Annotated in this window: 207 protein-coding genes, 1 tRNA gene and 16 pseudogenes (2 of these 224 cut by a window edge); 113 read left to right on the top strand and 111 right to left on the bottom strand. The window is 59.8% G+C overall.

The window, feature by feature from the left end:
- Positions 1-369 carry the final stretch of a hypothetical protein gene (locus GKZ67_RS01810; RefSeq protein WP_173240894.1) on the top strand. It extends 573 nt beyond the left edge of the window, so the window shows 369 of its 942 coding nt (coding positions 574-942); its start codon lies off the left edge, out of view; its stop codon occupies positions 367-369.
- A gap of 31 nt (positions 370-400) precedes the next feature.
- Here GKZ67_RS01810 and cmk read toward each other — a convergent pair whose 3' ends face one another.
- Genes cmk through GKZ67_RS01795 form a run of 3 tightly spaced genes read right to left on the bottom strand, consistent with a single transcriptional unit; the run spans position 401 to position 2,241 of the window.
- On the bottom strand, positions 401-1,108 hold the full coding sequence (gene cmk, locus GKZ67_RS01805) for a (d)CMP kinase (RefSeq protein ID WP_173240893.1): 708 nt from the start codon (positions 1,106-1,108) through the stop codon (positions 401-403).
- Positions 1,109-1,141: 33 nt separating this feature from the next.
- Complete coding sequence (locus tag GKZ67_RS01800; protein WP_173240892.1) at positions 1,142-1,549, bottom strand: hypothetical protein; 408 nt, start codon at positions 1,547-1,549, stop codon at positions 1,142-1,144.
- 59 nt (positions 1,550-1,608) lie between these two features.
- On the bottom strand, positions 1,609-2,241 hold the full coding sequence (locus GKZ67_RS01795; protein WP_173240891.1) for a hypothetical protein: 633 nt from the start codon (positions 2,239-2,241) through the stop codon (positions 1,609-1,611).
- A gap of 315 nt (positions 2,242-2,556) precedes the next feature.
- Here GKZ67_RS01795 and ade point away from each other — a divergent pair, with 315 nt between their 5' ends.
- A complete protein-coding gene (gene ade / locus GKZ67_RS01790) occupies positions 2,557-4,218 on the top strand; it encodes an adenine deaminase (protein WP_173240890.1) in 1,662 nt (553 codons plus the stop codon).
- 115 nt (positions 4,219-4,333) lie between these two features.
- Here ade and GKZ67_RS01785 read toward each other — a convergent pair whose 3' ends face one another.
- Together GKZ67_RS01785 and GKZ67_RS01780 are read right to left on the bottom strand one after the other, a co-directional pair.
- Positions 4,334-4,747 (bottom strand): response regulator, encoded by a 414-nt coding sequence (locus tag GKZ67_RS01785; protein ID WP_151087584.1) that lies wholly within the window; start codon positions 4,745-4,747, stop codon positions 4,334-4,336.
- Positions 4,748-4,817: 70 nt separating this feature from the next.
- A pseudogene (locus GKZ67_RS01780) lies at positions 4,818-5,792 on the bottom strand (PLP-dependent cysteine synthase family protein); the annotation flags it as partial.
- Between the two features lie 140 nt (positions 5,793-5,932).
- Here GKZ67_RS01780 and sucD point away from each other — a divergent pair.
- Positions 5,933-6,814, top strand: coding sequence for a succinate--CoA ligase subunit alpha (sucD, locus tag GKZ67_RS01775; RefSeq protein WP_173240888.1), 882 nt, complete (start codon positions 5,933-5,935; stop codon positions 6,812-6,814).
- Positions 6,815-7,845: 1,031 nt separating this feature from the next.
- Here the strand turns inward: sucD and GKZ67_RS01770 are convergent.
- Complete coding sequence (locus tag GKZ67_RS01770; RefSeq protein WP_173240887.1) at positions 7,846-8,739, bottom strand: DUF2231 domain-containing protein; 894 nt, start codon at positions 8,737-8,739, stop codon at positions 7,846-7,848.
- A 515-nt stretch (positions 8,740-9,254) separates the two neighbouring features.
- Between GKZ67_RS01770 and GKZ67_RS01765 the strand changes: the two genes are divergently transcribed.
- Positions 9,255-10,655, top strand: a complete 1,401-nt coding sequence (locus GKZ67_RS01765) for a mercuric reductase (RefSeq protein WP_173240886.1) — start codon at positions 9,255-9,257, stop codon at positions 10,653-10,655.
- A 57-nt stretch (positions 10,656-10,712) separates the two neighbouring features.
- On the opposite strand, the gene GKZ67_RS22900 is transcribed toward GKZ67_RS01765, so the two are convergent.
- The 3 genes from GKZ67_RS22900 to GKZ67_RS01755 form a co-directional block, all read right to left on the bottom strand.
- Positions 10,713-10,901 (bottom strand): gliding motility lipoprotein GldH, encoded by a 189-nt coding sequence (locus GKZ67_RS22900; RefSeq protein ID WP_254245004.1) that lies wholly within the window; start codon positions 10,899-10,901, stop codon positions 10,713-10,715.
- Positions 10,901-11,239 (bottom strand): gliding motility lipoprotein GldH, encoded by a 339-nt coding sequence (locus GKZ67_RS22895; protein WP_254245003.1) that lies wholly within the window; start codon positions 11,237-11,239, stop codon positions 10,901-10,903. The genes GKZ67_RS22900 and GKZ67_RS22895 overlap by 1 nt, the downstream gene beginning before the upstream one ends.
- A gap of 595 nt (positions 11,240-11,834) precedes the next feature.
- Positions 11,835-12,893, bottom strand: a complete 1,059-nt coding sequence (locus tag GKZ67_RS01755; protein ID WP_173240885.1) for a stage 0 sporulation family protein — start codon at positions 12,891-12,893, stop codon at positions 11,835-11,837.
- Positions 12,894-13,482: 589 nt separating this feature from the next.
- Here GKZ67_RS01755 and GKZ67_RS01750 point away from each other — a divergent pair.
- Entirely contained in the window at positions 13,483-14,283 is an 801-nt protein-coding gene (locus tag GKZ67_RS01750; RefSeq protein ID WP_173240884.1) for a M57 family metalloprotease, read from the top strand.
- Between the two features lie 410 nt (positions 14,284-14,693).
- Here GKZ67_RS01750 and GKZ67_RS01745 read toward each other — a convergent pair whose 3' ends face one another.
- The 9 genes and pseudogenes from GKZ67_RS01745 to rsfS form a co-directional block, all read right to left on the bottom strand.
- Positions 14,694-16,235, bottom strand: coding sequence for a T9SS type A sorting domain-containing protein (locus GKZ67_RS01745; protein ID WP_173240883.1), 1,542 nt, complete (start codon positions 16,233-16,235; stop codon positions 14,694-14,696).
- On the bottom strand, positions 16,229-16,651 hold the full coding sequence (locus GKZ67_RS01740; protein ID WP_173240882.1) for a S8 family serine peptidase: 423 nt from the start codon (positions 16,649-16,651) through the stop codon (positions 16,229-16,231). Before GKZ67_RS01740 ends, GKZ67_RS01745 begins: the two co-directional genes overlap by 7 nt.
- Positions 16,648-17,250 carry a hypothetical protein gene (locus tag GKZ67_RS01735; RefSeq protein WP_173240881.1) on the bottom strand — a complete coding sequence of 201 codons (603 nt, stop codon included), beginning with the start codon at positions 17,248-17,250 and terminating at the stop codon, positions 16,648-16,650. The genes GKZ67_RS01740 and GKZ67_RS01735 overlap by 4 nt, the downstream gene beginning before the upstream one ends.
- 213 nt (positions 17,251-17,463) lie before the next feature.
- Positions 17,464-18,625, bottom strand: a pseudogene (locus GKZ67_RS01730) (zinc-dependent alcohol dehydrogenase).
- Between the two features lie 189 nt (positions 18,626-18,814).
- On the bottom strand, positions 18,815-19,684 hold the full coding sequence (locus GKZ67_RS01725; RefSeq protein WP_173240880.1) for a hypothetical protein: 870 nt from the start codon (positions 19,682-19,684) through the stop codon (positions 18,815-18,817).
- Positions 19,685-19,787: 103 nt separating this feature from the next.
- Positions 19,788-20,575, bottom strand: a pseudogene (locus tag GKZ67_RS01720) (UDP-2,3-diacylglucosamine diphosphatase).
- A complete protein-coding gene (locus GKZ67_RS01715) occupies positions 20,556-21,218 on the bottom strand; it encodes a lactate utilization protein C (RefSeq protein WP_173240879.1) in 663 nt (220 codons plus the stop codon). Before GKZ67_RS01715 ends, GKZ67_RS01720 begins: the two are co-directional and overlap by 20 nt.
- A gap of 79 nt (positions 21,219-21,297) precedes the next feature.
- A complete protein-coding gene (ftsH, locus tag GKZ67_RS01710; protein ID WP_173240878.1) occupies positions 21,298-23,370 on the bottom strand; it encodes an ATP-dependent zinc metalloprotease FtsH in 2,073 nt (690 codons plus the stop codon).
- Positions 23,371-23,464: 94 nt separating this feature from the next.
- Positions 23,465-23,857, bottom strand: coding sequence for a ribosome silencing factor (gene rsfS / locus GKZ67_RS01705; protein WP_151087571.1), 393 nt, complete (start codon positions 23,855-23,857; stop codon positions 23,465-23,467).
- A 48-nt stretch (positions 23,858-23,905) separates the two neighbouring features.
- Between rsfS and GKZ67_RS01700 the strand changes: the two genes are divergently transcribed.
- The 4 genes from GKZ67_RS01700 (at position 23,906) to GKZ67_RS01685 (ending at position 28,446) form a co-directional block, all read left to right on the top strand.
- Positions 23,906-24,664, top strand: a complete 759-nt coding sequence (locus tag GKZ67_RS01700; RefSeq protein WP_317172213.1) for a biotin--[acetyl-CoA-carboxylase] ligase — start codon at positions 23,906-23,908, stop codon at positions 24,662-24,664.
- Positions 24,665-24,697: 33 nt separating this feature from the next.
- Positions 24,698-27,076 carry a penicillin-binding protein 1C gene (gene pbpC, locus GKZ67_RS01695; protein ID WP_173240877.1) on the top strand — a complete coding sequence of 793 codons (2,379 nt, stop codon included), beginning with the start codon at positions 24,698-24,700 and terminating at the stop codon, positions 27,074-27,076.
- A gap of 147 nt (positions 27,077-27,223) precedes the next feature.
- On the top strand, positions 27,224-27,844 hold the full coding sequence (locus tag GKZ67_RS01690; protein ID WP_173240876.1) for a hypothetical protein: 621 nt from the start codon (positions 27,224-27,226) through the stop codon (positions 27,842-27,844).
- A gap of 92 nt (positions 27,845-27,936) precedes the next feature.
- Positions 27,937-28,446: a YybH family protein gene (locus GKZ67_RS01685; protein ID WP_173240875.1), complete on the top strand. Its 510-nt coding sequence runs from the start codon at positions 27,937-27,939 to the stop codon at positions 28,444-28,446.
- Between the two features lie 95 nt (positions 28,447-28,541).
- Here the strand turns inward: GKZ67_RS01685 and GKZ67_RS01680 are convergent, their stop codons facing one another.
- Positions 28,542-28,934, bottom strand: a complete 393-nt coding sequence (locus GKZ67_RS01680) for a DUF779 domain-containing protein (protein WP_173240874.1) — start codon at positions 28,932-28,934, stop codon at positions 28,542-28,544.
- Between the two features lie 163 nt (positions 28,935-29,097).
- Positions 29,098-30,555: an aldehyde dehydrogenase family protein gene (locus GKZ67_RS01675; protein WP_173246345.1), complete on the bottom strand. Its 1,458-nt coding sequence runs from the start codon at positions 30,553-30,555 to the stop codon at positions 29,098-29,100.
- A gap of 300 nt (positions 30,556-30,855) precedes the next feature.
- Here GKZ67_RS01675 and GKZ67_RS01670 point away from each other — a divergent pair, with 300 nt between their 5' ends.
- The 4 genes from GKZ67_RS01670 to GKZ67_RS01655 are packed head-to-tail and all read left to right on the top strand — an operon-like array spanning position 30,856 to position 33,985.
- Positions 30,856-31,782 (top strand): AraC family transcriptional regulator, encoded by a 927-nt coding sequence (locus GKZ67_RS01670; RefSeq protein WP_173240873.1) that lies wholly within the window; start codon positions 30,856-30,858, stop codon positions 31,780-31,782.
- 30 nt (positions 31,783-31,812) lie between these two features.
- Positions 31,813-32,379, top strand: coding sequence for a hypothetical protein (locus GKZ67_RS01665; RefSeq protein WP_173240872.1), 567 nt, complete (start codon positions 31,813-31,815; stop codon positions 32,377-32,379).
- Complete coding sequence (locus GKZ67_RS01660; protein WP_173240871.1) at positions 32,274-33,074, top strand: hypothetical protein; 801 nt, start codon at positions 32,274-32,276, stop codon at positions 33,072-33,074. The genes GKZ67_RS01665 and GKZ67_RS01660 overlap by 106 nt, the downstream gene beginning before the upstream one ends.
- Positions 32,996-33,985: a hypothetical protein gene (locus GKZ67_RS01655; RefSeq protein WP_173240870.1), complete on the top strand. Its 990-nt coding sequence runs from the start codon at positions 32,996-32,998 to the stop codon at positions 33,983-33,985. Before GKZ67_RS01660 ends, GKZ67_RS01655 begins: the two co-directional genes overlap by 79 nt.
- 24 nt (positions 33,986-34,009) lie before the next feature.
- On the opposite strand, the gene GKZ67_RS01650 is transcribed toward GKZ67_RS01655, so the two are convergent.
- Positions 34,010-34,525, bottom strand: coding sequence for a GreA/GreB family elongation factor (locus GKZ67_RS01650; protein WP_173240869.1), 516 nt, complete (start codon positions 34,523-34,525; stop codon positions 34,010-34,012).
- A gap of 193 nt (positions 34,526-34,718) precedes the next feature.
- Between GKZ67_RS01650 and GKZ67_RS01645 the strand changes: the two genes are divergently transcribed.
- Entirely contained in the window at positions 34,719-35,840 is a 1,122-nt protein-coding gene (locus GKZ67_RS01645; protein ID WP_173240868.1) for an MFS transporter, read from the top strand.
- 560 nt (positions 35,841-36,400) lie between these two features.
- Here GKZ67_RS01645 and rfbD read toward each other — a convergent pair.
- From rfbD to GKZ67_RS01620, 5 genes are all read right to left on the bottom strand, one after another.
- A complete protein-coding gene (gene rfbD / locus GKZ67_RS01640) occupies positions 36,401-37,273 on the bottom strand; it encodes a dTDP-4-dehydrorhamnose reductase (RefSeq protein WP_254245002.1) in 873 nt (290 codons plus the stop codon).
- Positions 37,274-37,333: 60 nt separating this feature from the next.
- The gene (locus GKZ67_RS01635; protein WP_173240867.1) at positions 37,334-38,236 is read right to left on the bottom strand and encodes a TIGR03915 family putative DNA repair protein; all 903 of its coding nucleotides are present in this window, start codon (positions 38,234-38,236) and stop codon (positions 37,334-37,336) included.
- Between the two features lie 39 nt (positions 38,237-38,275).
- Complete coding sequence (locus GKZ67_RS01630) at positions 38,276-39,145, bottom strand: alpha/beta fold hydrolase (protein ID WP_254245001.1); 870 nt, start codon at positions 39,143-39,145, stop codon at positions 38,276-38,278.
- 302 nt (positions 39,146-39,447) lie between these two features.
- Entirely contained in the window at positions 39,448-39,759 is a 312-nt protein-coding gene (locus tag GKZ67_RS01625; protein ID WP_173240866.1) for a hypothetical protein, read from the bottom strand.
- Positions 39,760-39,862: 103 nt separating this feature from the next.
- Positions 39,863-41,131 carry a putative DNA modification/repair radical SAM protein gene (locus GKZ67_RS01620; protein WP_173240865.1) on the bottom strand — a complete coding sequence of 423 codons (1,269 nt, stop codon included), beginning with the start codon at positions 41,129-41,131 and terminating at the stop codon, positions 39,863-39,865.
- A 237-nt stretch (positions 41,132-41,368) separates the two neighbouring features.
- On the opposite strand from GKZ67_RS01620, the gene GKZ67_RS01615 reads away from it, so the two are divergent.
- Positions 41,369-41,674: a hypothetical protein gene (locus GKZ67_RS01615; RefSeq protein WP_173240864.1), complete on the top strand. Its 306-nt coding sequence runs from the start codon at positions 41,369-41,371 to the stop codon at positions 41,672-41,674.
- Positions 41,675-42,362: 688 nt separating this feature from the next.
- Positions 42,363-43,343 (top strand): hypothetical protein, encoded by a 981-nt coding sequence (locus GKZ67_RS01610; protein ID WP_173240863.1) that lies wholly within the window; start codon positions 42,363-42,365, stop codon positions 43,341-43,343.
- Positions 43,344-43,357: 14 nt separating this feature from the next.
- Here the strand turns inward: GKZ67_RS01610 and GKZ67_RS01605 are convergent, their stop codons facing one another.
- On the bottom strand, positions 43,358-43,840 hold the full coding sequence (locus GKZ67_RS01605; protein WP_173240862.1) for an energy transducer TonB: 483 nt from the start codon (positions 43,838-43,840) through the stop codon (positions 43,358-43,360).
- A gap of 293 nt (positions 43,841-44,133) precedes the next feature.
- Between GKZ67_RS01605 and GKZ67_RS01600 the strand changes: the two genes are divergently transcribed.
- The 8 genes from GKZ67_RS01600 to trpA all read left to right on the top strand — a co-directional run bounded on the left by GKZ67_RS01600 (position 44,134) and on the right by trpA (position 52,106).
- Positions 44,134-44,970 (top strand): S1 RNA-binding domain-containing protein, encoded by an 837-nt coding sequence (locus tag GKZ67_RS01600; protein WP_173240861.1) that lies wholly within the window; start codon positions 44,134-44,136, stop codon positions 44,968-44,970.
- A 298-nt stretch (positions 44,971-45,268) separates the two neighbouring features.
- On the top strand, positions 45,269-46,711 hold the full coding sequence (locus GKZ67_RS01595) for an anthranilate synthase component I family protein (protein WP_173240860.1): 1,443 nt from the start codon (positions 45,269-45,271) through the stop codon (positions 46,709-46,711).
- Positions 46,712-46,845: 134 nt separating this feature from the next.
- Positions 46,846-47,418 carry an anthranilate synthase component II gene (locus GKZ67_RS01590; protein ID WP_173240859.1) on the top strand — a complete coding sequence of 191 codons (573 nt, stop codon included), beginning with the start codon at positions 46,846-46,848 and terminating at the stop codon, positions 47,416-47,418.
- A 114-nt stretch (positions 47,419-47,532) separates the two neighbouring features.
- Entirely contained in the window at positions 47,533-48,528 is a 996-nt protein-coding gene (gene trpD, locus GKZ67_RS01585; protein WP_173240858.1) for an anthranilate phosphoribosyltransferase, read from the top strand.
- A 58-nt stretch (positions 48,529-48,586) separates the two neighbouring features.
- Complete coding sequence (gene trpC / locus GKZ67_RS01580; RefSeq protein WP_173240857.1) at positions 48,587-49,393, top strand: indole-3-glycerol phosphate synthase TrpC; 807 nt, start codon at positions 48,587-48,589, stop codon at positions 49,391-49,393.
- Between the two features lie 6 nt (positions 49,394-49,399).
- Positions 49,400-50,035, top strand: a complete 636-nt coding sequence (locus GKZ67_RS01575; RefSeq protein WP_254245304.1) for a phosphoribosylanthranilate isomerase — start codon at positions 49,400-49,402, stop codon at positions 50,033-50,035.
- 39 nt (positions 50,036-50,074) lie between these two features.
- A complete protein-coding gene (gene trpB / locus GKZ67_RS01570; RefSeq protein ID WP_173240855.1) occupies positions 50,075-51,280 on the top strand; it encodes a tryptophan synthase subunit beta in 1,206 nt (401 codons plus the stop codon).
- Between the two features lie 34 nt (positions 51,281-51,314).
- A complete protein-coding gene (gene trpA, locus GKZ67_RS01565) occupies positions 51,315-52,106 on the top strand; it encodes a tryptophan synthase subunit alpha (RefSeq protein ID WP_173240854.1) in 792 nt (263 codons plus the stop codon).
- A 67-nt stretch (positions 52,107-52,173) separates the two neighbouring features.
- Here the strand turns inward: trpA and GKZ67_RS01560 are convergent, their stop codons facing one another.
- Genes GKZ67_RS01560 through uvrA form a run of 4 tightly spaced genes read right to left on the bottom strand, consistent with a single transcriptional unit; the run spans position 52,174 to position 56,087 of the window.
- Complete coding sequence (locus tag GKZ67_RS01560) at positions 52,174-52,569, bottom strand: hypothetical protein (protein ID WP_173240853.1); 396 nt, start codon at positions 52,567-52,569, stop codon at positions 52,174-52,176.
- A gap of 10 nt (positions 52,570-52,579) precedes the next feature.
- Positions 52,580-52,981 carry a type II toxin-antitoxin system VapC family toxin gene (locus GKZ67_RS01555; protein WP_173240852.1) on the bottom strand — a complete coding sequence of 134 codons (402 nt, stop codon included), beginning with the start codon at positions 52,979-52,981 and terminating at the stop codon, positions 52,580-52,582.
- Positions 52,981-53,196, bottom strand: coding sequence for a hypothetical protein (locus GKZ67_RS01550; protein WP_173240851.1), 216 nt, complete (start codon positions 53,194-53,196; stop codon positions 52,981-52,983). The genes GKZ67_RS01555 and GKZ67_RS01550 overlap by 1 nt, the downstream gene beginning before the upstream one ends.
- Positions 53,197-53,240: 44 nt before the next feature.
- On the bottom strand, positions 53,241-56,087 hold the full coding sequence (uvrA, locus tag GKZ67_RS01545; protein ID WP_173240850.1) for an excinuclease ABC subunit UvrA: 2,847 nt from the start codon (positions 56,085-56,087) through the stop codon (positions 53,241-53,243).
- 117 nt (positions 56,088-56,204) lie between these two features.
- Between uvrA and GKZ67_RS01540 the strand changes: the two genes are divergently transcribed.
- The 4 genes from GKZ67_RS01540 (at position 56,205) to GKZ67_RS01530 (ending at position 60,512) form a co-directional block, all read left to right on the top strand.
- Complete coding sequence (locus GKZ67_RS01540) at positions 56,205-57,188, top strand: hypothetical protein (RefSeq protein ID WP_173240849.1); 984 nt, start codon at positions 56,205-56,207, stop codon at positions 57,186-57,188.
- A 551-nt stretch (positions 57,189-57,739) separates the two neighbouring features.
- Positions 57,740-58,423 carry a molybdopterin-dependent oxidoreductase gene (locus GKZ67_RS22890; protein WP_254245000.1) on the top strand — a complete coding sequence of 228 codons (684 nt, stop codon included), beginning with the start codon at positions 57,740-57,742 and terminating at the stop codon, positions 58,421-58,423.
- Positions 58,423-60,042: a molybdopterin oxidoreductase family protein gene (locus GKZ67_RS01535; protein WP_254244999.1), complete on the top strand. Its 1,620-nt coding sequence runs from the start codon at positions 58,423-58,425 to the stop codon at positions 60,040-60,042. Before GKZ67_RS22890 ends, GKZ67_RS01535 begins: the two co-directional genes overlap by 1 nt.
- Positions 60,043-60,053: 11 nt before the next feature.
- Positions 60,054-60,512: a molybdopterin oxidoreductase gene (locus GKZ67_RS01530; protein WP_173240848.1), complete on the top strand. Its 459-nt coding sequence runs from the start codon at positions 60,054-60,056 to the stop codon at positions 60,510-60,512.
- Here the strand turns inward: GKZ67_RS01530 and GKZ67_RS01525 are convergent.
- A complete protein-coding gene (locus GKZ67_RS01525; protein WP_173240847.1) occupies positions 60,509-61,540 on the bottom strand; it encodes a tellurite resistance/C4-dicarboxylate transporter family protein in 1,032 nt (343 codons plus the stop codon). The two genes, GKZ67_RS01530 and GKZ67_RS01525, sit on opposite strands and share 4 nt — an antisense overlap.
- A gap of 286 nt (positions 61,541-61,826) precedes the next feature.
- On the opposite strand from GKZ67_RS01525, the gene GKZ67_RS01520 reads away from it, so the two are divergent.
- From GKZ67_RS01520 to GKZ67_RS01510, 3 genes are read left to right on the top strand one after another with little or no spacing between them, the layout of a single operon-like run.
- The gene (locus GKZ67_RS01520; protein ID WP_173240846.1) at positions 61,827-62,285 is read left to right on the top strand and encodes a hypothetical protein; all 459 of its coding nucleotides are present in this window, start codon (positions 61,827-61,829) and stop codon (positions 62,283-62,285) included.
- A gap of 11 nt (positions 62,286-62,296) precedes the next feature.
- Positions 62,297-62,548: a PRC-barrel domain-containing protein gene (locus GKZ67_RS01515; RefSeq protein ID WP_173240845.1), complete on the top strand. Its 252-nt coding sequence runs from the start codon at positions 62,297-62,299 to the stop codon at positions 62,546-62,548.
- Entirely contained in the window at positions 62,545-62,682 is a 138-nt protein-coding gene (locus GKZ67_RS01510; protein ID WP_173240844.1) for a hypothetical protein, read from the top strand. Before GKZ67_RS01515 ends, GKZ67_RS01510 begins: the two co-directional genes overlap by 4 nt.
- Positions 62,683-62,762: 80 nt before the next feature.
- Here the strand turns inward: GKZ67_RS01510 and hemH are convergent, their stop codons facing one another.
- Positions 62,763-63,800, bottom strand: coding sequence for a ferrochelatase (hemH, locus tag GKZ67_RS01505; protein ID WP_173240843.1), 1,038 nt, complete (start codon positions 63,798-63,800; stop codon positions 62,763-62,765).
- A 213-nt stretch (positions 63,801-64,013) separates the two neighbouring features.
- Between hemH and era the strand changes: the two genes are divergently transcribed.
- The 4 genes from era to GKZ67_RS01485 all read left to right on the top strand — a co-directional run bounded on the left by era (position 64,014) and on the right by GKZ67_RS01485 (position 67,234).
- On the top strand, positions 64,014-64,910 hold the full coding sequence (gene era / locus GKZ67_RS01500; RefSeq protein WP_173240842.1) for a GTPase Era: 897 nt from the start codon (positions 64,014-64,016) through the stop codon (positions 64,908-64,910).
- A gap of 148 nt (positions 64,911-65,058) precedes the next feature.
- The gene (gene der, locus GKZ67_RS01495) at positions 65,059-66,378 is read left to right on the top strand and encodes a ribosome biogenesis GTPase Der (RefSeq protein ID WP_173240841.1); all 1,320 of its coding nucleotides are present in this window, start codon (positions 65,059-65,061) and stop codon (positions 66,376-66,378) included.
- Between the two features lie 86 nt (positions 66,379-66,464).
- Positions 66,465-66,686 (top strand): hypothetical protein, encoded by a 222-nt coding sequence (locus GKZ67_RS01490; protein WP_173240840.1) that lies wholly within the window; start codon positions 66,465-66,467, stop codon positions 66,684-66,686.
- Positions 66,687-66,946: 260 nt separating this feature from the next.
- Positions 66,947-67,234: a hypothetical protein gene (locus GKZ67_RS01485; RefSeq protein WP_173240839.1), complete on the top strand. Its 288-nt coding sequence runs from the start codon at positions 66,947-66,949 to the stop codon at positions 67,232-67,234.
- A gap of 77 nt (positions 67,235-67,311) precedes the next feature.
- Here the strand turns inward: GKZ67_RS01485 and GKZ67_RS01480 are convergent, their stop codons facing one another.
- The 4 genes from GKZ67_RS01480 to GKZ67_RS01465 all read right to left on the bottom strand — a co-directional run bounded on the left by GKZ67_RS01480 (position 67,312) and on the right by GKZ67_RS01465 (position 70,295).
- A complete protein-coding gene (locus tag GKZ67_RS01480; protein WP_173240838.1) occupies positions 67,312-67,878 on the bottom strand; it encodes a hypothetical protein in 567 nt (188 codons plus the stop codon).
- Positions 67,879-68,002: 124 nt separating this feature from the next.
- Entirely contained in the window at positions 68,003-68,800 is a 798-nt protein-coding gene (gene murQ / locus GKZ67_RS01475; RefSeq protein ID WP_173240837.1) for an N-acetylmuramic acid 6-phosphate etherase, read from the bottom strand.
- Between the two features lie 27 nt (positions 68,801-68,827).
- Positions 68,828-69,085, bottom strand: a complete 258-nt coding sequence (locus GKZ67_RS01470; RefSeq protein WP_151087533.1) for a cytochrome b5 domain-containing protein — start codon at positions 69,083-69,085, stop codon at positions 68,828-68,830.
- Between the two features lie 52 nt (positions 69,086-69,137).
- The gene (locus GKZ67_RS01465; protein WP_173240836.1) at positions 69,138-70,295 is read right to left on the bottom strand and encodes a formimidoylglutamase; all 1,158 of its coding nucleotides are present in this window, start codon (positions 70,293-70,295) and stop codon (positions 69,138-69,140) included.
- Positions 70,296-70,474: 179 nt separating this feature from the next.
- On the opposite strand from GKZ67_RS01465, the gene GKZ67_RS01460 reads away from it, so the two are divergent.
- The 7 genes from GKZ67_RS01460 to GKZ67_RS01430 all read left to right on the top strand — a co-directional run bounded on the left by GKZ67_RS01460 (position 70,475) and on the right by GKZ67_RS01430 (position 79,957).
- Positions 70,475-71,305 carry an IS5 family transposase gene (locus GKZ67_RS01460; RefSeq protein ID WP_410505015.1) on the top strand — a complete coding sequence of 277 codons (831 nt, stop codon included), beginning with the start codon at positions 70,475-70,477 and terminating at the stop codon, positions 71,303-71,305.
- A 100-nt stretch (positions 71,306-71,405) separates the two neighbouring features.
- Positions 71,406-73,169, top strand: coding sequence for an AMP-dependent synthetase/ligase (locus GKZ67_RS01455; RefSeq protein ID WP_173240835.1), 1,764 nt, complete (start codon positions 71,406-71,408; stop codon positions 73,167-73,169).
- A 149-nt stretch (positions 73,170-73,318) separates the two neighbouring features.
- Entirely contained in the window at positions 73,319-73,792 is a 474-nt protein-coding gene (locus GKZ67_RS01450) for a MarR family winged helix-turn-helix transcriptional regulator (RefSeq protein ID WP_173240834.1), read from the top strand.
- A gap of 81 nt (positions 73,793-73,873) precedes the next feature.
- The gene (locus tag GKZ67_RS01445; RefSeq protein WP_173240833.1) at positions 73,874-76,282 is read left to right on the top strand and encodes a 3-hydroxyacyl-CoA dehydrogenase/enoyl-CoA hydratase family protein; all 2,409 of its coding nucleotides are present in this window, start codon (positions 73,874-73,876) and stop codon (positions 76,280-76,282) included.
- A gap of 108 nt (positions 76,283-76,390) precedes the next feature.
- The gene (locus GKZ67_RS01440; protein WP_173240832.1) at positions 76,391-77,575 is read left to right on the top strand and encodes an acetyl-CoA C-acyltransferase; all 1,185 of its coding nucleotides are present in this window, start codon (positions 76,391-76,393) and stop codon (positions 77,573-77,575) included.
- 48 nt (positions 77,576-77,623) lie between these two features.
- Positions 77,624-77,986 carry a 50S ribosome-binding protein YggL gene (locus tag GKZ67_RS01435; RefSeq protein ID WP_173240831.1) on the top strand — a complete coding sequence of 121 codons (363 nt, stop codon included), beginning with the start codon at positions 77,624-77,626 and terminating at the stop codon, positions 77,984-77,986.
- A gap of 183 nt (positions 77,987-78,169) precedes the next feature.
- Positions 78,170-79,957 (top strand): acyl-CoA dehydrogenase family protein, encoded by a 1,788-nt coding sequence (locus tag GKZ67_RS01430; protein ID WP_173240830.1) that lies wholly within the window; start codon positions 78,170-78,172, stop codon positions 79,955-79,957.
- 117 nt (positions 79,958-80,074) lie between these two features.
- Here the strand turns inward: GKZ67_RS01430 and GKZ67_RS01425 are convergent, their stop codons facing one another.
- Both GKZ67_RS01425 and GKZ67_RS01420 read right to left on the bottom strand, forming a co-directional pair.
- Positions 80,075-84,613 (bottom strand): fibronectin type III domain-containing protein, encoded by a 4,539-nt coding sequence (locus tag GKZ67_RS01425; protein ID WP_173240829.1) that lies wholly within the window; start codon positions 84,611-84,613, stop codon positions 80,075-80,077.
- 249 nt (positions 84,614-84,862) lie between these two features.
- Positions 84,863-86,329: a hypothetical protein gene (locus GKZ67_RS01420; RefSeq protein ID WP_173240828.1), complete on the bottom strand. Its 1,467-nt coding sequence runs from the start codon at positions 86,327-86,329 to the stop codon at positions 84,863-84,865.
- Positions 86,330-86,673: 344 nt separating this feature from the next.
- Between GKZ67_RS01420 and GKZ67_RS01415 the strand changes: the two genes are divergently transcribed.
- Positions 86,674-86,907, top strand: coding sequence for a hypothetical protein (locus GKZ67_RS01415; protein ID WP_173240827.1), 234 nt, complete (start codon positions 86,674-86,676; stop codon positions 86,905-86,907).
- 55 nt (positions 86,908-86,962) lie between these two features.
- On the opposite strand, the gene recG is transcribed toward GKZ67_RS01415, so the two are convergent.
- The 4 genes from recG to mutY all read right to left on the bottom strand — a co-directional run bounded on the left by recG (position 86,963) and on the right by mutY (position 91,840).
- Entirely contained in the window at positions 86,963-89,059 is a 2,097-nt protein-coding gene (recG, locus tag GKZ67_RS01410; protein WP_173240826.1) for an ATP-dependent DNA helicase RecG, read from the bottom strand.
- Between the two features lie 136 nt (positions 89,060-89,195).
- Positions 89,196-89,735, bottom strand: a complete 540-nt coding sequence (locus GKZ67_RS01405) for a gliding motility lipoprotein GldD (protein ID WP_317172212.1) — start codon at positions 89,733-89,735, stop codon at positions 89,196-89,198.
- A gap of 206 nt (positions 89,736-89,941) precedes the next feature.
- Complete coding sequence (locus tag GKZ67_RS01400; protein WP_173240825.1) at positions 89,942-90,361, bottom strand: single-stranded DNA-binding protein; 420 nt, start codon at positions 90,359-90,361, stop codon at positions 89,942-89,944.
- A gap of 345 nt (positions 90,362-90,706) precedes the next feature.
- On the bottom strand, positions 90,707-91,840 hold the full coding sequence (gene mutY / locus GKZ67_RS01395; RefSeq protein ID WP_317172211.1) for an A/G-specific adenine glycosylase: 1,134 nt from the start codon (positions 91,838-91,840) through the stop codon (positions 90,707-90,709).
- 157 nt (positions 91,841-91,997) lie between these two features.
- Between mutY and GKZ67_RS01390 the strand changes: the two genes are divergently transcribed.
- From GKZ67_RS01390 to GKZ67_RS01380, 3 genes and pseudogenes are all read left to right on the top strand, one after another.
- Positions 91,998-92,345, top strand: coding sequence for an HU family DNA-binding protein (locus tag GKZ67_RS01390; RefSeq protein ID WP_151089553.1), 348 nt, complete (start codon positions 91,998-92,000; stop codon positions 92,343-92,345).
- Between the two features lie 121 nt (positions 92,346-92,466).
- Positions 92,467-93,402, top strand: coding sequence for a tetratricopeptide repeat protein (locus GKZ67_RS01385; protein ID WP_173240824.1), 936 nt, complete (start codon positions 92,467-92,469; stop codon positions 93,400-93,402).
- A gap of 442 nt (positions 93,403-93,844) precedes the next feature.
- Positions 93,845-95,454: pseudogene (locus GKZ67_RS01380) on the top strand (Rne/Rng family ribonuclease).
- Between the two features lie 183 nt (positions 95,455-95,637).
- Here the strand turns inward: GKZ67_RS01380 and GKZ67_RS01375 are convergent.
- Complete coding sequence (locus tag GKZ67_RS01375) at positions 95,638-96,321, bottom strand: porin family protein (RefSeq protein WP_173240823.1); 684 nt, start codon at positions 96,319-96,321, stop codon at positions 95,638-95,640.
- Positions 96,322-96,403: 82 nt separating this feature from the next.
- Here GKZ67_RS01375 and GKZ67_RS01370 point away from each other — a divergent pair, with 82 nt between their 5' ends.
- From GKZ67_RS01370 to GKZ67_RS22880, 3 genes are all read left to right on the top strand, one after another.
- A complete protein-coding gene (locus GKZ67_RS01370; protein WP_173240822.1) occupies positions 96,404-97,414 on the top strand; it encodes a gliding motility lipoprotein GldB in 1,011 nt (336 codons plus the stop codon).
- A gap of 73 nt (positions 97,415-97,487) precedes the next feature.
- Positions 97,488-98,003: a glycosyltransferase gene (locus GKZ67_RS22885; RefSeq protein WP_254244998.1), complete on the top strand. Its 516-nt coding sequence runs from the start codon at positions 97,488-97,490 to the stop codon at positions 98,001-98,003.
- Positions 98,000-98,695 carry a glycosyltransferase gene (locus tag GKZ67_RS22880; protein WP_254244997.1) on the top strand — a complete coding sequence of 232 codons (696 nt, stop codon included), beginning with the start codon at positions 98,000-98,002 and terminating at the stop codon, positions 98,693-98,695. The genes GKZ67_RS22885 and GKZ67_RS22880 overlap by 4 nt, the downstream gene beginning before the upstream one ends.
- Positions 98,696-98,787: 92 nt before the next feature.
- On the opposite strand, the gene GKZ67_RS01360 is transcribed toward GKZ67_RS22880, so the two are convergent.
- The gene (locus GKZ67_RS01360; protein ID WP_173240821.1) at positions 98,788-99,060 is read right to left on the bottom strand and encodes a hypothetical protein; all 273 of its coding nucleotides are present in this window, start codon (positions 99,058-99,060) and stop codon (positions 98,788-98,790) included.
- Between the two features lie 256 nt (positions 99,061-99,316).
- Here GKZ67_RS01360 and GKZ67_RS01355 point away from each other — a divergent pair, with 256 nt between their 5' ends.
- Complete coding sequence (locus GKZ67_RS01355; RefSeq protein ID WP_173240820.1) at positions 99,317-100,216, top strand: hypothetical protein; 900 nt, start codon at positions 99,317-99,319, stop codon at positions 100,214-100,216.
- 19 nt (positions 100,217-100,235) lie between these two features.
- Here GKZ67_RS01355 and GKZ67_RS01350 read toward each other — a convergent pair whose 3' ends face one another.
- Positions 100,236-101,210: an AAA family ATPase gene (locus tag GKZ67_RS01350; RefSeq protein ID WP_173240819.1), complete on the bottom strand. Its 975-nt coding sequence runs from the start codon at positions 101,208-101,210 to the stop codon at positions 100,236-100,238.
- A gap of 166 nt (positions 101,211-101,376) precedes the next feature.
- On the opposite strand from GKZ67_RS01350, the gene GKZ67_RS01345 reads away from it, so the two are divergent.
- From GKZ67_RS01345 to GKZ67_RS01330, 4 genes are all read left to right on the top strand, one after another.
- A complete protein-coding gene (locus GKZ67_RS01345; protein ID WP_173240818.1) occupies positions 101,377-106,599 on the top strand; it encodes a translocation/assembly module TamB in 5,223 nt (1,740 codons plus the stop codon).
- A gap of 225 nt (positions 106,600-106,824) precedes the next feature.
- Entirely contained in the window at positions 106,825-109,080 is a 2,256-nt protein-coding gene (locus GKZ67_RS01340) for a BamA/TamA family outer membrane protein (protein WP_173240817.1), read from the top strand.
- Between the two features lie 254 nt (positions 109,081-109,334).
- Positions 109,335-111,440 (top strand): M13 family metallopeptidase, encoded by a 2,106-nt coding sequence (locus tag GKZ67_RS01335; RefSeq protein WP_173240816.1) that lies wholly within the window; start codon positions 109,335-109,337, stop codon positions 111,438-111,440.
- A gap of 199 nt (positions 111,441-111,639) precedes the next feature.
- Entirely contained in the window at positions 111,640-113,211 is a 1,572-nt protein-coding gene (locus GKZ67_RS01330; RefSeq protein ID WP_173240815.1) for a DHA2 family efflux MFS transporter permease subunit, read from the top strand.
- Between the two features lie 2 nt (positions 113,212-113,213).
- On the opposite strand, the pseudogene GKZ67_RS01325 reads toward GKZ67_RS01330, so the two are convergent.
- Positions 113,214-114,880, bottom strand: a pseudogene (locus tag GKZ67_RS01325) (formate--tetrahydrofolate ligase).
- A gap of 118 nt (positions 114,881-114,998) precedes the next feature.
- Here GKZ67_RS01325 and GKZ67_RS01320 point away from each other — a divergent pair.
- Together GKZ67_RS01320 and GKZ67_RS01315 are read left to right on the top strand one after the other, a co-directional pair.
- The gene (locus GKZ67_RS01320) at positions 114,999-115,994 is read left to right on the top strand and encodes a DUF1028 domain-containing protein (RefSeq protein WP_173240814.1); all 996 of its coding nucleotides are present in this window, start codon (positions 114,999-115,001) and stop codon (positions 115,992-115,994) included.
- An 80-nt stretch (positions 115,995-116,074) separates the two neighbouring features.
- On the top strand, positions 116,075-117,169 hold the full coding sequence (locus GKZ67_RS01315; RefSeq protein ID WP_173240813.1) for an alpha/beta fold hydrolase: 1,095 nt from the start codon (positions 116,075-116,077) through the stop codon (positions 117,167-117,169).
- Positions 117,170-117,247: 78 nt separating this feature from the next.
- Here the strand turns inward: GKZ67_RS01315 and GKZ67_RS22340 are convergent, their stop codons facing one another.
- The 6 genes from GKZ67_RS22340 to GKZ67_RS01290 all read right to left on the bottom strand — a co-directional run bounded on the left by GKZ67_RS22340 (position 117,248) and on the right by GKZ67_RS01290 (position 122,626).
- Positions 117,248-117,655 carry an acetamidase/formamidase family protein gene (locus tag GKZ67_RS22340; protein WP_254244996.1) on the bottom strand — a complete coding sequence of 136 codons (408 nt, stop codon included), beginning with the start codon at positions 117,653-117,655 and terminating at the stop codon, positions 117,248-117,250.
- Complete coding sequence (locus GKZ67_RS22335) at positions 117,625-118,284, bottom strand: acetamidase/formamidase family protein (protein ID WP_217278661.1); 660 nt, start codon at positions 118,282-118,284, stop codon at positions 117,625-117,627. Before GKZ67_RS22335 ends, GKZ67_RS22340 begins: the two co-directional genes overlap by 31 nt.
- Positions 118,285-118,312: 28 nt before the next feature.
- Entirely contained in the window at positions 118,313-119,383 is a 1,071-nt protein-coding gene (locus tag GKZ67_RS01305) for a chorismate mutase (RefSeq protein ID WP_173240812.1), read from the bottom strand.
- Positions 119,384-119,539: 156 nt separating this feature from the next.
- Complete coding sequence (locus GKZ67_RS01300) at positions 119,540-120,388, bottom strand: prephenate dehydrogenase (protein ID WP_173240811.1); 849 nt, start codon at positions 120,386-120,388, stop codon at positions 119,540-119,542.
- Positions 120,389-120,444: 56 nt separating this feature from the next.
- Positions 120,445-121,653 (bottom strand): pyridoxal phosphate-dependent aminotransferase, encoded by a 1,209-nt coding sequence (locus GKZ67_RS01295; protein ID WP_173240810.1) that lies wholly within the window; start codon positions 121,651-121,653, stop codon positions 120,445-120,447.
- Between the two features lie 85 nt (positions 121,654-121,738).
- Positions 121,739-122,626 (bottom strand): prephenate dehydratase, encoded by an 888-nt coding sequence (locus GKZ67_RS01290; protein WP_173240809.1) that lies wholly within the window; start codon positions 122,624-122,626, stop codon positions 121,739-121,741.
- Between the two features lie 21 nt (positions 122,627-122,647).
- On the opposite strand from GKZ67_RS01290, the gene GKZ67_RS01285 reads away from it, so the two are divergent.
- Positions 122,648-122,878, top strand: a complete 231-nt coding sequence (locus GKZ67_RS01285) for a hypothetical protein (RefSeq protein WP_173240808.1) — start codon at positions 122,648-122,650, stop codon at positions 122,876-122,878.
- A 21-nt stretch (positions 122,879-122,899) separates the two neighbouring features.
- On the opposite strand, the gene GKZ67_RS01280 is transcribed toward GKZ67_RS01285, so the two are convergent.
- Positions 122,900-123,640 (bottom strand): pirin family protein, encoded by a 741-nt coding sequence (locus GKZ67_RS01280; RefSeq protein WP_317172210.1) that lies wholly within the window; start codon positions 123,638-123,640, stop codon positions 122,900-122,902.
- A gap of 366 nt (positions 123,641-124,006) precedes the next feature.
- Here GKZ67_RS01280 and GKZ67_RS01275 point away from each other — a divergent pair, with 366 nt between their 5' ends.
- Entirely contained in the window at positions 124,007-125,317 is a 1,311-nt protein-coding gene (locus GKZ67_RS01275; protein WP_173240807.1) for a hypothetical protein, read from the top strand.
- A gap of 91 nt (positions 125,318-125,408) precedes the next feature.
- Here the strand turns inward: GKZ67_RS01275 and GKZ67_RS01270 are convergent.
- Together GKZ67_RS01270 and GKZ67_RS22875 are read right to left on the bottom strand one after the other, a co-directional pair.
- Positions 125,409-126,463, bottom strand: a pseudogene (locus GKZ67_RS01270) (Gfo/Idh/MocA family protein).
- 11 nt (positions 126,464-126,474) lie between these two features.
- Complete coding sequence (locus tag GKZ67_RS22875; RefSeq protein WP_254244994.1) at positions 126,475-126,768, bottom strand: hypothetical protein; 294 nt, start codon at positions 126,766-126,768, stop codon at positions 126,475-126,477.
- 207 nt (positions 126,769-126,975) lie between these two features.
- Between GKZ67_RS22875 and GKZ67_RS01265 the strand changes: the two genes are divergently transcribed.
- Positions 126,976-128,043, top strand: coding sequence for an NADH:flavin oxidoreductase/NADH oxidase (locus tag GKZ67_RS01265; protein WP_173240806.1), 1,068 nt, complete (start codon positions 126,976-126,978; stop codon positions 128,041-128,043).
- Between the two features lie 52 nt (positions 128,044-128,095).
- On the opposite strand, the gene GKZ67_RS01260 is transcribed toward GKZ67_RS01265, so the two are convergent.
- Positions 128,096-128,617, bottom strand: coding sequence for a DinB family protein (locus tag GKZ67_RS01260; RefSeq protein WP_173240805.1), 522 nt, complete (start codon positions 128,615-128,617; stop codon positions 128,096-128,098).
- A 97-nt stretch (positions 128,618-128,714) separates the two neighbouring features.
- Here GKZ67_RS01260 and lysA point away from each other — a divergent pair, with 97 nt between their 5' ends.
- Entirely contained in the window at positions 128,715-129,920 is a 1,206-nt protein-coding gene (gene lysA, locus GKZ67_RS01255; RefSeq protein ID WP_173240804.1) for a diaminopimelate decarboxylase, read from the top strand.
- A 48-nt stretch (positions 129,921-129,968) separates the two neighbouring features.
- Here the strand turns inward: lysA and GKZ67_RS01250 are convergent, their stop codons facing one another.
- Positions 129,969-130,385: a hypothetical protein gene (locus GKZ67_RS01250; RefSeq protein WP_173240803.1), complete on the bottom strand. Its 417-nt coding sequence runs from the start codon at positions 130,383-130,385 to the stop codon at positions 129,969-129,971.
- 127 nt (positions 130,386-130,512) lie between these two features.
- Between GKZ67_RS01250 and GKZ67_RS01245 the strand changes: the two genes are divergently transcribed.
- From GKZ67_RS01245 to GKZ67_RS24900, 4 genes and pseudogenes are all read left to right on the top strand, one after another.
- A complete protein-coding gene (locus GKZ67_RS01245; RefSeq protein ID WP_173240802.1) occupies positions 130,513-131,118 on the top strand; it encodes a pentapeptide repeat-containing protein in 606 nt (201 codons plus the stop codon).
- Between the two features lie 65 nt (positions 131,119-131,183).
- A complete protein-coding gene (locus tag GKZ67_RS01240; protein ID WP_173240801.1) occupies positions 131,184-131,564 on the top strand; it encodes a cupin domain-containing protein in 381 nt (126 codons plus the stop codon).
- A 97-nt stretch (positions 131,565-131,661) separates the two neighbouring features.
- The gene (locus GKZ67_RS01235) at positions 131,662-132,453 is read left to right on the top strand and encodes an SDR family oxidoreductase (protein WP_173240800.1); all 792 of its coding nucleotides are present in this window, start codon (positions 131,662-131,664) and stop codon (positions 132,451-132,453) included.
- A gap of 156 nt (positions 132,454-132,609) precedes the next feature.
- Positions 132,610-133,085: pseudogene (locus GKZ67_RS24900) on the top strand (NADPH-dependent FMN reductase).
- Here GKZ67_RS24900 and GKZ67_RS01225 read toward each other — a convergent pair.
- From GKZ67_RS01225 to GKZ67_RS01205, 4 genes and pseudogenes are all read right to left on the bottom strand, one after another.
- Positions 133,082-134,293, bottom strand: a complete 1,212-nt coding sequence (locus GKZ67_RS01225) for a PepSY domain-containing protein (protein ID WP_173240799.1) — start codon at positions 134,291-134,293, stop codon at positions 133,082-133,084. The pseudogene GKZ67_RS24900 and the gene GKZ67_RS01225 overlap by 4 nt on opposite strands.
- On the bottom strand, positions 134,236-134,700 hold the full coding sequence (locus GKZ67_RS01220; RefSeq protein ID WP_173240798.1) for a hypothetical protein: 465 nt from the start codon (positions 134,698-134,700) through the stop codon (positions 134,236-134,238). Before GKZ67_RS01220 ends, GKZ67_RS01225 begins: the two co-directional genes overlap by 58 nt.
- Before the next feature lie 92 nt (positions 134,701-134,792).
- Positions 134,793-137,089: pseudogene (locus GKZ67_RS01210) on the bottom strand (TonB-dependent receptor domain-containing protein).
- Positions 137,090-137,244: 155 nt separating this feature from the next.
- Entirely contained in the window at positions 137,245-137,631 is a 387-nt protein-coding gene (locus GKZ67_RS01205) for a hypothetical protein (protein WP_173240796.1), read from the bottom strand.
- A 301-nt stretch (positions 137,632-137,932) separates the two neighbouring features.
- On the opposite strand from GKZ67_RS01205, the gene GKZ67_RS01200 reads away from it, so the two are divergent.
- From GKZ67_RS01200 to GKZ67_RS01190, 3 genes are read left to right on the top strand one after another with little or no spacing between them, the layout of a single operon-like run.
- Positions 137,933-138,706, top strand: coding sequence for an MbnP family protein (locus tag GKZ67_RS01200; protein ID WP_173240795.1), 774 nt, complete (start codon positions 137,933-137,935; stop codon positions 138,704-138,706).
- A gap of 12 nt (positions 138,707-138,718) precedes the next feature.
- Positions 138,719-139,843 (top strand): cytochrome-c peroxidase, encoded by a 1,125-nt coding sequence (locus tag GKZ67_RS01195; RefSeq protein WP_254244992.1) that lies wholly within the window; start codon positions 138,719-138,721, stop codon positions 139,841-139,843.
- Between the two features lie 20 nt (positions 139,844-139,863).
- Complete coding sequence (locus GKZ67_RS01190) at positions 139,864-140,982, top strand: cytochrome-c peroxidase (protein WP_173240794.1); 1,119 nt, start codon at positions 139,864-139,866, stop codon at positions 140,980-140,982.
- A 258-nt stretch (positions 140,983-141,240) separates the two neighbouring features.
- Here GKZ67_RS01190 and GKZ67_RS01185 read toward each other — a convergent pair whose 3' ends face one another.
- From GKZ67_RS01185 to mraZ, 14 genes and pseudogenes are all read right to left on the bottom strand, one after another.
- Positions 141,241-142,224 (bottom strand): glycosyltransferase family 9 protein, encoded by a 984-nt coding sequence (locus tag GKZ67_RS01185; RefSeq protein WP_173240793.1) that lies wholly within the window; start codon positions 142,222-142,224, stop codon positions 141,241-141,243.
- A gap of 144 nt (positions 142,225-142,368) precedes the next feature.
- A pseudogene (gene ftsZ, locus GKZ67_RS01180) lies at positions 142,369-143,885 on the bottom strand (cell division protein FtsZ).
- A 106-nt stretch (positions 143,886-143,991) separates the two neighbouring features.
- Positions 143,992-145,394: pseudogene (ftsA, locus tag GKZ67_RS01175) on the bottom strand (cell division protein FtsA).
- Positions 145,395-145,479: 85 nt separating this feature from the next.
- Positions 145,480-146,232: a cell division protein FtsQ/DivIB gene (locus tag GKZ67_RS01170; protein WP_254244991.1), complete on the bottom strand. Its 753-nt coding sequence runs from the start codon at positions 146,230-146,232 to the stop codon at positions 145,480-145,482.
- A gap of 114 nt (positions 146,233-146,346) precedes the next feature.
- Entirely contained in the window at positions 146,347-147,753 is a 1,407-nt protein-coding gene (murC, locus tag GKZ67_RS01165) for a UDP-N-acetylmuramate--L-alanine ligase (RefSeq protein ID WP_173240791.1), read from the bottom strand.
- 39 nt (positions 147,754-147,792) lie between these two features.
- A complete protein-coding gene (gene murG / locus GKZ67_RS01160; protein ID WP_173240790.1) occupies positions 147,793-148,890 on the bottom strand; it encodes an undecaprenyldiphospho-muramoylpentapeptide beta-N-acetylglucosaminyltransferase in 1,098 nt (365 codons plus the stop codon).
- A gap of 88 nt (positions 148,891-148,978) precedes the next feature.
- Positions 148,979-150,178, bottom strand: coding sequence for an FtsW/RodA/SpoVE family cell cycle protein (locus GKZ67_RS01155; protein WP_173240789.1), 1,200 nt, complete (start codon positions 150,176-150,178; stop codon positions 148,979-148,981).
- Between the two features lie 14 nt (positions 150,179-150,192).
- The gene (gene murD / locus GKZ67_RS01150; protein ID WP_173240788.1) at positions 150,193-151,557 is read right to left on the bottom strand and encodes a UDP-N-acetylmuramoyl-L-alanine--D-glutamate ligase; all 1,365 of its coding nucleotides are present in this window, start codon (positions 151,555-151,557) and stop codon (positions 150,193-150,195) included.
- A 15-nt stretch (positions 151,558-151,572) separates the two neighbouring features.
- Positions 151,573-152,793 (bottom strand): phospho-N-acetylmuramoyl-pentapeptide-transferase, encoded by a 1,221-nt coding sequence (mraY, locus tag GKZ67_RS01145; protein WP_173240787.1) that lies wholly within the window; start codon positions 152,791-152,793, stop codon positions 151,573-151,575.
- A 61-nt stretch (positions 152,794-152,854) separates the two neighbouring features.
- Positions 152,855-154,332 (bottom strand): annotated as a pseudogene (locus tag GKZ67_RS01140) (UDP-N-acetylmuramoyl-L-alanyl-D-glutamate--2,6-diaminopimelate ligase).
- The gene (locus GKZ67_RS01135; protein WP_173240786.1) at positions 154,329-156,824 is read right to left on the bottom strand and encodes a penicillin-binding protein; all 2,496 of its coding nucleotides are present in this window, start codon (positions 156,822-156,824) and stop codon (positions 154,329-154,331) included. The pseudogene GKZ67_RS01140 and the gene GKZ67_RS01135 overlap by 4 nt, the downstream one beginning before the upstream one ends.
- A complete protein-coding gene (locus GKZ67_RS22330) occupies positions 156,808-157,680 on the bottom strand; it encodes an FtsL-like putative cell division protein (RefSeq protein ID WP_217278660.1) in 873 nt (290 codons plus the stop codon). The genes GKZ67_RS01135 and GKZ67_RS22330 overlap by 17 nt, the downstream gene beginning before the upstream one ends.
- Before the next feature lie 77 nt (positions 157,681-157,757).
- Complete coding sequence (gene rsmH / locus GKZ67_RS01125) at positions 157,758-158,699, bottom strand: 16S rRNA (cytosine(1402)-N(4))-methyltransferase RsmH (RefSeq protein WP_173240785.1); 942 nt, start codon at positions 158,697-158,699, stop codon at positions 157,758-157,760.
- Entirely contained in the window at positions 158,696-159,178 is a 483-nt protein-coding gene (mraZ, locus tag GKZ67_RS01120; RefSeq protein WP_173240784.1) for a division/cell wall cluster transcriptional repressor MraZ, read from the bottom strand. Before mraZ ends, rsmH begins: the two co-directional genes overlap by 4 nt.
- Before the next feature lie 411 nt (positions 159,179-159,589).
- Here mraZ and GKZ67_RS01115 point away from each other — a divergent pair, with 411 nt between their 5' ends.
- The 18 genes from GKZ67_RS01115 to rlmF all read left to right on the top strand — a co-directional run bounded on the left by GKZ67_RS01115 (position 159,590) and on the right by rlmF (position 183,370).
- Positions 159,590-160,177, top strand: coding sequence for an RNA polymerase sigma-70 factor (locus GKZ67_RS01115; protein ID WP_173240783.1), 588 nt, complete (start codon positions 159,590-159,592; stop codon positions 160,175-160,177).
- Positions 160,178-160,281: 104 nt separating this feature from the next.
- Positions 160,282-162,894 (top strand): GDSL-type esterase/lipase family protein, encoded by a 2,613-nt coding sequence (locus GKZ67_RS01110; protein ID WP_173240782.1) that lies wholly within the window; start codon positions 160,282-160,284, stop codon positions 162,892-162,894.
- 212 nt (positions 162,895-163,106) lie between these two features.
- On the top strand, positions 163,107-164,102 hold the full coding sequence (locus GKZ67_RS01105; protein WP_173240781.1) for a FecR family protein: 996 nt from the start codon (positions 163,107-163,109) through the stop codon (positions 164,100-164,102).
- Positions 164,103-164,126: 24 nt separating this feature from the next.
- Complete coding sequence (locus GKZ67_RS01100) at positions 164,127-164,714, top strand: carboxypeptidase-like regulatory domain-containing protein (RefSeq protein WP_173240780.1); 588 nt, start codon at positions 164,127-164,129, stop codon at positions 164,712-164,714.
- Positions 164,715-164,723: 9 nt separating this feature from the next.
- Complete coding sequence (locus GKZ67_RS01095; protein ID WP_173240779.1) at positions 164,724-167,579, top strand: SusC/RagA family TonB-linked outer membrane protein; 2,856 nt, start codon at positions 164,724-164,726, stop codon at positions 167,577-167,579.
- Positions 167,580-167,602: 23 nt separating this feature from the next.
- Positions 167,603-169,087, top strand: a complete 1,485-nt coding sequence (locus GKZ67_RS01090) for a RagB/SusD family nutrient uptake outer membrane protein (protein WP_173240778.1) — start codon at positions 167,603-167,605, stop codon at positions 169,085-169,087.
- Between the two features lie 317 nt (positions 169,088-169,404).
- Positions 169,405-170,769: a glycoside hydrolase family 30 protein gene (locus tag GKZ67_RS01085; RefSeq protein WP_173246325.1), complete on the top strand. Its 1,365-nt coding sequence runs from the start codon at positions 169,405-169,407 to the stop codon at positions 170,767-170,769.
- 68 nt (positions 170,770-170,837) lie between these two features.
- Positions 170,838-171,935 (top strand): T9SS type A sorting domain-containing protein, encoded by a 1,098-nt coding sequence (locus tag GKZ67_RS01080; RefSeq protein WP_173240777.1) that lies wholly within the window; start codon positions 170,838-170,840, stop codon positions 171,933-171,935.
- Between the two features lie 107 nt (positions 171,936-172,042).
- Positions 172,043-172,579, top strand: a complete 537-nt coding sequence (locus tag GKZ67_RS22860) for a hypothetical protein (RefSeq protein WP_254244990.1) — start codon at positions 172,043-172,045, stop codon at positions 172,577-172,579.
- Complete coding sequence (locus GKZ67_RS22855) at positions 172,573-173,523, top strand: glycoside hydrolase family 30 protein (protein WP_254244989.1); 951 nt, start codon at positions 172,573-172,575, stop codon at positions 173,521-173,523. The genes GKZ67_RS22860 and GKZ67_RS22855 overlap by 7 nt, the downstream gene beginning before the upstream one ends.
- A 47-nt stretch (positions 173,524-173,570) precedes the next feature.
- Complete coding sequence (locus GKZ67_RS01070) at positions 173,571-175,022, top strand: glycoside hydrolase family 30 protein (protein WP_173240776.1); 1,452 nt, start codon at positions 173,571-173,573, stop codon at positions 175,020-175,022.
- Between the two features lie 232 nt (positions 175,023-175,254).
- Entirely contained in the window at positions 175,255-176,583 is a 1,329-nt protein-coding gene (locus GKZ67_RS01065; RefSeq protein ID WP_173240775.1) for a glycoside hydrolase family 5 protein, read from the top strand.
- 97 nt (positions 176,584-176,680) lie between these two features.
- Complete coding sequence (locus tag GKZ67_RS01060) at positions 176,681-177,739, top strand: alpha/beta hydrolase (RefSeq protein WP_173240774.1); 1,059 nt, start codon at positions 176,681-176,683, stop codon at positions 177,737-177,739.
- Positions 177,740-177,839: 100 nt separating this feature from the next.
- The gene (locus GKZ67_RS01055; RefSeq protein WP_173240773.1) at positions 177,840-178,775 is read left to right on the top strand and encodes a hypothetical protein; all 936 of its coding nucleotides are present in this window, start codon (positions 177,840-177,842) and stop codon (positions 178,773-178,775) included.
- A 71-nt stretch (positions 178,776-178,846) separates the two neighbouring features.
- A complete protein-coding gene (locus GKZ67_RS01050; protein WP_173240772.1) occupies positions 178,847-179,320 on the top strand; it encodes a hypothetical protein in 474 nt (157 codons plus the stop codon).
- Positions 179,321-179,396: 76 nt separating this feature from the next.
- Entirely contained in the window at positions 179,397-181,724 is a 2,328-nt protein-coding gene (locus GKZ67_RS01045; protein ID WP_173240771.1) for a TonB-dependent receptor plug domain-containing protein, read from the top strand.
- Between the two features lie 168 nt (positions 181,725-181,892).
- On the top strand, positions 181,893-182,264 hold the full coding sequence (locus GKZ67_RS01040) for a heavy-metal-associated domain-containing protein (RefSeq protein WP_173240770.1): 372 nt from the start codon (positions 181,893-181,895) through the stop codon (positions 182,262-182,264).
- 122 nt (positions 182,265-182,386) lie between these two features.
- On the top strand, positions 182,387-183,370 hold the full coding sequence (gene rlmF / locus GKZ67_RS01035; RefSeq protein ID WP_173240769.1) for a 23S rRNA (adenine(1618)-N(6))-methyltransferase RlmF: 984 nt from the start codon (positions 182,387-182,389) through the stop codon (positions 183,368-183,370).
- Positions 183,371-183,384: 14 nt separating this feature from the next.
- Here rlmF and GKZ67_RS01030 read toward each other — a convergent pair whose 3' ends face one another.
- The 13 genes and pseudogenes from GKZ67_RS01030 to GKZ67_RS00970 form a co-directional block, all read right to left on the bottom strand.
- Positions 183,385-184,026 (bottom strand): fatty acid desaturase, encoded by a 642-nt coding sequence (locus GKZ67_RS01030; RefSeq protein WP_173246322.1) that lies wholly within the window; start codon positions 184,024-184,026, stop codon positions 183,385-183,387.
- A 243-nt stretch (positions 184,027-184,269) separates the two neighbouring features.
- Positions 184,270-185,124 carry a 4-hydroxy-3-methylbut-2-enyl diphosphate reductase gene (locus tag GKZ67_RS01025; RefSeq protein ID WP_173240768.1) on the bottom strand — a complete coding sequence of 285 codons (855 nt, stop codon included), beginning with the start codon at positions 185,122-185,124 and terminating at the stop codon, positions 184,270-184,272.
- A 99-nt stretch (positions 185,125-185,223) separates the two neighbouring features.
- Positions 185,224-185,781, bottom strand: coding sequence for a hypothetical protein (locus tag GKZ67_RS01020; protein WP_173240767.1), 558 nt, complete (start codon positions 185,779-185,781; stop codon positions 185,224-185,226).
- A gap of 81 nt (positions 185,782-185,862) precedes the next feature.
- Positions 185,863-186,704, bottom strand: a pseudogene (locus GKZ67_RS01015) (phytoene/squalene synthase family protein).
- 88 nt (positions 186,705-186,792) lie between these two features.
- Positions 186,793-188,265 (bottom strand): phytoene desaturase family protein, encoded by a 1,473-nt coding sequence (locus GKZ67_RS01010; RefSeq protein ID WP_173240766.1) that lies wholly within the window; start codon positions 188,263-188,265, stop codon positions 186,793-186,795.
- Positions 188,266-188,390: 125 nt separating this feature from the next.
- On the bottom strand, positions 188,391-188,951 hold the full coding sequence (locus GKZ67_RS01005; protein ID WP_173240765.1) for an RNA polymerase sigma factor: 561 nt from the start codon (positions 188,949-188,951) through the stop codon (positions 188,391-188,393).
- A gap of 165 nt (positions 188,952-189,116) precedes the next feature.
- Positions 189,117-189,581 (bottom strand): hypothetical protein, encoded by a 465-nt coding sequence (locus tag GKZ67_RS01000; protein ID WP_173240764.1) that lies wholly within the window; start codon positions 189,579-189,581, stop codon positions 189,117-189,119.
- Positions 189,582-189,601: 20 nt separating this feature from the next.
- Complete coding sequence (locus GKZ67_RS00995; RefSeq protein WP_173240763.1) at positions 189,602-190,012, bottom strand: MerR family transcriptional regulator; 411 nt, start codon at positions 190,010-190,012, stop codon at positions 189,602-189,604.
- Between the two features lie 192 nt (positions 190,013-190,204).
- Positions 190,205-190,681 carry a sterol desaturase family protein gene (locus GKZ67_RS00990; protein WP_173240762.1) on the bottom strand — a complete coding sequence of 159 codons (477 nt, stop codon included), beginning with the start codon at positions 190,679-190,681 and terminating at the stop codon, positions 190,205-190,207.
- 56 nt (positions 190,682-190,737) lie between these two features.
- Positions 190,738-191,544, bottom strand: a complete 807-nt coding sequence (locus GKZ67_RS00985) for an enoyl-CoA hydratase/isomerase family protein (RefSeq protein WP_173240761.1) — start codon at positions 191,542-191,544, stop codon at positions 190,738-190,740.
- A 30-nt stretch (positions 191,545-191,574) separates the two neighbouring features.
- The gene (locus GKZ67_RS00980; RefSeq protein WP_173240760.1) at positions 191,575-192,156 is read right to left on the bottom strand and encodes a hypothetical protein; all 582 of its coding nucleotides are present in this window, start codon (positions 192,154-192,156) and stop codon (positions 191,575-191,577) included.
- Between the two features lie 205 nt (positions 192,157-192,361).
- Positions 192,362-194,038, bottom strand: coding sequence for a ComEC/Rec2 family competence protein (locus GKZ67_RS00975; RefSeq protein WP_173240759.1), 1,677 nt, complete (start codon positions 194,036-194,038; stop codon positions 192,362-192,364).
- A 147-nt stretch (positions 194,039-194,185) separates the two neighbouring features.
- Positions 194,186-194,620 (bottom strand): GNAT family N-acetyltransferase, encoded by a 435-nt coding sequence (locus GKZ67_RS00970; RefSeq protein WP_173240758.1) that lies wholly within the window; start codon positions 194,618-194,620, stop codon positions 194,186-194,188.
- A 126-nt stretch (positions 194,621-194,746) separates the two neighbouring features.
- Here GKZ67_RS00970 and GKZ67_RS00965 point away from each other — a divergent pair, with 126 nt between their 5' ends.
- Positions 194,747-195,037 carry a DUF3817 domain-containing protein gene (locus tag GKZ67_RS00965; RefSeq protein ID WP_173240757.1) on the top strand — a complete coding sequence of 97 codons (291 nt, stop codon included), beginning with the start codon at positions 194,747-194,749 and terminating at the stop codon, positions 195,035-195,037.
- A gap of 109 nt (positions 195,038-195,146) precedes the next feature.
- Here GKZ67_RS00965 and GKZ67_RS00960 read toward each other — a convergent pair whose 3' ends face one another.
- Positions 195,147-196,241 carry a PhoH family protein gene (locus GKZ67_RS00960; protein ID WP_173240756.1) on the bottom strand — a complete coding sequence of 365 codons (1,095 nt, stop codon included), beginning with the start codon at positions 196,239-196,241 and terminating at the stop codon, positions 195,147-195,149.
- Positions 196,242-196,446: 205 nt separating this feature from the next.
- On the opposite strand from GKZ67_RS00960, the gene GKZ67_RS00955 reads away from it, so the two are divergent.
- The 7 genes and pseudogenes from GKZ67_RS00955 (at position 196,447) to GKZ67_RS00930 (ending at position 199,876) form a co-directional block, all read left to right on the top strand.
- Complete coding sequence (locus GKZ67_RS00955; protein ID WP_254244988.1) at positions 196,447-197,208, top strand: SAM-dependent chlorinase/fluorinase; 762 nt, start codon at positions 196,447-196,449, stop codon at positions 197,206-197,208.
- Positions 197,160-197,285 (top strand): annotated as a pseudogene (locus tag GKZ67_RS24260) (SAM hydroxide adenosyltransferase); the annotation flags it as partial. The gene GKZ67_RS00955 and the pseudogene GKZ67_RS24260, both read left to right, overlap by 49 nt.
- 378 nt (positions 197,286-197,663) lie before the next feature.
- Positions 197,664-197,951 carry a putative quinol monooxygenase gene (locus GKZ67_RS00950; protein ID WP_173240755.1) on the top strand — a complete coding sequence of 96 codons (288 nt, stop codon included), beginning with the start codon at positions 197,664-197,666 and terminating at the stop codon, positions 197,949-197,951.
- A 50-nt stretch (positions 197,952-198,001) separates the two neighbouring features.
- Positions 198,002-198,550 (top strand): Fe-S protein assembly co-chaperone HscB, encoded by a 549-nt coding sequence (gene hscB, locus GKZ67_RS00945; protein WP_173240754.1) that lies wholly within the window; start codon positions 198,002-198,004, stop codon positions 198,548-198,550.
- Between the two features lie 23 nt (positions 198,551-198,573).
- Positions 198,574-198,655: transfer RNA gene (locus GKZ67_RS00940), tRNA-Leu, on the top strand.
- 186 nt (positions 198,656-198,841) lie between these two features.
- Positions 198,842-199,078: a hypothetical protein gene (locus GKZ67_RS00935; RefSeq protein WP_173240753.1), complete on the top strand. Its 237-nt coding sequence runs from the start codon at positions 198,842-198,844 to the stop codon at positions 199,076-199,078.
- A 201-nt stretch (positions 199,079-199,279) separates the two neighbouring features.
- Positions 199,280-199,876, top strand: coding sequence for a hypothetical protein (locus GKZ67_RS00930; RefSeq protein ID WP_173240752.1), 597 nt, complete (start codon positions 199,280-199,282; stop codon positions 199,874-199,876).
- Positions 199,877-200,255: 379 nt separating this feature from the next.
- On the opposite strand, the pseudogene GKZ67_RS00925 reads toward GKZ67_RS00930, so the two are convergent.
- The 17 genes and pseudogenes from GKZ67_RS00925 to GKZ67_RS00855 form a co-directional block, all read right to left on the bottom strand.
- Positions 200,256-200,955: pseudogene (locus GKZ67_RS00925) on the bottom strand (integrase core domain-containing protein).
- Positions 200,956-201,194: 239 nt separating this feature from the next.
- Complete coding sequence (locus tag GKZ67_RS00920; protein ID WP_173240751.1) at positions 201,195-201,719, bottom strand: T9SS type A sorting domain-containing protein; 525 nt, start codon at positions 201,717-201,719, stop codon at positions 201,195-201,197.
- Complete coding sequence (locus GKZ67_RS00915) at positions 201,620-202,015, bottom strand: hypothetical protein (protein WP_173240750.1); 396 nt, start codon at positions 202,013-202,015, stop codon at positions 201,620-201,622. The genes GKZ67_RS00920 and GKZ67_RS00915 overlap by 100 nt, the downstream gene beginning before the upstream one ends.
- Positions 202,015-202,488: an RCC1 domain-containing protein gene (locus GKZ67_RS00910; protein WP_254244987.1), complete on the bottom strand. Its 474-nt coding sequence runs from the start codon at positions 202,486-202,488 to the stop codon at positions 202,015-202,017. The genes GKZ67_RS00915 and GKZ67_RS00910 overlap by 1 nt, the downstream gene beginning before the upstream one ends.
- On the bottom strand, positions 202,383-203,465 hold the full coding sequence (locus GKZ67_RS00905; RefSeq protein WP_254245301.1) for an RCC1 domain-containing protein: 1,083 nt from the start codon (positions 203,463-203,465) through the stop codon (positions 202,383-202,385). Before GKZ67_RS00905 ends, GKZ67_RS00910 begins: the two co-directional genes overlap by 106 nt.
- Positions 203,369-203,842 (bottom strand): RCC1 domain-containing protein, encoded by a 474-nt coding sequence (locus GKZ67_RS22850; protein ID WP_254244986.1) that lies wholly within the window; start codon positions 203,840-203,842, stop codon positions 203,369-203,371. Before GKZ67_RS22850 ends, GKZ67_RS00905 begins: the two co-directional genes overlap by 97 nt.
- A 47-nt stretch (positions 203,843-203,889) precedes the next feature.
- Positions 203,890-203,949, bottom strand: a pseudogene (locus GKZ67_RS24895) (RCC1-like domain-containing protein); the annotation flags it as partial.
- A gap of 756 nt (positions 203,950-204,705) precedes the next feature.
- Positions 204,706-205,071 (bottom strand): MoaF-related domain-containing protein, encoded by a 366-nt coding sequence (locus GKZ67_RS00895; RefSeq protein ID WP_173240746.1) that lies wholly within the window; start codon positions 205,069-205,071, stop codon positions 204,706-204,708.
- Positions 205,072-205,135: 64 nt separating this feature from the next.
- Positions 205,136-205,462: a dioxygenase gene (locus GKZ67_RS24255; protein ID WP_410505037.1), complete on the bottom strand. Its 327-nt coding sequence runs from the start codon at positions 205,460-205,462 to the stop codon at positions 205,136-205,138.
- A 72-nt stretch (positions 205,463-205,534) separates the two neighbouring features.
- Positions 205,535-205,972 (bottom strand): class III extradiol ring-cleavage dioxygenase, encoded by a 438-nt coding sequence (locus GKZ67_RS24250; protein WP_317172208.1) that lies wholly within the window; start codon positions 205,970-205,972, stop codon positions 205,535-205,537.
- A 129-nt stretch (positions 205,973-206,101) separates the two neighbouring features.
- A complete protein-coding gene (locus tag GKZ67_RS00885) occupies positions 206,102-206,473 on the bottom strand; it encodes a nuclear transport factor 2 family protein (RefSeq protein WP_173240745.1) in 372 nt (123 codons plus the stop codon).
- A 295-nt stretch (positions 206,474-206,768) separates the two neighbouring features.
- Positions 206,769-207,341 (bottom strand): Crp/Fnr family transcriptional regulator, encoded by a 573-nt coding sequence (locus GKZ67_RS00880; RefSeq protein WP_173240744.1) that lies wholly within the window; start codon positions 207,339-207,341, stop codon positions 206,769-206,771.
- Positions 207,342-207,547: 206 nt separating this feature from the next.
- Entirely contained in the window at positions 207,548-208,057 is a 510-nt protein-coding gene (locus GKZ67_RS00875) for a response regulator (protein WP_173240743.1), read from the bottom strand.
- Between the two features lie 4 nt (positions 208,058-208,061).
- Positions 208,062-209,249, bottom strand: coding sequence for a sensor histidine kinase (locus tag GKZ67_RS00870; RefSeq protein WP_173240742.1), 1,188 nt, complete (start codon positions 209,247-209,249; stop codon positions 208,062-208,064).
- Entirely contained in the window at positions 209,135-209,560 is a 426-nt protein-coding gene (locus tag GKZ67_RS00865; protein ID WP_254245300.1) for a PAS domain-containing protein, read from the bottom strand. Before GKZ67_RS00865 ends, GKZ67_RS00870 begins: the two co-directional genes overlap by 115 nt.
- Positions 209,482-210,021 (bottom strand): PAS domain-containing protein, encoded by a 540-nt coding sequence (locus GKZ67_RS00860; RefSeq protein WP_173240741.1) that lies wholly within the window; start codon positions 210,019-210,021, stop codon positions 209,482-209,484. Before GKZ67_RS00860 ends, GKZ67_RS00865 begins: the two co-directional genes overlap by 79 nt.
- Positions 209,970-210,968 carry a PAS domain-containing protein gene (locus tag GKZ67_RS00855; RefSeq protein WP_173240740.1) on the bottom strand — a complete coding sequence of 333 codons (999 nt, stop codon included), beginning with the start codon at positions 210,966-210,968 and terminating at the stop codon, positions 209,970-209,972. The genes GKZ67_RS00860 and GKZ67_RS00855 overlap by 52 nt, the downstream gene beginning before the upstream one ends.
- A 476-nt stretch (positions 210,969-211,444) precedes the next feature.
- On the opposite strand from GKZ67_RS00855, the gene GKZ67_RS00850 reads away from it, so the two are divergent.
- Both GKZ67_RS00850 and GKZ67_RS00845 read left to right on the top strand, forming a co-directional pair.
- Entirely contained in the window at positions 211,445-212,077 is a 633-nt protein-coding gene (locus GKZ67_RS00850; RefSeq protein WP_173240739.1) for a helix-turn-helix domain-containing protein, read from the top strand.
- 78 nt (positions 212,078-212,155) lie between these two features.
- Positions 212,156-212,728, top strand: coding sequence for a cupin domain-containing protein (locus GKZ67_RS00845; RefSeq protein ID WP_173240738.1), 573 nt, complete (start codon positions 212,156-212,158; stop codon positions 212,726-212,728).
- Here the strand turns inward: GKZ67_RS00845 and GKZ67_RS00840 are convergent.
- Positions 212,718-213,191, bottom strand: coding sequence for a YybH family protein (locus GKZ67_RS00840; protein ID WP_173240737.1), 474 nt, complete (start codon positions 213,189-213,191; stop codon positions 212,718-212,720). The genes GKZ67_RS00845 and GKZ67_RS00840 overlap by 11 nt on opposite strands.
- A gap of 553 nt (positions 213,192-213,744) precedes the next feature.
- On the opposite strand from GKZ67_RS00840, the gene GKZ67_RS00835 reads away from it, so the two are divergent.
- The 11 genes from GKZ67_RS00835 to GKZ67_RS00790 all read left to right on the top strand — a co-directional run bounded on the left by GKZ67_RS00835 (position 213,745) and on the right by GKZ67_RS00790 (position 221,140).
- Complete coding sequence (locus GKZ67_RS00835) at positions 213,745-214,995, top strand: tetratricopeptide repeat protein (RefSeq protein WP_173240736.1); 1,251 nt, start codon at positions 213,745-213,747, stop codon at positions 214,993-214,995.
- Complete coding sequence (locus GKZ67_RS00830) at positions 214,887-215,201, top strand: hypothetical protein (RefSeq protein ID WP_173240735.1); 315 nt, start codon at positions 214,887-214,889, stop codon at positions 215,199-215,201. Before GKZ67_RS00835 ends, GKZ67_RS00830 begins: the two co-directional genes overlap by 109 nt.
- 8 nt (positions 215,202-215,209) lie before the next feature.
- Positions 215,210-215,731, top strand: a complete 522-nt coding sequence (locus GKZ67_RS00825) for a sensor histidine kinase (RefSeq protein ID WP_173240734.1) — start codon at positions 215,210-215,212, stop codon at positions 215,729-215,731.
- Positions 215,732-215,777: 46 nt separating this feature from the next.
- Positions 215,778-216,095, top strand: coding sequence for a response regulator transcription factor (locus tag GKZ67_RS22325; RefSeq protein WP_217278658.1), 318 nt, complete (start codon positions 215,778-215,780; stop codon positions 216,093-216,095).
- Positions 216,020-216,409: a response regulator transcription factor gene (locus tag GKZ67_RS22320; protein WP_217278657.1), complete on the top strand. Its 390-nt coding sequence runs from the start codon at positions 216,020-216,022 to the stop codon at positions 216,407-216,409. Before GKZ67_RS22325 ends, GKZ67_RS22320 begins: the two co-directional genes overlap by 76 nt.
- Before the next feature lie 77 nt (positions 216,410-216,486).
- A complete protein-coding gene (locus GKZ67_RS00815) occupies positions 216,487-216,675 on the top strand; it encodes a hypothetical protein (protein WP_173240733.1) in 189 nt (62 codons plus the stop codon).
- Positions 216,676-217,007: 332 nt separating this feature from the next.
- Positions 217,008-217,742 carry a hypothetical protein gene (locus GKZ67_RS00810; protein WP_173240732.1) on the top strand — a complete coding sequence of 245 codons (735 nt, stop codon included), beginning with the start codon at positions 217,008-217,010 and terminating at the stop codon, positions 217,740-217,742.
- A gap of 95 nt (positions 217,743-217,837) precedes the next feature.
- Complete coding sequence (locus GKZ67_RS00805) at positions 217,838-219,304, top strand: T9SS type A sorting domain-containing protein (protein WP_173240731.1); 1,467 nt, start codon at positions 217,838-217,840, stop codon at positions 219,302-219,304.
- 51 nt (positions 219,305-219,355) lie between these two features.
- On the top strand, positions 219,356-219,559 hold the full coding sequence (locus GKZ67_RS00800) for a hypothetical protein (RefSeq protein WP_173240730.1): 204 nt from the start codon (positions 219,356-219,358) through the stop codon (positions 219,557-219,559).
- On the top strand, positions 219,559-219,963 hold the full coding sequence (locus GKZ67_RS00795) for a hypothetical protein (protein WP_173240729.1): 405 nt from the start codon (positions 219,559-219,561) through the stop codon (positions 219,961-219,963). Before GKZ67_RS00800 ends, GKZ67_RS00795 begins: the two co-directional genes overlap by 1 nt.
- Positions 219,964-220,138: 175 nt before the next feature.
- On the top strand, positions 220,139-221,140 hold the full coding sequence (locus GKZ67_RS00790; protein WP_173240728.1) for a YihY/virulence factor BrkB family protein: 1,002 nt from the start codon (positions 220,139-220,141) through the stop codon (positions 221,138-221,140).
- Positions 221,141-221,175: 35 nt separating this feature from the next.
- Here GKZ67_RS00790 and GKZ67_RS22845 read toward each other — a convergent pair whose 3' ends face one another.
- The 3 genes from GKZ67_RS22845 to GKZ67_RS00775 form a co-directional block, all read right to left on the bottom strand.
- The gene (locus tag GKZ67_RS22845) at positions 221,176-221,529 is read right to left on the bottom strand and encodes a GAF domain-containing protein (protein WP_254244985.1); all 354 of its coding nucleotides are present in this window, start codon (positions 221,527-221,529) and stop codon (positions 221,176-221,178) included.
- A gap of 212 nt (positions 221,530-221,741) precedes the next feature.
- Entirely contained in the window at positions 221,742-221,927 is a 186-nt protein-coding gene (locus GKZ67_RS00780) for a hypothetical protein (RefSeq protein WP_173240496.1), read from the bottom strand.
- A 214-nt stretch (positions 221,928-222,141) separates the two neighbouring features.
- Entirely contained in the window at positions 222,142-222,732 is a 591-nt protein-coding gene (locus tag GKZ67_RS00775; protein ID WP_173240727.1) for a LuxR C-terminal-related transcriptional regulator, read from the bottom strand.
- Positions 222,733-223,280: 548 nt separating this feature from the next.
- On the opposite strand from GKZ67_RS00775, the gene GKZ67_RS00770 reads away from it, so the two are divergent.
- From GKZ67_RS00770 to GKZ67_RS00740, 7 genes and pseudogenes are all read left to right on the top strand, one after another.
- On the top strand, positions 223,281-225,314 hold the full coding sequence (locus GKZ67_RS00770; protein WP_173240726.1) for an Ig-like domain-containing protein: 2,034 nt from the start codon (positions 223,281-223,283) through the stop codon (positions 225,312-225,314).
- Positions 225,236-225,856, top strand: a complete 621-nt coding sequence (locus GKZ67_RS00765) for a DUF11 domain-containing protein (protein WP_254245299.1) — start codon at positions 225,236-225,238, stop codon at positions 225,854-225,856. The genes GKZ67_RS00770 and GKZ67_RS00765 overlap by 79 nt, the downstream gene beginning before the upstream one ends.
- Entirely contained in the window at positions 225,757-226,347 is a 591-nt protein-coding gene (locus GKZ67_RS00760; protein WP_173240724.1) for a hypothetical protein, read from the top strand. Before GKZ67_RS00765 ends, GKZ67_RS00760 begins: the two co-directional genes overlap by 100 nt.
- Positions 226,274-226,933, top strand: coding sequence for a hypothetical protein (locus GKZ67_RS00755; protein WP_173240723.1), 660 nt, complete (start codon positions 226,274-226,276; stop codon positions 226,931-226,933). Before GKZ67_RS00760 ends, GKZ67_RS00755 begins: the two co-directional genes overlap by 74 nt.
- Positions 226,934-227,086: 153 nt before the next feature.
- A pseudogene (locus GKZ67_RS00750) lies at positions 227,087-228,903 on the top strand (hypothetical protein); the annotation flags it as partial.
- Between the two features lie 141 nt (positions 228,904-229,044).
- Positions 229,045-229,173, top strand: coding sequence for a hypothetical protein (locus tag GKZ67_RS22840; RefSeq protein WP_254245298.1), 129 nt, complete (start codon positions 229,045-229,047; stop codon positions 229,171-229,173).
- Between the two features lie 38 nt (positions 229,174-229,211).
- Positions 229,212-229,404: the beginning of a DUF11 domain-containing protein gene (locus tag GKZ67_RS00740; protein ID WP_173240720.1), read on the top strand. Its footprint extends 1,130 nt past the window's final position; only the first 193 of its 1,323 coding nucleotides appear in the window; it begins with the start codon at positions 229,212-229,214; the stop codon falls past the right edge of the window.

Below are 229,404 nucleotides of genomic sequence, written 5' to 3'. Positions count from 1 at the left end.
ACTCCGGCCCGCACCCGGCAGCGCGAAACCGAGCGTCTTGCTACTTACCACCAGCTGGCGGCTGCCAGCCAGCCTTCGGCAGCGCGCCTCGCCAGCCTGCACCAGCTTATCACATTTTTAAAAGGGCACGGCCGCGTAGTGCTGGTGCGGGTGCCCACCGGCCAGGCCATGACGGCCCTGGAAGCCGCTTACCAGCCCTATTTCGACCAGCAGATGCAGCAAACCAGCCACGCGCTGGGCGTACCCTATCTCAACTACGCGGGCCAGCCCTACCTCACCACCGACGGTAACCACCTCTGGCGCGGGGCCGCCCGCGCGTTCAGCCAGAAGCTGGCTGAAGATATTGCCTTGATGGACAATAACAAATAACTATATATTAATAAAAAATTTTCATTAACCACTACCCATTCACCTTATGCGCATAGGCGGCAAAAAGCGCCGATGAGACTTTATCCAACACAAAATCGACCTGCTCGGTAATGGTAATGTGGGTGGTATCGAGCAGCACGGCATCGTGGGCACGGCGCAGGGGGCTTTCGGCGCGGGTCGAGTCGATGTGGTCGCGCTTGCGCAGGTTTTCGATGATATCGGCCAGCGCTACGTGCTCGTTTTTAGCAGCCAGCTCTTCCTGGCGGCGGCGGGCACGCACTTCCACATCGGCCGTCATAAAGATTTTCACTTCCGCATCGGGGAAAACAGTGGTGCCGATGTCACGGCCATCCATTACCACGCCCCGCTTACGGCCCATACGCTGCTGCTGGGCTACCATGGCATGGCGCACCTGCGCTATCACCGACACCTCGCTCACGGAGTTGGAAATCCGCATCTGACGAATGTCATCCTCCCTGATTTTATCGTTCAGACACAGCTCATTGCGGCCCGTGCGGCGATTGCGCTTAAAGCTGATGTGAATATCATCGCGCAGTGCCTGCTCCACCCGCGACATATCGTCGAAGGCGATGCCATTTTCCAGTAAAAAGAGCGTAACGCCCCGGTACATGGCCCCGGTATCGAGGTAGGCATAGTGCAACTCGGTAGCAACTGCCTTCGCAGTAGTGCTTTTACCGCACGAAGAATAGCCATCAATGGCGATGACGAGGTTTTTCATAAACACGCGAAAACGGCCATTGGCCCCGCAAGATTACGAAATCCAGCGCTTTTTTGCCCCGGCGGCGCTCACCAGCCGCTGCGGCACCGACCTGAAAAAGGCCGCTACTGATGCTTCCGGGCCCTTATCCAGCTGCTGATTAACCAAATAAAAAGGATTAAAAAAAAGCCGATTAGCCAGCCCGACGCCGGTGCTGCCGTCGGGGCCGGCGGCCCACTCGGCCTGGTAGGCCTGCACGAGGCACTGGCCCAGGAAGCACCCCAGCGCCGTGACTACCCCCGCGCGGTCGGGCGAGGAGGGCGCCAACTCGGTGCGCTGCACCTCAATAAAGTGGTCGAGCTCCAGCACGGCGGCGGCATCAAAGGCAGGCAGGCCCAGTTGCTGGCGCACCTGCTCGGCGGCAGCTTGCAGGGCAGTTACTTCGGGGGTGTTTTCGGGCATCGGGCGAAGGTAGGCAGAAGCTGAGCTGCTGCACGCGACGGGCAGCTGTGCAAACCCGGCTATTTGCTGCCGCTGGTGGCCTTCCAGCGCCCATAGGCAGTGAGCAGCTCGGGCAGCTGCTCGGGTATGATATTGGGGTCCAGCTCGAGCTGCTGCGAGAGCGCCGGGTAATCGTGCAGCACCTTCGCCAGGGCCATCCGGAACTGCACCTTACTGGGCGGCAGCACGGCCAGGGCCTGGGGCTGGGCCGGGCGCGTGAGCAGGGTATACACCACCGGCGGCTGCGGGGCCGGCAGCACAGCCACGTATTCAGTTACGTAGAAACCCGCCTGGTGATACAGGTTGCGGGTAATAAGGCTCGGGTAATGCTGGGCCGGCCGCGGAATATCCACCTCCTGCACTATTGAGAATGTATCACGCCCAATCGTGAAGGCTCGTACGCTATCGGCCGGATATACCAGGGCATACTGCGGCTTATGGTTGGCATCGCTCACGCTCAGGCTCCGGGCATCGTAGAGCAGCTTGGCCCGCTTCCAGTCGCTCCCTCTTTTTAGCTGGTAGGTTCCGGTCTTAAAGCTGGTGGGCGGCGTATGTATCACTACGACCGGAGCCATTTGGGGCACATCTGTCTGCTGGGCAGCCACCGGGCCAGCAACTAACAGCAGAGCACTGAGCTTGTAGAGATGTTTCATCGGGTAAATAGCTGTGTAAAGCAAAACAGTGGCTAACATACCGGATAAAATCAATAGTTGCAACTAATGTCCACAAGGACAGGGCACCGACTTGCCGCCGCTATGGTGGCGGTACCAGCGGGTTTTCTGCTGCAAGGAGCCGTGGCCGGCGCAGCTGCTGGTAGCCAGCAGGGCTGCCAGGGCCAGAAACAGGGCTGGCCGAGCCAGTAAACAGTCATTTGTTGATAGCTTCACGGCGTGTTTTTTTTACAAAAATACTTTTTTCTGACCCAATTCGCTATGCGGCCTGGGCCCAACGTCTTTTCCCTGAACCGTATGCCGGCTGATTTGGTGCTCTCTGTTAATCTGGTTGATATTCCGGCGCGCACGGTGGGCCCGGCAACGCTACGCGTGGTAGCGGGCCGGGTGGCGGCCGTGGAGCCCGTGGCCGGGGCTACGGCCCCCGACCCTGCCCTACCCTACGCGCTGCCGGGCTTTGTCGATGCGCACGTGCACGTCGAAAGCTCGCTGCTGGTACCCAGCGAGTTTGCCCGGCTGGCTCTTACCCACGGAACCGTAGCCACGGTATCAGACCCCCACGAAATCGGCAACGTGCTCGGCGTGGCCGGCGTGCAGTATATGCTCGACAATGCGGCGGCCGGCCCGTTTAAGTTTTGCTTTGGCGCGCCCAGCTGCGTGCCGGCCACGCCCTTCGAAACGGCCGGCGCCACCATTACGGCCGCCGATATTGAGCAGCTTTTCCAAAACCCTGCCATCGGCTACCTGGCCGAGATGATGAACTGGCCCGGCGTGTTGCAGCGCGACCCCGGCGTGCTGGAAAAAATAGCGCTGGCGCACCGCTATGGACGCCCCGTGGATGGCCATGCGCCTGGCCTGCAAGGGGCCGATGCCGAGTGCTATGCCAGCGCCGGCATCAGCACCGACCACGAGTGCTTTACGGCCGCCGAAGCCCAGGACAAGCTGGCGGCCGGCATGAAAATCCTGATTCGGGAAGGCTCGGCGGCCCGCAACTTTGATGCCCTCATTGAGCTGCTGCCTCAGCACTACGAGAATATCATGTTCTGCTCCGACGACAAGCACCCCGATACACTGTTGCTGGGCCATATCAACCAGCTGGTGCAACGGGCCGTGGCCCTCGGCTACTCGGTGTTCGATGTGCTGCAAGCCGCCTGCCTCAATCCGGTTGCGCATTATGGCCTGCCCGTGGGCCAGCTGCGCATCGGCGACCATGCCGACTTTATTCTGGTTGATAATCTGACTGATTTTACGGTTCAAAAAACCTTCCTGAATGGCGAGCTGGTGGCCGAAAACGGCCAGTGCCTGCTGCCCGCCACGCCGGTTGCAGTGGTCAATAACTTTCACGCTGCCCCGATTACCCCGGCTGCCCTGACCTTACCAGCGCCTTGGGCAAGCCAGGAGCAGGCAACCTACCCGGTTATCGAATGCTTTGATGGGCAGCTTATTACCGCGCGGCGCAACCTGGAGCTGCCGGTCGTCGACGGCCAGCTTCAGCCCGACCCGGCCCAGGATGTGCTCAAGCTGGTGGTCCTCAATCGCTACACGCCGGGGGCCGCGCCAGCCGTGGCCTTCATCAAAGGCTTTGGGCTGAAGCAGGGCGCCCTGGCCAGCAGTGTTGGCCACGACTCGCACAATATTACGGCCGTGGGCTACGACGACGCCAGCCTGGCGCGCGCCATCAACCTGGTAGTGGCGGCGCAGGGAGGCCTGGCGGCGGTCGATGCCGCTGGCACCGAGCACGTAGTGCGGCTACCCGTAGCCGGACTCATGTCGGACCGCCCCGGCCCGGAGGTGGCGGCATCCTACTCAGCGCTTGATAGTTTTGCTAAGACGCAGCTTGGCTCAGGCCTGCAAGCCCCGTTTATGACCCTCTCGTTTATGGCGCTGCTGGTTATTCCCAGCCTTAAGCTCAGCGATAAAGGCTTGTTTGACGGCGAGCGGTTTGAGTTTGTGTCGTAAAATACAGCATATTTACTATATTTAGCCCTATACCAATCCAGCCGGTAGCCTCCACCAAAAAGGCCGTTCTGCTTGGCAGAACGGCCTTTTTTTGTGGGCAGTGAAGTTTCTATACTTAGCTTACGCTGTTTGCGAAGCGCTTGGCGAGCAGGCGCTGCATTTTTTCTTCGGTCAGGGGTTTGGTGAGATACTCCACGTTGGGGTACTGGGCCACGCGGGCGGTGTCGGCGGCGTGCATCGAAGTAGTCAGCACCGCTACCACCGTGCGCTCCTGCGTCTCGGCGGGCAGCTGGCTGTAGCGCTCCAGAAAATCGAAGCCACTCATACCCGGCATTTTCAGGTCTACAAAAACCAGGTCGGGGGTAATTTCGGGGTGCTTATCACCCCACAAAAAATGCGAGGCTTCGTCGGCCTTTGTGAAGGAGCTGACCTGCCGGGCCACACCCAAGCGACTTAGCAATCTATTATTCAGAAAGCTCGTCGTCTCGTTATCCTCTATCAGCACAATATGATTGAGTGCGTCGGTCATACAGCATCTTAAATTTAAGTCTACGAAGATACCCCCGGCCCTTCGCTTTAGCAAGCCAAGCGTGGGGTTAGAGCCAGCCCTGCGCCACCATCCACTCGTCGTTATATATCTTACCCAGGTAGCGCGTGCCGTGGTCGGGCAGGATAATCACCATCGTGTCGGCTTCAGTAAGATGCTCACGGGCATAGGCTAAAGCGCCAAATACAGCCGAGCCACAGCTCCAGCCCACAAACAAGCCCTCCTCCTTGGCCAAGCGGCGCGTCATTAGGGCCGCGTCTTTATCCGATACTTTAATAAATTGGTCGATAACGTCGAAATCAACGTTTTTGGGCAAAATATCTTCACCGATTCCCTCCGTTTTATAGGGATATATCTCATTCTGGTCAAATATTCCGGTTTCTTTATATTTCTTAAATACCGAGCCGTAGGTATCGAGGCCCAAGGTGAAGATATTGGGATTCTGCTCTTTCAGGTACTTGCTGGTGCCGCAGATGGTGCCGCCCGTGCCCACGCCAGCCGCGAAGTGGGTAATTTTACCCTCGGTACCGGCCCATATTTCGGGGCCGGTAGCCTCGTAATGCGCCGCAGTGTTAGAAAGGTTGTCGTACTGGTTGGGGTAGAACGAGTTGGGCGTTTCCTTATTCAGGCGCCGGGCCACTGAGTAGTAGCTACGCGGGTCTTCGGGGGCTACATCGACGGGGCAGACGACCACCTCGGCGCCCACGGCGCGCAGAATGTCCTGCTTTTCCTTGCTTTGCTTGTCGCTCATCACAAACACCGTTTTGTAGCCTTTGGCGATGGCGGCCAGCGCCAGGCCCATGCCGGTGTTGCCGCTCGTGCCCTCGATAATGGTGCCGCCGGGCTTCAGCAGGCCCGCCTTTTCGGCATCTTCAATCATGCGCAGCGCCATGCGGTCTTTCACCGAGTTGCCGGGGTTAAAATACTCTACCTTAGCCAGTATAGTGCCTTTTATACCTTCCGTGACTTTGTTAAGCTTCACAAGCGGCGTATTGCCGAGGGTATCAATAATATGGTTGAAATACATGCTAGGTGCTGGGAGGGGAAATAAGAAGGCAATGAGCCCACAAAGGTAAGAAGCCGGGCGGCCGGGCCCGACCGTGTGCGTAATGCCCGCCCCGGCCCTACTTTTGCCCCAATTAATTCCTCCCAACAAGTTAGCCGCCCATGAGCGTTCTCGTCAACAAAGATTCCAAGGTCATCGTGCAGGGCTTCACCGGCTCCGAAGGCTCGTTCCACGCCCAGCAAATGATGGATTACGGCACCCAGGTAGTCGGCGGCGTAACGCCCGGCAAGGGCGGCACCGAGCACCTCGGCCGGCCCGTGTTTAACACTGTGGCCGATGCCGTAGCCGCTACCCAGGCCGATACCAGCATCATTTTCGTGCCCCCGGCTTTTGCGGCCGATGCCATTCTGGAGGCTGCGCAGGCCGGTATTAAAGTCATCGTGACCATTACCGAGGGCATTCCGACCAAGGACATGATTGCGGTGAAGCACTACCTCAAGGACCGCCCCGGTATTACGATGGTGGGCCCCAACTGCCCCGGCGTTATCACGGCCGGCGAGTGCAAAGTGGGTATCATGCCCGGCTTTATTTTCCAGAAAGGCCGCGTGGGCATCGTCTCGAAGTCGGGCACGCTGACCTATGAGGCCGTTGACCAGCTTACCAAAGCCGGCCTGGGCCAGACCACAGCCATTGGTATCGGCGGCGACCCCATCATCGGTACTACCACCAAGCAGGCCGTGGAATTGCTGATGAACGACCCCGAAACCGAAGGTATCGTCATGATTGGTGAAATCGGCGGCGGCATGGAAGCCGAAGCCGCCCGCTGGATTAAGGAAACCGGCAACAAGAAGCCCGTGGTAGGTTTCATCGCTGGCCAGACGGCCCCTCCCGGCCGCCGCATGGGCCACGCCGGTGCCATCGTGGGCGGGGCCGATGACACAGCCGCCGCCAAAATGGCCATCATGCGCGAGTGCGGCATCCACGTGGTGGATTCGCCCGCCGAGATTGGCGATACCATGCTGCGCGTGCTGGGCGGCAAGTAATTTTTGCCTTTAATAAGCTGGAGAAGCCGCTGCTTACCTTAGCAGCGGCTTTTTTATCTACTTATGCTTAAAGTCAGCTTACTAGCGCTAGGGCTAGGCAGTTTTACTGTCCCTCTGCGGGCTCAGGAAGTATCCGCTTCGTTACCAGTTGATAGTTTACGCAACCAATTAGCAAAGCCATCGGGCAAACTCAGGCGCGGCTTTTTTGGGCGGCGAGCCCAGGAGCAAGCTATGCATTACACTTTTATGCTCCTGCAGATGGCCAGCGCGCGCTCACTGGGGTTAGGGTCTACTTACAGGCTTTTGGACGTGATACTGCCAGGGGTCAAATACGGGTACGCCTAGCCAGTGTAACCGATGCTGGCGCGCCAGCTGATGATGACCTAGCACCTACCCAACTGGTCTTAACTGAGCCCGTACTACAGGCAGCAACAAAGCCGCTGCTACTTACTTGGGCAAGCAAGTCGGTGCCGGTGCCTAATAAAGGTTTTTTATCGTGCTCGAAGGCTTGGGTAACACGCCCGATGAATACACTACCAACTCACCGGCAACTGCTCATTCCATTTGCGCGGACTGCTATACAATAGGGCAGCGTAATGCCCCTAACGCCCCCTTGCGCATACTGCCGGCATCGAGTGTCCCTAAAATACTGGCGGCAAAACCATCGGCTCTTCCGGTTAACTACTGGATGCGGGGCGGCCACCTTGCCATTTGGCAGCCTTTCCCAACTAGTAAGGAAGTGCCCTTAGTGGAGGTACTATTTGAATAGCATAACGCGGATTTTACCAACGAGCGGGGGTTCTTAGCGAAAATCTACCGTCCGCAGTGCGTCTCGCATGGTATCGTTACCAACAGCATATCTACTATGCGGTGGCTAATGCCCGGTCAGCAAGTTTTTTGAAAGCAAGTAATAGCGAGCAATGCTTTTTACCGCAGCCTATGTACACAAAAAAGCTCCGACTTATATCGGAGCTTTTTTGTACTACAGAACTTAGTCCGTAAATCATATGCACCAGCCAGCGCTAAGTACTTCAAGCGCTTTTTGTATGGGCCAGGCGCACCTCGATTTGCCCGTTTTGCACGCGCACCTCGAAGCTGGGCTGCGGCTCGGTGGCGGGGCCGGCCAGCACGCAGCCATCTTTTAGGGAGAATACCGAGCCGTGCCACGGGCAGCGCACGCTGCCATCGGGCAGCAGCGTGCCTTCGGAGAGCGGGCCGCCCAGGTGCGAGCAGGTGTGCGCGATGGCAAAAATCTCTCCGTTCTTGCGGGCCAGCAGCACCGGCACGCTGCCGGCTTCGACGCGCTGCATGGTATTTTCGGCCAAGTCGACATCGGGCAGCACGCCGACGAACTCACTCGGGTATTCGACTGAGGTGGCCGTGTGGTCTACGCTTACCTGCTCACCATAGACCAGGTGCCCGCCGAGGTAAGCCGAAGCCGACACCACGCCATAGCCCAGCAGCGATAAGCCAATGGCCGCGCCGCGCGAATTTTGCTGCCGCCGTAATAGATAGGAAGTAGTATAAAGCGCCGTAGCCCCAATGTTCAGCAGGCCGTGCATCAAGCCAAGCTTGCGCTTTTTCTTGGTTGTGCCCGTCCAGTCGGTCAGGCCGGTTATGGCTGCCCCTACTGCGCCAACCAGGCCGATAAGAATTGCCGCATCGGCACCCGGCGCCAGCTTGCGCTGGCCGCACAACGACAAGCCATCCAGTACGGCGGCCGTCGTCCAGGCCCCAATGGGCACATCCGTAATAATCGGGTGCAGCGGATGGCCGAGCCAGGTACCATGCAGAAAATTCTTGATTTTCTGCCCTGCTTCTCCACCAGCTTCAAATGCCTGTATCACAGCGGGCTGAATAGCATCGCCGGCCGTGCCCAGCCAGTCTTGCCGGGTTATGGTATCCAGTATGGTTTCCTGCGTCATGGAGTGCTGGTCTAGGTTAGTAAACTATGAAATGAGGCGGTGAGGAAGCCAGCTTCTGCACTAGAAAGCCGAAGCACCGACTGGCTACGCCTCACGCCGAACCGTTACATTCCTGTACGCCGTACCTTCCGGCAGGTTGTGCCGGCCGCCTGGCTCCTGCTGAAGAGCCGCAAGACTATTCTTCACAGGTGGCTTCTACGGTTGTGTTGTAAAGGATGAGCTAACAATTGCCGCAGACTGATAGGTCAGCTATTTATATGCCACCGCGTACCAGCAGGTGATTCAGCGGCCCGGCCATTACCAGGAATAAGCAGGTGCGGCATTCATTTCCTGTAAAATTGAAACTCATACGCAACAGTATAAACAGGTTTCCGGAAGCTTGGCTGGCAAGTGGGAGGCACTGCAATATTAGCCAGCTACTACTTATGGGCGAAGCGTTGCAGGCAGCCCGTTCACCTCCTCACGTTTTGCGTAACAGCGGCGGTAATACCCTTCCGATACTCTCGCCTTTTCCTATGTCCGATTACTCATGTGATGCGCTTATCATTGGCTCGGGCCAGGCCGGCAACCCGCTGGCCCGCGCACTGGCCGAAGCCGGCCGCACCGTAGTGCTGGTAGAAGAAGCACAGCTGGGCGGCTCCTGCCTCAACTACGGCTGCGTACCAACAAAAACCCTGATAGCCTCGGCCAGGCGAATGCACGATGTGCGCACGGCCGCCGAGCTGGGCGTGCAGCTGACTGGCGGTGCCCGGCTGGATATGCCGGCCGTTATCGCCCGCAAAAATGCTTTGCTGGCCACGTCACGCCACAGCCTGCGCGAGTCGCTGGCGCCGACGCACGACAACATTCGGGTGTTGCACGGGCATGCCGCCTTCACCGCGCCGCACCGGGTGCGGGTGCAGGAAACTCCGGAGAAAGTCAGTACTATTAGCGCCAAACAGATTTTTATCAATACCGGTACCCGCGCCGCCGTACCCGACATACCGGGCCTGGCCGAAGCCGGCTTTCTGACGACCACCGAGCTGCTCGACTTGCCGGAAGTACCCGAGCACCTGCTTATAGTGGGTGGAGGCTATATCGGCCTGGAATTCGGGCAAATGTTTCGGCGCTTCGGCAGCCGCGTGAGCATCATCGAAGCCGGCGGGCAGGTGCTGGAGCACGAAGACGGCGACGTATGCGAGGCGTTGCAGCAAGCGCTCACCCACGAAGGCGTGGAGTTTAGTATGCACGCCGATACCCGGCACGTTTCGCGGAGCGCGGCCGGGCAGTATACCCTGACAATCAGTACCAAACAGGGTGAGCGCCGACTGCACGGCACGCACCTGCTGGTAGCTACCGGCCGCCAGCCCAACTCCGACCGCCTCGGCCTGGAGCTGGCGGGCATCAACACCGACGAAGACGGGTATATTCGGGTAAACAGCCGGCTCGAAACCAATGTGCGCGGCATTTTTGCGCTGGGCGATGTGCACGGCGGGCCGCAGTTTACGCACCTGAGCTACGACGATTTTCGGGTAGTGCGCAACAACCTGCTGCACCAGGGCCCGCGCCGCTCGGCCCGGCAGCGCCCCCTACCCTACTGCGTGTTTACCGACCCCGCCCTCGGGCGCATTGGCCTGAGCGAGAAGCAGGCCAGGGAACAAGGCATTGCCTACCGGCTGGGCAAGCTGCCCGTGCGCCACATCAGTCGGGCCCAGCAAACGGGCCAGCTCACGGGCTTTTGGAAGGTACTGGTAGGCCCCGACGACCGCCTGCTCGGGGCCGCCATCGTAGGGCCCGAAGCTGGCGAAATCATGACCATGCTGCAAATTGCCATGATGGGCCGCCTCCGCTATCAGCAGCTGGAGGAGATGGTCATCGCGCACCCCGTGTGGGCCGAAGGGCTAAATGTGCTGTGGAAGGAAATGAAAGCCGTTTGAGTAAAGTGAGTGCTGTCGCTTTGCTTAGCCTATCGAACAGTGCTCTTACTATTCCCCCTATTTGATTTTCGCTACGCGCACGCCTACAGCCATAATACCCGGCAGCTGGTTTTGGCGCATGTACTGCTCCAGGGTTAGCTTATAAGCCCCTGGCCGGGCAAAGTGCTGCTGCTTTAGGGCCAGGAACTGGTGGTCGAAGATATCGCCGGTGCCCGCGCCCAGCGGCTCGCCGGTTTTGGGGTTCATCAGGATAAGCTGGTGCAATAGCGGGGCCCGACGGGCCGACCATTGGGGCCGGTGAGCGTATGCTTGAGATAGAGGTTATAAAACCCATAACCGGAGGCGTTACGCACGTTAAAAAACACGTTGTAGCGCGCCGTGGTATCGGTAATGGTGAATGTAAAGGCCGGGCGCTGCTGCACATCCCATACGTACGCGTCGCCGGTGGGCGATTTCAGGTCCACGTTTTCCTCATACACGCGGTTGGGGTCGCAGGCGCTAAGGCTGGCCAGGCCGGCCAATGCCAGCAGAGCCCGCCCATTGCGGCGGACCCTGCTGGTGGCAGAAGCAAGAGAGAGCTGCATAATAGCTTAAGAGGCGCTTGGAGGAGTAGAGGAAGCCGAAGTAGTACCTGCTTCGCCCCGCCGGCCGCTGCCGCCCCGACGGCCCCGGCTACGACCACCCTGCCCACCTTCGGGGCGGGGCTGGTCGCCGCCTTCGCGGGGCGGGCGCGGGCTTTGCTGGCCCGCGGCGGGGTCGTTGCGGCGCGGGCGCGGCTCCTGCTCGGGGCGAGAGCCAGCGCCTTCGCCACCTTCCCGATTGCGGCCGCCCCGACGGTTGAGTGGCCGGGCCGCCGCCCCGCGCCGGCCCCGCGGCTCGGGCTGGGATTCGGCCGGCAGCGGCGCGGCGCCGGGGGCAGCGTCGACCCGAGGCGTGGGGGTTGGGCTCTCGGGTCGTGGCGGCCGCGGGCTGCCTTCGGCGCGCGCCGAACGGCTGCCTTCAGGACGTTCGCGGCGGCGCGGTTCCCGGCTTTCGCGGGCTCCCGTGGCTCGGCAGCCGTAGCAGCGGCGTTGGCTTCGGGAGTGCCGGTGGGGCGCTCGCTGCGGTCTTTGCGCTTGCGCTTGCCGCGCTTGCTGCCGGCTTTTATCTGGTCGTCGAGGCGGTCGAGCTCGCCTTCCATCAGGGTCGAAACAGCGGGAGCGACCTCCTCTTCCTGGCGCGGGCCAGCAGGGTATCAGGCTTCTCGCCGCGCTTGTTCATTTCCAGCACTTCGCGCACGCGCTCGGCCCCCAGCATCACCCAATTGTTGTCGCCTTTGAAGGCAAACCACATGCGCTTGCGAAAGATGTCGGTTTTCTGCAAAAACGCCTCGCCCGTTGCCACTTGTAGCGGGCGCTGCACCTGCGGAATATCCTTCAGGGCATCGAGGTAGGCATCCAGCTCATAATTGAGGCAGCACTTGAGGCGACCGCACTGGCCGGCCAGCTTCTGCGGGTTGAGACTCAGGTTCTGGTAGCGGGCGGCGGTGGTGCTCACCGCTTTAAAGTCGGTAAGCCAGGTAGAGCAGCACAGCTCGCGGCCACACACGCCGATGCCGCCGATGCGGCCGGCTTCCTGGCGCAGCGATATCTGGCGCATCTCTACCCGCACCCGAAACTCGTCGGCCAGCCGCCGGATAAGCTCCCGAAAGTCAACCCGGTCTTCGGCAGAATAATAGAAGAGCGCCCGCGTACGGTCGGCCTGATACTCGACGTCGGAGAGCTTCATCTTGAGGCGCAGCTCGTCCACAACCGCGCGGGCCCGAAACATGGTACCGTTTTCGAGGTCGCGCACGGCCTGCCAGCGCTCTTCATCATCGGGAGTGGCTACGCGCAGAATGGGGCGAATATCGCGCGAGTCGGTCGGCACTTTCTTCTTGCGCATCTGCAGGCGCACCAGCTCACCCTTGAGCGAGACGTGGCCCAGGTGCCAGCCCGAGCCGGCGGCCTCTACTACTACCGCATCGCCGGTAACCAGCGGCAGAAATTTATCGTTGCGAAAAAACTCTTTGCGCCCGCCCTTAAAGCGAACTTCCACGCAGTCGAACCCGCGAAAGTCGCTGGGCATATCTACGTCGGCGAGCCAGTCAAATACATTAAGCCGGGTACAGCCGCCCGAAGAGCAGCCGCCTTTGGAGCCGCAGCCACCTACCTTACTGGTAGAGCAGCCGCCGCCGGATGAACAAGTAGCACAAGCCATGAGGCTGAATTATCTATAGATGAGGCGGCCACGCCAGAGAGGCCGCACGAAAGGGGGAACTTAGCAAAGATAACCCATTCGGCAAGGCGAAAAGTTTGGAAAGAAACTACCGCTCGCTGTTCAGCACGGCTCCTTGGAGCCAGATGCGGCGGCTGTCGGCGCCCACCTGCGCTCAGTTTCGACCAATTCTTACCTAGAGCCTTTTCCAAATCCGTGCACCGGGCGGGCTGCTGGCAGCCCACTCCAGCTAAGCTGCTCCCGGACCTGAAATTTACGCTGGTTGTTGCCCATAATGGCCAGCTCTTCCTGGGCGAGCGTGAAACGGCGGGCCACTCTGGACAGCATAGGCCTGTACACTAACTACTGATTATTTTAATATAAATACTATATTTTTATAAATACGATGTTTATTTACAATTCAACTACATGCGTAAAGTTATAAAAAATGTTCTTATAGCATATTAGCAACAATGTTACGCAAATGTGTAACATTTAGGCATTTGTTTAGCTACCAATTGCGGAATAAAAAATCCTTTTCACATTTGGGAACAATTTTCATTTTCTTTTCACCCTTTTCCAAACCAAACCAATGTTCAAATTTTCCGCACTACTGGCCATAGGCGCTGCCCTCACGCTCGCCGGCTGCCAGAAATCTCAGGATGTGGCTACTCAGCCCACTCAAATTACCCCCGAGGTAACCGCCCAGGTAAAAGCCCTGGGCTTTGGTACCGGCGACCTTCGGGCCGTCGAAGGTGGCTATGTGGTAGAAGGCGATATCCTGCTCACGCCCCAAGTGCTGGCCGGCGGGACCGACTATAAGCTGCTGCGCGTGGGCTCTGATGAGCAGTACCGCACCACCAACCTGGTAACCGGCCTGCCCCGTACCCTCACCGTAAGTTTGTCGACCCAGTTCCCGTCGGCCTACGTAACGGCCGTTGACGAGGCCATCCGCCGCTACAACGCGGCTAATCTGCAGCTGCACTTTACCCGTATCACTTCGGGCACGGCCGACCTGCCCGTCAAGTACTCTTCAAACCTGGGGCCGGGTGTTCTGGGCCAGTCGGGCGGATTTCCCACCAACGGCAACCCCGCGCCTGGCTTCACGCTGGTGCCCAGCGTGATTAACAGCACAAACACCAATTACATTGCCACCATCATGGCGCACGAGATGGGGCACTGCATTGGTTTCCGGCACACCGACTACATGAACCGCGCCTACAGCTGCGGGGGCAGCGCCTCGAATGAGGGAGCCAGCGGCGTAGGAGCTATTCTCATTCCCGGTACACCTTCGGCCGCCGACCCCAATTCCTGGATGCTGGCCTGCGTAGGCAACGGCGTAAACCGGCCATTCAACACCAACGACGTAACGGCGCTGAACTACTTGTACTAAGCTTCCCCGCTTAGGCTGCTAAAGCCCCGGTCTGCTCCGCAGGCCGGGGCTTTTTTTTGCCAGTAGCTGGTATAAGCACCCGCTCAAGAGCACAGAACTATTTACATTAAGTAATTCTATTATTATTTACTAGCGCCATTTCCAAGTCAGTGTAGGGGCTGCTGGCTTTTCGCCGGCTGTCCGCTCGTCGTTCACGCCATTTGTTCATCTAACGAGCGGACAGCCGACGAAAAAGCCGGCAGCCCGCCCAATTCGACTTCCTGAATAGCTTCAATTAAAATAAGGTCGTCATGCTTCGACAAGCGCAGCATGACGACCTTATTTAAGAATATTTTATAATTACAATATTATATTTAATATATATTAAATATATTCACAATTCATTAAATACATCACCTCGTAATTAACTGTTATTCAATAAGCAGCACCCGGCGGGTGAGCGCGGCGCTACCGGCTGGAGCAGCCCGTAGCAGGTACACGCCCGGACGCAGGCCGGTCGTAGCCACCAGGTTGAGGGCCCCATTGACGGTGGTCGTGCGTACCAGGCGGCCCAGGGCATCGTAGAGGCTGATTTGCAGCTCCGCACCGGGCTCGCCGGCCACCTGCAGGTCTTGCCCTACCAGGGCTGGTATCGGAAACACCAGCAGCTCGTGGCGGCGCACCAGCTGCACCGTTACCGTATCGCTGTAAAACTGCTGCCCGCTTGCATCCTGCCCCACAATACGGTATTGATTGAGACCCGTGGAGGCGCCGAGGTCGGTAAAAAGGGTAGTGAGACGCGTCACGGGCAGCAGCGTCTGGACTGGCTGAAAGCCGCCCGGCCCAAGGCGTTGGAGCTGCACTGACTGCAAATGATAAAGACTACCCAGCACCAGCGATAAGCGTGCAGTATCCGCAATGGGCTGCTGCGCCAAAAACGAGCGGATGTAGCAGCTGACTCCTGCTTCGAACAGGTTGGCAGTAGCTCCGCGCTCGGCTAGTTTGCCACTTAGTATGGGGGCTACTGCAAAGTAAGGCCCCGCATTCTGGCTGGGCACTATACTCAACAAGGTATCGGCTACGAGCCTGAAGGGCTCCAGAGCCGTCGCACCCAGCCGATACACCTGGTACTGCGCAGCCCCCGGCGTAGCGGGCCACGTCAGGAGCGTAGCAGCGGGGCAGATGTAGCCGACGTGCAGCGGCAACGGCCGGGCCAGCGCAAAAGTATCAGACACAACCACCTGGCTACCAAATACGCAGCGAAGCTGCGCCAGCGTGGTAGTATCAGGCGCAACCCAGCTGTAGGTACGCTGGCTCAGGTCGACGCCCGCCGCCAGGGTGCGCCAGGTGGCCTGCCCTACTGGGCGGTAGTCGAGGCGACCAGCTGCGGGCGGGCCGGCCCAGGCCCAGCGCAATAGCGTGGGCTGGCCCGGACGCACATTGAGCAAGCTGCTGGGTACCAACCATTCCAGGCCGGGAGCTGTCACTTCGTAGGCCAGGCTGAATGCCTGTGGGCCGCTGGGCACGGCGTAGCCGCGCACCCGCAGCTGATAGGTGCCCGCCACGGGCTGGTCGATAGTTACCTGCTCTACATTGTTGAGGTGGTCGGCACCACGGCGGGCAGGCAGCGCCAGCGAGTCGAGGCTGGGATAAGCGCTGAGCGTCCAGGGCAGCCACTGCGTGCTGCCCGGCCCCTGCACCGCCAGGTCGAGGTCGTTGACGAGTGCCTTAGCGGCGTTGGCCGCCGCCTCGGGGTCGGTCCAGACCAGCGTCACTTTCAGCTGCGCCGTACCTGGCGGCACAGGAAGACTAATGACCTGTTCCTGACTTTGCGCCACGGTGCCAGAGCGGTAGCGGCCTTCCAGCACCGTTCGCACGGCCCCCAGGGCATCTAGCTGGCCAAAGCCCGACACAAAATTGACTTGCGGCCGGCCCACCTCGTCGGCACTGTTGATAAGCGCTGCCTTTACCAAAGCGGCGGGGGCAAGGTGCCACCCTGGCTATCGCGGTACGCCTGCTGCACGAGCAAGGCGGCCCCCGACCCCAACGCGGACGCATCGGACGAGCCCGCGTCGCCATACGCCACCAGCTCGGGCTTGATACGGCCATCATAGGCCGGCCCGCGCGAGCTAAGCGCCGCCACCTGGCCCAGCGCATCGGTAGCACCAACGGCCAGCGAATTTTTCGACATCTTAAACTGACCGGTAAGATTGGCCACGGCCACCAATCCTTTGTACAAGCCGTCAGCACTGGCGTCGGTTCCTGAATTTCCCGACGAAAAAACGTGTAGCAGCGTGGGCAGCTGACGCGTCTGCTGGTCGTAGCCCAGGGCTTCGAGGCCATAATAATTTTCGATACCCGTACCGTAGGAATGATTTTGTACGCTCACGCGCAGCTTGATAAGCTCATCGTTAGCATCGGGCAGCAGGTTGGAATAGGACGATGACGCAATAGCCGCTTGCCGGGCGGCCCCCTCCCCGCCGGCCCCGAGTTGCCGCCGCCCGCAATAAGCGTGGCCATAATGCTGGCGTGCGCCGAGGCGATAACCGTCCCGGCCGGTGTATTCAACAAGCGCCCCCGAAAGTCGAGGTCAGTAGCATCCAAGGGGTTTTCCTTAATACTTACCGTCAGGCCCTGACCGGTAAGCGTTGGATAGTGCCGCTGCACGGCTCGCAGGCCATTTACGGCCAGGTCGGCACCATTGAGCAGGCGCTCGTCGTGGGCTGCGCGGTCGGGCACATCTATGAACTCAACCAGCGGCGAGGCAGCCAAAGCAGCCAGCTGCTTCACCGTCAGATTCCTGACTGTTAGCGTAGTTGCACTAAGGGGGCCCGAATCAAGCTGCATTTCGGGCTGCGACTGCTTTGCCCACTGCCAAAAGGCCGCCGCATCGCGCACCCGCAAGCGCACTGCATGGCGGCCTGGGCTACGCTGAATGGCAGCCGCCACCCTGGGAGCCAGCTTACTGTCGGCAATCTGCCCCAGCACTGGCGAGGTACTTAGCAAAACCACACCAGCCAGTGCAAGAAGCCAGACAAATCTACGCTGAACGTACTTTTTCGGCATTAATTCAAGTAAAACGTATCTTCTGTACTCTAGTATCTATTCGCACTAACAAGATACGCAAGGGCTGAAAAAAGCCCGGTTGCTTACTCTTTTCTCAGCGTAAGCAACCGGGCTCAATATTATCAATTACCTATACTACTCGCCGGGCTTGAGCACCACTTTCACGCAGTTGTCTTTTTTATGACGGAAGATGTCATAGCCATGCGCGGCCTGGCTTAGTGGCAGGCGGTGCGAGATAATATCGTCGAGCATTACTTCGCCTTTGATAATGTGCTGCAATAGCTTGTCGATATGCTTGTGGGCCGGCGCCTGACCACCTACCAGCTTAATACCTTTATCAAAAAACTGCCCGACCGGGAAGTTGTCGTTGGTCGTTACGTATACGCCCAGCACCGATACCACGCCGCCGCGCCGCACGGCGCTCATGCAGGTTTCCAGCACTTTAGGCGAGCCTTTTTCAAGGTTGACAACGGCCTTGGCGCGGTCGATGAGGTCGCGGTCGGGCTCGAAGCCCACGCAATCGACGCAGACATCGGCCCCCGTCCTTCGCTCATGTCGCGAATGAGCTGCACCACTTGGTCGTGGCTTTCCCACAGAATGGTTTCACAGCGCGTGGTTTCCTTGGCCTTATCGAGCCGATACTGTTGGGTATCAATGATAACGACGCGGGCAGCACCGCGTAGCCAGGCGCTTTTAGCGGCCATAATGCCTACCGGCCCAGCCCCAAAAACAGCAATAAACTCCCCGCCCCGCACCTCGGCCCAGTCGATACCGGAATAGCCGGTCGGAAAGATATCAGTCAAGAACAACACCTGCTCATCAGTCAGAAAGTCAGGCACTTTACGCGGACCAAAATCGGCATAAGGTACCCGCACATACTCGGCCTGGCCGCCGTCGTAGCCCCCGTAGAGGTCGGTGTAGCCGAAAAGCGCGCCGCCTTTCTGGGTCATCAGGCCACCCTCGGGCCATAGTGCTCGGGGTTGGAGTTTTCACAGTGGCCGGGCAGCGCGTGGTTGCAAAAGAAACAGGTGCCGCAGGCAACCGGAAAAGGCACTACCACGCGGTCGCCGCGCTTAAGGTTACCCACGCCGCGGCCCACTTCTTCCACAATGCCCATGAACTCGTGCCCAAGCACCATGGGTGAGGTAGGCAGGCTGCCGTTGTAGATGTGCAGGTCGGACCCGCAGATGGCCGTACTGGTTACGCGAATGATGGCATCGCGCGAGTCTTTCAGTTTGGGGTCGTCAACTGTATCGACGCTAACGTTGCGCGGGCCGTGAAACACTAATGCTTTCATGTGGAAAAGAGAAAAGGAATGGATTACTTGCCTGGATTAACGGCCGGCCCGCCACCCGGTTGCGTATTCCCAGCCCTTTCTTCACTTCTGCAACGTGGCTACAACCGTGCAGCTAGCTACCCGCCTTAGCCCGATAATCTGCGCTGTTTTTCATTACTACTATCTCATTATGAACGGGCTCTTACGCTATCAGAGCTGATAGATGCTAATGCCCTTACTGGTGATGAAATAAGCAAACTGGTCGCCGAGCAGTATCTGGCGCACACTTGTTGCATCGAGGCCGGCCGGCAGCGGCTGCGTGCGTTCGGTAAGGCTGTAAAGGTGAAAGAAGTGTAGTTCTCCGCCACTGATGTATACCAGCTCATCGCCCCGAAACGTGATAAAATCGAGGCCGGTAAAAGGCAGCTTCTTGCGATAGTTGCCGAGGTTATCGAACACGAAGATGCCGCTGGTGTGGTCCACGAGGTACACGTTGTTCTGGTACTGACGCAGAAAGCGGAAGTCGGGCCGGCTATGGCCGATAATGAGGTCGAGCGGTGTATTCTGCACCACGCGCAGCGCCTGGGGGTCAAACTCGCGGAGCGTCAGCGTACTTTCATCGAGCAGCCAGAGCAAGCCATCGGGGGCCAGCGTAGCCGTGCGGATGGTACCGTCGATATAATCGGCCAGCCGTATTTCGCTAAGCGGCGCCAGAAAGCGGTCGAGCAGCAGCACCTGCTGCCGGTCGTCGTAAAAAACCAGCAGACTGTTCTGGTTCCAGGCTTCTACCACGGCCACATGGCCGGGTTGCGTGGGCGAATAGGTATTGAGCGGCTGCCCGTCGCGGGCCAGCTGCCGAAGATTATTGTCCTGGTCGGCCAGGTAAAGCGTGCCGCGCCGGTCGAGTGAGGCCGCGCCGGGGCCGGGCAGCGTCAGGGTTTTCACGAGCGTCCAGGTGCCCGGCGCGGGAGCCAGTACGCTGGCAGCCGGAGCTTTGGCAGCCGGAGTTGTTTCGACCGGCGCCACGCGGCCGGCCGGGGCCACCGAGGCAGCCCCAGGCACGGTTTGCGCCTGCACCAACGCGCAAGGTAGAAAAAGCAATAAAGAGGCCGCAACCACGAGGCGCTTCGCCGCCCCAGGCCTCCACTCCTTTCTTGCTACTCGACTATTCCGCCTGCCTGCTTCAACCCGTAAACTCCTGCAAAACCATCGTACTGCCATCATACACGCCATACGAACAATAATTGACCCATTCGCCGAGGTTAATATAGCGGCTGCCGGGGCCGACGGCCACATCGAGCGGCAGATGGCGATGGCCGAACACGTAATAGTCGTGGTGCTGGCGCTTTTCGAGCTCGCGGCAATGCACCAGCAGCCATTCATCCTCCCCAAAATAGGTAGCGTCGGCCGCGCCGTTCTGGATGCGCGAATGCCGGCTCCAGCTATTGGCAATGCCGATGCCGAGGTTGGGGTGCAGGCGGGCAAAAAGCCACTGCGTAAAGCGCGAATTAAATACGGGCTTCATGAGCCGCTTGTAGGCAAAGTCGCCCGGCCCCAGGCCATCGCCGTGGCCAATATGAAACAGCTGTGTACCCATGCGCTGCGATACCGGCTCGCGCAGAATAGGAATGCCCATTTCCTGGGTAAAATAGCCAAACATCCACATGTCGTGGTTGCCAGTAAAGAGGGTAATGGGCAGCCCGGCATCAGTCAGCTCGGCCAGCTTGCCCTGCAAGCGGCTAAATCCGCGGGAATAGCGTGCTTATACTCAAACCAAAAATCAAATACATCTCCTAAAAGATATATTGCTGCGGCATCCTGGGCTGCCATATCGAGCCAGCGCACAATGCGACGCTCCCGCTCGCGGGAGGTGGCAGCGTCGGGCGCACCCAGATGAAAATCGGAGGCAAAATACACGCGCTGCCCCGGTGCCATTGCCAGTGGTGGCAGCTCAGGCAATGTTTTCGGCATCATCTTCCAGTAAGAATAAGCTGAGCCGACGCGGTCCGTGGGCTCCCAGCACCAGGGTTTTTTCAATGTCGGCCGTGCGGCTGGGGCCGGTAGTGAGCGAGAGCATAGAGGGCAGCGCCGTTCCGTAGCGAGCCTGCACGGTACGGAGCGCGTCGCCGATTTCGGCTACTACCTGGCTTGGGCGGGCTAGTACCAGGTGCTGGTCGGGGTAGATGCTAAGGCGCCGGCCGCTGGCTGAAGCGGGTGTTACTACCAGGCTGCCCGTGCGGGCTACCAGCGCCTCACAGGAAGTAAGGCCCACGGCGGCCTGCGCTTTAAAATCAGCTTCTGTGGCCTGAAACGGCACCTGGGCGGTGCTAAGCAACGCCTGCATAGCTGGCTCCCACACGTAAAACTGCTGGCCGGCCGGCAGGTGCCCGGCTAGCCAGGCACGCAACTCACTGCCAAGCTGCGCCAGACTCTCGCAGTAAAAAAACTCGCCCCCGATACGCCGAAAACTATTCGCAAACGTCACGGCCAGGTCGGTGGCCGGCAGCGGCGGATGCACCGGCGCTACCCAATCGGGCACGGGGGGCACCGGGGCCGGCCCGGCGGCCAGGGCCGCACGGATTCGGCCTAACAGTTTATCGCGCGATGAAAGCATAAGACAAAGGTAGCAGCCACCAAAAAGGCCAGCCTTGCGGCTGGCCTTTTTAAAGCAGACACTAAATATACAGAATAATCTATACTGCCTCCGGCTCGTTGAGGCCGGGCAGGTGTGGCTCGGGCGTGTCCTGGCCTAAGGGCAGGCCGGGATGCTCTTGCTTGAGGTCACTCAGGGTTTCGGAGCGGTCGGTGCCGGCCATATGCGCCTGATAGGTCGTTTGCTCATCAAAGGGGCGCTTGCCCACGAGGCGCTCGAGGTCGTCTTGTAGCAGCACTTCTTTTTCCAGCAGCTCCTTGGCTACCACCTCCAGCTCGTGGCGGCGCTCTATCAGCAACTCCTTGGTGCGGATATACGCCTGCTCGATAATGTGGCGGATTTCTTCGTCCATGAGCTGCGCCGTGGCCTCCGAATAAGGCTTCGAGAAGCCATACTCATTCTGGCCCTTCGAGTCGTAGTACGACACATTGCCGAGCTTCGAGTTCATGCCGTAGATAGCCACCATCGACTGCGCTGTTTTGGTAATGCGCTCGAGGTCGCTGAGCGCGCCGGTCGAGATTTTGCCAAATACGATTTCTTCCGCAGCGCGACCGCCCAGCGTCATGCACATCTCATCGGTCATCTGCTCTACGTTGTACAGGAACTGCTCGCGGGGCAGGTATTGGGCATAGCCCAGCGCCGCTACGCCGCGCGGCACAATGCTCACTTTGACCAGCGGGTCGGCGTGCTCCAGAAACCAGCCGGCAATGGCGTGGCCGGCTTCATGGTAGGCCACAATCCGCTTTTCCTGGGGGCTGATAATCTTGTTCTTCTTCTCAAGGCCCCCGATTACGCGGTCAATAGCATCGGTAAAGTCCTGATTCGTGATAAACTTCTTATCGCGGCGCGCAGCAATAAGGGCGGCTTCGTTGCAGACGTTCGCAATTTCGGCGCCCGCAAAGCCCGGCGTTTGGGCCGATAGCCGCTTAGCGTCCACATCGGGGCCCAGAGTAAGCGGCTTGAGGTGCACGTTGAAAATCTCCGTGCGGCCGTTGATATCGGGCTTGTCGATGCTAATCTGCCGGTCGAAGCGGCCGGGGCGCAGCAGGGCCGAGTCTAGGGTATCGGGCCGGTTAGTGGCCGCCAGAATGATAACGCCCGAATCGGTGCCGAAACCATCCATTTCTACCAGCAGCGAGTTCAGGGTATTTTCGCGCTCGTCGTTGCCGCCGGGCATCGAGCCTTTGCTGCGCGAGCGGCCCACGGCGTCAATCTCATCAATAAAGATGATGCAAGGCGCTTTGGCCTTGGCTTGCTTGAACAAGTCGCGCACCCGGGCCGCGCCCACACCCACAAACATCTCGACGAAGTCGGAGCCCGAGAGCGAGAAGAACGGCACATCGGCCTCGCCAGCTACGGCTTTGGCCAGCAGGGTTTTGCCAGTACCGGGAGGTCCGACGAGCAAAGCGCCTTTTGGAATCTTACCGCCTAATATAGTGAATTTACTAGGGTTCTTCAGAAACTCCACAATCTCCTGCACTTCTTCTTTGGCTTCTTCCAGGCCGGCTACGTCCTTAAACGTAATCTTCACTTTATCACCGCCTTCAAAAAGCGCCGCGCGGCTCTTGCCGATGTTAAAAATCTGGCCGCCGGGGCCACCCGCGCTGCTCATGCGGCGCATGAGGAACACGAACAGGATAATGCTGAGAATAATCAGTCCGTAGCTGCTCACGATATCGAGCAGGCCCACGCGGTCCACGGGGTCGAGGCGCAGGCGCTGCTCGGCCGGCTTGTTGGCCTGGAGCTTATCAAGCTGCTCCTGAAAATACTTCGCGTCGAAAATCGGGAAGTAGTACTGCGCGCCCCGGTCGGCAAACGGCCCGCGGTGTGCCGTGAGGTCGCGCTGGTATTCAGGCTTTTGCAAAGCGGCCGGCGTAAGACCAACCTCTACGGTTTTCGAGTTGACGAGTGACACATCGTGTACATCGCCCGCGGCCAGCATTTGCTCAAACTTCTGCTGATTGATTTTAATAGCGGCGTTCTGATTATTAAACCAGAACATCCCGATAAAGAGCACCAATAGCCCCGCCATCACCCAAAGCTGTACTCCCGGCCGGGGCGTGGGATTAGGCAGCGTGGGCTTGCGGCGTTTAGTGGGCGTCGTATCAGACATAAAAATTAACTTAGTTTAATGGACTTGAAAGCAACCGCGCCAGACCAGCGTTGTTGGCAACGCTACCCGCAGACGCGGCTGGCAGCCCGATACTTTAGTGCCGGGCCACGTCGGCCGTATCTTCGATATGGGTAATCTCGGCATCGCCCCACAGCTCTTCCAGGGCGTAGAACTGCCGGCGGTCGCGCAGGAAAACGTGGACGACAACGTCGACGTAATCCAACAATATCCACTCGCGATTGGTGCGGCCTTCACTTTGCCAGGGGGCCTGGCCGGTCACTTTTTCTACTTCCTCTTCTACGGAGCGAGCCAGGGCGTCGAGCTGGGTATCGGAAGAAGCCGAGCAGATGATAAAATAATCGGCCACCGCATTTTTCAACTCTTTTAGGTTGAGAACTACAATGTCCATTCCTTTGCGGTCCTGGAGGCCGCGAACGGCTACGTCTGCCAATGTGTCCGAATCCTGTCGAACCAAGGTGCTCTTCATAGAGTAAGTTTACGTTTTTACCTAGCTAATATACGACTGCTAACCTCCGTGGTCATCAGCCCAACTACCTTATTCACGGGCCAGCAGCTTATCTGGCTGCCCGCCTGCCCTTCCACTAACTCCGAAGCGCAGCAACTGTTGCGCGAAAACCGGGCCAGTGAAGGATGTACCGTCATAACGGACGACCAGTTTGCCGGCCGCGGCCAACGTGGCAACCAGTGGCTGGCCGCGCCGGGCGAAAACCTGACGCTTTCCATCGTGTGGCTGCCCACGTTTCTCGACGCCAGCCAGCAGTTTTTGCTGAGCCAGGCCGTGGCGCTGGGCGTGTACGACTGGGCCGCAACGCTGCTTCAGCCCTCGCCGCAGCTGCGGCTGAAGTGGCCCAACGACCTGTATTTCGGAACCCAGAAGTTTGGGGGAATTCTCATCGAGAACAGTCTGAGTGGTGCAAAGATTCAGTCCAGCGTTGTCGGCATTGGGTTAAATGTGAACCAGCGGCACTTCGCCGTGCCCACGGCTACCTCGCTGGGCGTGCTCACGGGGCGCTACTTTCAGCGCGGGCAATTGGCCGCCCGCCTGCTTGAGTGCCTGGAGCGGCGCTACTTGCAGCTGCGGGCCGGCCAGGTGGGCGAGATACGGCGGGCCTACCTGGCGGCACTCTATCGCTACCACGAATGGCACGACTACGAGGTGGGCGGCCGCCGCGTGCGCGGCCAGATTGTGGGCGTAGAGGCCGATGGCCGGCTGGCCGTGGAAATAGGAGGCGAGGTGCAGCGCTTTGCCTTACAGGAAATCAAGTACCTGTAAGACAAGCAGGACGGACGGCGCTACATTCGCTGCATGAGGCGTTGGCACACACTTTTTCGGGTTGCGCTGGGGCTGGCCTTTCTGGTGCTGCTGGCCGGGCTGGCCGACCACCTCTGGCCGCTGCCGCCGGCGCCGCAGTACTCGCCGCTGGTGCTGGCCGCCGACGGCAGCGTGCTGCACGCCTACCTCAGCCCCACCCAGAAGTGGCGCATGAAAACCGAGCTGCCGGAGATAACGCCGGCGCTGCAAACGGCTATTATTGAGAAAGAAGACCGGTACTTCCGGTATCATTTCGGCGTCAACCCCCTGGCGATAGTGCAGGCGGCGGGGCGCAACCTGCTGGGCCGGGGCCGCACCACCGGGGCCAGCACCATTACCATGCAGGTGGCGCGGCTGCTGGAGCCCAAAGCGCGCACTTTCGGCAATAAGCTGCTGGAGATGCTGCGCGCCGTCCAGCTGGAGGCCCACTATAGCAAATCCGAGCTATTACAGCTCTACCTCAACCTGGTGCCTTACGGCTCTAATATTGAAGGCGTAAAGTCGGCGGCATTGCTTTATTTTCAGCAGCCGCCCGATTATCTGTCGCTGGCCCAGACGGTTACGCTGGCTATTATTCCCAATCGGCCGGGCGGGTTGGTGCTAGGGAAAAACAATGCGCAGATTGTGCAGGAGCGCAATCGCTGGCTTCGCTATTTCGGGCGCCGAAAGCTCTTTCCGGCCCAGGATATCGCCGATGCGCTGCTGGAGCCGCTGGCCGTGCATCGGCACCCCGCCCCTGCCCTGGCCCCGCACATGGCCCGGCGGCTGGTGCTAAGCCAGCCAGCTGAGGTGCTCATTCACAGCACCTTGTTGCCGGCAACCCAGGCTAAGGCCGAAGACCTGGTCCGCAACTACGTGCGCCGTCTGGCCACGCTGGGTATTTCGCAGGCGGCCGTGCTGGTGGTAAATAACCAGACCCGTGCCGTAGAAGCCTACGTAGGCTCCATCGATTTTCAGGATGCGGCCGCGCTGGGGCAGGTCGATGGCGTGCGGGCGGTGCGCTCGCCGGGCAGCACGCTCAAGCCCCTGCTCTACGGGCTGGCACTCGACCAAGGCCTGCTGACGCCCAAAACCGTGCTGCCCGATGTGCCCACCAATTTTCAGGGCTTCCGGCCCGAGAACTTCGACAAGCACTGCCAGGGCGAGGTGACTATGGAGCGGGCACTGACTTACTCGCTCAATATTCCGGCCGTGCGCGTGCTGTCGGCGGTGGGGGTTGATAATTTTACCGGCAAGCTGCAGCAGGCTAGCTTTCGGCAGGTGGCGCGCGATGCGCCCCGGCTGGGCCTGAGCACCATTTTGGGTGGCTGCGGCGCCACGCTGGAAGAACTGACGGGCCTGTACGCAGCCCTGGCAAATAGTGGGCGCTGGGAAGAATTAAAAATTATTACTGAAAAACAGAAAACTGCTAAAGCCGACGCAAGCGTCAAGGGCACTTCGGGTAAGGGACCAAATCCAATTTTAATTTCCGAGGCGGCCGCCTACCTCATCACCGATATTCTGGCTCAGCGCACGCGGCCCGACCTGCCCTTCGATGCTGCCGCCAGCCGGCACCTGCCGCGTATTGCCTGGAAAACCGGCACCAGCTACGGCCGCCGCGATGCTTGGAGCATCGGCTACAACCGACACTATACAATTGGGGTGTGGGTAGGCAATTTTAATGGCCAGGGCAGTCCGGCGCTAACGGGAGCCGACGTCGCCTCTCCGCTGCTTTTCGATTTATTCAATACACTGGCCTACAATGGGCGCAACGAATGGTTTACGCCGCCGGCCAGCCTCGACTTTCGGCTGGTATGCGCCGAAACCGGCCAGGTACCGGGCGAGCACTGCCCGAATCAGCTGCTCGATTATTACCTGCCGGGCGTGTCGGGGAGCCAGCGCTGCCAGCATTTGCAGGAAGTACTGCTTTCGGCCGATGGCCGGTATTGCTACTGCCGGGCCTGTGCCCCGGCCAGTGGCTACCGACGCGAGCTGTTTGCGAACCTAAAGCCCGAGGTACTGGCCTTTCGCGAAAGTCAGGGCTTGCCCACGCGCCGCCTGCCGCCGCACAATCCTGCCTGCCGCCTGGTGCACGGCACCGACGAAGGCAGCAACACCGGCCCGGATGCTGCGCCGCAGCTTGCCATCACCTCGCCGGCAGCCCATGCCGAATACGTGCTCGATGCAGCCGAAAAGCAGCAGCTACGCCTCAGCTGCGCGGCTCCGGCCGAAGTACGCCGCGTGTATTGGTACATAAATGACCGGTATCTGCAAGCGGCCCCCGCCACGGCACCGGTATTTTTCCGCCCGCCCCAGGGTGAGGTTAAGATATCGTGCGCCGACGACCGCGGGCGGACGGTGGAGGTACGGGTGCTGGTGAGGAAACTATACTAACTGCCGCCGCAGCCCTTACTTCGTACCAAAATCTGCTTTTGACTTAACAGACTGCCTATTAGCCGTGTATCTGGCACAGTGCTTGCCACCTCATCGATAGTCACTGCCTTACCTGTTTAGCTTAGCAATTCTTCTTCAACTACTCGCATGAAACGCATCAGCTTCTTATTCCTGATTCCAGCACTGCTGGGTCTTTTCCCGGGTTACCAGGCCCAGGCCCAAACCCTGCCGCAGCCCCGCAAAGGCTGGAGCCCCGAAACAAAAGACGCCGCCATTGGAGGGGCAGCCGGCGTGTTGGGCGGCTTGCTCATCAATGGCCGCAACCGGAAAGTCGGCGGCCTCATTGGCGGCCTGGCCGGTGCCGGAGCCGGCTTTGCGCTCGGCAAATACACTGATAATAAGCGCAAAGCAGCCGACGCGGCTGCAGCGCAGCAAGCGGCTGCCCAGGAGCAAGCGGCTGCCGATGCGCAAGCAGCCGCTTCGCAACAGGCCGCCGCTGCCGAGCCTACCCCCATTGCCCAGGCAACCGCGCATGCGGCTACCGAGCGGGCGGCCGTCGCCCACGCGAAAGTGGCGCACGCCACGGCCGCACGGGTGGCCGCTGAGCGTCGCCTCGCGGCCGAGCGCCGGGCCGAAGCCAGCCAGGCCCGCGGAGCAGCCCCGGCCGTAGCCGATGTGGCCGTAGCAGCGGGCTTCTTTCCCAACCCCGGCTTCGACCAGGCCGGCACGCCGTATCCCGACTCGGCAGTGCTCCGCAAAAGCTGGTAGCCTCGCTTGCTGTTCGGTAAGCCAGCCACTTGCGCCCGCGCCCGAGTGGCTGGCAAGCTTTTATTCTATTGCCTACTTTCCCAAAACCCTTCATGAAACTTTACTTACTCTCGTGCTGCGCAGCCGCGCTACTCACCGCCTGCTCGGGCAATACCCACAATCCAGCCACCCCGACGGCGGCCACTACTTCACCAGCTGACGCTGCCAGCGCAACGGCCAATGTAGCCGACCTCGACCAGCAGTTTGTTAGCGCCTGGAACAATAAGGATGCGAGCAAGGTGACGGCGATGCTGGCCGATGACGTCCAGTTCCTACAGGGAGCCACGCACTTTGTTGGTAAGGATGAGGTAACCAATAAATGGATTACACCTACCATCAACTCCATTGCCAACTTAAAAACCTATAGCGTAAGCACGGGCACCGAAGGCAGCCTGGCTTACGAGGCCGGTACCTTCTCAGTAGATGTGCTGCCAACGCAGACCGAGAAAGTAATGGGTAGCGGCACTGGCAACTACGTGTTTGTGTGGAAGAAAGCCGGCGATGGTAGCTGGAAAATCAGCATGGCGCACCTGGAAGACCTGCCCGTACAGGAGAAAAAATAACTTACCAGCCGCCGCAAAAAAATACTTTTCATTATATAATGAAAAGTATTTTTTTGCGGCGGCTGTTGGGAATCGCTATCGCTGGGCAGTACCTCTCAGACCTGCTCCAGGTATTCTTCGCCATTGAGCACCGGGGCCATATCCTGCGCTTCTTCTGCCGTAAATAGCCGCGAGCGAATCAGAAACCGCACGCCCAGCGGAATTTCCAGTGAAAAGCTCGCGCCCCGGCCCTTCGTAACATCGATGGTGAGTTGGGTGTGCTGCCAGTATTCAAACTGACTGGTACTCATAAAGAAGTCGCAGCCGTAAATCTGGCCCAGCCACACGTCATTGCCGCCGATGCGAAACTCACCCTTCTGAAAGCACATGGGCGACGAGCCATCGCAACAGCCGCCGCTTTGATGAAACATGAGCGGGCCGTGCTCGTCGCGCAGCAGGTCAATGGTAGCTTCGGCGGCCGGGGTGGCAAGCACGCGGGAGGTAGGCATAGTTTAATAAGCTGCTAAGCTGACGACTAAATGTAAGAGCGTCATGCCGGGCTAGGTGAAGCATCTCTATCGTATCCTGTTACGATTGGTTTACACCCGATAGAGATGCTTCGCCCGGCTCAGCATGGCGCTCTTGTATCTATTAGCTATGAAAACGGGTTGCCTAAAAGAAGCCCAGCTTCTGCTGGCTGTAGCTGATGAGCATGTTTTTGGTCTGGCGGTAGTGGGCTAGCATCATTTTATGGTTTTCGCGACCGAAGCCCGACGCCTTGTAGCCGCCAAAGGGCGCGCCGGCGGGGTAATCGTGGTAGCAGTTGACCCACACGCGGCCGGCCTGAATGGCGCGGGGCATCTGGTACAGCTCGTGGGCATCGCGGCTCCAGAGGCCGGCCCCGAGGCCGTAGAGCGTGTCATTGGCCAGCTCAATGGCTTCGGCGCTGTCTTTAAAGGTGGTAACCGACAGCACCGGGCCGAAGATTTCTTCCTGGAAAATCCGCATCTTGTTATGGCCCCTGAATATGGTTGGCTGAATATAGTAGCCTTCCGCTAAGGCACTATCCTGCTGCTGGTAGGCTTCGCCGCCCACGAGCACCTCGGCCCCTTCGGCCTTGCCGATTTCCAGGTAGCTCAGGATTTTCTCAAACTGGTCGTTCGAGGCCTGCGCCCCCATCATCGTTTCGGTATCCATGGGGTTGCCGAGCTTGATGGCCTTCACGCGCTCGATGACGCGGGCAATAAACTTATCGTAGATATCTTCGTGTACCAGCAGGCGCGAGGGGCAAGTGCAGATTTCACCCTGGTTCAGGGCAAACATTACCGCGCCTTCGATGCACTTGTCGAGGAAGTCATCGTCGTGGTCCATCACGCTCTTGCAGAAGATATTGGGCGACTTCCCTCCCAGCTCCATGGTAACAGGAATGATGTTTTCGGCGGCGTATTGCAGAATGAGGCGGCCGGTTGTGGTTTCGCCCGTAAACGACACTTTCTGTACGCGCTTGTTGCTGGCCAGCGGCTTGCCGGCTTCCAGGCCAAAGCCATTGACCACGTTGAGCACGCCAGCGGGCACCACGTCCTGAATCAGCTCCATGAGTACCATGATGCTGGCGGGCGTTTGCTCGGCGGGCTTCACTACCACGCAGCAGCCAGCGGCCAGGGCAGGCGCAATCTTCCAGGTGGCCATCAGCAGCGGGAAATTCCAGGGGATAATCTGGCCGATTACGCCCAGCGGCTCCTGAATTACCAGCGACAACGTATTCTCATTCAGCTCAGTAGCCGAGCCTTCTTCGGCCCGGATTACCCCCGCGAAGTAGCGAAAGTGGTCGATGCACAGCGGCAGGTCGGCCGCCATCGTTTCGCGGATGGCCTTACCGTTTTCCACCGTCTCGACGGCCGCCAGATAGGGCAGGTTGGCCTCCATGATGTCGGCAATTTTCAGCAGCACACCGCTACGGGTGGCCGGCGAAGTCTTGCTCCAGGTTTTAAACGCGTCGTGGGCCGCGTCGAGCGCCAGCTCAATGTCTTCCTTGCTGCTACGGGCTACTTTACAGAAGGCTTTGCCATCGATGGGCGACGGATTATCGAAGTACTGGCCTTTAACCGGCGCTACCCATTTGCCGCCGATGAAGTTATCGTAGTGCGACTTAAACTGGGGCGAGCCACCACGGTGGTGGGCTTTTCGAGGGTTTCAACCATGAGTAGGTGGGAATTTTAAAGCGGTGAGGGAACAAGACAAAGGTTGTTGCCGGCCCAGCCTGGCTAGCTGTGGTATTGTCGCAAAAAATGTTGAAATTGCCGCAACTTGCGTTAGTAAGTCATCACTTACTCTTTTCAGGAGCTAAAAGCTAAACACCACGAGTTGAGTTATTCTCATTAACCAGCTCATGATTTTCAACTTTTAACTAATCCCTTTTAACTCTCACCCATGCCCGCCCGCGTTCATTTGCCCGCCGCAGTGCCGCCGCTTGCGCTGGGACAGCTGCATTCTTTGGTTGAGAACCGCACGGTTTTCGCGCTCGACTCGTTTGAGCTGAGCATTTTTGAGACGCATCAGGCAGCGCAGCGGGTGGCGCTGCGGCTCGACGGCCTGGCCCTTACGACCATGCTGCGCGGCAAAAAAATAATGCACCTGCCTGGCCGCCCGGCTTTCGACTACCTGCCCGGCGAATCGGTGGTGGTGGGCGAGGATGAGCTGATGGAGATTGACTTTCCCGAGGCCTGCCTGGGCCAGCCCACGCAGTGCCTGGCGGTGGCCATTGCCCCCGATACGATTCGCCAGACTATCGACTTACTGAACGAGCGCTACCCACGGGTTGAAGCTCACGCGCCCTGGGCCCTGGCCGGCCCCGAGTTTGCGCACCTCATTAATACGCCCGAGCTGACCGGCACGCTGGAACGCTTGGTGGCCGTATCGCGCACTACCGATGCTGCCAAGGATGTGCTGGCCGGCTTCACGCTGCAAGAGCTGCTGGTGCGCCTGTTGCAGACGCAGGCCCGCGAGCTGATTTTTCAGGATTATGCCCGGCACCTGACTACGCACCGCTTCGCGGCCGTAGTACATTATATAAAAGAGCATTTAACTGATAACCTGTCGGTTGACAAGCTTAGCGAGCTGGCCTGCATGAGCAAGGCAACGTTTTTTCGGGTATTCAAGCGTGAGTTTGGCCTGACGCCGGTCGAGTTCATCGTACGTGAGCGCCTGGCCGAAGCCAAGCGGCTGCTGCGCCAGCCGCTGACCAGCGTAGCCGAGGTATGCCTGCGCGCCGGCTTCAACAACCTCTCCTACTTCCAGGCCTTGTTTAAGAAGCACGAGGGCCTGACGCCGGGCGCTTATAAAAAGCAGCTCGGCTAGCTTGTTTCGCCCCTGTCCCATCTTTGCAGCATGATGCAGATACGGATGGTGGGGCTGCTGTGGCTGCTGGTACGCGTAGCAACGGCCCAGGTGCACGACATAGTAGTACTAGCCCCAGCAGCCAAAAATGGCGTGGTCCAGACTCGCTGCTACCAGAAGATTGAGCTGGCGGTGGCCTTGCAGCCGGCCGTGCAGGCCGCCATTGCCGCCGGTACGCTAAACCCGTACGATCCACAGGCCCTGGACCTTACGGCCGAGCTGACCGACCTGACTACCGGCCGCCTGGTGCAGCCGCCGGTGCTGGGCTACTATACCGAGCGCTTTCGAGTTGATGCCGATGGCCAGGCTATTGGGCGGCTTTGGCAAGCGCTCATCCGTGGCGGCTGCGCTTTGTGCTGGTGCAGCCGGGGCGCTACCGCCTGCGCCTGCGCTGCCGCCGGCCCGCTGACCCGGCACCCGAGGCTACTGATTCCGGCTTTGAGTTTGTGGCCGTGCCGGCACCGACCGGGCAGCACGGGCCGCTGCGCTTTCCGGCCGGGCAGCCATTTCTGGAATTTGCCGACGGGCACAGCTTTTTTGCCGTGGGCGAAAACCTGACAGGTTATTCGGGGGCCAGCCAGTTTGTACCGGCGGGTGTTAAAGCCACCGGGCGCAATGCCTACCCACCTTATGCCATTAAAGCTTACCGACAGGTATTTAGCGACTTGCAAGCCGTAGGCGGCAATTTTGCCCGCGTCATGCTGCTGCCTTCCTCCTTTGAGTTTGAATGGCAGCAAGCGGGCAATTACACGGCCGGACAAAACCGTGCGCAGGACCTCGACGCCCTGTTTAGCCTGGCCGAGCAAAAGGGAATCTACCTCCAAGTATCGGCTTTTATTAATATTGCTTTTAACCTTAAAATCGAGCGTGACTCAAGCCAGGATGCTTATGTATGGGCGCACAACCCCTACCGCCAGCTGCCGGGAGTGAGCCAGCCGATTGACGTGTTTCGCAGCCCCGCCGACAGCTGCAGCCTGAACCTGGCGGCTGAGCAGCTTTTTGCCAACAAATTGCGCTATATAGTAGCTCGCTGGGGTTACTCCCCGCACCTGGCGGCAGTAGAGCTCTTCAATGAGTTCGACAACCTGGGCAGCGACCAGGGCTCGAAACCACAAAGCGTTTACTGGGCCAGCAGTCGGCTTGCCGGCACCCTAATTCCTATTATATCGACCAGATGCAGGCACTGCTGGCGCGCCGGCTGCGGGCGTGGTGCCCCCGGCTGCTCGTCACCAGCAGCCCGGCGGCCTACGTAGCAGGCGGCAGCTTCTTTGCCGATTCGGCGGTGTCGTTTGTCAGCTATCACTTTTACAACGACTTACAAAACTACAGCCAGCTCAATAGCTACGTGGTTGCCTACGAGCAGGCCCGTTATCACAAGCCAGTGCAGTGGGGCGAGTATGGATTCAACCAGAGCTGGTACCACGCCCGCAACATGGCTGAGATTCGCAATCCACTGTGGTCGTCGGCGTTTAGTGGCAGCTTCGGGGCGGGCTTGTTTTTCTGGAGCTGGGGCATCACGCACCACAACTGGCGCGGCGTACCCCAAGGGTTTTTGTCCTTCCAGGCGCTGGCCAGCTTTTTTGCGACCGAAGACCTGGCCTGCCAGCCCTATCAGCCCCTGCGCACTGCGCTGGTACCCGAGCGTGCGGCCCCGCGCCCCTGCGGCCCCCACGGCATTGGCCCGCCCGAGTGCCTGAACCCGGCTCAGGCCAATCGCGCCTGGCCCGACCCGTACAACGACTCGACGCTGGTGGTGCCGGCATCGCTACTGCCCTCCGACCCGCGCCTGGAAGCATTCGCTCTGCACAATGCCGAGCGCGTGCTGGGCTGGGTGCATCAGCGGGAGGAATACTGGTACAACCTGCCGCACAACAATGAACTGGCGCAACAGACCCATTTTTCGCATCCCGACTCCTTGGGCCGCCTGCCGGCCGGCGACCAGCTGCAGCGCTACGTGAGTGACCTGTGCGGGGCGAGGCTGCGCGTGCCCGGCCTGCGTCCACTCGCCCGCTACCGCCTCGACTGGTGGCAAACCCTGGGCACGGGGGGCCGCGGCCCGGCTATTCGCGCCTTATCCGGACTGATGCGGCCGGCGTGGCGCTGCTGCCGGTGCCCGACCTCATTGCCCCGACGCGGCGGGCAATGCTCCCGATTATGCCTTTAAGCTTTACTGGCTTTCCGGGCCGGCTCAGTAGCTGAGCGCCGCTATTTCTACCGTTTCGGCCTGCCCGCCCAGGCTTACGACTACTTGCGCGCCCAGGCGGGCCCCGATAATAGCGCGAGCCAGCGGTGCCACAAAACCGACTTTGCCCGCGGCTACGCTGGCCTCATCGACGCCCACAATCGTAAACTTTCGCTCCAGGCCTGCTTTGCCGCCGCTCAGCGTCCGCAGCGTGACGGTAGCCCCAAAGCGCACTTCGCCCGGCGGCTGGGTGCGGGGGTCTACCACTTTGGCACTGGCTATGCGCTCGGCTAGCAAGGCCAGTCGGCCGTTGAGGAGCGACAGGCGGTGCGTACGGTCAGTGTCGTTGTCGCGGTCGGCCTCGGCCGCAGCGCGCTCAGCTTCGAGCCCGGCCAGCTCGGCGCGCAGCAGCTCCAGCCCGGTGGGGGTTACATAGTTTGGACTGCCCGGCGGCAGCGCAGCGCGGGGCGGCACAATGGGTGGGGTCTGGGCATCATCTTCCTTTACAAATCCTCGGCTCATACCCTGGGCAAACGCAGGCAGCGCGACGGGGTTGTACCCTGGCCCGAAACCCCAGCGGGTTGTTAGGAGTTGAGTGCCTTATTCACTATTGCGAGGCGTACGCCTCGCACTATCCGATGTCAGAGCTGCTCACTGAGCCTAATATTTTGCCCCCAAACCGGCGGCCCGCCTCGATTCGGCACTGGTCTGGCTGATGGCCCTCACCTGCGGGCTGGTGGTCGCCAATATTTATTACAACCAACCACTGCTGGCTGCCATCGGCCGCACGTTTCACATCCGCGATAGCCAGGCTAGCCTGGTGGCTACGGCTACGCAGGTGGGCTACACGCTGGGCATGCTGCTGGTAGTACCGCTGGGCGATATGCTGGAGCGCAAGCGCCTCATGCTGTGGATGCTGCTCGGGGCTGCAGCCTGCCTCGGCGCGGCGGCGCTGGCTCCTACGTTCGGGATGCTCGCTAGTGCCAGTGTGCTCATCGGCATCTGCTCGGCAGTACCGCAGCTGTTGCTGCCGATGGCGGCTCACCTAGCCCCGGAGGCCGACCGGGGCCGCATTGTGGGGCGCATTATGAGTGGCTTGCTCATTGGCATTCTGCTTTCGCGCACCGTGAGCGGCTACGTAGGGGCGCACCTGGGCTGGCGCGTGGTATTTGAAGGCGCTGCCGGCCTGATGCTGGCCCTGGCCGGCCTGCTCGCCTGGCGGCTACCCACCGACCGCCCTACTTTCCAGGGCACCTATACTTCGTTGATGAAGTCGCTGCTCACCCTCACGACCGAGTTAGCCCCGCTGCGGCGCTCGGCGCTGGTTGGGGCCAGTGTGTTTGCCGCCTTCAGCGTGTTCTGGACTACCCTGGTTTTTTACCTCGAAAGCCCGGCTTACCACTACGGCAGCGCCGTAGCGGGCTTTTTCGGGCTGGTTGGGGCCGTGGGCGCGCTGGCTGCCCCACTGGCCGGCAAGATGGCCGACACCCGCGGCCCGCGCTACGCCATTACGGCGGGCCTAGGGCTGGCGCTGGCTGCGTACCTGCTGCTGGGGCTCGGCGGCGGCTACCTGGCCGGGCTGGTAGTGGGCGTTATTCTGCTCGACGTGGGCGTGCAGTCGGCCCATATTTCCAACCAGACGCTCGTGTTCTCGCTCCGCCCCGAAGCCCGCAGCCGCCTCAATACCGTGTACATGACGGGTTATTTTACGGGCGGCTCCATCGGCTCCATCGTCGGCGGCATCGCCTGGACGCACTTAGGCTGGCCCGGCGTGTGCGTTGTAGGCAGCGCGTTTGTGGCGCTGGCCTTGATGATTCACCGCAGCTATGGACGGTAGTGGCTTCTTATTAAGAGCTTGATAGAATCATCTTACCTAGAAAGTTATTGCGCTCTGACTTCTTGCACGTCGGTCAACGTAAGCTCAGGCAAGCGGTTGCCCCAAGCTTCTTGTGCCGCCATATTCATTCGCTCGTAAAGCGTGCGCCACGGAGTATGCTGGGCCTGCGGTACAAGTTGGTAATGAAACCCGATGAGGCAGCCGGCCTTGTACTTGGCAGTGTCGGATAAGCTAAACGTTTTTATTTCCTGATAAGCTGTGCCATTAAGCCCTGGGAAAGATAAAGGGGTAACATCTACCTGCCACCGTGGGCGGGATTATTACCAGCATCATCAATCGTCATTTGTACGCGCACCACCCGGCCGGTTGCGAGTGGTGTAGTTTCGCCCGCATCTTTCTCACAGCTATTACTCATCGCCAATAAGCTGATTCCGGCTAGAGCGAGTAGTTGAAATGGCTTCATTGGATATACTGCTTAACAGTGAGAATAACTTCTTGAGAGAGAGCATCAAGTATTCTTATTTAGTTGCAACCCTTACATAAATAATAACCAAAAGCTATTATCCCAGACGCCCCAAGCACACCTGCAAACTCGCGCGCCAGTGCGGAATATTCACGCCCAACTCCTGCTTTACCTTGCTCTTATCCATCACCGAATAAGCGGGGCGGGTGGCCTTTGTAGGGTATTCGGCAGTGCGGATAGGCACCGTTTTCACCGGCATGTTGCTTAGCTCGAAGATGGCCGTAGCGAAGTCGTACCACGACGTCACGCCTTCGTTGCTGTAGTGGTAAATGCCGTAGGCCTGGCTCTCAGTTTCAATAAGATGCAAAATGCAGCCGGCCAGGTCGATGGCGTAGGTGGGCGTGCCCAACTGGTCCCAGATAACGCGCAGCTCGGCGCGCTCGCGGCCTAGCCGGAGCATGGTTTTCACGAAGTTGTTGGCAAACTCGGAGTAGAGCCAGCTAGTGCGCAGAATGAAATACTGGCTGGTAAGCGTCGGAATTACCCACTCGCCTGCCAGCTTGGTGAGGCCGTAGACGCTGATGGGCGCGGCCTCGTCGGTTTCGACGAGCGGCTGATTGCCGGTACCGGCAAAGACAAAATCGGTCGAAATCTGGATGAGCGTAGTGCCAAACTCGCCGCACAGGCGGGCCAGGTTTTCGACGCCGTCGCGGTTCACCTGGCGGGCCAGCTCCGGCTCATCCTCGGCTTTGTCTACCGCCGTGTAGGCCGCGCAGTTGATGGCGTAGGCCGGCCGATGCTGCTCAAACAGCTCACGCAAGCCTGCTAGGTTCAGGATGTTGGCGTGCGACTCGGGCGGAAAAACCAGGCCCGGCAGGCTGCGCTCCTGTGCCACATGCGCCAAACATTGCCCTAATTGGCCCGAGGCTCCAAAAACCAGCGTATTCTTCATCAAAACAGGGTGCGCCATAGTATTCAGGCTGCAAGTTAGAAGGCGGTAGCCCCAGTAGCGCAAACTACCCTGCCCACGCTACTGCGAGCGCTTGTTTTTGATGGGCTCGAAGCGGCGCTCGCGGGGCTGCTTCTCACTCAGGTATTTCCAGTAGCGCTTCGGAATGTGGCGCTGGTGCAGCTTGAGGTTCTTGCGCTCGGGAATGTTGACGTGGTCGAAATACGCCTGCCACAGAATTTTAAACAGTGGCTCGCGCTCATCGAGCACCGTGGCTGCCACCTCGCCGCGCCGGCTGGGCTGCCCGGCGGCCTCAAACTCCACAATAGTCGTGCGGGTCAGGTCGTAGTATAAGCCGTAGCGGCGTTTGCGGTCAAAAATCAGCCAGCGCTGGTCGGCATAGCGCTTGGTGAAATGGCTGGCAATAAGCGGCAACACATCAAAATCGGGCTCAATGGTGGCATGAAACAGCCCGTCCTGGGCCTTCTCAAACCGCACAAACGCCTCCATGCGGTGCTTTTCGCGGAAAAGCTGCTGGGCCAGGCGCTGCATCCGGCGCACGGTTGCATCGACGTAGTTGTCGGAAATATCGCGGCCGGCGCGCAGCGCCATATCCGCGTAGCGGAATAGTAAGAGCTCCCGCTCAGGGTCTTCGCTCAAAAAAACGTGGTAGAGCCGCGCCCGCGCCGGTTCGGGCATAAAGCGCAGCAGGCCGTCCCAGGTGCGGGTGGCCAGTACCTCGTCGGTGTCGATGGCGACCGTCTGGGCAAACAAGCCACCCTGCGCCGTGCCTGCCGCCTGAATACTATTGGGGGCCGACTTGCGGTCGTATACCCGAAACAGCACCGTAAGCAGGCCCTCAAATGAGCCGTCATAGGTATAGTCAGCGGGCGGGTTGCGCAACTCGGGTGCGGGCGGGCGCGGGGCTACCGGGCCAACACCGGTGCTACCACTGGCAGAAATCAGACGCAGAGAGGAAGCCACAGAATATAGTAAAACTTTAATAAATATTCCCCCGTCGAATCAAGCCAAAAAACCAGTTAATAAAGAATTGACGGCTTCAGCTTCTTCCAGCTGCACCCAATGGGTGGCCTGTGGAAAGTAATGTAACTGACCCTGAGCGCACAACGCTATACTAAGCTCGGCCAGCCGGGCAGCCAGAAAAACATCTTGCCTGCCCCAGATAAGCTGCACCGGCACGTTTACCCGCACGGGGCGCTGCCGTGGCATACCTGCTCCGTAGCGCAGGGCGCGGTACCAGTTCAGCATACTGGTTAGCGCCTGCGGCTGCGCCCAGGCTTGCTTATACCGTTCGAGGTCGGCCACGCTAAACGTGCCGGGGCGACTGGTACGCAGCAGACTCTGCACCCCAAAATGCCAGCTACGCCTGCGAAACAGCTTTTCGGGTAACCAGGGTAGTTGAAAAAAGAAAATGTACCAGCTCCGCAGCAGCTGGCCGGGCACGCGCCAGAAAGCCCTGGGTAGCACGGCCGGATGCGGCACGTTCAGAATCATCACGCGCCGCAGTCGGTCGGCATGATAAGTGGCCAGGTACCAGGCCACCAGGCCGCCCCAGTCGTGGCCCACAACCGCAGCCTGCGGCCGGCCGGCCGCATCGAGCAGGCCGATAATATCGGCTGCCAGCGTGGGCAGCCGGTAAGCCCGGCTACCAGCGGGCTTATCGCTCAGGTTATAGCCGCGCTGGTCGGGTGCCCACACGCGGTTGCCCGCGCTGGCCAGGGCTGGCAGCTGTCGGCGCCAGCTGTACCAGAATTCGGGAAAGCCATGCAGGAGTATAACCAGTGGTCCCGCAACGGGGCCGCACTGCACTACGTGCAGCTGCTGGCCATTGGTGTACACGATATGGTGTTCCAGGGGATAGTCCATCTGCATACCGTACCGCTAGTCTAAGCCCGAAGGTTACGCGGCCACGTCGGGCCGCTCAGTGGCGAGCTGAGCCGCGCGGGCGGCATCGTGCACCTGCCTGACGAGGGCAGCAGCTCGGAAATACGGCAGCAGCACGACAGGCGCGGGGCTTTGTCAAAGCCAGCGCCCGGCGAAGCCAGCGCAAGTAGCGGTTCGGCAGCAAGGGAGCCAGCGGCCGACGCGCCGGCCGCAGCGCGGTGAGATATTTTCATGGCAACAAACTGAGAGCGACGCAGCCCCACCGGGGCTGGCCGGGTGAGCACCGATGGTTATTTTACCACCAGCGTATCGGTGATGTAGCCGCTGGCGGCCACAAAGTTGAGGTAATAGGTACCCACCATTGTGGGTTGGAAAGTGTAAGTTGCCTGCAGCGTGCTGCCCGGCGTGGCGCAGGCACAGGAGCTATAGTTGACGTTGACGCCTAGCGTACGCGAGAGCCCGGTAGAGCTAGCCTGCACCGGCATGTTTACCAGCGTACCGCAGCCATTGGCCAGCTGACAGGTGATATGGAAAGCAGCCGGCTGGTTAACTGCCCCGGCGCGGGGCCCGGTAGCGCTGACAATGGGGGTGGGCAAAGTCACATTACAGGTGTCGGCACTGTTTTTCTGACAGCTAGTTAGAATAAGCGCAGCAGCCAGCAGATAGTAGCGCATAGCATTGACAAACAACTTGCTGAGTTAAGCTTTACGATGCCTGGGCAAATAAATCGAGCTGCTGCGTAACCAGGGCCGAGCGCGTAGCCTTGCCTCCGAACAGAATCTGGCGGCGCACCTGCTGCTCGCTCAGCTCGCCGAGCCTGGCGGGTGCCATGCCGCGCGCCGTCAGAAAGTGCTTGGCCCGCTTCATTACCACCCCAAACTGCTGTAAGTGCTCGGCCGTGAGGGAGGAAAAGCGGCGGGCCTGCACAATACGCTCGGCCGAGCGCGCCCCTACGCCCGGAATCCGCAGAATCATGGCCCGGTCGGCCACGTTCACATCAATCGGAAACAGGTGGCGGTTGCGCAGCGCCCAGGCCAGCTTGGGGTCAATTTCGAGGTCGAGGTACGGGTGCGCGGGGTCGAGTATCTCATCGGCCTCAAAGCCGTAAAAGCGCATCAGCCAGTCGGTTTGGTACAGGCGGTGCTCGCGCACGAGCGGCGGCTGAGTTACCTGCGGCAGACGGGCATCATCCGTCACCGGAACATAGCCCGAATAATATACTCGCTTCAGGCCGTAGCCCTGGTAAAGTGAATCGGAAAGCTTAATGATTTGCAGGTCGTTCTCGCTGCTGGCTCCTACAATAAGCTGGGTGCTTTGGCCGGCGGTGGCAAACTGCGGCACTTTCTTAAAGAGTGCCTTCTCTTCTTTATTCTGGATAATGCCATCCCGAATCTGCCCCATTGGGGTCAGAATCTCCTGGTAGTTCTTCTCCGGCGCGAGGTTGGTCAGGGCCAGCTCCGAGGGCAGCTCAATGTTAACGCTCAGGCGGTCGGCATAGAGGCCGGCTTCCTGAATCAGCTCGGGCGAAGCGCCCGGAATGGTTTTGACGTGGATGTAGCCGTTGAAACTATGCTCGGTGCGCAGCTTTTTCACAATGCGCACCAGCCGCTCCATGGTGTAGTCGGGTGAGGAGAAAATACCGCTGCTCAAAAACAGGCCCTCGATGTAGTTGCGCCGGTAAAAATTGATGGTCAAATCCACCACTTCATCCACCGTGAAGGCGGCGCGCTTCACGTCGTTCGAGCGGCGCGACACGCAGTACGCGCAGTCGAAAATGCAGTGGTTGGTAAGCAGGATTTTCAGCAGGCTCACGCAGCGGCCATCCTCCGTAAAGCTGTGGCAGATGCCCATACCCTCGGCGGTACCCAACCCTTTCTGCTCGTTTTTGCGCTTACCGCCGCTGCTGCTGCACGACACATCGTACTTGGCGGCGTCGGCTAAGATGCTTAGCTTTTCCTGAATGCGCTCGTTCATCGTGGCAGCGTGGTTTAGCGGGGGTAAAAGTAGCGCCAGCCAGTGATACAGGCAAGCTTTTGATAAGCTAATTTTTTTAGAAAAAGTTTCGACTCAGGCAGACGCTATCCGAACTATGGCGACCACCCTTGTGCTGGCCGCGCCCCGCCAAGAGCCAAGACGCCGACACCGGGAAGGGCAGCCGCTGCACGCGCCATCGCTTACGGGCGTAACTTGCGCGTAGTGCCCCTGTGCCCTATGCTTCGCCTTTCAACCCGTCGTTTTTATGTGCTCCTCGGCTGGCTCGTGCTGGCCGGGCTGGCGCGCGCCCACGGGCAGGGCTTTACGCCGCGCATGGCCGTGCCGCCCGACTCGCTGCACGCCTCCGACAAAGCGGCCTCGCTGCCCGCCGACTCGCTCGGCCGGCGCTTCGATGAGGAAAGGCTGCGCCTGAGCCTGGAACGCTACACCCGGCGCAAAACTATTGTGGGGCGCGGGCTGGCCGCTTTTTTTCGGCTTACCCGCCCCGGGAAGAAGACCACGGCCTCGACGCCGTGCTGCTAAACCGCCAGTTTGACCCGCACAACTTCAAGATTGTGCGCCGCATCACCATTACCCCGCTCGATGCCTTTGGCTACAGCCTGAATGACTCGCTGCGGCAGCCGCGCACGTTTTTGGAGAAGTCGGGCAACGCCCTGCACATTCGCACGGCCCGCTCGCGCATCCGGCAGGTGCTGCTTTTCCGGCCCGGCCAGCCGCTGCTACCCCAGGCCCTGGCCGAAAGTGAGCGCCTGCTGCGGCAGACCGACGAGATTCTGGACGCCCGCGTGCTGGTAAACGAAAAAACTGCCACCCGCGACAGCGTGGACATCTTGGTATATACCACCGATATATTCAGCTTTACGGGCGGCTACGAGCTGCGCGGCGGGCCCGGGCAGGCTATTGTGATGGCCGGCGACCAGAATTTTTTGGGTCTGGGCCACCAGCTCAGCAACCGCTACCAGTACGGCCGCGACCTGCCCCAAACCTGGGGCTACGAGGCAAACTACCGGGTGCCATTCCGCAACTTTGTGTATGCCGAAGGACACTATTATAATGAGTTTGAGTCGCATTCGGGCGGGGTGTCGGTGCGGCGCGACTTTTACTCGCCGAGTACCCGCTGGGCCGGCGCGCTCAATCTCGACGCCTTCAACCTGCACATCGTGCTGCCCCGCGACCCGCCCCCCTGCCGGGGCAGCTACCCGACTACCGCGTGCGTTCTTATACCAGCCAGAATCTGTGGGTGGGCCGGGCCTTTCGCCTGCGCTCCTACGACCTGGGCTATGAAAACCCCGGGCGGCTCATTCTGGCGGGCAGCCTGCTCCACGAAAACCACACGACCAACCCGACCGCCACGCCCGAGATTCCGGCTGGCAGCCCCGACGACCGCACCCGCACCCTGGTGCTGGGCTCGGTAGGCTACTCGGTACGCCGCTACTATAAAGACAAGTATCTCTTTGGCTTTGGCCGCACCGAGGACGTGCCTGCTGGCACGCTGCTCAGCTTTACCACCGGCTACGAGATGAACCCCGTAGGCCCGCGCCGCTACTTCGATGCCCGCATTGCGGCGGCCGGCTACTCGGTGCGCCAGGGCTACCTCTACGGCAGCCTCGATTTCGGCACGTTTCAGCGCATCAACGATGGTGGCTGGGAGCAGGGCCTGCTCAGCGGCCAATTTATGTACTTTACGCGCCGCTACCGGGTCGGTAACTACCAAAGCCGGCACTTGCTCAATACCCGCGTTACGGCGGGCTTCAACCGCTACCCGGCCGAGGTACTACTGAGCGGTATCAATAGCAACCCCGATGGGGTGCGGGGCTTTCGGCCCGACGGCCAGATTCTGGCCACCAGCCGCCTGCTGGCCAACTACGAGGGCACGGTTTATACCCCACTCTCGCTGCTGGGCTTTCGCATGGCGGTGCTGGCTTTTGCCGATATGGCCCTGGTTAATGAGCGCATCGGCGGCGGCTCCCCGTTTGGCGGAGGCAGCCCGCCTTATACCGGCTTTGGCCTGGGCCTGCGCTTTCGCAACGAGCTGACGGTGCTGCGCACCTTCCAGTTTTTGCTGGGCTACTACCCCCGGGGCCAGCTCAGTGCCAACGGCTTGCGGCTGTTTGAAACCAACCGCGACGCCTACCAGTTCTCCGACTTTAGCTTTGGTCAGCCCAGCGTGGTGCAGTACAGCGCCCAGTAGCGCGGGCCCGGCCCCTACTGAAACGTAATCGGGATGGTGCATGCTACGCGCACGGGGTGGCCGTCCTGCTGGCCGGGCTGCCAGGCCGGCATCAGCCACACCAGGCGCAGGGCTTCCTCATTGAGGCCGTGCCCGGGCCCGCTCACCGTTGAGGCATCGGTGACGCGGCCCTCGGCACTCACCACAAAGCGGATGTAGACTTTTCCGCCAATACTCTGCCGCATTGCCTCCGACGGATAGCGCAGGTTTTTAGCTAGATATGCCCGAAACGCCGCATCGCCTCCGGTAAACTGGGGTCGCACCTGCGGGTTCACATAAATAGAGTCCGGATTAAAGACTGGGGCGCTGCCGGCGGGCACCACTTTCCCGCCGGCACTCACGCTGCTACCGGCCGGTGAGGGTGCAGTCAGGCTCCGCAGGGCGGGAGCCTGGGCCGCAGCCCGGCCCGCCGGAAATACAACTACTATTGCCAAATAGTACAAAAATCGGGTAGCCATTATTGCCAAATAATAAAAAAATGAGTAAAAAATAATTTCTGAGTACAAATTTACAGCATAACCCAACAGGTTGTATGTTATCAATTTAGTTGGAATAATTCATTTTATATAATATATTAAATTTATATGTTTTAATTATAACCTATTTTGTAACTGATGAAGCTGGTGTATCAGCGCTTATCCGGTGCGCTGGTAGCCGGCAGGCTGTAATCCGGTTTGGTATCCGCCACGGGGCAGTAGCGCCGGGCACTGGGTTTTTACGCGCAACTTTGTTTTTTATTTCTCTTCCTCCCATGCGCCTCGGTGATTTTAACGACCTCGAAATAGCCCGCGAAGTCAGCATTGGCTTCTACCTTACCAGCGATGATGGCGACCTGCTGCTACCCGAGAAGTACCGGCCGGTGGGCGCGCACGTCGGCGATGTGATTCGGGTATTCGTGTACCGCGACTCCGAGGACCGCCTCATTGCCACCACCCTGGAGCCGCTGGCGGTAGTTGATAGCTTTGCCGCCCTCACCGTGCGCGACGTGAGCGCGGCCGGCGCGTTCCTTGATTGGGGCCTCGAAAAAGATTTGCTGCTGCCCCACGCCAACCAGCGCCAGGCCGTGCGCGTGGGCGACCGCGTGCTCGTGTATGTGTACCTCGATGAAGCCACCGACCGCCTCGTGGCCTCGGCCAAGTGGCAGCAGTTTCTGAGTCCTGAGCCGTTTGAGGGCGCGGAAAACACGCCCGTGCAAATACTCATCGCCGAAGAAACCCCGCTGGGCTACTCGGTTATTGTAAACGGCACGCACGCTGGCTTACTTTATCAGAATGAGGTATTTAGGCCGCTGCGAATTGGGGAGCTGCTGCCCGGCCACTTGCGGCAGATTCGCCCCGATGGCAAGCTCGACGTGCGCCTGGGCCAGCCCGGCTACGACGAGGTGGGTACTGCCGCCGCCACGGTGCTGGCGGCCGTCAGAGCCCGCCCCGACGGCCGCTTGCCGCTCGGCGACAAAAGCCTGGCCGATGACGTGTACCGCCGCCTGGGCATGAGTAAAAAGGTATTTAAGAAGGCGCTGGGCTCACTTTATAAGCAAGGTTTGGTAGAGCTTGGCCCCGAGGAAACCCGCTTAGCATCTGTCGATTAGCTTAGGCGCTTGCAGCACTTAGCTCGCAGTGCCGGCAGACTGTCCAGCTGAGCAACAAGCAAAATTTTCAGCTAAAGAATTTGCTTTTTCAAAAAAGCGTCGTTTCTTTGCCCCCGCAAACCGACTATAACCCATGTCTTTCTTCGCAACCGTTTCGCAAAGCTGGTGGCACTCAACCTTCCCAAGAGGCTGAGCATTAGGCATATATAGTTGGTTGAACCCCTAGAGATTCTCCAAGCCCGCTGCTCACCGCAGCGGGCTTTTTTGTTGTTCCAGTATTTCTACCCGTCCCTTTGCCATGTTGGCCGCTACCGCAACTTCTACCTCCACTATCGTTCACAGCCGGCACCGCCGCCTGCTGGCCGATACCCTGACGCCGGTGAGCCTGTACCTGCGGCTGCGCGACCAGTTTGTGGGCACGCTGTTACTTGAAAGCTCTGATTATCATGGTAATAACAATAGCTTTTCGTACCTCTGCTTTAGCCCGGTAGCGCGCTTTGAGCTGGATAAAAACCAGCTGACCACCCAGCGCCCCGGCCAGCCGGCCAGCACTACCACGCTGCCCGACCCACGCCTGGCGCTAACCGAGTTGCGCGAGTTCCGGAGTAGCTTCCGGCCAGCCGAGCCGTCGGGCTTACCGTTTATTACCAATGGGCTGTTTGGGCACATGGCTTATGAGGCGGTGCAGTATTTTGAGGACGTGGAGCTGCGCGACAAGCCCGCCGCCAGCACGGTGCCGGCCATCGTGTACCAGGCGTTTCGCTACATTATCGCCATCAACCACTTCAAGGACGAGCTGTATTTGTTTGAGCATCAGTATTTGAATGACGGCGAAGAGCCGACTGCTGATACACTCGACCATATCGAGACGCTTATTCAAAATCGGAATTTCGCCACCCACGGCTTCCACCTCACGGGCCAGGAAAGCTCTAATGCGACTGATGCCGAGTACCTGGAACTGATTCGTCTGGGCCAGCACCACTGCCAGCGCGGCGACGTGTTTCAGATTGTGCTCTCGCGGCGCTTTCAGCAAGGGTTTCAGGGCGATGAGTTTAATGTGTACCGGGCCCTACGCTCGCTCAACCCCTCGCCTTACCTGTTTTATTTCGACTATGGCAGCTATAAAATATTCGGCTCCTCGCCCGAATCGCAGATAGTTATTAATAAAGGACAGGCCGTGCTTTACCCCATCGCGGGCACCTTCCGCCGCACCGGCGACGACGCGGCCGACGCCCACTTGGCGCAGCAGCTGCTCGACGACCCCAAGGAAACCGCCGAGCACGTGATGCTCGTGGACCTGGCCCGCAACGACCTCAGTCGCCGCTGCGACGTGGTAGCTGTTGAGCGGTTCAAGGAAATTCAGTACTATTCGCATGTTATTCACCTGGTTTCTAAGGTAGTAGGCCAGCTAGGTGCCGATACCGAGCCGCTAGATGTAGTGGGTGAAACTTTCCCGGCCGGCACCCTATCGGGCGCGCCCAAGTACCGCGCCATCCAGCTCATTGATGAGTACGAAAGCACGCAGCGCGGCTTTTATGGCGGCTGCATTGGCGCGCTAGACTTTGGCGGCGACTTCAACCACGCCATCATGATTCGCACTTTCCTCAGCAAAGACAATACGCTCTATTACCAGGCCGGCGCGGGCGTGGTAGCCAAGTCGGTGCCTGAGAGTGAGTTGCAGGAGGTACACAACAAGCTGGGCGCGCTGCGCGCGGCCTTGCGACAGGCCGAAAAGGTGTAATTCAAACCGAAAAGAACGTCATGCTGAGCTGCCGAAGCATCTCGCATGGGGTAGTAATAAAACCGTTCAACGAATACGAGCGAGATGCTTCGGCAAGCTCAGCATGACGTTCTAAAAAATAACAGCTTACGGCAATGCCCATTCTTGTTCTCGACAACTACGACTCCTTCACCTACAACCTCGTGTACATGCTGCGCGAGCTGGGCCAGGAAGTGGACGTATTTCGCAATGATAAAATCAGCCTGGAGGAGGTCGATAAGTACTCGCACATTCTGCTGTCGCCGGGCCCGGGCATTCCGAGCGAAGCCGGCATTATGCCCGAGCTGATAAAGCGCTACGCGCCGACCAAACATATTTTAGGGGTGTGCCTGGGCCACCAGGCCATTGGCGAAGCTTTTGGCGGCCAGCTCACTAACCTGGGCGAAGTGCACCACGGCGTGGCCCACACGCTGCACCAGACGCCGGCTGCGGCGGCCAACCGGCTTTTTAACGAGGTGCCAGCCAACGTGCGCGTAGGCCGCTATCATTCCTGGACCATCTCGCCCGAGGGCGTGCCGGCCGAGCTACGCATCACGGCGCTCGATGAAAACGGCCAGGTGCTGGCCCTCGCCCACCGCGACTACGATGTGCTGGGCGTGCAGTTTCACCCCGAGTCGGTACTGACGGAGCATGGCAAAACCATGCTGGCTAATTGGATAAAAAATTAAATGTAAAAATGTGGGAGAATGTGAAAAGGGCTGATTCGCAAATCAGTATTTCCCACAGCAGTTTAGCTTAGTCGTTTTCACATTTTCCTATCATTTACATTTTCACATTTACGAGTGAAAGACACTCTCAACCACCTGTTTGCCTATCGCACGCTACCCCAGGAAGAGGCGCACCGCGTGGTGCTTGGTATAGCGCAAGGCCTATATAACCCCGCGCAGATTGCTGCCTTCCTCACCGTGTACCTCATGCGCAGCGTGACGGTGGAGGAGCTCGCTGGCTTCCGCAACGCGCTGCTGGAGCTGTGCCGCCCCGTCGACCTGGGTGGCATCGATGCGATGGATGTGTGCGGCACTGGCGGCGATGGCCGCAATACCTTCAATATCTCCACTTTATCGGCGTTTGTGGTGGCTGGCGCGGGCCAGCCGGTGGCCAAGCACGGCAACCACGGCGTGTCAAGTATCAGCGGCAGCAGCACGGTGCTGGAGCACATGGGCGTAAAGTTTACGGCCGATAACGATGCGCTCCGGCGCCAGCTCGACGAGGCCAATATCTGCTTTTTGCACGCGCCGCTATTTCATCCGGCCTTGAAAAACGTGGCGTCGCTTCGCAAAGAGCTGGGCGTTAAGACCTTTTTTAATATGTTGGGGCCACTCGTGAACCCGGCCCGGCCACGCTTGCAGCTGGTGGGCGTGTTCAGCCTGGAGCTGGCACGGCTCTACGCTTACCTGCATCAGCAGGAGGCCGGGCGCGAATTTCTCATTGTGCACAGTCTCGATGGGTATGATGAGGTGTCGCTGACGGGGCCCGTGAAGCTCATCAGCCGGCAGGGTGAGGAGCTGCTTTCGCCCGCCGACCTGGGTTTGCCCGCCACTACGCCCGAAGAATTATTTGGCGGCGATACGGTGGCCGAGGCAGCGCATATTTTTCAGCGCGTGCTTCGCAACGAAGCTCCGGCCGCCCACCGCAACGCCGTGCTGGCCAATGCCGCGCTGGCCCTGCGCACGGCCGGCCGCGCCGCCAACGCCGCCGAAGGCCTGGCACTGGCCGCCGAGTCGCTGGACAGTGGCCGGGCCCGGCAGGCTTTTGAGAAATTATTGGCTTCTACCTAAGCAAAGGCTCTCAACGAAACCTTCATGCTGAGCGAAGCATGCTAAATGAAAGATTAACATGACTATCCTCGATAAAATAGTTGCTGAGAAGCGCCAAGAAGTAGCCCGGCGCGAAGCCGAAATGCCGGTGGCCGCGCTGGAAAGAATGTCGCTGTTCACGCGCCCGGTGCTGTCGGCGCGGGCCGCGCTTACGGTGGCCGGCTCCACTGGCATCATTGCTGAATTTAAGCGGCGCTCGCCTTCAAAGGGTATCATCAACGGCACGGCCGAGGCGGCTGCTACCACGGCCGGCTACGCAGCGGCAGGCGCTGCCGTGCTGTCGGTACTCACCGACGAGCCGTTTTTTGGCGGCACGCCTGCCGACCTGCAAGCGGCACGAACCGCCTGCCCAAGCACACCAATTCTACGCAAGGATTTCATTATCAGCGAGTATCAAATAACCGAGGCGCGGGCGCTTGGAGCCGATTTAGTGCTGCTCATTGCCTCCTGCCTCACGCCGGCTCAGGTTGTTCAATTCAGCCGGTTTGCCCACACGCTGGGGCTGGAAGTGCTACTTGAAGTGCATGACGAAAACGAGCTGCGCAGCCACCTCACCGACTCGGTCGATTTGGTGGGCGTGAATAACCGCAATCTGGCCACCTTTGCCACCGATGTGGATACGTCGGCGCGGCTGGCGGCCCTCATTCCCAGCCACTTCGTACGGGTAGCCGAAAGCGGCTTGCAGCACGCCAGCACCATTCGGGCATTGCGCCAGGCTGGCTACCAGGGCTTTCTTATTGGCGAAACATTTATGAAGACTTCCGACCCGGCGGCGGCGCTGACTGGCCTGGTGGCCGAACTATCTGCTCCCGTTTCAGTTTCTTAGGCTGTGATGCAAGTTAAAATCTGTGGTATGCGCGAGGCGGCCAACCTGCGGGACATAGCCGATTTAAATCCTGATTTTCTGGGATTTATCTTCTACTCTAAATCGGCCCGCTACATGGGCGACAGCCTCCGGCCGGAAGAGCTGCGCAGCTTGCCGGCGGCCGTACGCAAGGTGGGCGTGTTTGTCGATGCGCCGCTTTCGGAGCTGCTGATTACGGCTACCCGCTACGGCCTCGACTATGTACAGCTGCACGGCCACGAAGAACCGGCTTATTGCCACGCGGCCAAGCAGAACTACCTGCACATTATCAAGGCTTTTTCAATAGATGAAAGCTTTGATTTCAGCATATTGGCTGAGTATGCACCCTTCTGCGACTACTTCCTGTTTGATACCAAAGGCGCGCACCCCGGCGGCAACGGCGTGGCGTTTGATTGGCGGGTGCTAGCCAATTACCACGGCGCTACCCCCTTTTTGCTGAGTGGCGGCCTGGGGCCCGGCAATGCCGCCGCGCTACTCGACTTTCAGCATCCGCAGCTGGCTGGCTATGATTTTAATAGCAAGCTGGAAAGTGCGCCGGGCCGGAAAGACACCGTAGCTACCTGCAACCTGCTGGCCCGCCTGCATGAGTCGCCGACTACTTAATTAACTGCTACTTGCTCACTATCAACTGCTAACTGAATTATGACGCTTACCGCTCCCTCCCCCTACCGCGTCGATGCGGCTGGCTACTACGGCACCTTTGGCGGGGCCTACGTGCCCGAAATGCTGTACCCGAACGTGGAAGAGCTGCGCGATAACTACCTGCGCATCATCGAAGAACCCGGTTTTCAGCGCGAGTTTACCCAGCTGCTGACCGACTACGTAGGGCGGCCGACGCCGCTGTTTCTGGCAGAGCGGCTGTCAGCACATATTGGCACTACAATATACTTGAAGCGCGAGGACCTGTGCCATACCGGCGCGCACAAAATCAACAATACCATCGGGCAGATTCTGGTGGCCAAGCGCCTGGGCAAGCGCCGCATCGTGGCCGAAACCGGCGCTGGTCAGCACGGGGTAGCCACGGCCACTGTGTGCGCCCTCATGGGCCTAGAGTGCATCGTGTACATGGGCGCCGTGGATATCGAGCGCCAGCGCCCCAACGTGGACCGCATGCGCATGCTCGGGGCCCAGGTAGTGCCCGCCCGCAGCGGCAGCCAGACTCTGAAAGACGCCACCAATGAGGCGATGCGCCACTGGATTAGCAACCCGACCGATACGCACTACATCATCGGCTCGGTAGTGGGGCCGCACCCCTACCCCGATATGGTTTCCCGGTTTCAGTCGGTGATTTCGGCCGAGATTATTCGCCAGCTGCTGCACCAGACCGGCCGCGCCACCCCCGACTTTGTATTAGCCTGCGTAGGCGGCGGCTCCAACGCGGCGGGCGCGTTTTACCACTACCTCGACGAGCCCAGTGTGCGCCTGATTGCCGCCGAGGCCGCTGGCCAGGGCGTCGATACCGGCCACTCGGCCGCCACTACCGCGCTGGGCAAGCCCGGTATCCTGCACGGGGCCAGCACTATTCTGATGCAAACCGAGGACGGGCAGGTGACGGAGCCTTATTCCATTTCGGCGGGCCTCGACTACCCCGGCATCGGGCCGCAGCATGCGCAGCTGTTTGCCACGGGCCGCGCCGAGTTTATGTCAATTACCGATAAAGCGGCGCTCGATGCCGCGTTCCAGCTCAGCCGGCTCGAAGGTATTATTCCGGCCCTGGAAACGGCGCACGCCCTGGCCTGCCTGCCGCTCATCGGTGCCAAAAAGGACGACGTAGTGGTGGTGTGCCTCTCGGGCCGCGGCGATAAAGACCTGGCTACCTACACCAAGCACCTGGAGGAATATTCTTAACGTTTTTCAGCGCGAAGCTTCGCGCTATTCAGCCATGAACCGCCTTACCAACCTCTTTCAGCACAAAACCGCCGACGTGCTCAACGTCTATTTCACCGCCGGCTTTCCGCAGCTCAACGATACGGTGCCCGTGTTGCGGGCCCTGCAGGAGGCCGGGGCCGACCTCGTGGAAATCGGCATGCCTTACTCCGACCCGGTGGCCGATGGCGAAACCATTCAGCGCAGCAACCAGCAGGCCCTCGAAAACGGCATGACCGTCGGCAAGCTTTTTGAACAGTTACAAGACATTCGCCAGCAAGGAATTACGGTTCCTATCCTGCTTATGGGCTACCTCAACCCGGTAGTGCAGTTTGGCGTGGAGAAATTCTGCCAGCACTGCCAGGCCGTAGGCATTGATGGGGTAATTCTGCCCGACCTCCCGCTCGAAGTGTACGAGCGGGAGTACCGCCCACTATTCGCCGAATACGGCCTGAAGGTAGTTTTCCTCGTGACGCCACAAACCAGCGCCGCCCGCGTGCGCCAACTCGACGCCCTGGCCGATGGCTTTATCTACCTTGTGGCCGCCGCCGGCACTACCGGCGCCCAAACCGATATGAATGCTGACGTGGATGCCTACTTAAGTCGCACCAAGGAGCTGGGTTTGCGCAACCCCACGCTCGTGGGCTTCGGCATCAGCGACGCGGCCAGCTTTGCGGCGGCCAGCCGGCACACCACCGGCGCTATCATTGGCAGCGCGTTTATCCGGCTCTTGCAACAAACCCCGGCCGGCGAGCGCACCGCCGCCATCCACGACTTTGTGGCCGGCATCCGGCCGGTGCTGGCGTAGTTGTTACAACTGCTCATTCTCCAAAGCCCGTCACTGCGTGCCGCACGACGGGCTTTTTGCGCTACGCTCACCGCAACGGATAACGCGCAAACGTGACGTTGCCCATCACTTCCTTCTCGTACTTCGCCAAGCAGTAGCGGTCGAATTCGGCATCGAAATTTACGCTGCCGGGCCGCACGGATTTCGGCACCGGTTGCCCCTGACGGAAGAAATACACCTTGGTATTACCATACTTCGTGTAAGGCATAAAATCGCCATACTGCCGCATCTCGCGCCACAGCGTGTCAGACACCGTTACGGCATACACGCGCACGATGGGACCCGTATTATTCTCGTTGCGGTAAAGAGCAGCTTCCTGAAAATTACCCTTCAGGTCTCCCACGCCCGGCTGGCTGAAGGAGTCGTAGACAAACCAGCCAAGTAGCAGGGCCAGCGCCGCAAGGGCAAGGTATTTAGGCTTCATAGCTGGCTGTTTAGTTCCACCGCACTTTCAGGCCGGGGTATTGGGCAAACTTATTGTCGCGGCTGATTAGAGTCAGGTCTTCACTCGGGGCCTGGGCAATGAGCAGGCGGTCGAAGGGGTCGCGGTGGTTGAGTACTTGGGGCAGGGCCGCATAGCAAACCAAGTGTGCGTCTTCAAGGGGAAGTATTCGAAAGCCATTTGCCCGCACTTGCGCAAGCAAGGTAGCCAAATCTGGCAGCAACGTTATCCTACCCAGATTGGTCAAGGTTGCCAGCTCCCAAAAAGAAGCGATACTCACTACGCACTCGTTTTGCACATCATCCAGCTCATGCCGCAAAGCTTCGGGCAATAGCAGCGAGTTATCCGCATACCAAACCAGGGCATGCGCATCTAGCAACAGGCGGGCCGGCACTACGATTGCGGCTGATTATGCGACCAAGCAGCATCCGGTAAGGAAGCATCCCAGTTGGCATCCTGATATACTACCGACCCCTGGAGGAAACCAGCTTTCCGCTTTGCCGGGGCAAGCAGCTCCTCTACTAAGGCCGCTATTTTATTAAAAGCTACCTCATCCTGCGCTTGCTCAATTGCAGTCAGCACGGCCTTCCGCTTTTCGTCAGTAATCATGGCGGGTTGATTTAGATGGGCAATTTACTTCATTTCCGCTATACTTACCCCACTACTTTCTCCGCCAGAAACCGTGCCGTATGGTTGGTATCCTTAAGCTTCACCAGCTGCTCGGGCGTGCCTTCGAAGAGTAGGTGCCCGCCATTGATTCCACCTTCCGGGCCGAGGTCGATGAGCCAGTCGGCACACTTGATAATGTCCATGTTGTGCTCGATAATGAGCACCGAGTTGCCCTGCTCCACCAGCGCGTTCAGGGCACCTAGCAATTTGGCTATATCGTGAAAATGCAATCCAGTGCTCGGCTCATCGAAGATGAACAGAATTTTATCCTGCTGCAACGTAGCGCCTTTGGTAAGGAAGCTGGCCAGCTTTACGCGCTGGGCCTCACCGCCCGAAAGCGTATTGGCCGACTGCCCCAGGCGGATGTAGCCCAGGCCCACGTTGAGCAACGGCTGCAGACGCTCGGCTACTTTAGGCTGGCTTTTGAAGAACTCGACGGCATCTTCGACCGTCAGGTCCAGCACCTCGTAAATATTCTTCTCCTGGAATTTAATTTCCAGAATATCCTGCTTGAATTTGTGGCCGCCGCAGCTTTCGCAGGTCAGGTAGATATCGGCCATAAACTGCATCTCGATTTTGACCTGGCCCTCGCCCTGGCATACTTCGCAGCGCCCGCCTTCCACATTAAACGAGAAATGTGAAGGCTTGTAGCCCCGCGCCTTGGCCAGCGGCTGCTCCGAAAACAGCGTCCGAATGGTGTCGTAGGCCTTTACGTAGGTCACCGGGTTGGAGCGCGACGATTTCCCAATGGGATTCTGGTCCACAAACTCGACGTGCGTTACCTGGCCATTCACTCCCAGCAGCTTATCAAACTTGCCCGTAGTTTCGCCCGCGCCGCCGCCCAGCTGCTTCATCAGCGCCGGGGCCAGAATGCGCCGGATGAGCGTCGATTTGCCCGAGCCCGATACGCCGGTCACCACCGTCATCACGCCCAGCGGAATCTTGACACTCACATTCTTAAGGTTGTTTTCGCGGGCACCGGTCAGCTCTAGCGCGTTGCGCCAGGGCCGGCGCACAGCCGGCACCGCCACTTCGAGCTGGCCGCTGAGGTATTTGCCGGTGTAGGTTTCGGTGTCTTGCAGCAGCTCGGCGTAGGTGCCCTGAAACATGAGATGGCCGCCGCCGCTGCCGGCTTCGGGACCGATATCAATAATCTGGTCGGCGGCCTCCATCATTTTCTCCTCGTGCTCTACCACCACCACCGTGTTGCCCAGCTCTTGCAGCGAGCGCAATACGCCAATCAGCTGCTCGGCATCTTTCGGATGCAGGCCAATGCTGGGTTCATCGAGCACGTACATGGAGCCCACCAGCGCCGAGCCCAGCGAAGTGGCCAGCGAGATGCGCTGGCTTTCGCCCCCACTCAGTGTGTTGCTCAGGCGGTTGAGAGTGAGATAGCCCAGGCCTACCCGGTCGAGGTAGCCGAGGCGGTTGGTAATTTCGGCCAGCAGGCGGTCGGCCACCTTCTGCTCGTGCTCGGGCAGACTTAAGTTCCGGAAAAAATCCAAGGCCTGCGTAATGGGCAGCAATACTAAATCGGTGATGCTGCGGCCGTCAATTGTTACGTACTGCGCGTCCTTGCGCAGGCGCGTGCCGCGGCAGTCGGGGCATACCGTGCGGCCCCGGTAACGGCTTTGCAGCACCCGGTACTGAATTTTATGGGTTTGCTCTGCTACCCATTTAAAGTATGCGTCCAGTCCTTCAAAGTATTTATTACCAGTCCATAGCAGGCGCTGCTCGGCGGCACTCAGGTCGTTGTAGGGGCGATGAATGGGGAAATCGAACCGAATACCATTCTTGAGCAGCGGCTTCAGCCACTCGCTCTGCTTCTCGGTGCGCCAGGGTGCGATGGCACCTTCATACACCGTCATGCTTTTGTCGGGAATTACCAAATCCTCGTCGATGCCCAGCACGGAGCCAAAGCCTTCGCAGGTATGGCAGGCGCCGTACGAGTTGTTGAAGGAGAAGAAGTTAACACTCGGCTCCTCAAACACCATTCCATCCAGCTCAAACTTATCCGAGAAAGTGCGCGTCTCATTGTCAAGCTTTACAAGGCAGGTACCGTGGCCCTCGAAGAAGGCCGTCTGCACCGAGTCCGACAGCCGAAAGTACAAGTCTTCGTCGCCGTGCTGCACGGCCGAGCGGTCAATCAGGATATAGATATCTCCTGCTACCTCCGGCTTGCCCTCGCCGATAAGGTCCTCAATAAAAGCATTCTCACCATTAGCCAGCACTACGCGACCGTAGCCTTTCTGCAACAGCAAATCCAGCTCCTTGCTCATGGGCCGGCCGGGTTCGGTACGCAGCAGCGGGGCCAGAATGGTTACGCGCGTATCGGCCGGCAAGCTGAATAAATAATCGACCACATCCGTCACGCTGTCCTTGCGCACCTGCTCCCCACTCACGGGCGAATACGTGCGGCCCACACGGGCAAACAGCAGCTTCAAATAATCATAAATCTCCGTGCTGGTGCCGACCGTCGAGCGGTTGTTCTTGATGCTGACTTTCTGCTCGATGGCGATGGCCGGCGAGATGCCCCGAATGTAATCCACATCGGGCTTGTCCATGCGGCCCAGAAACTGCCGGGCGTAGCTGCTCAGGCTTTCCACGTACATGCGCTGGCCTTCAGCATAAAGCGTATCAAAAGCCAGGCTCGACTTGCCTGAACCCGAAAGGCCCGTGACGACGATAAACTTGTTGCGCGGCAGGGCTACGCTCAGGTTTTTGAGGTTATGGACGCGCGCGTTTTTGATAACAATAAACTGGCGCGGGTCGAGGTGGTCGATTTCGTCGTGGGCCGGGGCGGCCACTTGCAGAGCGGAATTGTCGGACATAAACTGACTAACCGCGCAAATAGGGCGGAAGGTTTCGGCGGTGGCACAAAGGTGGGGCCTGGCGCGGGTCCGCAGCCGGCTTTATCATTGTGAACCGACTCTACCTGCTTTTCCTTTATGCCCACCCCTAGCCCGCTCGCTGCGCTGGTCGCCACCCTGGCCAACGTTTGCCACCAAGCCCACCAAAACCACGCGCTCCTCAGCAAAAACGAAGCAGCCACCCGCGCCGCCCTCATCGACCCGGTACTGCGGGCGCTGGGCTGGGACACCGCCGATGTACGCATGGTGGAGCCCGAGCGCACCGTCGAAAACAAGCAGTCGCTGGATTATGTATTGAAAGGCCCAACCGGCGCTATTCAGTCGGTAGTAGAGGCGAAGAAGCTGGGCGAAAGTCTTGACAAGCTGGGCCACGTGGGGGCGCTCATCGGCTATGCCTTTTCGTTGAAGCCCGTTTCGTTTTTCATCACCGATGGGCTAAACTGGCACTGCTACTCACCCGGCCATTCACACTACGAGCCTACCTCAACTATTGAGCTGCGCTCCGATAACCTGCTCGCGGCGGCCCTGCAATTGCTTCAGTTACTCGATGCCGCTCACAGCGGGCACGGCCTTAACCCAGTTCCTATCGTAGCCTCCGCTGCCAATACCGCTCTTGCTTCGCCTAGCACCAAGCCTCAGCCGCGCCAACCTATCAAGGCTTTAGCGTCAGGCCAGGCTAAGAAGTACTATCCGCTCTCGGTTGACCTGACTGACCCTGCCAAGCAGCTAGGCAAGCCGCAGTGGCTGCGCCTGCCCGATGGAACGGAGCATCAACTAAAAAACTGGAAAGACATTCTAATACAAGCCAGTGAATTAGTATTACGCTCGCGCCCCGACTTATCACTACCATTACCAGACAAAGCGGGCAAAAAAACCGCCTTAATTCGGTGGGAGCAGCCTACCTCAGGATTAAGCTTTACCTCGGTTATCTATCAAGGCAAGCCGGCTTTTATCTATACCAATTACAGCGCGGCATCTTGCCTTATAAATGCTTTGTACTTATTTCAATTGCTGCCGAAAAGCAAATCGGATCCAGAGCCAGGCATAGCATTTGGCAACTAGCGCGGTTTCCAGGTTAGGGTACGGGGCGGGCTGTCGGGGTTGACTGGCTGCCAGCTCTTGATAAAAACAGGTGGCGCGCCCGACGAGCGGACAGCCGGCTCAACCCCGGCAGCCCGCTACGCTCAAGCCGTACTCCAACCTGAAAACTGCGCTACTACTGCTCCTCGGCCCTGCAGCCCGAGTGGGCAACATCAACCTAAAATCCGGCGTTCGACGCGTTGGCATTTTGGGCGATTATTCGTAACGACCAGCGCGCTAAAAGCACCCAGGCAAACTGACCTGCTTGCCTGGTACGCGTTGCGAAAAAGTGTAGACCGCCACTATTTAACCTACCTCTTACTGCGCCAGCATAGGTTGGTTTTAACGTCAACCATTCGTTTCCTTACGCCCTGAAAAGCTGCGAATAACATTGGAAAGGCTATAAAAAATCAAAATTTCTGCGCAGCCTCATTATCCAAAGGCGGCGTAATGAGCGTAGTAAGTCTACTCAGTACTCCCACCACGGGTAGCAGCTTCAACCAGTGCTGGTGCCCGTATCCTTAGCCCTACTTATGGAACAAAGCCGCGACAGTATTCAGGATATTTGGGGGCCACGCACGGGCTACACCGGTCACTGGCCAGTACGCGTAGACGAGCAGACCACCGAAACGCCCGACCACTGGGTGCAATCGGCCTGCGTGCTTTGCTCGAATGGCTGTGGCATGGACATTGGCGTAAAAGACGGTCGTATCGTGGGGGTAAGGGGCCGGGCGGTGGACCGCATCAACCATGGCCGCCTGGGCCCGAAAGGGCTGAATGGCTGGGTCGCCAACCATAGCCCCGACCGCCTCACCAAGCCCCAGATTCGGCGCAACGGCAAGCTCGAGGATGCTACCTGGGAGGAGGCCATGGAGCTGATTGTCAGCAAGTCCAAGCAGATTATCAAGGAGCATACCAGCGGCGCCATTGGCTTTTATACCTCGGGGCAGCTGTTCTTGGAAGAATATTATGCCCTGGCCATTGTAGGCAAGGCCGGGCTGGGCACGCCGCACATGGACGGCAACACGCGCCTGTGTACGGCCACGGCCGCCGCCGCGCTCAAAGTGTCGTTTGGCACAGATGGGCAGCCGGGCTCCTACACCGACCTCGACACCACCGAGGCCGTGCTGCTGGTGGGCCACAACATGGCCTCGCAGCAAACGGTACTTTGGGCCCGCATTCTGGACCGGCTGGCGGGGCCCAATCCCCCAGCCTAGTGGTTATTGACCCGCGCGTCACCTACACCGCCGAAAAGGCTACCGTACACCTGGCACCCCGCGTGGGTACCAACATTCCGGTGCTGAACGGGCTGCTGCGCCTCCTCATCGAGGCTGGTCACATCGACCCGGCCTACATCGAGGCGCACACGGTGGGCTTCGAGGAGCTGAAGAAAGTAGTGGATAAGTGGACACCCGAGCGCGTGGAGCGCCTGACGGGCGTGCCGGCTAATAAGCTGCGCGAGGCGGCAGTTATCCTGGGCACGTGCAAAACGCTGGTGTCAACGGCCTTGCAGGGCGTGTATCAGTCGATGCAGGCCACGGCGACGGCGGTGCAAATCAACAACCTGCACCTGCTGCGGGGGCTGATTGGCAAACCCGGCGCGGGCATTTACCAGATGAACGGGCAGCCCACCGCCCAGAACACCCGCGAGTGCGGCGCCGACGGCGACCTGCCGGCCTTCCGCAACTGGGGCAACCTGGAGCACATTCAGCAACTGGCCGACCTGTGGAACGTGCATCCCGACCAGATTCCGCACTGGTCGCCGCCCACCCACGCCATGCAAATCTGGCGCTACTGCGAAAGCGGCTCCATCAAGATGCTCTGGATTAGCGGCACCAACCCGCTGGTGTCGCTGCCCGAGCTGGACCGCGTCCGCAAGACTATCGAGAAGGAAGACCTGTTTGTGATTGCGCAGGACGCCTTCCCGACCGAAACTACCAAGTATGCCGACGTGGTGCTGCCCGCCGCCATCTGGGGCGAAAAAACCGGCTGCTTTACCAACGTCGACCGCACGGTACATATCTCGCATAAGGCCATCAATCCGCCCGGCGAAGCGCGCTCCGACTTCGATATCTTCGTGGACTACTCGCGGCGCATGGATTTCCGGGGCCAGGACGGGTCGCCGCTGCTCACCAGCACCTGGCAAACCCCGGAAGATGCCTTCGAGGCCTGGAAGAAATGCACCAAAGGCCGGCCCTGCGACTACACTGGCATGAGCTACGCCAAGCTGAGCGAGGGCTCGGGCATTCAGTGGCCTTGCAACGAAGAGCATCCTAACGGCAGTGAGCGCATCTACACCGACGGCGTATTCAACACCCAAATTGATAACTGCGAAGCCTACGGCCACGACCTGGAAACTGGGGCGGCCTACACGCAGGACGACTACAAGCTGATTGACCCGAAAGGCAAAGCCTTCCTGAAAGGCGTTGACTATGAGGCGCCCCACGAAGTACCCGATGAGTCCTACCCCCTCTGGCTGACCACGGGCCGCCTGGTGTACCACTTCCACACCCGCACCAAAACGGGCCGCTCGAAAGCCCTGAACGACGCTGCGCCCGACAGCTACGTGCAGCTAGCCACCGAAGATGCCGTCCGCTACGGCATTGCCGATGGCGATATGGTTGAGGTGACTTCGCGCCGGGGCCGCGTGCTGGAGCCCGCCCGCGTGGGCGACATCGAGCCCGGCCTGGTGTTCATCCCCTTCCACTACGGCTACTGGGACAAGCCCGGCCGCCCCCGCGCCGCCAACGAGCTGACTCTGACCGAGTGGGACCCGGTTAGTAAGCAGCCCCACTACAAGTATGCCGCCGTGCGGATTCGCAAAGTCATCGCTTAATCTCTTACCCTATGCATCTCGGCAATTACCTCGGCCTGCTTGAAAATAGTGAAAAGCAGCTCTGCGACGCCTTCGAGCACGTATCGGAGAAACACCGCGACGAAGTCGATATTGAACACATGTGCGCCAAGTTCTCGGCCTGGTCGCGCGAGCACCACGGCAAGGTGCAGGCCTTTGTTGAAAAGTATTCGGAAGATAAAAACGACGAACCTAAAGACCTGCGCCGCGACTTATTCTCGAAAAAGCGCAGCGGCAGCCTGGCGCTGCTGCGCGATTTGCATGACCTCTGGCTGCTTACGCAGGAAGTGCAGCTCTGCTGGACGGTGATTGCGCAAGCGGCGCTAGGGCTGCGCGACGAAGACCTGAAGGCTGCGCATGCCTACTGCGCTGCCCGCACCAAGCGCCAAACCGAATGGCTGCTTAGCCGCATCAAGCAGGCTGCCCCACAAACTCTGCTCGTGGCAGACTAATTCTGCTGCGGAGACTTGGCGCTGGCCATAAAGTGGTAGAGCATGCCGCCAAACGTGAGCACCCAGGCAGCCAGCGATAGATAGATAAAATACTGTGGCACTACATGTAACGCCGCTACTGGCAAGCTCTGCGCAAGCTTCCCGGTGGCAGCTGTGTACATACCCAGCGGGAAAACCATGCTCCAGTAGTTTGGGCTGTAAGCAAAGGCCGGGCGGGTAGTGTAGTGGTTCCAGAGCCGCAGCGCAGCCACCACTGGCAGCCACCACGTACTCATCGCCCAAAACAATACGCAGTAGCCTTTCACGAACGGCAGCAGCTCGGCCAGGGCCCGGGTGTGCTGCATGGCGGCGACGACGCCAGTGCCCGCCAGCACAACAATGGCGCTGGCACCCACGCTTATCCAGTAGGCCGCCCCTACTTCTTCATCACCGAGGGGCAGGAAGGTGAGGCGGTAAAAAATGAGGGTAATGAGCAGCACATACAACACGCTACCCAGCAGGAACAGCCCCAGTATGCCCACCATGGCCACATCAGCAGCAATACCGGCGGTGGGCAGCAGCAAGGCTCCCAGCACGGCTAGCGATTCGGTGGCTACTACCAGCAGCAGCCAGCTGCCGGTCAGGCCCTGTTCCAGAGTGGGTTTTTCTTTTTTGAGGCTAACGCCCAGCATGAAGGAGTAGCTAACTAACAGCCAGGTAATTAACGCCAACAGCCACAGTAGGCTACCTATAAGGCGGTTGGTGGCCAGCACCACAAACTGGCTGCCCAGCAGCGCCGTGGCCGGCACCAGCGCCAAAAAGGCTGGGCCGTCTTTGTGCGAGGTCAGCGCAACCCAGCACTCTCTAGGGAAAAGCATTAGCCGCAACACCAGCAGCGCCAGCAACACCGGGTAGGCCACCAGATTGACGTAGAAGAGGCCAGTAGCCAGTGCGGTCAGCTGCTGGGCCTGGGCGGCCAGCGAGATAATACCCGTTGACATCACCAGGGCAAAATATACGGGCGGAAATTGCTGAATCGTACGCTTCATAGCAAGAGCATCAACCTTAGAAGAAAGAACTATCGGCTGTACGTGAGCGGGCGCGGCTGGTATTGGCGGCTGGCGGGCTAACTACTTTTTGCCGCGCCGCGTAAAGCGGAGCAGCCTTTTCCTTTTTCTATGGCCGAGCTTCGGATTCAACCCAAAAAGTCATCTCCTAGCCCTGGCTGCTGGTAGCCGTGGCGCTGCTGCTGCTGGCTGCCGCCGCCTACTTCTTCCTGCGCCCCGCCCGGCCGACGAGCCTGCCCCGAACAAAACGGAAATGGGGCCGCCACCCATGCCTGCCGACAGCCTGGCTCCGGATACCACCAACGCCCGCGCTGTCCCCATGCCGGCCACCGACTCGGCTACGACCGCACCCGGCAGCGAGGCCCGCGCAGCCTTGCTGCAGCTGAGCCCGCAGCTTACCCAGCTGGCCGACCGCGCCGACCTGCGCGACGATGCCACCGTGCGGGAGCAGCGCGACAACTTCACCAGCGCCACCGCCCGGCTGGCCGATGGCGACCCGCGGGCCGGCCTGCGCCCCGGCCTGGTAGCAGCGGCTAACCTGCTGCTGGCGGTGCAGCAAAAAGCATATCCTAACCTCGATACTTCGGCCAACGACCTCGTGCGGCAGGCCGGCCGGCTTTTAGGACGCGATGCCACCCCTGCCGAGCAAACCCAAAACCGCGCCTACCTCGCCCAGCTGGCCAGCCTGCTGCAAGCCGTGAGCGAGCCCGCCGGCAAGCAGCTTTGAAACCCAACTATATGCCGTCTCCTATTTTACGTCGCCTGCGCGACCTGCCCAACTTCGAAATGGCTACCGGCGACCCCGACCCGCGCGGCTGGCCCGTGCGTGGCCGCGACGGCCACGCCTTTGGCACCGTGCAGGAGCTGCTGGTAGACCCCGTTTCGCAACGGGTACTTTATTTGAATGTGCAGCTGGCAGAGGGACTGCCCGGCGTGCCGCCGCCCGGCCCCACGCCGACCGACGCATTTTGCTGCCCCTTTCGGCCGTGAACCTCGATACCGAAGGCAGCAACGTATTCGTCACGGCACTGAGCCGGGATACCGTGCATAGCTACCCGCCTTTCGTCGATTTTATGTTGCCGCCCGACCTCGAAGACGCCATGCTGCGGGCGCTGGCCGTTTAAAGTCTGACTTACAATAAAAAAGAGTGTCGTGCTGCTAACCGGCAGTACGACACTCTTTTTTATTATTTATTATAAAGCGGTTAGTTATTTCGCACCATGTCGGCTACGGCTGTCACCCAGTACGGCTCCGAGTTGAGCGAGGGTACCAGCTGCCAGTGCTCGCCGCCGTTTTCTTCGAACAGCTCGCGAAACTCCATGCCTACTTCAATGGTCGTTTCGAGGCAGTCGGCCACAAAGGCCGGCGAGAAAGCCAGTACGCTCTTGATGCCTTTTGCCGGAAACTCCTTGAGTACTTCGTCGGTGTAGGGCTTCAGCCAGGGGTCTCGCAGGCGGCTTTGCAGGCGGCTCTGGAAAGTCACGGTGTACTGGTCATCGCGCAGGCCCAGGCCCGCCGCCACCAGCCGCGAGGTGGCGAAGCACTGCGCCCGGTAGCAATACTGATTGGCCGGCGTCAGCGAGTTGCAGCACGCTCCAAATTGGCAGTAGTTGGTTGGGTCGCCTTTCTTCACATGCCGCTCGGGTATGCCGTGGTAGCTTAATACGACGTGGTCGAATGAGCGCTCGGCCATGGCGGCCCGGCCCCGCGCCACAATGCTGGCAATAAAGCCCGGCTCAGTGGCAAACTGGCTAATGAAGTTGATGCTAGGCACTACCCACCAGTCTTTTACAATATCCATCACTTTTTCCTGCACCGAGCCCGTGCTGGCCGATGCGTACTGCGGAAACAACGGCAGCACAATAATCCGGTCGACGGCCGCCTGCCGCAGCTCTTCGAGCGCCTGCTCAATGCTGGGCTTCTGGTAGCGCATGCCAAACGCCACTACGTAGTCATCGCCCAGCTCGCGCTGCACCGCCGCCTTCAGGTCGAGGCCATGAAAGAGCAGCGGTGAGCCCCGGTCGGCGTCCCACAGCTGCTGATAAATCTTGGCTGACTTGGGGGCGCGCAGCGGCACTACCAAGCCCTGAAAAAGCGGGTAGCGCACGGCCGCCGGCATATCCACCACGCGGCCATCGGTCAGAAACTCATTGAGATAGCGGCGCACGTCGCCGGTCTGGGGCGAGTCGGGCGTGCCAAGGTTTACCAGCAAAAGGCCAATGCGGCGGGTAGGGGTAGACATTTAAATAGTGACTAATGCTCAGTGGCTACTGACCAGGGCTTTAGCAGCTCCGGCTCAGCTGTAGGCGGGCAGTTTAAGTTAACTTGAAGCTTAAACCAAAAACCATGCGTTTAGGCTACAATATGCCCGCAAAAATCGCTAGTATTTAGTCATTGGCTGCTAGTCGCGGCTTGGCGTCGTACCTTTGCGGCCTCAAAATCAACTCTATCCATCGTGAATCCTGAAACTCAGCCTCACCGTGCCGGCTTCGTCAGCATCATCGGCAAGCCCAACGTGGGCAAGTCCACGCTGATGAATGCCCTGGTAGGCGAGCGCCTGAGCATCGTCACGAGCAAGGCCCAAACGACGCGCCACCGCATCCTGGGCATTCTCAACGGCGCTGATTTTCAGCTTATCTATTCCGACACGCCCGGCATTATTCAGCCCAAGTACGAGCTCCACAACGCCATGATGGCCTTTGTATACTCGTCGCTGGAAGATGCCGACGTCATTCTCTTCGTAACTGATATATACGAAAAACACGATGAAGAGCCCGTTATCGAGCGCCTGCGCAAAACGGAAGACACGCCCATTATTGTGCTGGTCAACAAGATAGACCAGGCCGACCAGGCCGATGTCGAAGCCAAGCTGGCCTTCTGGAAGGAGGAGCTGCCCAACGCTACGCACATTCTGCCCATCTCGGCACTCAATGCCTTTGGCACCGAGCACGTTCTGGAACTGGTGCTCGAAAAGCTGCCCCTGCACCCACCCTATTATCCCAAAGATGAGCTAACCGACAAGCCCGAGCGCTTTTTTGCTGCCGAGATGGTGCGCGAAAAAATCTTCAAGCTCTATAAAAAGGAAGTTCCTTACAGCTGCGAGGTTACCATTGAGGAGTTTAAGGAAGATGATGATATCATTCGTATTCGCGGCGTTATCTACGTGGAGCGCAACAGCCAGAAAGGTATTATCATCGGGGCCAAAGGTGAGGCGCTGAAGAAAGTCGGCACCTGGGCCCGCGAGGAAATGGAAAAGTTTTTCCAGAAAAAAGTGTTCCTCGAATTATTCGTCAAAGTAAACGAGAACTGGCGCACGGATAGCAAAGCGCTGAGCCGTTTCGGCTACCAGTAAAGTAGCGTGGACTCTGCGAGTCCGCGCGTAGCTACGACAACACAACCCACGCGCGGACTCGCAGAGTCCACGCTACAGCGACCATTTTAACCCTAACTACTCCGGGTACTGCCGCGCCAAGGTCGGGCCGGTGGCTGGAGTCAACTACATGAATACCATTGCAATAGTGGGCCGCCCCAACGTGGGCAAGTCCACCCTGTTCAACCGGCTGGTAGGTCGCCGCCAGGCCATTATGGACAACCAGAGCGGGGTAACCCGCGACCGTCACTACGGCTACGGCGACTGGACCGGCCACAACTTTACCGTCATCGATACCGGCGGCTACGTCCACAATTCGGACGATATTTTCGAGAGCGAAATCAACCGCCAGGTAAAGCTGGCCATCGACGAAGCCGACGTCATCCTGTTCATGGTCGATGCCGACGCCGGCCTGCACGGGCTGGATGAAGAATTTGCCGGCGTGCTGCGCCGCTACCAGAGCAAGAAGCCGATTTACCTAGTTGCCAATAAGGCCGATACCAACCTGCGGGCGCAGGGCTCGGGCGAGTTCTACGCCTTGGGCCTCGGCGATACCGAAGTGTTTGCCATTAGCTCTCAGAACGGCTCGGGCACCGGCGAGCTGCTCGACGCCGTGGTAAGTCACTTCGACGAAGTAGGCGAGGAAGAGCCTAATGCCGGCTTGCCGCGCATCGCTATTCTGGGCCGCCCCAACGTCGGTAAGTCATCGTTTGTCAACCTGTTGCTGGGCGAAGAGCGCAGCATTGTAACCGACGTAGCCGGCACCACCCGCGACTCAATCGAAGCCAAGTACAGCGCTTTCGGCCACGAGTTTATGCTCGTCGATACGGCGGGCCTGCGCCGAAAGGCGCGCGTTAACGAAGACGTGGAGTTTTACTCCAACATGCGCACGCTGCGCGCCATGGAGGCGTCCGACGTGTGCGTTATTTTGCTCGATGCCAGCCGCAGCATTGAGGCCCAGGACGTAAGCATCATCGCGCTGGCCGACCGCAACCGCAAGGGCATCGTTATCTTGGTGAATAAGTGGGACTTAATCGAGGGCAAGGAAACGAATACCGCCCGCGACTTTGAGGCCAAGATTATGGAGAAAATTGCGCCCATTGCCTACCCGCCGGTGCTGTTTATTTCGGTGCTCAACAAGCAGCGCGTGCACAAGGCCCTGGAGGTTATTATGGAGGTGTATAGCAACAAGCGCAAGAAAATCCCGACTTCGCAGCTCAACGACGTGATGTTGAAGGAGATTGATAAATATCCGCCCCCCATTCAAAAGGGTAAAATGGTGCGCATCAAGTACGCTACCCAGCTGCCTACGCACAATCCGGTGTTTGCCTTTTTCTGCAACCTCCCGCAGTACATCCCCGATTCGTACGCCCGCTACCTCGAAAACCGCCTGCGTGAGCACTTCGATTTCAAGGGGGTACCGATTGGCCTGGCATTCCGCAAAAAATAAGACTCACCTTATTCTTGTCCGCGTTGGGTTACCTCAACCATTGGTGGGTATTAAAGCCCAAAAACACCTTTAGCTTTCCCCTGACCATGAAAAAAGTACTGTTTCTTGCCGTAGCCGCTGCTTCGCTTTCGTTCACTTCGTGCAGCAGCAAAAAAGAAGAGGCTGCCGATAAGCAAGGCGATGCCGTACAGGCTGCCGCCAATGCTGATGCTGCTAAAATGGAAGCTTCGGCCGACTCGACCAAGAAAGCCGGTGCAAATGCTGCCGATGCTATCAAATCGCAAGCTGATACGACCAAGAAAAAATAGGTAGTATCCGGCCTGACCCGGTTTACTAAAAAAGCTCTGCTCGAAAGCAGAGCTTTTTTTTACGAGTTGTATTTGCAGAGCAAACCTCGCGTTTGCTATACTTAACGCTTGTTTTTGAAAAATAATGGCCGCTAAAATGACCTTATCACCTTTGCAGGCGTATAACGCAAAAAAGTGCGCAGAATAAAACTCTGGCGGCCAAGATTTGTGTACCGGGTCTGAAATTTGCTACTTATCTTTCCGCATCCATCTACTACATCATGAAATACATTCTTTTTGCAGCTCTGCTGACTGGCGCTACTGCCGCCTACGCTACTGCTACAGTGGCTACGCAAACTACGACTATGCAAACTGCTCCGGGCCAGACGCCTATGAGCAAACAGGAAATGAAAAAGCAGCGCAAGCTGCGCAAGCAGACCGGCCCGGAAGTGTACAAGGGTACGGTTGCTGAGCAGCGCCGCATCGTGACCGATGCCCCTGGTGCCGAGAAAGAAGACCGCGACGGCGATACGTCTACCAAGAAGGAAAAGAAAATCAAGAAAAAATAACGGCTCGCAGCCGTGTTAGTGAGGGGAAGTCGGCCAGGAGCTGACTTCCCCTTTATTTTTAGCCACCGCCTACCTCACTACCCAAGGCGGTGGCGTAATACGCTTTCTACTTCCTCAACCAGCCGGCGCGGCTCATAGGTACGCCACGGCAGGTCGTCGAGCGTACCCCCGAAGTTGATGTACTGGTCGAGACTATACTGCGCCATCTCGCGCCGCACGTGCTCCTGAAAGTTGATACCGGCAATCCAGCCATCTTCCACATCCTCAAACCATTCCTCGTAATAGCTATCGTCGGAACCGTGAAAATTAAACACGTTTTCGCCGATAAGCACAAAGCGCCGAACGCCCTCATGCACCAGCACATCGAGGATGTTGCGCTTGAGGCTCCTAATATCGTTTTCAATGGCGTCGTTCCATTCGCCGATAAACTCCAGAATAGCGGCCCCGTCGTCGTAGTCGGCCCACAGAATCTTAAAGAACAAGGTGTCCGATTCCAGGCTATCCCATTGCGGATGAATGTAGTAGCCATAAATGGTATTACTAAACGTATCGAGGCTGCATTCCGCGCCAAACAGGGGCGAGCGGGAGTCTTCGGCAGCCGAGTACTGCTCAATCCAGTTGTAGTGCGGTTCGATGGTGTGCATAGTCAGAGAGGCCGATTGAGGCTGCCACCCGGCAAAACGCGGCGCGCGGCGAATCGTTCGGACCCGGCCGGGAGGGCCGGCCTTTCTGCCTGATTTTCAAGCCTAATTATTATGAGCCAATCAGCTACTGCTGGGCGTCGAGTGCGGCCCGTACCGAGCCATGTGCCTGTAGCAGGGCCGCGGCTTCAGCCGCCGGAATGGCCAGCTCGTCCATGAGCATCCGCTGGCCCCGCTCCACCAGCTTGTCGTTGCTGAGCTGCATATCGACCATCTTATTGCCTTTTACCCGGCCCATACGAATAAAGGTGGCAGTAGTCAGCATATTGAGTACCAGCTTTTGAGCCGTGCCGGCTTTGAGGCGTGTACTGCCGGTTATGAACTCGGGACCGGTAACGACCTCTACCGGAAACTCGCTGGCACCCGCTACCGCCGAGTCCGCATTACAGACCACGCACCCGGTAGCCAGGCCTGCCTGCCGGGCAGCCTGCAAGCCCCCTATCACGTAGGGCGTGCGCCCCGAGGCCGCGATGCCGACCAGCACATCCTTTTCGCTGATGTCAAACTGCTGTAAATCAAGCCAGGCCTGGGTGGCATTATCTTCCGCCCCCTCCACAGCCTGCCGGATAGCGCCATCGCCGCCGGCAATAATGCCTACGACCAGCCCGGCGGGCACTCCAAACGTAGGGGGGCACTCGGAGGCATCTACTACACCCAACCGGCCGCTGGTGCCGGCCCCGATGTAAAAGAGACGACCACCGGCGCGCAGCCGGCCTACGATAGCTTCAACGAGCTGCTCTATCTGCGGCAGCGCTTTTTGCACGGCCAGCGGCACCGTCTGGTCGAGCTGATTCATGCCAGCGAGCAGCGTCGCGGTGGACAAGGTTTCGAGGTCGTTGTACTCGGATGAGGTTTCGGTTGTCACCTGATTATATTTTAAATAAAATATATTTTATCTCAGCAAGCCTACTACGCTGAATTTATCAAACACCGTTGCCAGGTGCGGCGCATCTTTGTCAAGCTCCTGCGTGAGGTCCTGGCCGGCCCAGTGCTCGTAGTGATTGCCGCGCTGCCAGAGTCGTGAGCGGGTCACATCGTAAATGCGCCCCTGGTACGCCACCCATATCTCGGCGCGGTCCTGGCCGTTGCGCAAAGCCAGCTGGCTTCTGGTGTACGTTGCCGGCGGTTCGTGGTCAGCTGTCAGGCTCATTCGTTTTTCTGTTGGCAGGCTTATTTTCTTTCCGCTAACTGACTCGGGCTAACTACCCTAAGAGCGCCTGGGTCCGAATCCAGCGCTGCGGCAGGTCGCCCTGGGCCGCGTGCAGATAGTCCTGATGGGTACAGGGCACGATGCGCTTCACGGTCTGGTCGCCCATACTTTCAACCTGCATCCACCACTTATCGGCCCGGCGCGACTTATAAAACACCAGCTCGGCGGGCGTGCCGGGCAGCACCAGGGTATAAGTAAGAAAGCGGTAGGTGCCAAAGCCGGTTTCGGGCTTGCGGTGGTAAAAGCCTTCGATAAAGTACCAGAGCATGGTAGCCAGCGTGGCGGCGGCCAGGCCGTGTGGGTCGTGGTTGGGCCGGTAGCCATAAAGGCCCAGCGAGGACAGCTGAGCGTTGTGGCCGGCGTACCAGCACAGCTGGGTAGCATCCTCATTACTAAGGCCAAACGGGCTGGCCGGGTAGTAGCCCGGTGCATCCTGCCAGCGAATAGCTGCAATATCGATACTCACAAAATCGGCCTGGCGCAATACCGGCTCGGCCAGGCGGCGGTCGGTTCGCAGTTCACCCACGCTCATCGTTTCGAAGTGCAGCTTCTCGAAGGCCGTCAGCACTTCGGTTGGAGTAAGATACTGCTGATGAGCAAGATGTGCGCAGCTAAACACAAAGTTGGGCTCGTGCATGAGTAGGCGGCGCAAGTGGCTTTCTTCGGCTGGGGTGCCCACGCTGGGCCGTGCCATATCGGGCCGCGAATCGACCACAGCGAAGTTAATCGACTGACCCATTGCTTCGTAAGCCAGGAACTGACCACAGTCGAGGTCATGGCCGCCGCCGAGCAGCAGCGGCACCGTCCCGGCGTCGAGCAGGGCCGCCACCACCTCGCGCAGGCGCTGGTAGGTATCTTCCAGGCTAAGCCCGGGGCGCAGGTTGCCCAGGTCCACGAGCCGGAGCGGCCCGGTGCCTTTCTGCAGCTGATACAAGCGCTCCCGGACGCAGTTGGCCCCGTGCCGGCCGGCCGGCGGCGGGCCGGCCATAGTGCCGCGCCACTCGTCAAGACCAATTATGGCCAGGTCGGCGTGGCGCCAGTCAGGAAAGTTTTCGGCAAAGCGCGTAGCGTAGGCAGCCACACTGGTTGGTACCGTTGCGGGCGCGGTCAGCTCATCGGGCAGCGGGTCAAAAAAGAGAGCCAGGTTCATCAGTAAGCGCTTCCGCCGATGGCGAGCCACGGCAGGTGCGGGCCAAATTTACGCCCGTTACTTCTCAAAATCGGCAGCTTTATTTCGAAGCTGTTTAGGAAGTAGGCTGGAAACAAAAAAGACTCCCACGGCAGAGAGAAATTTGGGGTGCGACCCAACCAAGTTTCTTACGCCTGCCCGTGGAAGTCCTCTCCAAAGATATCATCGTGACCTGGCTACTGCCCTATTTACCCTTTCCCAGCCAGGGCCGGCGGCGGCGCGTGGCTGCGGCCGAGGTGGTGGGCGCCATTCTCTACAAACTCAAAACCGGTTGTCAATGGCGCTGGCTGCCGGTGGCCGCCCTGTTCAGCGGCGAGCCCCTGAGTTGGCAGGGGGTGTACTATCATTTCCACACCTGGAGCAAACAAGGGGCCTGGAAAAAGCTGTGGCTGACGCTCTTGCGCCTACACCGCCGCTTGCTCGACCTCTCCAGCGTGCAACTCGACGGCAGCCACACACCGGCCAAGAACGGCGGGGTGGCCGTGGGCTACCAGGGCCGCAAAGCGGCGCGCACCACCAACGCCCTGTTCCTGGCCGACAACCAGGGCCAGCCGCTGGCCCTGGCCACGCCTCAGGCCGGGCAGCACCACGATACGTTTGAGCTGGAAGCCGTCTTTGGCGAGCTTTGCCAAACGTTGGAGCAGGCGGACCTGTGCCTGCAAGGCTTGTTTCTGAACGCCGACAAAGCCTTTGATGTCAACAGCTTACGCCAGGCCTGTGCCCACCGCGATATTGAGGTCAACATCCCGCGCAACCGGCGTTCGGCCGACTGGCAAATCGACGATGATACCCTGTTTGACCCCGAACTCTACCGCCGCCGACAGGTTATTGAGCAACTCAACGCCTGGCTCGACGGCTTCAAAACGCTACTCGTGCGCTTTGAAACCTGCCTGCATACCTGGCTGGCGTTTCACTGGCTGGCCTTTACCGTGCTACTGCTGCGCAGAATTGGTCGCTCGCCTACTTCCTAAACAGCTTCTTCATAATCCGCAGCGCATACCGGGCTCTTTTCACTTAAAACCTTGTTTCTTTAGCCGCTGAATTCCCAACCTATTGCTTCGCTACGCTTCTATGGATGCCCGTCGCTCCTTCGATATCCTCGCTGTTCAACTCGAGAAATCTCCAAAACCTGATGCGCTGGCGGCCAAGATGGACGGTCAGTACGTACCGCTCAGCTCGCAGCAGGTGCAGCAGCAGGCCAATCAGGTAAGCCTGGGCCTGCTTAGCCTGGGCCTGAAAAAGGACGACAAGGTGGCCATTATCAGTATGAACCGGCCCGAATGGCTGCTGGCCGACTTCGGCATTGCCCAAATCGGGGCCATCAGCGTGCCGATGTACCCGAGCATTACGGTCGAAGACTATAAATATATCTTTACTGATGCCGGCGTTAAAGCCGTTTTTGTGGCCGATAAGCACCTGTACGACAAAGTAACGGAAGCCACTGCGGGCCTGCATATTCCGGCGGCCAACGTCTTTACGTTTGACAAAGTAGCCGGGGCCCGGCACTTCGGCGAGCTGCTGGAGCTGGGTAGCCAGGGCAACCCCGCCGATCTGGAGCCCTTGAAAGCGGCGGTGCAGCCCGACGATTTGCTCACCCTTATTTATACCAGCGGCACCACCGGCAACCCGAAAGGCGTGATGCTCAGCCACGACAATATCCTGAGCAACTGCCGAGGGTCGCAGCGCTTCGTGCCGGTTAGCCGTGATGATAAGGCCCTGAGCTTTTTGCCGCTGTGCCATATTTTTGAGCGCATGGTTACGTACTTATATATGCTTAATGGCGTTAGTATCTACTACGCCGAGAGCATGGAAACCATTGCCGACAACCTGCGCGAGGTGCATCCCAGCATTTTTACCACCGTGCCGCGCCTGCTCGAAAAAGTGTACGACCGAATTGTGGCGCGCGGCCACGAGCAAACGGGTATCAAACACAAGCTCTTCTTCTGGGCATTGGATTTGGGCCTGAAATACGACACCCAGAAAGACCTGGGCTTCGTGTACAACACCGAGCTGGCGCTGGCCAATAAGCTCATTTTCAACAAGTGGCGCGAGGCGCTGGGCGGCAACCTGCGCTGCATCGTGAGCGGCGGTGGGGCCTTGCAGCCCCGCCTGGCGCGGGTGTTCTGGGCGGCCGGCATCCGGGTTATGGAGGGCTATGGCCTCACCGAAACCTCGCCCGTGATTGCGGTAAATGGCTACGAGCGCCAGGACAACATGATTGGAGCCGTCGGGCCGCTTATCGATAACATGGAGGTAAAAATTGCGGCCGACGGTGAGATTCTGACCAAGTCGGCCTCCGTGATGAAAGGCTATTACAACAAGCCCGAGCTAACTGCCGAAGCCATTGATAGCGAGGGCTGGTTTCATACCGGCGACATCGGGGAGTTCGTGAATGGACGCTTTCTGAAGATTACCGACCGCAAGAAGGAGATGTTCAAGACCAGCGGCGGCAAGTACATTGCGCCGCAAGTCATTGAGAATAAAATGAAAGAAGACCCCTTCATTGAGCAGATGATGGTGGTCGGGGCCGACCAGAAATTTCCGGGCGCGCTTATCGTTCCGGCCCTGGATGAGCTGAAAAAGTGGGCCGGCCAGAACGGAGTGGCCGCCAAGTCGAACGCCGACTTGGTGAAGGAAGAGAAAGTGGTAAAATTCTACCACGACTTGGTGCAGAAGTACAACCAAGGCTTCGCGCAGTGGGAACAGGTAAAAAAAGTGGTACTCCTGCCCGAGCAGTGGACGGTAGAAAGCGGCGAGATGACGCCCACCATGAAGGTGAAGCGCAAGGTGATTACCGAGAATAACAAGGCAGCAATTGAGGGGCTGTATAAGTAGAAAAGTAGCGTGGAAGCTGCGAGTTGGCGCGTGTGACGAAGGAAAATGATACCACGCGCGGTCTTGCAGAGTCCACGCTGCTTTTTTCCGCCACTTGTTATGCAAGCCTAACAAATTCCTTCGTATGTTTACCGCACTTTCGCTGCGATATGAAACCCGAAGAAACCGTCGATTACAACATTAAGGTAGCCTGGCACGCGATTTCGCGCATGTACAACACGCAGGCCGCCCGCTACGACATTACCACAAGTATCGGCTTCGTGCTGCTCAATATTGACCAGGAGCTGGGCACCCCGGCCACCAAGATTGCGCCGCTGCTGGGCCTCGAAACCCGCTCGCTGACGCGCATCCTGCGCAGCATGGAGGAAAAAGGCCTGATTTACAAGCAGGCCGATACCCAGGACAAGCGTTCGGTACGCATTTTCCTGACCGAGCTGGGCCTGGAAAAGAAGGAGGTTTCGCGCCAGACGGTGCGGCACTTTAATCTGAAGGTGCGTGATAAAATTCCGCAGAGCCAGCTCGATACCTTTTTTAAGGTCGCCAGCCAGATTACGAGCATGATTGAGGGCAAGACGCTCTTTGATGACTTTGAGTTGAAGCCGTTGCGCAAGGAGGCGCAGTAGCGCGGACTTTTAGTCCGCCCGGCGCTCGCTTGGCAATAGAATATCCCACCCAACGCGGAGTGAAAGTCCGCGCTACTTTATATGAAACGCATAATCAAGAAAGTTGCCGTGCTGGGCTCGGGCGTGATGGGTTCGCGCATTGCCTGCCACTTTGCCAACATCGGCGTGCAGGTGCTACTGCTCGACATCGCGCCGAAAGAGCTGCTGCCCGACGAGGAGAAGAAAGGCCTGAAGCTGGACGCGCCCGCCGTGCGCAACCGCATCGTCAACAGCGCTTTGCAAGCGGCGGTGGCGGCTAACCCGTCGCCGCTCTACCGCAAAAGCGAGGTGAGCCGCATCAAGACCGGCAACTTCGATGACAATCTTAAAGACATTGCCTCCTGCGACTGGGTAATTGAGGTAGTAGTAGAGCGGCTCGATATTAAAAAAAGTCTATATGAGCGTGTTGAGCAGTTCCGCAAGAAAGGCACACTGATAACGAGCAACACCTCGGGCATTCCGATTCATCTGCTGGCCGAGGGCCGCTCGGAGGACTTCAAGCAAAACTTCGCGGGCACGCACTTCTTCAACCCGCCGCGGTATCTGAAACTGCTGGAAATTATTCCGACACCTGAAACCAAGCAGGAAGTGGTTGATTTTCTGCTGCACTATGGCGACTTGTACCTGGGCAAGACGGTGGTTTTGGCGAAGGATACACCCGGCTTTATTGCCAACCGCGTGGGCGTATTTGCCCTGCTCGATGCCATGCAAACTATGCAGAAGCTGGGCCTGACGGTGGAGGAAACCGACAAGCTGACCGGCCCGGTTATCGGCCACGCCAAGTCGGCCACGCTGCGCACCTCGGATGTGGTGGGCCTGGATACTACCATTAACGTAGCCAATGGGTTAGCCCAGGGCTTGCCCGATGACGAGGCCAAAGACGTATTTGTACTGCCCGATTTTGTCAAGAAAATGGGCGAGAGCAAATGGCTGGGCGATAAAACCGGCCAGGGCTTCTACAAGAAAGTAAAAGGCGAGGGCGGCAAGTCGGAGATTCACGCCCTGGACCTCAACACCCTGGAATACAAGCCTTCGCAGAAGGTAAAGTTTGCCACGCTGGAAGCTACCAAGGCCATCGACAAGCTGGCCGACCGCTTCAAGATGCTGGTGGCGGGCAAGGACAAAGCGGGCGAGTTTTACCGCCTGAGCTTCGGCAGCCTCTTCGCCTACGTGAGCAACCGCGTACCGGAAATTGCCGACCAGCTCCATAAGATTGATGACGCCCTGCGCGCCGGCTTTGGCTGGGAGCTGGGACCGTTTGAAACCTGGGATGCGCTGGGCGTGCAAGCCGGCATCGACCTGGCGAAGGCGGCCGGGCGCACCGTGGCGCCGTGGGTAGAAGAAATGCTGGCGGCTGGCAATCAGACCTTTTATAAGGTGAGCACAACCGGCGTACGCGAGTTTTACGACAAAGAAAGCAAGCAGTATAAAGCCGTTTCGGGCGTGGAGAATTTTATTATTCTCGACAACCTGCGGGCCAGCGGCAAGGTACTTTGGAAAAACGCCGGCGCGTCGGTTATCGACCTCGGTGACGGCATTTTGAACGTCGAGTTTCATTCCAAGATGAACTCGCTGGGTACTGACGTTATTCAGGGTTTGCTGAAGGGCGTGGAGCTGGCCGAAGCCGGCTACCGGGGCCTCGTGGTGGGCAACGACGGGCCGAACTTCTCGGCCGGGGCCAACCTGGGCTTGGTGTACATGCAGGCGCTGGAGCAGGAGTTTGACGAGCTGAACATGATGATTCAGCAGTTTCAGCAGGCCATGATGCGGATGCGCTACAGCAGCATTCCGGTGGTAGGCACCCCGCACGGCCTCACGCTGGGCGGCGGCTGCGAGCTAAATCTGCACTGCGACCGCGTGGTGGCTTCGGCCGAGTCGTACATCGGCCTGGTCGAGTTTGGCGTGGGCCTGATACCCGGCGGCGGCGGCACCAAGGAAATGACCCTGCGCACGGCGGCCAAGTATGAGGAAGGTGAGCCGGAGTTTAACCTGCTGCGCAACACCTACATGACCATCAGCACGGCCAAGGTGTCGACCTCGGCGGCCGAGGCATTCGACCTGGGCTTCCTGCGCCGGGGCGACGAGATTGTGGTAAATCCCAACCGCGTGATTGCCCAGGCCAAGTCGGCCGCCCTGGAGCTGGCCGACGCCGGCTACACGCAGCCCACCCAGAAAACCAACATTAAGGTGCATGGCAAAGGTGCCCTGGCGATGTTCCGTACCGGCGTGTACGCCATGCAGCAGGGCAACTACATCTCTACTCATGATGAGCTGATTGCCAACAAGCTCGCCTATGTTATGTGCGGCGGCGACCTCTCCTCCCCTACCGAAGTGAGCGAGCAGTATCTGCTGGATTTGGAGCGCGAGGCGTTTCTGAGCCTCTGCGGCGAGCGTAAGACGCTGGAGCGAATTCAAAGCATTCTGACCACTGGCAAACCCCTTCGTAATTAATTAAGGGCGAAGTTTCGCGGAGTTGGCAGAGTTTCGCAAAGTTTTTTACCTCTGCGAAACTCTGCCAACTCCGCGAAACTTCGCGCTAAGAAATCCCACCCTAGTATTATGGCTAATACCGCATATATCGTGGCCGGCTACCGCACGGCCGTTGGCAAAGCGCCCCGGGGCGGCTTCCGTTTTACCCGCCCCGACGACCTGGCCGCCGAGGTTATCAAACACCTCGTAAAGTCGGTGCCCGCCCTGGACCCCAGCCGCGTTGACGACGTAATAGTGGGCAACGCCGTGCCCGAGGCCGAGCAGGGCCTGCAAATGGGCCGCCTCATCTCGCTGCTGGCGCTGCCCATCAACGTGCCCGGCCTCATTGTGAACCGCTACTGCGGCTCGGGCGTGGAAACCATCGCAATGGCGGTGGGCAAAATCACGGCCGGCATGGCTGAGTGCATCATTGCGGGCGGCACCGAAAGCATGAGCATGGTGCCCACCGTGGGCTGGAAAACCGTGCCCAACTACAAGCTGGCCAATGCTCACCCCGACTACTACATGGGCATGGGCCTGACTGCGGAAGCTGTGGCCAACGACTACAAAATCAGCCGCCAGGACCAGGACGAGTTTTCGTACCACTCGCACCAGAAGGCCATCAAAGCCATTAAGGAAGGTAAGTTTGCTAAGAGCATCGTGCCCATTACGGTGGAGGAAACCTACCTCGACCAGGCCACCGGCAAGAAGAAAAACCGCTCCTACGTGGTCGATACCGATGAAGGCCCCCGCGCCGACACTTCCGTGGAAGCCTTGGCCAAGCTACGGCCCGTGTTTGCCGCCAATGGCACCGTCACGGCCGGCAATTCGTCGCAAACCTCCGACGGCGCGGCCTTCGTGCTGGTAATGAGCGAAAAGATGGTGAAGGAGCTGAACCTGGAGCCCATCGCCCGCATGGTCACCTACGCCACCGAGGGCGTCGACCCTCGCATTATGGGCATGGGCCCGATTGCGGCCGTGCCGAAAGCGCTACGCCAGGCCAGCATGAAGCTGGACGACATCGACTTGTTTGAGCTGAACGAGGCCTTCGCCTCGCAGTCGCTGGCCGTGGTGCGCGAGCTGGGCATCAACCCCGAGAAGCTGAACGTGAACGGCGGTGCCATCGCGCTGGGCCACCCGCTGGGCTGCTCGGGCGCCAAGCTCTCCATCCAGCTCTTCGACGAGCTGCGCGACCGGGGCCAGAAATACGGCATCGTCACTGCCTGCGTAGGCGGCGGCCAGGGAGTGGCGGGGATTTATGAATTGCTGAAGTAGTACTAGCCAAATCAGTTCCTAAACATGGTAATCTCAGAGGACCAAAGCTTGAAAAAAGCCCGAATGGGAGCCTATCAGGAGCTTGCCTGGCGTTTGCATTTTGAAGTAGTCACTGGACTGACAACCGAACAAAAGGCACAACTGGTAAAGAGTTTTGCTGATTTCGCTGATACTAGCCAACTAGGAATAGCCGGAGTTAACGGGCAATTTATCGTGGTATCCTTGCTCAATTGTTCAGCCCCTACAATTGCCGAGCAACGGCTATTAGAAAACTGGCTTACGGCAAATCATCAAGTGCATCGAGTTATTAAAATTAGTCCACTTGAGCAATTTTCAGATGCGCATTTGGAGTTCTTATTAGTCGATACGGAGGGCATTAAAAATGAATCATTCGTCCGGTTCTTCGCCTAGCTAGCACATCGTAGCTTTTCAGAATTAGAAAACCCCAAACGTTTTGGGGTTTTCTTTCGACTAAGTACTCGGCACGCCTAACATTTTTCGCTTATCTTGCAACACTAAAACCGCCGGCCGCGTGTTCCCCAATTACTCGGCTAGCCTAACACTTTACTTTTCAACTCTCACCCAATCAGCGTCATGGAAGTATCGAACAAAACCGCTCCGAAAGGTGGCGAATTCATCATCAAGCCGACGGAGGCGCAGGACGTTTTCACGCCCGCCGACTTTACGGAGGAGCAGAACATGATGTACCAGACCTGCCTGGACTTCGTGGCCACGGAGGTAACGCCGCTGCTCGAGCGCCTCGACAACCACGAGGAGGGCCTCATGCGCGGCCTGATGGAGAAGGCCGGCCAACTCGGCCTGTTCGGGGTAAGCGTGCCGGAGCAGTTCGGCGGCCTCGACATGGACTTCCCGACCGCGCTGCGCGTGACGGAAGGCGTGGGCGGCGGGCACTCGTTCCCGGTGGCTTTTGCGGCGCACACCGGCATCGCGCTGCTGCCGATTCTGTATTTCGGCACCGACGCGCAGAAGCAGAAGTATATCCCCGGCCTCACCGACGGCACGCTGATGGGCGCCTACTGCCTCACCGAGCCCGGCTCGGGCTCCGACGCGCTGGGCGCGAAGACCAAGGCCGTGCTCAATGCCGAAGGCACGCACTACGTGCTGAACGGCCAAAAAATGTGGATTACCAACGCCGGCTTCGCCGACGTGTTTATTGTATTTGCCAAGATTGACGGCGAGCAGTTTACGGGCTTTATCGTGGATAAAAATACGCCCGGCCTGAGCCTCGGCAACGAGGAGCACAAGATGGGTATCCGGGGCTCTTCGACCCGCCAGGTGTTCTTCTCCGACGCGCTGGTGCCCAAGGAAAACGTGCTGGGGGAGATTGGCAAAGGCCACCTCATTGCATTCAATGTATTGAATATTGGCCGCATCAAGCTGGCCGCTGCCTGCCTGGGCGGGGCGAAAGCAGCCGCTACGCAGAGCGTAAAATATGCCAACGAGCGCGTGCAGTTTAAGCTGCCCATCTCGAAGTTTGGTGCCATTCGCTACAAATTGGCGCAGCAGGCCATCCGGATGTACGCCGTGGAATCGGCTATCTACCGGGCCGGCGACGATATCTACCGCAAGGAGCAGGAGCTATTGGCCAGCGGCCTCGGCACCAACGAAGCGCTGCTGGGCGCGGCCCGCGAGTTTGCCGTCGAGTGCGCCATTCTGAAAGTGGAAGGGTCGGAAGTGCTTGACTACGTAGTAGATGAGGGCGTGCAGGTGTACGGCGGCTACGGCTTCTCGGCCGACTACCCCATGGACCGCGCCTACCGCGACTCGCGCATCAACCGGATTTTCGAGGGCACCAACGAAATCAACCGGATGCTGGCCGTTGATATGATTCTGAAAAAAGGTTTGAAAGGCGAAATCGACCTGATGGGCCCGGCCCAGGCCGTGCAGCAGGAGCTGATGAGCATTCCGAGCATGGGCGAGAGCGACGACTCGCTATTTGCCAGCGAGAAAAAAGCCATCGCCAACCTCAAGAAAGCCGTGCTGATGGTGGCTGGCACGGCCGTGCAGAAGTATATGAACTCGCTCGCCAAGGAGCAGGAAGTGCTGATGAACATTGCCGACATGTCTATCAAGACCTACACCGCCGAGAGCGTGCTGCTGCGGGTAGAGAAAGAGATTGCCAGCAAGGGCGAAGAAGCCCTGAGCCGCCAGCTCGACATGGCCCGCGTGTACCTCTCCGACGCCATCGACCTGGTGGAGAAGTCGGGCCGCGAAGCCATCGCCAGCATGACCGAGGGCGACGAGCAGCGCCTGTTGAGCATGGGCCTGAAGCGCTTTACCAAGCCTGATTTGTTTAACGTGAAAGAGGCGCGCCGCCGCGTTGCTGCCGGGCTGATTGAAGCCAACGAATACTGCTACTAGGCCCACTGATTAGCCCAGATTTTAGCGAATTTCACGAATTTTGTGAACGGTTAGGGTTCGTGAACAACCAAAAAAGGCTGCCTCTTGCGAGGCAGCCTTTTTTGGTTGTTGCCGGGTTTATTCGCGCAGCAGCTTTACCTGTTGGGAGTGGCCATCCAGCATTAGTTGGAGGATGTAGAGGCCAGCGGGCAAGCCAGTGAGACCATCCAGGGTGAGTTGGGCGGCGCCGGCGGGCACAGCGAGCGGCTGGGTGCGCACGGTGCGGCCCAGCACATCGGTTAGGCGCAGGCTGGCAACCGTGGCCGTGGCTGCCTGCGTGGTAAGAAGCAGCGCGTCGCCCCTGAACGGGTTAGGGGCTACTTGCAGCGCGGTAGCCCCGCCCGTCTCAAACTGCACTACCCGCACCTCAGAATACGTTGCCGTACCATCCTGGTCAAGCAGTTTCAGCCGGTAATAGCGCGGGCCCTGCTTATCGGCTTCAACATCTAGATACTGGTAATGATGGCTTACCGGGCTGCTGCCGGCACCCGCCACAAAGCCCAGACGCTGGAAACCGGGCGCGGCCGTGGTTGCCCCCTGCACCTCGAAGCCCTGGTTGCTTTGTTCGGAAGCGGTGGCCCAGGTTAGCAAGGCATTCGTGCCCTGGCTGCCGGCCACGAAGCTGGTGAGTATAACGGGCAAGGGGTTGGCCGCATTGCCCAGGGTCCAGTCAGACAGGTGCGTAAGGCCATTTTTGGTAACGCTAGCGGTTCCCTGGTTATTGGCTCCCTTCTCATTTACCCACGTGCCGCCCGCGATGGGCCGGCTGAAGAGCTGAAGATTACCCGCCGGAATACCGTTGAGCTCGGCAGCCTGGGGCGAGTACCCAAAGGTCATATCCACATTCAGGCCGGTGTCGGTGGCTGGCACAATGCGGTATTGCCGGCGAATGCTGGTGCTGGTACCCACTCCGTACACGGGCAGGCCGGTAGTACGCAGCACATAGGTATTGCCCGGCAAGCTGCTTGCGCTGGCCGTATGGGCTACCAGCCGCAAGCCAATCCCGCCAAAGCCGCTATTGCTGCCATCGGTGCCAAAGTAGAGCGTAGCCGACTTTACCTGGCCCAGCACAAAGCTGGTACTTGTTTCGCTGAGTGTAGTAGCGCCGCTGGCCAGGGTAATGAGCTGGCTGCTGGCCAGCCGGGGAGTATAGGTTTTTAACAATCCGGTGGCGAGCGCCAGGTTGGCCGTAACGACGACATCGCTGGTTAGCTGCAACGTATCGGCCGGCGCGGCCAGCGCAATATTTAGCGTACGTACCGTAGGGGGCAAGCCGGTGCCCGACTGCGGGTTGGTGCCATTTGTAGTGGTACTGGTGTAGGTATAAATGGCATCGGTAGAGAACGAGCGGGTGCCCGTTACCTGCACGGCACCGGTGCTGCCACTGACGCTGATGCCGGCCGGGTTGCAGATTTGCAGCTCGCCGCCGGCCGCCAGCGCAAAGCTGCTACCCGTCACGATCTGGCAGGCCGTGTTCAGCACCCCGCCGCTTTGTACGGTGGTAGCGCCTTGCGCTACGAGCGGGCCACTGAGCGTAGCTATGCCGCCGCTTACCACCGTAACGTTGCCATAGGTAGTACCAGCGGGCACAGTTGCGGCGTCGCCGACAACGAGGTTGGGTAGCCCGTTTACGAAGCCTTCGCCGGCCACATACACATTCTGCAGCAACGCATAGCGGCCCGTGCTCGACGTACCCGCCGCATAGTAGAAGCGGAAGCTAAGCACCTGGCCGCTGGAGGTCGTCAGGCCGGCTCCGCCGTTCAGGGCTAGCCGGTAGGTACCAAAGCCCGTGTTGCTGTAGTTGGGGAGTGGCACGGGCGCCCCGAGACTACCCAGCAGAAAGGTGCTGGTGGCGAAGCCATCGGTAGAGCAGGCCACCGCCAGCTTGCCGTTGGCGGTATTATAGAGTGCCGTAGAAAACACCAGTGAATCGGCCCGCAGGTTGTTGCCCGCCGACGCTGACAGGTTAAACTGCTCGTACACCGAGGCGCTGGCCGTGCTGCTCCAGCCACCACCATCGCCGTTAGCATTGGGTGAAAATGCCTGACCATAAGCAGGCGAATAAGGCAGGATAACCGGCGAGCCATTACCAGCCGAAACCGTGAGGCCGGCCAGCACGGGAGTGCTGGCTGCCACGGCATAAGAGCGCACACTGGCATTGTCGGTATTGTCAGCTGTCAGAAGCCATTGCTCAATAGCCGTCGAGTTGGCCGCCGGTGTAGTAAAGCTGATGCTTTGCACATAGCCGGCTGTGCCACCACAGCTGGCTTGCAGCGTCACCGTATAAGTAGTAACAGGGCTGAGGCCCGTCAGGCTTACCGGCGAAGCCGTGGGTGCCGGGCTGATAGCAAGGGGACTGCCACCCTGTGGGGTTACCGTCACGGTGTAGGCCGTATTACCACTGCCGGGCGTGAAGCTTAGCAGCGCTTTAGTAGGCATGATGGCACTAACGCTCAAATTTGTAGCCCCTGGGCAGGTGGGCATAGCTACCCCGGTTACATACAGATTTTTTGTCAGTACGTGACGCTGGCTGCTGGTGCCAATGGTGTAATAAAGCCTGAATGCTATATTATTCCCCGCGCTGAGCGTAACCCCGGCCGCACCAGTAAGCGGAAGCCGCAGCACTGAATAGCCGACGCTGCTCACTTTATTTACCGCTACCGGTGCAGCCAGTGAGCCGAGAATAAACGTGCTACTGGCAAAGGCATCGGTTGAGTAAGCTACTGCCAGCAACGCTCCCGAGCCATAGCCGCCCGAGCTCAATACCAGCGAATCGACGCGCACGCTGCCGCCTGCAGCGGCCGTTACCACAAACTCTTCGTAGCGGGTGGCCGAGGCCACGCTGCTGCTCCAGCCGCTGCCGTTGCCGTTGGGGGCCAGGCCCTGGCCCAGCGAGGAGTAAGCCGGCAACGGCCCCGCCGACTCCCCATCGGCCGAGGTGCCGTCGGCCAATACCAGCGGGGTACTAACGGAAGGTGTAAGCGTTGCCGAGCTGGCCGCTACGCCCGCCGACCGCACCGATGCGTCGTCGCTGGCAGTAGCCGTGAGGGGCCACTGCTGCAGAAGCGGCGAGCTGGTGAGGCGGGTGGAGAAGGTATTCGTCAACACATCGCCGAGCGCGCCATTGGTGCAGGCACTTTGCAGAGTTACGGTATAAGGGGTACCCGCTGCCAGGCCGCTCAGGGCTACCGGCGAGCCCGTAGCGGTCAGGGTTACTGCCGCGCCGGGCGCACCAGTCGGATAATACGTTATGCTGTAGCTGGTATTTCCTGTGCCCGGCATAAAGCTCAGGCTGGCTGAGCTTGCTGTTATAGCACTCACCACCAGGCTGGTAGGATTGGCGCAGCTAAGAGTTGTGAAGCTGGTCGTTTGTAAAGTACCCGTGCCGGAGGCGCATAGGCTTTGAAGGGTTACGGTATAGCTTGTGCCGCCGGTCAGGCCGCTCAGGCTGGCTCCAGTAGCCGTGGCATCGAGGTTTTGGGTTACTACGGGCGTGCCGCTTACCGTCGGGTAGTACTTCAGGGTGTAGCCCGTATTCGTATTGCCGGTGGTGGGCTGCACAAAGCTGGCTTGCGCTGAAGTCTGCGTAATGCTGCCGACCGCCAGCCCGGTAGGATCGGCGCAGGTACCGGCATTGGTGGTAAACGACGGACTGGTAATAGTAGTGGCTACTGTGCCATTGGTACCGCTTACCGTGGCCGTGTAGGTGGCACCCGGCGTCAGTCCGCTAAGCGTATAGGTAGCTACGTACCCATTAGCGCCCGAGGGTGCCGTAGCCAGGCTAGCCGTGCCGCCGGCCGGACTAGTACTGATAGTGTAGGTATAGCCGCCGGCCGCCGGGGTAGTAAAAGCTACCTGGGCCGTGGTGGTGCCAAGGGCCCCGACGGTAGCCGTCTGGCCCACTGCTGCCAGGTTTTTGAGCAGCACGTACTTACCATTGCTGCTGCTGCCACAGCTGTTATACAGCCGGAAGCTCAGCGTCTGGCCACCAGCCAGCGTTACCCCGGCTGCGCCATTTATTGCCAGGCGATACGTATTGAGGGGGTTGGCGGGGCCGCTGTTATTTTGCAGCACGGCAATTCCCTTAGTTAAGTTCCCACTGGCAGCCACGGTCAGGGCACCCTTGTTGAGCGTGCCAGTACCGCTTATCTCCGTAGAATCGTTCGTAGTAAAGCCAGTTTTGGAGTAAACTATGGCCAGCTTAGTATTGCTGGCCGTGGCATAAAAGGCCTCCGACAGCACCAGTGAGTCGAGGCGCAGCGTGGTGCCCGTAGTGGCTGTTACCGTAAACTGCTGGTAGTACTTTCGATTGAGCGTACCGCCAATAGCGGTCCAAAAGCCATCGACAGTAGGCGCGGTGGCCTGCCCGTAGGTTGCTGAGTTGGCCGTTACTGTAGCATTGGTTGAAGAAGCCAGTCGCTTTAATGTCGGCGTTCCGGCCGATACTCCCGCGGCAACAGCAGTCGGAGCATTGCTACTCGTCAGCGACCATTGGGCTATGGGCACCGACTGGCCCCAGCTGCGCGTTGCGGTTAGCCCCAGGCCAGCGCATAAAAGCAGCCAGCTCGTGCGTAAAAAGCTTGCTCTGAAGGAGCCAATACGTATAGTTTTTACCATAAAAGGAGGGGTGGGAACAGAGTATGCAGCGTAAAGCCCAGCACTAGACTAATAGCAGTAACAGTACCTGCGCAGCTGCTAATGCAAGCAGTACTGTTGCGCAATTTCCTGCATTTGTGGCTATTAGCACTACCCTCCCCCGTGTTTATTTGCGCAAACGTTGCCGGCAACGTTGCCAAGCAAAAAGCCTCGCCTGGTACCAATAGGCACCAGGCGAGGCTTTTTATTATGAATATAGTTGCTTTTTAATTATTTCAGTTTAACTTCATTTAACTGCAAAGCAGCCGACTTCTTACTCGGGCGGCTCACCCCGATAATTGTCTTGGGGCCGAGCCAAGCGGTAAAGTCTTTCACGTAAGCCAGCTGCTGGTCGTTGGCGACGTTGAGCTTGAGGCGCTGTGGCGCACTAAGCACGCCCGTAGGAGCCTGCACCCGGCGCAGATACAAGTCTGACTTGCCGCCTATCGTTTCCAGCGTCAGCAGCTGTACTTCTTCGCCAAAAGCGGCCGCCCGATAACCAATGCCGGTGTAGCTGTCGATGGCGGGCGCTACCTGGTCTTTAGCGACTATAGTATGCCAGGTGGGCGTCAGAAACGGGCTATACCCAAACAGATACACCTCCCGGGCGTGTACCGGCAGCTCGGGGCCACCTTCCTCAAAATGCCGCTCTGCCACCACTACTAGGTTTTTGCTGTCGGTCAGCAGAATGTCAGCCAGGTAGATGTCGGCCATATTTTTCACCGGCGCGCCGGTTGCCTTGCTCACCTCCGTCAAAAAAGCCGGGGCAAAAGGCAGCTCCTCGGCCAGCTTGAGGCGGCTCTCGGCGAAGTCGAACCGCACCACTTTCAGGCCACTCAGGTCGCCGGTACGGTCGTTGGCGCACAGCGCCACGGCGTACAGCTGGCCGTCGGGCTCCAGGCTGAAGCGGGCATCCCGAATAGTAATCGGCTGGCCCCCAAACGTGCCACCCACGGGCACCCCCATCACCGGAATGGTCGTGGCAATGCCTACGCGGTCGGGCGTAGGCGGGTAGCGCCGGGCACTCAGCTTTTTCATGGCGTCGCCAAGCAGCGTCACGTACTGCGTGCCGTCGTTGGCCAGCAGCACATTAGGCGAAAAAAAATCGCCTTGGTCGCGAAAATCGTAGGTCCGGTCCAGTAGCTTATTCAGCTTTTGGTCGTAGAGCGTGCCCTCCAGCGCTTTCACCTGCTCCTCGCGGGCCAGGTAGCGAAAAGCCAGCAGCCGGGTGCCATCGGGCGAGAGGCGCACGCCGGGCCGGCGGTCGCGGGCCGGCGCCGTTACGACTACCACAGGCGCCCCTTTCTGACCGCCGCTGAGCGCAAAGGGCTGCACAGTCAGATTCTGAGTGCTTTCATCGGCGTGGTGAATAACTACCCAGGCCTGCTCGGGGCCACGGCCGAAAGCCTCCACGGTTTCGCCGGGAGCTACCGGCAGGGCGGTGCTCCACTGCTTTTTGAGGTCGGCATCGTAGCGCTCTACGGCGTAGGCGCTACCGCTTTGGTGAGCCAGGATAATAAAGCCGCTGCCATCGGGCAGGGCCAGGGTTTTGCGCGGCACGCGCTGGTTGTAGCGGTCTTCGCCCTGCTCGGGCAGGTAGCTGAAAGGTACTGACCTGGTTTTCTGGGCCTGAGCTGGATGAGCTGCGCCGAGCAGGCCAGTAAAGGCCAGAGCAGCAAAACCAAAGAAAAAGCGCATGGGCAATTATCGTTAAAAATGGACTTCGGGTAGGGCCTCCTACGCCAAAAGTACCGTGCGCAGCCGAAGTGGCCTGCCGCTCGCTAAGCGGTTGCTGCCATTCACTAACGCTGGCGGGCTGCCGGGCATGTGTATCTTTGTAGACCAAAGCAGTTCCTCGAACTTTATGACTGGCAGTGTAACCCTGGCGGCTCGTAGCCGTTTAACCGGCGCGTTCGGAGAGCATTGCTGGTATTGCTAATTCTCTTTCACTCCCACCCAGCGTCCTATCTTCTGTTTATTTAAATAAAAAACTACTAACTGGCACCCGTTTTGAAGGTGGTTCGTGCCGCTACCTACACCCTATGAAATCATTTCTTAAGCTCGGTTCTTTATTCGCCCTCATTATTGCTGGCCGTTATATGCAACTGACTACGCCAGCTGCGACAGCCGGCCTGGCCAAGCCTCCGGTGGAGCTTTTTGCGCCCAGCAACCTGGCCAACAGCATGACGCTGACGCGCTACACCGAGGAGGAGGCGCCCACTATTACGCCTATTAACCAGCGAAAGCCGGATAAGCAGTCCGTTACTTGGTTTTAAAGGCTAAGCGGTTTCTTAAAGAAACCGCTTTTTTTATGCCTGCTGCGTCCCGACCTCAGCTTATCCGGCTCCAGTTAACGGCCGTTGCGGGCAGGCTTTCAATATGCCGCCTGATGTTGCCGTGCTCGGGCCGCGCCAGCTCCGGGTCGTCGCTGAGAATGGCCTGGGCGGCGGCCCGGCTTTCAGTAAGAATACGACCGTCCTTAGCCAGGTCAGCAATTAACAGGTCTAGTACACCGCTCTGCTGGGTGCCCATGAGGTCGCCGGGGCCGCGCAGCTTTAAGTCGATATCGGCAATCTCGAAACCGTTGTTGGTGCGTACCATCGTCTCAAGCCGGGTGCGGCTGTCTTTGCTCAGCTTGTAGCCCGTCATCAGGATGCAATAGCTCTGGTCGGCACCCCGGCCCACGCGCCCGCGCAACTGGTGCAGCTGCGAAAGGCCAAAGCGCTCGGCGCTCTCAATCACCATTACCGAGGCGTTGGGCACGTTCACGCCGACTTCGATAACGGTGGTCGCCACCATTATCTGGGTTTCTTTTTTGACGAAGCGGGCCATCTCAAAGTCCTTTTCTTCGGCCTTCATGCGCCCGTGCACAATGCTTATCTGCAAATCGGGGAAAGCCCGCTGCACGCTCTCATAGCCGTCGGTAAGGTCTTTATAGTCGAGCGTTTCGCTTTCCTCAATCAAGGGATACACGATATATACTTGCCGCCCCAGCGCCACCTGGTCGCGAATAAACTGGAACACTTTCAGGCGGTTAGCATCGTAGCGGTGCACCGTTACGATAGGTTTGCGGCCGGCGGGCAGCTCGTCAATCACGCTTACGTCGAGGTCGCCGTACAGGGTCATGGCCAGCGTGCGCGGAATAGGCGTTGCCGTCATAACCAGCACGTGCGGTATGACATACGGGTTTTTTTGCCACAGCTTGGAGCGCTGCGCCACCCCAAAGCGGTGCTGCTCGTCCATGATAGTAAGGCCCAGGTTGCGAAACTGCACCACATCTTCAAGCAGGGCGTGGGTACCCACCAGCATCTGCATAGTGCCTTCGCGCAGCTGCTCGTGCAAAATGCGCCGCTGTGAGGTGCGGGTGCTGCCCGTGAGCTTGCCCAGGTTGATGCCCAGCTGGTCGGCATATACCTTCAGGCCCTGATAGTGCTGGTCGGCCAGTATTTCGGTTGGGGCCATCAGGCAGCTCTGGGCGCCGTTGTCGGCGGCCATCAGCATAGCGATAAAGGCCACGATGGTTTTGCCCGAGCCTACGTCGCCTTGCAGCAGCCGGTTCATCTGCTTGCCGGCGCAGAAGTCCTTGTAAATCTCATGAATAACCCGCTTCTGCGCGCCCGTCAGGTCGAAGGGCATAATATTTTTATAAAAATGCACCAGGGTGGGCACCTCACTAAAAATTTGCCCCGACAGGGTCACCTTGCGCTGGTCCTTCTGGCGCAGCAGCTTTAGCTGCACGTAAAAAAGCTCCTCAAACTTGAGCCGGAACCGGGCCTTTTCCAGCATATCCGGCGTTTGCGGAAAATGAATCTGCTGCAGCGCCGAAGCCTTATCCAGCAGCCCATATTGCTGAATAAGCGCCGGCGACAGCGTTTCGGTGACCTGCGGCAGCGCGATTTTCAGCAAATCGCCCACCATACGCATAATGGCCTTGCTATCAATACGATGATAGTTTTTTAGCTTTTCGCTCGTGTTATACACGGGCTGCAGAAAGCTTTGGCCGGGCTTCTGCTCGCTTACTTCTTCCAGGTCGGGATGGGCCATCTGGGGCCGGCCGTTAAACATCGTCGGCTTGCCGAAAACAATGTATTCCTGGTGGTTCTTGATAACTTTTTCCAGGTAGTTTACGCCCTTAAACCAGACCACCTCCAGCTCGCCGCTGGCATCGCCCACTTTCGCTACCATGCGCTTTTTAGGGCCCTCCCCCACTATTTCGCGGCCGCGCAAAATGCCCTTCACCTGCACAAACGGCAGGTCATCATGCAAATCCACTATATTGTAAAACTGCGTCCGGTCGAGGTAGCGAAACGGGTAGCGCTGAATAAGGTCGCCGTAGGTAAAAAGTCCCAGCTCCTTACCCAGCAGCTGCGCCCGCTGCAAGCCCACGCCCCGCAAGTATTCAAGCTTGGTATTGAAGAAGTTACTCATTACTGAGAGGTAAGAAAAACAATAATCAGCGGCTAAGGCCGCCTGCCAAGCTTAGGAAAGCAGGCGGCCTAACCAGCTGGCTACTTGTATCGCAATGAGTTAAGCATCTTTATCATATCGTATTTCACATATTCAATCACGGGTGCCAGCGAATCGTTGGCCGTGGCCGTGCGGAAATACAAGGCGGCCCGGAAAAAATGCTTGGTGCTGTCGGTTGTATAAAACTGAAACTGGCTCGGCACCTCCCCTTCCAGCTCAAAAACCGAGGCGCGCATCCCGTTGGGGTACGCAAAATCTTTTCCTCAATGGAAGTAGCCTTAATCTGATGCTTGCCCGTGAGCTTGCGCGCGTCCTCCATCATCTTGTTGTAGAGCTGGCGGTTGCGTACCACGTTGGTATAGGTAATCTGAATATTGGCGTGCAGATTGGGATAGTACACGTTCAGCCAATCGGGCTGCGCCAGATACGATGAGTCGCGCAACACCTTGGCATACTGCGAATAATCAAACGTGTACGGGTGCCCGGCAGGCAGCGACCGGTAACGATGCGGCGGCAGGTCGATGCGGTTGTAGCCCTTAGGCTTGGGCGTATAGTCGGGGGCCGAAGAGCAGGCCGCCAGCAGCCCGCCCACGCCTGTGGCTAGCAGCGCCATATTCCAGAATCGTGCAACGCTCATAGTAAGTGAAAGCCAGGCAAAGCCCAAAGTTAGCAGGCAACGCCCCCGCCCAACGCCAAAAAGCCCCGGCTTGGTGCCGAGGCTTTTCCAGAACAAGAATCACCGCTAACAGCGACCGCGACTTACAGCTGGTGTTGAGTTGGTATATAGTGCGGCCGGCCAGCTAACAGCCGGAAGCCCGCTCGTACCCGCACCTGAGACCTGCTCTAAAAAGGCAACTGGTCAAGTTCCGGCTCCTGCCGCAGGCTTACGCTCTCCTCGGCGCCGGAGCTAGGAGGGTTGTTGCCAGTACCCGAGCGTGCCCCCAGCAAGGAGATTTCTTCGGCTATAATCTCCGTGATGTAGCGCGTCTGCTGGTCCTTATCCTGGTACTGGCGGGTGCGCAGCTTGCCTTCTACATACACCTGACTTCCTTTTTTGAGGTACTTCTCAGCCAGTTCGGCAAGGCCGCGCCAGGCCGATATGTTGTGCCACTCGGTGCGCTCCACGCGGGCACCCTGCTTGTCTTTGTAATACTCATTGGTAGCCAGCGTGAAATGAGCTACGCTGTTGCCACCTTCGAGATGCCGTACTTCTGGATCTTTACCCAGATTACCAACCAAAATTACTTTATTTACCCCAGCCATAATGCACTGTTTTATGACGTATGCGACAGCCAACCACAGCTGCCATTGACGAGCTAAAGGTACAACAAATTTTACCAATTTGCAAATCATATTAGCAAAATAATCTAACCAAACTGGCACTACCTCATCAGTTCGGTGAGCGCATCTCCACGTTGTTTTACAGCCTGGCTGGTGCGGGCTGCCAGCTTTTAGCACGAGCGGACAGCCGGCTAAAAGCCGGCTGTCCGCCCCATACACGAAGCGGCAAACCGCTCTAGATTATTTTAACTGGGGTTTAGTGAGCTGCCCAGCAATCTAAATTAATGATTAAGAGCGAGTTAAAGCAAACTGAAAAGCAGTTGTTTTTCAGCTTGCTTTAGCTAAATAGTTGCTGATTAATACGGGCTTCGGCAGGTTTTCAATTTCGGCGGCCGAGTAAGCCCGCAGCCCGGTATCCTGCATGGTACTGGCCGGCAGGGCCGCTCCGAGGCGCACGGTATGGAAGCGGGCTTCAAGCTTTTGGTGGCTCAACACGTGGCGCAGAGTAGGCGCGGGGCGGTCTTCGGCCACGCGGCTGGTGTCGGGCACGCCGCCGAGCGCCGCTACGTGGCGCAGCACCTCCGCCGCGGGCATGTCGGCCGAATCGGTTTCGACCAGTCCGAAATCATATAGCCCTTGCCATATATCGCCGGCCGGTCGCTCTTTCAGGTACAGCTGCTCGCCATAACGCAGCACCAGGTAGTGGAAGTAGCGCGTACGGGACGCCTTGGCTTTGCTCTTAACCGGCAGCAGCGCCACCTGCCCGTGTTGAAAGGCCCAGCAATGGCTTTGCAAGGGACAAAACAGGCAGTCGGGCTTGGCCGGCGTACACTGCAACGCCCCAAATTCCATGATGGCCTGGTTAAACTCGGCCGCATGAGCTGGCGGCAGATGCTGGTCGGCCACCGCCTGGAATTCTTTGCGCGAAGAAGGGGCCGCGATGTCGGCATGAAGGCCAAAAATTCGGGCCAGCACCCGAAACACGTTGCCATCGAGCACGGCTACTGCCTCATGAAAAGAAAATGAAGCAATGGCGGCAGCCGTGTACGGGCCTACCCCTTTGAGCTGCCGCAGACCGGTAAAAGTGGTCGGGAACTGCCCCCCGAATTCAGCTACCACCTGCTGCGCAGTATGGTGCATATTGCGGGCCCGGGAGTAGTAGCCCAAGCCTTGCCAATGCCGTAGCACCTCCTGCTCGGGAGCCGCGGCCAGGTCGTGCACAGTGGGGTAAGAGGCCAGAAAGTCAAGGTAGTAAGGCAAGCCTTGTGCCACCCGGGTTTGCTGCAGAATAACCTCCGAAAGCCAGATAGCGTAGGGGTCGCGGGTATGACGCCAGGGCAGGTCGCGGCGGTGGCGCGGGTACCAGCTCAGCAGGGCCTGCGCTAAAAAGGAATTGGAAGGAACCGGGTCGATAACAGATGGAGTTTTAAGCAAAATAATGAGGCATAATATTTTGACCAAAAGAGAAACTTGGAAGTTTCCATTGGCCGAACAAACTTTAAGGAGTACCTTTGCGCTCCGTTTCCAATGACAAACCTCCTACCGGGCAAGGAATTACGTCGAAAACGGTTAATTATTCGCCCGATTTTTTTTCACTTCTAGTACCCCCCTTACCAACGTGACCAAAGCTGAGGTAATTTCCGAAATCTCGCAAAAAACCGGCATTGAGAAAGCCGATGTGCTGACGACCGTCGAAGCATTCTTCAAAGTGGTGAAGGATTCGATGACCGAAGGCCACAACATTTACGTGCGTGGCTTCGGCTCGTTCGTAAACAAAAAGCGCGCTCGCAAAGTAGCTCGTAACATCTCTAAGAATACCTCGCTCATCATCGACGAGCACTTTATCCCCAGCTTCAAGCCGAGCAAAACCTTCGTTGCCAAAATCAAAGGCAGCAAGAAAATCACTGGTGAAGTTTCGGCCAAAGCTCCCAAGGCTGCCAAAGGCCCCAAGAAGGCAAAAGCTTAGTTTATAATAAGTTTTCGGTAGTGAAGTGATGAGGTGATAAGGGCGGACGGGCCAGCTGCAAGGCTAGTCACGGGTTCCCTCCTTATCACCTCATCGTTTACCGGCTCTGCCACTCTTTCTAATGGCTTCCATTTCCTCAACCAGTACGCACCAATTGCTACTGCTGGCTGGTGCCCTGGCGCTGGCTGGTGGGTTGTATGCTCTTCCCAAGGGCATTGTAAAGCCCAAGGAAGGTAAATCTGCGCTAAACCGGGATGCAGCCCGCACCGCCAACCGTGACGGTGGTGGCATGGCTACCAGCGGCTCGAAAGCTGATGCGTCGTCGGGCCCGCGCCCGGCCGAAACCGGCAGCGTTGCGGGCGAAGCTGCCCCCGCGGCCAATGCGCCACATACGCAGGCAACTGCCGCCCAGCGGCAGGAGCTGAACACGCTGCTGGCGCAGTACCGAGCCGCTTCAACTGGTAGCCGCCGGCAGGTGGCAACTACTTTGGCGGCCCGCTACTCGGCCGTAGAGCGGTTTGATAGTGCCGGCTATTACCTGGCGGCCGTGGCGGCAACCCAGCCCAGCGAGAAAGCCTGGCAGCAGGCGGCCGACGCCTACTTTCAGGCGTACAGCTTCGCGGCATCGGCCGAGCGCAAGAAGATGCTGGGCGACAAGGCCCGGGAGCTCTACGATAAGGTATTGGCGGCCAACCCGAACAACCTGGACGCCAAAACCAACCTGGGCATGGCCTACATGAGCAGCGATAACCCCGTAAAGGGGATTGGACTGCTACGGGAGGTACTTGAACAGGACCCTAAAAACGAAAAAGTACTGTATAACCTGGGCATCCTGGCTATTCAGAGCAATCAGCTTGATAAGGCGGTAGAACGCTTTTCGCAGCTGGTGCAAGTGAACCCCAAAAATGTAAATGGTCAGTTTTACCTGGGTGTAGTGCTGGCCCGTACCAACCGGGGCATCGAAGCCCGGGCTGCCTTCCAAAAAGCCAAGAGCCTCAGCGCCGACCCGGCCCTGGCCGCTTCGGTTGATGAGGAGCTGGCCAAACTAAGAAACTAACCCTGTTTTCGGGTAACTAGGTCCGGATGCGTTACTTTTACGCCCCCAAACCAGGAACAGGAAATCAGCAACTACTCATATCTACCCTTTAACTCATCACGACAATGCCCTGCGGTAAGAAACGTAAACGCCATAAGATTGCCACCCACAAGCGTAAGAAGCGCCTACGCAAGAACCGCCACAAGAAGAAGTAATCTTCTGACTTAGTGCGGAGTAAGAGGCAGGCAGTGTGTTGCGTAAGCAGCCATTGCCTGCTTATCTCTCACGTAGCCTCCGCCACGCGGACGACTACCGTGGTGTGCCGGACTGCCCGCTTGGGGCAGTAGCCGTGGCTCGCGAGGGAAGCTGGGACACTACTGGTCCTGGCTTCCCTTTTGCCAGTTTCGGGGCAATCCACTCGAGCCTTCGGGGCCGGGCAGGCTACTTTAACCAACTTACTACGTTGAGCAATGAATTAATTATCAACTCTACTCCCGAGGGGGAGCGGATTGCCTTGCTCCAGGATAAGCGGCTGATTGAGTATCACTTCGACCGTAACGACACCAACTATGCGGTAGGTGATATCTTCCTGGGGACCGTGCGCAAGGTAATGCCCGGCCTGAACGCAGCTTTTGTGGATATTGGCTCCGAAAAAGATGCCTTTCTGCACTACGGCGACTTAGGCGAGCAATTTCCTTCCCTTACTAAATGGGTAGGTAGCGTGCTGAAGCACCAGACCCAGACCTCGGGCCTGGAGAATTTTAAGCTCGAAGCTCCGCTTGAAAAAGTGGGCAAGGCCGACAGCGTGTTCAAAAAAGGCCAGAATCTGCTCGTGCAGGTAGTAAAAGAGCCGATTTCGACGAAAGGGCCACGCGTGAGCACCGACATTTCGATGGCCGGCCGCTACCTCGTGCTGATGCCGTTTACGAACAGCATATCGGTGTCGAAGAAAATAGTGAGCAAGGCTGAGCGCGACCGGCTTAAGCGTCTCATTGCCAGCATTAAGCCCGAGGGCTTTGGGGTAATCATTCGTACCGTGGCCGAAGGGCACGAGGTGGCCGAGCTCGACCGCGACATGCAAAGCATGGTCGAAAATTGGGAAACGCTCTATGCCAACCTACGCAAAGGCCAGCCCCGCGATAAAATGCTGGGGGAGCTGGGCCGCACTTCCTCCATGCTGCGCGACATGCTCAACGAGTCGTTCGACTCGATTGTGGTGGATACCCCGGCCCGCTTTGAGGAGATGAAGGAGTATGTGCACAAAATAGCGCCCGACCGCGTGGGGCTTGTAAAGCTGCACAACACCAAAGTTAAAGTATTTGAGCACCTGGGCATTGAGAAGCAGCTTAAGACGCTGTTTGGCAAAACAGTGAGTGTGCCCGGCGGTGGCTACCTGGTAATTGAGCATACCGAGGCGCTCCACGTAGTAGACGTAAACTCGGGCTCGAAGAGCAACCAGGAGAACGACCAGGAGGCCACTGCCCTTATGATTAACCTGCTGGCCGCCAAAGAAGTGGCCCGGCAGCTGCGCCTGCGCGATATGGGGGCATCATCGTGGTAGACTTTATCGACATGCGGGCCGCTGAAAGCCGCAAGAAGGTGGAGGACGCGGTGTACAACATCATGAAGCAGGACAAGGCCAAGTTCACCATCCTGCCCATTACCAAGTTTGGCCTGATGCAGATAACCCGGCAGCGGGTGCGGCCGGCCGAAACCATCATCACCGGCGAGGTGTGCCCCACCTGCGGCGGCACGGGCAAGATTTCGGCCTCCATTCAGGTAACCGACGAGATTGACAATAGCATCGACGACCTGCTGGTAAATCAAAATCAGGCGGGCATTACGCTGTATGTGCACCCTTTCCTGCATGCTTACTATACCAAAGGCCTGGTAAGCCGCCAGATGAAGTGGTATTTAAAATACTACAAGTGGGTGAAGGTGATGAAAGATACTGCCCTGGGGCTCACTGATTTCCGTATCGAGGACGAGCACGGCGAGCAGATTGAGCTACACTCGGCGGCCGGTGCCATGGCCAGGGCGCAGGACCGGGAAGTGGTAGTGGAGGATGTCTGAACCGCAGATTATTCGGATTAAGCGGATTTTGTAGACGATTGCCACAGTCTTAGCGAAAATAAAGAGGGCCACCCGATGGGTGGCCCTCTTTATTTTCGCTACATTGGAGGTAGTCAGGAAGCTGCGCGGAACAGCTTCGCCAACAAAATCCGCTCAATCCGAATAATCTGCTAAATCTGCGGTCTAGAATTTCAACCCCAGGTCCAGGGCAAAAACGCTGTTTTTGATAGTGACATCGCTAAAGCCCCGGGTGCGCTCAAAGTAGTGGTCGAGGTTGACCAGGCCGTGGTGGTAGCTGAGGCCGGTGAGCACTTTAGTGCTTTTACCCAGCTGATATTCAAGGCCGAGGCCGCCAATCAGCCCGGCATCGACCGGGAAAACGTGGGCTGAAGCATCGGTTTGCGCATTGCCATTATAGGGGTCGGTATAGAATTTATCCCCATTGACGCGCGTTGAAACCGGAAAGCCCACCGAGCCACCTACCTGAAAATACAGCCGGGTAGCCGGAGCTACTTCGTTGGTAAACAACTTCAGTGTCAGGGGTATTTCCAGGTATTGAATAGCAATTTTTTGGCTGACCCGTGCGCCCGGAGTTGGCGTTACACCATTTTCCAGGTAAGAGAACGTTCCCCCTTTACCGGTCAGAAACAAACCGGTATTAAAAGCATAGTTTTCGCCGAAGAAGTAATCCAGAAATACGCCACCCCCAAAGCTGAACTTGCTGCTCTCACTTTGGAATGAGGTGCCGGATGGTGAGCCGGTCCGGAAGTACGAGATAGAAGGCGATACCTTCAGGCCAATCTCGACCTGAGCAAAGGCAGTAGAAGTGAGGGCCATCGCCGCCGCAGTGAGCAGAATTTTCTTCATGGATAAGAATAGGTAAAGGTTGGTGGTCCTAAACGCAGGTGGGCACCAGAAGGGTGTATTTTTACGCAAAAATAGCTACAGCTTGAAAGTATCTGCTTTTATCGTGAGTATGGGGCTGGCAGCAGGGCTGCTGGCCGGTTGCCAGCGCGACCCGGAAGGCGGGTGCCGCCCCAACCCGGCCAGCAATGCCCCGGCCGCCCCGGTGAACCTGCGCCACCTCGAACGGCCTTTCTTCCGGATTAAGAATCCGGCCGAAGGGTTGCAGTTTATCCGGGCTAATCCCGTTTTTGCCCGCTATTATCTGCAGGCCGGGCAGGCCCCGACCGATACGCTGGCCAAGGCTTTGGCGCAGCTGGCTACCAACCCGGCTTTGCAGAAGCTGAGCCAGCAAACTGCGGCCGCGTTTGCCGATTCGGCCGGGCTGCGCCGTGAGTTGGGGACGTTGTTTGGGCGGGTGAAGTATTATTTTCCCGACTTTAAAGCGCCGGCCGTAGCCGCTACGTATGTAAGCGGGCTGATGGGCAAGGACATCTATGTAAATGACAGTCTGCTGGTAATCAGCCTCGACTGGTTTGCCGGTCCGCAGGCTAGCTATCGGCCCGACCTGCCCGGCTATATGCTGCGGCGCTACCGGCCGGCCTACGTGCTGCCCACGCTGGCCCTGGCTGTATCGAGCAAATACAACCGCCATCAGCTCACCGCTACCTCTATGCTCGACCAGATGGTAGACCAGGGCAAGCGCCTCTACTTTGCCGGTCAGATGCTGCCCTGCACCCCAGACTCGCTGCTTATCGGCTTTTCGGGCAAAGAGCTGAAAAACGTAAAGTTTAATGAAGCCCGCATCTGGGGTCATTTTCTGGAAAACAACCTGCTGTACACCACTACGCCGTTTGTGATTCAGAAATACGTGGGGGAGCGGCCTAATGTGCCCGAGATAGACCGCACCTGCCCTGGCCGCGTGGGCCAGTGGGTGGGCTTGCAGATAGTACGCAAGTATATGAGCGAGCACGCCGATGTGACGCTGCCCCAACTCATGGCGCAAAAAGATGCGCAGCGCCTGCTCAACGACTCGCACTACCGGCCCAAGAAATAAGGCGGAATAGGAACGTATGGTACTACAGGCTTACCGGCCACAAGAACTTGATTTTCCTGCCTAATCAGGTACCATGCACATCGCCGTTTTCAGCCAGTACCATACCAGCCCCGACTGCCCGGCCACCAGCCGGCACTACACGCTGCTGGCTGAGCTGGCCAAGCATCATCGGCTGACGCTGCTGACTACGCCGGCCTGGCGAAGCCAGCAGCTGACCCAGGAGTTTGCCTGGGTACCACCAGGGGTAGAGTTACGCGAAGCGGCGATTCCGTATGAAAACAAAATGGGGCCGGCGCGCCGGGCGCTGGCCTTTGCGCAATATGCAGCCTGGGCGGTGCGGGCCGGACGGCGCATCGACCGGCCCGACGTGGTCTGGGGCATCAGTACTCCGCTGACGGCGGCCTGGGCGGCCGCCCGCGTGGCTCGCCGCTGGCAGGTACCGTGGGTATTTGAGGTTCAGGACCTGTGGCCCTCTTTTCCGGTTGCCATGGGGCCGTTCCGACCGCCCTGGCGCGCCGCCAATTATTTGCGCTGGAAAAGCGGCTCTACGAAAGCGCGGCGCATATTGTGCCGCTCTCGCCCGATATGAGTGCCTACATAGCCGGCCTGGGCATTGCGGAAAGCAACATTACCACCCTGCTTAATGGCACCGACCTCGACCTGGCTGCCCGGGCCACCCCGGCAGCCGTGGCCGCCCTGCGCCGAGTCCAGGGCCTGGAAGGGCAAAAGGTAGTGCTCTATGCCGGCACCTTTGGCCGGGCCAATGACATGCCGACGGTAATTGCCGCTGCCGAGCAGCTGGTGGCTGCCGACCCGGCGGCCACGTTCCTGTTTTTGGGCCACGGCTACTATGCGCCGCTCGTAGCCGCCGCTGCCGCCCGCTGGCCGAGGCGGATTCGGCTGGTGGGGGCGCAGCCACGGCACGCGGTCTTCAGCTGGTTCGCGCTGGCTGAGGTAGCCGTGGTATCATTTCTGGATATGCCCGTGCTGGACACTAACTCGCCCGCCAAGCTCTACGACGCCCTGGCCGTGGGCACGCCGATAATTGTGACCAACAACGGGTGGACTAAAGCCCTGGTTGCCAGGCATGGCTGCGGCTGGTATGCGCCGGCCGGCGATGCGGCGGCGCTGGCCACGCGGCTGGGAGCCATACTGGCAGCTACCGAAAGCCGCCGGGAAGCCGGCCAGCGCGGCCGGCAGCTGGCAATAGCTCAATTTGACCGCCTGGCACTGGCCGGTCAAATGCGGCAGATTTTAGAACGTGCCGCCCGGCCACTGTAAGCGGGCGCTACGTTGCGGAACGCAACGAAAAAGCCCGGCTGCAACTCGTTGCAGCCGGGCTTTTAGCAAAAAAGGAATCTGCGTCTTTACGACTACTTGATTTTCACCTTACGGCCGTTGCTTTTTACGCGGGCACCGGGTACTACTACCGTGTTAGGAGCTACCGTAGTAGTGTTAGGGTTTACCGTGGTCGTGGTTGACTCCACAGTATTGCTCGACGGCGTGGCCGGCATCACTTGCATAGGCGTCCCGACAGTAGTTGGCGTAGTGGTGGTCTGGCGGGTAGTAGTCGTGGTAGTGCTTTGCGCGCTGGCCGAATAGGCACCCGTTGTAAGCAGGGCAGCAAGAACAAGGAGCTTTTTCATGATAAAAGAATTTTCGGTGGAAAAGAAGCAAAGCTGGCCTCGGTAGAAACCGCTTTCGTTTTGCCGTTAACGCAACACGCCGTGCAAAGGTTGAGATTAGTCTACATGCGTCGTTCACCTAAGCAGCGAGTCTGGGAAAGAATAGTATTTTATATATTAAGGACGGTATTCAGATAGTAGCCGTCGCGCTGCTGGCAAAGCATATGAGTGCTGCTTTGTCTTTTATATTGCAGGTTGCCCTACCAGTTCCACCTATTTGTACGACCTCGTGACCAGCGCTCCATGCTATATCATCTACCTGGCTTACGGCTCCGAAGAGCTTCAGGCAGAGGCATTATATAGTATTCTTTCATATTATAAGGCAGCGCAGCAGCCCGCGCAGCTACTGGTTTATACCGACTCGCCAGCTTCGTTTAACCAGGTACTCGGCGACCGTGCCGGCATTATCTACCCCAACGTGACCCCGGCCGAATGGCAAAGCTGGCGGGGCAGCAGCAATAAGATTTATTTGCTGAAGGCGGGCGTGTTGAGCCATGCCGGGCGGCACTACCCCGGCAACCTGCTTTTCGTCGATACCGATACTATCTGGCTTGCCGACCCGGCTCCGCTCTTCACTCCTATAGAGAAAGGCCAGTGCATCATGCACGTTTGCGAAGGGCTGCTGGCTACTGGCAACCAGCTGAGCCGAAAAGTATACCGGCACCTGAAAAATCACCCGTTTGTGGTGGGTGAAAACCAGTATACCGTTACGAAAAACACTGTCTTATATAACTCAGGGGTAATTGGCTTGCTGTCGGCGGCGGCTACGCGCGTGGACGAAGTAATAGCACTGGCCGACCAGCTATATGCCACTTATAACAAGCATATGATGGAGCAGCTGGCATTCGGATTGTGGCTCGAAAAGACGGGGCCTATCCGCGAGGCGGCCCCTTACGTGCTCCATTATTGGAATTTGAAAGCCGCCCGCCCGCAGCTGGCGCAACTGCTCCGAGCGTATGCCGGCAAGTCGCTGGATGAGTTTTATGCGCGAGCTACGGCCCTTAACCTTGCGCAGCTGCACCGGGCTGAGATGGCGTACCGCGAATGCCCGTCGTGGCAGCGCACGTTGCTGAAGCTGCTGGGCCGCTACTGGCAGATGCCGGCTGCCGGCCACTAGCAGGCTCGTAACCAGCAAATTACGAAATCGGCACCTTACGCAGAATCGCCTCAATCAGGTCGTGCGTACGGATGCCATCGGCCTCCGCTTCATAGGTCATTAATATTCGGTGATTTAGCACGTCTTCGGCTACATCTTTAATGTCTTCGGGCAGCACGTAGTCGCGGCCGTCGAGGTAGGCTACGGCGCGGGCGGCGCGGTGCAGGGCAATGCTGGCGCGAGGGCTGGCCCCAAACTGCACGGCCTGCGCAAACTCGGGCAGGTCGTAGTCGGCCGGCCGGCGGGTAGCGAACACCAGCTCAATGAGGTACTTTTCGAGCGTATCCGAAATCTGCACCTGATTTATCTGGTCGCGGATGCCAAAAATATCCTCCCTGGTAAGCACGGGCTGCACATTGCCCTGAAAGCCCATGTTGGCCATGCGCCGCATTACCTCCAGCTCGTCGGCTTTCTTGAGGTAATCGACGTGCACCTTCAGCATGAAGCGGTCGACCTGGGCTTCCGGCAAGGGGTAGGTTCCCTCCTGCTCCACCGGGTTCTGGGTAGCCAGCACCAAGAAAGGCCGGTCGAGCGTGTACGTCTGGTCGCCAATCGTGACCTGGTTTTCCTGCATGGCTTCGAGCAGGGCGCTCTGCACCTTGGCAGGCGAGCGGTTTATCTCATCGGCCAGCACGAGGTTAGCGAAGATAGGCCCCTTTTTGACTTCAAAAACCGATTGGTTCTGGTTGTAAATCATGGTGCCCACGAGGTCGGAGGGCAGCAGGTCGGGGGTAAACTGCACGCGCTGAAAATGCAGATGCAGCACCTGGGCCAGGGTCGAAACGGTGAGCGTTTTGGCCAGGCCCGGCACACCTTCGAGCAGAATATGGCCCCCGGTAAATACCCCAATCAGCAAGCGACTCACCAGGGCGTGCTGCCCCACCACTACTTTTTCCATCTCAGCAAAAGCCTGGCGAATGAGCGGACGGTAATCGGTGGCGGAAATAGGCTGCATAGAACAAAGTAACAGCCGCAGGGCCATTTGCTCGGCTAAAACATCCGGTAGGGCACCCTATTGAGTGGCGCAAAAGCCAACCCCGACCTACAAAATTTCGTTTGGAAAGCTTGCATTCTGTTTGTTTCGGGGGTCGCGTCCGGTTTCACTCACCTTTTCTCTGCCTGTGTCAGTCTATCTACGACGCTTTTTGTACGTAATTTTTGGGTTAATCGCGCTGGTGCTGCTGGCCGTGATTGGGATAGTAGTGTACCTGCAATTTCCATCGGGCCAGGACTTTGTGGCCCGCCGGGCCGAAGGCTACCTGCGCGATAAGCTGCACACCGAAGTGCGCCTCGGCACTTTTCGCACCGATTTTCGCCACGCTATAAACTTCGACAATGTGTATATGGCCGACCAGCAGCGCGATACGCTGCTTTCGGTGGGCCACCTGGGCGTGAGCATCGATATTTTTGCCTTGCTGCACAAGCAGGTAAATATCAAGGATGTGGAGCTGGAAAATGGCCGCGTGCGCCTGACCCGCACCGAGCCGGACAGCGTCAACAACTACGACTTTATTATCAAGGCATTCAGCAGCCCGGCCACGCCGGCCGATACGGCTAAGTCGACCCTGAAGTACGATATCGGCAAGGTGCACCTGAGCAATATCCTGTTTACGCAGCAAGACCAGGTGGCCGGCTCCGACCTACGGGCTAAGCTCGGCGACCTGCTCGTGAACATGGACGAGGTAGATGTGAATAACTCGGTTTATAAGGTGGATAACGCGGCGCTACGGCACTCGTTTATCCGTATGGACCAGACCAAAACTGCTCCGCAGCTGGCCGCCAACCAGCCCACTAAGCCGCTGAGCCTCACATTCGGCCTTCATAAGGCCACGCTGGAAGACGTGGGCTTTACCTATAAAAACGCCCCGGCGGCGCAGTACCTCGACACCCGTATCGGGCTGGCCGACGTGACAACCAAAAATATCGACCTGATTAAAGAGCACATCGACCTGGATAAGCTGACGCTTAAGAACACCACGTTTGCTTATTCTCAGAACAAGAATGTGCCGGTAGCGCAGCGCGTTATCAACCCTGCCGAGGCTGTGCGCAAAGTGGATGCCGCCGTGCAGCAGGCCACCGTCGAGCCCCTGAAATGGCGCGTCACGCTCAATCAGTCGGACATCAGCCAGCTGGCGGTGAATTTTGATAATTTCAACGACCCCAGGCTGAAAAGCCGCTACCCGGCGCTCGACTACAGCCACCTGCACTTCACGGATTTGGTGCTGAATACCCGTGACTTAACCTTTACCGACAACCGCACTACGGTAAAGATTGACGACCTGGCGGGCAAGGACCAGAGCGGCTTTGCCATCAGCTCGGCGCGGGCCAATGTGGAGTACGATTCGGTGCAGATTCGCCTCGACAGCCTCGATTTGATAACGCCCAACTCCCGTATTAAGCGCAGCCTGGGCATGCGCTATAAAAGCCTGAGCGCTATTGCAAAAGACCTGCCCAACCTGGGGCTGAGCGGCGATTTGCGCAATACCCGCCTGGGTTTCCGCGACGTGCTTTACCTGGTACCGAGCCTGGCTGGCACGCCGCCCTTCACCACCGGCCCCAACCAAAGCGTGCTGCTGAGCGGGCTGGTGAGCGGCCGGCTGGGCGACTTAACTATTCAGAACTTTGATTTTGTGGGGCTACGCAATACGGTGGTGCAGGCGCGGCGGGCGCATATTGTGGGCCTGCCCAACGTGGACGGCCGCCTATATACCGACCTGGATATTCAGCGCTTCAGCACCACGCGGGCCGATTTATTGAGCGTGCTGCCCAAGGGCACCGTGCCCGACAATATTAGTATTCCCCCTACCCTTTCGCTGAGCGGCACCTTTAAGGGACGACCCACTACGCTGGCTTTCGCTACCAACCTGAAGCTGCGCTCGACCTACGGCAACGTGGCCTTTTCGGGTAAGCTGGGGGCCAAGCAGGCCAATGGCCAGCAGCCGCTGGTGGGCACCTTTGCGGTGCAAGGCTTTGATGCGGGCAAGCTGCTGAAAAACCCGACGCTGGGGCCCATCACGGGCACCGGGCGCATTAATGCCACGGGTAATCTGCAAGACCCCAGCACGCTGGTGGGCAAGCTCACCGCCAATATTCAAAGCGCACGATATAATGGCTACACCTACCACGGCGTAACCACGGCCGTGGATATCGACCGGAGTAAATACACCATCGCCGCCAGCAGCCACTCTGACCCCAACCTCGACCTCGACCTGAAGGCCGTGGTGAACCTGCGCGACGCCAAAAACCCCAGCTACGAAGTAACCTCACTGAACCTGCGCGGCGTAAACCTCTCGGCGCTGGGCTTTTATACCGGCGGTAGTCTGCAAGTGAAAGGCGACCTGGCGGCTAATCTGCGCGGCTCCAGCCTGAACACGATAAACGGCACGTTCAGCGGCAATCACATTGTAGTTGTAAAAGACAAGCAGCCGTTTGCGCTCGATTCGGTGCGCGGCAGCATTGTGCAAACGGCCAGCCGCACGGCAGTTGACTTCAACTCGAACGTAGCGGCGGCGAAGCTTGACGGCAACGTGCACCTGGGCGATATTGCTACCGAGCTCAAGCAGCATATCAACCGCTACTTCCACCTCGACGGCGTGACGCCCTTCCGCAATCCGAATGGTAATCAGCAGTTTACTTATTCACTGCGCGTAAAGCGGCCCCGCATGCTTACGCAGTTTGTGACGGGGCTGAAGCGGCTGTCGCCCTTCACGCTGGCCGGCGACTACAGTCGCGCCGCCGCCCGCCTCACGGCCCAGACCAATATTAGGTTTATCAGATATAACAACTACCGGCTCGACTCGCTGAAGCTGGACGTGAACTCGGACCCGCGTAAGCTTGACTACGCGCTGCGTCTGGCCCGCGCCCGCCAGGACACCAGCCTGACCCTGCGCCGGCCCAGTGTAGTTGGCTTTCTGGCTGACAATAAGATAAATACCCGCGTGGCTATACTAGGCGACAGCAGCAACCGCGAGCGGCTGGCGCTGGCTGGTACGGTGGAAGCGCTGGAGCAGCACGGCCACGATGCCTATCAGTTTGTGGCCGCCCCCGACCAGATTATCAACTACGACAAGTGGACGGCCGGCGCGGGCAACTATGTGCGCTACAATGCCGACGGCACCATCGTGGCCAACGCCCTGCGCCTGAGCAACGGCAGTTCGACGCTGGTGGTGCAAAGCCAGGACCCGGCCGTAAACACCTCGCCGCTGGCTGTGCGCTTCGAGCAGTTCAATCTGGGCATCGTGAGCCGCGCCCTCGGGCGGGCCGACTCTACCCTGGGCGGCACGCTGAACGGCGAAGCCGTGGCGCGGGGCCTGGGCACCAAAAAGCAAGCCTTCACGGCTAACCTCACCATTAAGGATTTACTATATAACAAAATCGTACTGGGCGACCTGGCTTTGCAGGCCAGCAACCCCGTGGCCGACCGCTACGACGTAAATGCCCGCCTCACCGGCGGCGGGGGCAACGACGTGACGGTGCATGGCGCGTACCAGACCACCGGCAACACACCACTCAACTTCGTGGCAGACGTGGCGCGGCTGAACGTGAAAACGGCCGAGCCCTTCTCGGCCGGGCAGCTGAGTCAGGGTACCGGCTTTGTGAGCGGGCAGCTGACGATAGCCGGCACCACCAGCGCGCCGCAGGTACGCGGCCAGCTCACAACCTCGACCGATGCCAGCTTCGTAGTGCCGCAGCTCGGCTCGCCGTTCCGGCTGGTGAGCCAGCCCGTGACCTTCGATGATAAAGGCATTGCCTTCAACAACTTTACGGTGCTCGACTCGGCTGGCAACAAGGCGGTGGCCAATGGCTACCTGCTTACCAAAAACCTGCTTGACTACGCGTTTGACCTGCACGTAACAACTACTAAGTTTCTGGCGGTCAAGAGCAAGCGCAGCAAGGCCAATACACTCTACTACGGTCGCCTGGTGGCCGATTCGGATACGCGCCTGACGGGGCCGCTGTCACTGATTAAGATTGATACCCGCGCCACGGTAGACGAAGGCTCGGACCTGACAGTGGAAAACCCCGCCGCCGACCCCAGCGTGGTAGCCCGCGAAGGCATCGTGCAGTTTGTGGACCTCAAGCCCAAACCCAAGCCCCATCTAGTAGCCGAGGTCGAGCCTGACTCGGCCAATACCAGCTCGTTTGGCTACGACCTGACGGCCACGATTACGATAACCGATAAGACCCCTTTCACCATTATCGTAGACCCGGTGAGCGGCGACAACCTGCGCGTGCGGGCCGCCGGCACGCTCACTACTACCCTCGACCCCAGCGGCAACCTGACGCTGACCGGCCGCCTCGACGTGCGCCGGGGCAAGTACAAGCTCTCGCTCTATGGCCTGGCTACCAGGGAGTTCACCATTTCCAATGGTTCGTACCTGGTGTGGACCGGCGACCCCTACAACGCCGACCTCAACCTGACGGCCGCTTACCGCGTGAAAGCGGCCCCCGCCGACCTGCTGGCCGCGCAGGGCACCCTCGACCCCACAGCCAGCACGGTATCGCGCAACCTGATGCCATTCAATGTGCTGATTAAAGTAACTGACCAGCTTAGCAAGCCGACTATCGGGTTTGATATCACGCAGCCGGCCAGCTCGACCAGCAGCCCCGTGGGGGCCGAGGTAGAGGCCGTGCTCGGCAACCTGCGCCAGCCCAGCCAGACTTCGGAGCTGAGCAAGCAGGTATTTTCGCTGCTGGTGCTGGGGCGCTTTATTCAGCAGAATCCGTTTGAAACCACGGCCGGCGAGGGCATTGTGGCCAGCCAGCTGCGCGGCTCGGTCAGCCAGGTGCTCACCGACCAGCTCCAGAACCTGACCGGCAAGTACCTGGCCGGACTGGGTATTGATTTGGGCGTGACCAACCAGGCCGACTACAGCAGCGGCTCGGCCCAGGGCCGCACCGACCTCAACGTGGCCGTGCGCCGGCAGCTGCTCAACAACCGCCTCACCGTGCGCCTGGGCACCGACGTGCCGCTGAGCGGCAACACCGGCACGCAGGCCACCCAGGGCAGCAGCGCCGCCAGCAACTTCGCCGGCGATATCAGCCTCGAATACACACTGTTGGCCGACGGCCGCCTGCGCCTGCGCGCCTACCGCCAGAATAGCTACGAAGATATCGACGGGGCCATTGTGCTTACGGGCGCTTCACTGGTTTTTCAGCGCGACTACAACAGCTTCAAGGACTTATTTGAGAAAGTGAGCCGCGACGTGAAGCAGGAGCGCCGTCAGAACAGCAAGCAGGAAAAGAAGGATAAAGACGAGCAGAAGCGCCACGAGCAGCACCTCAACGACTCGACGGCCGCTGCGAACGGGGCCATACGCCGCGATACTACCAAGAAGAACTAGAAATTGGGAATGAGGAACTTAGAATCCGCTGAAAGTACTATATACATTATCCCTCGCACCTCTAAAAAGAACGTCATGCTGAGCCTGCGAAGCATCTTGTCGAGAGTCGTTAGGTTGAGAAATCAACGAAGCGGGCAGGATGCTTCGCAAGCTGAATATGACGTTCTTTTTAGAAGAAGCGCGGGTTATCGCCTCGGCCTTTCCTGCTCTCTCTTCCTGCTGATTTTGGCTACCTCCTGCTCGGGGCTGCGCTACATACCCGAAGGCCAGAAGCTCTATACCGGTAGCAAGGTTATTATCGACTCGCCTACCAAGCTCAAAAACCAAAAGGCGCTGCAAGCCGAGCTGACCACGCTGGAGCGGCCCAAGCCCAACTTTTCGTTTTTAGGCCAGCGGCCCAAGCTGTTTTTCTGGCACCTAGGCGTGGGAAAATCGAAGGGCATCGGGCATTTTCTGGCCAATAAGTTTGGCGAGGCGCCAGTGCTTTTAAGTCAGGCGCAGCCCCAGAATACCCGCAACCTGATGGTAAACCGCCTCCAGAACCGGGGCTATTTTCACGGCGCCGTAACGAGCGAAGTAGTTACGAAAGCTAACACTGCCCAGATAAACTACACTGCCCGCCCCGGCCAGCAGTATATCATTCAGGACATCCATTTTCCTGGCCGCGACACGCTGATTGACAAGGCTATCCGGGGCACGCAGGCGGGTACGCTGCTGAAAACGGGCGACCCCTACGACCTGGATGTGCTGACCAATGAGCGGGTGCGAATCGACCTGGCGCTGAAGAACGAGGGCTATTATTACTTCAATCCCAACTACCTACTTTTCCAGGTCGATAGCACGCTACGGGGCAAGGTAAACGTTTATTACAAGGTAAAGCCTGAAGCACCGGCCAAGGCCACCCGGCCGTACTGGCTGCACACTATCAGCCTGAATACGAACTATATGCTGACTGATACCATTCACCGTGAGCCGGTGCGGTTTCAGAAGTATCTGTATTATCCGGATGAGAGTGTGTTTCGGGCGCGAGCTATCACGCGGGCCGTCTTTTTATACCCTGATAGTCTGTTCAGGCAGCAGCGCCGCGACCAGACGCTGTCGCGCCTCATGAGCCTGGGCACCTTCCGGTTTGTCGAAATCAAGTTTCGGCCATCAACGGTCGGCGATTCGGCCGGCCGCGCCCGTCTCGACTCGGATGTGCTCATGACCCAGCTACGCAAGAAAAGTGTGCGGGCCGAGCTGCAGTTGGTAAGCAAAAGCAACGGCTTTACCGGCCCCGGCCTCATCGTGAGCTACCGCAACCGCTCGGCCCTGCATGGAGCTGAGCAGCTCATTATCAATGGTGTAGCCTCGACCGAAACCTCGACCCGCGCGCCGGCCGGGGCCGAAAGCCGCAGCAATACCGGCCTTATATCCAATGAGTTTGGGATTAATGCTCAGCTTATTGTACCACGCCTCATTGCCCCAGACCTGCCTTTCCTCGACCCACGCCTGGTTAGCTCCGACTTCCAGCCGCGCACCAATTTTGGGGCGGGCATTCGCTACGTATCGCGCACGGGCTATTTCAGCACCACCAGCTACAACTTCAATTACGGCTACAGCTGGAAAACCAAGATTACCAACGAGCAGGAGCTGAAGCTGGTCGATGTGGCTTATAATGCTTTCACCAGCTCGCCGGCCTTCGACCAGGTGCTGGCCGCCCGGCCGTTTCTGAAGCAGGCGTATCAGTCGCAGTTCATCCTGGCCAGTTCCTACCGCTACACCTTCAACCAGCAGATGCTGGAAAAGCGCCGCCAGCAGATTTTCTTTCAGGGACAGGCCGAGGTGAGCGGCAACGTAGCCAATGCGCTAGCCGGCCTAACGGGCGGCAGCAAAGAGCCCGGCCAGTATTATACCATTGCGGGCCAGCGATTTGCGCAGTATGCTAAATTTGACCTTGAGCTACGCGAATATTACCGTATCAGCCCCAATTCCACGTCGGGTAACCGCATTGTAGGTCGTCTGCAGCTTGGGATTGGCTTACCCTACGGCAACTCTTCGGGCGGCTCGCTACCCTACCTGCGCCAGTACGGCATTGGCGGTCCCAACTCTATCCGGGCCTTCGCGGCGCGGCAAATTGGCCCGGGTTCGTACAAGCCCACCGGCACCGATATCGTCAACAGCTACTACGACCAGGTGGGCGACCTACGCCTGGAAGGCAACATCGAATACCGCCAGGACCTCTTCCCCTATGTAAAAGGTGCTATATTCATGGACGCCGGCAATATCTGGCTGGTAAACAACGACCCGCAGCGGCCGGGCGGGCAGTTTGTAGCCAGTCAATTTCTAAATCAGCTGGCGGTAGGCACCGGTGCTGGCCTACGAATTGACGTGCAATTTTTCGTCATTCGCTTCGACTACGCCATTCCGCTGCGGGCCAACTATGGCACCCCGGACAGCAAGACCGGCCGGTTGAACCTGGCCATTGGGTATCCGTTTTAACGGATTATTTTCCTTGTGGTCAATAGCTTAAGGAATTCACGAGAGAATAAACAGTGGTTAAAGTTGTTTTGCACATTGCTGCAACCCTTATCTGACTGGTGTGCGGCGGGCGAACAGCTGGCCGCCCGCCGCGCATTAACTTGGGAGCTGTTCTGACTAGCTGCCATCTAGCCCTGCTTTCTGCCACCTTACAGTACGTTGCCGTGCGCCCGGCGCTTAACTTGCCAAACGTTTACCCACGTTTTCGCTCTGTTATGCCGCTTCCTGCTTCCCGTCCGTGGCTGGCCGCCAGCCTGCTTACGCTAGCTGCCTGTGCCACCAGCCACCCCGCCGCACCACCTGCCGCGGCCACCACTACCCCAGCTGCTGCGCCGGCCGCCGCGCCCGACCCTAAAGGCGTGGGCCTCGACATGGCCGACCTCGACCGCTCGGTATCGCCGTGCGATGACTTCTTTGAGTTTTCGGGTGGTAACTGGCTCAAGGCTAATCCTGTGCCCAGCTACGCCACCAGCTGGGGTCCGCGCAACCTGCTGGGCTTACGCACCCAGGCCACGCTTAAGCAGATACTCGAAGAAGCGGCGGCCAACCGCAGCGCCGCGCCTGGCTCCAACGCGCAGAAGGTAGGCGACTTTTACGCCGCTGCCATGGACACGGTAGCCATCGAAAAAGCCGGTATCACGCCGCTTAAGCCGGAGCTGGCCCGCATTGCGGCCCTCAAAACCCGCGCCGAGCTGCCTGCCCTCGTGGCCCATGAGCAGGAACTGGGTACGGGCGCCTTCTTCCGGAGTGGGGTGCAGGTAGATGAAAAGAATACGACGCGCTACGTCATTGGCCTCGACCAGGGCGGCCTGACGATGGGCGACCGCGATTACTACCTGAAAGACGACGCCCGGACGCAGAAAATCCGCGCAGCTTACCAGGCCTACATGCAGCAGGTGTTTGGCTTGCTGGGTGATAACGCGGCCACGGCGCAACGCAACGCGGCCACCGTCGAGCGCATCGAGAAGCGACTGGCGCAGGCCTCGCGCAGCCGCGTGGAGCTACGCGACCCGCAGGCCAACTACAACCAGATGACCCTGCCGGCCGCCGCGCAGCGCTACCCTGCCGTGCAGCTGCCCAGGCTGCTGGCCGATATGCAGCTGGGCAAAGCGCAGGAAGTGATTGTGGGCCAGCCGGCGTTTTTTGACGAAGTAAATACGCTGCTCAAAACGGAGCCGCTGGCCGACTTGCAGACCTATATGCGCTGGCACCTGGTGAGCTCGGTAGCAGCCACGCTACCGGCCGCTTACGTCGAAGCCAGCTTCCGCTACAACCAGGTGCTGACCGGCGCCAAGCAGCAAACCACCCGCTGGAAGCGCGTGCAGGCCGCAACTGATGCCACCATCGGCGAGGCATTTGGGCAGCTTTACGTGGACAAGGCTTTCTCGCCCGCAGCGAAACAGAAGGCGCTGGAGATGGTCGGCAACGTAAAGGCCAGCCTAGCCGAGCACATTCAGACCAACACCTGGATGAGCGCGGCTACCAAGGCAGAAGCATTAAAAAAGCTGAATGCTCTGCGCGTAAAAATCGGCTACCCCGACAAGTGGAAGGATTATTCGGCCCTGAATATCAGCCGCGAATCGTACACCAAGAACATCCTGGCCGCCCGCCTCTGGGAAAGCCGCCGCGAGGCGGCCCGCTTTGGCGGGCCGGTCGACCATACCGAATGGGGCATGACGCCGCCCACCATCAACGCCTATTACAACCCGCCGCTGAACGAGATTGTGTTTCCGGCCGGCTACCTCCAGCCGCCCTTCTTTGACCCCAAGGCCGATGATGCTGTGAACTACGGTGCTATCGGCGGCGTGATGGGCCACGAGATGACCCACGGCTTCGACGACCAGGGCCGGCAGTACGATGCCGCCGGCAACCTGCGCGACTGGTGGACGCCCCAGGACGCGGCCGAGTTTACCAAGCGCGCCGCTGTAGTAGGCCGCCAGTACGACGCCTTCTCGCCCCTCGATTCGGTGCACGTAAATGGCAAGCTGACGATGGGCGAAAACCTGGCCGACTTTGCCGGCCTCACCATCGTGTACGGGGCGCTCGAAAAGCAGCTTCAGCAGCGCTACGGCAGCGGCCCGCGCCCCAACTACGACGGCTTCACGCCCGAGCAGCGCTTTTTTATGAGCTGGGCGCAGTTGCGCCGCACTAATATCCGGCCCGAAGCCCTGCGCCAGCAGATTCAAACTGACCCGCACTCGCCGGGCCAGTACCGCACCATCGGGCCGATTATGAACATGCCGCAGTTTCAGGCGGCCTTCGGCTGTAAGGAAGGCGATAAGATGACGCGCACAGCTACTGACCGGGCAGTCATCTGGTAGAATATATTATATTTACAATGTTTTTAACTGTGCGAGGGTGCCGGCTTTTGCCGGCACCCTTTTTCGTACCTACCAAACGGGAAACTGGGGCAGGTGGCCGCCAGCCGGCACCAGACTTGGAGCGCTTTGGCAACATATCATGAGCCCGCAAGCTTTAGGTACCAATCCGAAGATTTCCTCTGCTTTTCGGCTGGTTCTTATGTCTCCTTCCCTGCCCGTGGCGGGTACGCCCGCCGGCTTTCTACGAATCATCATTGTGGTCACGACCATCACAGCAGCAGTGATGGAGCTGCTCGACGTGACGATTGTCAACGTGGCACTCACGCAAGTGGCTGGGGCGATTGGTGCCACCATCGAAGACGTGGCCTGGGTAATTACCGCCTACGCCATCGCCAACGTCATTATTATCCCGCTTACCGGGTTTCTGGCCGAGTATTTTGGGCGTAAAAACTACTACCTGTTTTCTATCATCGGGTTTACTATTGCCTCGTACGGCTGCGCCTCTTCCACTCACCTGCTTGAGCTGGTAGGCTGGCGCTTTATGCAGGGGTTGGCCGGTGGGGCGCTGCTTTCCGTTTCCCAAAGTATTCTGTTCGACGCCTTTCCACCTAGGCAACGGGGGGTAGCGGCCGGTATCTTCGGCATGGGCATCGTGCTGGGTCCCACACTGGGCCCGCTGCTGGGCGGGTTAATTGTGGACAACTACCACTGGTCGTATATCTTCTACGTGAACGTGCCGGTGGGTATCGCGGCAGCCCTGCTCACGTTCTTTTTTATCGATAAAAAGCCGGGCGAGGGCCAGCGGAAAAGCCAGATTGTGATTGACTACCTGGGCATCGCGCTGCTGGCAGTGGGAGTCGGGAGCTTGCAGTACGTGCTGGAAAAAGGCCAGGCCGACGACTGGTTCGACGACCAGGCCATTCGGCTGTGCTGCGCGCTGGCGGTAGCCGGGCTGGGCGGCTTTGTGTGCCGGCAGCTTACCACGCGGCACCCCATCGTCAACCTGCGCATCCTGGGGCGGGGCACGCTGGGCGTGACGACCATTTTCAGCTTCGTGGCCGGGCTGGGCCTGTTTACCTCCGTGTTTGTGTATCCGGTGTTGGTGCAGCGCGTCAACGGCTTTACCCCCACCATGACGGGCGTTTCGCTGCTCTGGCCCACGCTCACCTGCCTGCCCTTGTTCCCGCTCATCGGCCGCCGCTTGTCGGCCGGCGACTCACCACTGCCCTACATCATCGCCGGCTCTTCGCTCTTCATCGTGTTTGGCTTCTACAGCGGAACGCTCAACGGGCAGGCCGGGCCCTGGGATTTTTACCGGGCGCAGGTGCTGCGGGTTATCGCCGTGACGCTCTTGCAGCTGCCGCTGCTTAACCAGGCGCTGGCCGGGCTCTCACCGAAAGACTTTCCGGCGGCCATCGCCCTCAACAACATGATTAGGCAGCTCGGCGGGGCTTTCGGCATCGCGCTGGCCAATACGTACGTGGCCCGCGCCTATGCCCAGCACCGCGCCGACCTGGTGGCCCACCTCGACCCCGGCAATCCGCTGCTCGTGGACCGCCTCCGGCACCTGGGCAACTCGGTACTGCAGGCTTATCGCATCCTGGACTTGCAGGTAGACCGCCAGGCCTACCTGCTTTCCTACCTCGATACCTTCCGGCTGGTGGGCCTGTTTTTCGTGCTGGTGCTGCCCCTGACTTACCTGCTGCGTACTCGCAAGAAAACCGCTGCCGAAATTGCCCTGGCGTCTAAAGCCTTGGCAGATGCGCACTAAGCCTACGATAGCCCCGTAATAACACCTTCCGCATCAATGTCCATCCCGACCGAGGCGGGCACAGCCGGCAGCCCCGGCATCCGCATCATGGTGCCCAGCAGCGGAATAAGAAAGCCGGCCCCGGTGGCCAGCTCAAATTCGCGCACCGTCACGCGGAAACCGGTGGGGCGGCCGATAAGCTTTTCATTGTCGGAAAACGATTTCTGCGTCTTGGCCATGCAGATTGGCAAACCCGACAGCCCCAGCTTAGTAATACGCCGCAGGTCGGCCTCGGCTTTGGGCGTATAATCGACCCCGGAAGCCCCGTAAATTTCCCGGGCAATGGTTTCAATTTTCGCCTTCACCGGCTGCTGCCAGTCGTAGAGCGGGCGAAAGTGGTTGCTGCCGCTGGCCAGGCTTTGCAATACGGCTTCGGCCAGCTGGGTGGCACCGGCACCGCCTTCGGCCCAGCTCTTGCTTACCACGGCCGGCACCCCCGCTTTTTCGCACAGCTGCTGTAGCAGCGCCACTTCCGCATCCGTATCCGTGAAGAAATGATTGATGGCCACGACGGGCGTCAACCCAAACTTACGGGCGTTCTCGATGTGCTTTTCCAGGTTGGCAAAGCCGTTGGTCAGCTTTTCCAGGTCGGGCGTATTCAGCTCGGCCGGCGTGGCGCCCCCGTGGTGGCGCAGCGCCCGAATGGTAGCTACCAGCACCAGCGCCTGGGGCGCCAGGTTGCCGTAGCCACACTTGATATCCATAAACTTCTCCGCGCCCAGGTCGGCCCCGAAGCCGGCTTCCGTTACCACATAATCGGCCAGCGAAAGCCCCATGCGGGTTGCCAGAATGGTATTGGTACCCTGGGCAATGTTGGCGAAAGGCCCGCCATGAATCAGCGCCGGATTACCTTCGAGGGTCTGCACCAAGTTGGGCTTGATAGCATCGCGCAGCAGAATGGTCATGGCGGCCTCTGCCTTCAGGTCGCGGGCGTACACCGGCTCATTATCGTAGGTGAAGCCGACAAAAATGTTCCCGAGCTTGGCTTTCAAATCCGTCAGGCTGGTGGCCAGACACAGGATGGCCATCACCTCCGACGCCGCCGTGATGTTGAAGCCGTCGCTGCGCATCACGCCGTTGGCTTTGCCCCCAGGCCAATTACTATTTCGCGCAAGCTGCGGTCGTTCAAATCAATGGCCCGCTTCCACGTTACGGTACGCGGGTCGATTCGGAGCGCCGGGGTCGGGTATTGCAGCGCATTGTCAATGAGGGCCGCCAGCAGGTTGTTGGCCTTCTCTATGGCGCTGAAGTCGCCCGTAAAGTTCAGGTTGATATCCACCATCGGAATAACCTGCGAGTGCCCGCCGCCGGTGGCTCCGCCTTTTATCCCAAAAACCGGCCCTACCGACGGCTCGCGCAACACGGCAATGGCCTTTTTACCAATCCGGTTAAGGCCGTCGCAGAGGCCCACCGACACCGTGGTCTTGCCCTCACCGGCCGGCGTGGGGGTAAGCGCCGTTACCAAAATAAGGTAGGACTTGGCCATTTTTTCCGCATCAATGAGGTGCAGCGGCAGCTTGGCTTTGTACTTTCCGTATAGCTCCAGGTCGTCTTCGGCAAGGGCCAGGCGCGCAGCTACCTGCTTAATTGGCTGTATGGGGGCCGCTTGGGCAATTGCAATGTCCGTCATACTTATTCTGATGGGCTCGAATGGTGGGGGTGTAACAGCAAAGCAGTGCTTTTGTGTCCGAGCGGCCGGCCGGGCGGAGCGCTCACCCGGCGTTACTTTCGCTTTTCTCTTTTCGCTTATGTTGCACAAACTACTTCTCTTTTGCGGGGCCCTGCTGCTGGGCCAGCTGGCCCACGCCCAATCCATCTACTCAGCCACCGACCCGCTGGCCCACACCTTCAGCATCGTGGCGCGCGACCCCAAGACCGGCGAAATGGCCGTGGCCGTGCAAAGCCACTGGTTTTCGGTGGGCACTTCCGTCAGCTGGGGCGAGGCCGGCGTGGGCGTAGTGGCCACTCAGTCGTTTACCAATAAGTCGTTCGGCCTGCGCGGCCTGGCTTTGCTGAAGAGCGGCAAGTCGGCCCAGCAGGCGCTGGATGAGCTGCTGGCCGCCGACGAAGGCCGCGACGTACGCCAGGTCGCTATTCTCGACAACCAAGGCCGCGTGGCTACCCACACCGGCAAAAAGTGCGTCGATATGGCCGGCCACCAGCAGGGCGCGCAGTTCTCGGTACAGGCCAATATGATGCTGAATAATACCGTGTGGGGTGCCATGGCCAAAGCCTACGAAGCCAACGCCGCCCTGCCGCTGGCCGAGCGCGTACTGGCCGCCCTCGACGCGGCCCAGGCCGCCGGAGGCGATATCCGGGGCCGGCAGTCGGCCGCGCTGCTCGTGGTGCGCGGCACCACCACCGAAGGCCCCTGGGCCGACCGCCTCGTGGACTTGCGCGTCGACGATGCCGACAAGCCGCTGGTGGAGCTGCGCCGCCTGCTGAGCCTGCACCGCGCCTACGACCACATGAACGCCGGTGACCTGGCCGTGGAGAAAAACGACATGCCGAAGGCAATTCAGGAATACCAGGCCGCCGAGAAGATGTTTCCTAAAAACCTGGAGATGAAGTACTGGCACGCCATTACGCTGGCCAACAAGCAGCAGGTACCCGCCGCGCTGGCTTTGCTGAAGCCCATTTTCCAGCAGGAGCCCAACTGGCGGACACTCACCGAGCGTCTGCCCAAAGTGGGCTTGCTGACGGTAAGCCCGGCCGAGCTGAAGCAGATTCTGGCGCTGAAGTAAGCTACCTACTACTAAGATTAAAGAACGTCATGCTGCGGGCAGCATGACGTTCTTGCTTTAAATTTTTACCTTCTCTCCCTATGCGCCATCTCCTACTTCTCTTCCTCGCCGTAGCCAGCCTCGCGGCCCGGGCCCAGACCAAGCCTGCGGCCAACAAAGTTCCGCACCACTTCTTCACCCTTACCAATTTTAAAACCGAGAGCGGCACGGTATTGCCCCAGGCGCTGGTCGGCTACGGCACCTACGGGCACCTCAACGCCAAGCGCGACAATGCTGTGCTGCTGCCCTCGCACTACATGGCCGGGCACCGGGGCTACGAGTGGCTGATTGGCCCCGGCAAATGCCTGGATACCACCAAGCTGTTCCTGGTCACGACCGAGCTGTTTGGCAACGGCCACTCGTCGTCGCCCAGCAACACGCCCGAGCCGTTTCACGGGCCCCGCTTTCCGGTCATGACCATCCGCGACAACGTGCAGGCCGTGCATGAGCTTCTGACCAAGGAGCTGAAGATAACGCACCTGCGCGCCCTTATCGGCTTTTCGATGGGTGCCGAGCAGGCGTTTCAGTGGGCGGTGAGCTACCCGACTTTTGCCGACCGCATCGTAGCGACTTCGGGTACGGCCAAGAACTACCCGCACGGTGTGGTGCGCCTTGAGGGCCAGATTGCGGCCCTCACCGCCGATGAGGCGTTTAAAAACGGCGACTATACCGCCCCGCCCACCAAGGGCCTGGAGGCATTTGCCACGGTCTGGACGGGCTGGCTCTTTTCGCAGGAGTGGTGGCGTAAAGAGCTGTGGCGCAGCGATGAGAAGCCCGGCACCACCTTCGAGCAGGTGCTCAACAACTTCCGCACCCACTTTATTCCGGGGGCCGATGCCAACGACCTCATCGCCCAGATGCGTACCTGGGAATACCACAACGTAGGCACCACGCCGGGCTTCGGCGGCGACGTGGAGAAAGCACTGCGCAGTATCAAGGTGCCCATTCTGTACATGCCTTCCGCCACGGATTTGTACTTCCCGGTGGGCGATGCGCGCTACGAGGCGGCGTTTATTCCAGGCGTGCAGCTGCTGCCCATTCCGTCGCTGTGGGGCCACACCGCGGGCGCGGCCAGCAACCCGGCTGATGCTAAGTTTTTGAACGAGAATATCGGAAAGTTTCTGGCGGGCAAGTAGCGCTGTAGCGTGGACTCTGCGAGTCCGCGTGCGAGAACGTTGTTCAACGAAGCAACGCGCGGACTCGCAGAGTCCACGCTACTTCGCTTTGCCAAAAATGCTTTTGGGCAGCAGCATATGCGCGCCGCGCGTGCCATCGACCACCTGCGTCACGTTGAGGTCGCCGGCCACGCTGCACAGCATGTAGGCGTCGTCTTTGGTCATTCCCTTGGTTTTCATCAGGAAATCAATCATTTCGCGCACTGCCTGTTTGGCCGCCAGCGTCAGGTCTTCGTTGAGGCCCATGCTGATGTATTGCGTCGGCGTTTCGGCGCGGGGCACAGTCAGGTGCATGTCTTTGTGCACAATAAACTCCAGGTTACCAATCAGCGAGGTTTCGAGCGCGGTGATGTCGACTTCGCCGTTGCCCTGGCCGGCGTGGCCGTCGCCCACGAAAAATAGAGCTCCCGGCGCGCTCACCGGCAGAAAGAGCGTGGTGCCGACCACCAGGTCTTTATTATCGAGATTACCGCCAAACGTCCCGGGGGCGCACTGTTCACGCGCCCTGCGGCGGGCGGCGGCGCCACGCCCATACTGCCAAAAAACGGGTGCAGCGGCACTTCAATTCCTGGGGCAAAATCGGCTACCATCCGCTTCTTATCGAGCGGAATAATCTTCATTTTGGCGTAGCCGAAGTCTTCCGGAATAAAGCCGCTCTTGGGCCCGAAGCCATTGTAGGCGTACGGGATGGCCAGCTCAATGGCCTTGATGCGCACTTCCAGCACGTCGCCCGGCTCGGCTCCTTCCACAAAAATCGGCCCGGTGAGGATGTGTCCGCCCGGCCCTTTATTAGTTACTTTTTCATATATATCGCGCAGCGACTGCTCGACTTGCGCCGGGGCCACGCCCGCCCCTTCGAGGCGCGTGGGGCTCGACGTGAGCAGCGTGTGCACCTGCACCGTTTCGCCCGACTTAATGCGCAGCACCGGCTGGGCAGCGGCGTCGTAGTAGCCCCAGGCCACCATAGCAGGCGTAGCCAGCAGCTCGTGCTGCGCCTTAGGCAGGTGCTGCGCCTGGGCGCTGGCAGCTAGTAACAGGCCAAAAGCCAGGGTAATAAAGCGGATAGTTAGTTTCATGGCTGAAAAATACGCTACGAATGTCAGCTTACCCGTTCATCACCTTCTCCTGGCGCATAACCGACTCGAGGTGAACGGCTTCCATGTAGCGCTCCACAAACTCGGCCGTCAGGCCCACTTGTGCGCCCTGGCGCTTGCTACGCTCCAGAATCTCATTAAGGCGGCCGGTTTGCAGGATGGTGATGTCATTTTCCTTTTTGTACTGCCCGATTTTCTCGGCCACGGCCATGCGCCGGCCCAGCAGCTGAATAACCTCGGCGTCGAGGTTATTGATTTGTTCGCGCAAGCCGGCGAGTGCGCTTAGAAACTCTTGCTTGTCAGTGGTTTCGTGGCGCCACACCAGGTCGTGGATGAGCTGGCCCAGTACCTCGGGCGTGATTTGCTGCTTGGCATCGCTCCAGGCGTTGTCGGGGTCGATATGGCTCTCAATCATCGTCCCGTCGAAGTCGAGGTCGAGTGCTTTCTGGGCCACGCCAAACAGCGTATCGCGCCGCCCGCAGATGTGGCTGGGGTCGTTGAGGATGGGCATGTCGGGCAGCCGGCGCTTCATCTCGATGGGCAGGTGCCACATGGGCGCGTTGCGGAAGTCGGTGTTGCCGTAGCTCGAAAAGCCCCGGTGAATCATGCCGACCTGCTTCAAGCCAGCCTTTTGCAGGCGCTCGATGGCTCCAATCCACAGCTCCAGCTCGGGGTGAATCGGGTTCTTGACCAGCACGGGAATTTCCACGCCGCGCAGGGCATTGGCGATTTCCTGCACCGAAAACGGGTTGCCGGTGGTGCGCGCCCCTACCCACACCAGGTCGACGCCGAAAGCCAGGCAGTCTTCGACGTGCTTGGCCGTGGCTACTTCCACGGCTACCGGCAGGCCGGTTAGCTCGCTGGCTTTCTTGAGCCAGGGCAAGCCCTTGGCGCCTACGCCCTCGAACCCGCCGGGCTTGGTGCGGGGTTTCCAGATGCCGGCGCGCAGGGCCTGCACCTTGCCGGTAGCCGCCAGGCGCTGGCAGGTTTCGAGTACCTGGGCTTCGGTTTCGGCCGAGCACGGGCCGGAGATGAGGAAAGGCTTATCCTCGGGCTTGCGGTTAAAAAGGTCGTTGAACATAAGGGGAGAAAAGTAGCGTGGACTCTGCGAGTCCGCGACGAGCGCAGCGAGTATCGTCGGCCGCACCGGTGAATGATAATTGAATGGCGTTAGGTAGCAGGCAGGCGACGATACTCGCTGCGCTCGTCGCGGACTCGCAGAGTCCACGCTACTTTTTCACGGAATTATTTTTTTTATTTCGTTGGCGTGCTCCAGCTGCCTGGTAAGTCCGGCGTAGTCCTCGCTGGCCAGCAGCTCGCGCAGCTTATTCAATTGCAAAAGGTGTTCGTCGAGCACGTCGAGCACGTTTTCCCGGTTTTGGCGGAAGATGGGTACCCAGGTAGCCGGCGCGCTCTTGGCCAGGCGCACCGTGGAGGCAAAGCCGCCACCCGCTAGGTCGAAGATGCGCTGCTCGCCGCGTTGCTCTTTCTCCAAAACCGTGAGGGCCAGCGCAAAAGAGGTAAGGTGTGAGATGTGCGACACGTAGGCCGTGTGCAGGTCGTGGTCGGCCGCGCCGAGGTGCAGCACCCGCATGGGCAGGGCCCGGAACAGCGTTTCGACCGTGGCCACCGCATCGGGGTCGCTGGCTTCGGCAGCGCAGACCACCAGCGTCTTGCCCTCAAACAAGCCACGCACGGCCGCGTCGGGCCCCGAGTATTCGGTGCCGGCCATCGGGTGCACGGCCACAAAGCGGCCCCGGCGCGGGTGCCCGGCCACGGCCGCCAGCAGGTTGCCCTTGGTCGAGCCCACGTCGATAACAATTTGCTGGTCAGTAGCTAAATCGAGTACCTGCGGGAGCACCGCCAGCATGGCATCCATCGGCACGGCCACGATGATGAGGGCGGCCGGGGCTACGGCGGCCGCCAGGTCGGAGCCGATTTCATCGACCAGGCCCAACTCCAGCGCCCGGCGGGCGTAGGCCGGGTTGGCCTCCACGCCGATGAGCCGGCTGGCCAGACCGTGCTGGCGCAGGCTCAGAGCTAGCGAGCCGCCAATTAAGCCCAGACCAATAATAGTAATAGTCATTATACAGAACTTCATGCGGAGCTTGCAAAAGCAGCGCGCCTCCTTAAATAAGTTGATTAGTGCGCCACCCGAGCTGCTTCGGCAAGCTCCGCCTGACGTTCTTTTTGGTTTTTTACGCGGGCCAGCGCCTCGCGCAGCACGCTTGCGGGCTGGCAGAGGCTGGCCCGCACGTAGCCGTTGCCATTGCTGCCGAAGATGCCGCCGGGCGTCAGAAACACCCGCGCTTCGGCCAGCACGGCGTCGCTTAGGGCATAGCCATCGGCATACTGCGATGATGGCACGGCAGCCCAGATAAACAGGCCTGTCTGGCCGGGCGCGGCTTCGCAGCCCAGCGCGGCCAGCAGCTCGCGTACCAGCTCGCGGCGGGCGCGGTAGGTGGCGTTCAGCTCCGCAAACCAGGCTGGTCCGAGCGCCAGGGCCACTACGGCCGCCTGCTGAGTACCCAGAAACATCCCCGAATCCATGTTGCTCTTGAAGCGCAGCACCTCGGTCAGCCAGTCGGCGCGGCCTACCAGCATCCCTACGCGCCAGCCGGCCAGGTTGTGCGACTTGCTCAGGGAATTCAATTCCAACGCTACTTCGCGGGCACCGGGCACGGCCAGCAGGCTCATAGGCGGCGTCTCGTTCAGCACAAAGCCATACGGATTATCATGCACCAGCATAATGCTGTGCGCCGCGGCAAACGCCACCAGCCGGGCCAGAAACTCCGGACTGGCCGGCGTGCCCGTTGGCATGTGCGGGTAGTTCACCAGCATCAGCTTCACCCGCGATAAGTCGCATTGGGCCAGTGCGTCCAAATCGGGCAGCCAGCCGGTGGCAGCGGTCAGGTCGTACTCCCGCACCTCGGCCCCGCAGATTTCGGCCACCGCCCGGTAAGTTGGATAGCCGGGGTTGGGAATGAGCACCGCATCGCCGGCTTCCAGAAAGGTCATGCCGATGTGCATCAGGCCTTCCTTGGAGCCCGCCAGGGGCAGCACTTCCGTGGCAGGGTCGAGCGTTACGCCGTAGTGCGTCTGGTAAAAACCGGCCATCGCCTGCCGCAACGCCGGCGTACCCTGGTAGCTCTGATAGCCGTGGGCGTTGGGCTGGGCGGCGGTGGCGGCCAGGGCGGCCACCACGCTCGGGTGCGGGGGCAAATCGGGGCTGCCGATACCGAGGCTGATAATATTGGCCCCGGCAGCATTGAGGGCAGCCAGCTCGCGCAGCTTGCGCGAGAAGTAGTATTCGCCGGTATGGGCCAGGCGGCTGGCGGTGGTGACTTGCATAGTAACTAAATAGGATATTCACAATATAATGCTGAACGCAGGGCAGCATCTTGCTCGCATCGCTCGGGATAATTTAATGATTGATTTACTGCTGCCCGCGTGATGCTTCCCTGCGTTCAGCATGACGTTCTTTTACCATTTCTTCTCCAAACTCCATACTGCCGCGCCGGTACCGACCCAGCACGCGCAGCTCTTCCGTCACGGCGGGCAGCTCGGCGAGCAGCAGTTCCAGCTGGGCCAGCACCTCAAACTCCAAGTCGGCATGGAAGCCGTAGTGCCAGGGCTGGCTGGGGCGCGGGCACGACTGCAGCTTACTCAGATTCAAGCCGTGGCTGGCTACCAGCGTGAGCACCCGCGCCAGTTGGCCCGGCGCGTGCGCAGTGTAGAAATACAGTGAAGCCTTGTCGGGCCGGGCCACCGGTTGGGCCTCGGCGGCGCGCTCTACTAGCAGAAAACGGGTATAGTTATTTGGGTCGTCGTTGATGGAGGGGGCCAGTACTTGCAGGCCAAAAGCTTCGGCGGCCTGCGCTCCGGCCACCACGGCCACGCCCGGCGGGCGACGCTCGGCCAGCAGCTGGGCACTGAGGCCGGTATCTTCGGTTTCGACAAGCTGCCACTGCGGAAACCGACTCAGAAAATCGCCGCACTGACGTAAGGCCATCGGGTGCGAATGCACGGCCCGCACTTCGGCCAGCGCAGTTCCGGGCAGCGCCAGCAGGTGCTGCTGAATGGGCAGGTACACCTCGCCCGTGATAACCAGGTCGCCCCGCTCCAGCAGCAGATAATTAGGCAGAATGCTGCCTGCCAGCGAGTTTTCCATGGCCATCAGGCCGGCGTCGGCGCGGCCGTTGGCAACCTGGGCCACTACCTCACCAAACGTGGCGCAGAAGTTCAGCGTGGGCGCGGCGTCGAAATACTGGCGGGCCGCTACTTCGTGAAAACTTCCCCTAAAACCTTGAATAGCAACGCGCATTTTAGCTATGAGTTAGACGTTATGAATGATAAGCTGCTGGCTGACCTTGAAATGGGCTTGGTGGAAAAAAGCATAAAAAAAGCGCCACTCGCGGAACGAGTGGCGCTGCTAACTTTCACTGGTTTAGCTACATGGCGACTCGTTCTACGCGGGCGGCGTAAAATAGAAGTAACCAAAATAATAGCGGGCAGCGAACATGATACTGGTCGAATTGGGCAGCAAGGTAGGCAGAAATTCCAATTCAGCAAATGAAGCTGGCCGCGCACGAATACTTTATCCGTTCCAGCTACCAAACTTTCCTTGCTGATAATCGGCATAGGCCTGCCGTATTTCGCCCTCCGTGTTCATTACAAATGGCCCCGCTGAAACCACGGGCTCGCCAAACGGCTGGGCATGGCCTAGCAGCAACACGCTGTCGGTCAGGGCTTCAATAGCCAGCTCCTCGCCATCGTAGTTGAACTCGACCAGCTCGCGGGCAAAGGCTTCGGTACCATTTACGCGCACGCTGCCGCGCACCACGTAAAAAAAGATGCTACGGCTGGCCGCAACAGGCAGCGTAATAACCGCTCCGGCGCTAAAATCGGCCCAGGCTAAGGCTACATCGGCCAGCGGGTGCACGGGCCCGGCCGTGCCGCCCCAGCTGCCCGATACAACGTGCAGCGTTACCCCATCGGCCGGTGTAGCTGTCGGTATCTCGCGCTGCTGCAAGCCAATGTAGCGCGGCTCGGTCATCTTGTACCTGGCCGGCAGGTTTACCCAAAGCTGCAAAATTTCCAGCGGCCCGCCCGTTTGCTTGAAATGATTGGAAGATACCTCAGCGTGAATCAGGCCGGAGCCGGCCGTCATCCACTGAATGCCGCCGGCCTCAATCACGCTCTCGTGGCCGCTGCTGTCTTTGTGCAGAATATCGCCCTCCAGAATAAACGTGACCGTCTCGAAGCCCCGGTGCGGGTGCGGGCCGAAGGGCAGGCCGTTGTTTCGGGGCTGGTAAACCTGCGGGCCGTGGTGATTCAAAAACAGGAACGGGTCGATATACTCGACTGATTGCGTGGGAATTGCCCGGTAAGTAACCAGGTCGGCAATGGGGCGTTTACGGCCCGGTGCTTTTTAACGACGGTGCGCATTGGCTTCTGACAAGAGCGGCTGGTTAATGGGAGTACAAAGTCGGTAGTACGCCCTTGCCGCCTTACAACCGCTAGCTGACCGGAACGTTGGCAGCTTGGCCACAGCTTACGCAGGAATCAACTATATACTAGTTTGGTAGCTAACTTGGCTGCTCAAAGCAGCCGGACGATTTGCAGCAACGGCCGCCGGTAGTGACGCATTTTCACCTGGCTTTCCCCCTCAGAGCTAGCGCTTTAATTTTACCTATACACCTACTTGATACGTCAAACAATACTCCTGATTAGCTGCCTATTACTGGCTGGCGCAGCGCGGGCGCAATCCTTCGAGCCCGGCTATTTAATAGTAAGCAACGGCGATACTTTACGGGGCGAAATCGAGAACCGGTTCTGGGAAACCAGCCCGAAAGAGGTGCGTTTCCGGCCAACGGCAACGGGCGCTATCGTCGGCTACAAGCCCGAACAGCTACGAAAGCTCTGCCTCGCCAGCGGCCGGCAATTTCTCTACGATATCTTTCTGTTTGATGTGTATGCCGAAACGCGCACCAATCAGCTCACACGGGGCATGCGCATTTCCCAGAAATACACCCCGCTTTTTGCCGAAGTATTGTTAGAAGGTCCGGCTTCGCTATTGCGCGTGGAGCGAATGGGCGCCACCCATTATTTCGTGCGGCGGGAAACCGCCAGCTATCTGGAGCTGACCGAACGCCTCTACCTGAGTAAAAATGGCGTCAGCATTATGAATGGCAATAATTACGTGGGCCAGCTTCAACTGTACTTCGGCGATTGCGCTGCCGCTGTGCAAGCAGCTGAGCACGCACGGTTTACAGTTGCAGGCCTGGTTGACGTGGTACAGGCCTACAACCAGCAGTGCTCGGCCAGTCATAGCCTGGGCAGCACTCCGTATTCGCTCACCAAACCTGGAACCAAGATGGCCTGGAACGTTGGCGTATTGGGCGGAATACAATTCAATAGTTTTACCCTCAGTAACTACATCAGCACTATAGCTTCGAGTCTGGATGGTCTTAACCTTGACCACCGCCTACACCCAGTGGGTGGTCTGTATGTCGATGCGCTACATGCCGGGCGCGTACTGGCGCTGCACAGCGAGGCAACGCTCAACCGATTTGGGAGTCAGCAGGAATTTGCGGCCAGCCCTACTACCTCAGCGGGAAGCTACGAGTGGCTGGGTACACAAGCTCAGCTACGCGTAGGACTGCGCTTTTTCTCTGCACTAAGCCAGCGAAAGCGCCAGTTTTTTGGAGGTATCGGCGCGGGCCACAGCTTTACACTCAGCTATAAGTCTTCGCTGAAATATGGCACCGCAAGCGATTCTTTTTTAAACGGCAACGACGGTTTTCTCTGCTATCTGGAGGCTGGTGTCCGTCAGCAACGACTTACCCTGACGCTGACCGGTCAGGCTGCAGGAACAGGCTATTACGAGGATACGCTGGGCTGGCAGGTACGCGGCAATACTCATTTACTTCAGTACGCCGGGGCGATGTGGAGCGTAAGCGCCACGCTTGGCTATCGCCTTAATACAAATACAGACGCCAGGGATAGCAAATAACTATTATCAATTATTTACTATCCCTGGCGCCTGGAAGCTGGGTTAATCCTGTACGGCTTCAGACCTGGCTTTCACTTAGTAAGTGCCGCTGCTAGCTGGCTTCTTCGCTAGGCGGCGTGCCGCGAAAGGCATCCGTTTTACCCACGCCAATGGTCAGCTTTACGGGCCGGTTTTCTTTGGCCGACTGATAGACAGCTTCCATAATGCGCTGGTCCTGAAGGCCTTCTTCGCCGGGGTGTAAGGCGTTTTATTCTGGCGCACGCACTCGGCCATGTGGTCCATTTCGAGGGCAAACTGGTCTTTGCCGGGATTACTGGGCTTTTCGGTGGTTTGCTTGCCGCCGGGGGCATGCTCGCGCTCCTGGGCCAGGCCATTATAAGAGAAAGCCGGGTCCATTTTAATGGTGCCCGTTTCGGCGTGCACGGCGTAGCTTTTCGCATTAAACGTGCCGTAGCCGCTTATGCACTGCGAGATAACACCGCTGGGAAAGCGCAGGGTAAAGCTCACATTCTCTTCGATTTCCTTGAATCGGTCGTCGCCGGGCGTGCTATAAATCTGGGCCGAAACTTCGGTGGGCTCTTCGCCCAACAGAAAGCGCGTGGTGTTGAGGCAGTACAGACCCACGTCTGGCAGCGAGCCGCCGCCGGCCAGCGCCTTTTTGTGGCGCCACTGCTGGTCGTGGGCCTCATTCTGGCAGTTCATCATCTGGATGAGCTTGGTAGTACCGTAGGTTTTTTCGCGCACTGCCTTCTGCGCCATGCGGTTGAGCGGCTCGTACTGGATACGGTAGGCAATCATGAGCTTTTTGCCGGCTTTCTGGCAGGCTGCAATCATCTCTTCGCACTCTTTGACCGACGTCGCCATTGGCTTTTCACAAAGAATATGCTTGCCGGCCCTGGCGCCGCGCAGCGTGTACTCGTGGTGCAGCGCATTGGGCAGCACAATGTAGATAACCTCGACTTCAGGATTGTTTTTGAGATTGTCGTAGGTCTGGTACGAGTAGCAGCTGCTTGCCTTAATACCGTATTGCTGCGCCACTTTGCTCATCTTATCGGCATCGCCGCTCACCAGCGCCACGGGCCGGGCATGCTTGCTTTTGCCAAAGGCAGGCAAAATCTCGGTGAGCGCGAGCCGTCCCAGTCCCACAATGGCAAAGCCTACCCGCCGGTCGGGCGCATCGGGGTTGAAAGGGTCTTCCGACTTGGGGTCGGTGGGGCCGAAAGCGATGGCAGCTTCACGTCGAGCGGACCAGTGGCGGGCGGCAGGCCCAGGCCGCCAAGGTCGCCGGCCTCGGCCGAGGCCAGCGGCAAGGCCGTGGCCACGCCTACCGCCAGCAGGCCGCGCCCGGCATGGTTGATAAACTGGCGGCGCGAGGTATCGCAGCTGGTAACCGCCTGGGTTTGGGCGGCCATCTGGTCGAGGGCCGCAGCGGTGGAATTTTCCTGAAACATAGTGAATTTACTGTATTTGAGCTGTTAGCGTGGCCTGTCTGTACGTACCCGAAGGCGTAAAGTGTTGCCGAACGGCGAGTAAGCCCAACTGTGGCAACCCCAGGCAATGGTTAGCGGTTAGGGAAGAATAGTCAGGGCTTTTACTGACTTCAGCCGTTTGCTTCTCGCCCCTCAATCACTGACTAATCATCAATTTACCAGCATTTTATGCCTGCATTGTTCGAGCCGCTTAGTCTGCGCGGCCTCACGCTTAAGAATAGAATTGTGGTATCGCCCATGTGCCAGTACAGCGCCGTGGATGGCTTTGCCAACGACTGGCACTTCGTGCATCTAGGCAGCCGGGCCGTGGGCGGGGCCAGCCTTATCATCGTGGAGGCCACGGCCGTCTCGCCCGAGGGCCGCATCACGCCCGACGACCTGGGCATCTGGCAGGATGAGCACATAGGGTTTTTAAAGCATATCAACTCCTTTATAGAATCCCAGGGCTGCGTACCCGGCGTGCAGCTGGCCCATGCCGGTCGCAAAGCCAGCACCTACGCGCCCTGGAAAGGCAGCGGCGCCGTGGCCGAAGGCGGCTGGCCGGTGGTAGCACCCAGCGCGGTAGCTTTTACCGGCAACTACCCGCAGCCGGTGGCGCTCACGCAAGCCGGCATTCAAAAAGTCATTGCCGATTTTCGCAGCGCTACCGAGCGGGCGCTGGCGGCGGGCTTTAAAGTGATTGAATTGCACGCCGCGCACGGCTATTTACTGCACCAGTTTTTGTCGCCGCTCAGCAATCAGCGTACGGATGCCTACGGCGGCTCGTTTGAAAACCGCATTCGCCTGCTGCTCGAAGTGGTGGCTGCCGTGCGCCAGGTGCTGCCCGAGAGCCTGCCGCTGCTGGTGCGCATCTCGGCTACCGACTGGGCCGAAGGCGGCTGGTCGGCCGACGAGTCGGTGCAGCTGGCTGCTCTTCTCAAAAATCAAGGGGTCGATTTGATTGACTGCTCAACGGGCGGCAACGTGGTCACGGCCAAAATTCCGGTCGGGCCCGGCTACCAGGTTGAGTTTGCTGCGCGCATCCGGCGCGAAGCCGGCGTACCGACCGGCGCCGTGGGCCTCATCACCACGCCCGCCGAGGCAGAGGCGATTGTAGCCGGCGGCCAGGCCGACCTCGTGCTGCTGGCCCGTGAGGAGCTCCGTGAACCTTATTTCCCGTTGCGCGCTGCGCACGAGCTGGGCGCTGAGCTGGCCTGGCCCGTACAGTACGAGCGCGCCAGGCCGAGAACGAAGTAAGCAGTTGGCAAGAGCCGCTACCCGTGAACAGCAGGTAGCGGCTGGCTTGGCTTTAGCTGGTTACCACCCGCGCCGTTACCAGCAGCTGCCCCACGTGGCGCGTGGTGTGCTCGGCGGCGTGCACCAATAAGCCAATAACGGTGCTCGGCAGCTGCGCCCGACCCACGCCGCGCCACTCGGACAGCGTACTTTCGGCAGTAGCCACAAGTTGGGCAAGTGCCTTATCTACCTGCCTGTCAAATGCCTGCGTCAGCTCCAGGGCGGCACCCAAGTGCGTGGGTGGCTGGCCCTCGGCGGTCAGGTAGGCTAGCTGGCTTTCGGTTAGCGTCTCACCCAAGGCATACGTGAAGGTGCGGTCGAGCACGCCCGCCAGATGCCGCAGGTGAAAGCCCACTGAGGCCAGCCCCAGCGGCCGTTCGGCCAGCTTCCCGGCCGGAAAGCCGGCCATAATTTCGGCTACTTCTTCGCGGGCCTGCAGCAGCGCATGGGCTACCGGCTGGAGCAGCGGCGGCACGTTGGGCAGGGGGCCGCGCAGCCACACTTCGGGCAGGGGCTGAGGCTTGGATGAAGGCATAGGCTTGACTTTTTTCGGAAATAACAATCGGCAGGGTATTTGGGCCGGGCCCTGGCCATTAAACAGGCCGCCTTCGGTCGTATTTTTGCCCGTACTTATGTCTGCACTTCCTGCTTCTACCCTACTGGCTGCCGCCGCGCAGTTTGGCACTCCGCTTTATGTGTACCAGGCCGATACTATCCGGGCTCAGTATCAAAAGCTTACTACTGCTTTCAGCGCTCACCCCACGCGGTTTTTTTACGCCTGCAAAGCGCTTACCAACGTGGCCATCCTGAAAGTGCTGCTGGCAGAAGGCGCAGGCCTCGACTGCGTGAGTATCAATGAGGTAAAGCTGGGGCTGCACGTAGGCTTCGCGCCCGAGAATATTCTGTTTACGCCCAACAGCGTGGCCTTTGAGGAACTGGTAGAAGCGAAAGACCTGGGCGTTAATCTCAATATTGATAACCTGTCGCTGCTTGAGCGCTTCGGGGCTACGTTTGGCGGCTCGTACCCGGTTTGTGTGCGCCTGAACCCGCACATTGAGGCGGGCGGCAACTATAAAATATCGACCGGCCACATCGACAGCAAGTTTGGCATCAGCATTCACCAGCTGCGCCACCTTGAGCGCGTGGTGAAAGGCACCGGCCTGCACGTGCGCGGCCTGCACATGCACACGGGCTCCGAGATTAAAGACCTGAGCGTGTTTTTGCGAGTGCTCGACGTCATTTTCGAGGCGGCCCGTCGCTTTCCGAATCTCGATTTTCTGGACCTGGGCTCCGGCTTTAAAGTGCCTTACAAGCCCGGCGACCCTGAAACCGACGTAAACGGCCTGGGCCAGCAAGTGGCGGCCGCTTTCAAAGAGTTTGAGCACGAGTACGGCCGGCCGCTCGAAGCCTGGTTTGAGCCCGGCAAGTACCTGGTGAGCGAAAGCGGCTACCTACTGGTCGAGGTTTCGACGGTAAAGCACACCACGGCCACGGTATTTGCGGGCGTCAATTCGGGTTTTAACCACCTCATCCGGCCCATGATGTACGAGGCGTACCACTACATCAGTAACCTCTCGAACCCCAAAGGCCCGGAGCGCCTGTACACGGTAGTAGGCAACATCTGCGAAACCGACACCTTTGCCTGGGACCGCCTGCTGCCCGAGATTCACGAGGGCGATATTCTGGCGTTTCACAATGCCGGGGCCTACGGCTTCGAGATGAGCAGCTCGTTCAACTCGCGCCTGCGCCCCGCCGAGGTGCTGCTTGATGGGGAGCAGCCTCCCCGCCTCATTCGCCGCCGCCAGACGTTTGAGGATTTGCTGGCCGGGCAGTTATAGCTATAAAGTATTCGAGCAGCTAAAGGCGGAGCGCCTCGCTTTAGCTACTTACACCAGGCTTACCAGCCAGGCAATTGCTTCGGCATCGTGCTCGAAGCTGCGATAGATATGGCCGAGCCTGCGGCTGGTCATTACTACATTCGTCATGGCCAGGCGGGCAAATACATCGTGCGCCACTACCACCGCTCCGTAGCGGTAGCCATTTTCGAGCACGGCACGGGGCAGCCATTCGGTGGTCATCCAGGCTTCTTCGCCGCTGGTAAACGGACTCATCTGCTGCTGGTCGATGAGGAGCTTGCTCCAGCCCCGGCGCTGCAGGGCTTGGCGGGTGTGGGTGAGCAACGCCCGAAACTGACTTTCTTCGCGGGAGCCGGCGCAGTATTCGAGCCGCAGGTAGGCCAGCGGCTCTTCCCAGAGACAGCCAACATCGTTTTTAAAATAGATAGTACGGGCGGCAATAGTCATTAGCACAGGGAAAGGATGGGCTTTGGCCGGGCCATAACCAGCCGGCAAAAGGGCCGTAGCCTCAACAACCCGCTCTAAACCGCCAAGTCTGCCAGAGGTTATCCGTTAGCAGCTTTACTTTTAGCGCATGAAATCCCGCCGCAAAGTCGCTACCCTTCGCAAGCCCGCAAACTTTCCGGCCGAAAACGTGCTTACGGGCCTTACCGTACCGGGGCTGCTGGCGCTGGGCCGCGACGTAGAGCAGTATCACTTCGTGCATTGCGACTTCAGCGAAGCCGACCTGAGCGGGCTGCGGCTCGAAGACTGCCTGTTTGAGCGCTGCAACCTGACCACTGCCAAGCTCAGCGGCACAGCCCTGCAAAACGTGGCGTTTGCCGACTGCAAGCTGCTGGGCGTGGCGTTTGGGGCCTGCCAGGATATGCTGTTTGGAGTGCATTTCGACGGGTGCCAGCTCCGCTACGCCTCGTTTGGGGGCAAGCGCCTGTCCGGCACGCGCTTCGTAAAATGCAAGCTGGACGAAGTCGATTTTACCAATGCCGACCTGAGCGCAGCCGTGTTTCAGGACTGCGACCTGGCGGGCACCATTTTTCACGATACTCAGCTGGGCGGGGCCGATTTTACCACGGCCACCGGCTTTAGCATCGACCCCGAAGCTAATTATCTGGCTGGGGCGCGCTTCACGCTGGCCGGCCTGCCGGGCCTGCTCACCAAGTATAGCCTGGAGATAGAATAAGGCCCGCGCTGGCTTCCTACCGGTGCCTGCCCCGTATCTTGGGCATCCATATCAACTCCATTCGTATGTCTGACACTCCCATCCGCCCAGCCACTCTCTACCGCTGGGACGACATGCCCAAAGACGAGCTCTCCAATACCATTTCGCGCCGCCTCATCACCGGCGACCAGATGATGCTCGCCCACGTGTACCTCAAAAAAGGCGCGATTGTCCCCAAGCACTCGCATCATAATGAGCAGATTACCTATATTCTGGAAGGTGCGCTGCGCTTTCACTTGGGCGAAGACGAAAGCCAGGAAGTCATCGTGCGCGCCGGCGAGGTGCTCACTATTCCCTCGCACCTGCCCCACAAGGCCGAAGCGCTGGAAGATACTCTCGACGTAGACGTTTTCAGCCCCCCGCGCCAGGACTGGCTCGACGGCAGCGACAGCTATTTGCGCAAGTAGCCGAGCGGCTTACCAGCAAGAGCGCCGTGCGCCGCTACGGGCAGCATGGCGCTCTTAGTAGCTTATTTTTCAATCTATTACCGTACTATTAACTTAAATGGACCTCGGACTAAAAGGAAAAGTAGCCCTCGTAGCCGCTGCCAGCAAAGGACTGGGCCGCGCCTTGGCCGAAGAACTGGCTGCCGAAGGCGCTACGTTGGTGCTCTGCGCCCGCACCGACGAAACGCTACAGCAAACCTGCGCCGCCATCCGCAGCGCCACCGGGGCGCAGGTGCTGGGCGTAGCGGCCGATGTAGCCAAGCCCGCCGACGTAGCGCGGGTAGTGCAGGCAGCCCTTGCTCAGTTCGGGCAGATTGATATTCTGGTAACCAATGCCGGCGGGCCGCCAGCCGGCACTTTCGAGCAGCACGACGCCGCAGCTTGGGACGCCGCCACGCGCCTGCTGCTCACCAGCGTAGTGGAGCTGACGCGCGCCGTGCTGCCGGGCATGAAAGCCCGCGGCTGGGGCCGTATTCTCAACATAACCTCTATCTCGGTGAAGCAGCCCATCGGCAACCTCTTGCTTTCCAACAGCCTGCGCGCGGCCGTGACGGGCATGGCCCGCACGTTGGCCAATGAAGTAGCCGCCGATGGCATCACGGTCAACAATATTCTGCCCGGCTACACCCGCACCGAGCGCGTCGAGCACCTGGCTGGCGCCGCCGCTGCCCGCGAAAACATCAGCCCCGAACAAGCTACCGAGCGCTGGACCAACGAGATACCCATGCGCCGCCTCGGCGAGCCCCGCGAGTTTGCCGCGCTGGCGGCCTTCCTGTGCTCCGAGCGGGCCAGCTACATTACGGGCACCTCCACGGCGGTAGATGGCGGCTGGTTGCGCGGGCTTTATTAGGCATTCAGGCGGTGTGAGTACTGCGTATTTTCAGCGACTTTCGGCCCTATCGAAAACATCAGCCGCGGTTAGGCATTACTCACTAACCATTAACCGTTAGTACACTTGCTTACTCTGCTTATCGGCACCAACCGCCCTCAGTCGCGCGCCCGGCGCGTGGCCGATTTTTACGCTACCATTCTGGATGAGCTGGGCGCAGCTTACCAGTTTATGGACTTGCTTGAGCTGCCCACTGACTTTCTCAATACCACGCTCTACCACAACGCCGGCCGGCACGATGGCTTCAATAAGTTTATCGCGCCGCTCGACCGCTCCGACAAGCTCATTATTATTGCGCCCGAGTACAACTGCTCGATTCCGGGGCCCTCAAGTCGTTTATCGATGCCCTACCCTACCCCGGCGGTATTCGGGGCAAAAAAGCGGCCCTCGTGAGCCTGAGCAGTGGCAGCATGGGCGGGGCGCTGGCCCTGAGCCACCTCACCGATATTCTGTTTTACCTGGGCACCACGGTGTTGCCGCAGCGCGTGCGCCTACCCCATATCAGCCAGCACCTCTCGCCCGAAGGCGAGGTTAACAGCCCGCTCTTCCGGCAGCTGCTGCGCGAGCAGGCCGAAGCCCTGCTGAACAGCTAGCGCCGGGTGCGTAGCAGCAGCACCAAGCCATACAGCGTTACGCTGAGCACGCCCAGCGCCGAAAGCATGGCTACCGCGTCGCGGATATTTTTGCCCGCCCAGTCCATCAGGAAAAACTTGTGGAGCACGGCAAACGACAAGCCCTCGCGCCGGTCGCCATCGGTGACGAGCGCCGCCAGGCGGCCGCTGGCCGGCTCTACGTACAAGGCAGTGTGCCCAGGCGTGGCAAAGGCCAGCTTCACTACCGGCAGCCGTTTATTCACAAAGCCATATTCTTCAGTGAATTTGGTTACCAGCTCGGGGCTGAGCAGGTTGGCCTGAGCGGGAGCCGGGCCGGCAGCCGGCATGCCGATAGCCGTGGTGGTTTCGGCGGTGAGGGCAGGGGCGGTGCAGCAATCGGGCAAGGCCCCATCTTCAGCGGCCCCGGTGGCGCTGAGGGCTGCCGGCTGGCCATTCAGCCGGGTCATAAACTCCTGGCCCAGCTCGCGGGCGTAAGTCAGCTCGCCATTGGGCAGCAGCTGGCCGTCGCGGGTGCTGCGGTACTGCACCTGCTGCTTGCCGGCAGCACTTTTGCTCACGAGCCGATAATAGGGCTGGCCGCCCACGCGCACCAGCGATACCTGCTGCACCGGCACCGCGCCGCCCAGCGCCTCATTCAAAGGCCAGGCCAACTCGCTGGTGGCGAAGGCACTAACCCGTGCCACCTGCTCGCGGCGGTCGGGCGTAAATTTTTGAATGAGATGGTAGCTGGCGCTCAGGGCAAAGGTAAACGTGACAAAAGCCACCCACAGCCCCAGCGTGCGGTGCCGGCGGCGCAGCCAGCCTACCTGGTCCTGGGCCGAGCGCGGCTGCCGCAGCTTCTTCCGCACAAAGCCATAGATAAGCAGCCCGCTCAGCGCCGACAGCCAGATAATGGTTGTGAATACCAGCATAATACCCAGATGCAGCGGCCGGGGCAGCGCATCGAGAAAATCCCAGTTGTGCAGCATGCCAAACGTCCACAGAAACCGGGCGCGGGCGTGGTTATTAAAGGTACCCATCCGGCTCTGCCCGGTTTCGACGAAGATGGCCATGCCATCGGGCCGGGCAAAGGTAATTTTCCAGACCGGCAGCAGCCGGTTGATAAACTTGTAGTCGGCCGTGTAGTGCGTCAGGTGCTCGGCACCGGCGATGGCCGAGGTCGAATCGGCCAGCAGGTAGCGGGCCACGTCCTCGGCATAGGCCCGGTCGCCGCCGGGCAGCTCGTGGCCGGTAGTGGCCGCAAAGTAGCGCAGCCGCCCCGAAAATCGGCGACCTGGTACATAGCCTCGCGGCGATAGTGTACCACGCGCACGTTTTGCACGGCCGCCAGGTGGTTTTGGGTCAATACCTGAGCCACGGGCAGCGCCAGCTTGGCGGCCGAAAGCGGCGGCGACGGCACGGTTTCGTGGGCGATAAACGGCCGCAGCAGGTTGGACATCAGGGGGTGCGAAAGACCGCTGAGCGTCCACATCAGCACCGGCACTACTGTTACCAGGCCCAGCGTGCGGTGCCAGCGGTAGATATGGCGGCCCACAAAGCGCCGAATGGGCGAGGCCGCCGGAACCGCTACACGGGAAGTCGAGGTCGTTTGCATAAAAGACGTAAGCAGTGTAGCGTGGACTCTGCGCGTCCGCGCGTAAGTAATACTATACAGGTCGTCCTACGCGCGGACGCGCAGAATCCACGCTACTTGGCCTTGGCGGCGAAGGTGTAGCCCAGGCCCAGCGTGTAGGTGCGCGGCGCGGCGGCCTGGTAGGTAGTGCCGTACTGATTAGCCGTTACCACGCTGGCATACAGCTCATTGGTAAGGTTTATTACGTTGGTCCACACTTCGAGGCCGCGCAGGCTGGCTTGCGGCAGGCGGTAGCCCAGGCGCAGGTTCAGCAGGCTGTAGCCGGCGTAGGTCTTGGTATTGTCGGTGCTGGTGTAGTAGCGGCCAATGCGCTGGTATTCCAGCCCCAGCCGGGCGCCGGGCACAAAGCGCGGCTTATAAAACACTTCGGCATTGGCAATCCAATTGGGCGCGCCCGCCATGCGGTTACCGGCATAGTCGAAGTTCTTGCCATTTACTACCTCACTGTAGTCCAGGTAAGTATGACGGGCATTAGTACCGCTGAGCCGAAAATTCACCTCCGATACCGGCGCGTACGTCAGCGAATATTCAACGCCCTGATGGCGTGTGGCCCCGCGTTGGCACTCTGCGTGGTATTGTCGGCCTGCAGCACGCTGATAATCTCGTGGCGGCCTTCCATCTGGTACACGCTCAGGTCGAGGTAAACCTTGCGCTCGAACAGCGCCACCCAGCCGCCCGCCTCATAGTTCGTAAAATTGGCCTGCTGCAGCTCAATCTGCTGGCGCGAGCTGTAGAGGCTGCTGGTTTCGGGCGGCTGAAAGCCCGTGCTGAAATTGGCATACACCCCCCGGTTCTCGCCCAGCGCGTAGGTCAGGCCCAGCTTAGGCGCCACGATGTTGTAGATATTATCCTGGGCCGCTTTCTTCGTAGTCTGGCTGCCGCTCAGGTTATTGCTGAATTTATACTGCACCCGGTCGTAACGCAGGCCACCCACGAGGCGCAGGGCCTCCGTGGCCTGCACTTCGTACTGCGCATAGGCGGCGGCATTAACCAAGTCTATTTTATAGTCGTCGAGGTAACGACCGGTATCGGTATAGCCCGTATAAAAATTATTGGCAACATCCTTCTGAATAGCCAGGTAGCGGGCAAAGTACGTGCTGGGACTATAATCAAAATACCCGCCCACAATCAGCCGCGAATTGAGAAAGCCCAGGTCGGCCCGGTGCTGCACCAGCGCCCCGTAGCTCCTGAATGACTGGTTATTAACCTGTCCGTTGGAGCTTTGATACACGCCATTCACGCGCACATCGGCAATGTAGTAGCTCGGCAGCTGCCCGGTTGAGTTGTAGCGATAAAAGCCCGTAAGCGCCGTTTGCTGGCTCGGGCTCCAGTCGTGCTCCAGGCGCAGGCTGCTGCGCACGGCCGTTACCACGCGGTTAGTGAAGCGGTTGTTGCTCTGGTAGCGGCGGCTGTAAAAGTGCGCGCTGTCGAGCGTGCCCGGCGTTTGGGTATTCAGATAATTATACGTACCCATGCCGATAAGCCGGGTTTTTGAACTAAAGGTATAGTCGGCGCGCGCCGTCCACGACTGCTTGTCGAAGTCGGTGTAGTCCTGCCAGCTGTTGCGCTGCCGAGCCATGTAGCCGCCCGCGTACAACCCGAGCTTGCCTACCGTGCCGCTGACGCTGGCGTCGGCCCGGCGGTAGCCAAAGCCATCGCCCTGCACCGACACGCCCGCCGTGGGCAGCGGCGTGGGCTTCTGGGTCAGGAAGTTAACTGCCCCACCAATGGCATTGGAGCCGTAGAGCGACGAGGCCGGACCTTTCACCACCTCTATGCTGCGCACGCCGGCCTGGTTTATCTCGTACAGGGCATTGTGGTTGAAGATGCCGATGGGCCGGATAGGCAGGCCATCTTCCAGATAGAGATAAACCGCGTTAGTCGTAATGGGCTGCCGGATAGCCATCATGTGCTGCTCATTGCCCAAGTCTACCATATATACGCCGGCTACTTTATTAAGCAGCTGGTAGGACGCCGTGGCCTTGGTATCGGCAATGAGCTGCGGCGACACCTGGCTGATGGCGATGGGGGCTTCCGTACGCTTTTCCTGCTCGCGGCTCGCCGATACTACCACGCCCTGCAGGCTTACCGGCGCGGCTTCGAGGCGCACCGTCAGGGGCCGGCCACCGGCGGGCACGTGTACCCGCTGCGCGTTATACCCGACGAATGAGATGGTTACCTCACTAGTCGGGGTAGCTCCGGCCAAGGCAAAGTGCCCGTTGAGGTCGGTAGTCGTGCCAATACTTCCGCCGGGCACGCTGATGCTGACGCCGGGCAACGGCTGCTGCGTTTGGGCATCGAGAATAGTGCCGCGCAGCGCGGCAGCCTGCTGAGCCTGGGCGCTGCTCATGCAGACCGCCAGCCCGGCAGCAATAAAAATAAATTTCATCCTTGCTAGTCAAGCTATTAACAAACAGTAAGGGGCAAGGCCCAACTGGCTGAACTACGCGCAGGCGCACTCCTTACCAATGGGCGGGCAACTCCCAGACGAGGATTGTTAGCAGCCTAGCGGCGGATGGAATACCGCGCCGAGGGGGCGGCGTAGTGGCCCGGCACCAGCGGCGCGTGGCGGACGGCGGGCAGGCGGGCTATGGTTGGCTGCACAGCCAACTCTACCCCTGCCGCAAAGGCGGCGGGCAGCATTTCCAGGCGCTCTTTGAGCGGGTTGGGCGCTTTGTTTTCACGGTCTTGCTGCTGCTTGAGCTGCTTGGCAAAGTAGCACTGGCCATCGCAGTGCAGCGCGGGCCGGGCCTTGTTCACGCAAAAGCGCGCCGTGATGGTCGCCCGGTTCAGCGCAAAATCTACCACCAACACCTCCCGGCTGAAGGTTTGCAGCAGCACTAAGGCAACGAGCAGGTAGGCAAAAACAGACTTCACGCGCAGGAAAGACACAGGCAGCAACAAAAATACGGCGCTCGCCTGTTACTTGGATGTTGGCTCGGCAAAACCCGCGTTTCTTCACGCTATTTATAAGCAGCAGTGGTAGCTTAGCAACTGTAAATCTGTTAACCCGGCGCGTTGTCGGGTAGCTTAAAGCGACGTGTGGCAGGCTGAACTTTCCGGCCCGGCCCCTTGTGTAGCTTAACCATGGCCGCCATGCTTACCAACAGAGCGCCCGGCGCTCTGTTTATCAGACAAGCTCAGTTACTCAGCCCCTACTAACTATCCTACTCATCTCGCAGCCATTATTCCGATGAAAACCTCTAAGTATTTCCTCTTTTTCGGTCTGCTGCTTGTCGCTTCGATGGCCGGTATGCAGGGCTGCAAGAAAGACAGTGACCTCCAGACGCCCGGTGAGGTCGACCTGCAGATTAGCAACGTAGTCGGAGCCAAGCCCCTGGCGCTGGATGGCACTACGTACAGCACCCCGGCGGGCGAAATCTTCAGCGTGAGCACGTTCGAGTACTATATATCGAATATCAAGCTTACTAAAAGCGACGGCACCGTGTATGTCGCGCCCAACACGTATTTTTTGGTCGACCAGGCTAAGCCCGCCACGCAGCACCTGGCCATCACGGGCGTACCAGCCGGCACGTACACCGGCGTGAGCTTTATCATCGGCGTGGACGCAGCCACCACCCAGGCTGACCCGCTCGCGCTGACGGGCGTGCTTAACCCGGCCAACAGCATGTACTGGACCTGGAACACGGGCCACATTTTTCTGAAACTGGAAGGTACCGTAACCTCGGCCGGGCGGCCCATCGTGTGCCACATCGGGGGCTACACCGACCCGTACAATGCCATCGTCACGGCTACGCCATCGCTTGCGGGCAAAATCTTGTCGGTCAACGGCACGCACAGCTCCACCATCAGCCTTTCGGCCGATGTGCTGAAGCTCTTTGATGGCGTCAGTCACATCACGCTTAGTACCTTCTCCAATGGCATGATGCCGGGCGCCGAAGCGGTACAGGTAGCCAAAAACTACGGCGCGGGCATGTTTACCGTCACCCAAACCCAGGATAACTAACCTACTAGCGCCGTGCTGCCCTTTCGTCCCCAACGGCCGCGCATTGTTTGGCTGGCCGGCCTGGGCCTGGCCAGCGGCACGCTTTGGGTTTTGCTGAGCGGGGCCAGGGCCGAGGCGATTCGGGGCACAAGGCAGCCGGCCAATTTCCCAGCCATGCGCTACGACCTGGCCAGCAATGAGCCCGACCAGGCCGCCTTCGAGCTGGGGCGCACGCTGTTTTATGACCCGCGCCTGTCGAGCGACGGCAGTATTTCGTGCGGCTCGTGCCACCAGCAAAGCCGGGCCTTTACCGATGGCCGCGCCGTGCCGGTGGGCGTGGCCGGCCGCCGCAGCCGGCGCAATGCCCCGGCCCTGCAAAACCTGCGCTGGCGGCACGGCTTCATGGCCGATGGCGGCGTGCTGGGCCTTGAGGCGCAGGCCCTGGCACCGCTCACCAGCCCCCAGGAAATGAACGAGCCGCTGGCCAATGCGCTGGCCCGACTCAACGCCGACCCTGAGTATCGCCGGCGCTTTGCGGCCATCTACGGGCCGGGTAAAATTGATACACCGCAGTTTTTGCGCGCGCTGGCACAGTTTACGGCGGCGCTTACCAGCGCCAGCTCGCGCTACGACAAATTTGTGCGCCATGAGCCGGGCGGCACCCTCACTACGCCCGAATTGCAGGGGATGGCGCTGCTTCGGGCCAGGTGCAGCAGCTGCCACGCCACCGATTTATTTACCGATGAGTCGTTTCGCAACAACGGCCTCGATGCGGCTTTTCCAGTCGATTCGGGCCGGGCGCACATTACGCTGCGGCCCACCGATGCGGGCCGCTTTAAGGTGCCGAGCCTGCGCAACGTAGCCCGTACTGCGCCCTACATGCACGATGGCCGCTTTGCCACGCTGCCGCAGGTGCTGGCGCACTACGCCCGCGGCGTGCGCCCCTCGCGCACGCTCGACCCGCTGCTGCGCCAGCCCGACGGCCGCCTGGGTATTGCGCTTTCCGCCAAGCAGCAGAGTGAAATAATCGCTTTCCTGGCAACGTTGACCGACCAGCAATTTCTGACCGACCCCCGCCTTGCTGCCCCGGCTCGGGAAACCAGGGCCACCCCGCCCCGCGTTATCGGCGCAAAAGCCGTGGCATTTCAGCATAGATAATTTTTTTATTATATAGAATAATGACTATTGTCAACCCCCGGGTGCTGGCCTTTCTGCTCGGCTGCATGCTGCTGGGTGGCTGTGGCAGCAAGGGCAGCATCGACCCCGTTACGCCTACGCCGGTGGTGCCCACTCCCACTGCCTATACCCTTACGCTACCGGCCGGCTTTCCTACCCCGGTAATTCCGGCCGATAACCCGCTCACCAACGAAGGGGTGGCGCTGGGGCGCATGCTGTTTTACGAAAAAGCCCTTTCGAGCACCGGCACCATGAGCTGCGGCTCGTGCCACCAGCAAAGCAAGTCCTTTACCGATGGCCTGCCGCTGGCGGTAGGCGTCGATGGCGTAGCTAATCCGCGCGGCACCATGTCGCTGGTAAACGTGCTCTGGAGCACCCAGCTCACCTGGGACGGGGCCTTTACCACGCTGGAAACCCAGGCGCAGAAGCCTCTTGAAAATACCATTGAGCTGCATCAGCCGCTGCCGGCGAGCGTGGCCAAGCTCCAGGCTACCACCTTGTACCCACCCTTATTTGAGGCCGCTTTTGGCACCAAAACCATTACGCCCGCGCTCACGCTCAAGGCGCTGGCGCAGTTTGAGCGCACTATTATTTCCAGCAATTCGCGCTACGACAAATACGTGGCCACCCGCGCCGGCTTCAGTGCCGATGAGGTAGCAGGCTTGCAGCTCTACACGACGCACATTGCGCCGGGCGTGGTGCGCGGGGCCGAGTGCTTCCACTGCCATACCCAGCCGCTGATGTCGTCGGGCTACGCGGGCAAATTCTTCAATAATGGCCTCGACCTTACGTTTGCCGACCCCGGCCGGGGTGGCATCACTCTGCTGGCTGTCGACCAGGGTAAGTTTATCGCGCCCACGCTGCGCAATATTGCCCTGACGGCCCCCTATATGCACGACGGCCGCTTCAAAACCCTGGAAGAAGTGCTCGACCACTACTCCGACCACGTGCAGATGGCCAGCCCCAACCTCGACCCCAACCTTATCCAGGGTATCAACGACCCGCCCTTTGGCACGCATATGGACCTGACGCCCACCGAAAAGCGGCAGGTGCTGGCCTTTCTGAAAACCCTGACCGACTCTACCATTATCACCGACAAGCGCTTTTCCAGCCCGTTTTAGGCTTTCTGTTGTCTATGGCCTGCCGATAAAAGGACTGGTAACGAAAGCACTTGTTATTGTACGCCTAGTAGCTCCTCAGCTGCTGCTACTACCCGAGCGGGCGTAATCAGCCGGATATCCGGGTCGTGAGCGGGGCGGCTAAAGTCGCCCTGCGCAAACCGCGCTTCCTGGCTGGGCGGAAACAGACAGCGGCACGGAGTCCGCAGCAGCGCCGACGGATACGGGAAGAATTTGCCATAGTTTTCCCCATCAGCAGCACTAGGCAGGGGTGCCGGCCTGCGCGGCCAAATGAGCAGCTACGGTATCGTTGCTAATAAGCAGGCGTGCGCCCGCCAGCAGGGCAGCCAGGCCCGGCAGGTCGGTTTGGCCACAGCAGTTTTCCAGTGGCACCGTAGGGCCGGCAGCCTGGGCTATCTCCTGCGCCAGCCGGGCATCGGCAGGGCTACCCGCCAGCACCAGGCGATACCGGCTGCCATAGCGCTGGTGCAGGCCCTGCGCCAGCCGGGCAAAGTGCCGGGGGGGCCAGCGCTTGCGCCGGGCACTGGCTCCCGGGAAAAGTACTATATAAGGAGTACCTGCTACTCCCTTTACTGCATGCTGCACGCTGGTGGGTAGCTGCAGGGGCGCCGGCCTGGGCGGCTCGGTAGCCAGCCCGGAAGCGTGCCGCCAGTTTTCAAAAAACTCCCGGTTGCGGTCGTACTCAAACAGCACGGCCGGCGTACTGGGCAGCAGTTGTGTGAAGCCCGCGTCGAGCAGCCGGTACTCGGGGCCAGGCCGGAGCGAGCCTTCGCTGGCAATGCGCACGGGGGCTTTCAAGTATTGCACAAAGGTTTCGACCGCCGGCTCCCGCACGTGCAGCGGATAGACTATCTCGCCAAAACCTTTACCACCAATTTGTTGGAGCATTTCGTGGCGATAGTCCAGGTCAGCCATAAAGCGGCCGGTATCCAGCAGCATCAGCTCATCAAAACAGTCAGCATCCCAGGCACGGGCCAGCGGGGCCCATACAGCATTGGCCAGCAGCGTCAGGTGCTGCCCTCTTGCACGCACTTCCTCACTCAGGCGGCAAAGCCAGGGGCGATAAAGCAGGTAGTCGCCGATAGAATCGTGGCGCACTACCAGCACCCGCCTGGCGTTGGGCGGGGCCTGCTGCGCCAGGGCAGCCTCATCGGCACTCCGCAGCGCCTCCAGCTTGCGTTGCCGCCGAAACCCCCGAAAACGCTCACGCAGCGTACCAAACATAGGTGCAAAGTTACTGGCCGGCCTTCAATCCGATGCGTTCTACCAGCCTGTGGCCGCACTATAGCAAGGGGGGACTACACCGCACGGCCCCGCCCGACAAGTCGGGCGGGGCCGTGAAAATAAACTACGTAGCGCAGGCAAGGCTTAGTCCACGTTGTCGTGCAAAAAGCGGTTATCTCCCAGCAGCTCGTTGTCATCGCTTAGGTTAAAGCGCGAGATATTTTGCGCGCTGCTCGGCGTTACGGGCTCCAGCTTCTGGCCGCGGCGCAGGTAAGCCGGCGTATCGAGGTGCGTGGTGGCATCGGGCGAGAGGCCTTGGCTCTGGCTCAGCTGCTGCAAGCGGCGGCGGCGCTCTTCGGCCTGAGCCTCCAGCATGGCCGGCCGGGGGCGGGCTGCCGCCGGCTGCTGGGCAGCTTGCTGGCCCGATAGCAGCACCGGGTCGCCGGGCGCGGTAATGGGCACCCCGGCCAGGCCAGTCTGCGCGTTGGGCGTGTTCGGGCCGTTCAGCTCGTAGGTTATCCGCGCTGGCTCGGGCGTGGTAAAGGTGGGTACTACCGGGGCCGGCCCCGCTTGAGCTACCGGCGTGGGCTGGGCCGGCCGGTCCTTATCAAGGCTTACCGGCGTTTCGGCCACTGGCGTGGTGGCTACAGGCTCGGGTGAGCCCTCGGCACGGCCGTTGGTAGCGATGGTGTGCGCCTCGCGGGCAAAACCCGTGGCGATTACCGTCACGCGAATGCTCTGGCCCAGCGTTTCGTCGGTGCCGTGGCCAAAAATCATTTCCGCATCTGCGCCGGCCTTGCCCTGAATGTACTCCGTGATTTCCGACAGCTCATCCATTTCCAGCTCGGCCTGGTCGCCCGACATAATGCTGAGCAGAATGCGCTGCGCGCCCTGAATATCGGTGTTGTTGAGCAGCGGCGAGTTCAGGGCTTCCTCGGCGGCGCGGCGGGCCCGGTTTTCCCCCTCCGTCACGGAGCTGCCCATTACGGCCGCGCCCGAGTCCTTCATCACCGTTTTTACGTCCTCAAAATCCACGTTCACGTCGGCCGTTACCGTAATGATTTCGGCAATCGACTTGGCGGCCGTGGTCAGCACCGTATCGGCCTTGGCGAAGGCCTGGCCCATTGTCAGGTTGCCGTAGAGCTGGCGCAGCTTATCGTTGAGAATCACCAGCACCGTATCGCAGTGCTCACTTAGCTCCTTGATGCCCTGCTCGGCCTGGTCGCGCTTCTTCTTGCCCTCAAACAGGAAAGGAGCCGTGACGATACCCACGGTTAGAATATTCAATTCCTGCGCTACCTGCGCGATAACCGGCGCGGCGCCGGTGCCCGTGCCGCCCCCATACCGGCCGTGATAAACAGCATCTTGGTGCCGTTGCTCAGCAGCTCCCGGATTTGCTCGCGGCTTTCGAGGGCAGCCTGCCGGCCGCGCTCGGGCTTGGCCCCGGCCCCGAGGCCTTCGGTCAGGTCCACCCCTATCTGGAGCTTATTGGGCACCGTGGAGCTTTCGAGCGCCTGGCGGTCGGTGTTGCAGATAATAAACTCCACGTCCTTGATGCCCTGCTTATGCATGTGCTTCACGGCGTTGGAGCCCCCGCCCCCTACCCCAATCACCTTGATGATGGAGCGGCTCTGGGCCGGAATGTCGAAGGTGAAATTCATAAAGATTCATTTAACATTCAACATATAACATATAACAACCTGTTAGACAGGCTGCTAAGACTCAAAGCCCAACTGTTAAATGTTAAATGATAATTGTTAAATGAGATTAATATTGCTTGTCGTCAAAATCGTCAATCAGAATACCCTTGAGCTTGCGCGTAATGTCGCCCAGGAACTTGAGTCCCTTCTGCTCTTTGGGTGGCTTGGGGGCTTCAGGCGCCGCAGCGGCCGGCGCTACGGGCGCGGCCGGAGCCGGCGTAAAGCTCGGCACTACCGGGGCCGCGACCGGCGTAGCAGCCTGGTAGCTGTAAGGCGGTATTTCTTCCTCACCGTAGCCGGGGCGCGCCACACGCTCGTCCTGCGCCTGGTAGCCAGCCAGCACGAGGCCCACGCCGGTAGCGTGCATCGGCGATTTCACGTCCTCAATCTTGCCCTTACCCAGGTGCTGATTGGGATAGCCAATGCGCGTATCGAGGCCGGTGAGGTACTCGGTCAGCTGTTCCAGGTTCTGGAGCTGCGAGCCGCCGCCGGTCAGCACGACGCCGGCCGACAGCTGGTCCTGTAGCCCCATGCGGTAGATTTCGGCATATACCAGCTCGATAATCTCCGACATGCGGGCCTCAATGATATACGCCAGATTCTTGAGCGATACTTCTTTGGGTGGGCGGTTGGGCAAGCCCGGAATGCTCACGATTTCGTAGTCGCTGGCTTCTTCGGCAATGGCTTTGCCAAACTTCACTTTCAGCTGCTCGGCCTGGTTGGGCGTCACGTTGCAGCCCTGCTTGATATCCTGGGTGATGATATTGCCGCCGAAGGGCAGCACGGCCGCGTGGCGAATAATACCATCTTTGAAAACGGCCAGGTCGGTAGTGCCGCCGCCGATGTCAATCAGCGCCACGCCCGCTTCTTTCTCCTCGTCGCTAAGCACCGACACACTCGAGGCCAGCGGCTCCAGAATGAGGTCGGCAATAGCCAGCCCGGCCTTGGTCACGCATTTATTAATGTTGTTGATAGCTGCGCTCTGGGCCGTGATAATGTGGAAGTTACCTTCCAGGCGCACGCCAGCCATGCCGATGGGGTCGGTGACGCCGCCTTCAAAGTCAACTTTATAATCCTGCGGCATTACGTGGATAATCTGCGAGCCCGGCGGGGTCACCAGCCGGTACATATCGGCGGTAAGGCGGTTGACGTCGTCCTGGGTAATCTCGTTATCGCCACTGGGCCGGGTAATGGAGCCATTGTGCTGCAGCGACTTGATATGCTGCCCCGCAATGCCCACATTTACCACCCAATGTCGATGCCCGACTGCTCTTCGGCCTGCCGGATGGCCCGCTTAATCGCATCTACGGTTTTATCGATATTCAATACAAGGCCGCGCTGTACCCCTTCCGACACGGCCTTGCCCATGCCCAGAATCTCGAGCTTGCCGTACTCGTTTTTGCGGCCCACCAAGGCGCAGATTTTCGTGGTGCCGATGTCGAGGCCGACGACTATTTTATCTTGTTGCATAGGGGCAGAGTGGGCAGTGAAAGAGCAGTAGCTAACCGGGTTAGCAAAATGTATAAAAAATATATTTTTGGTTACCAGGCAGTTACTACTCGCAAATTATTTGGTTTTGGTATTCTACGTTTATGCGATGGTACGTATCCCAGCCTAGCACTGAGGGAATTTGACGGTAAAATACCATCAATTTGGCGAATTTTTCCGAAATATCTTCGGGGGCCCCAAACTCGATACGCTGGTCGCCCACCTGCTGCGTGAAGCTGAGCTTGCCGCCCGGCTCCACAAAAACTTCGGCCACCTGAGCCCGCCAGAAGGGATGCTCATCTACAAAGCGTAAAAAATCGAGGTAGCCCCGACTGGTGCTATCCTGAAAAAAATTACTGGGCAGCGTGCCGCCGCCGGCCCGGCTCACGGTGGCCACCCGCGCCGTGTAGAGCGGCGACAGCGGCAGCCGCCGGCCATTGGCATCGACGTAGGTATCGAGGCGGTCATCGGGATGCACCAAACGGGCGATAGGCCGGTTTTGGTGCACGTCGGCGTGCAGATTGCCGGCGAGGTCACGATACACCTGCGCATCGCGCACGAAAGGGTGCGCCTTCAGCCGGTTTTCCAGCTCGCGCAGTCGCGGGCCTTCGGGCACCGTGCCCAGCACCGGCTCTTTACCGCCATTGGTAAGAAGCGCGGTTACGCCACGCTCACTGATAAAATAATTATCGAACTCGTTAGCTACGTTTACCACAACATTTTGCACCGGGCGGTGCGCTTGCCGAAAGGCCGCAAACGCAGCCATGCTACCCAACCCCAGCAGGCAGGCAAGCGCGACAAGCAAATTGCGAACGGTCATATTCATAAAATTGCATATTAGCCCTTATCTGGTTTGTTTTGCAGCCTCAACCGTGCTATAATTAGCGCAAGCGGCAGCTAAAAAATAAGATAAAACGAGCAGATTATATTTTTTTTAGTTTTGAGGAATTTCTGTAGAATCCAGTATTTTTTTAAGCTGCGGCACAAGGGTATCAATGTCGCCGGCTCCTACGGTTGCCAGCACGTCAAATGTAGAATTATTTTGGGCATTTTCCAACACTTGCTGCTTGGTTTGCAGCGATTTAGCCGGCGAAGTAATTGCCGAGAGCAACATTTCCGCAGTCACGCCCGCTATGGGCAGCTCACGCGCCGGATAAATATCCAGCAGCACTACTTCATCGGCCAGACTCAGGCTTTTTGAAAAGCCTTCGGCAAAGTCGCGGGTGCGGGTAAATAAATGCGGCTGAAAAATGACCCGTATTTTTTTACCGGGATATAAGGCGCGCAACGAGCGCAGAAAAGCTTCAATTTCGCGCGGGTGATGGGCGTAGTCGTCTACGTATACTTTATCAGCCCTGGTTACAATAAATTCGAAGCGCCTTTTAACGCCCCGATACGTAGCCACGGCCTCAGGGAGTTGCATTTCACGCACTCCAAATAATTGTGCGGCCGCGGCGGCGGCCAGCATATTTTCAATATTGTGAAAGCCGGGCACGGCTAACTTCAACCCCGCCACGACGCCCTGTGGGCTGTGCAGGTCGAAGTGAAACTGATGTCCTTCGGTGGTAATATTTCCAGCAAATAAGTCGAGGTGCGGCGCAGCCGCCAAGCCGTAGCGCAGCACCCGCGTGCCGGGCGGCACGGCCGCCGCCACCCGCTCGTCGGCAGTGTGGTTGAGCAGCAGCGTCCCCCCGGGCTTTAGCTGGCCAACGAATTGACAGAAAGAGTCGATAAGCGCGCTTTGCTCCCCGTAGATATCCAGGTGGTCGGCATCGGTACTGGTCACGATGGCTACATCGGGGTGCAGGGTCAGAAAGCTGCGGTCGTATTCGTCGGCTTCCACCACTACCGGGGCCGTAGGGGTTTTGGGCAGCAACAGATTGGAGCCCAGATTTACGGAGATACCGCCCAAAAAAGCCCCGGCGTCGAGGCCGGCCTGACGCAGCAAATGCGCCACCATGCTACTGGTCGTGGTTTTGCCGTGCGTACCCGCTACCGCAATCGTAGGCCGGCCCTGGGTGAGCACGCCCAGTACCTGGCTGCGCTTGCGGATATCGTAGCCCTGCTCGCGCAGCCAGGCCCATTCCAGGCTGTCGGCCGGAATAGCCGGCGTAAGCACAACCAGCGTACGGGCCTTGTTTTCCCGAATTTCCGACGGAATATTTTCGACTGCATCGGCATAATGCACGGCAATACCTTCGGCCTGCAAGGCCTGCGTCAGGGGGGTTTCGGTTTTGTCGTAGCCGCTCACCTGGTGGCCATTGGCTTTAAACCAACGGGCCAGCGCCGACATGCCGATGCCTCCGATGCCGAGGAAAAATACGTAGGGAAACTGCTGCATTACGAGGTTTAAACGCCCTGCCAAGCCGGACGCTCTGCTTTAGTCGGTATTGATTTTTACCAGTTTAAATAGTTCGTCTACAATAGCAGTGGTGGCGCTGGGCCGGGCCATTTCCAGCACGCGCTGGCTAAGCTGCTGCTGGCGCACCGGGTCGGCGAGCAGGCGTAACGTTTCGTCGTAGAGGCGCCCGGCGGCGTGCGCATCGGTGATGAGTACGGCCGCGCCCTTGCCCACCAGCGCCAGCGCATTCTTGGTCTGATGGTCTTCGGCTACGTTGGGCGATGGCACCAGCACGCTGGTCTTTCCCGTGAGGCAAAGCTCTGATACTGAAAGGGCGCCGGCCCGGCTAATAACCACATCGGCGGCCGCGTAGGCCAGGTCCATACGCCGGATAAATTCCAGCGCCTGCAGCCGGTCGGCGGCAAAGGGCGCGGCCTGCTGCTGCGCTTCGGGAAAATAGAGCTTACCCGTTTGCCAGAGTAGTTGCACCCCGGCTTCGCGCAGGAGTGGCAACGCCGCCGCCGTGGCCAGGTTGAGCGTGCGGGCCCCCAGGCTACCGCCCACTACCAGTAGCGTTTTTTTGGCGGGGTCCAGGTTAAAGAAACGTATTGCTTCCTCGCGGCTACCCAGAGCTATTTCCGTCCGCACGGGGTTGCCGGTAAGCACAAGCTTTTCAGAGGGAAAGAATTTTTCCATGCCCTCGTAGGCTACGCATATTTTGCCCACGCGGCGCGCCAGCAATTTATTAACCAGCCCCGCGTACGAGTTCTGTTCCTGAATAAGAGTTGGAATGCCGCGTGAGGTAGCAGCCAGTAAAACCGGAGCTGAGGCGTAGCCGCCCACTCCTATTACAGCATCGGGCCGAAACTCCTGAATTAATTTACCAGCCTTGCGCACCGAGCGAAATACCCGCACCGGAAACAATATATTCTGCGGCGTCAGGCGGCGCTGCAGACCGGTGATATCCAGGCCCACAATCTTATAGCCAGCTTCGGGCACGCGCGTCATCTCCATGCGGCCGTTGGCACCTACGAATAGAATCTCAGCGTCGGGCTGCCGACGCCGGATTTCATTCGCAATTGCCACCGCCGGGAAAATATGCCCGCCAGTACCGCCGCCGGAGATGATAAATTTCATATTATTGAGCTGTAAGCCGCTAACCAGCAGCAGATAGTTTTTATATAGTAAAATTTACTAATAACAGCTAATTATCGGCAACTAAAAATCACGCATACTGCGCGCGTTTACTCGTAATGCGTGCCGTATCGGCGGGCTCGCCGGCCATGGGGCGGGTTTCGCGCTCGCCCCGGCTTACGGCCAGGATAATACCGACGCTTAAGCCCGTGAATATAAGCGACGTACCGCCCATGCTCAGCATTGGCAGCGGCAGGCCCGTTACCGGGCCGAGGCCCACGGCTACGCCCATATTTACCATTGCCTGCAATACCAGGCTAAAGCTCAGGCCGGCCGAGAGCAGCCCTCCGAATGCGCCCTGGCTGTTCATCACGGTTTTTAATCCCCGATATAAAAAAGCCAGGTAGAGAAACAGCACGAACAAGCCGCCAATCATACCATATTCTTCAATAATAATGGCGTAAATAAAGTCGGAATACGGGTGCGGCATAATATTGCGCTCGGTGCTTTTGCCGGGGCCTTTGCCGGTGAGGCCACCCGTGGCAATGGCAATAAACGAGTGCTCAAGCTGAAATTGAGGTTTTTTAGTTTTATCGGTAAAATTGGTGACCCGCGACATTACTGTTCCGAGACGCTGGCCGGCCGCCAGCCCGGCACCGCCCAGCACTACGCCGATAACGACCATCACCAGCATCTGCTTCATGGGTACGCGGCCGATGAACATGAGCAGCAGGCAGGTAAGAAACAGCAGCAGCGCCGTGGAAGCATTCGACAGGACAATCAAGCCGCAGATAACGCCTACCCACAGCATCACCGGAAAAAGCGTGCTCCAAAAATCGTGCAGGTGCTGCTGCCGGCGGCTTAGCATACTAGCCAGGTGCGAGATAAGCGCCAGCTTGGCCAGGTCGGAGGGCTGAAAGGTCTGGTTGATAACCGGGATGGTGAGCCAGCGGGAGGCATCGTTGAAGGTGGTGCCGCCGAAGAAATAGGTGTACAGCAGCAAGGGCACTGAAAGCAGCAGCGCGTAAAGCGACAGCCGCGAATAATGGCGATAATCAATCCGATGCGCTAGCCAAGCCAGGGCCAGACCTATGAAAATGAGGCTGGCGTGCTTCAACGCAATGCCCTCCACCGAGCCCGAACGGCCGTGCATTTCCTGCCGGTAGGCCAGCGTGCCGGTGGCCGAGTACACCACCGCGATGCTGATGAGCGAAAATAGGATAACGATGGCCCACAAAATAGGGTCGCCCTTAAGGTTGCGCTGAAGCCAGGTAAGACGGGTCGTTTCCATAAGTCCTGATTTAATTATAATGCCTGCACGGCGGCGGCAAATTGCCGGCCGCGGTCTTCGTAGTTTTTAAATAAATCGAAGCTGGCGCAGCAGGGCGACAGCAGTACGACGTCGCCGGGTGCTGCCAGCGCCGCGGCGCGGCGCACAGCATCGGTCATGCTTTGGGTTTCTTCGAAGTGCGGCACATGGCTTTCGAAGGCGGCGCGCAGCTTGGTATTGTCTACGCCCAGGCAGATTAGCGCCTTCACTTTTTGCTCGGCCAGCGGCTGCAAGGTGGCGTAGTCGTTGCCTTTGTCGGTGCCGCCAGCTATCCACACAATAGGCCGCTTGATACCGTCGAGGGCATACCAGGCGGCTTCTACATTGGTGGCTTTGCTATCGTTTATATACTGAATATCAGATATTTTACGTACCAGTTGCAAGCGGTGGTCGGCATTTTTGAATGAGCGCAGGGCGGCCTCAAGCTGCTGGGGCGACACCCCGGCGACCCGCGCCGCCAGGATAGCCGCCGCCATGTTCTGGTGGTTGTGCTGGCCAATAAGCGGCGAGCTTTTCACACTTACCTTTTCGGGATGCTGGTCGTCGGTGGGCAGGTTCAGGCGCAGGGTGTATTCGTCTTCGTAGTAAGCTGCCAGGTGATAATCGGGACGGTGGTGCAGGCTGAAGGGCAGCAGGAAAGCCGTCATAAACGCGGTTTTCAGAAAGCGCTCGATAGTCTCGTCGTCGGCGTTGTAAATCAGGTAATCGTCGGAAACCAGGTTTTCGGCAATGCGCAGCTTCGCCTCAGCGTACTTAGCCAGCGAGTAGTCGTAGCGGTCGAGGTGGTCGGGGGTGATATTGAGCAGCAGCGAAATCCAGGGGTGAAAATCCTTGGTATCGTCCAGCTGGAAGCTACTGATTTCGAGCACGTAGTAGGCAAACTTATCGGCAATCACCTGCTCGGCGAGCGAGTAGCCGATGTTGCCGGCCAGCCCTACGCTCAGGCCGGCTTCCTTAAGCAAATGATAGGTGAGCAGCGTGGTGGTGGTTTTGCCGTTGGTGCCGGTAATGGCAATAAACCGTGCTTTCGTATAGCGGCTGGCAAACTCTATCTCGGAAATAATGGCAATATTTTTCTCACGCAGGGCCTTAATGACGGCTGCTTTTTCCGGAATGCCGGGGCTTTTAATTACTTCATCGGCTTGCAGAATCCGCTCCAGCGAGTGCTGGTTTTCCTCAAACTCGATACCGGCCTGGGTAAGCTTTTCCTTATACTGGGGCTGAATGGGTCCCCGGTCGGATACGAACGTGGTATGGCCTTTCGCCTGCGCCAGCAAAGCGGCGCCCACGCCGCTTTCGGCGGCTCCGAGAATAATAATATTTTTGCTGACAGCAGTCATAGCGGCGAATAAGTATTAGCGTAGTTTCAGCGTAACCAGGGTAACTACCGCCAGCATAATGCCCACAATCCAGAACCTTGATACAATTTTGGATTCGTGGTAGCCCAGTTTTTGGTAATGATGGTGCAACGGCGACATGCGCAGCAGCCGGCGGCCTTCCCCATATTTGCGCCGGGTGTATTTAAACCAGCTCACCTGCACGATAACCGACAGGTTCTCAATTAGAAATACGCCGCACAAAATCGGAATCAGCAGCTCTTTGCGCACAATGAGGGCCAGCACCGCGATAATGCCGCCCAGGGCCAGTGAGCCCGTATCGCCCATAAAAACCTGAGCCGGGTACGAGTTATACCACAAAAACCCTATACAGGCACCCACAAAGGCCGTGCAGAAGATAACTAGCTCGCCGGAGTCGGGGATGAACATGACATCCAGGTAGTCTGCGAGCAGCGCGTTGCCGCTGACGAAGGCGAAGATTGCCAGTGTGATACCAATAATTGCCGACGTGCCGGCGGCCAGCCCGTCGAGGCCGTCGGTGATATTAGCGCCATTGCTAACGGCCGTAATAATGACGATTACGATTGGAATATACAATATACCATATAGACCCTTGAAGGCGCTGCCCGCCGTGGCAAACAAGTCGCCGTAGTTCAGCTCGTTATTTTTCATAAACGGCACCGTCGTTATCATCAGGTGCACATCGTTGAAAACCTTGCTGGCATCAACGGCCGAAAGCTGGCCGTTGGGCAGCAGGTATTCGCGCACCGTTACCTCGTTGCTGTAGTAGAGCACCCAGCCTACAGTCAGGCCTAAGCCAATCTGACCCAGCACCTTAAACCGACCGCTCAGCCCTTCTTTATTTTTACGAAAAACCTTGATGTAGTCGTCGAGAAAGCCAATAAGCCCGAGCCATACGGTGCTGAGCAGCATCAGGATAATATAGATATTGCGCAGGCGGGCAAAAAGCAGCACCGGCACCAGAATAGCCAGCAGAATAATAAGACCGCCCATGGTGGGCGTACCCTTTTTCTCATTTTGTCCTTGCAGGCCGAGGTCCCGAATCGTTTCGCCCACCTGCTTGCGCTGCAACACGTTAATAAGCTTTCCGCCAAACAGCTGGGCAATGAGCAACGACGTTACCACGGCCAGCCCGGCGCGGAAGGTCGTGTACTGAAACACGCCGGTTCCGGTGAGGTGATAATGTTCGTGCAGATAACGGAAGAGGTAGTAGAGCATTTTAATAGTGAATGAGAAGTTTGGAATGAGTAGCCTGAGGCAGCACTACTGCTGCCACGCTTCATTCCTTATTCTTACTGCTAAGTAGGGCGTTACGCAGTTCTTCGCGGTCGTCGAAGTGCGTTTTCACTCCTTTGATTTCCTGGTAGGTTTCGTGGCCTTTGCCGGCTACCAGCACCAGGTCGGCGGGCCGGGCCAGGGCCACGGCCGCCCGGATGGCCGCGCGGCGGTCGGCAATAACCTGCACGCGGGCATCGGTTGGCGGGGTAAGCCCGGCCTGCATCTGGCGCAGAATAGCGAGCGGGTCTTCGTCGCGCGGGTTGTCGGACGTCAGGATAACCTCATCGGAAAGCTGGGCGGCCAGCCGCGCCATAATGGGCCGCTTGGCAGCGTCGCGGTTGCCGCCGCAGCCCACCACCGTGATAATGCGCTGCTCGGGCCGGCGCGTCTGGTGCAGAGTCTGAAGCACGTTCTCCAGCGCATCGGGCGTGTGCGCATAGTCGACGAGGCCGCTGATAGCCTGGCCCGGCACGGTAACCGGCTCAAAGCGGCCGGCGCAGTAGTGAGGCCCGAGAGAATGGTAAGCGCCTCGGTGGGGTCTTCGCCGAGCAGCACGGCCGCGCCGTACACGGCCAGCAGGTTGTAGGCATTAAATACCCCGATGAGACGGAACTGCACCTCGCGGCCATCCAGCTCCAGGTGCAGGCCGGCCATGTCGTTATCAACCAGCCGGGCGCGGAAGGTGGCCGCCGAGCGCAGCGAGTAGGTAGCGCGGCGGGCGACGGTATTTTGCAGCATTACCGGCCCGCGCTTGTCGTCGGCATTGGTGAGGGCGAAAGCCGTTTTGGGCAGCCCATCGAAAAAGCCTTTTTTGGCCTTCAGGTAATTATCGAACGTGCCGTGGTAGTCGAGGTGGTCGTGGGTGAGGTTGGTGAAAATGCCGCCCGCGAAGCGCAGCCCCCCTATCCGGTGCTGGGCCACGGCGTGGCTGCTTACCTCCATGCAGGCGTGGGTACAGCCCGCCGCCACCATGCGGGCCAGCAGCTCATTGAGACGGATAGCATCGGGCGTGGTGTGCGTGCTGGCCACCACGGTTTCGTCAATCTGATTCTGCACCGTGCTCAGCAGGCCGGCATGATAGCCCAGCTCGCGCAGCAGCTTATGCAGGAGCGTAGCGCAGGTAGTTTTGCCGTTGGTGCCGGTTACGCCCACCAGCGTAAGCTGGCGCGACGGGTGGCCGTAGAACGCGCTGGCGATGGGCCCGAGCGCGGCGGCGCTATCGGCCACCTGCACATAGGTAGTGGCAGCATGCAGCTGCGCGGGCAGCTCTTCGCACACCACCACCGCTGCTCCCTGGGCCACTGCCTGGTCGATAAACTTATGCCCATCGGTGGCGGTGCCGCGCAGGGCACAGAACAGCTGCCCCGGCCCGGCCCGGCGCGAGTCGAGGGTGAGGCCGGCCACGGGCACGTCGGGGTTGCCGTGCTGGGCAAGCACCGTAATTTCGGCGAGCAGGGCAAATAGCGGCAGCGTGCTCATGCGCGTTTGGGGGTTTTAGCTTTGAGGGCCGTATTGGCCTTTGCTTTTACCAGGGCGCTGCCTGTTGCGGACGGCGGAGCAGGCGGGCGCTGAGTGGTTCGACTATCAGACTTTTCAGGCGCCGCTTTTTTGGGCCGGGCCGCCGGAGCTGGCTTCTTGCTGGCTTTAGCTGGCGCAGCGGCTTTGTCTTTTGCCGTTTCAACGGCGGCTGGCCTGGGAGCAGCCGGCTTAGCCTTGGCAGCGGCGGCTGGCCGGGCTACCTTGGCATGGCTGGTATTTTCGGCCGGAATAAGCAGCGTGTTTTCGGCAATTTCCGTGTGTAGCGGGGCGGGCAGGGCCAGTGGGGCGGCCGTTGGCGCGGCGGTGGGCGCCAGTATCAGCCCCACTGCGAGGCCGCGCCGCACGGGCTCACCCGGAGCCAGTGACTGCTCGCGCACCCGGCCCGAGCCCCTGCTTTGTACGCTCATGCCCCGGTTTTCGAGCAGAAACAGCGCATCGCGCAGCGTCAGGCCGCGCACGTCGGGCATGCGGCCGGGATGAGCCACGCTGGCATCGGGGCGCAGGGCTACCGTGCGGGCCACAAAAGCCGTGTCAACTGCCGCGGTAGCGCGCACCCACTCTTCGCCGCCAGTGGCATGGGTTTGGCCGGGCAGGCCTATTTTCTGGCAAACCAGCGCAATTTCCTCCTGCAGGCCGGCGCGTACCAGCGGCACGGGCGTGCGGCGGGCCGGCACCCGGGCCAGCATGGGCCGCTGGCTGGCCTGGTCGCGGGCCATGCAGCGGTCGGCAATGTCGCGAAATACCGGGGCGGCCACGTCGCCGCCGTAGATGCGGCCCTTGCTCGGCGAGTCAATCACCACGATGCAGCTGTACTTGGGCTTGTCGGCCGGAAAGAAGCCGCAAAAGCTGGTCGAATACGTTTTGGTGTACTGGCCGTTTTTGAACTTCCAGGCCGTACCGGTTTTGCCGGCAATGCTGTAGTCTTTAGGCCGGATAGCCTTGGCCGTGCCTTGCAGCACCACGCCTTCCATCATGGCGTGCAGCTTGCGCAAGGTGGCATCGGAGCAGATTTTAGGAATAAGCACCTGCGTGTCGAAATGCTCCACTACCTGGTCGGCCTGCTTTATTTCCTTCACAATCATGGGCGCCACCTTCACGCCGCCATTAGCCACGGCATTGTAAAAAGCCAGGGTTTGCAGCGGGGCCAGCTTCAGCTCGTAGCCAATGGCCATTGTGGAGAGCGAGGTGCGGCTCCAGCTGCGGTCGCGCGGGTCTTTCACGTAGGGCAGCGCTTCACCGCTCATCTGAAAGCCCAGCGGCTTATCGAGGCCGAAGCGCTTGAGGTAATCGGTGTACTGCGTGGGGTTGCTGGCAAAATGCTCCTGCACCAGCCGCGCCACGCCAATGTTGCTCGACTTCTCAAACACCTGCTGCACTGTGATGCGGCCATTGGCGTGCGAGTCGGTTTTGACCGCGCCGCCAATCAGCATGCGGCCGGGGCCGGTATCCACCATGTCGTCGAGCTTCAGCGCGGGGTCGGCTTCCAGCACGGCCATCATCGAAGCCAGCTTGAAAGTCGAGCCCGGCTCGGTGCGGCCCTGGTCGGCAAAGGCGTAGTTGTAGTCTTCCTTATAAGTGCCGTCGGCGGCTTTGCCGAGGTTGGCCACCGCTTTTATGGCCCCGGTCTTCACCTCCATCAGAATGGCGCAGCCGTACTTGGCATCGTTGGCTACCAGCGACTTGTAAAGCGCGTCCTCAGCGCCGTCCTGCAGGTTGATGTCGAGGGTCGTTTTGACGTCGTAGCCCGGCTGGGGCTTTATCTCGGTGCCATCGTACACCGGCTTCAGGCCGCCCGGCACCCGCTCAAACAGGGCTTCCCCGGCCCGTCCGGCCAGCTTTTGCTGAAAGGTAAACTCCAGCCCCGCCCCGTTGCGGTCCTCATTAACAAAGCCTACCGTGCGCTGGGCCAGCCCGCCAAAGGGCCGGAAGCGTTTATCTACTTTTTCGAATATAACCCCACCCCGCCGCTTGGCCCGGAAGATGGGCCAGGCCGCCAGCTCCTTCTTTTCCTGAAAGTTAATCTGCCGCGAGTTGAGGCGCAGGTAGCGCACCTCATGGTCGAGGTGGGCATCCATGAGCTTGCGCTTGTACTCCTGCTCACTGCGGTCGCCAAAGAAGTGGGCCAGGTGCCAGGCCAGGGAGTCGACGTTGCTGGCAAACACGGCGTCATCGACCACGCCGGGGTCCCAGGCCACCCGGTAAAAGGGCAGGGAAGTAGCCATGATACTCTCATTATCCGAGTAGATATTACCCCGCGTGGCGGGCACTGGCTGGTAGCTGATGCGCCGCTCCTGCTCCAGCGCCCGCCACTTGGCGCCTTCCTGGTATTGAATGCGCGAGATTTTCCAGGCGACAGCGCAGGAAAACAGCGCCACCCCCAGAAACGCGAGCCGTACCCGCGTAACGATGGATTTCTTAACGCTGCCTTTCATGGTTTTTAGCTCCTGATTTCTGATTTCCAGTGGTTGACTTAAGTGACGACGAATGAGCAGACCCAGAAGCCTTTTTAGACTTTTTTATACTTTTTTGTCTGGATGACCCGCTGCCTGCTCTAGTGCCTGCGGTGGCTTTATTGCTGGCAGCCAAGCCAGTAGCAACACCGTCAGTAGGCGCATCCTCGTCGGCCGGGCCGGGCGGCGGCGCTCCCAGCTCGGGCGTATCATCTGCCGACAAGCCCAGCTGCTGGCGGCGGGCGCGGCCCTGAATGGAGTCGGCCCGGAAGGCCGCTACCGAGTCGCGGGCCGCGCGGACCGCCAAGGTATCGGCCGTGAGCACGGGCATCGACTCCAGCTCTGCCTCGTCGAGGCGGCCCGCCGGCACCGTAATGCGGAAGGGAGGCGATGAGCTTTCAACCAGCCCGATGGCCGCGACCTTACGGGCCACCTCGCTTTGCTTGCTGGCCTCCATATAGTCCGATTTCAGGGTAGTATAGTCGGCGCGCAAATCTTCCGTTTCCTGCTTGAGCCGCTGAATGTTGCGGTTCATACGGTTACCATAATGAGTATTTCCTATATATATCAAAATAAGCAACATCCCAAACAGCAGCTTAGGTAGGAAGCGTACCGGCAGGCCCTCCCGAAACAGGCCGTCGAGGCCCGTGAAGCGGTCGAGCAGCGAAAACAGACTCCAGCCGGTCGCCGTCACACCTTCGTGCCGCTCCCAGGCCGGCGCGGTAAACTCGGCCGGAGCAGGCGCGGGCTTGCGGACTCTTTTGGGCTCGACGGGTGGGGCCGGCACCGGCTCAACCACGGCCACGGGCGGCGCGGCCACCGGCAATTCTTCGGGCACGGGGCCTGCGGGGGCGCACGGTGTTGGCGCGGGGCGGACCTGCCGCTGGTGGACGCATCGTATTGCCGGCCATGAGCTTACGCGGGAATAGAAGTTCGAACTGCAATGCGCAGCTTGGCGCTGCGGGCGCGGCTGTTTTCGGCCACCTCTTCGGCCGACGCCTCGATGGGCTTGCGCGTGATGGCCTCAAAAGGGAGACTGACACGGCCATACAGGTCCTTCTCGGCTTGCCCAAAAAACCTGCCCTGGCTCAGAAAATTCTTCACCAGCCGGTCTTCGAGCGAGTGGTAGCTCATCACCACCAGCCGCCCGCCGGGGCGTAGCACCTGAGCCGTCTGGGTCAGCATTTCCTGCAGAGCGGCCAGCTCATCGTTTACTTCAATGCGCAGCGCCTGAAATACCTGGGCCAGGTATTTATTTTCTTTACCTCGCGCTACTACAGGCTGGATAGCCTGCTTTAGCTCCTGGATGGTGCGCAGCGAGCGCTGGCGACGCGCCTGCACCACGGTAGCGGCCAGGGTGCGCGCGTTGGTTACCTCGCCATACATACCAAAAATACGATGTAGGGCGGCCTCGTCGTAGGTATTGAGTACGTCGGCCGCCGTGGCCACGCTGGTATCGTGCGGGTCCATGCGCATGTCGAGCGGTCCGTCGAAGCGGGTGCTAAAGCCCCGCTCGGCCGTGTCGAACTGGTGCGACGACACGCCCAAATCGGCCAGCAGGCCATCGACGGGGAGGGCATCGCGCTGGGCCAGCTCGGCCGTCAGGTGCCGAAAATTGGCCCGGATAAAGGTAAACTGTGGCCGCGCCAGCTGCCGGGCCTCGCGCTCAGCCGCCTCGTCCTGGTCGAAGCTATAGAGGTGCCCCTCCGCTAGTTTACCAAGAATACGCGTCGAGTGGCCACCGCCGCCGAAGGTGACGTCGACATAGCGGCCGCCGGGCACCAGTTCGAGGCCGGCCAGGCACTCGGCCAGCAGCACGGGGCGGTGGTAGGCGGTATCGTTGGGACGGGTGCTCATGCGGCCAGTCCGGGCAGCGCCGGCGTTTCGGGGGTGTCGGACAAGAATTTCTGGGCCAGCTTGGAGAACGCCTGCTGGTCCTTTATCAGGAACTCATCGTAGCGGGCGGGGTCCCACACTTCGCAGCGGTTGCCGAGGCCCACAATCACGGCTTCCTTTTCGAGGCCGGCGTAGCGGCGCATCGAGCCCGGCAAGCCAAAGCGGCCAATGCTGTCGAGCTCAACTTCGGTCATGCCCCGAAAAAAATTGCGCTGAAACTGCCGGTATTCTTCGTTAAACTCATCCAGGGCCATCACCTTGGCATGAATCAGCTCCCAGGCCGAGCGCGGATACAGCACCAGGCAAGGCTCAAAGCCCCGTACCAGCACCAGCTGATTGGCATAGGTATCGGGCAGGGCCGCTTTTACCTTGGCAGGCAGCACCAGCCGGCCCTTCGGGTCGAGCTTGCAGTCGTATTCGCCGGATAGAAGCTGGTGCATGGTGGTAGGAAGGCCCGGCGAGCAGAAGTCCGCCTAGGATAACAAAAGTACGAGTCGTTTTAAAAAAGCCACCACTTTCTACCACTTTCTACCACAAGCCTAAAAGGCTGCCTAAACCTCACAAATGCACTTTTTAGCAATAATGAAACATTGTTTCATTTTATAAAGATGCGACTTAAGCGGTTATTCCCGAGATGCGGCCGAGAAAATTCGCGCTATCAAAAATTTGTTTTTTAGTGAAACAATGTTGCAAAATAGCCTAAACCCGCGTTCAGCAGTCCGCTTACTGCATGTATTGTACTTACTATTACGCCTGACTTCCGGCGGTCGCCCGCGAGCTCCTATTTTAGATTAGGTGGGCGGGTGTGTCAATTTTCTATTAATTTTCCGACATAACTTCCCTGTTTTCCATTGCCTACCTCGCCCAACTTTTCGGAATCGGACTACCTGCGCCGCCTGAAGCTGGACGACGAGCGGGCATTTGATGCTCTGTTCAGACACTATAGCGCGCTGGTTTACCGCTTCGCTTACAGCTATTTAAAATCGCGGCCTTCTGCCGAGGAGATAGTGCAGGAATGTTTTATTAAAATATGGGAAAAGCGCGGCCAGTTGCGGGATGACATCCCGCTGAAGGGCTACCTCTTTACTACGGCTTACCATGCCGTGCTCAACGAGCTGCGCCGCGACCAGCACCTCCTGCGCCTGCAGGGAGAAGTAGCCGCTACCGGGCCGGCCAGTGTAGCCAACGAAGCCGAATACCAGGAAATGGAAGCCCTCTACCAGACAGCCCTGGAGCGCTTGCCGCCCAAGCAGCGCGAGGCATTTATGCTGAGTCGGCAGCAAGGCCTTTCTTACCTGGAGATTGCCGAGCGCCAGGGCGTATCGGTGAAAACGGTGGAGGCACATATTATGCAGGCTCTCAAGACGCTGCGCAAATATTTTAACCTGCACGGCGGCATACTGGGCGTGCTGCTGACGCTGGCCCTGAGCAAGCGCTGATTTTTTGAGGAAAAGTATTAAGGGGAAGGTAGGTACGGCGGTGTAGTACAGTAAGCGATTGGGGCCTGGCCCTGGTTGAACCGTATACTTTTCCCACCCTTACTATGCTGAGAAAGCTACTTCTGCTTCTGCTGAGCGTGGGCGCGGCACGGGCCCAAACCCTGCGCTCGCTCTATATCGACTTTGGCGTTAATGATGTTACGAACGGCAACAGCACGCCCAGCCCCGACGCCAATGGCAACTACTGGAACAACGTGCTGAACCAGACTACGGCGGCCGATACCTTCCGGCTGGTTGATAAAACCAACGCCGCAACCGGCCTCAAGCTGAAAGTAGGGGCCAATTTTCTTACCAACGGCATTTTGACCGGCGGCCTGCTGGCCCCGAGCGCCGCGCTGCTAGGTAGCGAGTATGCCGTTGCCACGGCCACGCAAGACTACTTCTTTGTGCAGGGAACGGGCAGTACCAGCACGGGCGTGCTCCGCCTGAGTGGCTGCGACCCTACCAAGCGCTATGTCTTTCACGTGTTTGGCAGCCGCGCGGCTACCACTGAGCTGCGTACCTCCCAGTATAAGTTTACGGGGAGCACAGTGAGTACCATCACCCAGACTACAACCGGCACTGGGGTGGGTGCCAACGGCTACGCAGGTAATAATAACACCATCGCCAAATCGGATACCATTGCCGCCGATGCCTCGGGCACCATCTTACTGGAACTGAGTAAAGTGGCCGGCTCCTACGCCTACCTCAACCTGATGAAGGTTGACATTGTGCCTGGCAAGGTGGCCGCAGTGCCCCTGAGCTACGTATTTCAGAACCCTGGCTTTGAATTGGGTAATCTCACCTATTGGAGCACGGTGAGCAAAGGCAGCAGCCCGGCGGCTTCGGCGGCAGCTGCTATTACGCACACGGGCAGCTATGCGGCCCGCCTGGCGGGTAGCAGCCTGAGCCTGGAACAACGCATCGGCTACCAGAGCGGTGGCTCGTATAAGCTGAGCGGCTACTTCTATCAGGCGGCCGAGGCCCTGCAAGGCAGCCAGGCGGCCCACCTTGAGCTATCGTTCTATAACAGTGCGATGGGGCTGCTGGGCAAAACCCGCTCCGACTCGGTCGGAGCCGGCATGGCCAGCGGGAGCTGGGTACGCAAGGAAGCGATAGGCACCGTGCCAGCTGGTACTACCTATATTAAAGGCGCCGTGGTGTGGAATAACGCGGCCGGAGCTGTCGGCAGCGTGTATTTTGATGACTTACAGCTCGATACCTACTACCCGATTAATGAGCTGAAGATTGTTTACTTCGGCTCGTCGGTACCTTACGGGCAGGGCGCTACCAACTTGTATGGCTACACCAGCCGCTACGCCAAGGTGCTGGCCCAGCGCAATGCAAGCGGCCAGGGCGCGGCCTGGGTAACGAGCAATATCTCCGTGCCCGGCAACAGCACGGTAGAGGTGCTTGGCCGCTGGAACAGCGACCTGCTGCCCCAGGGCGGACGGTACGTGGTATATGCGCTGGCGCTGGGCAACGAGGGCATTCATGAGTATGGCCAGCCCCGGTTTGACCAGTTCAAGACCAATATGCTCCAGCTTATCAGGCAGGCGCGCGACCAGGGCCTGGTTCCGGTAGTGACGAATAACTACACGCGCAACGACTACACGCCTACCGACTACGCGTTCATCAAGCAGATGAACCTGCTGCTGCATTCGTGGGCCGTGCCTACCGTGAACCTGCTCGGAGCCGTAGACGATGGCACCGGCCACTGGGCATATGGCTTCTGGGACGATGTGCTGCATCCCAACGACCTGGGCCACGCGGAGCTGGGCCACGCTCTGGTGCCCTCACTCTTTGATGCGCTGCGGGCCGGCAAGCCCCTGCCCCACCGCACGGCTACCTCGTATGTAAAAATTACCAAGACGGCCGGCCAGGCCGATGGCATTCGCTTTGTACCGGAAACCCTGGTTCACCCCTTCACGCAGGTTATCAGCTTCCGTACCACGGGCACGGGCCGCCTGCTGGAGCTGCAAGACAGCACCAGCAAGGGCAGCCTGAGCATCGGGACCAACGGCCAGCTGACCTATACCTCGGCCAAAACCGGCACCCTGACCAGCGCCCGGCGGGTGAACGATAATAAATGGCATAAGGCGACGCTGACGCACTATTTTGCGCGGGGCGAAACAGTTTTTTACCTCGACAGTACCAACGTAGGCAGTCTGGCTGAGCAGCTGCGTACGCGCCAGCTTACGGTGGGTGGGCCGGGGGCTCCGCAGGGGACCCAGTACCGCAACTGGCTGTTTTACCGCTCGGGGATGAACACCGATGAGGTAAACGCTATGGTGGCCGATTCGCTGCTCAAATCCAGTCTTGAGCTGTATGCGCCGCTCGATGGCCGCCGGCTCACTACCTCCGACTCGCTGGCCAACCTGGCCCAGAGCACCAACCAACTTGTACGGGTGAGTGCTGCCGCGCTTGGCACCCGCACTCCCTACTCAAGCCTACAGTTTACCTGCTACCCTAACCCAACCGCGGACACTGTGACGTTCGGCCCGACCCCCGCGCCCGATGGCAGCCTGCTGACCATACATGACCTGGAGGGCCGGGTGGTGCTCAACGGACCAATACGCCACAACAGCTTCAGCGTGGAAGCGCTGCCACGGGGCATCTATTCTTTGGCCATACGCTACGGAGACGAAACCCTGCACTGCCGGCTGGTCAGGGAATAGCTGCTAAACAAGGCTGATTTTAAAGAATTTCTCCCTGAAAATCAGCTTATTATACAAATTTTCATATTTTCCCCGACTACTCCCTAAGGGAAGCGGTCAAGGTGCGGTGTATTAAGGCTGCAAACGTTTGGGAAGGATTACGCCCTGCTTTGCAGCCTTAGTCCAGCCGCCTTTGGGCGCTGAGGGCGTTGCTACCCGGCTTACTTCTTTATATGACGCCTGACATTACCCAGGAACTTCTTTCGACCTACGCGGCCGGCACGGCTACTGCCGCCGAGGCGGCTGCCGTACGCGCCTGGCTGGCCCAGCCAGCCAACCAGCTACTAGCCCAATTGTGGATGCAGCAGCACTGGGATGCGCTAGCCGCTATCCCGCTGGCCGGGGCCGATGAGCCCGACTACGAAGCGCTGTTGGCGCGCACCCGGCTGCAGCTGGTACCGGCCGCTCCGCGCTACCGTGCGACGCAAACCTGGCGGCGCTGGGCCGCGGCTGCGGCACTCGCCGTGACAGTTGCCGGAGGCAGCTGGCTCTTCTACCAAGGGCACCATACTCCCCCGCTTGTGGTGGCAGCGCCCTATGGCCAGACCCGCCAGCTAACGCTCCCCGATGGCTCGCAGGTAACTCTTAATGGCCATTCGCAGCTGCGCTACGCGACTACCTGGCCCACCGACCGCCCCCGGGAAGTGTGGCTGGATGGGGAAGGCTTCTTCTCAGTGCAGCATATGCCCAACAATCAGCGCTTTCTGGTGCACACCACGGCCGGGCTGCAAGTAGAAGTGCTGGGCACCAAGTTTGTAGTAGCCCGCCGCCGCGACCAGACGCGGGTAGTGCTGCTCTCGGGCAAGGTACGGGTAGAGTTCGACGACCACCAGCAGCCTGATGTGCTGCTGCGCCCCGGCGAGCTGGTAGAAACGCACGACGACCAGCCTGCCCTCGTAACGCATATGAAGGTACATACTGCTCCCTACGCCGCCTGGAAAGACGCCGAGCTGGTATTTGACGAGACCACCATTGCCGAGCTGGCTACCCGCCTGCAAGACACCTACGGCCTGGAAGTGGTAGTCGCTACTCCCGAACTCAATCGCCGCCGTGTTACGGGCACCGTGCCCGTGGGTGAGCTGCCCATCCTGCTGCAAGCCCTTGAAGAGACCTTTCACTTACAGGCCACGCGTCAGGGCAACCACCTGACGCTGGCTGAAAAACCTTAGTTTTTCCTTTCCCACCCTTTCCTTATGACCCGATTACTTACTCCCCTGGGCAAGCACTCCGGCCGGCCCGCCTGCCTGGCGGCCAGTGTGCTTTTGCTGCAAGCGTTGGGCAACCCCGCTTCGGCCCAACTACTGGCAGCTAACACCCCGGCCCAAAGCACCCCGGCTCCCACGCGCGCCAGCTCGATACTTCTCAAAACCCTACTCAAGCAGTGGGAGAGCGAGTACCACGCCACCATTTTCTACGAAAGCACCCTGGTAGATAATAAGCGGGTGCCGGTACCGGCCGAGACGGCTTCGTCGCTGGCTGAGCGGCTGGCTATTGTGCTGCCGCAAGCCAACCTGCAGTTTAAAGAGCTGCGCGAAAACTACTTTGTGGTGACGAGCCGGACGGAAAAGACAGCCTTGCTATCCACAACTGCGACCGCCGCGCCCCAGGACATTCCCATCACCGGCCGCGTAACTGACAGCAAGGGCGAGCCGCTGCCCGGTGTAACGGTACTGGTAAAGGGTACTACTACCGGGGCCTCGACCGATGCGGAAGGCCGCTTTTCGCTGAATGTGCCCGAGGGCAGTACCCTGGTGTTCAGCTCAGTGGGCTACCTGCGCTAGGAGTTTCCGGTGGGCACTACCCGCACGTTTGAGGTTCGGCTTAAGGACGACCAGCAGAGCGTGGGCGAAGTAGTGGTAGTGGGCTACGGCACCCAGAACCGCCAGGAGGTAACGACCGCCGTTACCTCGGTGGGCGCCGCGGCCATTGAGCGCCAGCCGGTAGCGGGCTTCGACCAGGCTTTGCAGGGCCAGGCTCCCGGTGTGCAGGTTACGGCTCCTACGGGCGCCCCTGGGGCGGGCATCAACGTGCGGGTGCGGGGCAACGCTTCGCTCAACCTCAATGGCTCGCCGCTGTACGTAGTGGATGGGGTGCCGATTATTCCAGGCTATAACCAGGAGGTAGCAGTGGGCAACCAACGCTTAAACCCGCTTAATGCCATCAACCCCAACGATATTGAGAGCATCGACGTGCTCAAGGATGGCGCCGCTGCGGCCATCTACGGCGTGCGGGCTGCCAACGGCGTGGTAGTTATCACGACCAAGCACGGCAAGGTAGGTCAGACCCAGGTAGGGCTGAACGTGTACTACGGCCGCCAGTACCTGCGCAAGAAGCTCGACGTGCTCAACGCCCAGCAGTTTGCCCAGGAGTTCAATGCCATTCAGGCGGGCGCGGGGCTACCTCCGGGATATACCGACCCCAACAATCCCTCGCCGACCAATACTAACACCGACTGGCAAGATGCCGTGTATCGCCCCGGCTACCAGCAGAACTACCAGCTTAGCTTGAGCGGGGGCACTGAAAAGACGCGCTACTACATCAGCGGCGGCTACTTCAATCAGCAGGGCATCAGCCTGAACTCGGGCTTCGACCGCTACAGCTTCAAGCTCAACCTGAGCGAGGAATTGAGCTCACGCTTCCGGATGGGCACCAACCTGAACCTGAGCCGCACCCATACCAACGGTAGCGTGCGCTCGGAGCTGGCGCTGGGCAACTCGGGCACGGTACTGGGCGCACTCTCCCAGATTCCGACCGTACCGATTCTGAATCCGAACGGCACCTACGGCGTGAACCCGTTCAACCAGTCGGACAACCCGGTGGGCGACCTGCTCGAAACCAGCAACCTGGCCAATGTGTACCAGGTAGTGGGCAATATCTACGGCGAATATGACGTGCTGAAGAACCTGAAGGCCCGCACGTCGGTCGGCATTGATTTCACCAGCCAGAACGAGAACCAGTATATCAGCACCAACTACCCTGGCACCTCCAATGCCGATGCCTCGGTGCGGGGCCGGGCACAGGTAGGCAACACACTCGTACCTATCTGGCTGCTGGAAAACACGCTGACCTACAACCCCAACCTGGGCGACCAGCACCACCTGACGCTACTGGCCGGCCAGTCGATGCAGGCATCCGACCGCATTACCTCGGGCGCTACTACCCAGGGCTTCCCTAACAACGGCACGCCTTACCTCAGCGGCGGCTCAGCGGTAGTGGGTATTCCCTATAGCTACGAAGAGCAGTGGAGCCTGGTAAGCTACTTTGCCCGAGCCACCTACGACTACAACGGGCGCTACCTGGCCCAGGTGAGTATGCGAGCCGACGGTACCAGCCGGTTTTCGACTCAGAACCGCTTCGGCTACTTCCCGGCCGTGAGCCTGGGCTGGAACCTGGCCAAGGAGTCGTTTTTCCCGCAGGGGACGCCTATCTCGACTGCGAAGCTGCGCGCCAGCTTCGGGGCCAACGGCAACCAGGAGATTTATCCGTACCAGCGCTATACGCGCTACTCAACGGGTAACAACTACCAGGGTACCGGCGGGGCTATCGCAGGGGGCATCACCCAGACCGATATCGGCAACGACAAGCTGAAGTGGGAAACCACGTATCAGTATGATGCCGGCCTGGACCTGGGTGCGTTCAACAACCGCCTGACCTTCACCTTTGATGCCTATATCAAGCACACCAAGGACCTGTTGCTTTACGTGCCCATTCCGCTGAGTACGGGCGCGGGTGGCAATCCTTCTACTGTTCTGCAAAACGTAGGCAGCATCGAGAACCGCGGCCTGGAGTTTGGCCTGGTGACGACCAACGTGGAGTCGAAGGACAACGGCTTTGGCTGGAATACCAGCTTCAACATCAGCGCCAACCGCAATAAAGTACTGGACCTGGGCCAGCAGGTGGGCAGCGATGGGGTGAGCACCAACCGTACTATTCTCAGCACAGGCTATAGTATCTCACAGGTGGGCCAGCCGCTGGGCGCGTTCTACGGCTACGTAACGCAGGGCATTATTCAAACGGCTGCCGAGGGTAAGGCCGCGCCCACGCAGAACGGCAACAAGCTAAGCCCCGGCGACCAGCGGTTTGCGGACCTGAACGGCGACGGCGTGATTGACCCCAAAGACCAGACGGTTATCGGCAACCCCAACCCCAAATGGTTTGGCGGGGTTACCAACAACTTCTCCTACAAGGGCCTGGAGCTGAGCGTATTCTTCCAGGGTAGCTTCGGCAACCAGATTTACAATCAGAACCGCCAGATTCTAGAGTCGCAGTCGGACCCGCTTAACCAACTCACGACGGTACTCAACCACTGGACGCCGACCAATACCAATACCGACATTCCGCGGCCGGTGCGCAATGACCCGAACGGCAACAACCGCTTCTCGAACCGCTGGCTGGAAGATGGCTCCTACGTGCGCCTCAAAAACCTGACGCTGGCCTACAACGTGCCTGCGGCCTTCTCCAGCCACGCGGCCATCAAGAACCTGCGCGTGTACCTGACGGCTCAGAATCTGATTACCTGGACCAAGTACACGGGTTACGACCCGGAGGTAAGCGCCGACCCCTTCTCCTCTACCGGCTTCGGCCGCGACTACGGCGTGTATCCGCAGGCACGCACCTACACCGTGGGCCTGAATGCTAATTTTTAAGCTGCTAGCTGTCTAGAATTCCCATGAAAAAGACTCTCCTTTACCTGCCCGTCTGCGCCCTTTCCCTGCTGGCAAGCTGCCATTTTCTGGATAAGCCCCCGCTGACTACGCTCACGCCCAATAACTTCTTCACGAGTGCCACCGATGCCGAGGCCAGCCTAACGGCTACTTACGACGCGCTACAAGGTACCGGCGGCTATGGCCAGGACCTGAACGTGATGGGCGAGATGCCTTCCGATGACTGCACCAGCACCAACGGCGATGTGAATGCCATGGATAAAATTATCTGGGTATCTACGACCAGCCAGATAAATAACGTGTTCCAGCAGGCCTACATCGGTATCAACCGGGCCAACATCGTGCTCAAGTACGTGCCCACCGTGAGCATGACGGACACCGTGCGCCGCCGCCAGATTCTGGGCGAGGCGCGCTTCATTCGGGCACTCAACTACTTCAATCTGGTGCGGGCTTACGGCGGTGTACCACTGCACCTGACCCCCACCGAGAGTGGGGCGCCTGCCGACGTAAACCTGGGCCGCGCCACCAGCGACCAGGTATATGCCCAGGTGGTGGCCGACCTGACTGCCGCCGCCGTTCAGATGCCGCTTAGCAATCCCAACCGCGCTACCCAAAACTCGGCCAATGCCCTGCTGGCCCGGGTGCAGCTAACCCAGCGCAATTGGGCGGCTGCCCAGGCCGCGGCCCAGAAAGTAATTGCCAACGGCATTGCGCTTAACTCCTCGTTCAACTCGCTTTACCCGGCCGAAAACAAGTCGGCCGAGTCGCTCTTCGAGATTCAGTATGCCGGCAACGCCGACGGTGGCAACATCCTGCCCGACCTGCTGCTGCCCTCGCCCCTGGCTACCTACTCGTTTCCGAAGTTTAACATCCCGACAGCCAACCTCATCAGCATCGCCGACACCGTGAACGACCTGCGCTGGGCCTACGCCGGCACGGTAACGGCCGCCAACGGCCAACGGGTAGGCCGTAGCCACGTAAGCTACATCGATGGCAAGCCCGGCCCCGGCGGCAACAATAACGATGTCGGCCCCTTTGTATTTAAGTGGCGCAGCCTGGGCAACGGCTTCAACTCGACGGATAATACCTACGTGCTGCGCTATGCCGAAGTGCTCCTCAACTATGCCGAAGCCAGCAATGAGCAGAACGGCCCTACCGGCGATGCTATAGCCAAGCTAAACCAGGTGCGCCAGCGCGCTGGGCTGCCGGCCCTCACGGCTGCCTCGCCCCAGACCCTGAGCAAGCAGGCGCTGCGTGATGAAATCGACTATCAGCGCCGCCTAGAAATGGCCTTTGAAGGGGAGCGCTGGTTCGACCTGCTGCGCTACGCCCGCCACACCATCGCCGACGGCACGGCGCACCACGCCGTTACGGCGCTCGATATTATCCAGCAGATGCGGAGCAGCCGCGATGTCAATTACCTGCTCTTCCCCATTCCTCAGAACGAGCTCTACACCAACCCGCTCATTCAGCAAAACCCGGGCTATTAATTATCCAATGGCTAGTGCCCAGTGACTAATCTTAGAACGTCATTAATCACTAGCCAGTAAGTCTCTTGGTCGTGGCCGTTTCGGGGCAGGGGTGGGGAAAGTGAAATAATCAAACTTTCTGCCTCGGAACGGCCCTTGGGCTGCCGGCAAGGCCTGTAAAAGCCAGTAGGCTTGGCTCCTGGCTCGCTGAGATTATGGAGCATCAGCTATTCTTTTCTGCGGAGCGCTGTTTGGCGCACTATCCTTTTCCAGCCTTGAAAACCACTCGCTTATTCGTTGCTTTCCTGCGCTGGGGCCTGGCTACCTGCTCGGCCTTTATGCTGCTGCCGGTGCATGCCCAGCGGCTGGCTCCGGCCGGCGTTACTGCCTGGGTTACGACACCCGACCAGGCGCAGCTGTTGCACCAGCAGCCTGGCCGCCTGGCTTTTCAGAAAGGTGCTGCTAACGGGGCTGTCATTGATATAGACGACAGCCAGACTTACCAGACGATGGACGGCTTTGGCTACTGCCTCACGGGCGGCAGCGCCGAGCTGCTGCACGGCCTGAGCGCCCCTGCCCGCGCCAAGCTGCTGCGGGAGCTGTTTGGCACCGGAGCCAACGATATTGGCGTGAGCTATCTGCGCCTGAGTATCGGGGCTTCGGACCTGGATGCTCAAACATTCAGCTACGACGATATACCAGCCGGGCAGACCGACCCCACGCTGGCGCACTTTAGCCTGGGCCCAGATGAGCAGCACCTCATTCCGGTGCTGAAGGAGATTCTGGCTATTAACCCGGCTATCAAGCTGCTGGGCTCGCCCTGGAGCCCGCCAGCCTGGATGAAAACCAACGAGGCTACCAAAGGCGGCTCGCTCAAGCCGGAGTATTACGCTGCCTATGCGCAGTACTTTGTGAAGTACCTGCAAGGCATGCAGGCCCACGGCATCACGCTCGAGGCCGTAACGCCGCAAAACGAGCCGCTGCACCCCGGCAATAATCCCAGCCTGTTGCTGCCCGCCGAGCAGGAAGCTGAGTTTATCGGCCGGCACCTGGGGCCGGCGCTGCGGGCAGCCGGACTGAAAACCAGGATTATCTGCTACGACCACAATGCCGACAAGCCCGAGTACCCGCTCACGGTGCTGGGCAATGCCATGGCTAATCCCTACGTCGATGGCTCGGCCTTTCACCTCTACGCCGGCCCCATTGAAGCACTAAGCCAGGTCCACGACGCCTTTCCAACCAAAAACATCTACTTTACCGAGCAGTGGGTCGGCTCGAAAACTGATTTTGCCGGCAACCTTGGCTGGCACGCCAAAACGCTCTTTATCGGGGCGCCGCGCAACTGGGCCCGCACCGTGCTGGAATGGAACCTGGCCGCCGACCCGCAGCAAAACCCGCACACGCCGGGCGGCTGCACCGAGTGCCTAGGGGCCATAACGGTAGCGCCCGGTGGCCAGGTAACCCGCAACGTGGCCTACTACGTGGTGGCCCACGCCAGCAAGTGGGTGCGGCCCGGCGCGGTGCGCATCGGCTCCACCAGCGCCGGCGTGCTGCCCAATGTGGCGTACCGCACGCCCGCCGGCGGCCACGTGCTGCTGGTGCAGAACGACCAGGCTACCGCCCAAATATTCAACTTACGCTATAAAGGACAGTCGGCGTCCGCCACCTTGCCGGCCGGGGCCGTTGCCACCTACGTGTGGTAACCCCGCTGTTTTTTACAACTGTTGTTTTTCATTTTTCCCATTTTCCCATTTTTTCTCCCCACCCAATCATGAAAAAATTCGCTACCCTCGCCACGCTGGCCGCCCTCACGGCTGCCTCGCTCAGCGCCCAGGCGCAGATTACCGTCGACGGCACCTTGTCGCCGGCTGAAGTAGGCACCGGGGCCGGCCAGTACCAGCTGCTGGGCTCCTACACGGCCACTACCAACCATTCGGTAGCCGACCGCGGCCTGAAGGCGCTTTATATGGCTACCAATGCTACCACGCTGAACGTGATGGTGGTTTGCTCGCCCGAGCAAACCAGCTACAGCCACGTGCTCCTGTACCTGGGTGTACCTAACAAACCGGGCATTGCCGCCGGCACGGCTCTGCCGGGCGTATCGGGCAATACGCCGCTTACGCAGCAGCCTACCCTGGATATGCCCACGACCAACTACGTTTTCCGCGTAACCGTATCGCCTTTCAGCGACCAGCCGGGGGCCATTTACCTCAGCCGCGCCGACTATACCATTGCCACGCCCGCTGAAGTTGGCATGGGCTCAACCAAAAAAGACGGCAGCGTCACCTCGGATAGCCATGACGCCGCCAATGCGCAGTCGGCCTTCAGGACCTCGGCTACGGGCAGCGTAGCTGCCAATACTACCACTGGCTGGGAATTCTCTATTCCGCTGGCTTCTATTGGCGGCGCGGCAGCGGGCAGCAACTTTAACGTGATGGTGGGCTATATCCGCGATTCGGACAAAGGCTTCTACTCCGATGTCCTGCCCCAGATTGCCGGGCAAACCACCGACCTGGGTTTGAATCCGAACTTCCTTACTATCCCCGGTAAGCAATACTATACCTACCAAGTGGGTACGGGCCTGCTGGCCAGCCGGACGGCAGCCAGCGCGCTGCCCGTCAGCATCTACCCCAACCCACTGGCCGCCGATAGCCGCCTGGCCTACACCGTGGCCGACGCCACCCAGCCCGTAACCGTTGAAGCCTTTAACAGCCTGGGCCAGCGCGCCGCTACCCTGCTGCAAACCACGCAGACTGCCGGCGAGCACAGCCTGAGCCTGGCGCCGCTGCAAGGCCTGGCCGCGGGCGTGTACCTGGTGCGGGTGCTGGCCGGCAGCCAGCTTACCAGCCAGCGCGTGACCGTTAAGTAAGCAGCTATTGTTCATCACCTGGTGGGGCGGCCTCGCCAGGTGCTTTGCTTACCTGGTTAGCACTACAAATTACTCAGTAGCCAGCTCTTCCCTATTTTTTCTTGCTTATGCGCTCCTTCCCCACCCACTGGCTGCCTTATCGTTATTTACTGTTTGCGCTCGTGCTGCTGGCCGCCAGCTGCAAGAAAAGCGATAGCGGCAGCGCGGCACCCGTGACGCCGCCGGTAGTTACGCCGCCCACTCCTACTGCGCCTTCCCAAATGGCCGTGTGGCTGACCATGCCCGATAAGTCGGCCTTATTCTACCGCCAGAAGCTGAGCTTGCAGTTCACGGCCACTACCAATTCTGACCCCATCATCGTAGTTGATACCACCCAGACCTACCAGACGATGGACGGCTTTGGCTACTGCCTCACCGGCGGCAGTGCCGAGGTAATGAGCCGCATGAGCGCCCCGGCCCGCGCCGCGCTTATCAAGGAACTGTTTGCCACCGACAGCACGTCGCTGGGCGTGAGCTACCTGCGGGTGAGCATTGGTGCCTCCGACCTCAACGACCAGCCGTATACCTACGATGACGGCCCGGCCGACCCGACCCTGGCCAACTTCAGCCTGGCCCCGACCAAGCGACGCTTATTCCGGTGCTGAAGCAGATTCTGGCCGTGAACCCAAACATCAAAATCCTGGGCTCGCCCTGGACGGCCCCGCCCTGGATGAAGCAGCAGGCCGACGCCGGCAACCCCTATAAGGGCGGCTCGCTGCAGCCCCAGTACTACGCGGCTTATGCCCAGTACTTTGTAAAATATATTCAGGGCATGCAGGCGGCCGGTATCCCCATCGATGCCGTGACGCTGCAAAACGAGCCGCTTAACCCCTACAACAACCCCAGCATGACGATGCAGGCGAGTGAGCAGGCCACTTTTATCAAGAATAACGTGGGGCCGGCCTTCAAGGCGGCGGGCATCACGACCAAGATTATCGCCTACGACCACAACACCGACCGCACCGATTACCCGCTGGCCGTACTCGGCGATGCCGACGCCAACCCCTACGTCGATGGCTCGGCGTTTCACTTCTACAGCCCAAATTCGCCCATCAGCGTGCTGACTCAGGTGCATAACGCCTTCCCGAACAAGAACGTGTACTTTACCGAGCTGTGGACCCAGGCGCCTGGCAACTTTCCTTCCGACCTAAGCTACCACGTCAGCAACCTGGAGATTGGGGCCGTGCGCAACTGGAGCCGCAACGTGCTGGAGTGGAACCTGGCCAGCGACCAGAACTACGGCCCCTACACCAATGGCGGCTGCAGCCAGTGCCTGGGCGCTGTTACCATCAATGGCGACGTAGTAACCCGCAACCCGGCCTACTACACGGTGGCCCACAGCAGCAAGTTTGTGCGCCCCGGCTCGGTGCGCGTGGCCACCAACGTGCCCGGCAACCTGCAAAACGTAGCGTATAAAACGCCCAATGGCAAGCGCTGCCTGGTGGTGCTCAATACTGGCTCGACGCTGCAAAGCTTTAATATTCAATACAAAGGGAAAGTTGTAAACACCTCGCTCTACGGGGGCGCGGTAGCCACCTATATTTGGTAGCGGCCGCTACCGGACGCTGGCCCTTTTCCCACCCGTTTTTCTTTCCGATGACTTCTAAATTTTTGCCCCTGCTGCTGGTATCAGCGCTGGGCCTGGGCCGCGCAGCGGCCCAAACCACGACTTACTCGGCCGCCGGCAAAAAAGCGCAGGTATATACCACAGCCCAGGGTACCAGCCAGCGCCTCACGGCCGGCCCCGCCCTGAGCTTTGCGCCGGCGGCGCAGCCCGTCGAAACCCAGGTATGCGTGTTTGTTGACCCCAGCCACTCGTTTCAGACACTGGTTGGCATTGGCGGGGCGCTCACCGATGCCGCAGCCGAAACCTTTGCCAAGCTGCCCAAAGAGCAGCAGCAGGAGTTTTTGCAGGCTTACTATAACCCCACCACCGGCATCGGCTACTCGCTGGCGCGTACCAACATCGGCAGCTGCGATTTTTCGAGCGACAGCTACGCCTACGTGGCCGATAATGACGTGAGTCTGAAAAGCTTCAGCGTGCAGCACGACGAGAAGTACAAGATTCCGCTTATCAAGCAGGCCACGGCGGCGGCTGGCGGCAAGCTGCCGCTGTTTGTGAGCCCCTGGAGCCCACCGGCCTGGATGAAAACCAACCACGACCTGCTGCACGGCGGCAAGCTGCTGCCGCAGTTTCGCCAGCCCTGGGCCGATTACTTCGTGAAGTTTATTCAGACCTACGAAAAGCAGGGTATTCCCATCTGGGGCCTCACGGTGCAGAACGAGGAGATGGCCACTCAGAAGTGGGAATCGTGCGTGTTTACGGCCGAGGAGGAGCGCGACTTTATCAAGGAATACCTGGGTCCGACCTTGCAAAAAAATGGGCTGGGCAGCCGCAAGCTCATGGCCTGGGACCACAACCGCGACCTCGTGTACCAGCGCGCCAGCACCGTGCTCGACGACCCGGCCGCCGCCAAATATGTGTGGGGTATCGGCTACCACTGGTACGAAACCTGGACCGGCAGCGGCATGCTATTCGACAACGTGCGCCGCGTGCACGAAACCTACCCCGCCACCAACCTGATGCTGACCGAGGCCTGCATCGAGAACTTTAAGCTCGACCAGGTAAACGAGTGGCGCCTGGGCGAGAAGTACGGGCACTCGATGCTCAACGACTTCAACGCCGGTACCGTGGGCTGGACCGACTGGAACGTGCTGCTCGACGAAACCGGCGGCCCCAACCACGTAGGCAACTTCTGCTTCGCGCCCATCATCGCCGACACTAAAACCGGAAAACTAATTTATACCAATATTTATTATTATATTGGTCACTTTTCGAAATTTATTCGCCCCGGTGCCAGGCGCATTGCCACCACTTCCAACCGCGACTGGCTGCAAGCCACGGCCTTCCGCAACCCCGACGGCAAGGTAGCGGTGGTAGTGATGAACAGCGGCGACAAACCCCAGGAGTTTCAACTCTGGGTGAAGGGCCAGGCCGCGACGACGACCAGCCTGCCCCACTCCATCGCCACCTACGTTATCAACTAGCTGATAATAACCACCAAATAACGTCATGCTTCACTGCGCTCAGCCTGACGTTATTTGTTAGCGCGGTTTCGGATTCGCTGTACGGTAGCGCGGACTTTTAGTCCGCGCGTGGTGATGCTGAGCACTGGCGGACTAAAAGTCCGCGCTACTTGACCAGCCTTACCCTGACTCCGAAACCGCTTTAGGTAGTGCTGTTAAAACTGCTTCGCCCCTCCTTTTCCCACCCTGCTTTATGCGTTTTCGCTCGTTACTCGCCTTCGCCCTGCTGGCTAGCCTGCCCAGCCTGGCCCAACCGCAGGTCGGCGCTAGCCAAACCATCACCAGCCCTCTGCTCCGCGCCGAAGGGCCCAAGATAGTGGATGCCCAGCACCACGAAGTGCTGCTGCGGGGCATGAACCTCGGCGGCTGGCTTTTGCAGGAAGGCTATATGATGAAGCCCGGCTACGGCGGCACCCAGGGCTCGGTGAAAAAAGTACTCTACCAGGCCGGACTAAGCGACGCGGCCGTAGAGCATTTTTACCAGCAGTACCGCGACAACTTTATCACGAAGGCAGACATTGATTTCATTGCCCAGCAGGGCTTTAACTGCATTCGGCTGCCGCTGCACTACGACCTTTTTCTGACCCCGGCCCAGCGGGCAGTGCGCAACAGCGTCATTCGGGGTACCCTGCCGTATGCCGACTACCTGGCGAAGCTGAAGGAATGGCAGCAAAAAGGAGAGCTGTTCCGGGAGCCCGCTAAGCTCGAAGCCATTCGCATTATTGACCAGACGCTGGCCTGGTGCGCGGCCAATAAGCTGTACGTGGTGCTGGACCTGCACGCCGCGCCCGGCGCGCAGGGCACCGATATCAACATTGCCGACGCGCTACAGCCGCTCGACTTCTGGAAAGAGCCTGTGTTTCAGGATATGACCAATAGTCTGTGGGCCACCCTGGCCCGGCGCTACAAAAACGACAGCCGCATTGCCATGTACGACCTTATCAATGAGCCCAACAACGTGCCGGGTGGTAATCCGCCCATTCAGGCCATGTTCGAGAAGCTCATCAATACGGTGCGCGCCGAGGGCGACCAGCATCTGCTGCTGCTCGAAGGCAACGGCTACGGCAACAACTATAATTCGATAGAGAAAAAGACCTTCACTCACCAGGAGAACCTGGTATATAATGCGCACCGCTACAGTATTTTGCCCAAGTATCCGCTTAGCAATGCGGTAGATGCCAGCAACCCCGACGTCAACCAGCTCGGGGCCATTGCTAATCTCGTGAAGTTTCGCGAGGCGCAGCAGGTGCCGGTGTGGGTAGGCGAAACCGGCGAAAACTCGGCCCAGTGGATGGGCGAAGCGGCCCACAACCTGAACAGCGTGGGTATTGGCTGGTGCAACTGGACGTACAAGCGCTTCAGTGACAAGCCCATTGCCGCGCTGCTGCGTATCAAGCCACCCTACCCGGTGGATGTAAAAAGCGCCGCCGACCTGCCCGTTATTCTGGAAGACATCAAGTTTAAAAACTGCCTGCCAAACCCCGACGTTATCGCCGCGCTTAAGGCCGAACTCAAGAAATAATCTTCCCTAAAAGTGTGTCATGCCGGCGAAGCAAGCGCTTGTCAGGCTTAGTTACAGCGGCTTTCTGCGCCAGCACAACGTTTAGTTAAGCTACTTTATGTCTATCAAACGCCTGGCAGCTTTGCTGCTAGCCCTGCTGGCTACGTTTCGGCTAATTGCCCAAGCGGCGCCACCCGCCGGCCGCGTGGTCGTCACGCACCTCGATTCGAAGCTCCTGCGCGGCAACCCCGGTGGCGAAAACCCACGTCGCCGCGTGAGTGTGTACCTGCCGGCCGGCTACGAGGCCAGCCCCGGCCAGCGCTACCCGGTGCTGTACTACCTGCACGGCTTTACCTGGAACGACAGCCTGATTTTCAACAAGGACGGCATGAAGGCGCTACTCGACCAGGCTATCGCGGCCGGGCAAATCAGGCCGCTTATCGTGGTGGTGCCCGATGAGCAGACGCGCTTCGGTGGCAGCTGGTACGCCAACTCGGCCACCAACGGCCCGTGGGCCGACTTCACGGCTCACGAGCTTATCACCTTCATCGACAAGCAGTTTCGCACGCTGGCTAAGCCTGGCAGCCGGGGCCTGGCCGGCCACTCTATGGGCGGCGGCGGCACCCTGCGGCTGGCCCTGGCCTACCCCGGCACCTGGGCCGCCGCCTACGCCCTGAGTCCGGCTTTTATAGGGCCGCACCCCACCTTTCTGCCCGGTGCGGGCGTGGCCCCGGCCCTGCGCGCTGCCAGCGCAGCCCAGGCGCAGCGCAGCTACCCGGTGCTGACCACCGCATCACTCGCCCGGGCTTTCTCGCCCAATCCCAAGGCCGTGCCGTTTGGGGCCGACTTGCCAGGCTCGCTCGGGGCCGACAGCGTGGCCCGGCGCGATGCCGTGCTGGCGCGCTGGCTTGAAGCCATGCCCACTTTCGTGCTGCCAACGCACGCGGCCGCCCTACGTCAGCTGCGCGCCCTGGCTTTTGACTGGGGTGCCCAGGATGAGATAACGCATATTCCACCCACTTGCCGCTATTTCAGCAGCCTGCTCACTGTTTTTGGTATTCCGCACTCGGCCGAGGAATACCAGGGTACCCACGGCAGCCGCATTATGGGCACCGATGGGCGCCTGTTTCAGCAGGTGCTGCCGTTTTTCAATAAACACCTCGATTTTAAGCCGTAGCTTTCTCCTGTACTCAGCAAAAAGCAGGCAGCAGTCGATATTTTCCAAAAATATTAATTTTTTCATATATTTAATGCCTATTTTCACTCGCCCCCTGCGTATGGCAGCTGCGCTAGCCGCCGTGAGTGCCGGCTGGTCGCAAGCTGCGCTTGCGCATCCGGCTGCCCCGCCCCGCAAGCCCACCGTTATTCTGTTCGTCGGCAACAGCTTTTTTCACGGGGCGTTTGAGCCGGTACTCAGCTATAACGCGGCGGGTATTACGGACGAAAACTTTAAACCCGGCGGCGCGGCCGGGCGGGCCCGCAGCACCCTGCACAACCGCGCCGCCTGGGGCGGCATTCCCGGTATTTTCAAGAAGCTGACCGCCGAGGCCGGGTTGAACTACGAGGTGCATATGGAGGCCATCAGCGGGCAAACATTAAAGTTTCACTATGATAGCGCCCTGGCCGTAGTGCAACAGCGCCCCTGGGACCAGGTGGTGCTGCACGACTACAGTACCGGCCCGGTACCAACGCGCCACGGCGGCCAGCCAGCGCGCTTTTTTGACTATGCTACCCGGCTCGAAGAGGCTGTACACGCGACCAACTCCAAAGCTCAGGTATACCTCTACGAAACCTGGGCGCGAGCCGACCTCACCTACCCGGCCGGCAAAAACTACTCGGGCCTGCCGCTCGATTCGATGACCACCGACCTGCACCGCGCCTATTACCGGGAAGCAGCGCAGGATAAGCATTTTGCTGGCGTAGCGCCGGCTGGCGATGCCTGGCTATGGGCTATTCAGCAGGGCGTGGCCATGCCCAATCCTTACGCCCCCGAAGCAGGCAAAGTAGACCTCTGGGGCCCTGACCACTACCATCCCAGCATCTACGGCGCCTACCTCAACGCCTGTGTGCTCCTGGACCGGCTAGCCCATTATGACCCCCGCCAGCTAGGTGCCCATGAGAAAGCAGCGGCCGACTTAGGCATTGCGCCCGAGGTAGCCGTGAAGCTTCAGCGCATAGCCTACGAGCAAGTGCGAGCCGCCTGGCCTCATTAGCGCCAACCCCAAATCATGTACTCTGCGGCCCGTTGCTTTGCACGCCGGGAGCACACTAGCGGGCCGTACCTTTGTGCTATGCCGCCCCCCTCCCCTATTGCCATCGCCTGCTAAGCGCCTTCCTGGCGCTGTTGGTGCTGGCTACATCGGTGGGCCTCACGGCCGAGCGGCACCGCTGCCGCATCAGCGGGCGTAGTACGGTGGCGCTCAGCCTGCCTGGCCAGGCTAGCCACGAAGCAGAGGCGCTCACCAGTAAACCTGGGCGCCCCTGCCAAAAGCGTCGCGCCCAAGGGTGTTGCGATGTCAGCCACCTGCACCACAAGCTCAGCGCCCAAAGCGCCGATGCCGGGCCGGGCAAGTGGCTACCCGAGCCACCCCCACTACTCCCGCCGGCCGTGCTGCCCGCGCCGGTCTGGTCGGCGCGGCCCACACCAGCGCCATTGGCCCTGGCCGTTGCCGCGGGCACGGCGGCCAACGCTTCGCCGCCCGGCGTTCCCCGGGCGGGGCGCACACTGCTCACCCTGGGTTGTAAGCTGGTGGTTTAGGCTTCTCTGAAAATTCGCAAGTCCGGCCTGCCCGGCCAGACCGTATGTTTTCAGAAATGCTTAACTTTCAGACAAAATGGGCTTTATCAGCGGGAGATACCCGCGCTTATTACTAGGAATTCCAGGAATTCTGCCGCTGCTGGCCCACGCCCAGAGCGGGGCGGCCGTGCGCGGCGAAGTTCGCGAGGGCCGCGGCCCGGTGCCCGGCGCAGTGGTGCGCTGGCTGCTGCCGGCGGGCGCCACCGGCCCTACCACTACTACCAACGACGCGGGCACTTTCGTGCTGCCCTTTCCGGCTCTGGCCAGCCACCGGGTTATCGTAGGCGCGGTGGGCTACGCTACCGACACCGTGGCCGTGCCCACTACCAGCGCGGCGCCTTACCTGCGCGTGAGCTTGCGCGGCGGCGCGGCCCTCGGCGAAGTGGCCATCACCGGACATGCCGTAGCTTATTCGGCCCGGTCGGTGAGCAGTATGCAAAGCATCAGTGCCCGCGACCTTACCAAATCGGCGTGCTGCAACCTGGCCGAGAGCTTCGAAACCAACGCCGCCGTAGAAGTGAGCACCGCCGACGCCGTGAGCGGCGCCAAGCAAATTCAGCTGCTGGGCCTCGACGGAGGGTACTCGCTGCTGACCATCGACAACCAGCCGGCCCTGCGCGGGCTGTCGGCCCCTTACCGGCTGGGCTACCTGGCGGGGCCCTGGATTGGCAGCATCGACATTATTAAGGGCACCGGCTCGGTGGTGAATGGCTACGAGGGAATATCGGGCCAGGTGAATATTCAGCTCAAGGAGCCCGACCTCACCGACCAGCTGCTACTGAATACCTACGTGAACGACCTCGGCAAATTTGACCTGAATGCCGTGGCCTCGCAGCGCCTCAACAAGAAGTGGAGCAACGTGCTGCTGCTGCACACCGACCACCTGGGCAACCGCGTAGACCGCAACGGCGATGGCTTTCTAGACCTGCCGCTGGCTACCCAGTTCAACGGCTACGACAAGGTGAAGTATAAGTCGGGCACCGGCCTGGTGGCCGAGCTGGGCGCAGGGGCCCTGCGCGAAACCCGCCAGGGCGGGCAGCTTGGCTTTCGGGAAGGCGCCAGCGACTCGCTCGCCTTCCGCCAGTACTACGGCACTACCCAACGTACCGACCGCTACACGGCCCAGGCCCGCACGTCCTACACCTGGCCGGGCCGGCCTTTCCAGAGCCTGGGCCTGCTGGTGAATGGCACGAGTCATGATTTTACGTCAACCTACTCTTTCCGGCAGTACAGCGGCCCCCGCCAATACAGCGGCCACCAGACTACCGGGCAGGCTACGCTGCTTTTTCAGAGCGTGCTGGGCAATACCATGCACACCTACCGCACGGGCCTGAGCTTTTTGTACGACGACTACCACGAGCTGCTGCGCAACGGCGACATTCCCGTGCTGATAGCTGCTGCCCAAACCCTGCAGCGCACCGAGCGCGTACCCGGCGCATTTGCCGAGTACACGTATAACAATACCCACAACCTGACCGCCGTGCTGGGATTGCGCACCGATTACCACAACCTTTTTGGCTGGCAGGTAACGCCGCGCTTCAACCTCAAATACGATGTGCGCCCGGCTACTTCCCTGCGCGTGTCGGCGGGCCGGGGCTTCCGGGTGCCTAACCCGGTTGCCGACAATGCCGCCATGCTGGCCAGCGCCCGCCAGTTTTACCTGCTTCCCAGCTCCGGCTACCGGCCCGAAACGGCCTGGAACCTGGGTGGGTCGCTTACGCAGTATTTCCAGGTGCTGGGGCGGCAGGCTACGTTCGTGGCCGACTACTACGATACCATCTTTCAGAACCAGCTGGTGGCGGATATGTACACCTCGCCGCAGTTTATTCTGCTGGACAACCTCACGCCGGGCGCCCGCTCTTTCGCCCGCAGCGCGCAGGCTGAAGTGCAGGCCGAGCCGCTGAAAGGGCTGCAAGTGAAGGCTGCCTACAAATGGCTCGACGTGCGCAGCACCTACGCCGGGCAGCTGCTGCCCAAGCCTCTCACGCCCCAGAACCGGGCATTTCTGAACCTGGGCTACGCCTCGGCTTTCGATAAGTGGCGCGCCGACCTCACCGTGCAGTGGTACGGCGAGCGCCCGCTGGCCCACCTGCCCGCCGATGGCAGCAACACCGGCCACCAGCACGGCACCGGCATCACCGGCCTCGAGTATGCCCCGCGCTACGCCCTGCTCAACGCCCAGCTTACCCGCGCCTTCAAGCGCATTGAGGTGTACGCGGGCGTCGAAAACCTCACCAATTTCCGCCAGCCCAACCCCATTCAGAATGCCGCCACGCCCTTCAGCGATGGCTTCGATGCGGCCATGGTGTGGGGGCCGGTGTACGGCCGGCTCACCTACGCCGGGCTGCGCTACCGCATTGAGTAAATTTTTATCGCTTATAAAACGTCTGTTCTTGCGAGCGCAGCGCGGCAATCGCCCCAGAAGGAAGCCCGAACAATTCCGTTCCGGTGCGATTGCTTCGTAGGATGCAAAGACAGACGTTTTGTACCTAGTATTCAGCAACTACCAACTTATAGCTCAACTCTCAATCTTATGAAATCTTTTGCATTTTCCTTGCTCGCGCTGCTGAGCTTTGCCGGGGCCGCCCAGGCCCAAACTACTCAGGCAGCCACTGCTACCGCTTCAAAAGGCACCGAGACGGTGCAGTTTAAAACATCGGCTATTTGCGATATGTGCAAGGCCCGCATCGAGAAAAGCATGGCCTATGAGAAAGGCATTCAGGCGGCCAACCTCGATATACCCAGCAAAGTCCTGACCGTCACTTACAACCCCGCCAAAACCACGCCCGATGCCATCCGCGCCGCCGTGCTGAAAACCGGCTACGACGCCGACCAGGCCACCGCCGACGCCCGCGCCTACGACCGCCTGCCCGAGTGCTGCAAGAAACCGGCCAGCACCCACTAGGCTGCTGATTGGCAATGGTTTAAGCGGATTCCGCACTTCTTTCCCGTTGTGAGCGATTACTTCTTTGCTGCTTTAAAGCAGGCTGCCTCGCCCGGTGGCCTGCTTTACTTTTATTTTGTCCCATGAAACAGTCACCCCTTCCCCGCCCGGCCGATAAAGACCAGCTGCACCCGCGCAACCGGCACCGGGGGCGCTACGATTTTGCCCAGCTTGTGCGCAGCAGTCCGGCGCTCGCGGCCTTTGTGCGGGTCAATGAGTTTGGTGATTCCTCCATCGACTTTGCTGACCCCGCTGCGGTAAAGGCGCTAAACCAGGCGCTGCTGCGGCATTTCTACGGCATCGAAAACTGGGACATTCCCGCCGGCTACCTGTGCCCGCCCATTCCGGGCCGGGCCGACTATATTCATTACCTGGCTGATTTGCTGGCCGAAGACAACAGCGGCGTGGTGCCGCAGGGCCGCAGCGTGCGGGTGCTTGACATTGGCGTAGGCGCCAACTGCATCTACCCCATTCTGGGCCACCACGAGTACGGCTGGCGCTTTGTAGGAGCCGAAACCGACGCCGTGGCGCTGCGCGCCGCCCGGCAGCTGGTAGCCGCCAACTCCGGCCTGGCCGGCTCCATCGACTGCCGCCTGCAATCAGACCCGCAGCACATGCTGGCGGGCATCGTCAAGCCCGGCGAAGTGTTCGACGCCACTCTCTGCAACCCGCCTTTCCACGCTTCGGCGGCCGAAGCCGCGGCCGCCACCCAGCGCAAAACCACCAACCTGGGGCGCAACGGCGGCCGGAGCGTGGCCCCGGCGCGCAACTTCGGGGGCCAGCACAACGAACTGTGGTATCCCGGCGGCGAGGAGACTTTTCTGCGGCAGCTTATTGCTGAGAGCAGGCAGCTGCCCAAAGCCAGCTACTGGTACACGGCGCTGGTTTCCCAAAAAGTTGCCCTGCGCAGCGCCTATTATTTCCTCCAGCAGGCGCAGGCTGTGCACGTGAAAACCATCGAAATGGCCCAGGGCCAGAAGAAAAGCCGCTTCGTAGCCTGGTCTTTTCTGACGGAAGAGGAGCGTGCCGCCTGGCGGCAGACCCGCTGGGCGCCGGCGGCCCGGTAGCGAGCGGCAGGCCGCTACTTGGCCTGCCACAGCCGCCACCACGGCAGGTAGGGCTGGTCGTGGTGCTCGTAGTGGTAGCCAAAGAAGTAGCAGCTCACAAAGGCCCACGCGTGCTGCCGCAGCTGGCTGCGCGACTTATGCCGGTTGTCGGGCGCGTGCTCGCCCCGGTGCGGCAGGTAGGTGCCGAAAAAGAAGAGCTGCAGAGTAGCCAGCACGGCCGGTATCATCCAGTAAGCAATGACGTTGGCCTGCGGAAAATATAGCTTTAATACATTATAGGTTGCGGCCATCAGCAGCACCTGCCACCACGTAACGTAGTTCCAGGCGAAGCGCAGCAGCCAGGGCAGGAAGCCCGGATGGTTTTCGGGGTGAAAGTCGGGGTCGGCGGGCGTGCCTACGTGGCGGTGGTGGTCGTGGTGCTTGGGCAGCTGGCGCGGAAACCAGTTGTAGGCAAACAGCAGCGCGCACACCGTACCGATGGTGTTATTTAGCCGCTTATGGGGGCTCACCACGCCGTGCATGGCATCGTGCGCCGTGATGTAAAGCCCGGTGTATAAGTGAGTTTGCAGCAACACCAGCAGGTACGGCGCGGGCGAGCGCCAGTCGGGCCGGTAAAAGCCGAGCAGAAACGTGAGCAGCCCCGCCCAGCTGGCCATAATCAACAGTGCCGCAAGCACGCCCTTACCGGCCAGGGGCGTCGGGCGAACTGACTGAACCACGGATTTGGCGGCTTCGTCGGATTGCACGGATTTTGGTGACGATTGGGCTACCACACTTTTTACCGAAATTATTACCAGCGTATTCTTAACCGGAAAAACGTTGAAAAAGTCTTCTATACCACTACTGGCCTTCCACAAAATCCGTTCAAGCCGGCGAATCCGCTAAATCCGCGGTTCGGATTAAAACCGCTCCAGGGCGTCGCGTACCTGCTCCATCAGCCACATGGGCGTGCTGGTAGCGCCGCAAATACCCACCGACTGCCCTGCTGCAAACCAGCTCGGGCACAGCTCCTCGGTGCGCGACACAAAATGCGTTTGCGGGTTGGTGTCTTTACACACCTGGTAAAGCACCTTGCCATTCGAGCTTTTGGTGCCCGACACGAATACAATCTGGTCGAACTTGGCCGCGAAGCGCCGCAAATCCTGGTCGCGGTTGCTCACCTGCCGGCAGATAGTATCGTTGGCATTGATGTTATACCCACGCCCAATAAGCTCATTCTTAATACGATAGAACGAGTCGGTACTTTTGGTCGTCTGGCTGTAGAGCGTAATAGTGGGCGGCAGCTCGTGATGCAGCAGCTCTTCCAGGTTCTCAAACACTACGGCCTCACCGCCCGTCTGGCCCAGCAGGCCCAGCACCTCGGCGTGGCCGTGCTTGCCGTAGATGAATATCTTTTCGCGCCGGTCGAAGCTGGTCTTGATGCGGTTTTGCAGCTTGAGCACCACCGGGCAGCTCGCGTCGATAAGCGTCAGGTTATTTTCCATCGCCCGCTGGTAGGTGCTCGGCGGCTCGCCGTGCGCCCGGATGAGCACCGCCTCGTTGCGCAAATCGGCAAACTGCTCGTGGCCGATAATGCGCAGCCCTTTGTGCTCCAGGCGCTGCACTTCTTCATCGTTGTGCACAATGTCGCCGAGGCAGTACAGGTAGCCCTGCTCAGCCAGAATGTCCTCGGCCATCTGAATGGCGTAAATCACGCCAAAGCAGAAGCCGGAGTTGGGGTCGATGCGAACGCTTAGGTGCAAACCAGACTGCATATCGCGAAGCTAACTCTCAACTACGGTACAAGGTTATCAGAACCAGCCTAAATATTGACCAATACTCAGTTACCCGACGCAAAAAGTGCTGGTTGCCGGCTACATTTTCACTTGGGCCAAGCGCTGTGCCTCCTCTTCCGAAACGTGCTTGCGGCTCACCAGAAAGCCGCGCACCGTTTGGAAGGCTTCGGCATCGAGGCCCGAGTTGGGATGTTGCAGGGCCGCATTCAGCAGGAAGGTTTTGTCTTCCTCCACATGCTTGCTCATGCCCAGGAAGGGCGGCAGGTTGCTCTCAACCGAAAAGCGCAGGAAGCGAATTTCGGCATTGGATGGATTAAGGGCCACGGCCTGCTCAAACGACTTAGCCGCCTGCTGCACATAGGTGAGCTTGTTGAGCATGGAGGCGTCGCGGGCTTTAATAGCCTCAGCGGCCCCCTTATACCCCAAGACCAGCGCATCCTGACCCTGGTAATCACGCAGCAGGTTGTAAAAATTCTCGCCCGCCTGCTTGTCGGCAGCGGCTTGTTCGTAGTGGCGGCGCAGGGTGGCGGGTTGGTAAGGCGACATGGACGCAGGAGGGGAAAGAGGGCGGGCTACTGCCATGCCACCAGCCACTGGCAGGGCGCTCAGCAGGGCAAAAACAAGCAGTCGTTTCATAAAGACAAAGCTACGGGCCGCGCGTGGGTGGTGTGGCTTCCTCTACCAACGTGCTGCCGGTACCCAAAGTGCCGGGCCACCTTACACTGCCCGCAGGCGGTAGCGCAGCCACGAGCCCAGCAGCAGGAGCAGCTTCGTGTTATCGGGCAGGCGCACGCGCTCAGTCAATACCTGATTAGCAGGGGCTTTACGCAGCTTATGAAAAAGCTTTAGGTAGTAGATGTACGCCAGGTACACCCCCAGGCGGGCTGCCCGCGGCAGCTGCTGGATGCCCACGAAAGCTGCTTCAAAATCGGCCCGGATATCGGCTTCTACCGTGCGCTTGGCGGCATCGTCGAACTGCTCGTAGCGCAGGCCGGGAAAATAGACGCGGCCCCGCTCTTCGTAGTCGGCGCGGATATCACGCAAAAAATTCACTTTTTGAAATGCCGCACCCAGCCGGCGCGCCGGCGCCTTTAGCTGGTCGAATAACACCGGCTGGCCCTGGCAAAACACGCGCAGGCACATCAGGCCCACTACTTCGGCCGAGCCATAGATATATTGCTCGTACAATTCCTGCCGGTAGCTGCGGTCCTCCAGGTCCATCTCCATACTACGCAGAAAGGCGTCGATAAACTCGTGGTCAATCTGGTACTCGTTCACGACCCACTGAAAGGCGTGCAGCACCGGGTTCAGGCTAAAGCCTTCGGTGATAGCCGCGTACGTGTTGCGCTCAAACTGCGCCAACAGAGCGGCCTTATCGCGGCTGTGAAAGGTATCCACGATTTCATCGGCCCAGCGCACAAACCCATATATGGCGTAGATGGCGCGGTGCAGCCCTTATCCAGCGTGCGAATGCCAAGCGAAAACGACGTGCTGTAGCGCCGCGTAATAAGCTGCGCACACGCCAGGCTGGTATCGGTAAAGAGCTGCTCGTGGTCCATTTTTTAGGTAAAAGCTATGAGTTATAAGTTAAAAGCCGAGTGCCTTGAGTAGCTAAGCCACTCATTGTCAATTCTCAACCTTTAACGCTTAACTTTTAATTTCCTTCAGTACCTCGCCCGCCACCACCTGCCCCGAAATGAGCGAGGGCGGCACACCCGGCCCCGGCACGGTAAGCTGGCCGGTGAAGTACAAGTTACTGACCTTTTTGCTCTTAAGGGTGGGCTTGAGAATGGCCGTTTGCCGCAGCGTATTGGCCAGGCCGTAGGCATTGCCTTTAAAGGAATGGTAGTCGGCCATAAAGTCGCGGTGGGCGTAGCTGCGCTTAAACACCACGGCGTCGCGAATGGAGTGGCCGCAATGCTTTTCGAGCCGGTCCATTAGCAGATTGTAATATTTCTCGCGGGTTGCTTCGGGGTCGTCGAGGTCGGGAGCCACCGGAATGAGCAGAAACAGGTTTTCCTGGTCTTCGGGCGCCACCGTGGGGTCGGTTTTGCTAGGCACCGAGGCGTAGAACAGTGGCCGGCTGGGCCACTGCGGCGCCTCATAAATCTCGTGGGCGTGCTGGCTGAAATCTTCGTCGAAAAACAGGTTGTGGTGTTGCAGGCGGTCCAGCTTGCGGCTCACCCCGAGGTAAAACAGCAGCGACGACGGGGCCAGGGTACGCGAGTCCCAATAAGCGGGCGAATAGTGGCGATACTCGGGCGCCACGAGCTGCTGCTCAACGTGATGGTAGTCGGCGCCGGCTACCACGGCATCGGCGGGCCAGAAGCCGGTGGCAGTGCGGACGCCGGTAGCATGGCCGTTATCGACCACGATTTCGCGTACTTCCTGGTTGTACTGCATCTGCACGCCCAGCTCTTCGGCCAGCGCTACCATGCCACGCACTATCTGGTGCATGCCGCCCTTGGGGTACCAGGTGCCCAGCACCAGGTCGGCGTAGTTCATAAGTGAGTAGAGGGCGGGGGTATTCTCGGGCGTAGCGCCCAGAAACAATACCGGAAACTCAATGAGCTTGAGCAGCCTGGGATGGCTAAAGAACTTGCGGGCGTGCCGGGCCATGCTTTGCAGCAAATCGAGCCGCACGGCCCCGCTGATAACCTGCCAATCCACAAACTCCAGCACCGAGCGGCTGGGCAGGTTCACAAATTTGTTGATGCCGACCTCGTACTTATACTTGGCCTGGGCCAGAAAGGCATCGAGCCGCGCCGCGCTGCCCGGCTCCAGGCGCTCAAACAGCTGCCGCAGCCTGGCCATGTCGGCCGGAATGTCCACGGCATCGTCGCCTTCAAAAATAACCTGATACGACGGGTCGAGCCGCACCAGCTCGTAATAGTCGGCCACGCGCTTGCCAAACCGGCCGAAGTACTGCTCAAATACGCCGGGCATCCAGTACCAGCTCGGGCCCATATCGAAGGTAAAACCCTGGGCCTCAAATACCCGTGCCCGGCCGCCGGGGCTGCTGTTCTTTTCCAGCAGCGTTACCTGCCAGCCCGCCTGGGCCAGTGTGGTGGCGGCCGATAGACCGGCAAAACCGGCCCCTATTACTACTGCGTGGGGCATTTAAATAAGTTATGAGCCTTTTGCCAATACCGAGCGCAGCACGGCATTGACAGACGAAAAAACGCCGCGCCCTCCGAGCTAGGCGGAAGGCACGGCGGTCGGTAGTCGGTACGCAACTCGGCAAGCTATTCCTGCTCAGCCTCTTCGCTCAGCACGCTGCCGGGGCGGTCGGCGCCGGCAGGAGCGTATACCTTCAGGGCAGCCTTGAGGTCTTTGCGGGCAATGTGAATGCGGTTTTTTACGGTACCAATCGGAATTTGCAGCTTTTCGGCAATCTCCAGGTACTTGTAGCCGATGTAATACATCATAAAGGGCGTCCGGTAGTCGGTGCCCAGGCTGGCAATGGCCTCGTTGATGTCGCGCACCACAAAATCGGTGGTAGCGCCGTTGTGGGTAATGTAGTTCTCGTCGGTATTAAAATACTGAAAATATTCAGTAGAGTCAATATTCGAGCTACGCTTGGTTATCTTGTTATAATTGTTGATGAAGGTGTTGCGCATGATGGTGTACAACCACGCCTTCAAATTGGTACCCGCTTTAAACTTGTCCTTATTGAGCAGCGCCTTCAGCAGCGTTTCCTGCACCAGGTCCTTCGCGTCATCCGCATCGCGGGTGAGGTTCATGGCCACGGGGCGAAGCGAGGAAGATATCTTCTGCACTTGGGAGGTGAATTCCAGAGAAGTCATATTGTAGAAGGGTTCGTAGCAGAATCTTAAACAAAGGTAGACTACAAGCAGGAAATATGGCTCGCTACGCAGCGCTTTTTTTCAGCTTTTTTAATACCGCACCCGCCTGGCAGGCCGCGGCGCAACTATCTACGTACAGAGCCAGGCTCCGGACCGCGTCCCCTTCTAACTTTCTGCCAGCTCGCCTTCAATTGGCTGATTTACAAGCGGAATTAAATCACGAAACTCAGCCAGGCAGGCCAGCGGCAGGCAGCCGTCGGGCAGGTCCTGGGTTTGCACGGCCAGCGACCCGTATAGTACCAAAGTGGCCTCGGGGCACTGCGCGCGCAGCTCGGCGGCGTAGGCCTGCACGGGGCTACGGGCCGGCGCCTTGGTAAGCACGGTGGCCAACACCGTGGGCCGGAAGGCCTGGGCGGCGGCCACCACATCGGCTATGGGCAGATTGGCCCCCAAATACAGCACCTGGCGGCCCCGCACCCGCAACGCATAATTCATAAAGAGCAGCGAAAGCTCCTGCCACTCGCCTTCGGGCAAAAACAACAGCCAGCGCGGCGCCTCAGCCTGGGCCAGCGGAATAAGCGGCAGCGCATCGGCCGAGGCCAGCAGCTCCTGACGCAGCAGCTGGGCCACCAGGCGCTCCTGCGCCAGGCTCAGCGAGCCTTCCTTCCACGATACCCCAGGCGCTGCAGCAGCGGGTAGCCTAGGCGCAGCATGGTTTCTTCAGTGCCCATCTCGCTGATGGCTTCATCAAACTGGCGGTGCAGGCGCGGCTCATCAAGGTCGAGGGCCGCCCCGAGCAGCGCATTGAGCCGGGCACTGTCGGCGGGCTTTACTTCGTTGCAAAACGCCAGGGCCGCCGTCTGGCACTCCTCCTCGCTCAGGCGCACCACCTGCGAGATGCGGTGGCCGCGGGCGCACAGCGTAGCTACATTGAGCAGCCGACGCAGGTCGGTTTCGCTGTAGGTACGAATATTAGTAGTAGTACGACTGGGCTTCAGCAAGTTATAGCGCTGCTCCCAGATGCGAATGGTATGCGCCTTCACGCCGGAAAGCTGCTCCAAATCGCTGATAGAATAATGAGCCACTCGTTTGTTTTTTGGAAGGCTGGATAACAGTCCGGCTCTGGCGTGGAGCCGGTATTCAGAAGCGTATAATGTAGTAGTAAGGAACAGGCCGGTGCGTGCGAAGCCGGCTATTACCTTATCAAATTCAATAAGCCGGCAAATAGTTTACCGAACCACCCTGGCACTGCATCAGCGGGCTTTTTTGCCGGCTTGCTGCCGGGCCAAGCGCAGGTATTTGGGTGAAACCCAGAGCAGGCCAAACTCTTCGGAATGGTCGCGCCCCTGAGTTTTATGGTGCATTTTGTGGGCCATGTTGAGCGCCCGCAGGTATACGTTGTCGGTTTTTTTCCAAAAGGGCAGGCGGCCGTGAATCAGGCCATCGTGCACAAAGAAATAGACCGTGCCATATAAGGCAATGCCTACGCCAACCCAAAACCACCAGCGCTGGCCATTAGCGCCGGTTATAAACAGGCCCGCGGAAAGCGCCCCGTATATAGCAAAAAACCAATCATTGCGCTCAAACGGGCGCGGGCTGGGCCGCACGTGGTGCGAGCGATGCAGCACCCACAGCGGCCCGTGCTGCACGTATTTGTGCATAAACCATGCCCAAAACTCCATAAAGGAGAAGGTAGCAAGGGTGATGAGAACGGAGACAAGGAGTGACATAGCAAAAAACGGCGGTCGGGGCGAGTATAACGCTTGCCCCGACCGCCGTGGGTTAATTACCAGTCCAGCTTCTCTTTGTTCAGGAACGCGGCAATGCCGCGGCGGCAGTCGTCGGAGGCACGGGTGGCTGCGTTGCGCTCGGCGGCGTAGCGCAGGCCATCTTCTAGAGCCAGCTCGGGCAGGCGGGCCAGAATTTCTTTGGTGATTTCGATGCTGTGGCCCGAGTTTTCGCGGGCCAGGCGCAGGGCGTAGGTGCGCACCGTATCGGCCAGCTGGTCTTTCTCGGCAATGAAGGTGATGAGGCCATACTCCAGCGCCTGCTGGGCCGAGATAATGTCGCCGCTCAGCAGCAGCTGCTTGGTGCGGGCCTCACCGATGCGGCGCAGTAGAAATACGCTCACGACAGCCGGCAGGAAGCCAATTTTTACTTCCGTGTAGCCAAACTTGGCTTCGGGCACGGCAAACGTAATGTCGCACAGTGCGGCCAGGCCGCAGCCACCGGCCAGCGCGTGGCCCTGCACCTGCCCGATTACCAGCTTTTTGAGGGTATAAATCTGGTGAAACAGCTGCATCAGGTGGGTGCTGTCGGCCAGGTTTTCCTGATAAGTATTGTCCTGCAGCTCTTGCAGATACTTCAGGTCGGCCCCGGCGCAGAACACGTCGCCGGCCGCCCGCAGGATGATGACTTTTACCTTATCGTCGGCTTCGGCCTGCTCGAAAGCCTGCTTTAGCTCCGTTACCACGTTCGCGCTGAGCGCATTGCGCTTAGTCGGACGATTGAGAGTGATGTACGCCAGGCGGTCCTGCACCTCGTATTGCAGAAAGCGCAGGGTATCAAGTTCCGGGGAGAGGTAGTCGGTCATAGTAAAACAAAATACGGCGAAAGCGGCCGCCTAGATTAAACGCCCGGTGCGGCATACTATTTCACAGACTCGCGAAATAGGGGGTAATGGTTGCGTTACCGCTAAAAATTCTGAGCATATTCTGCACTCACTTACTGCTATCCTTCTTTTTCGGCAGCAGGCCCGGCCATGACTTACCAGACGAGTTGCCGCAGCCAATGAGAGCCGGCTACCGCCCGGGTGGCAGCGCATAGGTAAAGGCCCCTGCTCGTTTACATCCCAGGTGCGGAAGCCGGCAGCCCGCAGGGCCGAGTCTTGCCGGGCAATGTACCAGCGCTTGCACGACGAGTCGAACACGACCCGCGCCTGCTTCCCAAAGTGCGCGGCCAGGGCTTCGGGATGGAGATAAGGGTTGCGGCGCAGCACCACCACATCGGCGGGCTGCGCGGGCGCGGGGCCGGAGAGACGGCGCAGGCTGCCGCTCACAAACGCGATACGCAGGCCGCGCCACCGGGCCAGTACCAGCGGCGCGGGCGGGTGGCGGCGCGTAGCCTCGGCGCTGTCGGCGGCAGCCACGGCGCGGGCCGGCACGCGGGCACCCTGCCAGCCTACGCAGTAGCGCGGCGCACGCACGCGGCGCAGTATCAGGCTGGGCTTGAGCCGATAGGTGCGCTCCGTTTCGGAGAGCGGCAGCGAGTCGGGGTGGCAAACTCTACGGCGGCGCCCTGCCAGAAGCCCACCACCGAGCGCCTTGGGATGCTGTACACCACGAACTCGCGCCGCGGCGCTACCGCCCGCGCCTCTAACATTCTACTTATACTATATAAGCTCAGCAGCGCTACGCACCAGCCCGCCCAGGCCAGACGGCGGGAAGCCACGAACGCGCAAAACGCGCCGATAAGCAAAAACACCAGCAGTGTTTGCCCCTGGCTGAGGTGCACGCCCCAACCACGGCGCCCGGTAGCAGCCGACCAATGAGGAAAATATACTCGTTGAAGAGCCAGATAAGCTGCTCAAATACCCAGCCTACGGCCCGGGGCAGCCAGTCGAGCCAGGGTAGCCACTGCGCCGGCAGCACCACCAGGCCCTTTACCAGCAGCAGTACCACGCCCACGTACACGGCCAGGCTCGAAATGGGCACCGCAATCAGGTTAGACAGCAGAAAGTTGAACGGAAACTGGTGGAAATAATACAGCCCCAGCGGAAAGGTAGCCACCTGCGCCGCCACCGACAGCGCCGTGAGCTGCCACCCGGCATCGGCCAGCCAGGAGGTGGCTTCGTAGCTTTTTTGCACCACCGGGGCGTGCCAGCTGCGACGGCGGTCGAGCACGGCATTGTGCACATCGAGCCAGCGCACAATGCGCGGCTGCAGGTACACAATACTGAGCACTGCCAGAAACGAGAGCTGGAAACCAACGTCGCAGAGCAGGTACGGATTATATAAAAGCAGGCAGAACGCCGCCGCGCTCAGCGTATTAAAGAGGCTGCTTTGCCGCTCCCAGGCCTGCCCCAGTATCACGAGCGTAAACATCACCGTGGCTCGCAGCACCGAGGCCGAAAGGCCGGTTAAGAACGCGTAGCTCCAGATGAGGACCAGGCCCAGCCCGGCCGTCAGCAGCCGGCGGCCCCCAACCGGGCCGCCCAGCGGCACCCGCGCCAGCAGCCATTGCAGCGCGGCAAACAGCAGCCCCACCTGCAAGCCCGACACGGCCATGATGTGCGTGGTACCCGTGTTGGCGTAAGCCTGCTTGGTTTCCTGGTCGATATCATCCTTAAAGCCCAGTACCAGCGCCGTGCCCAGCGCGTACTCGCGCACGCTGGGCACGTAGCGGCGCAGCACGTCATCGAGCACGGCAGCCGTCCGCTGGCTAATCGCTACCGGCCAGCTCAGCGGCGCGTAGCCCAGCACCTTATACTGCCCCTGGTGCACAAACTGCGCGTGGTACACCTGCTGGTACTGTAAGTAGCGCCGGTAGTCAAATTCGCCCAGGTTGGCCGGGCCCTTGCTTAGCTCGGGCGCCCCCTGCACCAGCCACACCTGCCCGTAGCGCGGGGCTGGTACTGAGCCGGCCGTTTCGTGGCGCGGCACACTCACCCGAATGCCGCCACTGGCCTGCTGCCAGCGCCCGGCCACGCGCACCGCCTGCACCCGCAGTGTAGTAGCGAACGTATTGGCGCGCACCACGGGCGCCTCATCCACGGTAGCGCGGTAAAACTCGATACGCGGCGCCAAGTGCCCGAGGTGGTCGGGCCGACGACTTTCCGTTACGGCCTGGCTGCGGGCAAAGCCCAGCGCGGCAACGGCCAGCAGCCCTACCAAACCCACGGCATCGGTAGCGGCCGGCGTAGGGTGGCGCTGGCTCCAGAGCCAGCTCAACAGGTAGAGCAGCACGAGGCCCGCTGCCCAGGGCGCGGCGCTGCCGGCCCATTGCTGCCCCAGGTATAAATAACCCGCCACGCCCCCAATATAGGCCAGCGCCACGCGCAGGAAAGGAGCCGAAGACCACGTAAGCATAGCGCAAAAATTATCTGTAAAAGATAAGCCCTTGCATAGATACTTACTAAAACCCGCTGAAAGGCGCAGGTGAAACTTCACAAAGCGCCTTAGCTACTGATTACCAATAACTAGTCAGCTCTACGCCCTACACCGCCCGGCTCGCTCCTACCCCAGCACCATCTTATAGTGCTGAATATCGCACTCCTCAAACATCTCCCCTACTTTCCGGAAGCCGGTGCGCTCGTAGAGCGGAATAGCGCGCAGCTGGGCATGCAGGTACACCTGGGCGGCATCGGAAGCTTCGGCGCGTACGTCGGCAAGTACCTGGTGCACGAGGGCTTCGCCCACGCCGTGGTTACGAAAGCCGGGCAGCACGGCAAAGCGCTCAAGCTTTACGCCCTGCTCGGTGGGGCGCCAGCGGGCCGCGCCGGCCGGCAGGCCATCTACGTGAGCCAGGTAGTGGCGGGTGGTAGCCGCGCGGTCGTGCTGGTCGTACTCGGCATCGGCGGGCACATTTTGCTCGCCCACAAATACTTTCTCCCGGATGGTAAAGGCCGCGTCAAGGTCGCGCAGGTCGGTAATTTTATGAACGGTGGTCATGGACGAAGCTGATAAACGGCGTAATCGACCGCAAATATCCGGGCCTGGCGGCAGAATCCGGACGCGCCGGCTACGGCCCGGCCATTGGGCAACCAGCCGCCTAAGCAGGCGGCGTATCTTTGCGTTATGCTTGCTTATCTAAACACGTCACTGGGCCGTTTGCGTGGCATCAGCATTCTGGAAGGTCTTTCGCTGCTGGTGCTGCTGGGCATTGCCATGCCGCTGAAATACCTGGCCGGCCAGCCGGAAGCGGTGCGCATCGTGGGCATGGCCCACGGAATATTTTTTATTTCCTATGTCTTACTACTGGTGCAAAACACCATCGAGCAGGGCTGGTCGGTGGGCAAGGCTGCGCTGGGGCTCGTGCTATCGGTGCTGCCCTTCGGGCCTTCTATGCCGAGCGGCGGCTGTTTGTAGCCGCTGCGCAGGAGCCATTGGCACGCTGAATATAAATTATTTACTATATAAAAAAGAAGCCCCGACCAATGCTGGCCGGGGCTTCTTTTTGAGAGGACTTATTCCTTTTTTACAGAGCCTGCTCGTGGTTGAGAGGCAGGTCAGCCTCAGCGAGCTCGGCCGGGCGGCGGCCGTGCTCAGCGCGCCCATGGCCATTGCTGCGGTCGTTGCCCTCGTGGCGACGCTGCTTAAACTCGGCTTCGCGGCGCTGCTCGGCCACGTCGTATTTGTCGTAGGCCTGCACGATTTCCTTTACCAGCCGGTGGCGCACCACGTCGTCGGCAGTCATCTCTACGTAGCCGATGCCGGGAATATCACGCAGAATATCAAGCGCCTGCATCAGGCCCGACTTCTGGCGGGTGGGCAGGTCAATCTGGCTGCGGTCGCCATTCACCATCACTTTCGCCGAGGGCCCCATGCGGGTCAGGAACATCTTAATCTGGCTGGGGGTGGTGTTCTGGGCTTCGTCGAGCAGCACGAAGGCGTTGTTCAGGGTCCGGCCGCGCATGTAGGCCAGCGGGGCGATTTCGATAATCTTGTTCTCCTGATAAAATTTCAGCTTTTCGGCCGGAATCATATCTTCCAGAGCATCGTAAATCGGGCGTAGGTAGGGGTCTACCTTTTCCTTCATATCGCCAGGCAGGAAACCCAGGCTTTCGCCGGCTTCCACCACGGGGCGCGAGATAATAATTTTTTTAACCTCTTTATTTTTGAGCGCCCGCACCGCCAGCGCCACCGAAATATAGGTTTTGCCGGTACCGGCGGGCCCAAGCGTGAAGGTGAGGTCGTGCTTCATCACGGTATCCACCAGCTTTTGCTGGTTGGGCGTTTTGGCCTTGATGACGCCGCCTTTGGCCCCAAACAGGATGACATCGGGCGAGGCCGCCAGCACCCGGCCTTCGGCCTCCTCGGAGGTGGCGGAAAGGTACTGGTTCACGTCGCGGTCGGTGATGGCGCCGTACTGATGATAGTGCTCAATGAGTGAGCTAAGGATATCGTTGACCCGCGAAATGACTTCGGCAGGGCCCTGAATCTTGATTTCGTTGCCCCGGGACACGATTTTACTGCCCGGAAAAGCAGCCGAAATGCGACGAATATTCTGGTTATCGGCCCCCAGGAAGTCAACCAGGGACACATTTTCGAGGGTGATGACTTTTTCGAGCAAGCTGGAAAGGCAGAGGAAAGGGGAGAGAAAAGAAAAGAAAGCTTAATGACTGCAGCCCGGCATGGGCAGCTGGCATTATTTTTAAGCGTAGCCCATTGGGCCGGAAACTCCCGGCCGACTACCGGAAATCGGGCTACTTTTGCAGCCGCGCCGGCCGGCTGGCCGGCCACTAAACAATACTACGAAGAACCTGGCAACTGCGGGCATGGGGGTACTGACACTGCTTACGGATTTTGGCTACCGCGACCAGTATGTGGCCGCGCTCAAAGCCCGTTTGCTGCACCTGGCCCCTACGCTGCCGGTGCTCGACCTTACGCACGGGGTCGAACCCTACAACATCGCCCACGCCGTACACGTTCTCCGGGCCGTGTTTCGTGACTTTCCATTGGGCACCACGCACCTCATCACGGTGAGCGACTACGGAGCCAGCGATGCCGGCGCGGTAGCCGCGCCGGCCTGGCACGCCGCCGAGTTTGAGGGTCACTATTTCGTAGCCGCCGACAACGGCCTGCTGCCCCTGCTTTGCGATGGCATCCCGGCCCAGCTCGTGCGCCTGAATGCCCCGGCCCCGCCCGCACCAGCGACCCCAGCGCCCGCGATAGCTGCCAGTAACCTTCAGCCCGTTTCCCTGAACCCCACGCGCGATATTCTGGCGCCGGCCGCCGTGCGCCTCGCTCAGGGGCAGCCGCTGAGCAGCCTCGGGCCGCCGGCTACCGAGGCTTATCTGCTCACCAATCGCCAGCTGCGCCTGCAGGACAACCGCATTACCGGCCACGTGGTACACGTAGACCACTACGGCAACCTGATTACCAACATCTCGCGGGAGGCGGTGGAGGTGGTGGGCCGGGCCGCCCGGCTACCGTCCATTTTGGCCGCGAGGTGGTGCGTGAGCTGCGCCCGCACTTCGCGGCAGCACCGCCGGGCGAGATTGTTTGCACATTTAACCCCCAAGGCTGCTTGTCGATAGCCATCAACCAGGGGCACGCCAGCGAGCTGCTGGGCCTTTACTTTGATTCGCAGGTAGATGTGCGCTTTACTAGTTAATCCACAAAAAAAGCCCGAATACTATATAGTATCCAGGCTCTTAGGCCGCCACTACCGGCTATTGCTTGGGAGCTTGAGCAGAATCTACTTTTACAGCAGTACTATCGGAAGCTTTATTGGCTTCACTGGGTATTACCACGGCTGTTTTGTCGGTTTCAGTGGTTTTGGGCTTGCTATTGCACGAAGCAAGCAGCGACAGAGCCGTGAGGGCCGGAGCCGCCAGCCAAAGGGCACGGGGAGCGTAACGCATAAAAAAAGTCAGTAAAATGTAAAAAACAAGTTCCTATGTACGCCCGGCGGCTGGAAGGGTTAAGCTCGAGCTTACTTTTTTAGCACCACGGCCTCTTAGCTACAACGCCCTGCAAATCAAACTTTCCTGTGCTCATCCGCATCGTTCGCCTCACGCTCCAGCCCGCCCGCACGGCCGACTTCCTGGCCTTGTTCCGGCAATCGGAAAGCCGCATTCGCCAGCAGCCCGGCTGCCGCCATCTGGAGCTGTGGCAGGATGCCGACGAGCCTCACATTTACTGTACCTACAGCCATTGGGACGATAGTACTGCCCTCAATGCCTACCGGCGCTCGGAGCTGTTTGGCCAGGTGTGGCCCGCCACCAAGCGCCTGCTGGCCGAGCCAGCGCAGGCGTTTTCGGTAATAAAAGCCAACTAAAACGCCGGAGTTGTCTTTATTATATAACCAAGTACCGGCCGCTTATTTCTATGCCTGATACGCCCAATTACTTTGACTTTTATGGCTTGCCCGAAGCGTTTTTGCTTGATGAAGCGGCGCTCAAAAGCAAATACTACCAGCTCAGCCGCGAGCTGCACCCCGACTTTCACGCCCAGGACACCCCCGCTGCGCAAGCCGAAGCGCTACGCCTGAGCACGCTCAATACCGACGCCTACCGTACCCTTGCCGACCCTGACCGCCGCATGGCCTACCTGCTGGCTCTGCACGGCCTGCTCGAAGAAGGCAGTGCGCAGAATCAACTCCCCGCTGACTTTCTGATGGAAGTAATGGACCTCAACGAGCAGCTGATGGAGCTGGAGTTCGAGCCGGACCACACTGCCAGCGCCAAGCTCGAAGCAGAGGTAGCTACCTTAGCCGCTACGCTCGACGCTGGCATCGAACCTGTGTTAGCCGGTTATGCGGGCCTGCCTGCTGACCACCGCCCCGCCGCACTGGCGCAAGTGCGCACATATTACCTAAAAAAGCGCTATCTCTTGCGGCTTCGCCAACAGTTGGCTACCTTTGCGGCCCGCTTGTGAATACCGACCAAGCCGGATAAGTTGCCCAGATGGCGGAATCGGTAGACGCGTTGGTCTCAAACACCAATACCGCAAGGTGTGCCGGTTCGACCCCGGCTCTGGGTACGACCCTCTAAGATGGGAGGGTAAGATTAAGCCCTCGAAAAGCCGTAAATCGTTGATTTAATGGCTTTTCGAGGGCTTTTTTCGTGCGACATGAGCTGTGCGCTCTGTGGCGGGAAGAATGCTCCCAATTCTGCCCTTACCCTGCCGCCAGTGTGCCCCACACGCCACCTCACTTCTCATCTTTTCATGAACATTCACTTTGAGCGACGGACGGACCGGCCAGACACCCAGGGACGGTGTGTTATTCACCTGCGGGCAACATTTGATGGGCAGGGGCTGCGCCTGGCCACCGGGGAACAGTGCATAGCGGCGGACTGGAAAGATAAGCAGGGCTGGTTCCGCAAGTCATTTACCGACCTGGATAATGCGACGCTGCGCCTGAAAGCGCAGCGCAACCGCCTGGAAGATGCCTACAGCACTTAGGGCGTAACTCCCACGGTAGCGACGCTGAAGTCGGTGATGGCCACTGCGAGCGAGCCGGCGACCCCTGCGCCGGGGCTGGTGGAGCTGCTGGACGAATTTCTGGCGTTTTGGTGGCGCGGGGTTTTCGAGCTAATACGGTGATAAGGCTACAAGACCACCCGCAACGCGGTGGCGGAATAGGTAGCCACAGTGCCGGGCGGCGTGACGGCGGCCGGTTATGACGCGGTGGCGCATGATGCCCTGCTGGGCTGGCTGCGGGCTGAGAAAGGGCTCGGTCAGAACACGATTGCCGGCATCGTCAGGCATCTGAAACCGTTTCTAAGCTGGGCGCGCGACGACCGCAAGCAGGTGCTGAGTGTGGAGCCATTGAAGCTGGCGGTAGAGTGGGAAGACATGGAAAAGTGCTGGCTATCGGCGGCGGAGCTGGACCAGGTGGCTAGCGCGCTGCTGCCCAACAACCTGACGCTGGTGCGGGATGCCTTCGTGTTTTGCTGCTACGCGTGCCTGCGCTACTCGGACCTACACGACCTGCATGCGGGCAACCTATATTACTGGGATGGGGGAAGGGTGCTGACGCAGACGAAAACCCGAACCGGCGTGAGCGTCTACCTGACTCCGCCCGCGCTGGCGCTGCTGGCCAAGTACACCGACACGCAGTCGCGGCTGCTGCCGGTGATGGCGAATGCGGTGATGAACCGCTACCTCAAACGCATTGCGCGGCTGTCGAAGGTGAAGCGCCCGGTGGAGGTGGTGGAAACGATGGCCGGGCAAGTGATGAAGCGGGCAGTGCCGAAGTGAGAGCTGGTAACGATGCACACGGCCCGTCATACGTTCGCTACGCAGTCACTCATGCGCGGGATGCCAGTGGAGGTATTGCAAAACGCCAAGATTCAAACTACGCTCATCTACGCCAGGATTGTCGAGGACTTTCAGCACCAGACCATGCGGCGAGTGTGGGAGGGCCTACCGGATAGCGGGACGGGCCCGACTTCAGCTATCGTGTGCGCGGTAGTGCCGGGGCGGCGTAGCCGGCGGGCACTACCGAGGATGACACCACTACTACTGCGGGTGAGAGAGTACCCGGTAGGGCCGAGTGCCTTTTGCCTGCCTTTTGGGTGGGAGCAGCCTGCGGGCAGGCTGGGGTCAGCGCTCATGCAGGGCGGCGGCTACTTCCCGCTCAGGCAGGCCTATGTACTGGCAGAACTCCCCTATTGACACTGAGGTGGTCGGTTGCATAGTCCCAGCGTGAGGTGGGTCGGGTTTTGGGTAAAGATAGTGGGGTTTTTTGCCACTGCGCACAGACAAATTGGTGTGGGGTCAGCCCGCGCAAGGTCTTCAAGCGTTTGGCATGGTTGTAGACCAGCAAAAAGGCTTGCAGGTGCTCGTTGAGTTCGTCGGTGGTCTGGTAGTGGTAGCGCTGGACCGTGGCTTCTTTGATGGGGCGGTTCAGGCGCTCGGCGGGACCGTTGGTCCACGGGTGCGCCGGGTTGGTCAGGCGATGCTCCACCCCGAAGGCGCGGCAGATGCGGGCAAAGCTATGCCCGCCCGGAAACCACTGGTGCGGCTGCCAGGCAAACTGTACGCCGTTGTCGGTCAGTACAGGTGCACCTTGTAAGGGAGCTTTTCCAGCACCCGGCGCAGGAAGTCGGCCGCGACCATGCGCGTGGCCCGCGGGTGCAAGTGTGTCGGCGAAAGGCCACGGCAATGGCTTCCTGCTCAGCCGTGCGCACCGTTGAAACCGGCTGCGGGCCCATGCGAGCGTCGGCGGTGGTCGGCCGCTTGCGCCACTTGGCTACGGTTTTTGGCTTGATGCTGTAGCGTGTGGCTAGCGCGAATTCTGGGTCAGTGTACGGGTTCTGATCTTGCGTACGCCTCACCCCCGGCCCCCTCTCCGAAAAGGAGAGGGGGAGCCAGGCTGGCAAAAAACGTACACTCACCCAGAATCCGCGCTAAGCTTTGTAGGCTTTCCTAGCTGTGTTGGCTAGCGCGCCGTATCGCCGCCGTTGCCGTGGAGTACTTGTCCCATAGGTCTGTGCGAAATTTCAGCCCGAAAAACACACCACCACTCCCTGAGACTATACAAAACTGCAGCTGGCCCACACTTTTTGATGCGCTCCTACTCCACCGCCAGGCGCAGGGCCTGGGTGCCGGCGCGCACCACGTACACGCCGGCCGGCAGCCCGGTTGGCAGCGCCAGCGCGGCCGTGCCCGCCGCATCGGCCGGGGCCGAGGTCACGAGGCGGCCCAGCGCGTCGTACACCGTCACCACCGTGCCGGGCTGCGCGCCACTGAGCGTAGCCCCCGGCGCGGTGGCCGGGTTGGGGTACAGAGTCAGGCCGGCTTGGGCAGCCAGCGTCACTACCCGCACCGGCGAGTAGCTGAGCGTGCCGTCGATATCTACCTGCCGCAGGCGGTAGTAGGCGGTGGCCACACCAGCGGGCAGAGCGGCATCAAGCAGCTCGTAGTGGCGGGCATTGCTGCTGATGCCCGCGGCCGCCACCGTGCCGATGCGCGCGAAACTGGTGCCATCGGGGCTGCGCTCTACCTCAAAGAAGGCACTGCTTTTCTCCGAAGCCGTAGCCCAGGCCAGGCGCACGGCGGCCGGGCCGGCGGCCGTGGCCGTGAAGGCCGTGAGCTCCACCGGCAGCGGGCCTGGTTGCGAATGTAGACCAGTGAGTTGGTGGTCGTGCCATCACCAAGCTGACCAAGACTGTTATAACCAGCCATAAAGACCGCCGCGCCCTGGCCCAGCACCAGCGCGTGGTTGGCCCCCGGCCCCACCGCCAGCCCACGCCACTGCGTCAGGCCGCTGTATTCGGCCGCCGGAGTCGTGCTATTGGTCGTCGAGTTGATGCCTAGCTGGCCGTAGGTATTATAGCCCCAGGTGTAGAGCTTACCATCGGCCGCCAGGGCCTGCGAAATGTAGTTGTTGGCCATCACCTGCACCAGGCGGGTGCCGGCCGGCAGCGCCCCTGGCTCACGGCGTTGGGCGTACTATTGGCGGTGCTGTTGGTAGTGCCATTGCCCAGCTGGCCGTCGTTATTGCTACCCCAGGCATAGACCGTTCCATCGGCGGCCAGCGCCACCGCGTGGTAGTTGCCGGCCGCTATCTGCACCAAGCGCGTGCCCGTGGGCATGGCCCCCTGACTCACGGCCACTGGCGTGCTGCTGCTGGTGGTAGTGCCGATGCCCAGTTGGCCATTATTATTCGCGCCCCAGGCGTAGGCGGTGCCATCGGCTGCCAGGGCCAGCGAGTAATTGCTGCCGACGGCCACCTGCACCAGGCGCACGCCGGCCGGCAGGCTCACGGCCACTGGCGTGCTGCTGCTGCTGGTGGTTCCGTTGCCCAGCTGGCCATTACTATTCGAGCCCCAGGCATAGGCCGTCCCATCGGCGGCCAGCGCCAGCATGTGCGAGGGACCAGCCGCCACCTGTACCAGGCGCGTGCCCGTGGGCATGGCCCCTGGCTCACTGCCCCCGGCGTGCTGCTGCTGGTGGTAGTGCCGTTACCTAGTTGGCCGAAGTTATTGTAGCCCCAGGTGTAGGCCGTGCCACTAGCGGCCAGGGCTATGGTGGAGAAGTCGCCGGCCGCTACCTGCACCAGGCGCGTGCCCGCAGGCATGGCACCCTGCCCGACGGCCACGGGCGTACTATTGGCGGTGCTGCTGGTGGTGCCATTGCCCAACTCGCCGTGGGTATTGCTACCCCAGGCGCCTAGAACGCCGCTGGCTTGCACGGCCACCGTATGCCGGCTGCCCACGGCGGCCTGCACGTAGCCGCGCGGCTGGACCAGCCCGACTACCGCCACCGGCGTGGTGGCCTGCGTGGTCGAGCCGCTGCCCAGCTGGCCGCTGCCGTTGGCGCCCCAGGCATAGGGCATGCCGTCGGCCGCCAGCGCCAGCGAGTGCGCGGCCTGGCTGCCGGCCGCCACCTGCCCAAAGAGCAGGCCGGTCGGGGCGGCGCCCTGGCTCACGGCCACCGGCGTACTGCTGCTGGTGTTGGAGGTGTTGCCAAGCTGGCCGCTGGTGTTGTCGCCCCAGGCGTAGAGGCTACCATTGGCGGCCAGGGCCAGCGAATGCGTGGCCCCGGCCGCCACCTGCACGAAGCGGGTGCCGGCCGGCATAGCCGCCGCCAGCGGGGCGTTACTCGAAGCGGTAGTAGCGGTGCCGAGCTGGCCGGCGCTGTTCAGGCCCCAGGCATAGACCGTGCCGTCGGCAGCCAGGGCCAGCGAGAAGCCTTGCCCGGCGGCCACCTGCACGAAGCGGGTGCCGGTCGGAGCGGCGCCCTGGCTTACGGCCACCGGCGTACTGCTGCTGGTGTTGGAGGTGTTGCCCAACTGGCCGCTGGTGTTGTCGCCCCAGGCGTAGAGGCTACCATCGGCGGCCAGGGCCAGCGAATGCGTGGCGCCAGCGGCCACCTGCACGAAGCGGGTGCCGGTCGGGCGGCGCCCTGGCTCACCGGCACCGGTGCCGTGCTCGGGGCTGTAGTGCCGTTGCCGAGCTGGCCGCTAGCGTTGCCGCCCCAGGCATAGAGGCTGCCGTCGGCGGCCAGGGCCAGGGCGTGCAGCTGCCCGGCGGCTACCTGCACGAAGCGCCCGCCGGTGGGCAAGCTCACCGCCACGGGCACCTGGCTGGAGGCCGTGGTGCTATTGCCGAGCTGGCCGCTGGCATTGTCGCCCCAGGCGTAGGCAGTGCCATCGGCGGCCAGGGCCAGCGAAAACAGTTTGCCGGCCGCCACTTGGACCAGGCGGGTGCCGGTAGGCATAGCCCCGAGCTCACAGCCACTGGCGTGCTGCTGCTGCTGGTGCTGCCGTTGCCGAGCTGGCCGCTGCCGTTGGCGCCCCAGGCATAGAGGCTACCATCAGGCCGCACCAGCAGCGAGTGGGCGCTGCCCGCGGCAAGCTGGCCGTTGGGCGGCAGGCGGCGGGCCGACGGCAGCCCGGCCTGACTGACCAGGGATACCAGAAGCAGAACTACTAGTCCAACCGGCCGGCCGAGAAAAACTTGGCGCAGCGTTGCGACAAGCCAGTAATAGAAAGCAGTCATAAAGCGTCCAGCAGTGGTGGATAAGGAGCAAGTGCCCGGTGTATGGGAGTTGACCGGATGCTTCAGGTGCGGGAAAAGAGCAACGGTACCCGCGCCCGGCCCCAAAATCACACTTCCCACCTAACAGCCCGGCAAAGGTACCGGCCATTTCAACGCGGGGGTATCGCATAAACATGCGATGGCCTGGACGCGCGGACTCTAAAGCTGTCATTCAAGCACACCGCAAAATCCAGGCTGGGCGTAGCGGTATCCGGGCAGGGCATCCCCACTGGAGCCTGCGCTTTCCTAAAGGCGGGGGCGATGCGGAATGACAGGGCACAGGTCTACCACGCCTAAGAGGGACCAGGATAATAAAAATCCGTTTTTTCTATACATCCTGTTCGCAACAAGTTGTGGACTTGATGGGACTTCGCATACTTACCGAAAGCAGCAAGTAAAGAGTAGAGCTAAGCAAAAAAGCTCGAAAATTACTCGTATCAAATAATATATTTTTTATTATCCTACTCCCTCTTAGTAAGCTGGAGGGAAACCCTGAAGTGGTGCCAATATCAGGCGCAGGCTTTTGGTTAGCAGCACAGGGCTTTAGTTCACAATTTTTAAGGTGCCTTTTAGGTGCAAAAACTCTCCGTTCCGGCTTGTAATATTCTTATATACGACACTCTGAGTAAAGTCCTGGATGTGAACGACACTGTCTCCTACGTGCGGTTCGTGCCAATACACCATATAGACATTGGGGGCAATTTCTGTGGCCGTATACGCTACCGAATCCATCGCCCCATTTTGCCCCTTGAAATTCATTTGCTCTTGGTCTTTAAAATCCAACACAAATGAAATTTCACCAAAATCGACTTCTACCCTTTTGCCAATTGCTGGATAGGGCGATTTTGGCACATCCAGCGTTAAGATGCCGGTTTCAATTTTTCGGAAAGGTTGGCCTTGTGCTTCCATGGGTAGTAAGTAAGATTGAATGAGTAGGCTTTTCGAACGCCGCGCGGCGCGCAGGCAGGGCGGCTCAGCCGAATTGAACGGACGTCATGTTCAGCGAGCCGGACACCACTTTGTCGTTGAAAATCAGGGGCTGCTCGTTTTTGTCCTGCAGCGCCAGCGTGTACAGCAGCGGGAAGTAGTGGTCGATGGACGGCACGGCGAGCCGGGCGGCCGGGCCCAAGCGCTCGTAGTGGATGAGGGCCTGGTGGTCGCCAGCCAGCAGGAGGCGCTTGAACACCTCGTTCATCTCCAGGGCCCAGGCGTGACCGTACGCGTCGGTGGGCTGTCCCGTCGGGGGCAGGGCCAGCAGGCGCAGGTTGTGTACCATGTTGCCCGAGCCGATGATGAGCACGCCTTTGCGGCGCAGTGCGGCCAGCTGCTGGCCCAGCGTAATGCCACTCGGCGGGCTTAGTGTAGTCCAGGCTCAGCTGCAGCACCGGGATGGTGGCGTGCGGGTACATCTGCCGGGTGATGCTCCAGGTGCCGTGGTCCAAGCCCCAGTCGTGGTCGAGGCCCACAGGCGTGTGGGCCAGGTGTGTCTGGACGTGGCGAGCCAGCGCGGGGGCCCGGGGGCCGGGTAGTCCACATCGAACAAGGCCTGCGGGAAGCCGCCGAAGTCGTGGATGGTGGAGGGCCGGTCCATGGCCGTGACGAAGGTGCCGCGCGTGAGCCAGTGCGCCGACACGCACAGCACCGCCCGGGGCTGCGGAATTTCCTGGCCCAGGCGGCGCCAGCGCGCGGTGAATTCGTTGTCTTCGATGGTGTTCATCGGCGAGCCGTGGCCCACGAACAGCACGGGCATCTTCACGTCCTGCTCGGGCAGGGAATCGGCCAGCGTTTTCAGGGAAGAAAGGGGTTGCATGGCAGCGGGTTGATAAGCAGTTCGGTGCGATTCAGCGGAGGCACTGCGCCGGCAGTAAAATCAGTGAAATGCCCCTGTCTGTTATGACAGGGGCATTCACTGGCGTTTCGATGGCGTTAGCGGGGCGTGTTAGGCAATAGGAAACATGGCCGTTTTCGCGGCGGTTTGCTCGCGCGGCACTTCTTCCTGCATGACGTCCCAATGCTCGACGAGTTTGCCGTCTTTCACCTTAAAATAATCGGCGGCCAGCATGGGCTTGGCGGCCCAGCCCGTGTAGCGGCCGTGGATGACGACAAAATCACCGTCCTCCATCACCAAACCGGGCTCGTATTTGAAGTCGGCGCCCAACCCGGCAATGATGTTTCTGATGGCTTCGTGCCCACTTGCGATGTGGGGGTTATGTTGAATGTATTCCGTGCCCCAGTACTTATCGATGGCGGATAAGTCGCGCTCAACGAAAAGCGCCTGCATGGCGGCTTTTACCAATTCCTTGTTGCTCATGATGAGTGGGGTGTGGGGATGAAAGTAGTGGTTGAAAGAATAGGCAGGACGCTGCAGCACCGGTCTATGGCACAAATGTCCTGGCCGCTCCACCCCCAACTGATTCGCCTATGCGAAGAAATTACCGGCTCCTTGTCCAAGGTCAACCCCGGTTTCATTCGATTCCCAACCAGCCTCCTCGTTACGGGCGGGCACTAGTACACTGGCGCAACCTGGCGGCTGCTGACGCCACTAGCGGACCGGAACGAGGGTAACGAGCCGGCAAGCCTAAGTGGCCGGCGGCAGCGGCTGTCCACTAGTCTTTGTTTCTGATTCGGCTAAGCGAGGAAGGCAACACGCCCAGGTAGGAGGCGATAAGGTATTGCGGCACCCGCTGCAACAAATCAGGTTGCTTTTCCACCAGGGCACGGTACCTCGCTTCGGTGTCTTTGGAATACGCGTCAGACAAGCGAACCAAGGTGTTCACGTACGAATGCTGAAAGTTGATTCGGAAGAAGGATTCCATCTTGGGAAACCTGCCGCAAACCGCTTCGAACCGGGACCGGGAAATCTCCCATAGCGCGCAGTTTTCCAAGGCTTTGATGGTAAACAGAGCGGTGGAGCCGGAGAAAAAGCTGCATAAATCAGCCATCCAAAAATTCTCCTTGGCAAATTGAATCACTTGGACCTCTCCGCTGTCCAGCGTCTTATAGGAAAACAACAGTCCTTTCTCGATAAAGAACATTTTATCATTCAACCCCTCTTCCGTCACCAGTAAGTCTCCCTTCTTGATGGACGTGTAGCGAAAGGCCCCCTTCATTGCCTCAAACTCGTCCGGGCTCACGTCTACTTTGGAGCGGATGTTTTGAAACAGCAAGTCTGAATTCATCGGTTCGTGCTAACGGGAAAGTGAGGCGCAGGCTGGCTAAAGCGGTAGCACGCGAAGGCAAGTTATTAACAGTAGTTGCATTGGCGGGTGATACTGCTGGCTCCTCCTTGGCTGTAGAAGGTAAGTTTAGCACATACCCGCTGAGCATCCAGCCCTCGTACGTCTTGCTGAAACTATTGCCAGTACACAGGGTGGGGTGCCAACTATTAATAGTTCTCGCCACCCGAACACGAAACAGGAATGGCCGCCTCCCCCGGAGCTAAGCTAAGCTGGCCGGCGGCCTGGCTCGGGGACTTAGTTGACGGGGCAGCGTGGCCGAAGTGGTCATACAGCACTTGGTTGACCTTGTCGCGGGTGAGGGGCTTGGTGAGGTAGCCGGCGATGGGCAGGCCCTGCATCTGCTCCACATCCTTCGGGTTGAGGGAGGTAGTGAGCATGATGACGACTGTGGGGTTTTCCCGTTCGGGCCGCTGGGCGTAGGCCTGCAGGAACTCAAAGCCGTTCATCAGCGGCATCTTCATGTCGAGCAGGATAAGGGCCGGGCAGGTGGGCGACGCAGGCAATTCGCAGTGCTGGTGCAGCAGGTCCAAGGCTTCCTGGCCGTTTTGGGCCACCAGCACGGCGTCGCTGATGGCCATGCGCCGAAGCAGCGTTTGGTTGAGGAAGTTAGTGGTGTCATCGTCGTCGACGAGCAGAGTGCAGGAAATAGCGGCCATGACTTCAGGAAGGGCGGTAGGCGGGAAAAGGGGCCGTGCCGGCGGGGGTGATGTGGGGCAGGAAAACGAAAAACGTGGTGCCAGCCCCGAGCTGGCTATGTACCTCGATGCGGCCGCCGGCGTTCTCGACCATGCGCTTGACCATGTAGAGGCCAATGCCCGAGCCTTCGACGTGGTCGTGGAAGCGCTGAAACATGCCGAAGAGCCGGGGCAGCTGGTCGGGCGCGATGCCGAGGCCATTGTCGTGCACTTCGAGCACCGTGTGGCCGGGGCGCACGTGGGCCCGCACATCTACGTGCGGCGGCCGGGCGGGCGAGTGGTACTTGACGGCGTTGCTGAGCAGGTTGTAGACGATGCTGCGCAGGTTTTTTTCGGAGAACTGAATGGCGGGCAGGGCCGGCACGTCGACCACCAGCTTGGCGCCGGTGGCCTGCAGCAGCGGCGCCAGGTCCTGGCGCACGTCCTCGACCACGGCGGCCAGGTTGACCTCGACCGCGTCGGCGGCGTGCTCTTTTTGCAGCTTGGACACATCGGTAAGATGCTCGATGGTGCGCTTGAAGCGCTCTACCGCATCGAGCATGCGGGTCAGGGTAGGGCCGACCTCGGCGTCCTGGGCCACTTTCGGGGGCAGCTCTTCCTGCAGCAGGTAGAGCAGGCCCTCGATGTTGGAGATGGGCGCCTTGAGGTCGTGCGAGGCGGTGTAGATGAAGTTGTCCAGGTCCACATTGGTGCGCACCAGCTGCTGGTTGGTGTCGCGGAGCTCGGCGGCCATGGCCTGGGCATGCTGGCGGGCCTGCACCTGCTCGGTGACTTCAAAGGCGAACACGAGCACGCCGTCGATACGGCCGTGGACGTCGCGGCGGGCCTGTTGGATGTAGTTGAAGTAGCGGTCTTCCAGCTCCCCGTCGCCGAGCCGGGCCAGGGGAATAAGCAGGGCTTTTTCCTCGCGCGTGACGCCGGTATCGTACACGTCGCGAAAGCCCTGATACACGGCGTGGCCCGCAATTTCGGGTAGGGCGTCGAGGATGGGACGGCCCAGCAGCTCACGGTTCGGAAACAGGTCCTGGTAGCCGGGGTTCACCAGCTCAAACACCAGGTCATCGCCGCCGAGAATGCAGATAGCGGCGGGGGCTTGCCTGAACAGGGCGTAGAGCTGCTCGCGTTGCGCCTCGCGCTCCTGGCGGGCCAGCACCTGCGGGCCACGTCGTAGGCAAAGGTGGAGATGCCCACGATTTCGCCGTTTTCGCGGTAGGCCTGGTAGGTGAAGGTGAAGTACATCTGCTTCGGCGGACCTTCGGGCTGGGCAATGAGCAGCGGCAATTCATAGCCGTAGTACGTCTCGCCGGTTTGGTAGACGTTGTCGAGCAGGTCCACCACGCCGCTGTCCACCGTTTCGGGCAGGGCCTCGGCCACCGTCCGGCCGATTAGCTCCCGGCCGGGGAAGAAGGCCTGGTACGCCGCATTGGTGTACTCGTAGCGGTGCTCGGGCCGCGCTGCACGCAGATGGCGGCGGGGGTTTGCGCAAATATCTGGTAGAAGGCTTCGCGCTCCTGCAGCTGACGCTCGGCGGCGGCCAGCACCTGGGCCTGCAGGGCCTCGGCCTGCTGGCGGGCCTGCACCAAGTCCGTCACCTCGAAGCCGAAGACGAGCACGCCGTCGATGCGGCCCTGCTCGTCGTAACGGGCCTGCTGGAGGTAGTTGAAGTAGCGGTCTTCCAAGACCCCGTCGGCGGTGCGCGCCAGGGGCACGTGCAGCGCCTGCTGCCAAAGGGGCTCGCCGGTTTCGAACACCCGCCGCATGGTGTGGTAGGCAGCATGGTCGGCCAACTCGGGCAGGGCTTCCCGCAGGGGTTTACCTAGCAGCTGACGTTCAGGGAAAAACTGCTGATAGATGGGATTGACCAGCTCGTAGGTCAGCTCCGGCCCGGCCAGGATGCAGATGGCCGCCGGCGCCTGCGCAAACAAGCGCTCGAGGCGCTGGCTTTGCGCCCGCACTTGCTCGGTGCGCTGCTGCACGCGGGTTTCGAGCTCCTGGTTGAGCTGCTCCAGCTGCTGGCGGCTAGCACCTGCTCGGTGACGTCGGTAGCGAAGACCTGCACACCCACGATGCGGCCGCGGCCGTCGCGGGCGGCCTGCACCGCAAAGGTGAAGTAGCGCAGCTCGCGCCGTCCCGACTGCGTGGGGTCGACGTAGTACGGGGCTTCGGCGGCGTAGTAGGGCTCGCCGGTGCGGTAGATGTGGTCGTAGAGCGCGGTGGCCTGGTAAGCGGAGTCGTCTTGGGTGGCGGCAACGGGTAGGGCCTCCAGGTAGGGCTTGCCCACCGGGTCGGGCACGCCAAACTGCTGACGGAAGCCTTCGTTGGCAAACTCAATGACGTGCTGCGGGCCTACCAGGCTGAGCACGACGCCGGGCGCCGCGCTCATAAACTCGTACAGACGCTGGCGCTGGGCGTCGGCATCGGCGCGGGCAGCCCGCTCGGCGGCCTGGCTTTCACGCAGGGCCAGTTCGACGGCGCTGCGGTCCTGGTCGCTGGTATCGGTGAAGCTGACCACGAGCAGTTCGCCGTTGCGCCGGGCCGCCAGGCGGAAGTAGTTGTCGAGCCCGTCGGCCTGGTAGTTGACTTCGTGCAGGCCGGGGTACCCCTCGGTGTACGCGCGCCGGTAGTAGGCAAGGATGCCAGCGGCCATGGACTCCGGAAAGCGGGTAAGCAGCGTGCCGCCCGGGCGCTCGGCCAGGCCGGTCATGCGCTGGCCGGCGGGGTTGAGGTAGTCGATGGCAAAATCCTCGATTTCCCCGTCCGGGTCGTAGACCGGGCGCAGCACGTTTACACCGGTGAGCGAGACGTCCAGCAGGTCACGCAACACGCTATCGGGAAAGGGCAGGGAAGTTGGGTCAAGGGTACCGGTCGCCATAGTAAGCGGGAAGAAAGCGAAATGAAGCGGCAACTTAGCGCAGCGGATGCTGGTAGCCGATTGAGTAACTGGGAATACGAAAGCTGAGCTTTCGCGACTGGACTGGCCGGAAAATGAAACGAGCGGGCCAGCTGGTCCGGCTCTTTGGCCAGGGGCACGCCTTCTTTGCCTGCCCGCCGTACCTGCCTGCCATACCCTGGGTAATACACGCCGGAATTAGCTACCTTACCTACTGAACGAACGCACGGCCGGAGCAGACCGGACCGCACGCCGCCCCGCGCCATGATTTACCAGGTAACGCTGCCTCACCCCGCCTTGCGAGCCTACGTGAAGGAGTATCTGCTCATCGACTTCGATTTTAGGGGCTGCCCGAGACGCCGACCAAGCTGCTGCCGGCGCGGGCTGAACACAGCCTTATTTTCTACCCGAGCGAGGCCTTCACCAAGGTAAACACTGCCCTGAACAAGCGCTTGGTCATGCCGCATACGCTGCTCCAAGGCCAGCCCCTGACGGTGTGGCACCACCATTACCCGCGCACGTTTCGGCTGGTAAAGGTCATTTTTCAGCCCGGCGGCCTGTTTCAGCTACTGGGCGGCGCCCCGCTGGCCGAATTGACCGACGCCGCCATCGACGCGGAATGCGTGTTCGGGCGAGAGGTGGGCGAGCTGCTTCAGCAGCTGATGAACACGGCGCGCTACGCCCAGATGCTGGCGGTCGTGGATGGGTACCTCGTGCAGAAGTTTGGGCGGCTGCGGCTGCGTTGCGAGCCCATTGACCGGGTCGGGCGCTGGCTGGCTGCCGCCAGCCCGGCGGCGTCACTGGAGTATCTGGCCCGGCAGTCGTGCCTGAGCTTCCGGCAGTTTGAACGCAAGTTTCGGGACCGGATTGGGGTCAGCCCAAAGCTGTATATGCGGATTGCGCGCTTCAACCGGGCCTATGCTCTCAAAGAGCACGCGCCGGCCCGCGACTGGCTGGACATTGCCCTGGCCTGTGGCTACGCCGACTACCAGCACATGGTGAAGGATTTTAAGCAGTTTGCCGGCGTGACGCCGCCGCTGCTGGTCGAGGCCGATGCCCGGGCGCCGGAGCACCTGCTGCGGCTGCGGTAAAGATGTCGCTTTTTGACCACTGCGCCGGGTGCTTAGCCAGATACATTTGCCTGCATCCTCCACCTTTCCTCCTCCGCCATGGATACGGACGCCCGCCGCACGGCTCTCAAAAACATTTCAGCGACCATGATGGGCCTGGCCCTTGCGCCCCACGCGGGGCTGGGCGCCTCCCCCACGGCGCAAAAATCACCCTTCGTGGTGCGGAGCGCCGACGCCCGCCCAGGGGGGCGCTACCGCCTGATGGGCTTCGACCTGGCCCTGAAAGTAGCGAGCCAGGACACGGACGGGCAAGTGTCCATCTTTGGGGGCAGCTACCGCAAGCACGACGGCCCGCCGCTGCACGTGCACTATGCGCAGGACGAGGTGTTCTATATCACCGAAGGCGAATTTTTGGTACAGGTGGGCCCGGAACGGTTTACGCTGAAAGCCGGGGATGTCATCTTTCTGCCCCGCAACATTCCCCATACCTTCCTGACGCTGAGCGACACCGGCCGGATGCTGTTTATGACCCACCCGAGCGGGAGCATCGAACAGCTGTTTCAGGAGTTGGCGGCACTGCCCCTTCGGCCACGCTGGAAGACGCGCAGAAAATTCATGTGGCCCACCAGCTCCGCATCGTCGGGCCCAAGCTCACGGCAGGCTAGGGTTTAAGGGTAGTAGATTCCAAGGTCACGTATAGCTCGGCCTGCAGCTTCCACTCCTTGTCTTTTTTACGCCACATGGCCGAGTAGTTGCCACCCCCGCGAAAGTAGCCGCCCTGCTGCCAGGAGCCGGTCCAGGTGCCGGTTTCCCAGGCCAGCAGGCCGTTGGGGTTCACGGCAATCTGATGCGGACGGCGCACATACCTCACATCGGAATGCAGCTGAAAAGCCTTTTGCCAACCGGCAAAGACGGAATCAGCCCCCGTTCTGTAGCCGCCATTGCCCCCAACCTGCACGAAGTCGGGCAGCCAGTAGCGGGCGATTCCGGCCACGTCGTGCCGGGCAATGGCCGCGTTGGAAGCTGCCCGCTGCCTGGCAATAACGGTTTTGGCAGCCGGTGGCTGGGACTGCCCCACCCCCGGCTGGTGGTAGAAAAGCAGGGTTGCGCTCACCAGGAGCAGGGGCTGATTCATAGGTTGGGGGAAGCGGGGAAAACCTGGCCAGCTGCAGCCGTACGAGACAAATCTGCTACGGCTGCAACCCCTGTACAGCTAATGCCAGACGTGACGGCTTGCAACTTCTCGCTGTTCAGGCCAATTTTAAAATTTGGGCTTGGTCTCTGCCAGTCCTTTCTCAGAAGCTGTTCAGGAAGTAGCCAGCAGAGAGCAAAACAGAAAAGACTCCCATAAAAGTGGGAAATTTGAGGTGCGCCCCATCTCCTTTCCCTCCTTCATGAAAGCCCTGGCCAAAGATATGATTACCCGTTGGATACTGCCCAATGCATAATTACCACCAGCAGTTTACAGCTGCATAATTATCGCCAGTAGCTACAGCAGATGCTACACCCTGGCCGGTAGCCGACCGGGCTGGCCCTTACGGCAGCGGCAAGGGCCTTTTACGGGCCACGCTAGCGATTGCAGAGCGACCCGGAGCCTATTTTACAGCGCAATAAATACAGTGTGCTAATCTGCTGATTTATTTGTAACTACGCAGTAATTCCCGGCAAGTATCACGCGGCTTTTATTTATGCAGGCTTTCTTCCGTAAAAGCTTTTTTATCATCATGGGGCTACTCGGGCTGCTGCCGCAACACAGCCACGGGCAGATGGGCATGAATACGCATTTGCAGCGCGACAGCCTGCGCGCCCTGCTCAATGCCCAGCCCATTGACACTAACCGGGTACTGCGTCTCATCCAGCTGGGCCAGCTCTATGAAGGCAGCCAGCCCGACTCGGCCAAGGCACTCTACCAGCGGGCGGGCCGCCTCAGCGAGCGCTTGCACTACCCGCTGGGCGTGGTAAAATACATTGCCAATTATACTTCCGTACTGAACATAGAGGGGCGGTTTGCCGAGTCAGCGCAGCTCAACCAGCGAGCGGTGGCACTAAGCCGCCGCTACCATTTGCGGCGCTACCTGGCGGTGTCGCTTGGCAACCTCTCCAACGTATACCTGCGCCAGGAAAACTACCCGCTCGCCATTGCTACCATGCTACAGGCACGGCCCCTGCTCGAAGCACTGCACGACCAATCTTCGTTGTCATTGCTTTACAATAGCTTGAGTGTGTGCTACGATAACTTACACCAGAATGCGGAAGCCCTGCGCTGCGGCCAGCAGGCGCTGGCGCTGGGCGAGACGATGCACGACGACTACCTGGTAACCCTGGCCTGCATACAGCTAGGCAACACTTACAAGGCTACCGGGCGCCTTCGGGAGTCACTGGCTACTTACCAGCGCGGCTATGCCCTGGCCAGAAAGCTGCGTGTGGTGGAGGCCCAAAAAAGCATTATTTTTAACCTGGGCGACCTGTATGTGCAGCTTGAGAACCCGGCCAAAGCCCGGCCGCTGTACCAGCAGGCAGTGCAGCTGGCCGATTCGATTCATGATGTGGAAGGGCAGGCCGAAGCCCGTAAAGGAATGGCCCTCAGCTACTATTTGGCCCAGCAGTATGGGCCGGCTGAACAATATGCCCGCCAGGGCCTGGACTTGGCGGGCCGGCATGGCATTAAGAAAGTGCAGCGCGACTGCTACGATGTGCTGGCCGACATTGCCATAGCGCAGGGCCGGCTGGTTGCAGGCCAACGCCTGCGCCACCAGGCCGATGCCCTGGGGAGACGCTGCTCGGCGCAGCCGTGCAGAAAAGCGCTCAGGAAGTGGAAACCCGCTACCGTGTGCAGCAGCAGCGCGCTGCGCTGGCCCAGCAGCGGCGCGAGCTGCTGCTGCGCCAGCACCAGGTGGCCCAGCAGCGCGGCTGGCTGCTGGCCGCCGGGGTGGGCGTAGGGATGCTGGGGCTGCTGCTGCTCAGCACCTACCGCTACTACCGCCAGCGCCATAAGCTGGATGCCCAGCGCCTGCAAACACTCCGCGCCGAAGCGGAGACCCAGCGCCTTAAAGCCCTGCTCGACGGCCAAGCGCAGGAGCGCCAGCGCATCAGCCAGGAAATGCACGACGACCTGGGGCGGGCCTCACCTCTATCCTTTACCTAAGCCATGCGTTGCAGGGGCCGCCCGCACAGGCGCTGCCGGCAGCAACGCGGATTGGCCAGGCGGCCAGCCAGCTGGTGGGAAAGATGAATGAGGTTATCTGGACCCTCAACGACGCACATGATACGCTCGAATCGCTGATGCTGTACCTGCGTACCAACACGGCCGAGCTGCTCGAGGATGCCGGCCTCGAATACGACTTTGACATTGAGGAGCCCGTGCCAGCCCTGCGCGTTGCCAAAGAGGTGCGGCGCAACGTGTACCTGATAGTGCGGGAGGCTGTTCACAACGCCATCAAGCACGCGTCCTGTCGGCGAGTGGCCATCCAGATACACTTTCGCGGCGGCCTGCACATATGCGTGCACGACGATGGGCAGGGTTTGCCCGCCCCGGCGGCGGCACCGGCGAACTGCCGCCTCGGCAACGGCCTGACGAACATGCACGCCCGTATGAGCCAGCTGGCCGGGCAGCTGAGCCTGGAAAGCGCGCCCGACGGCACCCGCGTGCGCCTCTGGTCGCCGTTGCCAGCCTAACTTTCGTGCTATTGCCAGCCAGGCTTCAACTACCCAACTTCACGGTATGGAAAAAACCCGCATCAGTGTGGTCGAAGACCTGCCCGACATTCGCGAGGGCCTGCGCTTTCTGCTCAACCAAACGGCGGAGTTTAGCTGCCTGGCGGCCTATAACTCGGCCGAGGCGTTTCTGGACGAGCTGCGGCCGGGGCTGCTGCCGGCCCTGGTTATCATGGACCTCAACCTGCCGGGCATGGGGGCATTGCCTGCATCCGCGAAGCCAAGCGCCGCTTTCCCGAGCTGGCATTCGTGGTTTTTACCGTGTATGAAGACAGCGACCAGGTATTTGCGGCCCTGGCGGCCGGGGCCAGCGGCTATCTGCTGAAGCGTACGCCGCCCCACAAGCTGGTAGATTCCCTGCTGGAGCTGCGCGACGGCGGCTCGCCCATGAGTGCCAGCATTGCCCGCAAGCTGGTGGCCACCTTTCAGCCTGCTCCTACCCCCCAGGAGATGCCCGGCGAGCTCTCGCCCCGCGAGCACGACGTGCTGGCGGCGCTGGCCAAGGGGCTGCTCTACAAGGAAATTGCCGGGCAGCTGGGCATCAGCGTGCATACCGTGCGCCAGCACATTCACCGCATCTACCAGAAGCTGCACGTGCAAAACCGGACCGAGGCTCTCAACAAGTTCTTCGACCGCTGAGGGCTACCCCCTACGTTTGTTCTATTGACAGCCCCTGGGGCAAAAGGCTAGGTTTGCAGCGAATTCAACTCCCTGCTATGAACCTGCTTAGCCTCGTTTCTACGTTCTGGATACGCGCCGCCTGGGGCGTTTTCGAGTGGGCAGCCGGTGCTGGCGGCCATGCCGCTCCCCTGCTCCCTGTAGCGCCATGCGGCTACGCCGAGCAGCGAGCGCGGCGCGGCAACCCTCATCGACTACGTCGTTTTGGGGCCGGGCCACCTGAATGATGCGGTGCAGCTGCGCGACGTGCTCGCCGATGTGCCGGCCCCTACGGCTGCTTTTACCGCAACGGCAGCTTCGACCTTCCCCAACCGCCCGGCGGCAACCCGCTACCCAGCGCCCTTCCCCCGCTCCAGCCAGCTGCTAGCAGCTGAGGTAAGGACTTGCTGTTACGATAATCACACCAATTGTTACGGAAGTGCTAACGTCGGAGTAGGCAGGCCGGTCACCTTTGCCCTACCCTACTGCCCGCGCTGAACGAGGGTATACCTATATCTTATTCCGGGCAAAATCTCACTACTACCTCAGGCCATCTTCTTCACTCTAAACAATTTACAAAATGAAAACACTTTCCCTTCTGATGCTGGCTACGGCCTCCGCCTTTTGCCTGCCACTGGAGGCTTCGGCCCAGGCTAGCCGCAAGCCGGTAGCCAAGCCGACTGCTAAAACGCCACTCAAAGCGCCGGCCAAGCCGGTAGCCGCCGCTACGCCGGCCAAGCCGGTAGCCGCGCTGCAGCCAGCCCCTACCCCGACAGCCCCGGTGGCTACAACCCAGGTGGCCAGCCCCAGAGTGGCCACTGTACCCTTTGCAGTTGGCACCAGCGTGGTAAGCCTGGGCGTCGGGGTGGGCAGCCGCTATGGCTATGGGGATGGGCTATTTGGGGGCAGCTCCTCACAATCGCCGGCCCTCAGCCTTTCGTACGAGCGCGGTGTACTGGCCCTGGGGCCGGGCTACCTGGGCTTGGGTGGCATAATTGGCTACCAGGGAGCAACCTACGACCTGGGCGGCGGCGATAAGTGGCACTACAGCGACGTGGTGCTGCTGGCGCGCGGCGCCTTCCACTACCCCGTGTCGGAGAAGCTGGATGGCTACGCCGGGCTGGGACTGGGGCTGCGCTACCTGCACACCAGCTACGACGGCAGCCTGAGCGGCAGTGGCTCGGATGGGTCGGGCTACGGCACAATGGGCGTGTTCGTGGGCGGGCGCTACTTCTTCACGCCTGCCATCGGAGCTTTTGCGGAGCTGGGCTACGACCAGTCTTACCTCAAAGTGGGTTTAGCCGCCCGGTTTTAGCCGGTAGCTAACGGCCTGGCTGCCGGCTAAACCGGACACCCCTGGCTTTTGCTTTTTTCAAATTTCTGTTTACCTAACTTTTTGACTTTTAAGCTATGATACAGCGTTTTCTCTTCGTAACAGCCCTGGCGCTGCTGACAGAGCCGGCCCGCGTGGCACAGGCCCAGACGTTTGCGCCGGTGGCACTCTACGCTACCGGGGCCAACAGCAGCCCCAGCGGCATCGCGGCCGGCGATATAAACGGCGACGGCTATCCCGACCTGGTCACCACGTATTTTACGAGCAATAGCATCGCGGTGCTGCTCAACCAGAAAGACGGCACGTTCGCGGCACCCGTCACGTATGTGGCCGATGCAGCGGGCTTCGCTACTCCCCTCGGCGTGACACTTAGCGACTTCAATAAAGACGGCTATAGTGACATTGTAGCGAGCAGCGAGGTAAGCGGCTCGGTGAGCGTGCTGCTGAATAAAAAGGATGGCACCTTTGCCGCGGCTGTCACGTATTCTACCGAAGCCAGCAGCTTTCCGCAGTTTCTGACAGCCGGCGATGTGAATGGCGATGGCTACCCGGATATTGTTACGGCCAACTTCTACACCGACGATATCGGCGTGCTGCTCAATAAGAAAGACGGCACATTTGCCAGCGTGGCCCTTTACCCGACCGGTAAAAGCACCCTCCCCACCGGCCTGGCCCTGGGCGATGTAAACAAGGATGGCTACCCCGATATCGTAACTACCCTGCTTTCGGGCAGCGCGGCGGTGCTGCTCAACAAAAAGGACGGGACGTTTGGCCCCAGCGTGGCGTATCCGGCCGGAGCCAACAGCAGCCTGGTCGGCGTAGCCGTCGGCGACGTCGATAAGGATGGCTACCCGGATATTGTTACGGCCGACAACATCGGCAACGCCGATGTGCTGCTCAACAAAAAGGATGGCACGTTTAAAGCCGGTACGGCTTACCCGGCCGGGCCAAAAAGCGCGCCCTACGGCGTGGTACTCGGCGATATGAATGGCGATGGCTACCCCGACATCATTACGGCCAACGAAGATGACGGCACTGCCAGCGTGCTGCTGAACAAGCAAAACGGCACCTTCGCAACGGCGCTGGTGCTCTCTACCAGCGGCCGGGCGGCCGCCGGCCAGCAGCAGCCCTACAACGTGGCGGTCAGCGACGTTAACAAAGACGGTAAGCTGGACATTGTGGCCGCCAATGCCGGTGACAATACGGTGGGTGTGCTCCTCAACCGCACGGCCACGCTGGCTACCCAGCCAGCCGCGGCGGGGCAGCCCCAGGCCACGGTGTTTCCCAACCCGGCTTCGGCAGCTGAGGGCAGCACCCTGCTGGCCAGCAACCTGCCTGCCGAAGTACGCAGCCTGGAAGCTACGCTGCTCAATAGCCTGGGCCAGGTGGTAGCCCACACCACGCTGGCCGTTGCCCAGGGCCAGGGCCGCGCGGCCCTACCCACCACGGGCCTGCCCAGCGGCAGCTACCTGGTGCGCATCGCCACGCATACCGACCACGCAGCCCCTACCCTGCTGCCGCTTCAGCGCCTGGTAGTTCGCTAGGGGCAGCATTGTCCGCATTCGTTAATTAAATGGCTTTTTATATAGTAAAAAATGAATATTATCACTCGTCTTCACCCGCTGGCACTGCTGGTGCTGGCTGGCTGCTCCACTGCCGCCGACCCGGCCAGCCAGGCCACAAACGCGGCCACCGACCAGGCTGCTTCGGCGCCGATAGCTGCGCCAAGCGGCGATACGAAGGGCACGATTCACCTGGTAGTGACGGGCGGCCCCACGCCGGCACCTACGATGCCGTGATGCACGAGGGCGGCGCCAGCTACGGCTTTGCCGGCAAAGGCCAGTTTGGCAACCAATACTCTGAAAACGGCAAAAAGCCTAATGAGCTGAGCAGCGTGCAGCTGGTGGTAGACGACGTAAAAGGCGATAAAACTACTACCTCGGGCTTTCAGACGACCATCTCCTTCGGCCCGCTGCTGAGCAGCTACTCGCTCAACGTCAATACCCTGCGCGATGCCAGCCGGCCCGAGGGCAAGGGCCAGCTCAGTCTGAAATATAACGGCGGCAAAGGCCCCGCCATTACGCACCTGACGGGTGAAACCGCCGCCCACGAAAAATTCGACCTGACTATCAACGCCCCGAAGTGGCTACGGCCGACTAAGCAGCTGCCCGACTGCGTAAAAAGTAACGCAAGCAGCTTTTAAGGGCAGCCGAGTAAGGGTGTGAACCCGGCTTGGCCAGCTAAAGCTCGCCAGTAGAGGACGGAAAGAGCAACACGGGTAGCCGGTACGGAGTAAACCACTCCTGAAACGCCGGCTACCCTTGGCCTGCCCCACAGAGGGGAGTAGCCGTTAGCCCAGCCAATCCTCTACACAGCTCATGAAGAAACTGGCAATGCGCGTCTGGCATTTGCTGCGGCAAACGGCAGCAGGCTCTCTGCGCGACAAGGTGCCCCAGCTTAGTGCTTCACTGGCCTATTATACCCTGTTCTCACTCGGGCCGATGCTGCTGGTGGTAGTATCTGTATGTGGGTATTTTGGGGGCAGCCAACGCGTGGAAAGCGGGCTATTTGTGCAGATACAGAAAGTAATAGGGCCTGCGGCAGCAATTCAGCTTCGCAAAATTATGCAGTACGCCATGCTGGACGGCCACCATCCGCTGGGTGCCAGTATCGGCCTGGTTACGCTGCTTCTTGCCGCCACTTCGGTATTTACCGAAATTCAGGACTCGCTAAACAGCCTCTGGCATCTGAAGCTGCGGTCGGATGTGGGCTGGTGGCAGGTAGTCAGAACCCGGCTGCTGTCCTTTGCCCTGGTCATTACCCTGGGCATACTACTATTGGCTTCGCTGGGGTTAAACTTGCTGCTGGCGAGCCTGCTGGCCAGGCTGCGCACGTATTCTCCCAACGTGTCGGCCGTGCTCGTCTACGCGACCGACCTGGTGCTCAGCCTGCTGTTTACCACCGGCTTGTATACTATTCTCTACAAAGTGCTGCCCGATGCGCGCACTCGGTGGCGGGATGTGGCCGTGGGTGCGCTATTCACGGCTGTTCTTTTCATGCTGGGCCGCTTCAGCATCACCTACTACCTCGGCCACAGCAACTTGAACAAGGCTTATGGCACTGCTGGCACACTGGTGGTGCTGCTGGTATGGGTCTATTATTCGGCCCTTATCCTCTACGTGGGTGCCGAGTTTACCAAGTATTACACCATGACATATGGCCATGATATACAAGCTGATACTTATGCCCAGGTAGTGCAGACGGTGCAGGTGGCGAGCAAGCACGGCAAGGTGCGGCTAATCGAGCAAAATCGTGCCCACACCAAGCGGGAGCTGCAAAGGGCCAACGACGCCCTGGATGCCGCCGAGCCTCAAGAATGACCAACCGCCCGGCCCTGGCGGGCCGCAAGCGGGCGCTATTCTTTCTGCGGAGTGGCCGGGCGGGTAGCGGCCAGTTCCTGCTCCAGCTCTTGTATGCGGCGCACACTGGCCGCCAGCGTAGTGCGGGCAGCCAGGCGCAGCTCAATCTCATCCATGGCAATGGTAGCCAGGTCTTGCAGCATGAGTTTCTGGTCCTGGTTGAGGTAGCGCGGCTTCTGGTCGATGAGGCAGAACGTGCCTAATTTGTAGCCGTCGTGGGTAGTGAGCGGAGCGGCGGCATAAAAGCGCAGCCCCATCTCGCCCGCTACCAGCGGATTGGTCAGGGTGCGGGGTCGCGCCGGGTGTCTTCCACCAGGTATACTTCCTCCGAAAGAATAGCCGAGTCGCACAAGCCCCTCCCCGCTCAATCTGCTCTGCCTCAAGGCCGTGGTGCGACTTAAACCAAATGCGGTCCTCATCTACCATACTGATGATGGCGATAGGCATGTTGAATAGCTTGGCTGCCAGCGCGGCCAGGCGGTTTAAGCTGCCATCGGGGGCGTATCAAGGATATCGTAGCGCCTGAGCGCAGCCAGGCGGGCGGCTTCGGGGGAAGTCACAGTCATAGCAAGAACTTGGAGAGTGTTAGAACTATATCTGGCATAAAGCTAGTCGGGCCGGCGCAGGGCTGCAATATGCCGCCGGGCTGGCCCTCGCCGGCAATAATAAGCGCGCACCAGTAACCAAAGGGCAGCGGCCGGGTGGCGGCCGGCACGGCGACGCGTTCAGCAAGGGCAGAGTCGGGCATAGGCGAAGGTAAACTACCTGCCGGTACTACGTACGCCGGCCGCATAAGGCTGAAACCGGCTCGAGCTGCTTCGTTTTGAACCCCAGCTCCGGGCCCACGCCTGGCCCGAGCCGGGGCAGCCAGCACTATATCGCCGGCATGGGCAGCCTCGGGCGCAACCGGCTGCTACCGGCAGGGCCCTTTAACACGCACTACCACCCGCCGGCCCGCGGCGTTAGATGATTCCGCGCAGGTGCTGACTGAGCAGCTGCGTGCGGCTATTGACCCGCATTTTGCGGTAAATGTGCTTGACGTGGGTCCGGATAGTGAGGGTCGACAAATCGAGCCGCTGCGATATCTCCTTGTCACTGAGGCCGTCTATTATGCCTTGCAGCACCTGACGCTCGCGCGGGGTCAGCAGCTCGGAATGGGTAGTGGGCGTGGGCCGGAAGTGCGAAAGCACCTTGCGGCTTACCCCGCGGCTCATGGGCGCGCCGCCCCGCGCCACCTCCAGCACCGCTTCTTTGAGCTGAGGCAAGGGCGTGTACTTGGCCATGTAGCCCGTGGCGCCACTACATAGCGCCTGGTATATATGCTCCACGTCTTCGTAGGCGGTGAGCATAATGACTTCCATGGTCGGAAATTTTTCCTTGAGCAGCGGCAGGGCCTCGGTGCCACTGATGCCGGGCAGCCCGATATCGAGCAGCATTACGTGCGGCACCAGCGAATCTTCGAGCTGCTCCAGCAAGTCCTCAATTGAGTCGGCTGCCAGAATGTCGTGTATCTCGGGCTGCTGCCTGAAATAAGCTTTGAGGACTTTAAGCACAGTTGAGTCATCTTCAACTATAGCTAAATATAATGACACCATTTGTTTAGCAATAAGAGATGCGTAGCTCAGCGCATCCTGCAAAGCTGGCTCCGCAACAAGAGCCTGGCTAGAGACACTTGGGCACGGAAAATAGCTCAACAGATAGTAGATAGATTATGTACGGTAGATAGGTATTACAAGGGCAAAGGTAAAAAATGGGTGGCTAAGCGCTTGGCACAGCGCCTACCCTATTTGCGGGTCTGGGCTGTGCAATACCTGAAAATATTTTTTCACTGGAATAAGCTGGGAGAGTCCCGCCAGACGGCTGCTACTCAGCCGCGAGTAAAAAACGCTGCGGGAGCAGCCCTGAGCTTTCTCAGACTGGCTTGGTGCCCTTGACCCGCAAATAGGGTAGGCATTGGGCAGGCGCGCGCGCTAAATGCCCTGGAAATTTGTGCTTTACGGGAAAAAGCACAAATAAAGGCCTGGCTTATTCTATTGCTAAGGCCTGGCGTGGGCTACTGACCAGCTATCCGGCATTTACTATTTTCTTCTTACCACTCTTTATGCAGAAACCACTACGCGTTCCTCATACAGCGGCCTCGGCCAGCCGGGGCACCCCCCAGCATCGGCGAGCAGGCAGCAACTGGTGGCTGCTGTTAATCGGCCTCGGGCTGGCCGGCCCGGTGGCGCAGGCGCAGACCGGCGGAGCCGATGTGTACACGCCCTCCGGCAAGACGGTGGCTCGTGGCACCGGCTCCAAATCGGCCGCCAAAGGAGTAAGCGGGACGGCCAGCGTACTGGCGGTGCCGGTAGCGCTGGCGCGCACCAGCCAGATTGTGCTGAACACGTACGGCGATACGCCGCTGGCCGTGCCGCTGGCGGCCACGGCCGACGCCGGCAATTCGATTGTATCGTACACGGTATCGACGCTGCCGCCCGCAACGGCGGGGGTGCTCAAGCTCAATGGCACTACCCTTACGACTACTACGGTAATTGCGGCCGCTAATGCCGGCAACCTTACCTTCAAGCCGGTGGCGGGCTACTTTGGCACTGCCGTTTTTCAGTACAAGGCCAAAGACAACCTTGGCAACGTTTCGACGGCTACTACCTACGGGGTGCCGGTGAGCAAGGCGGTGTGTGGCGCAGGCGCGGGCCAGGCCAACGTGCTGAGCTACTACGCTCGCACGGAGGGCGAAGACTGGAAAGTGAACCGCTCGGTGGTTATTGATGGCGTAACTATTACGGCCAACCCGACCGGCACACCCTACGCTGCCTCGCCGACCACGACCGATATTTTCTTTGTATCGGACCAGGCGGCTGTGCCGGGCAAGGGTCTGGTATGGGCTGAGGATTATACTTCGACGGCCGCGACCACGACCGTGACCACCTTTACCTTCAGCCGGGCACTGGCCAATTTTACGCTGTCGATTGGCGATATTGATAACGGCACGGGCTACATCGACCAACTGACGCTGCAGGGATATGATGCCAGTAATAACCTGGTAACTATTCCGACGGCCAACGTTTCGACAGGCAGCACTAACTCATTCAGCAACAACACGCTCACTGGCACTAGCAATAGCGCAGCCTCGGCGGCTACCGATGTATTGCTTTCATTTCCGCAGCCCATTACCCGGCTCGTGATGACGTACCGCAATCCGGCCACTACCCAGACGGACCCGTCCAGCCAGCTGATTGTGTTTCCGTCGATAGCCTGGTGCGCTCAGGCTGATATTCAGACCACTATCACCAATACCCAGCCCCGGGCGCGGGCCGGCACCTCGGTAAGCTACACCGTAACGACTACTAACAACGGCAACACCGACGTGCCCGCGAGCGTGACGCCCACGCTGACCCTGACGCTGCCCACGGCGGCGGGCTATACCCCCAATGTGCTACTGAACGGCGTAGCAGCCGGCGCCGCCTACAACAGTACAACGGGGGTGCTGACGCTGCCCGCCATCAGCAGCCTGGCCGTGAACGGCTCGGTCGCCAACGTGGTGAGCTTTACGATGCCGCCAGCCAGCGCGGGCGGCGTGAGCGCCATCAGCAACGTGAGCGCTACCGCCGTCGACCCCAACACGGCCAACAACCAGGCCACTGCGCGCACCACGCAGAATACGGCCCCGGTAGCCAACGCCGTAACCAACCCGACGGCTATTCTGAGCAGTACCACTACGCCCACCGCCATTGCCCCGCTCAATGCCAGCGATGCCGATGCGAGCACTGGCAACACGACTATCGTTTCGTACACGCTAGTGAGCGTGCCGAACCCAGGCTCGCAAGGCTCAATTTACGTGAACGGCAGCACCACAGCCGCCACAGCGGGCACTACCTTCACGGTGCCGACATCGGCCACGGCTGGTAGTCCTGGCTACCAGCTCACGTTTGTGCCGGTGGGCTCATTTGTGGGCAATGCCACCTTTAGCTACCTGGCTACCGACGATGTGGGCGCCACCTCCAACCAGGCTACCTATACCATACCGGTGACGGCCGGGGCCGACCTGGCCACGCTTATCTGGGGCCGGCTAAGGCAGCGGAGGGCCAGACGCGCTTTTATAACACCACGACTACCAACCGCAGCGGGGCCGCCGTGAGTGATGTAGCTGCTACGGTAACGCTTTCGAGCAAGCCGCCATTTAGCAGTGTTTCAATGACAAATGGCAGCTACAATGCCACCACGGGCGTAGTTACCTTCAACACATTTGCCCTGGCGGCCGGAGCCAGCACCCTCAGCAGCTTTTCATTGGTTGTGCAGGGCTCTCCCAGCTCTATTACGGTTACGGCAAATAGTAGCAGCGCCAGCATCCCGGACCAGGACCTGACCAATAACAGCGCGAGTATCGCTACTACTATTACGCGTACGGGACTGGCCGGCATAGCGGCCGCGTGCGCTACGCCGGGACAGGACTTGTCGCCAACCATCAGCACCAACCCCAACGCTTATTACCCCGCAGCCAATCAGACCCTGGCCGTGAACGCCACGTCCATCGCAGTGGGGCAGCTACGGGAGCGGCCACTGACATCAAGCCCGGCGACTTGCTGCTCGTTATTCAGATGCAGGGCGCCGACATTGATGCAACCAATACCGACTCGTACGGCGACGGCCAGCCTGGTGGTGGCGGCTTTGGTAACCTGAGCACCAACTTCACGGCCGGCCAGTACGAGTACGTAAAAGTGCTTGATACCGCCCCCACCGTAACCGCCGCGGGCGGTACCATTCAGCTGGCCACCGGCCTTAAATTTAGCTACCAGAACGCCGATGCCACTACCTCGGCCGGCCAGCGCCGCTTTCAGGTAGTGCGCATTCCGCAGTATCAGAACCTGACCGTGAGCGGCACTATTGCCCCCGCGGCCTGGGATGGCAAAACGGGGGCCTGCTGGCCCTCGACATTACCGGCAAGCTCAGCTTTGCTCCCGGCGCCAGGCTCGATGCCTCGGGCAAGGGCTTCCGGGCGGGGCCGGCCAGCGCCTCAAAGGCACCACCGGTACTACAACCCTCGATTATCGTGCGCCAGCGCCGGCAAGCGGCACCACGCAGGTAGGCGCCCACGCGATGAAAGGGGAAGGCGTAGTCGGCACTCCCCGCTACGTAAACAATGGCACGTCCTTATTCGACACGGGCGTTGATGGTTACCCCAACGGTAGCTCGGCACGAGGCGGCCCTGGCAACGCGGGCGGCGGCGGCACCGATGGGGATGCCACCAGCAACACCATGAACAGCGGCGGCGGTGGCGGCGGCAACGGGGCCCGTGGTGGTCACGGCGGCAACACCTGGAGCAGCAATGTGGCCACAGGTGGCGAATCGGGTCTACCCCTTGACCTGGTAAGCACCAACCGCCTGATTCTGGGTGGCGGCGGCGGCGCCGGCTCCAGCAACGATGGTACCGGCGATGGCCCGCTTACGGGCTACGCCAGCAGCGGGGCCACCGGCGGCGGCATTGTGCTGGTACGCACGGGCTCGGTGGCGGGCTTCGGCAGCATTCTGGCCAATGGGGCCAGCGCCAGCAGCACCGTAGCAAACGACGGCAGCGGCGGCGGCGGGGCCGGCGGCGCTATTCTGGTTACGGCTACTAATACGGCCTCCCTGGGCCAGCTGTCGCTTTCGGCCACCGGTGGCAACGGCGGCAGCAATACTGCTACTACGGCCCAAGGTCCGCACGGCCCCGGCGGGGCGGCGGGGCGGCGTTATTTTCACCAACGCCGCTCCGGGTAGCCAGGCAGTGGCAGGGGCGCCAATGGCACTACCGCCGGCGGCGTAGCCTTTAATGCCGAAGCCGGCACGGTTGGCCTGACTAATACGCAGGTTAGTACCAGCATCGCCAACAGCGCGGCAGGCATCAATTGCAGCACCGATGTATTGGCTGTTGTGACGGCCCCGGCCACGGCGGCGGCAGCTAGTACCGCTACTGCCACGGTTACCTTCACCAACAACGGCGGGCAGCCGGCAGCCAGCGTTACGCAGGTTGTGACGCTGGCCACGGGCGATAAGTACAAGCCCGCAACGGGCATCGTAGCCACGGGCAGCACCAGCATCAGTTCTCCCGACCCGACGACCGGCAATGTAACGGTTACCTATCCGACCCAGCCCTCACTGGCCGCGGGCACCAGCACGCCCTACAACATCTCGTTCACGGTGCCCGGCACGGCATCCGTAACCACTACGGCCGCTATCACCACCGCCACGGGAGAGCCCGTAACCGACAACAATACCAGCTCGGCTACTACCTCCATTACGGGCTATGCCGATGTAGTGGCGGGCGTATCAGGCCTCTCCACGATGAATGCCGGCCGCCAGACAGGAATTTATTCTCTCGTATTTGCCAACAACGGTCCGGCCGCGGCCAGCAATGTGCGCATGACGGCAACGCTCCCCGCCGGGGTCGCTGCGGCTAACGTATTCTTTCCTGATGGAACCACCTACCCCTACGATGCGGGCACTGGCATTATTACGTTCCCAACCGTAGCGTCAATGCCTACCCGCGACGCCCGCTTTTACCGGGTGAGCTTTATTGCGCCGGTGCTGCCGGAAGGCTCCGGCGTAACAGTTCAGAACGCAATCGTCACCGACAGCCAGCAGGACTCTGGCAGCGGCAGCGGCACTGCCCCCGATAATGCGTCTATTGGCGCCACCATTAACAGCGTGGCCGACGTGGCCAGCATCGTGACGCCGCAGGCGGGCACGGTGACGGCCGGCGCTACGGGCACGTTCAACGTTACGTTCATCAACTACGGCCCTTCGCTATCGACCGGCGTAACGCGGCGCGTGCTGCTGCCACCAGGCCTGCTGAACGTAACTGCTTCCAACGGCGGCACCTACGACCCGGCCACCGGCATTGTAAGCTACGCGACCTGCCCCGACCTCGCCCCTAATGCCAATGCGTCTTCGACGGTCGCGTTCACCGCTCCAGCGCGCGGACCGGTTACGGCAACCTCGAATATGAACGACGCCACGATTTTCTCGGGGCAGTCGGATAATAATCAGAGCACGGCCACCATCAGCGTTACGCCGGTGGCCGATGTTACCACTACGCTCAGCGGCCCCACGGCCGTGGTGGCCGGCAACCTGGCCACCTTTACGGTGCTTACGGCCAACAGCGGCCCGGCCACGGCGGTATCGGCCGCCACAGCGGTCGTGCAAACCGTGCAGCTGCCTGCCAACCTGGCCGGGGTGTTTGCCTCAAACAACGGCAGCTACGATGCGCCGTCGGGCGTGGTTACGTTTCCAGCCATTCCCGTATTGCTCAGCGGCGCCACTATATATAACACTGCAAGCTTTGCGGCGCCGGCTTCGGGCTTTACAGCCACTGCCAACGTGACGACGGCTACCGCTGAAAGCAACAGCAACAACCTCTACACGGCGCCGGCCACTACCAGCAGCCCGGCCACTACCGACCAGGCCAACATTTTTACCAAAGCAGCGCCTTCGGATAAAAACGTAGCCCCGGGCACGCCTGTCTCGTTCACGATTACCACGGGCAATAATGGCCCGCAGGCAGCCACGGGCGTGGTGCAGCAGGTGTCGCTGCCCGTCGGCCTTACCGGGGTGAGCCTCTCGGCAGCGGAACCTACACCCCGGCTACCGGTGTGGCAACGTTCGCCATCGGCTCGCTCGTGAGCGGCACCAGCGTCACTAACACTATTACCCTGACGGCCCCGGCCGCCGGCTCCATCGCGGCGCTGGCCAGCGTTTCGGCCGCCACCTCCGACCCGGTACCCGGCGACAATACGGCCACCTCTACCATAGATGTTAATCTGCTGACCGATGTAGCTACTACCCTGATTGCGCCTTCTACTGCCTCAGCCGGCCAGGTAGTTACCCTCACCGTGAATACCATCAATAACGGCCCGGTACCCGCCACCAATGTGGTGCAGACCGTTACGATTCCGGCGGGCCTCGACCCCCAGATGGTTACGAGCACGGGCGGAGGCACCTATGCCCCGGCATCGGGGTAATTACCTTTCCGGCCATCGCCTCGCAGGACGCGAACAACGTGGTAACGAATACGATTACCTACAAGATGCCGGCTATTAAATCGACGGATACGCCCGCCCCCACAACGTTTGCAAACACGGCTACCGTCAGCACTACCACGCCCGAAAGCGTGCGCACCAACAACACGGTAGCCGTGGCAACCGCCGTGAAGTGGAACACCGATATTGTAGTGAGCGTGAACGGCCCCGCGG

Source organism: Hymenobacter sp. BRD67, from assembly GCF_013256425.1.
In the GTDB taxonomy this organism is placed as follows: domain Bacteria; phylum Bacteroidota; class Bacteroidia; order Cytophagales; family Hymenobacteraceae; genus Hymenobacter.
This window is presented reverse-complemented; position numbering and strand designations above follow the sequence as displayed.

What these genes read in the sequence shown, in the direction of transcription:
- GKZ67_RS00855 (WP_173240740.1), bottom strand. Translation starts at nt 210,968, where the DNA reads ATGGCGACCGGTACCCTTGACCCAACTTCCCTGCCCTTTCCCGATAGC.
- GKZ67_RS01375 (WP_173240823.1), bottom strand. Translation starts at nt 96,321, where the DNA reads ATGAAGAAAATTCTGCTCACTGCGGCGGCGATGGCCCTCACTTCTACT.
- GKZ67_RS01485 (WP_173240839.1), top strand. Translation starts at nt 66,947, where the DNA reads ATGAAATACATTCTTTTTGCAGCTCTGCTGACTGGCGCTACTGCCGCC.
- ftsH (WP_173240878.1), bottom strand. Translation starts at nt 23,370, where the DNA reads ATGTCTGATACGACGCCCACTAAACGCCGCAAGCCCACGCTGCCTAAT.
- GKZ67_RS01785 (WP_151087584.1), bottom strand. Translation starts at nt 4,747, where the DNA reads ATGACCGACGCACTCAATCATATTGTGCTGATAGAGGATAACGAGACG.
- GKZ67_RS01250 (WP_173240803.1), bottom strand. Translation starts at nt 130,385, where the DNA reads ATGACTATTGCCGCCCGTACTATCTATTTTAAAAACGATGTTGGCTGT.
- GKZ67_RS01055 (WP_173240773.1), top strand. Translation starts at nt 177,840, where the DNA reads ATGGCAGCTGCGCTAGCCGCCGTGAGTGCCGGCTGGTCGCAAGCTGCG.
- trpB (WP_173240855.1), top strand. Translation starts at nt 50,075, where the DNA reads ATGACGCTTACCGCTCCCTCCCCCTACCGCGTCGATGCGGCTGGCTAC.
- rsfS (WP_151087571.1), bottom strand. Translation starts at nt 23,857, where the DNA reads ATGAAGAGCACCTTGGTTCGACAGGATTCGGACACATTGGCAGACGTA.
- mraZ (WP_173240784.1), bottom strand. Translation starts at nt 159,178, where the DNA reads ATGCACCAGCTTCTATCCGGCGAATACGACTGCAAGCTCGACCCGAAG.
- GKZ67_RS24250 (WP_317172208.1), bottom strand. Translation starts at nt 205,972, where the DNA reads ATGCAACCCCTTTCTTCCCTGAAAACGCTGGCCGATTCCCTGCCCGAG.
- GKZ67_RS01445 (WP_173240833.1), top strand. Translation starts at nt 73,874, where the DNA reads ATGAAACGCATAATCAAGAAAGTTGCCGTGCTGGGCTCGGGCGTGATG.
- GKZ67_RS01405 (WP_317172212.1), bottom strand. Translation starts at nt 89,735, where the DNA reads ATGAGCGTTGCACGATTCTGGAATATGGCGCTGCTAGCCACAGGCGTG.
- GKZ67_RS01295 (WP_173240810.1), bottom strand. Translation starts at nt 121,653, where the DNA reads ATGCAAGTCACCACCGCCAGCCGCCTGGCCCATACCGGCGAATACTAC.
- GKZ67_RS01100 (WP_173240780.1), top strand. Translation starts at nt 164,127, where the DNA reads ATGACCCGATTACTTACTCCCCTGGGCAAGCACTCCGGCCGGCCCGCC.
- GKZ67_RS01575 (WP_254245304.1), top strand. Translation starts at nt 49,400, where the DNA reads ATGCAAGTTAAAATCTGTGGTATGCGCGAGGCGGCCAACCTGCGGGAC.
- GKZ67_RS00795 (WP_173240729.1), top strand. Translation starts at nt 219,559, where the DNA reads ATGCACGAGGGCGGCGCCAGCTACGGCTTTGCCGGCAAAGGCCAGTTT.
- GKZ67_RS01315 (WP_173240813.1), top strand. Translation starts at nt 116,075, where the DNA reads ATGCGCCATCTCCTACTTCTCTTCCTCGCCGTAGCCAGCCTCGCGGCC.
- GKZ67_RS01430 (WP_173240830.1), top strand. Translation starts at nt 78,170, where the DNA reads ATGGAAGTATCGAACAAAACCGCTCCGAAAGGTGGCGAATTCATCATC.
- GKZ67_RS22885 (WP_254244998.1), top strand. Translation starts at nt 97,488, where the DNA reads ATGCACATCGCCGTTTTCAGCCAGTACCATACCAGCCCCGACTGCCCG.
- GKZ67_RS00985 (WP_173240761.1), bottom strand. Translation starts at nt 191,544, where the DNA reads ATGACCGACTACCTCTCCCCGGAACTTGATACCCTGCGCTTTCTGCAA.
- trpC (WP_173240857.1), top strand. Translation starts at nt 48,587, where the DNA reads ATGACTATCCTCGATAAAATAGTTGCTGAGAAGCGCCAAGAAGTAGCC.
- GKZ67_RS22890 (WP_254245000.1), top strand. Translation starts at nt 57,740, where the DNA reads ATGGAACAAAGCCGCGACAGTATTCAGGATATTTGGGGGCCACGCACG.
- GKZ67_RS01420 (WP_173240828.1), bottom strand. Translation starts at nt 86,329, where the DNA reads ATGCGCTTTTTCTTTGGTTTTGCTGCTCTGGCCTTTACTGGCCTGCTC.
- cmk (WP_173240893.1), bottom strand. Translation starts at nt 1,108, where the DNA reads ATGAAAAACCTCGTCATCGCCATTGATGGCTATTCTTCGTGCGGTAAA.
- GKZ67_RS01715 (WP_173240879.1), bottom strand. Translation starts at nt 21,218, where the DNA reads ATGCTTTCATCGCGCGATAAACTGTTAGGCCGAATCCGTGCGGCCCTG.
- GKZ67_RS01665 (WP_173240872.1), top strand. Translation starts at nt 31,813, where the DNA reads ATGATGCAGATACGGATGGTGGGGCTGCTGTGGCTGCTGGTACGCGTA.
- GKZ67_RS00910 (WP_254244987.1), bottom strand. Translation starts at nt 202,488, where the DNA reads ATGCTGGCGCTGGCCGCCGATGGGACGGCCTATGCCTGGGGCTCGAAT.
- GKZ67_RS00810 (WP_173240732.1), top strand. Translation starts at nt 217,008, where the DNA reads ATGAAAACACTTTCCCTTCTGATGCTGGCTACGGCCTCCGCCTTTTGC.
- GKZ67_RS01060 (WP_173240774.1), top strand. Translation starts at nt 176,681, where the DNA reads ATGTCTATCAAACGCCTGGCAGCTTTGCTGCTAGCCCTGCTGGCTACG.
- GKZ67_RS01795 (WP_173240891.1), bottom strand. Translation starts at nt 2,241, where the DNA reads ATGAAACATCTCTACAAGCTCAGTGCTCTGCTGTTAGTTGCTGGCCCG.
- GKZ67_RS01680 (WP_173240874.1), bottom strand. Translation starts at nt 28,934, where the DNA reads ATGCCTACCTCCCGCGTGCTTGCCACCCCGGCCGCCGAAGCTACCATT.
- GKZ67_RS00895 (WP_173240746.1), bottom strand. Translation starts at nt 205,071, where the DNA reads ATGGAAGCACAAGGCCAACCTTTCCGAAAAATTGAAACCGGCATCTTA.
- GKZ67_RS01360 (WP_173240821.1), bottom strand. Translation starts at nt 99,060, where the DNA reads ATGAAAAAGCTCCTTGTTCTTGCTGCCCTGCTTACAACGGGTGCCTAT.
- GKZ67_RS00880 (WP_173240744.1), bottom strand. Translation starts at nt 207,341, where the DNA reads ATGAATTCAGACTTGCTGTTTCAAAACATCCGCTCCAAAGTAGACGTG.
- GKZ67_RS01010 (WP_173240766.1), bottom strand. Translation starts at nt 188,265, where the DNA reads ATGCCCCACGCAGTAGTAATAGGGGCCGGTTTTGCCGGTCTATCGGCC.
- GKZ67_RS01450 (WP_173240834.1), top strand. Translation starts at nt 73,319, where the DNA reads ATGAAACCCGAAGAAACCGTCGATTACAACATTAAGGTAGCCTGGCAC.
- hscB (WP_173240754.1), top strand. Translation starts at nt 198,002, where the DNA reads ATGCCTGATACGCCCAATTACTTTGACTTTTATGGCTTGCCCGAAGCG.
- der (WP_173240841.1), top strand. Translation starts at nt 65,059, where the DNA reads ATGAATACCATTGCAATAGTGGGCCGCCCCAACGTGGGCAAGTCCACC.
- murG (WP_173240790.1), bottom strand. Translation starts at nt 148,890, where the DNA reads ATGAAATTTATCATCTCCGGCGGCGGTACTGGCGGGCATATTTTCCCG.
- GKZ67_RS01200 (WP_173240795.1), top strand. Translation starts at nt 137,933, where the DNA reads ATGAAAACCTCTAAGTATTTCCTCTTTTTCGGTCTGCTGCTTGTCGCT.
- GKZ67_RS01105 (WP_173240781.1), top strand. Translation starts at nt 163,107, where the DNA reads ATGACGCCTGACATTACCCAGGAACTTCTTTCGACCTACGCGGCCGGC.
- GKZ67_RS00970 (WP_173240758.1), bottom strand. Translation starts at nt 194,620, where the DNA reads ATGACCACCGTTCATAAAATTACCGACCTGCGCGACCTTGACGCGGCC.
- GKZ67_RS01440 (WP_173240832.1), top strand. Translation starts at nt 76,391, where the DNA reads ATGGCTAATACCGCATATATCGTGGCCGGCTACCGCACGGCCGTTGGC.
- GKZ67_RS22900 (WP_254245004.1), bottom strand. Translation starts at nt 10,901, where the DNA reads ATGAACCCCAAAACCGGCGAGCCGCTGGGCGCGGGCACCGGCGATATC.
- GKZ67_RS00835 (WP_173240736.1), top strand. Translation starts at nt 213,745, where the DNA reads ATGCAGGCTTTCTTCCGTAAAAGCTTTTTTATCATCATGGGGCTACTC.
- GKZ67_RS01540 (WP_173240849.1), top strand. Translation starts at nt 56,205, where the DNA reads ATGCCCACCCCTAGCCCGCTCGCTGCGCTGGTCGCCACCCTGGCCAAC.
- GKZ67_RS01135 (WP_173240786.1), bottom strand. Translation starts at nt 156,824, where the DNA reads ATGAAAGGCAGCGTTAAGAAATCCATCGTTACGCGGGTACGGCTCGCG.
- GKZ67_RS00815 (WP_173240733.1), top strand. Translation starts at nt 216,487, where the DNA reads ATGAACCTGCTTAGCCTCGTTTCTACGTTCTGGATACGCGCCGCCTGG.
- GKZ67_RS01770 (WP_173240887.1), bottom strand. Translation starts at nt 8,739, where the DNA reads ATGACGCAGGAAACCATACTGGATACCATAACCCGGCAAGACTGGCTG.
- GKZ67_RS01480 (WP_173240838.1), bottom strand. Translation starts at nt 67,878, where the DNA reads ATGCACACCATCGAACCGCACTACAACTGGATTGAGCAGTACTCGGCT.
- GKZ67_RS01650 (WP_173240869.1), bottom strand. Translation starts at nt 34,525, where the DNA reads ATGAGCCGAGGATTTGTAAAGGAAGATGATGCCCAGACCCCACCCATT.
- GKZ67_RS01615 (WP_173240864.1), top strand. Translation starts at nt 41,369, where the DNA reads ATGCTTCGCCTTTCAACCCGTCGTTTTTATGTGCTCCTCGGCTGGCTC.
- GKZ67_RS01400 (WP_173240825.1), bottom strand. Translation starts at nt 90,361, where the DNA reads ATGGCTGGGGTAAATAAAGTAATTTTGGTTGGTAATCTGGGTAAAGAT.
- trpA (WP_173240854.1), top strand. Translation starts at nt 51,315, where the DNA reads ATGAACCGCCTTACCAACCTCTTTCAGCACAAAACCGCCGACGTGCTC.
- lysA (WP_173240804.1), top strand. Translation starts at nt 128,715, where the DNA reads ATGTCTGCACTTCCTGCTTCTACCCTACTGGCTGCCGCCGCGCAGTTT.
- GKZ67_RS01425 (WP_173240829.1), bottom strand. Translation starts at nt 84,613, where the DNA reads ATGGTAAAAACTATACGTATTGGCTCCTTCAGAGCAAGCTTTTTACGC.
- GKZ67_RS01520 (WP_173240846.1), top strand. Translation starts at nt 61,827, where the DNA reads ATGCCTGCCGACAGCCTGGCTCCGGATACCACCAACGCCCGCGCTGTC.
- GKZ67_RS00850 (WP_173240739.1), top strand. Translation starts at nt 211,445, where the DNA reads ATGCCGCATACGCTGCTCCAAGGCCAGCCCCTGACGGTGTGGCACCAC.
- GKZ67_RS01350 (WP_173240819.1), bottom strand. Translation starts at nt 101,210, where the DNA reads ATGCAGCCTATTTCCGCCACCGATTACCGTCCGCTCATTCGCCAGGCT.
- GKZ67_RS00875 (WP_173240743.1), bottom strand. Translation starts at nt 208,057, where the DNA reads ATGGCCGCTATTTCCTGCACTCTGCTCGTCGACGACGATGACACCACT.
- GKZ67_RS01455 (WP_173240835.1), top strand. Translation starts at nt 71,406, where the DNA reads ATGGATGCCCGTCGCTCCTTCGATATCCTCGCTGTTCAACTCGAGAAA.
- GKZ67_RS00965 (WP_173240757.1), top strand. Translation starts at nt 194,747, where the DNA reads ATGCTTGCTTATCTAAACACGTCACTGGGCCGTTTGCGTGGCATCAGC.
- GKZ67_RS00790 (WP_173240728.1), top strand. Translation starts at nt 220,139, where the DNA reads ATGAAGAAACTGGCAATGCGCGTCTGGCATTTGCTGCGGCAAACGGCA.
- GKZ67_RS00955 (WP_254244988.1), top strand. Translation starts at nt 196,447, where the DNA reads ATGGGGGTACTGACACTGCTTACGGATTTTGGCTACCGCGACCAGTAT.
- GKZ67_RS01550 (WP_173240851.1), bottom strand. Translation starts at nt 53,196, where the DNA reads ATGATTACTGACGAAAAGCGGAAGGCCGTGCTGACTGCAATTGAGCAA.
- GKZ67_RS01285 (WP_173240808.1), top strand. Translation starts at nt 122,648, where the DNA reads ATGAATGATAAGCTGCTGGCTGACCTTGAAATGGGCTTGGTGGAAAAA.
- GKZ67_RS22325 (WP_217278658.1), top strand. Translation starts at nt 215,778, where the DNA reads ATGGAAAAAACCCGCATCAGTGTGGTCGAAGACCTGCCCGACATTCGC.
- GKZ67_RS01335 (WP_173240816.1), top strand. Translation starts at nt 109,335, where the DNA reads ATGCCGCTTCCTGCTTCCCGTCCGTGGCTGGCCGCCAGCCTGCTTACG.
- pbpC (WP_173240877.1), top strand. Translation starts at nt 24,698, where the DNA reads ATGAGGCGTTGGCACACACTTTTTCGGGTTGCGCTGGGGCTGGCCTTT.
- GKZ67_RS01330 (WP_173240815.1), top strand. Translation starts at nt 111,640, where the DNA reads ATGTCTCCTTCCCTGCCCGTGGCGGGTACGCCCGCCGGCTTTCTACGA.
- mraY (WP_173240787.1), bottom strand. Translation starts at nt 152,793, where the DNA reads ATGCTCTACTACCTCTTCCGTTATCTGCACGAACATTATCACCTCACC.
- GKZ67_RS01305 (WP_173240812.1), bottom strand. Translation starts at nt 119,383, where the DNA reads ATGTTCAACGACCTTTTTAACCGCAAGCCCGAGGATAAGCCTTTCCTC.
- rfbD (WP_254245002.1), bottom strand. Translation starts at nt 37,273, where the DNA reads ATGGCGCACCCTGTTTTGATGAAGAATACGCTGGTTTTTGGAGCCTCG.
- GKZ67_RS01490 (WP_173240840.1), top strand. Translation starts at nt 66,465, where the DNA reads ATGAAAAAAGTACTGTTTCTTGCCGTAGCCGCTGCTTCGCTTTCGTTC.
- rlmF (WP_173240769.1), top strand. Translation starts at nt 182,387, where the DNA reads ATGAAACAGTCACCCCTTCCCCGCCCGGCCGATAAAGACCAGCTGCAC.
- GKZ67_RS01185 (WP_173240793.1), bottom strand. Translation starts at nt 142,224, where the DNA reads ATGTTTGGTACGCTGCGTGAGCGTTTTCGGGGGTTTCGGCGGCAACGC.
- GKZ67_RS01045 (WP_173240771.1), top strand. Translation starts at nt 179,397, where the DNA reads ATGGGCTTTATCAGCGGGAGATACCCGCGCTTATTACTAGGAATTCCA.
- GKZ67_RS01290 (WP_173240809.1), bottom strand. Translation starts at nt 122,626, where the DNA reads ATGCGCGTTGCTATTCAAGGTTTTAGGGGAAGTTTTCACGAAGTAGCG.
- GKZ67_RS01235 (WP_173240800.1), top strand. Translation starts at nt 131,662, where the DNA reads ATGGACCTCGGACTAAAAGGAAAAGTAGCCCTCGTAGCCGCTGCCAGC.
- GKZ67_RS00915 (WP_173240750.1), bottom strand. Translation starts at nt 202,015, where the DNA reads ATGGCCAACAACTACATTTCGCAGGCCCTGGCGGCCGATGGTAAGCTC.
- GKZ67_RS01260 (WP_173240805.1), bottom strand. Translation starts at nt 128,617, where the DNA reads ATGCCTTCATCCAAGCCTCAGCCCCTGCCCGAAGTGTGGCTGCGCGGC.
- GKZ67_RS00845 (WP_173240738.1), top strand. Translation starts at nt 212,156, where the DNA reads ATGGATACGGACGCCCGCCGCACGGCTCTCAAAAACATTTCAGCGACC.
- GKZ67_RS01645 (WP_173240868.1), top strand. Translation starts at nt 34,719, where the DNA reads ATGGCCCTCACCTGCGGGCTGGTGGTCGCCAATATTTATTACAACCAA.
- GKZ67_RS01630 (WP_254245001.1), bottom strand. Translation starts at nt 39,145, where the DNA reads ATGCAGATGGACTATCCCCTGGAACACCATATCGTGTACACCAATGGC.
- hemH (WP_173240843.1), bottom strand. Translation starts at nt 63,800, where the DNA reads ATGTCTACCCCTACCCGCCGCATTGGCCTTTTGCTGGTAAACCTTGGC.
- GKZ67_RS01170 (WP_254244991.1), bottom strand. Translation starts at nt 146,232, where the DNA reads ATGACCGTTCGCAATTTGCTTGTCGCGCTTGCCTGCCTGCTGGGGTTG.
- GKZ67_RS00990 (WP_173240762.1), bottom strand. Translation starts at nt 190,681, where the DNA reads ATGTCACTCCTTGTCTCCGTTCTCATCACCCTTGCTACCTTCTCCTTT.
- GKZ67_RS01110 (WP_173240782.1), top strand. Translation starts at nt 160,282, where the DNA reads ATGCTGAGAAAGCTACTTCTGCTTCTGCTGAGCGTGGGCGCGGCACGG.
- GKZ67_RS01655 (WP_173240870.1), top strand. Translation starts at nt 32,996, where the DNA reads ATGCAGGCACTGCTGGCGCGCCGGCTGCGGGCGTGGTGCCCCCGGCTG.
- GKZ67_RS00805 (WP_173240731.1), top strand. Translation starts at nt 217,838, where the DNA reads ATGATACAGCGTTTTCTCTTCGTAACAGCCCTGGCGCTGCTGACAGAG.
- GKZ67_RS01465 (WP_173240836.1), bottom strand. Translation starts at nt 70,295, where the DNA reads ATGAACCTGGCTCTCTTTTTTGACCCGCTGCCCGATGAGCTGACCGCG.
- GKZ67_RS22895 (WP_254245003.1), bottom strand. Translation starts at nt 11,239, where the DNA reads ATGCAGCTCTCTCTTGCTTCTGCCACCAGCAGGGTCCGCCGCAATGGG.
- sucD (WP_173240888.1), top strand. Translation starts at nt 5,933, where the DNA reads ATGAGCGTTCTCGTCAACAAAGATTCCAAGGTCATCGTGCAGGGCTTC.
- GKZ67_RS01750 (WP_173240884.1), top strand. Translation starts at nt 13,483, where the DNA reads ATGTTCAAATTTTCCGCACTACTGGCCATAGGCGCTGCCCTCACGCTC.
- GKZ67_RS01020 (WP_173240767.1), bottom strand. Translation starts at nt 185,781, where the DNA reads ATGAAACGACTGCTTGTTTTTGCCCTGCTGAGCGCCCTGCCAGTGGCT.
- GKZ67_RS22850 (WP_254244986.1), bottom strand. Translation starts at nt 203,842, where the DNA reads ATGCCTACCGGCACCCGCCTGGTCCAAGTGGCGGCCGGCAAACTGTTT.
- GKZ67_RS01085 (WP_173246325.1), top strand. Translation starts at nt 169,405, where the DNA reads ATGCTGCTGCCGGTGCATGCCCAGCGGCTGGCTCCGGCCGGCGTTACT.
- murD (WP_173240788.1), bottom strand. Translation starts at nt 151,557, where the DNA reads ATGACTGCTGTCAGCAAAAATATTATTATTCTCGGAGCCGCCGAAAGC.
- GKZ67_RS01005 (WP_173240765.1), bottom strand. Translation starts at nt 188,951, where the DNA reads ATGACTTCTCTGGAATTCACCTCCCAAGTGCAGAAGATATCTTCCTCG.
- GKZ67_RS01800 (WP_173240892.1), bottom strand. Translation starts at nt 1,549, where the DNA reads ATGCCCGAAAACACCCCCGAAGTAACTGCCCTGCAAGCTGCCGCCGAG.
- GKZ67_RS01605 (WP_173240862.1), bottom strand. Translation starts at nt 43,840, where the DNA reads ATGGCTACCCGATTTTTGTACTATTTGGCAATAGTAGTTGTATTTCCG.
- GKZ67_RS01600 (WP_173240861.1), top strand. Translation starts at nt 44,134, where the DNA reads ATGCGCCTCGGTGATTTTAACGACCTCGAAATAGCCCGCGAAGTCAGC.
- GKZ67_RS01190 (WP_173240794.1), top strand. Translation starts at nt 139,864, where the DNA reads ATGACTATTGTCAACCCCCGGGTGCTGGCCTTTCTGCTCGGCTGCATG.
- GKZ67_RS00840 (WP_173240737.1), bottom strand. Translation starts at nt 213,191, where the DNA reads ATGAATCAGCCCCTGCTCCTGGTGAGCGCAACCCTGCTTTTCTACCAC.
- GKZ67_RS01685 (WP_173240875.1), top strand. Translation starts at nt 27,937, where the DNA reads ATGAAACTTTACTTACTCTCGTGCTGCGCAGCCGCGCTACTCACCGCC.
- GKZ67_RS01080 (WP_173240777.1), top strand. Translation starts at nt 170,838, where the DNA reads ATGAAAAAATTCGCTACCCTCGCCACGCTGGCCGCCCTCACGGCTGCC.
- GKZ67_RS01040 (WP_173240770.1), top strand. Translation starts at nt 181,893, where the DNA reads ATGAAATCTTTTGCATTTTCCTTGCTCGCGCTGCTGAGCTTTGCCGGG.
- ade (WP_173240890.1), top strand. Translation starts at nt 2,557, where the DNA reads ATGCCGGCTGATTTGGTGCTCTCTGTTAATCTGGTTGATATTCCGGCG.
- GKZ67_RS01070 (WP_173240776.1), top strand. Translation starts at nt 173,571, where the DNA reads ATGACTTCTAAATTTTTGCCCCTGCTGCTGGTATCAGCGCTGGGCCTG.
- GKZ67_RS22880 (WP_254244997.1), top strand. Translation starts at nt 98,000, where the DNA reads ATGAGTGCCTACATAGCCGGCCTGGGCATTGCGGAAAGCAACATTACC.
- GKZ67_RS00755 (WP_173240723.1), top strand. Translation starts at nt 226,274, where the DNA reads ATGAAAGGGGAAGGCGTAGTCGGCACTCCCCGCTACGTAAACAATGGC.
- GKZ67_RS01415 (WP_173240827.1), top strand. Translation starts at nt 86,674, where the DNA reads ATGAAATCATTTCTTAAGCTCGGTTCTTTATTCGCCCTCATTATTGCT.
- GKZ67_RS01025 (WP_173240768.1), bottom strand. Translation starts at nt 185,124, where the DNA reads ATGCAGTCTGGTTTGCACCTAAGCGTTCGCATCGACCCCAACTCCGGC.
- GKZ67_RS01220 (WP_173240798.1), bottom strand. Translation starts at nt 134,700, where the DNA reads ATGCAAACGACCTCGACTTCCCGTGTAGCGGTTCCGGCGGCCTCGCCC.
- GKZ67_RS01300 (WP_173240811.1), bottom strand. Translation starts at nt 120,388, where the DNA reads ATGACTATTACTATTATTGGTCTGGGCTTAATTGGCGGCTCGCTAGCT.
- GKZ67_RS01245 (WP_173240802.1), top strand. Translation starts at nt 130,513, where the DNA reads ATGAAATCCCGCCGCAAAGTCGCTACCCTTCGCAAGCCCGCAAACTTT.
- GKZ67_RS00800 (WP_173240730.1), top strand. Translation starts at nt 219,356, where the DNA reads ATGAATATTATCACTCGTCTTCACCCGCTGGCACTGCTGGTGCTGGCT.
- GKZ67_RS00770 (WP_173240726.1), top strand. Translation starts at nt 223,281, where the DNA reads ATGCAGAAACCACTACGCGTTCCTCATACAGCGGCCTCGGCCAGCCGG.
- GKZ67_RS01320 (WP_173240814.1), top strand. Translation starts at nt 114,999, where the DNA reads ATGTTGCACAAACTACTTCTCTTTTGCGGGGCCCTGCTGCTGGGCCAG.
- GKZ67_RS22875 (WP_254244994.1), bottom strand. Translation starts at nt 126,768, where the DNA reads ATGTTTCAGGAAAATTCCACCGCTGCGGCCCTCGACCAGATGGCCGCC.
- murC (WP_173240791.1), bottom strand. Translation starts at nt 147,753, where the DNA reads ATGCAGCAGTTTCCCTACGTATTTTTCCTCGGCATCGGAGGCATCGGC.
- GKZ67_RS01065 (WP_173240775.1), top strand. Translation starts at nt 175,255, where the DNA reads ATGCGTTTTCGCTCGTTACTCGCCTTCGCCCTGCTGGCTAGCCTGCCC.
- GKZ67_RS22860 (WP_254244990.1), top strand. Translation starts at nt 172,043, where the DNA reads ATGCGCTCCTTCCCCACCCACTGGCTGCCTTATCGTTATTTACTGTTT.
- GKZ67_RS01530 (WP_173240848.1), top strand. Translation starts at nt 60,054, where the DNA reads ATGCATCTCGGCAATTACCTCGGCCTGCTTGAAAATAGTGAAAAGCAG.
- GKZ67_RS01515 (WP_173240845.1), top strand. Translation starts at nt 62,297, where the DNA reads ATGCCGTCTCCTATTTTACGTCGCCTGCGCGACCTGCCCAACTTCGAA.
- GKZ67_RS00935 (WP_173240753.1), top strand. Translation starts at nt 198,842, where the DNA reads ATGAACATTCACTTTGAGCGACGGACGGACCGGCCAGACACCCAGGGA.
- GKZ67_RS01765 (WP_173240886.1), top strand. Translation starts at nt 9,255, where the DNA reads ATGTCCGATTACTCATGTGATGCGCTTATCATTGGCTCGGGCCAGGCC.
- GKZ67_RS01470 (WP_151087533.1), bottom strand. Translation starts at nt 69,085, where the DNA reads ATGAGCCTGACAGCTGACCACGAACCGCCGGCAACGTACACCAGAAGC.
- GKZ67_RS00885 (WP_173240745.1), bottom strand. Translation starts at nt 206,473, where the DNA reads ATGAGCAACAAGGAATTGGTAAAAGCCGCCATGCAGGCGCTTTTCGTT.
- GKZ67_RS01595 (WP_173240860.1), top strand. Translation starts at nt 45,269, where the DNA reads ATGTTGGCCGCTACCGCAACTTCTACCTCCACTATCGTTCACAGCCGG.
- GKZ67_RS00780 (WP_173240496.1), bottom strand. Translation starts at nt 221,927, where the DNA reads ATGCCCGACTCTGCCCTTGCTGAACGCGTCGCCGTGCCGGCCGCCACC.
- uvrA (WP_173240850.1), bottom strand. Translation starts at nt 56,087, where the DNA reads ATGTCCGACAATTCCGCTCTGCAAGTGGCCGCCCCGGCCCACGACGAA.
- GKZ67_RS01265 (WP_173240806.1), top strand. Translation starts at nt 126,976, where the DNA reads ATGCCTGCATTGTTCGAGCCGCTTAGTCTGCGCGGCCTCACGCTTAAG.
- GKZ67_RS01670 (WP_173240873.1), top strand. Translation starts at nt 30,856, where the DNA reads ATGCCCGCCCGCGTTCATTTGCCCGCCGCAGTGCCGCCGCTTGCGCTG.
- GKZ67_RS01620 (WP_173240865.1), bottom strand. Translation starts at nt 41,131, where the DNA reads ATGAACGAGCGCATTCAGGAAAAGCTAAGCATCTTAGCCGACGCCGCC.
- GKZ67_RS01385 (WP_173240824.1), top strand. Translation starts at nt 92,467, where the DNA reads ATGGCTTCCATTTCCTCAACCAGTACGCACCAATTGCTACTGCTGGCT.
- GKZ67_RS01560 (WP_173240853.1), bottom strand. Translation starts at nt 52,569, where the DNA reads ATGAAGCCTAAATACCTTGCCCTTGCGGCGCTGGCCCTGCTACTTGGC.
- GKZ67_RS22335 (WP_217278661.1), bottom strand. Translation starts at nt 118,284, where the DNA reads ATGAAACTAACTATCCGCTTTATTACCCTGGCTTTTGGCCTGTTACTA.
- GKZ67_RS01755 (WP_173240885.1), bottom strand. Translation starts at nt 12,893, where the DNA reads ATGGCTTGTGCTACTTGTTCATCCGGCGGCGGCTGCTCTACCAGTAAG.
- GKZ67_RS01155 (WP_173240789.1), bottom strand. Translation starts at nt 150,178, where the DNA reads ATGGAAACGACCCGTCTTACCTGGCTTCAGCGCAACCTTAAGGGCGAC.
- GKZ67_RS01590 (WP_173240859.1), top strand. Translation starts at nt 46,846, where the DNA reads ATGCCCATTCTTGTTCTCGACAACTACGACTCCTTCACCTACAACCTC.
- GKZ67_RS01090 (WP_173240778.1), top strand. Translation starts at nt 167,603, where the DNA reads ATGAAAAAGACTCTCCTTTACCTGCCCGTCTGCGCCCTTTCCCTGCTG.
- GKZ67_RS01240 (WP_173240801.1), top strand. Translation starts at nt 131,184, where the DNA reads ATGTCTGACACTCCCATCCGCCCAGCCACTCTCTACCGCTGGGACGAC.
- GKZ67_RS01525 (WP_173240847.1), bottom strand. Translation starts at nt 61,540, where the DNA reads ATGAAGCGTACGATTCAGCAATTTCCGCCCGTATATTTTGCCCTGGTG.
- rsmH (WP_173240785.1), bottom strand. Translation starts at nt 158,699, where the DNA reads ATGAGCACCCGTCCCAACGATACCGCCTACCACCGCCCCGTGCTGCTG.
- recG (WP_173240826.1), bottom strand. Translation starts at nt 89,059, where the DNA reads ATGAGTAACTTCTTCAATACCAAGCTTGAATACTTGCGGGGCGTGGGC.
- GKZ67_RS01690 (WP_173240876.1), top strand. Translation starts at nt 27,224, where the DNA reads ATGAAACGCATCAGCTTCTTATTCCTGATTCCAGCACTGCTGGGTCTT.
- GKZ67_RS00975 (WP_173240759.1), bottom strand. Translation starts at nt 194,038, where the DNA reads ATGCTTACGTGGTCTTCGGCTCCTTTCCTGCGCGTGGCGCTGGCCTAT.
- GKZ67_RS01030 (WP_173246322.1), bottom strand. Translation starts at nt 184,026, where the DNA reads ATGGCCAGCTGGGCGGGGCTGCTCACGTTTCTGCTCGGCTTTTACCGG.